General features: G+C 65.9%; 164 protein-coding genes, 12 tRNA genes and 1 riboswitch. Of the genes, 98 read left to right on the forward strand and 78 right to left on the reverse strand.

Annotation, left to right across the window (positions count from 1 at the left end; all coding sequences use genetic code 11):
- Nucleotides 1–274: 274 nt before the first annotated feature.
- Both parC and N7573_RS02015 read right to left on the reverse strand, forming a co-directional pair.
- Complete coding sequence (gene parC / locus N7573_RS02010; protein ID WP_279913210.1) at nucleotides 275–2,518, reverse strand: DNA topoisomerase IV subunit A; 2,244 nt, start codon at nucleotides 2,516–2,518, stop codon at nucleotides 275–277.
- A 60-nt stretch (nucleotides 2,519–2,578) separates the two neighbouring features.
- Nucleotides 2,579–3,460 (reverse strand): helix-turn-helix transcriptional regulator, encoded by an 882-nt coding sequence (locus tag N7573_RS02015; protein WP_049399506.1) that lies wholly within the window; start codon nucleotides 3,458–3,460, stop codon nucleotides 2,579–2,581.
- Between the two features lie 172 nt (nucleotides 3,461–3,632).
- On the opposite strand from N7573_RS02015, the gene emrR reads away from it, so the two are divergent.
- From emrR to emrB, 4 genes are read left to right on the forward strand one after another with little or no spacing between them, the layout of a single operon-like run.
- Nucleotides 3,633–4,076: a multidrug efflux system transcriptional regulator EmrR gene (emrR, locus tag N7573_RS02020; RefSeq protein WP_032127923.1), complete on the forward strand. Its 444-nt coding sequence runs from the start codon at nucleotides 3,633–3,635 to the stop codon at nucleotides 4,074–4,076.
- Nucleotides 4,073–5,566: a multidrug efflux transporter outer membrane subunit EmrC gene (gene emrC, locus N7573_RS02025; protein WP_049463707.1), complete on the forward strand. Its 1,494-nt coding sequence runs from the start codon at nucleotides 4,073–4,075 to the stop codon at nucleotides 5,564–5,566. The genes emrR and emrC overlap by 4 nt, the downstream gene beginning before the upstream one ends.
- 11 nt (nucleotides 5,567–5,577) lie before the next feature.
- Nucleotides 5,578–6,756 (forward strand): multidrug efflux MFS transporter periplasmic adaptor subunit EmrA, encoded by a 1,179-nt coding sequence (emrA, locus tag N7573_RS02030; RefSeq protein WP_049399501.1) that lies wholly within the window; start codon nucleotides 5,578–5,580, stop codon nucleotides 6,754–6,756.
- A 7-nt stretch (nucleotides 6,757–6,763) separates the two neighbouring features.
- Nucleotides 6,764–8,350: a multidrug efflux MFS transporter permease subunit EmrB gene (emrB, locus tag N7573_RS02035; RefSeq protein WP_032127920.1), complete on the forward strand. Its 1,587-nt coding sequence runs from the start codon at nucleotides 6,764–6,766 to the stop codon at nucleotides 8,348–8,350.
- 174 nt (nucleotides 8,351–8,524) lie between these two features.
- Here emrB and N7573_RS02040 read toward each other — a convergent pair.
- Both N7573_RS02040 and N7573_RS02045 read right to left on the reverse strand, forming a co-directional pair.
- A tRNA-Leu gene (locus tag N7573_RS02040) sits at nucleotides 8,525–8,609 on the reverse strand.
- A 50-nt stretch (nucleotides 8,610–8,659) separates the two neighbouring features.
- The gene (locus tag N7573_RS02045) at nucleotides 8,660–9,559 is read right to left on the reverse strand and encodes a LysR family transcriptional regulator (RefSeq protein ID WP_121503834.1); all 900 of its coding nucleotides are present in this window, start codon (nucleotides 9,557–9,559) and stop codon (nucleotides 8,660–8,662) included.
- Between the two features lie 99 nt (nucleotides 9,560–9,658).
- Here N7573_RS02045 and N7573_RS02050 point away from each other — a divergent pair, with 99 nt between their 5' ends.
- The gene (locus N7573_RS02050) at nucleotides 9,659–10,405 is read left to right on the forward strand and encodes a sulfite exporter TauE/SafE family protein (protein WP_107433349.1); all 747 of its coding nucleotides are present in this window, start codon (nucleotides 9,659–9,661) and stop codon (nucleotides 10,403–10,405) included.
- Between the two features lie 78 nt (nucleotides 10,406–10,483).
- On the opposite strand, the gene N7573_RS02055 is transcribed toward N7573_RS02050, so the two are convergent.
- Nucleotides 10,484–10,568 (reverse strand) — tRNA-Leu (locus tag N7573_RS02055).
- 38 nt (nucleotides 10,569–10,606) lie between these two features.
- Nucleotides 10,607–11,518, reverse strand: a complete 912-nt coding sequence (locus N7573_RS02060) for a DMT family transporter (RefSeq protein ID WP_279913209.1) — start codon at nucleotides 11,516–11,518, stop codon at nucleotides 10,607–10,609.
- 101 nt (nucleotides 11,519–11,619) lie between these two features.
- On the opposite strand from N7573_RS02060, the gene N7573_RS02065 reads away from it, so the two are divergent.
- The 3 genes from N7573_RS02065 (at nucleotide 11,620) to N7573_RS02075 (ending at nucleotide 13,546) form a co-directional block, all read left to right on the forward strand.
- Nucleotides 11,620–12,180 carry an XRE family transcriptional regulator gene (locus N7573_RS02065; protein ID WP_132809718.1) on the forward strand — a complete coding sequence of 187 codons (561 nt, stop codon included), beginning with the start codon at nucleotides 11,620–11,622 and terminating at the stop codon, nucleotides 12,178–12,180.
- Between the two features lie 79 nt (nucleotides 12,181–12,259).
- The gene (locus N7573_RS02070; RefSeq protein WP_032127915.1) at nucleotides 12,260–13,084 is read left to right on the forward strand and encodes an AraC family transcriptional regulator; all 825 of its coding nucleotides are present in this window, start codon (nucleotides 12,260–12,262) and stop codon (nucleotides 13,082–13,084) included.
- Nucleotides 13,085–13,159: 75 nt separating this feature from the next.
- Nucleotides 13,160–13,546 (forward strand): cupin domain-containing protein, encoded by a 387-nt coding sequence (locus tag N7573_RS02075; RefSeq protein WP_032127914.1) that lies wholly within the window; start codon nucleotides 13,160–13,162, stop codon nucleotides 13,544–13,546.
- Between the two features lie 54 nt (nucleotides 13,547–13,600).
- Here N7573_RS02075 and N7573_RS02080 read toward each other — a convergent pair.
- A tRNA-Leu gene (locus N7573_RS02080) sits at nucleotides 13,601–13,685 on the reverse strand.
- A 128-nt stretch (nucleotides 13,686–13,813) separates the two neighbouring features.
- Between N7573_RS02080 and rnr the strand changes: the two genes are divergently transcribed.
- From rnr to rlmB, 3 genes are all read left to right on the forward strand, one after another.
- A complete protein-coding gene (rnr, locus tag N7573_RS02085) occupies nucleotides 13,814–16,279 on the forward strand; it encodes a ribonuclease R (RefSeq protein ID WP_032127913.1) in 2,466 nt (821 codons plus the stop codon).
- A gap of 144 nt (nucleotides 16,280–16,423) precedes the next feature.
- A complete protein-coding gene (locus tag N7573_RS02090; protein WP_279943068.1) occupies nucleotides 16,424–16,918 on the forward strand; it encodes a GFA family protein in 495 nt (164 codons plus the stop codon).
- A 93-nt stretch (nucleotides 16,919–17,011) separates the two neighbouring features.
- Nucleotides 17,012–17,755, forward strand: coding sequence for a 23S rRNA (guanosine(2251)-2'-O)-methyltransferase RlmB (rlmB, locus tag N7573_RS02095; RefSeq protein WP_005408775.1), 744 nt, complete (start codon nucleotides 17,012–17,014; stop codon nucleotides 17,753–17,755).
- A 163-nt stretch (nucleotides 17,756–17,918) separates the two neighbouring features.
- On the opposite strand, the gene N7573_RS02100 is transcribed toward rlmB, so the two are convergent.
- Genes N7573_RS02100 through N7573_RS02110 form a run of 3 tightly spaced genes read right to left on the reverse strand, consistent with a single transcriptional unit; the run spans nucleotide 17,919 to nucleotide 22,551 of the window.
- The gene (locus N7573_RS02100; protein WP_279913003.1) at nucleotides 17,919–19,358 is read right to left on the reverse strand and encodes a TolC family protein; all 1,440 of its coding nucleotides are present in this window, start codon (nucleotides 19,356–19,358) and stop codon (nucleotides 17,919–17,921) included.
- Nucleotides 19,355–21,313 carry a MacB family efflux pump subunit gene (locus N7573_RS02105; RefSeq protein WP_279913005.1) on the reverse strand — a complete coding sequence of 653 codons (1,959 nt, stop codon included), beginning with the start codon at nucleotides 21,311–21,313 and terminating at the stop codon, nucleotides 19,355–19,357. The genes N7573_RS02100 and N7573_RS02105 overlap by 4 nt, the downstream gene beginning before the upstream one ends.
- Nucleotides 21,310–22,551: an efflux RND transporter periplasmic adaptor subunit gene (locus N7573_RS02110; RefSeq protein WP_279913007.1), complete on the reverse strand. Its 1,242-nt coding sequence runs from the start codon at nucleotides 22,549–22,551 to the stop codon at nucleotides 21,310–21,312. The genes N7573_RS02105 and N7573_RS02110 overlap by 4 nt, the downstream gene beginning before the upstream one ends.
- A gap of 204 nt (nucleotides 22,552–22,755) precedes the next feature.
- Here N7573_RS02110 and N7573_RS02115 point away from each other — a divergent pair, with 204 nt between their 5' ends.
- The 3 genes from N7573_RS02115 (at nucleotide 22,756) to N7573_RS02125 (ending at nucleotide 28,104) form a co-directional block, all read left to right on the forward strand.
- A complete protein-coding gene (locus N7573_RS02115) occupies nucleotides 22,756–23,484 on the forward strand; it encodes a response regulator (RefSeq protein WP_005408779.1) in 729 nt (242 codons plus the stop codon).
- 6 nt (nucleotides 23,485–23,490) lie between these two features.
- Nucleotides 23,491–24,900: an ATP-binding protein gene (locus N7573_RS02120; RefSeq protein ID WP_032127908.1), complete on the forward strand. Its 1,410-nt coding sequence runs from the start codon at nucleotides 23,491–23,493 to the stop codon at nucleotides 24,898–24,900.
- A gap of 177 nt (nucleotides 24,901–25,077) precedes the next feature.
- Complete coding sequence (locus N7573_RS02125; protein ID WP_279913009.1) at nucleotides 25,078–28,104, forward strand: ligand-binding sensor domain-containing diguanylate cyclase; 3,027 nt, start codon at nucleotides 25,078–25,080, stop codon at nucleotides 28,102–28,104.
- A 67-nt stretch (nucleotides 28,105–28,171) separates the two neighbouring features.
- Here N7573_RS02125 and rnt read toward each other — a convergent pair whose 3' ends face one another.
- The 11 genes from rnt to pstS (N7573_RS02180) all read right to left on the reverse strand — a co-directional run bounded on the left by rnt (nucleotide 28,172) and on the right by pstS (N7573_RS02180) (nucleotide 37,951).
- Nucleotides 28,172–28,756, reverse strand: coding sequence for a ribonuclease T (gene rnt / locus N7573_RS02130; RefSeq protein ID WP_005408782.1), 585 nt, complete (start codon nucleotides 28,754–28,756; stop codon nucleotides 28,172–28,174).
- Between the two features lie 235 nt (nucleotides 28,757–28,991).
- Entirely contained in the window at nucleotides 28,992–29,513 is a 522-nt protein-coding gene (locus N7573_RS02135; protein ID WP_279913010.1) for a DoxX family protein, read from the reverse strand.
- 24 nt (nucleotides 29,514–29,537) lie between these two features.
- Nucleotides 29,538–30,293: a putative DNA-binding domain-containing protein gene (locus N7573_RS02140; protein WP_049463603.1), complete on the reverse strand. Its 756-nt coding sequence runs from the start codon at nucleotides 30,291–30,293 to the stop codon at nucleotides 29,538–29,540.
- Nucleotides 30,286–31,161, reverse strand: coding sequence for a DUF692 domain-containing protein (locus N7573_RS02145; RefSeq protein ID WP_279913011.1), 876 nt, complete (start codon nucleotides 31,159–31,161; stop codon nucleotides 30,286–30,288). The genes N7573_RS02140 and N7573_RS02145 overlap by 8 nt, the downstream gene beginning before the upstream one ends.
- Nucleotides 31,148–31,504, reverse strand: a complete 357-nt coding sequence (locus N7573_RS02150) for a hypothetical protein (protein WP_032127903.1) — start codon at nucleotides 31,502–31,504, stop codon at nucleotides 31,148–31,150. The genes N7573_RS02145 and N7573_RS02150 overlap by 14 nt, the downstream gene beginning before the upstream one ends.
- A gap of 259 nt (nucleotides 31,505–31,763) precedes the next feature.
- A complete protein-coding gene (gene phoU, locus N7573_RS02155) occupies nucleotides 31,764–32,471 on the reverse strand; it encodes a phosphate signaling complex protein PhoU (RefSeq protein WP_008265615.1) in 708 nt (235 codons plus the stop codon).
- A 97-nt stretch (nucleotides 32,472–32,568) separates the two neighbouring features.
- Nucleotides 32,569–33,399 carry a phosphate ABC transporter ATP-binding protein PstB gene (pstB, locus tag N7573_RS02160; protein WP_005408788.1) on the reverse strand — a complete coding sequence of 277 codons (831 nt, stop codon included), beginning with the start codon at nucleotides 33,397–33,399 and terminating at the stop codon, nucleotides 32,569–32,571.
- Nucleotides 33,400–33,418: 19 nt separating this feature from the next.
- Nucleotides 33,419–34,282: a phosphate ABC transporter permease PstA gene (gene pstA, locus N7573_RS02165; protein WP_032127902.1), complete on the reverse strand. Its 864-nt coding sequence runs from the start codon at nucleotides 34,280–34,282 to the stop codon at nucleotides 33,419–33,421.
- Nucleotides 34,282–35,250: a phosphate ABC transporter permease subunit PstC gene (gene pstC, locus N7573_RS02170; protein WP_279913013.1), complete on the reverse strand. Its 969-nt coding sequence runs from the start codon at nucleotides 35,248–35,250 to the stop codon at nucleotides 34,282–34,284. The genes pstA and pstC overlap by 1 nt, the downstream gene beginning before the upstream one ends.
- Nucleotides 35,251–35,332: 82 nt before the next feature.
- Nucleotides 35,333–36,421 carry a phosphate ABC transporter substrate-binding protein PstS gene (gene pstS, locus N7573_RS02175; RefSeq protein WP_049399479.1) on the reverse strand — a complete coding sequence of 363 codons (1,089 nt, stop codon included), beginning with the start codon at nucleotides 36,419–36,421 and terminating at the stop codon, nucleotides 35,333–35,335.
- 513 nt (nucleotides 36,422–36,934) lie between these two features.
- Nucleotides 36,935–37,951 (reverse strand): phosphate ABC transporter substrate-binding protein PstS, encoded by a 1,017-nt coding sequence (gene pstS / locus N7573_RS02180; RefSeq protein ID WP_279913964.1) that lies wholly within the window; start codon nucleotides 37,949–37,951, stop codon nucleotides 36,935–36,937.
- A 552-nt stretch (nucleotides 37,952–38,503) separates the two neighbouring features.
- Here pstS (N7573_RS02180) and N7573_RS02185 point away from each other — a divergent pair.
- The gene (locus N7573_RS02185) at nucleotides 38,504–39,736 is read left to right on the forward strand and encodes a porin (RefSeq protein WP_032127900.1); all 1,233 of its coding nucleotides are present in this window, start codon (nucleotides 38,504–38,506) and stop codon (nucleotides 39,734–39,736) included.
- A gap of 81 nt (nucleotides 39,737–39,817) precedes the next feature.
- Here the strand turns inward: N7573_RS02185 and nth are convergent, their stop codons facing one another.
- Genes nth through N7573_RS02200 form a run of 3 tightly spaced genes read right to left on the reverse strand, consistent with a single transcriptional unit; the run spans nucleotide 39,818 to nucleotide 41,650 of the window.
- Nucleotides 39,818–40,510 (reverse strand): endonuclease III, encoded by a 693-nt coding sequence (gene nth, locus N7573_RS02190; protein WP_279943069.1) that lies wholly within the window; start codon nucleotides 40,508–40,510, stop codon nucleotides 39,818–39,820.
- The gene (locus tag N7573_RS02195) at nucleotides 40,510–40,863 is read right to left on the reverse strand and encodes a hypothetical protein (protein ID WP_049399879.1); all 354 of its coding nucleotides are present in this window, start codon (nucleotides 40,861–40,863) and stop codon (nucleotides 40,510–40,512) included. The genes nth and N7573_RS02195 overlap by 1 nt, the downstream gene beginning before the upstream one ends.
- A gap of 4 nt (nucleotides 40,864–40,867) precedes the next feature.
- Nucleotides 40,868–41,650, reverse strand: a complete 783-nt coding sequence (locus N7573_RS02200) for an enoyl-CoA hydratase-related protein (RefSeq protein ID WP_032127897.1) — start codon at nucleotides 41,648–41,650, stop codon at nucleotides 40,868–40,870.
- Between the two features lie 167 nt (nucleotides 41,651–41,817).
- On the opposite strand from N7573_RS02200, the gene N7573_RS02205 reads away from it, so the two are divergent.
- The 3 genes from N7573_RS02205 (at nucleotide 41,818) to N7573_RS02215 (ending at nucleotide 44,358) form a co-directional block, all read left to right on the forward strand.
- On the forward strand, nucleotides 41,818–42,519 hold the full coding sequence (locus N7573_RS02205) for an FKBP-type peptidyl-prolyl cis-trans isomerase N-terminal domain-containing protein (protein WP_279913953.1): 702 nt from the start codon (nucleotides 41,818–41,820) through the stop codon (nucleotides 42,517–42,519).
- Nucleotides 42,520–42,655: 136 nt separating this feature from the next.
- Complete coding sequence (locus N7573_RS02210; protein WP_279913952.1) at nucleotides 42,656–43,459, forward strand: CoA pyrophosphatase; 804 nt, start codon at nucleotides 42,656–42,658, stop codon at nucleotides 43,457–43,459.
- Nucleotides 43,456–44,358: a sulfurtransferase gene (locus N7573_RS02215; protein ID WP_279913951.1), complete on the forward strand. Its 903-nt coding sequence runs from the start codon at nucleotides 43,456–43,458 to the stop codon at nucleotides 44,356–44,358. Before N7573_RS02210 ends, N7573_RS02215 begins: the two co-directional genes overlap by 4 nt.
- Nucleotides 44,359–44,675: 317 nt before the next feature.
- On the opposite strand, the gene N7573_RS02220 is transcribed toward N7573_RS02215, so the two are convergent.
- Nucleotides 44,676–45,242: an N-acetylmuramoyl-L-alanine amidase gene (locus N7573_RS02220; RefSeq protein ID WP_279913605.1), complete on the reverse strand. Its 567-nt coding sequence runs from the start codon at nucleotides 45,240–45,242 to the stop codon at nucleotides 44,676–44,678.
- Between the two features lie 72 nt (nucleotides 45,243–45,314).
- On the opposite strand from N7573_RS02220, the gene N7573_RS02225 reads away from it, so the two are divergent.
- Both N7573_RS02225 and rlmKL read left to right on the forward strand, forming a co-directional pair.
- The gene (locus tag N7573_RS02225; protein ID WP_279913606.1) at nucleotides 45,315–45,842 is read left to right on the forward strand and encodes a hypothetical protein; all 528 of its coding nucleotides are present in this window, start codon (nucleotides 45,315–45,317) and stop codon (nucleotides 45,840–45,842) included.
- A gap of 145 nt (nucleotides 45,843–45,987) precedes the next feature.
- A complete protein-coding gene (gene rlmKL, locus N7573_RS02230; protein ID WP_049423319.1) occupies nucleotides 45,988–48,126 on the forward strand; it encodes a bifunctional 23S rRNA (guanine(2069)-N(7))-methyltransferase RlmK/23S rRNA (guanine(2445)-N(2))-methyltransferase RlmL in 2,139 nt (712 codons plus the stop codon).
- Between the two features lie 155 nt (nucleotides 48,127–48,281).
- Here the strand turns inward: rlmKL and N7573_RS02235 are convergent, their stop codons facing one another.
- The 7 genes from N7573_RS02235 to N7573_RS02265 form a co-directional block, all read right to left on the reverse strand.
- Nucleotides 48,282–48,611 (reverse strand): DUF3325 domain-containing protein, encoded by a 330-nt coding sequence (locus N7573_RS02235; RefSeq protein ID WP_049399886.1) that lies wholly within the window; start codon nucleotides 48,609–48,611, stop codon nucleotides 48,282–48,284.
- Nucleotides 48,608–50,245, reverse strand: coding sequence for a PepSY-associated TM helix domain-containing protein (locus N7573_RS02240; protein WP_071228416.1), 1,638 nt, complete (start codon nucleotides 50,243–50,245; stop codon nucleotides 48,608–48,610). The genes N7573_RS02235 and N7573_RS02240 overlap by 4 nt, the downstream gene beginning before the upstream one ends.
- Nucleotides 50,242–50,556 (reverse strand): DUF3649 domain-containing protein, encoded by a 315-nt coding sequence (locus N7573_RS02245; RefSeq protein ID WP_032127889.1) that lies wholly within the window; start codon nucleotides 50,554–50,556, stop codon nucleotides 50,242–50,244. The genes N7573_RS02240 and N7573_RS02245 overlap by 4 nt, the downstream gene beginning before the upstream one ends.
- 107 nt (nucleotides 50,557–50,663) lie before the next feature.
- The gene (locus N7573_RS02250) at nucleotides 50,664–52,862 is read right to left on the reverse strand and encodes a TonB-dependent siderophore receptor (RefSeq protein WP_279913607.1); all 2,199 of its coding nucleotides are present in this window, start codon (nucleotides 52,860–52,862) and stop codon (nucleotides 50,664–50,666) included.
- Between the two features lie 291 nt (nucleotides 52,863–53,153).
- Entirely contained in the window at nucleotides 53,154–54,440 is a 1,287-nt protein-coding gene (locus N7573_RS02255; protein ID WP_049399889.1) for a DUF445 family protein, read from the reverse strand.
- A gap of 118 nt (nucleotides 54,441–54,558) precedes the next feature.
- Nucleotides 54,559–55,437: a plasmid replication/partition related protein gene (locus N7573_RS02260; RefSeq protein ID WP_032127886.1), complete on the reverse strand. Its 879-nt coding sequence runs from the start codon at nucleotides 55,435–55,437 to the stop codon at nucleotides 54,559–54,561.
- A gap of 63 nt (nucleotides 55,438–55,500) precedes the next feature.
- Entirely contained in the window at nucleotides 55,501–56,853 is a 1,353-nt protein-coding gene (locus N7573_RS02265) for an aspartate aminotransferase family protein (RefSeq protein WP_279913898.1), read from the reverse strand.
- A 104-nt stretch (nucleotides 56,854–56,957) separates the two neighbouring features.
- Between N7573_RS02265 and N7573_RS02270 the strand changes: the two genes are divergently transcribed.
- The gene (locus tag N7573_RS02270) at nucleotides 56,958–58,454 is read left to right on the forward strand and encodes an aldehyde dehydrogenase (RefSeq protein WP_279913899.1); all 1,497 of its coding nucleotides are present in this window, start codon (nucleotides 56,958–56,960) and stop codon (nucleotides 58,452–58,454) included.
- A gap of 153 nt (nucleotides 58,455–58,607) precedes the next feature.
- Here N7573_RS02270 and N7573_RS02275 read toward each other — a convergent pair whose 3' ends face one another.
- Complete coding sequence (locus N7573_RS02275; protein ID WP_049463585.1) at nucleotides 58,608–59,249, reverse strand: membrane protein; 642 nt, start codon at nucleotides 59,247–59,249, stop codon at nucleotides 58,608–58,610.
- A gap of 156 nt (nucleotides 59,250–59,405) precedes the next feature.
- Here N7573_RS02275 and N7573_RS02280 point away from each other — a divergent pair, with 156 nt between their 5' ends.
- Nucleotides 59,406–60,698 carry an MFS transporter gene (locus N7573_RS02280; protein ID WP_180862766.1) on the forward strand — a complete coding sequence of 431 codons (1,293 nt, stop codon included), beginning with the start codon at nucleotides 59,406–59,408 and terminating at the stop codon, nucleotides 60,696–60,698.
- Here N7573_RS02280 and N7573_RS02285 read toward each other — a convergent pair.
- From N7573_RS02285 to N7573_RS02295, 3 genes are all read right to left on the reverse strand, one after another.
- Complete coding sequence (locus N7573_RS02285) at nucleotides 60,679–61,140, reverse strand: bacteriohemerythrin (protein ID WP_004151683.1); 462 nt, start codon at nucleotides 61,138–61,140, stop codon at nucleotides 60,679–60,681. The genes N7573_RS02280 and N7573_RS02285 overlap by 20 nt on opposite strands.
- Nucleotides 61,141–61,225: 85 nt before the next feature.
- Nucleotides 61,226–62,569 (reverse strand): diguanylate cyclase, encoded by a 1,344-nt coding sequence (locus N7573_RS02290; RefSeq protein WP_032127881.1) that lies wholly within the window; start codon nucleotides 62,567–62,569, stop codon nucleotides 61,226–61,228.
- Between the two features lie 95 nt (nucleotides 62,570–62,664).
- Nucleotides 62,665–64,200 (reverse strand): MASE1 domain-containing protein, encoded by a 1,536-nt coding sequence (locus N7573_RS02295; protein WP_279912646.1) that lies wholly within the window; start codon nucleotides 64,198–64,200, stop codon nucleotides 62,665–62,667.
- A 346-nt stretch (nucleotides 64,201–64,546) separates the two neighbouring features.
- Between N7573_RS02295 and N7573_RS02300 the strand changes: the two genes are divergently transcribed.
- Nucleotides 64,547–64,966 (forward strand): hypothetical protein, encoded by a 420-nt coding sequence (locus tag N7573_RS02300; protein WP_228756488.1) that lies wholly within the window; start codon nucleotides 64,547–64,549, stop codon nucleotides 64,964–64,966.
- Between the two features lie 108 nt (nucleotides 64,967–65,074).
- On the opposite strand, the gene N7573_RS02305 is transcribed toward N7573_RS02300, so the two are convergent.
- The 3 genes from N7573_RS02305 to N7573_RS02315 form a co-directional block, all read right to left on the reverse strand.
- On the reverse strand, nucleotides 65,075–66,664 hold the full coding sequence (locus tag N7573_RS02305) for an MASE1 domain-containing protein (RefSeq protein WP_121504083.1): 1,590 nt from the start codon (nucleotides 66,662–66,664) through the stop codon (nucleotides 65,075–65,077).
- Nucleotides 66,665–66,855: 191 nt separating this feature from the next.
- Nucleotides 66,856–68,463 carry an MASE1 domain-containing protein gene (locus N7573_RS02310; protein ID WP_279912636.1) on the reverse strand — a complete coding sequence of 536 codons (1,608 nt, stop codon included), beginning with the start codon at nucleotides 68,461–68,463 and terminating at the stop codon, nucleotides 66,856–66,858.
- A gap of 49 nt (nucleotides 68,464–68,512) precedes the next feature.
- The gene (locus tag N7573_RS02315) at nucleotides 68,513–69,790 is read right to left on the reverse strand and encodes an FAD-binding oxidoreductase (protein WP_279912637.1); all 1,278 of its coding nucleotides are present in this window, start codon (nucleotides 69,788–69,790) and stop codon (nucleotides 68,513–68,515) included.
- Between the two features lie 161 nt (nucleotides 69,791–69,951).
- On the opposite strand from N7573_RS02315, the gene N7573_RS02320 reads away from it, so the two are divergent.
- From N7573_RS02320 to N7573_RS02330, 3 genes are all read left to right on the forward strand, one after another.
- Nucleotides 69,952–70,713, forward strand: a complete 762-nt coding sequence (locus N7573_RS02320) for a gamma-glutamyl-gamma-aminobutyrate hydrolase family protein (RefSeq protein WP_032127879.1) — start codon at nucleotides 69,952–69,954, stop codon at nucleotides 70,711–70,713.
- A complete protein-coding gene (locus tag N7573_RS02325) occupies nucleotides 70,710–72,107 on the forward strand; it encodes a glutamine synthetase family protein (protein WP_032127878.1) in 1,398 nt (465 codons plus the stop codon). Before N7573_RS02320 ends, N7573_RS02325 begins: the two co-directional genes overlap by 4 nt.
- 91 nt (nucleotides 72,108–72,198) lie before the next feature.
- Nucleotides 72,199–73,308, forward strand: a complete 1,110-nt coding sequence (locus tag N7573_RS02330; RefSeq protein WP_032127877.1) for a polyamine ABC transporter substrate-binding protein — start codon at nucleotides 72,199–72,201, stop codon at nucleotides 73,306–73,308.
- 39 nt (nucleotides 73,309–73,347) lie between these two features.
- Here the strand turns inward: N7573_RS02330 and N7573_RS02335 are convergent, their stop codons facing one another.
- Nucleotides 73,348–74,748, reverse strand: a complete 1,401-nt coding sequence (locus N7573_RS02335; protein ID WP_279912638.1) for an NAD(P)-binding domain-containing protein — start codon at nucleotides 74,746–74,748, stop codon at nucleotides 73,348–73,350.
- Nucleotides 74,749–75,021: 273 nt separating this feature from the next.
- On the opposite strand from N7573_RS02335, the gene potA reads away from it, so the two are divergent.
- The 4 genes from potA to N7573_RS02355 all read left to right on the forward strand — a co-directional run bounded on the left by potA (nucleotide 75,022) and on the right by N7573_RS02355 (nucleotide 79,374).
- Entirely contained in the window at nucleotides 75,022–76,158 is a 1,137-nt protein-coding gene (gene potA / locus N7573_RS02340; protein ID WP_279912639.1) for a polyamine ABC transporter ATP-binding protein, read from the forward strand.
- The gene (locus N7573_RS02345; RefSeq protein ID WP_049399899.1) at nucleotides 76,155–77,087 is read left to right on the forward strand and encodes an ABC transporter permease subunit; all 933 of its coding nucleotides are present in this window, start codon (nucleotides 76,155–76,157) and stop codon (nucleotides 77,085–77,087) included. Before potA ends, N7573_RS02345 begins: the two co-directional genes overlap by 4 nt.
- Complete coding sequence (locus N7573_RS02350; protein WP_008267688.1) at nucleotides 77,084–77,926, forward strand: ABC transporter permease subunit; 843 nt, start codon at nucleotides 77,084–77,086, stop codon at nucleotides 77,924–77,926. Before N7573_RS02345 ends, N7573_RS02350 begins: the two co-directional genes overlap by 4 nt.
- Nucleotides 77,927–78,009: 83 nt before the next feature.
- Nucleotides 78,010–79,374 (forward strand): NAD-dependent succinate-semialdehyde dehydrogenase, encoded by a 1,365-nt coding sequence (locus tag N7573_RS02355; RefSeq protein WP_279912641.1) that lies wholly within the window; start codon nucleotides 78,010–78,012, stop codon nucleotides 79,372–79,374.
- Between the two features lie 181 nt (nucleotides 79,375–79,555).
- Here the strand turns inward: N7573_RS02355 and N7573_RS02360 are convergent, their stop codons facing one another.
- From N7573_RS02360 to N7573_RS02390, 7 genes are all read right to left on the reverse strand, one after another.
- Nucleotides 79,556–80,578 carry a magnesium and cobalt transport protein CorA gene (locus N7573_RS02360; protein WP_279912642.1) on the reverse strand — a complete coding sequence of 341 codons (1,023 nt, stop codon included), beginning with the start codon at nucleotides 80,576–80,578 and terminating at the stop codon, nucleotides 79,556–79,558.
- A 6-nt stretch (nucleotides 80,579–80,584) separates the two neighbouring features.
- The gene (locus tag N7573_RS02365) at nucleotides 80,585–81,835 is read right to left on the reverse strand and encodes a DUF4105 domain-containing protein (protein WP_182267536.1); all 1,251 of its coding nucleotides are present in this window, start codon (nucleotides 81,833–81,835) and stop codon (nucleotides 80,585–80,587) included.
- Nucleotides 81,832–82,713 (reverse strand): transporter associated domain-containing protein, encoded by an 882-nt coding sequence (locus N7573_RS02370; RefSeq protein ID WP_005408827.1) that lies wholly within the window; start codon nucleotides 82,711–82,713, stop codon nucleotides 81,832–81,834. Before N7573_RS02370 ends, N7573_RS02365 begins: the two co-directional genes overlap by 4 nt.
- 64 nt (nucleotides 82,714–82,777) lie before the next feature.
- On the reverse strand, nucleotides 82,778–83,365 hold the full coding sequence (locus N7573_RS02375) for a hypothetical protein (protein ID WP_182267537.1): 588 nt from the start codon (nucleotides 83,363–83,365) through the stop codon (nucleotides 82,778–82,780).
- A complete protein-coding gene (locus N7573_RS02380) occupies nucleotides 83,365–83,952 on the reverse strand; it encodes a hypothetical protein (RefSeq protein ID WP_279912643.1) in 588 nt (195 codons plus the stop codon). Before N7573_RS02380 ends, N7573_RS02375 begins: the two co-directional genes overlap by 1 nt.
- A 62-nt stretch (nucleotides 83,953–84,014) precedes the next feature.
- The gene (gene ybeY / locus N7573_RS02385) at nucleotides 84,015–84,500 is read right to left on the reverse strand and encodes an rRNA maturation RNase YbeY (protein ID WP_049399905.1); all 486 of its coding nucleotides are present in this window, start codon (nucleotides 84,498–84,500) and stop codon (nucleotides 84,015–84,017) included.
- Complete coding sequence (locus N7573_RS02390) at nucleotides 84,497–85,483, reverse strand: PhoH family protein (protein WP_019337148.1); 987 nt, start codon at nucleotides 85,481–85,483, stop codon at nucleotides 84,497–84,499. The genes ybeY and N7573_RS02390 overlap by 4 nt, the downstream gene beginning before the upstream one ends.
- A 483-nt stretch (nucleotides 85,484–85,966) precedes the next feature.
- Here N7573_RS02390 and N7573_RS02395 point away from each other — a divergent pair, with 483 nt between their 5' ends.
- The 3 genes from N7573_RS02395 to N7573_RS02405 are packed head-to-tail and all read left to right on the forward strand — an operon-like array spanning nucleotide 85,967 to nucleotide 88,976.
- On the forward strand, nucleotides 85,967–86,923 hold the full coding sequence (locus tag N7573_RS02395) for an HlyD family efflux transporter periplasmic adaptor subunit (RefSeq protein WP_279912644.1): 957 nt from the start codon (nucleotides 85,967–85,969) through the stop codon (nucleotides 86,921–86,923).
- A 20-nt stretch (nucleotides 86,924–86,943) separates the two neighbouring features.
- A complete protein-coding gene (locus N7573_RS02400) occupies nucleotides 86,944–87,867 on the forward strand; it encodes an ABC transporter ATP-binding protein (protein WP_049399907.1) in 924 nt (307 codons plus the stop codon).
- Entirely contained in the window at nucleotides 87,864–88,976 is a 1,113-nt protein-coding gene (locus tag N7573_RS02405) for an ABC transporter permease (RefSeq protein ID WP_154262997.1), read from the forward strand. The genes N7573_RS02400 and N7573_RS02405 overlap by 4 nt, the downstream gene beginning before the upstream one ends.
- A gap of 79 nt (nucleotides 88,977–89,055) precedes the next feature.
- Here N7573_RS02405 and miaB read toward each other — a convergent pair whose 3' ends face one another.
- Nucleotides 89,056–90,474 carry a tRNA (N6-isopentenyl adenosine(37)-C2)-methylthiotransferase MiaB gene (gene miaB / locus N7573_RS02410; RefSeq protein ID WP_049399909.1) on the reverse strand — a complete coding sequence of 473 codons (1,419 nt, stop codon included), beginning with the start codon at nucleotides 90,472–90,474 and terminating at the stop codon, nucleotides 89,056–89,058.
- Nucleotides 90,475–90,681: 207 nt separating this feature from the next.
- Nucleotides 90,682–91,302 (reverse strand): glutathione S-transferase family protein, encoded by a 621-nt coding sequence (locus N7573_RS02415; protein WP_279913027.1) that lies wholly within the window; start codon nucleotides 91,300–91,302, stop codon nucleotides 90,682–90,684.
- Between the two features lie 80 nt (nucleotides 91,303–91,382).
- Between N7573_RS02415 and N7573_RS02420 the strand changes: the two genes are divergently transcribed.
- The 7 genes from N7573_RS02420 to N7573_RS02450 all read left to right on the forward strand — a co-directional run bounded on the left by N7573_RS02420 (nucleotide 91,383) and on the right by N7573_RS02450 (nucleotide 97,453).
- Complete coding sequence (locus N7573_RS02420) at nucleotides 91,383–92,351, forward strand: WYL domain-containing protein (RefSeq protein WP_049463569.1); 969 nt, start codon at nucleotides 91,383–91,385, stop codon at nucleotides 92,349–92,351.
- 46 nt (nucleotides 92,352–92,397) lie between these two features.
- Nucleotides 92,398–93,324: a lytic transglycosylase domain-containing protein gene (locus N7573_RS02425; RefSeq protein WP_049463568.1), complete on the forward strand. Its 927-nt coding sequence runs from the start codon at nucleotides 92,398–92,400 to the stop codon at nucleotides 93,322–93,324.
- A 200-nt stretch (nucleotides 93,325–93,524) separates the two neighbouring features.
- On the forward strand, nucleotides 93,525–94,145 hold the full coding sequence (gene petA / locus N7573_RS02430) for a ubiquinol-cytochrome c reductase iron-sulfur subunit (RefSeq protein ID WP_049423262.1): 621 nt from the start codon (nucleotides 93,525–93,527) through the stop codon (nucleotides 94,143–94,145).
- Complete coding sequence (locus tag N7573_RS02435; RefSeq protein ID WP_032128877.1) at nucleotides 94,145–95,404, forward strand: cytochrome bc complex cytochrome b subunit; 1,260 nt, start codon at nucleotides 94,145–94,147, stop codon at nucleotides 95,402–95,404. Before petA ends, N7573_RS02435 begins: the two co-directional genes overlap by 1 nt.
- Nucleotides 95,397–96,146 (forward strand): cytochrome c1, encoded by a 750-nt coding sequence (locus N7573_RS02440; RefSeq protein ID WP_032128878.1) that lies wholly within the window; start codon nucleotides 95,397–95,399, stop codon nucleotides 96,144–96,146. Before N7573_RS02435 ends, N7573_RS02440 begins: the two co-directional genes overlap by 8 nt.
- Nucleotides 96,147–96,280: 134 nt before the next feature.
- Nucleotides 96,281–96,916 (forward strand): glutathione S-transferase N-terminal domain-containing protein, encoded by a 636-nt coding sequence (locus N7573_RS02445; protein ID WP_005408842.1) that lies wholly within the window; start codon nucleotides 96,281–96,283, stop codon nucleotides 96,914–96,916.
- An 84-nt stretch (nucleotides 96,917–97,000) separates the two neighbouring features.
- Entirely contained in the window at nucleotides 97,001–97,453 is a 453-nt protein-coding gene (locus N7573_RS02450) for a ClpXP protease specificity-enhancing factor (protein ID WP_019659028.1), read from the forward strand.
- Nucleotides 97,454–97,538: 85 nt separating this feature from the next.
- On the opposite strand, the gene N7573_RS02455 is transcribed toward N7573_RS02450, so the two are convergent.
- From N7573_RS02455 to N7573_RS02470, 4 genes are all read right to left on the reverse strand, one after another.
- On the reverse strand, nucleotides 97,539–97,889 hold the full coding sequence (locus N7573_RS02455) for a DUF3301 domain-containing protein (RefSeq protein WP_049423257.1): 351 nt from the start codon (nucleotides 97,887–97,889) through the stop codon (nucleotides 97,539–97,541).
- Nucleotides 97,890–97,956: 67 nt separating this feature from the next.
- Nucleotides 97,957–98,958: a DUF2272 domain-containing protein gene (locus N7573_RS02460; RefSeq protein WP_134951966.1), complete on the reverse strand. Its 1,002-nt coding sequence runs from the start codon at nucleotides 98,956–98,958 to the stop codon at nucleotides 97,957–97,959.
- 75 nt (nucleotides 98,959–99,033) lie between these two features.
- A complete protein-coding gene (nadC, locus tag N7573_RS02465; protein ID WP_049463565.1) occupies nucleotides 99,034–99,885 on the reverse strand; it encodes a carboxylating nicotinate-nucleotide diphosphorylase in 852 nt (283 codons plus the stop codon).
- Complete coding sequence (locus tag N7573_RS02470) at nucleotides 99,882–100,151, reverse strand: Trm112 family protein (RefSeq protein ID WP_005408847.1); 270 nt, start codon at nucleotides 100,149–100,151, stop codon at nucleotides 99,882–99,884. Before N7573_RS02470 ends, nadC begins: the two co-directional genes overlap by 4 nt.
- A gap of 58 nt (nucleotides 100,152–100,209) precedes the next feature.
- Here N7573_RS02470 and purE point away from each other — a divergent pair, with 58 nt between their 5' ends.
- The 3 genes from purE to N7573_RS02485 all read left to right on the forward strand — a co-directional run bounded on the left by purE (nucleotide 100,210) and on the right by N7573_RS02485 (nucleotide 102,312).
- Complete coding sequence (gene purE / locus N7573_RS02475; RefSeq protein WP_005412808.1) at nucleotides 100,210–100,713, forward strand: 5-(carboxyamino)imidazole ribonucleotide mutase; 504 nt, start codon at nucleotides 100,210–100,212, stop codon at nucleotides 100,711–100,713.
- Complete coding sequence (locus N7573_RS02480) at nucleotides 100,710–101,858, forward strand: 5-(carboxyamino)imidazole ribonucleotide synthase (RefSeq protein WP_032128885.1); 1,149 nt, start codon at nucleotides 100,710–100,712, stop codon at nucleotides 101,856–101,858. Before purE ends, N7573_RS02480 begins: the two co-directional genes overlap by 4 nt.
- A gap of 112 nt (nucleotides 101,859–101,970) precedes the next feature.
- Nucleotides 101,971–102,312: a carboxymuconolactone decarboxylase family protein gene (locus N7573_RS02485; RefSeq protein ID WP_227863819.1), complete on the forward strand. Its 342-nt coding sequence runs from the start codon at nucleotides 101,971–101,973 to the stop codon at nucleotides 102,310–102,312.
- A 114-nt stretch (nucleotides 102,313–102,426) separates the two neighbouring features.
- On the opposite strand, the gene N7573_RS02490 is transcribed toward N7573_RS02485, so the two are convergent.
- Nucleotides 102,427–103,005, reverse strand: a complete 579-nt coding sequence (locus tag N7573_RS02490; protein WP_279913026.1) for a superoxide dismutase — start codon at nucleotides 103,003–103,005, stop codon at nucleotides 102,427–102,429.
- 120 nt (nucleotides 103,006–103,125) lie between these two features.
- On the opposite strand from N7573_RS02490, the gene grxD reads away from it, so the two are divergent.
- The 11 genes from grxD (at nucleotide 103,126) to N7573_RS02545 (ending at nucleotide 117,440) form a co-directional block, all read left to right on the forward strand.
- Nucleotides 103,126–103,446, forward strand: a complete 321-nt coding sequence (gene grxD / locus N7573_RS02495) for a Grx4 family monothiol glutaredoxin (RefSeq protein ID WP_005408852.1) — start codon at nucleotides 103,126–103,128, stop codon at nucleotides 103,444–103,446.
- Nucleotides 103,443–104,219, forward strand: coding sequence for an SDR family NAD(P)-dependent oxidoreductase (locus N7573_RS02500; protein WP_279913025.1), 777 nt, complete (start codon nucleotides 103,443–103,445; stop codon nucleotides 104,217–104,219). Before grxD ends, N7573_RS02500 begins: the two co-directional genes overlap by 4 nt.
- A gap of 232 nt (nucleotides 104,220–104,451) precedes the next feature.
- Nucleotides 104,452–107,700, forward strand: a complete 3,249-nt coding sequence (locus N7573_RS02505; protein ID WP_080355163.1) for a carboxypeptidase regulatory-like domain-containing protein — start codon at nucleotides 104,452–104,454, stop codon at nucleotides 107,698–107,700.
- Nucleotides 107,701–107,952: 252 nt separating this feature from the next.
- On the forward strand, nucleotides 107,953–109,341 hold the full coding sequence (gene ppnN, locus N7573_RS02510) for a nucleotide 5'-monophosphate nucleosidase PpnN (RefSeq protein ID WP_010486098.1): 1,389 nt from the start codon (nucleotides 107,953–107,955) through the stop codon (nucleotides 109,339–109,341).
- A gap of 161 nt (nucleotides 109,342–109,502) precedes the next feature.
- Nucleotides 109,503–110,018: a Tfp pilus assembly protein FimT/FimU gene (locus tag N7573_RS02515; RefSeq protein ID WP_049399921.1), complete on the forward strand. Its 516-nt coding sequence runs from the start codon at nucleotides 109,503–109,505 to the stop codon at nucleotides 110,016–110,018.
- A complete protein-coding gene (gene pilV / locus N7573_RS02520) occupies nucleotides 110,015–110,485 on the forward strand; it encodes a type IV pilus modification protein PilV (protein WP_049399922.1) in 471 nt (156 codons plus the stop codon). Before N7573_RS02515 ends, pilV begins: the two co-directional genes overlap by 4 nt.
- Before the next feature lie 8 nt (nucleotides 110,486–110,493).
- A complete protein-coding gene (locus N7573_RS02525; RefSeq protein ID WP_279912290.1) occupies nucleotides 110,494–111,666 on the forward strand; it encodes a PilW family protein in 1,173 nt (390 codons plus the stop codon).
- A gap of 7 nt (nucleotides 111,667–111,673) precedes the next feature.
- Nucleotides 111,674–112,165 (forward strand): PilX N-terminal domain-containing pilus assembly protein, encoded by a 492-nt coding sequence (locus tag N7573_RS02530; protein ID WP_097049164.1) that lies wholly within the window; start codon nucleotides 111,674–111,676, stop codon nucleotides 112,163–112,165.
- A 248-nt stretch (nucleotides 112,166–112,413) separates the two neighbouring features.
- Nucleotides 112,414–116,853: a PilC/PilY family type IV pilus protein gene (locus tag N7573_RS02535; protein WP_279943070.1), complete on the forward strand. Its 4,440-nt coding sequence runs from the start codon at nucleotides 112,414–112,416 to the stop codon at nucleotides 116,851–116,853.
- Nucleotides 116,854–116,876: 23 nt separating this feature from the next.
- A complete protein-coding gene (locus N7573_RS02540; RefSeq protein WP_049399924.1) occupies nucleotides 116,877–117,290 on the forward strand; it encodes a type IV pilin protein in 414 nt (137 codons plus the stop codon).
- Nucleotides 117,291–117,363: 73 nt separating this feature from the next.
- Nucleotides 117,364–117,440, forward strand: a tRNA-Asn gene (locus N7573_RS02545).
- Between the two features lie 61 nt (nucleotides 117,441–117,501).
- On the opposite strand, the gene N7573_RS02550 is transcribed toward N7573_RS02545, so the two are convergent.
- A complete protein-coding gene (locus tag N7573_RS02550) occupies nucleotides 117,502–118,026 on the reverse strand; it encodes a GspH/FimT family pseudopilin (RefSeq protein ID WP_279912292.1) in 525 nt (174 codons plus the stop codon).
- 128 nt (nucleotides 118,027–118,154) lie between these two features.
- Between N7573_RS02550 and uvrB the strand changes: the two genes are divergently transcribed.
- From uvrB to N7573_RS02565, 3 genes are all read left to right on the forward strand, one after another.
- On the forward strand, nucleotides 118,155–120,179 hold the full coding sequence (gene uvrB / locus N7573_RS02555; protein WP_032128896.1) for an excinuclease ABC subunit UvrB: 2,025 nt from the start codon (nucleotides 118,155–118,157) through the stop codon (nucleotides 120,177–120,179).
- Between the two features lie 107 nt (nucleotides 120,180–120,286).
- Nucleotides 120,287–120,361, forward strand: a tRNA-Val gene (locus N7573_RS02560).
- 98 nt (nucleotides 120,362–120,459) lie between these two features.
- Nucleotides 120,460–120,534, forward strand: a tRNA-Val gene (locus N7573_RS02565).
- A 98-nt stretch (nucleotides 120,535–120,632) separates the two neighbouring features.
- Here the strand turns inward: N7573_RS02565 and N7573_RS02570 are convergent.
- A complete protein-coding gene (locus N7573_RS02570; RefSeq protein WP_049423238.1) occupies nucleotides 120,633–120,965 on the reverse strand; it encodes a hypothetical protein in 333 nt (110 codons plus the stop codon).
- A 182-nt stretch (nucleotides 120,966–121,147) separates the two neighbouring features.
- On the opposite strand from N7573_RS02570, the gene N7573_RS02575 reads away from it, so the two are divergent.
- Nucleotides 121,148–121,288, forward strand: coding sequence for a hypothetical protein (locus N7573_RS02575; protein WP_165929929.1), 141 nt, complete (start codon nucleotides 121,148–121,150; stop codon nucleotides 121,286–121,288).
- A 45-nt stretch (nucleotides 121,289–121,333) separates the two neighbouring features.
- Here the strand turns inward: N7573_RS02575 and N7573_RS02580 are convergent, their stop codons facing one another.
- Both N7573_RS02580 and N7573_RS02585 read right to left on the reverse strand, forming a co-directional pair.
- Nucleotides 121,334–121,618, reverse strand: coding sequence for a hypothetical protein (locus N7573_RS02580; RefSeq protein ID WP_279912293.1), 285 nt, complete (start codon nucleotides 121,616–121,618; stop codon nucleotides 121,334–121,336).
- 30 nt (nucleotides 121,619–121,648) lie between these two features.
- A complete protein-coding gene (locus tag N7573_RS02585; protein WP_049412592.1) occupies nucleotides 121,649–122,416 on the reverse strand; it encodes a MipA/OmpV family protein in 768 nt (255 codons plus the stop codon).
- Between the two features lie 145 nt (nucleotides 122,417–122,561).
- Between N7573_RS02585 and N7573_RS02590 the strand changes: the two genes are divergently transcribed.
- From N7573_RS02590 to N7573_RS02670, 17 genes are all read left to right on the forward strand, one after another.
- On the forward strand, nucleotides 122,562–123,233 hold the full coding sequence (locus N7573_RS02590) for a response regulator transcription factor (protein WP_032128900.1): 672 nt from the start codon (nucleotides 122,562–122,564) through the stop codon (nucleotides 123,231–123,233).
- 1 nt (nucleotide 123,234) lies between these two features.
- Nucleotides 123,235–124,587, forward strand: coding sequence for a HAMP domain-containing sensor histidine kinase (locus N7573_RS02595; RefSeq protein ID WP_049399928.1), 1,353 nt, complete (start codon nucleotides 123,235–123,237; stop codon nucleotides 124,585–124,587).
- 59 nt (nucleotides 124,588–124,646) lie between these two features.
- Complete coding sequence (locus N7573_RS02600; protein WP_279912294.1) at nucleotides 124,647–127,046, forward strand: DNA internalization-related competence protein ComEC/Rec2; 2,400 nt, start codon at nucleotides 124,647–124,649, stop codon at nucleotides 127,044–127,046.
- A gap of 3 nt (nucleotides 127,047–127,049) precedes the next feature.
- Nucleotides 127,050–127,712: a MotA/TolQ/ExbB proton channel family protein gene (locus tag N7573_RS02605; RefSeq protein WP_019337175.1), complete on the forward strand. Its 663-nt coding sequence runs from the start codon at nucleotides 127,050–127,052 to the stop codon at nucleotides 127,710–127,712.
- A gap of 3 nt (nucleotides 127,713–127,715) precedes the next feature.
- A complete protein-coding gene (locus N7573_RS02610) occupies nucleotides 127,716–128,138 on the forward strand; it encodes a biopolymer transporter ExbD (RefSeq protein ID WP_032128903.1) in 423 nt (140 codons plus the stop codon).
- Nucleotides 128,135–129,883 carry a lipid A export permease/ATP-binding protein MsbA gene (gene msbA / locus N7573_RS02615; protein WP_279912295.1) on the forward strand — a complete coding sequence of 583 codons (1,749 nt, stop codon included), beginning with the start codon at nucleotides 128,135–128,137 and terminating at the stop codon, nucleotides 129,881–129,883. The genes N7573_RS02610 and msbA overlap by 4 nt, the downstream gene beginning before the upstream one ends.
- The gene (gene lpxK / locus N7573_RS02620; protein ID WP_032128905.1) at nucleotides 129,883–130,902 is read left to right on the forward strand and encodes a tetraacyldisaccharide 4'-kinase; all 1,020 of its coding nucleotides are present in this window, start codon (nucleotides 129,883–129,885) and stop codon (nucleotides 130,900–130,902) included. The genes msbA and lpxK overlap by 1 nt, the downstream gene beginning before the upstream one ends.
- A 74-nt stretch (nucleotides 130,903–130,976) precedes the next feature.
- Entirely contained in the window at nucleotides 130,977–131,750 is a 774-nt protein-coding gene (kdsB, locus tag N7573_RS02625; RefSeq protein ID WP_197655534.1) for a 3-deoxy-manno-octulosonate cytidylyltransferase, read from the forward strand.
- Complete coding sequence (locus N7573_RS02630; protein ID WP_197655533.1) at nucleotides 131,747–132,235, forward strand: low molecular weight protein-tyrosine-phosphatase; 489 nt, start codon at nucleotides 131,747–131,749, stop codon at nucleotides 132,233–132,235. The genes kdsB and N7573_RS02630 overlap by 4 nt, the downstream gene beginning before the upstream one ends.
- On the forward strand, nucleotides 132,232–133,644 hold the full coding sequence (locus N7573_RS02635) for a hypothetical protein (protein ID WP_197655532.1): 1,413 nt from the start codon (nucleotides 132,232–132,234) through the stop codon (nucleotides 133,642–133,644). Before N7573_RS02630 ends, N7573_RS02635 begins: the two co-directional genes overlap by 4 nt.
- On the forward strand, nucleotides 133,641–135,485 hold the full coding sequence (gene uvrC, locus N7573_RS02640) for an excinuclease ABC subunit UvrC (protein ID WP_279912296.1): 1,845 nt from the start codon (nucleotides 133,641–133,643) through the stop codon (nucleotides 135,483–135,485). The genes N7573_RS02635 and uvrC overlap by 4 nt, the downstream gene beginning before the upstream one ends.
- 18 nt (nucleotides 135,486–135,503) lie before the next feature.
- Nucleotides 135,504–136,130 (forward strand): CDP-diacylglycerol--glycerol-3-phosphate 3-phosphatidyltransferase, encoded by a 627-nt coding sequence (gene pgsA / locus N7573_RS02645; RefSeq protein ID WP_012510614.1) that lies wholly within the window; start codon nucleotides 135,504–135,506, stop codon nucleotides 136,128–136,130.
- A gap of 237 nt (nucleotides 136,131–136,367) precedes the next feature.
- Nucleotides 136,368–136,443 (forward strand) — tRNA-Gly (locus tag N7573_RS02650).
- Between the two features lie 137 nt (nucleotides 136,444–136,580).
- Nucleotides 136,581–137,687 carry an NAD(P)/FAD-dependent oxidoreductase gene (locus N7573_RS02655; protein ID WP_279912297.1) on the forward strand — a complete coding sequence of 369 codons (1,107 nt, stop codon included), beginning with the start codon at nucleotides 136,581–136,583 and terminating at the stop codon, nucleotides 137,685–137,687.
- A gap of 157 nt (nucleotides 137,688–137,844) precedes the next feature.
- Nucleotides 137,845–138,162, forward strand: coding sequence for a helix-turn-helix transcriptional regulator (locus N7573_RS02660; RefSeq protein ID WP_180844468.1), 318 nt, complete (start codon nucleotides 137,845–137,847; stop codon nucleotides 138,160–138,162).
- A complete protein-coding gene (locus tag N7573_RS02665; protein WP_107433533.1) occupies nucleotides 138,155–139,438 on the forward strand; it encodes a type II toxin-antitoxin system HipA family toxin in 1,284 nt (427 codons plus the stop codon). Before N7573_RS02660 ends, N7573_RS02665 begins: the two co-directional genes overlap by 8 nt.
- A 114-nt stretch (nucleotides 139,439–139,552) precedes the next feature.
- Nucleotides 139,553–139,628 (forward strand) — tRNA-Gly (locus tag N7573_RS02670).
- A gap of 67 nt (nucleotides 139,629–139,695) precedes the next feature.
- Here N7573_RS02670 and N7573_RS02675 read toward each other — a convergent pair.
- Complete coding sequence (locus tag N7573_RS02675; protein ID WP_262220673.1) at nucleotides 139,696–140,043, reverse strand: hypothetical protein; 348 nt, start codon at nucleotides 140,041–140,043, stop codon at nucleotides 139,696–139,698.
- A 190-nt stretch (nucleotides 140,044–140,233) separates the two neighbouring features.
- On the opposite strand from N7573_RS02675, the gene N7573_RS02680 reads away from it, so the two are divergent.
- The 4 genes from N7573_RS02680 to N7573_RS02695 are packed head-to-tail and all read left to right on the forward strand — an operon-like array spanning nucleotide 140,234 to nucleotide 144,483.
- Complete coding sequence (locus N7573_RS02680; RefSeq protein ID WP_279912298.1) at nucleotides 140,234–141,697, forward strand: efflux transporter outer membrane subunit; 1,464 nt, start codon at nucleotides 140,234–140,236, stop codon at nucleotides 141,695–141,697.
- Nucleotides 141,694–142,833: an ABC transporter permease gene (locus tag N7573_RS02685; RefSeq protein ID WP_279912299.1), complete on the forward strand. Its 1,140-nt coding sequence runs from the start codon at nucleotides 141,694–141,696 to the stop codon at nucleotides 142,831–142,833. The genes N7573_RS02680 and N7573_RS02685 overlap by 4 nt, the downstream gene beginning before the upstream one ends.
- 10 nt (nucleotides 142,834–142,843) lie before the next feature.
- Nucleotides 142,844–143,572, forward strand: a complete 729-nt coding sequence (locus N7573_RS02690) for an ABC transporter ATP-binding protein (protein WP_049463683.1) — start codon at nucleotides 142,844–142,846, stop codon at nucleotides 143,570–143,572.
- Nucleotides 143,569–144,483, forward strand: coding sequence for an HlyD family efflux transporter periplasmic adaptor subunit (locus N7573_RS02695; RefSeq protein WP_134950608.1), 915 nt, complete (start codon nucleotides 143,569–143,571; stop codon nucleotides 144,481–144,483). The genes N7573_RS02690 and N7573_RS02695 overlap by 4 nt, the downstream gene beginning before the upstream one ends.
- Before the next feature lie 9 nt (nucleotides 144,484–144,492).
- Here the strand turns inward: N7573_RS02695 and N7573_RS02700 are convergent, their stop codons facing one another.
- From N7573_RS02700 to N7573_RS02710, 3 genes are all read right to left on the reverse strand, one after another.
- The gene (locus N7573_RS02700; protein ID WP_223224653.1) at nucleotides 144,493–144,975 is read right to left on the reverse strand and encodes a hypothetical protein; all 483 of its coding nucleotides are present in this window, start codon (nucleotides 144,973–144,975) and stop codon (nucleotides 144,493–144,495) included.
- Between the two features lie 64 nt (nucleotides 144,976–145,039).
- Nucleotides 145,040–145,483 (reverse strand): hypothetical protein, encoded by a 444-nt coding sequence (locus N7573_RS02705; RefSeq protein WP_049463680.1) that lies wholly within the window; start codon nucleotides 145,481–145,483, stop codon nucleotides 145,040–145,042.
- Complete coding sequence (locus N7573_RS02710; RefSeq protein WP_049463679.1) at nucleotides 145,476–145,877, reverse strand: hypothetical protein; 402 nt, start codon at nucleotides 145,875–145,877, stop codon at nucleotides 145,476–145,478. Before N7573_RS02710 ends, N7573_RS02705 begins: the two co-directional genes overlap by 8 nt.
- A 130-nt stretch (nucleotides 145,878–146,007) precedes the next feature.
- Here N7573_RS02710 and N7573_RS02715 point away from each other — a divergent pair.
- From N7573_RS02715 to N7573_RS02725, 3 genes are all read left to right on the forward strand, one after another.
- Nucleotides 146,008–146,083 (forward strand) — tRNA-Gly (locus N7573_RS02715).
- A gap of 142 nt (nucleotides 146,084–146,225) precedes the next feature.
- A tRNA-Gly gene (locus N7573_RS02720) sits at nucleotides 146,226–146,301 on the forward strand.
- 66 nt (nucleotides 146,302–146,367) lie between these two features.
- A tRNA-Cys gene (locus N7573_RS02725) sits at nucleotides 146,368–146,441 on the forward strand.
- Nucleotides 146,442–146,518: 77 nt separating this feature from the next.
- Here the strand turns inward: N7573_RS02725 and N7573_RS02730 are convergent.
- Nucleotides 146,519–146,923 carry an NUDIX domain-containing protein gene (locus tag N7573_RS02730; RefSeq protein ID WP_032128919.1) on the reverse strand — a complete coding sequence of 135 codons (405 nt, stop codon included), beginning with the start codon at nucleotides 146,921–146,923 and terminating at the stop codon, nucleotides 146,519–146,521.
- 107 nt (nucleotides 146,924–147,030) lie between these two features.
- Between N7573_RS02730 and N7573_RS02735 the strand changes: the two genes are divergently transcribed.
- On the forward strand, nucleotides 147,031–147,552 hold the full coding sequence (locus N7573_RS02735; RefSeq protein ID WP_049461948.1) for a GNAT family N-acetyltransferase: 522 nt from the start codon (nucleotides 147,031–147,033) through the stop codon (nucleotides 147,550–147,552).
- 10 nt (nucleotides 147,553–147,562) lie between these two features.
- Here the strand turns inward: N7573_RS02735 and N7573_RS02740 are convergent, their stop codons facing one another.
- Nucleotides 147,563–148,204, reverse strand: coding sequence for a flavin reductase (locus tag N7573_RS02740; RefSeq protein WP_134950609.1), 642 nt, complete (start codon nucleotides 148,202–148,204; stop codon nucleotides 147,563–147,565).
- A 105-nt stretch (nucleotides 148,205–148,309) separates the two neighbouring features.
- Between N7573_RS02740 and N7573_RS02745 the strand changes: the two genes are divergently transcribed.
- Entirely contained in the window at nucleotides 148,310–149,014 is a 705-nt protein-coding gene (locus N7573_RS02745) for a winged helix-turn-helix domain-containing protein (protein WP_049399948.1), read from the forward strand.
- A 122-nt stretch (nucleotides 149,015–149,136) separates the two neighbouring features.
- Complete coding sequence (locus tag N7573_RS02750; protein WP_032128923.1) at nucleotides 149,137–149,406, forward strand: hypothetical protein; 270 nt, start codon at nucleotides 149,137–149,139, stop codon at nucleotides 149,404–149,406.
- A 17-nt stretch (nucleotides 149,407–149,423) separates the two neighbouring features.
- On the opposite strand, the gene N7573_RS02755 is transcribed toward N7573_RS02750, so the two are convergent.
- The 3 genes from N7573_RS02755 to N7573_RS02765 form a co-directional block, all read right to left on the reverse strand.
- Nucleotides 149,424–150,188 (reverse strand): thioesterase family protein, encoded by a 765-nt coding sequence (locus tag N7573_RS02755; protein ID WP_134950610.1) that lies wholly within the window; start codon nucleotides 150,186–150,188, stop codon nucleotides 149,424–149,426.
- Between the two features lie 118 nt (nucleotides 150,189–150,306).
- Nucleotides 150,307–150,507: a hypothetical protein gene (locus N7573_RS02760; protein ID WP_197655526.1), complete on the reverse strand. Its 201-nt coding sequence runs from the start codon at nucleotides 150,505–150,507 to the stop codon at nucleotides 150,307–150,309.
- 88 nt (nucleotides 150,508–150,595) lie between these two features.
- The gene (locus N7573_RS02765) at nucleotides 150,596–151,672 is read right to left on the reverse strand and encodes a hypothetical protein (protein WP_197655525.1); all 1,077 of its coding nucleotides are present in this window, start codon (nucleotides 151,670–151,672) and stop codon (nucleotides 150,596–150,598) included.
- A gap of 261 nt (nucleotides 151,673–151,933) precedes the next feature.
- Between N7573_RS02765 and N7573_RS02770 the strand changes: the two genes are divergently transcribed.
- Together N7573_RS02770 and N7573_RS02775 are read left to right on the forward strand one after the other, a co-directional pair.
- Nucleotides 151,934–152,446, forward strand: coding sequence for an ATP-binding protein (locus N7573_RS02770; protein WP_279913085.1), 513 nt, complete (start codon nucleotides 151,934–151,936; stop codon nucleotides 152,444–152,446).
- A 96-nt stretch (nucleotides 152,447–152,542) separates the two neighbouring features.
- Nucleotides 152,543–153,376: an AraC family transcriptional regulator gene (locus tag N7573_RS02775; protein WP_279913087.1), complete on the forward strand. Its 834-nt coding sequence runs from the start codon at nucleotides 152,543–152,545 to the stop codon at nucleotides 153,374–153,376.
- A 3-nt stretch (nucleotides 153,377–153,379) separates the two neighbouring features.
- On the opposite strand, the gene crcB is transcribed toward N7573_RS02775, so the two are convergent.
- The gene (crcB, locus tag N7573_RS02780) at nucleotides 153,380–153,772 is read right to left on the reverse strand and encodes a fluoride efflux transporter CrcB (RefSeq protein WP_032128929.1); all 393 of its coding nucleotides are present in this window, start codon (nucleotides 153,770–153,772) and stop codon (nucleotides 153,380–153,382) included.
- An 82-nt stretch (nucleotides 153,773–153,854) separates the two neighbouring features.
- Nucleotides 153,855–153,918: riboswitch (Fluoride riboswitch) on the reverse strand.
- A 22-nt stretch (nucleotides 153,919–153,940) separates the two neighbouring features.
- Nucleotides 153,941–154,342 carry a transcriptional regulator gene (locus tag N7573_RS02785; protein WP_010486043.1) on the reverse strand — a complete coding sequence of 134 codons (402 nt, stop codon included), beginning with the start codon at nucleotides 154,340–154,342 and terminating at the stop codon, nucleotides 153,941–153,943.
- A gap of 111 nt (nucleotides 154,343–154,453) precedes the next feature.
- Here N7573_RS02785 and N7573_RS02790 point away from each other — a divergent pair, with 111 nt between their 5' ends.
- Nucleotides 154,454–154,663: a hypothetical protein gene (locus N7573_RS02790; protein ID WP_032128930.1), complete on the forward strand. Its 210-nt coding sequence runs from the start codon at nucleotides 154,454–154,456 to the stop codon at nucleotides 154,661–154,663.
- 353 nt (nucleotides 154,664–155,016) lie between these two features.
- Nucleotides 155,017–155,253 carry a hypothetical protein gene (locus N7573_RS02795; RefSeq protein WP_032128931.1) on the forward strand — a complete coding sequence of 79 codons (237 nt, stop codon included), beginning with the start codon at nucleotides 155,017–155,019 and terminating at the stop codon, nucleotides 155,251–155,253.
- A 1-nt stretch (nucleotide 155,254) separates the two neighbouring features.
- On the opposite strand, the gene N7573_RS02800 is transcribed toward N7573_RS02795, so the two are convergent.
- Both N7573_RS02800 and N7573_RS02805 read right to left on the reverse strand, forming a co-directional pair.
- Nucleotides 155,255–156,304 (reverse strand): 4Fe-4S dicluster domain-containing protein, encoded by a 1,050-nt coding sequence (locus tag N7573_RS02800; RefSeq protein ID WP_071228359.1) that lies wholly within the window; start codon nucleotides 156,302–156,304, stop codon nucleotides 155,255–155,257.
- The gene (locus N7573_RS02805; protein WP_010486039.1) at nucleotides 156,301–156,588 is read right to left on the reverse strand and encodes a hypothetical protein; all 288 of its coding nucleotides are present in this window, start codon (nucleotides 156,586–156,588) and stop codon (nucleotides 156,301–156,303) included. Before N7573_RS02805 ends, N7573_RS02800 begins: the two co-directional genes overlap by 4 nt.
- Nucleotides 156,589–156,767: 179 nt before the next feature.
- Between N7573_RS02805 and N7573_RS02810 the strand changes: the two genes are divergently transcribed.
- The 3 genes from N7573_RS02810 (at nucleotide 156,768) to N7573_RS02820 (ending at nucleotide 159,807) form a co-directional block, all read left to right on the forward strand.
- Entirely contained in the window at nucleotides 156,768–157,208 is a 441-nt protein-coding gene (locus N7573_RS02810; protein ID WP_032128934.1) for a group III truncated hemoglobin, read from the forward strand.
- 44 nt (nucleotides 157,209–157,252) lie between these two features.
- Nucleotides 157,253–158,662: an oxygen-independent coproporphyrinogen III oxidase gene (gene hemN / locus N7573_RS02815; RefSeq protein ID WP_279913092.1), complete on the forward strand. Its 1,410-nt coding sequence runs from the start codon at nucleotides 157,253–157,255 to the stop codon at nucleotides 158,660–158,662.
- 389 nt (nucleotides 158,663–159,051) lie between these two features.
- Nucleotides 159,052–159,807 carry a phage tail protein gene (locus tag N7573_RS02820; RefSeq protein WP_223224655.1) on the forward strand — a complete coding sequence of 252 codons (756 nt, stop codon included), beginning with the start codon at nucleotides 159,052–159,054 and terminating at the stop codon, nucleotides 159,805–159,807.
- Here N7573_RS02820 and N7573_RS02825 read toward each other — a convergent pair.
- From N7573_RS02825 to N7573_RS02845, 5 genes are all read right to left on the reverse strand, one after another.
- Nucleotides 159,731–160,975 carry an HlyD family efflux transporter periplasmic adaptor subunit gene (locus tag N7573_RS02825; RefSeq protein ID WP_049461940.1) on the reverse strand — a complete coding sequence of 415 codons (1,245 nt, stop codon included), beginning with the start codon at nucleotides 160,973–160,975 and terminating at the stop codon, nucleotides 159,731–159,733. The two genes, N7573_RS02820 and N7573_RS02825, sit on opposite strands and share 77 nt — an antisense overlap.
- The gene (locus tag N7573_RS02830) at nucleotides 160,972–163,089 is read right to left on the reverse strand and encodes a peptidase domain-containing ABC transporter (protein ID WP_279913094.1); all 2,118 of its coding nucleotides are present in this window, start codon (nucleotides 163,087–163,089) and stop codon (nucleotides 160,972–160,974) included. Before N7573_RS02830 ends, N7573_RS02825 begins: the two co-directional genes overlap by 4 nt.
- 157 nt (nucleotides 163,090–163,246) lie before the next feature.
- Nucleotides 163,247–163,540 (reverse strand): hypothetical protein, encoded by a 294-nt coding sequence (locus N7573_RS02835; RefSeq protein WP_134950612.1) that lies wholly within the window; start codon nucleotides 163,538–163,540, stop codon nucleotides 163,247–163,249.
- A 93-nt stretch (nucleotides 163,541–163,633) separates the two neighbouring features.
- Nucleotides 163,634–163,795 (reverse strand): hypothetical protein, encoded by a 162-nt coding sequence (locus tag N7573_RS02840; RefSeq protein WP_157805894.1) that lies wholly within the window; start codon nucleotides 163,793–163,795, stop codon nucleotides 163,634–163,636.
- A 1,790-nt stretch (nucleotides 163,796–165,585) separates the two neighbouring features.
- Nucleotides 165,586–165,672: transfer RNA gene (locus N7573_RS02845), tRNA-Leu, on the reverse strand.
- Nucleotides 165,673–165,803: 131 nt separating this feature from the next.
- Here N7573_RS02845 and N7573_RS02850 point away from each other — a divergent pair.
- From N7573_RS02850 to N7573_RS02865, 4 genes are all read left to right on the forward strand, one after another.
- The gene (locus N7573_RS02850) at nucleotides 165,804–166,238 is read left to right on the forward strand and encodes a BLUF domain-containing protein (RefSeq protein ID WP_032128935.1); all 435 of its coding nucleotides are present in this window, start codon (nucleotides 165,804–165,806) and stop codon (nucleotides 166,236–166,238) included.
- Between the two features lie 142 nt (nucleotides 166,239–166,380).
- A complete protein-coding gene (locus N7573_RS02855) occupies nucleotides 166,381–167,667 on the forward strand; it encodes a nucleotide sugar dehydrogenase (protein ID WP_279913099.1) in 1,287 nt (428 codons plus the stop codon).
- A 55-nt stretch (nucleotides 167,668–167,722) separates the two neighbouring features.
- Nucleotides 167,723–169,345, forward strand: a complete 1,623-nt coding sequence (locus N7573_RS02860; RefSeq protein WP_049420983.1) for an FMN-binding glutamate synthase family protein — start codon at nucleotides 167,723–167,725, stop codon at nucleotides 169,343–169,345.
- A 160-nt stretch (nucleotides 169,346–169,505) separates the two neighbouring features.
- Nucleotides 169,506–169,967 carry a GNAT family N-acetyltransferase gene (locus tag N7573_RS02865; protein WP_279913101.1) on the forward strand — a complete coding sequence of 154 codons (462 nt, stop codon included), beginning with the start codon at nucleotides 169,506–169,508 and terminating at the stop codon, nucleotides 169,965–169,967.
- Between the two features lie 128 nt (nucleotides 169,968–170,095).
- Here N7573_RS02865 and N7573_RS02870 read toward each other — a convergent pair whose 3' ends face one another.
- Nucleotides 170,096–171,343, reverse strand: a complete 1,248-nt coding sequence (locus tag N7573_RS02870) for a TIGR03862 family flavoprotein (protein WP_279913906.1) — start codon at nucleotides 171,341–171,343, stop codon at nucleotides 170,096–170,098.
- The gene (locus tag N7573_RS02875) at nucleotides 171,330–171,764 is read right to left on the reverse strand and encodes an FKBP-type peptidyl-prolyl cis-trans isomerase (RefSeq protein WP_279913905.1); all 435 of its coding nucleotides are present in this window, start codon (nucleotides 171,762–171,764) and stop codon (nucleotides 171,330–171,332) included. The genes N7573_RS02870 and N7573_RS02875 overlap by 14 nt, the downstream gene beginning before the upstream one ends.
- A 71-nt stretch (nucleotides 171,765–171,835) precedes the next feature.
- On the opposite strand from N7573_RS02875, the gene N7573_RS02880 reads away from it, so the two are divergent.
- On the forward strand, nucleotides 171,836–172,201 hold the full coding sequence (locus N7573_RS02880) for a DUF6164 family protein (RefSeq protein WP_032128940.1): 366 nt from the start codon (nucleotides 171,836–171,838) through the stop codon (nucleotides 172,199–172,201).
- Nucleotides 172,202–172,491: 290 nt separating this feature from the next.
- Nucleotides 172,492–173,253 (forward strand): sulfurtransferase (locus N7573_RS02885; RefSeq protein ID WP_279943072.1); only part of this gene is annotated, 762 nt, incomplete at its 3' end.

A 173,253-nucleotide genomic window follows, 5' to 3' on the forward strand; every position in this document is an offset into this window, starting at 1 on the left:
GTTAGTCGGCAGCTCTCCAAACGGCAGCCGACTAACAGTCGGCTCTACCAGAGGCAAAAAGCAGCCGACCAGCGGTCGGCTCTACCAGAAGAAGCACAGCGTTCTGTCGCCCGCCAGCATCGGAGCACCGCCAGCCAGCCTTCGCCAGCCAGCTGCTCCACCGCCCGCCAGCCGACAACGAAAAAGCCGGGGAATGCCCCGGCTTTTTCGTGTCTGGTCTCCGGCAAGGCGTGTCAACCAAGGTTGACACCCACCAGGAGCAAGGCCCCAGCCTTTATTCCACCGACAGGCCTTCGACCTTCTGCCAGCCACGCGGCAGCAGGTGGCCGCGGGTGGCGCGGGCGCCGAGGTAGGCGTCGAGCTCGTTGAACTTCAGCCCCATCGTGCGCTGCCCGCTGCGTACCTGCAGGGTCTGCCCCGGGCTGATCGCCACGATGGCGACCACGCGTTCGGTGGCGAGCTTGGCCTTGGGGATCTCGATGATCTTGTTGCCCTTGCCCTTGTCCAGTTCCGGCAGGTCGTTGGCGGCGATCGCCAGCAGGTTGCCCGAACTGGTCACCGCCACGATGCGGTCGGTGGCGACGTTGGCCACCACCGACGGGGTCAGCACGGTCGAACCGGCTGACAGGTTCAGCATCGCCTTGCCGGCCTTGTTGCGGCCGATCAGGTTCTCGAAGCGGGTGACGAAGCCGTAGCCGTGGGTGGAGGCCAGCACGAAGCGGGTGTCCGGCTCGGCGCTGGCCAGGGTCACGAAGCTGGTGCCTGCGGCCGGCGAGAAGCGGCCGGTCAGCGGTTCACCGTTGCCACGCGCGGAGGGCAGGGTGTGCACCGGCGTCGAGTAGGCGCGGCCCTCGCTGTCGAGGAACGCGACCTGCTGCGTACTGCGCGCACGCACCGCGCCCTGCAGGGCGTCACCATCACGGTAGGACAGGGCGGACGCATCGACGTCGTGGCCCTTGGCGGCGCGGATCCAGCCCTTCTCCGACAGCACGACGGTCATCGGCTCGCTCGGCACCAGCTCGGTCTCGTCGATGGCCTGCGCGGCCTGGCGCTGCACCAGCGGCGAACGGCGCGCGTCGCCGAATTTCTTGGCATCGGCGGTCAGTTCGTCGCGGATCAGCTTCTTCAGCTTGGCCTTGCTGTCGAGGATGCCGAGGATCTTCTCGCGCTCCTTGGCCAGCTCGTCCTGCTCGCCGCGGATCTTCATCTCTTCCAGGCGGGCCAGCTGCTTCAGCTTGGTTTCCAGGATGTACTCGGCCTGTTCCTCGGACAGGCCGAAGCGCGCGATCAGCGCCGCCTTCGGTTCGTCCTCGGTACGGATGATGTGGATCACCTCGTCCAGGTTGAGGAAGGCGACCAGCAGGCCTTCCAGCAGGTGCAGGCGGCGCTCGACCTTCTGCAGGCGGTGCTGCAGGCGGCGGGTGACGGTGTTGCTGCGGAAGGTCAGCCATTCGCTGAGCAGCATCTTCAGGTTCTTCACCTGCGGACGGCCGTCCAGCCCGATCACGTTGAGGTTGACGCGGTAGCTGCGTTCCATGTCCGTGGTCGCGAACAGGTGGCCCATCAGCTGCTCGGCGTCGACGCGGTTGGAACGCGGTACCAGCACCACGCGCACCGGGTTGGCGTGGTCGGACTCATCGCGGATGTCTTCCAGCCATGGCAGCTTCTTGGCGCGCATCTGCGCGGCGATCTGCTCGATCACCTTCGACGGCGACACCTGGAACGGCAGCGCGGTGACCACGATGTTGTGTGCTTCCTTGGTGAAGGTCGCACGTGCGCGCACGCTGCCGTTGCCGGTTTCGTAGATGTTCCGCAGATCGTTGGCCGCGGTGATGATCTCGGCGCTGGACGGATAGTCCGGGCCCTGCACGTGCTCGCACAGGTCGCGCACGCTGGCATCGGGGTTGTCCAGCAGGTGCAGCAGTGCGCTGACGATCTCGTTGAGATTGTGCGGCGGCACGTCGGTGGCCATGCCCACGGCGATGCCGGTGGTGCCGTTCAGCAGCAGGTGCGGCAGCCGTGCCGGCATCCAGGTTGGCTCCTGCAGGGTGCCGTCGAAGTTCGGTGCCCAGTCGGTGGTGCCCTGGCCCAGTTCGCCCAGCAGCACTTCGGCAATCGGGGTCAGCTTGGATTCGGTGTAACGCATCGCCGCGAACGACTTCGGGTCGTCGCTGGAGCCGAAGTTGCCCTGGCCCTCGATCAGCGGGTAGCGGTACGAGAACGGCTGTGCCATCAGCACCAGCGCCTCGTAGCACGCGCTGTCGCCATGCGGGTGGTACTTACCGATGACGTCACCGACGGTGCGCGCGGACTTCTTCGGCTTGGACGCGGCATTCAGGCCCAGCTCGCTCATCGAATAGATGATGCGGCGCTGCACCGGCTTCAGGCCGTCGCCGATGAACGGCAGGGCGCGGTCCAGGACCACGTACATCGAGTAGTCGAGGTAGGCGCGTTCAGCGTACTCGCGCAGCGGCAGTTGTTCGAATCCGTGGAACACGGGGCGGGCAAGTTCGGTCATGCGGCGTTGTTACCTGTTGTCGGGAGGCGGCGACGGCGGTCGCCGCTCGCAATCCTGTGATTATCCGGATGCGGCGGGGGATGCCAAGCCGCGCGCAGGGTCCAACCCGGTTTCCAGGCCGTGTCCGGCCCGTGCCAGGTAGCGCCCCGGTGGCAGCCCGAAGTGGCGGCGGAACACGGTGACGAAGGCGCTGGCGCTGCTGAAGCCCAGCGCGTGGGCGATATCGGCCACGCTGCGGCCGTCGGTCAGCTGGCGCAGGGCTTCGGACAGCCGGGCCTGCTGCCGCCACTGGGCGAAGCTGAGCGTGGTCTCGTCGCGGAAGTGGCGGGTCAGGCTGCGCGGCGACAGCCCGGCCCAGTGCGCCCATTCGGCCAGGCTGCGCTCGTCGGACGGGTCGGCCAGCAGCTGCGAGGCGATCTTCAGCAGGCGCCGGTCATGCGGCATCGGCAGGTGCATGCGCTGGCGCGGCGCGGTACGGATCTCGTCCAGCAGCACCTCGATGATGTGCTGGCGCTCGGGCGTGGTGTCGTAGCCCAGCGGCCATTCGCAGATGCGGTCGGCCAGCGCCTGCGCCAGCTTGGACAGGCCCAGTACGCAGGGATCGGCGGGCAGGGTGGCGCAGGCCGGTGCGGCCAGCGCCATGCCCCAGCCACGCAGCGGGCCGTCGAGGGTGACCGTATGCGGCTCCAGCGGCGGCATCCAGCCGGCCGAGCCCGGCGCCAGTGACCACGTCCCGTGCGAGGTGCGGGTGGTCAACAGGCCACGTTCGACGCAGATCAGCTGCGCGCGCTGATGGTGGTGCCAGTCCACTTCACGGACCAGGCCCAAGGGGCTGTCGAAGCGGAAGGCGACAACCGGTGGCCCGTCATTGCGCTCGAACCAATCCAGGGCGTCGTCGCGCAGCAACCGCTTGGGAGGGGGGATTTCTGCCTTGTTCATCATATCCGCTGGCTGAAATGTGTCATCCATTGGCTGAATTGTACTACCGGGCCACCTGACCAGATCATTAAGGTAGGCGCCTTCGTTGATCCAGCCCGCTGCTGCAACACAGCATTCGATGCCAGATCGAATATTTCCATTGAGAAATATTTTTTTTGGAAGAGAATGCTCCCCCATGATCTGTCCTGCAACCACTCCCCCCAGCTTCGGCCTGCTGCTGCGCCAGGTGCGCGACGGCCTGGTCCGTCAACTCGACGCATCCATGGCTGAAGAAGACCTGGGTATCGGCTTCACCCATTACATCGGGTTGAAGGTGCTTTCCAACATGGCTCCGTGCACGGCCAACGAGCTGGCCCAGGCCATCGACCAGGTGCCCAGTGCGGTGACACGCCTGCTGGACAAGCTGGAGTCGCTGGGCTGCGTCCGCCGCGAACCGCATGCCCAGGACCGGCGTGCGCTGCAGATCGTGCTGACCGATGAAGGCCGCGCACTGTGGGCGCGGCTGAAGCTGCGTGGCGACGCGGTGATGGATTACGCCCTGCGTGATCTTTCCGCCGACGAGCGCACGCAGCTGCTGTCCCTCCTTACCCGAATCCGCGATTCCCTGACGACCCCATGAACCCGATCCCGCAATCCACTCTCCGCCGGTCCGGGCGCGCGCTGCTGGTATCAGCGCTGGCCCTGGCCCTGGCCGCCTGCGCCAGCAGTCGTGGCCTCAATCCGCAGGGCCACGTGCTTGACGTGGACAGCCTGCACAGCGAACGCACCCTGGCCGACACCGACCTGAGCGCCACCGGCTTCCCGGCGCAGGACTGGTGGAAGGCACTGGGCGATGCGCAGCTGGACGCGCTGGTCGCCGAGGGCCTGGCCGGCCACCCGAGCCTGGACGCTGCCGATGCGCGCCTGCGCCAGGCGCAGTCGCAGGTCGGTACCGCGCGTGCCGATCGCCTGCCCAGCCTGTCGGTGTCCGGTGGCTATACCGGTCTGCGCCTGCCCGAGTCGATGGCCGGCAGCGAGATGGGTGGCCATTACGCTGGCAGCAGCCAGGTCGCGTTTGATTTCAGCTATGGCGTGGACCTGTGGGGCGGCAAGCGCGCTGCCTGGGAAGCGGCCGTGGACGGCGCCCATGCCGCCACTGTCGAAGCCCAGGCCGCACGCCTGAACCTGTCCACCGGCATCACCCAGGCCTATGCCGACCTGGCGTATGCATGGCAGCTCAATGACGTGGCCGAAGAAGAGCTGGGCCGCTCGCAGAAGTCGCTGGAATTGACCCGCCAACGCCGCAGCGCCGGCATCGACAGTGATCTGCAGGTGCGCCAGGCCGAGGCCCGCGTGCCCGCCGCGCAGCAGCAGGTGCAGGCCGCGCAGCAGCGCATCGATGCGGCCCGCACCGCGCTGGCCGCGCTGGTCGGCAAGGGTCCGGACCGTGGCCTGTCGATCCAGCGCCCGCAGGCGTTGAATCCGATGGCGCTGCAGCTGCCGGGCGTGTTGCCCAGCGAACTGTTGGGTCGTCGCCCGGACATCGTTGCCGCGCGCTGGCGCGTGGAAGCGGCCGACAAGCAGATCAAGGTCGCCAGGACCAAGTTCTACCCGAGCTTCAACCTGACCGCACTGGCTGGCGTCGTCGCACCGAACGTGGGCGATCTGCTGAAAAGCAGTTCGACCTTCGCCTACATCGGACCGGCGCTGAGCCTGCCGATCTTCGAAGGCGGCAAGCTGCGCGCCAACCTGGCCAACACCGATGCGCAGTACGACCTGGCGGTGGCCAACTACAACCAGACCGTGCTCGATGCACTGCGCGACGTGGCCGACCAGGTCAACGCGGTGCGTTCGCTGGCACAGCAGGCGCATTCGCAGCAGCAGGCGGTGGATACCGCACGTTCGGCCTTCGACCTGGCCCAGCAGCGCTACCGCGCCGGCATCGGCAGCTACCTGGACGTGCTGACCGCGCAGTCCACCCTGCTGCAGTCGCAGCAGCAGCTGGCCGGCCTGCAGTCGCAGCAGGTGCAGACCTCGGTGCGCCTGAGCAAGGCGCTGGGCGGTGGTTTCCAGCCCTCTGACGCCGACCGCGCACCGATCGCCTCCCATTCCGATTCCTCGCATTCCTGAAGACTTCCGCCATGAGCCAGACCCAAGACACTGCGGCCCCGGCCGCCCCCAACCGCCGCGGCAACCTGCTGCGCGGCCTGTTCGTGATCGTCGTGCTGCTGCTTGCCGCACTGGCGTTGTGGTACTTCATGTTCGGCCGTTGGTTCGAAGAGACCGACGACGCCTACGTGCAGGGCAACCAGGTGCAGATCACCCCGCTGGTGGCCGGTACCGTGGTCGCCATCAACGCCGATGACGGCATGCGCGTGGAGCGCGGCCAGCTGCTGGTGCAGCTGGACCCGTCCGACACGTCGGTGGCGCTGCAGCAGGCCGAAGCCAACCTGGCCAAGACCGTGCGCCAGACCCGTGGCCTGTACCGCAGCGTGGAAGGCGCACAGGCAGATTTGAACGCCCGCCAGGTGACCCTGAAGCGCGTGCGCGACGATTTCGCCCGCCGCAAGGATCTGGCCGCCACCGGCGCCATTTCCAATGAAGAACTGGCCCATGCCCGTGACGAGCTGGCCGCTGCCGAAGCCGCCGTGGCCGGTTCGCGCGAGACCGTCGAGCGCAACCGCGCGCTGGTCGACGACACCGTGATCGCCACCCAGCCGGACGTGCAGGCGGCCGCCGCGCAGCTGCGCCAGGCCTTCCTCAACAATGCCCGCGCCGGCATCGTCGCGCCGGTCACCGGTTACGTCGCCCGTCGTTCGGTGCAGGTTGGCCAGCGCGTGCAGCCGGGCAATGCCCTGATGGCGGTGGTGCCGACCGAGCAGATGTGGGTCGAGGCCAACTTCAAGGAAACCCAGCTGCGCCACATGCGCCTGGGCCAGGAAGTTGAGCTGAAGTCGGACCTGTACGCCGGTGACGTGAAGTACAAGGGCCGCGTCCAGAGCCTGGGCCTGGGCACCGGCTCGGCGTTCTCGCTGCTGCCGGCGCAGAATGCCAGCGGCAACTGGATCAAGATCGTGCAGCGCGTGCCGGTACGCATCGCCATCGATGCCAAGCAGCTGGCCGAACACCCGCTGCGCATCGGCCTGTCGATGAAGGCCGAAGTGAGCCTGCGCGACCAGAAGGGCGAAGTGCTGCCGAGCACCCCGGCCAAGGGCACGGTGTTCGACACCGACGTGTATGCCAAGCAGCTGCATGATGCCGACGAGGTGATCCACACGATCATCCAGGGCAACCTGCCGCAGCAGGCGAAGGTGGGCTGAGGTCGCCATGTCCGCACAAGCTCCAGCCGCGCCCGGTGCTCCGGGCGCCCCGGCGGCGCCGGGTGCGGCCTCCGGGTTCCTGCCGCCCAGCGTCGCCCTGTGCACCGTCGGCCTGGCGATGGCGTCGTTCATGCAGGTGCTCGACACCACCATCGCCAACGTCTCGCTGCCGACCATCGCCGGCAACCTCGGCGCCAGTTCGCAGCAGGCGACCTGGGTCATCACCTCGTTCGCGGTCAGCACGGCCATCGCGCTGCCGCTGACCGGCTGGCTCAGCCGCCGCTTCGGCGAACGCAAGCTGTTCGTCTGGGCCACGCTGGCCTTCGTCATCACCTCGCTGCTGTGCGGCCTGGCGCAGAGCATGGGCATGCTGGTGCTGTCGCGTGCGCTGCAGGGTTTCGTGGCCGGCCCGATGTACCCGATCACGCAGTCGTTGCTGGTCTCGATCTATCCACGGGAGAAACGCGGGCAGGCACTGGCGCTGCTGGCGATGATCACGGTGGTGGCGCCGATCTGCGGCCCGATTCTCGGTGGCTGGATCACCGACAACTACAGCTGGGAATGGATCTTCCTGATCAATGTGCCGCTGGGCATCTTCGCTGCGCTCGTTGTGGGCAACCAGCTGAAGGGGCGCCCGGAGCACATCGAGAAGCCGAAGATGGACTACGTCGGCCTGGTCACCCTGGTGATCGGTGTCGGTGCGCTGCAGCTGGTGCTCGACCTGGGCAACGACGAGGACTGGTTCTCGTCGATGAAGATCGTGGTGCTGGCGTGTGTGGCCGTGGTCACGCTGACGGTGTTCCTGATCTGGGAACTGACCGACAAGGATCCGATCGTCGACCTGAAGCTGTTCCGGCATCGCAACTTCCGCGCCGGTACGCTGGCGATGGTGGTGGCCTACGCGGCGTTCTTCAGCGTGGCGTTGCTGATTCCGCAGTGGTTGCAGCGTGACATGGGCTACACCGCGATCTGGGCGGGCCTGGCGACGGCGCCGATCGGCATCCTGCCGGTGATCATGACCCCGTTCGTGGGCAAGTATGCATCGCGCTTCGACATGCGAATGCTGGCTACGATTGCGTTCATTGTGTTGTCGATGACCAGCTTCCTGCGTTCGAACTTCAACCTGCAGGTGGACTACAACCATGTGGCGGGCGTGCAGCTGATCATGGGCATCGGCGTCGCGCTGTTCTTCATGCCGGTGCTGCAGATCCTGCTGTCGGACCTGGATGGGCGCGAGATCGCGGCGGGCTCAGGCCTGGCCACCTTCCTGCGCACGCTGGGTGGCAGCTTCGCGGCGTCGCTGACGACGTGGCTGTGGGCGCGGCGCACCCAGGTGCACCATGCCGACCTGACCGAGCACATCTCGGTCTATCAGCCGGGCATGCAGGACCAGGTGACAGCGATGGGGCAGGGCGACCTGCAACACGGCGCAGCGGTACTGAACAACATGATCAACCACCAGGCATCGCAGATGGGCTTCAACGACATCTTCTTCCTGCTGGGCTGGATCTTCCTGGCGATCATCGCGTTCCTGTGGCTGGCCAAACCGCCGTTTGGCGCAGGCGCAGGTGCGGCCGCCGGTGGCGGACACTGAAACTCCCTGGAAACACGTGCTGTATTTTGACCCCGCCGCAAGGCGGGGTTTTTGTTTGTGTGCTCAGGCGTCGACGGAGTGCATCCATGCGTGGATGGGCGTCGCCATCGCGTTGACGCTGCAAACCCCGGAAACGAAAAAACCCGCTTTCGCGGGTTTGATCATCTTGAGTCATGGTGCCCAGGAGAGGACTCGAACCTCCACGGTTTTACCCGCTAGTACCTGAAACTAGTGCGTCTACCAATTCCGCCACCTGGGCGACTCAGGAGATGAATTATGGGGAGCGACAGAAGATGTGTCAACAACATTTCACACCTTTTTCTGCGGCTGTACGCCCAGGTGAAGCAGCAGGCTGCGCATTGCCGATGACAACTGCGCCCACTCGGCAAAACAGGCGCACAGGCGGCGCTGTGCCCATGCATCGGCGAGCGGTACGGCGACGGTATGCGTGCTGCGCCGATGCTGGCGGGCGATGGTCCGCGGCACGATGCCGACACCAATGCCGTGGCCGACCATGATGCATACGCCTTCGAAGGTCTTCATGCGGATGCGTACATCCAGGCGCCGCCCGATGTCGCGCGCCTGGTCCTCGATGTAGGTCTGCAGTGCATTGCCATCGGCCAGTGCGACGAAGGTCTCGCCGGCAACATCGGTGAAGGCCACGCTGCGCCGCGATGCGAAGCGGTGGTCTGCGGGCAGCAGCATCACCAGCGGATCTTCGGCGACCACATGCTGCTGCAGGCCGGCAGCGTCGACGGCATCGCTGATGATGCCGGCCTCGGCCTGGCCAGCACTGATCGCACGCACGACTTCAGGGCTGGTGCGCTCCAGCAGTTCCACGTGCAGGCGCGGGCGTTCGGCCAGCCATGGTGCGAGCCGCGAAGGCAGGTAGTTGGTCAGCGCTGCGGTGTTGGCATACAGATGCAGGGTGCCGCGCGCACCGTGCGCGAACGCCTGCAGTTCACCGCGCAGCTGTGCCTGCTGCTGCAGGATCAAGCGTGCATGGTGGGCGAGCGCGGCACCGGCTTCGGTCAGGCTGACGCCGCGTGGGTGCCGGTTCAACAGCGGGGTACCGGCATCGGCTTCGATCGTGCGCAAGCGCTCACTGGCTGAGCCCAGTGCCAGGTTTGCCTGCGCGGCACCGGCCGTGATGCTGCCCGCCTCGGCAATGGCCAGGAACAGGCGCAGGTCGGCGATATCCATCCGCATGTGATGCCCTCATCGCAACGCCTGCGCCTTCGGATCAGCCGAAGGCGAGGCCGGGAAGACCGCATTGTGCGCCGAGCGGCCGGCCGATCCAATGAAGGCATGAATGAATCGATGTACTTCTACGTGCTGCTGGTGGTGGTGTTCGTGCTGGCCGGTGTGGTCAAGGGCGTGACCGGCATGGGGTTGCCGACAGTGGCGATGGGTCTGCTCGGTGGCGCGCTGTCGCCGGTGGCGGCGGCATCGATGCTGTTCATCCCCACCTTCGTCACCAATGCGTGGCAGCTGTTGTCCGGCCCCTCACTGGGCCACATCGTGCGGCGCCTGTGGCCGATGATGCTGGCCGTGGTGGTGGTGACGCTGGGTTCGGCAGCGCTGCTGGTGCGGGTCGATCGCACCTGGTCGCGTGTTGCGCTGGGCGTTGCGCTGGTGGTTTATGCGGCCTATGCCCTGCTTGCGCCGGTGTTCCGCGTGCCGCAGCGGCGCGAGCGATGGCTGGGGCCGCTGGTGGGCGCGTTGTCGGGTGTGGTGACCGGCGCCACCGGCGTGTTCGTGATGCCGGCGGTGCCGTACCTGCAGTCGCTGGGGTTGCAGCGCGAGGAGCTGGTGCAGGCGCTGGGACTGGCGTTCACTGTGTCGACGATTTCGCTGACCACTGGCCTGGTGCTGCACGGCGCATTCGGCATCCAGCAGCTGGGGCTGAGTACGCTGGCGGTGCTGCCGGCATTGCTGGGCATGTGGCTGGGGCAGGTGATCCGGCAGCGCATCAGTGCGCGGGTGTTCCGCGCCTGTTTCCTGGGTTTCCTGCTGCTGCTGGGGCTGGAGCTGGTGCTGCGGCCGCTGTTGTGATGCCGGCCGCCGGTCGCGGCGATGCCGAATCACGGGCATGAAAAAACCCGCTTTCGCGGGTTTTTCTCATTCTCGACGTGGTGCCCAGGAGAGGACTCGAACCTCCACGGTTTTACCCGCTAGTACCTGAAACTAGTGCGTCTACCAATTCCGCCACCTGGGCGTCGAGGAGCGAGATTATGGGGTGTTGTTACGGGGGTGTCAACACTTTTGGTCGTGTTCGGCGTCACTCGCTGTGCCGCCCTGCATTCCGCCCGCCCGCAGCAGGTTCATGCCGGCGACGGCGCCGAGGATCGCCGCGCTGCCCATCCATTGGGCCGGCCCCAGCACATGGCCGAATGCCGCCGCATCGATGGCAATGGCGATGACCGGGTAGAGGAAGGACAGGACGCCAACCAGCAGGGTCGGTAGTTTCTTCAGGGCTGAGTACAACAGCGTCGACATCATGCCAGTATGCACGAAGCCCAGCGTCAGCAGCAGTGCCCATCCATGCGACGGAGCGTCGCCCGGCCAGCGCGCGAAGGGCAGCAGCAACAGGCTGCCCATCAGGAGCTGCACCGTTACGACCACGGGCGTGGGCACGTCCACCAGTCGTTTGCCGATGGCTGCGGCAATGGCGTAGAGGAGGGCGGCCGCCAGCGCCAGCAGAATGCCAGTGAAGTAGTTGGCCGAAGGGGTGGTGCCTGAGGGGGTGGCAACAACGATCATCACCACGCCGCCGAAGGCCAGCAGCAGCCAGCCCCACTGAGCGGGGCGTGGGCGTTCGCCGAAGGCCAGCACGCCAAGGGCCACCAGCAGGAACGGTTGGGTGTGATAGGTGACGGTCACCACGCCGATCGACGCATACGGGTAGGCGGAGAACAGGCAGATCCAGTTGAGGGTCAGGGCTGCACCGCCAGCAAGAATCCAGGGTAGGCAGCGCCGCTTGCGCGCATCCCCTAGCGGCAGGCGCAGTACGACGCAGGCCAGCAGCATGGCCAGTCCGCCCAGCAGGCAGCGCCAGAACACCACGGTCGGCGCGGGCAGTCCGGTTTCCACCACGAACCAACCCACGCTGCCGGATATCACCATCGCTGCCGCCATCTGCAACGCGCCAACGCGGATGGACTGCATGCCATCTCCAGCGGTGTTCGATATGTCGAACGATTGGCCGCTAAGATAGAAGTGATCACTAGTGTTCGTCAAGTCGAACATTCGTTCGATATGGAGTATTCATGTCTTCATCCAAGTTCGCGCCCATTGATGTCCTCGCCCGTGCCCTCAGGCGGGAGCGCGAGCATTTGGGGGTGTCTGTTTCTGAGCTGGCCAAGCGGGCTGGCGTTGCCAAGTCCACGCTTTCCCAGCTGGAGGCTGGTATTGGCAATCCCAGCCTTGAAACGCTGTGGGCGCTGGCCTCGGCGCTGGAGGTTCAGGTATCGCAGCTGATCGCTCCGCCGCAGCAGCCGGTGCAGGTGATACGTGCTGGAGAGGGCGCTCGTTTGGCCTCCGAGCAGGCTGATTACGTCGTGCATCTGCTGGCCGCGTGCCCCGCGGGGGCGCGCCGCGATATCTATCGGGTCGTGGTCGAGCCTGCATCCATCCGTGAATCCGCACCGCATCCGCCGGGAACGGTGGAGCACGTGGTGCTATGCAGTGGCCGCGCGCGCTTGGGGCCAGTGGGGCAGTGCGTCGAACTGGGGGCGGGCGACTACATCAGCTATGCGGCCGATGTCGCGCATGTGCTGGAGGCGATGTCGGAACCGGTCACCGCGGTGATGTTGATCGAGCATCGCTGAACCCGGACGACCGGAACGCTGGTAAGAGAATCCCTGCCGACATCCATGCTGGAGTGGTGGTGCCTGATGGAGCGTGGAAATGACTGAGAAGGCTTCGCCAGGTGACTGGGTCAAGCGCGGGGAGGGTGACGGTGGCATTGAGCGCATCGAGGCGTTCTTCGAAGGCCACGGTTACGCGCCTCATCGACATGACACTTATGCCATCGGATTCACGCTGGCTGGGGTGCAGAGTTTCCAGTATCAGCGCTCACGGCGGCACGGCGTGCCTGGATCGGTGCTCGTGCTGCATCCTGATGAACTGCACGATGGTGAGGCGGGCACGGCCGCCGGATTCCGCTACAGGATGGCCTATGTCTCACCTTGGCAGGTGCAACAGGTGCTTGGCGGTGCGCCGCTTCCCTTCGTGCAGGGGGGGGTATCCAGCGACCCTCGCCTGAGGGCCGCGATTCTGCCTCTACTGGCGCACCTACAGGCCTGCCTGGATCCCATGGAAGAGGCTGACGCGCTCTATGATCTATCGCACAGCCTTGTCGCGGTGGCCGGGCGCCCGCGTGCCATGCGCAGGCCCGATGCGGCCGGGGTGGAGCGGGCCCGCGCTTACCTGATGGACAGGCTCGGACAGCAGGTGACCTTGGATGCGCTGGAGCAGGTCAGCGACATGGATCGCTGGCAGCTGAGTCGTGATTTTCGTGCGCTGCTGGGTACCAGCCCCTATCGGTTCCTGACACTTCGGCGGCTCGACAGGGTGCGCAGGGCCCTGCTGGCCGGGCAATCAATCGCCTCGGCTGCACTCGATACGGGCTTCTTCGATCAGAGCCACATGGCGCGGCAGTTCCTGCTTGCCTACGGGGTCACGCCTGCGCTGTGGCTCAAGCGGATGGGCATGCGCGGCCGGCGTCGTTGATCGTTGCACGATCGTACAAGAACCCCACGGCGGAGTTTTCCATGCTTCCTCTTCCATGTCGCCAAGAGCATCCGCATGTCACACCTTGATCCCTCTCCTCTGCCCCAGCCGGTCTCGCTTGCCCGGAAATTTGCGCTGTTTACCGAACAGTGGGCACCCAAGGTCATCGCCGAGATGAATGACTACCAGTTCAAGATCGTACGCATCGAGGGCGTATTCGTATGGCACGTGCACGCCGACACTGATGAGGCGTTCCTGGTGGTTGAGGGAGAGCTGCGCATCGAATTCCGCGACGGGCACATCCTGCTGCGACGAGGCGAACTGTACGTCGTGCCTAAAGGGGTGGAGCACAGAACCTGTGCCGATCACGAAGTGTGGTTGATGCTGGTCGAGCCGCGAGGCGTGCTCAATACGGGCGATTCGCGCGGCGAGCGCACTGCGCAGAACGATGTCTGGATATGAGGCGGAGGCGCCGGACAACAAAAAACCCCTGATCGCTCAGGGGTTCTTTATCAGTGGTGCCCAGGAGAGGACTCGAACCTCCACGGTTTTACCCGCTAGTACCTGAAACTAGTGCGTCTACCAATTCCGCCACCTGGGCGTTCCAGAGGCGCAATTGTGAAGATGAATCCCCAGGCTGTCAACGACTTCCTGAATATTTTTCATGCAAGGCCTTCAAGACAGCCGCTGACCCGTTCTGCACGCCGTCAGCGGCTACCATGTAGGGCGATGACTACCAAAAAACCAAGCAAGGGCGGGAGCACCTCCCGCAGCCAGGCCCCGAAGAAGGGCGCCAAGGCGGGCACGGCCCGCACCACCAAGCCGGGCAAGCCGTTGCCGGGCTGGTTCCCCGAATTGAATGAAGGCGGCGCACCACCGCGTGGTCGCAAGGTCCGCAGCGCCGATGCCGCCGCTCCGGGCCCGGCCCCGGGCCGCAAGCTGCCGCCGACCGGCAAGGTGATCGACGATCCCTATGCCGCCCGCGAAGCCGAGAAGTACGAACAGCCCATCGCCAGCCGCGAGGCCATCCTGGCCCTGCTGGAGCGCTGCGAAGGGCCGCAGACCGCCGAGGAACTGGGCGCGCGCCTGGGCCTGACCGCGCCGGACCGCGCCGAGGCGCTGTCGCGCCGGCTCGGTGCCATGGTCCGCGACGGCCAGCTGGTGCAGAACCGTCGCGGCGGTTTCGCCCCGATCCAGACCCTGAACCTGGTCACTGGCGTGGTGATCGCCAACCCGGAAGGGTTCGGTTTCCTGCGCCCGGTCGAGGGCGGTGACGACCTGTTCCTGCCGCCGTATGAAATGCGCAAGGTCATGCACGGCGACAAGGTGCTGGCCCGTGTGACCGGCATCGACCATCGTGGCCGTCGCGAAGGCAGCATCGCCCGCGTGCTCGAGCGCGGCATGACCCGCCTGATCGGCCGCTTCAGCATCGAGATGGGCATCAACTACGTGGTGCCCGACGACAAGCGCGTGCAGCGCAACGTGCAGGTGCCGCCGGACCAGACCGGTGGTGCGCGCGATGGCCAGCTGGTGGTCTGTGAACTGACCCAGGCGCCGGACAGCCGCCGCCCGCCGATCGGCCGCATCATCGCCGTGCTCGGCGACAAGCTGACCGCCTCGCTGGTGGTGGAGACCGCCATCCACGGTCATGAGCTGCCGTTTGAGTTCCCGCAGGAAGTGTTGGACGAAGCCGCCTCGGTACCGCTGGTGGTCGAACCGGCGATGATCGGCGACCGCGTCGACCTGCGCAGCACGCCGCTGGTCACCATCGATGGCGAGGATGCCAAGGACTTCGACGACGCGGTGTACTGCGAACCGAATGCCGAGGGTTTCCGCCTGGTGGTGGCGATTGCCGATGTCTCGAACTACGTGCGCCCCGGCACGCCGCTGGATGAGGAGGCGCAGAAGCGCGCCACCTCGGTGTACTTCCCGGGCTTCGTGGTGCCGATGCTACCGGAGACGCTGTCCAACGGCATCTGCTCGCTGATGCCGAAGGTCGACCGCATGTGCTTTGTCTGCGACATGCAGATCGACCGCGATGGCCTGGTCACGCATTCGCGCTTCTACGAGGCGGTGATGAACTCGCATGCGCGCCTGACCTACACCCAGGTGTGGAAGGCGGTGGGCGAGGACGATGCCGATACTAAGGCCTGGATGGGCGACCTGCTGCCGCAGGTGCAGCGCCTGCACCAGCTGTACAAGGTGCTGTCCAAGGCACGTGCCAAGCGCGGTGCCATCGAGTTCGAAAGCAGTGAAGTGCGCTTCGTGCTGGACAACCGCGGTGAAGTGACCCAGGCCGGCATGCTGGTGCGCAACGACGCGCACAAGCTGATCGAGGAATGCATGATCGCGGCCAACGTCGAGGCGGCCAGGTACCTGCTGTCGCGCCATGTGCCAGCGCCGTACCGCATCCACGAGAAGCCGCCGGAAACCAAGTACGCCGACCTGCTGGAATTCCTCAAGGAGTTCAAGCTGAGCCTGCCGCCGTGGTCCAAGGTGCGCCCGGGTGACTACACCAAGCTGCTGAAGAAGATCCGCGACCGCCCCGATGCCACGCTGCTGGAATCGGTGCTGCTGCGCAGCCAGAGCCTGGCGATCTACAGCCCGGAGAATCACGGCCACTTCGGCCTGGCGCTGGAGGCGTACGCTCACTTCACCTCGCCGATCCGCCGTTACCCCGACCTGCTGGTGCACCGCGCGATCAAGCACGCGTTGTCCGGCAAGCCGCTGGACAAGTTCACCTACAACGCGCGCGAAATGGCGGCCTTGGCGCTGCAGTGTTCCGAGCGTGAGCGTCGTGCCGACGAGGCCGAGCGCGAAGTCGACGAGCGTTACCGCGCGGCGTGGATGGAAAAGCACGTGGGCGGCCAGTTCGACGGCGTGATCAGTGGCGTGACCAGTTTCGGCCTGTTCGTGGAACTGGACGAGTCGAAGGTGCAGGGCCTGGTGCATGTGACCCAGTTGCCGCAGGACTATTACAAGTTCGACGCCACCCGCAAGACGCTGACCGGCGAACGCCGTGGCAGCAGCTACCGGCTGGGCGACCGCGTGCGCATCCTGGTGCTGAAGGCCAGCATGGAAGAGCGCAAGATCGACTTCCGCCTGGTCGAGCACAAGGGTGAGGATGAAGGCGATGGCCTGCCGCCGCTGCCCGAGCGCGGCAAGCCGGCCAAGCGCACCAAGAAGCAATATTGAAAGGCGTGCCGACCAACGGTCGGCACCCACCTCACCCGGTAGGTATCCACCTCACCCGGTAGGTATCCACCTCACCCGGTCGGCACCCACCTCACCCGGTAGGTGCCAACCGTTGGTTGGCACGACGTTTCGGAGGAACTCACAATGCAGGGCCAACCCGAATACAGCGGCGGCTGCCAGTGCGGCGCGATCCGCTTCCAGGCGCGAGGCGAGCTGACCGACAGCTCGATCTGCCATTGCCGGATGTGCCAGAAGGCCTTCGGTGCCTACTATGCGCCGCTGGTGTCGGTGCGCGGCGTGCAGTTCAGCTGGACCCGCGGCCAGCCACGCTATTTCCAGTCGTCCAACGTGGTGCGGCGTGGCTTCTGCGCCGACTGCGGAACGCCCCTGACCTACGAAGCCCCGGATGGCGTGGCCGTGGCCGCCGGTGCCTTCGACGAGCCGGAACGCCTGCCACCGACCATCCAGTACGGGGTGGAGCGCAAGCTGCCGTTCGTCGACAGTTTGTCCAGCCTGCCGGCGCGACGTACCGAGGAAGACGTCGCGGCGCTGGAGTTCCTGGCCACCATCGTGTCCCACCAGCATCCGGACCACGACACCCCGCACTGGCCGCCGCGCAGCCGCTCCGCCGAAGGCTGAGCGGCGGGTAGCGCCGGGCCGTGCCCGGCGAGCGCGCAGCGCGGTCGGCGCCGATGCTCTACCATAGCCACCCCCTTTCCGGTCCCCGCCCGCATGAGCAAGAACAGCCAGTGGATTGTCGGCGTCAACGCCGTCGCCTCCTCCATCGAGAACGACGCCGAGAACGTCCGCGAAGTGCTGGTCGAGGCCGGTGCGAAGAACCCGCGCCTGACCGAGATCGAGGAAAACGCCCGCCGCAAGGGCATCGACGTGCGCAAGGTGAACAGCCAGGCGCTGGACGGTGTCGGCGGTTCGGTACGCCACCAGGGCGTGGCCGCGCGCTATGCCGCCGCCCGCACTTACAGCGAGAACGAGCTGGAGGGCCTGGTCACCGCAGCCGAGGGCAAGGCCCTGCTGCTGGTGCTGGACGAAGTGCAGGACCCGCACAACCTTGGCGCTTGCCTGCGCTCGGCGGCTGCCGCAGGCGCCACTGCCGTGATCATCCCCAAGGACAAGTCGGCCACGGTGAACGCGACCGTGCGCAAGACTTCGGCCGGTGCCGCCGATCTGATCCCGGTGGTGGCGGTGACCAACCTGTCACGCTGCCTGAAGGACCTGCAGAAGCAGGGCGTGTGGATCTACGGCCTGGCCGGCGAAGCCACCGCTTCGCTCTACCAGCTGGACCTGAAAGGCAACATTGCCCTGGTGCTGGGTGGCGAGGCCGATGGCCTGCGCCGCCTGACCCGCGAGAACTGCGATGGCCTGGTCAAGATCCCGATGCCGGGCGAGATCGAGAGCCTGAACGTCTCCGTCGCCGCGGGCGTCAGCCTGTTCGAGGCCGTGCGCCAGCGCGGTTGATTTCGGGGTCGGATCCCTTTTCCATGTGCCGTGTCGACCAAGGTCGACACCTACCGGGCCGTTGCCGTGTCGACCAAGGTCGACACCTACCGGGTCGTTGCCGTGTCGACCAAGGTCGACACCTACCGGGTAGTCTCCAACCCGGGTTGGCGCCCTTGCCGCCTCACCCCGCGCTGCCGCCCAGTGCCTTGAACAGGGTGACGTCGTTGTTCAGCTGGCCCTGGCGCACGCGCGCCAGCGACAGCTCGGCATCGCGCCGGGTCTGCTGCGCTTCCAACCAGGTGCGCAGGTCGGTGGCACCCACGCGGTAGCGCACTTCCTGCGCCCGTTCCACTTCCACCGCTTCGTCGTACGAAGCCTGCGAGGCCGCCACCTGGCGCGCCAGCTGCTCGCGTGCCGACAGCGCGTTGTCCACTTCCGAGAGCGCGGTGTACAGCGTCTTGCGGAAATTGGTCGCGGCGATCTGGTAGCCGGTGCCGGCGATATCGGTATCCAGCTGCGCGCGCTGCAGGTTGAGGAACGGAAGCGACAGGCCGGCGCCCAGCGTGGCCACCGGGTTGCGCAGCACGTCACCCAGCGACGTTGCACTGGAGCCGAGGCTGCCGGTCAGGCTCAGCGCCGGGTAGTACTGGGTAGCGGTCACCTTGATGGTCTTCAGGCTGTTGCGCAGGCGCAGTTCGGCCGCGCGCAGGTCGGGACGGCGACCGAGCAGGTCGGTCGGCAGGCCCTCCGCGATGCTGGGGCTGCGTGCGCCGAGCAGGTCCTGCGGTTCGTCCTGCTGCGGCCAGGGCGTGCCGTCCAGCAGCACGGTCAGTGCATTGCGGGCCTCCACTCGCTGCTGTTCCAGCGCACTCTGCGAGGAACGCTGCGACTGCAGGTTCTGCAGTGCCTGGCGTACTTCCAGGCGCGATACTGCACCGGCGTCGAAGCGGGCCTGGACCAGTTCGCGGGTACGTTCCAGCCGCTCCAGGTTGGCCTGGCCGGTGGCGATGGACTGGTTGAGATAGGCCAGGTTCCAGTATTGGTTGATGGTGTCGCTGATCACCAGCAGCGCGGTGTTCTGCCGGTCTTCCTCGCTGGCCTCGGCTTCCCAGCGGGCGATGTCGCGCTGGGTGCGCAGGCGGCCCCACAGGTCCACTTCCCAGCCCAGCGAGACGCCGGTGGAATAGCTGCGGCGCCAGTCGTCGGCCTGGTCGGTGGCGCGGCTGGCGCTACCACTCACACCCGAAGACGAAGGCTGCGGCCACAACGCGTTGCTGGCCAGGCCGGCCTGCAGGCGCGAACGCTGCACGGCCAGGCCAGCGGCGGCAAGATCGCTGTTGGCGGCCAGCGCCTGCGCCACCAGACGGTCGAGACGTTCATCGCCGAAACCGGTCCACCAGGTGTCCTGGCGGATGTCGCGGCCCGGAGTATCCAGGCTGCTGCGCGGATCGTCGGCCGGCGCATTGAGGGTGGCGTCGCCACGACCGTAAGTCGCCGCCACGTCGGGGGCCTGCACCGGATAGCGGCCCATCGATGCGCAGCCGGACAGAGCGAGCAATACAGCGCCCGCCAGCAGCAGGCGCGAGGGGGCAGGGAAGGGCAGTCGGGTCATCATCTTCATTCGCGGGCCAGGGCCTCCACCGGGTCGAGCTGCGCGGCGTTGCGCGCAGGCAGGAAGCCGAACGCCACGCCGATCAGGGTCGAGCAGGCGAACGCGGCAACGATCGAGGCCGTGGAGAACAGCACCTGGAAGTCGCTGGCGAAGCGCCCGATCATCGAGCCCAGCAGCAGGGCCAGGCCGATGCCGAGCACGCCGCCAAGCAGGCAGACCAGCACCGCCTCGATCAGGAACTGCTGGCGGATATCACTCTGCCGTGCACCCACGGCCATGCGCACGCCGATCTCGCGGGTACGCTCGGTGACCGACACCAGCATGATGTTCATCACGCCGATGCCGCCGACCAGCAGCGCGATGGCGGCGATGGCGCCGATCAGCAGGGTCATCGTGCGCGTGGTCTGCTCGATGGTCTGGCGGATTTCGGCGCTGTTGCTGAGGAAGAAGTCCTCGGTGCCATGGCGCATGGTCAACAGTCGGGTGATCGCTTCCTGTGCGGCATCCATCGGCGTGGCGTCGTCCACGCGCACGGTGATGCTGGACACGTGGCTCTGGCCGAGCATGCGCGACATCACCGTGGTGTACGGCAGCCACACGCTCAGGCTGGTGCTGCCGCCGAACCCGAAGCTCTGGCGCTTGGCCACGCCGACCACGCGCGCCGGCACGTTGCCGAGCAGGATCACCTGGCCGATCGGATCGACATCGGGGAAGAACTGGGTCTGGGTGTTCTCGTCGATCACCGCCACCTGGCCGAGGCCCTTCACCGCATCGCTATCGAAGAAGCTGCCGCTGAGCAGGGTCACGCCCTTGACCCGGAAGAACTGCTCGCCGACGCCGCTGACCTGGGCGGTGGAGGACTGGTTGCGGTAACGCGCGGTGACCGAGGTCGACACGCTGGGCGTGGAGCTGTCGACGTAGCTCTGCCGGGCCAGCGCATCGGCATCACTGGCTTTGAGCGTCTGCACGCGGGCCGAGCGCATGTCGCCGAAACCACGGCCGGGGTAGACATCGATGGTGTTGGTGCCGAGCGCGCTGATGTTCTGCAGGATCTGCTGCTGCGAGCCGTTGCCCAGCGCCACCACCGAGACCACCGAGGCGATACCGATGATGATGCCGAGCATGGTCAGGAAGGTGCGCAGCCGATGTGCATTCATCGCCAGCAACGCCATGCGGAATGCTTCGGTGAAGCGGTCGCGCGCGGCCCGCCAGCTGTTGCCGCGGGCGACGCCGGTGCTGGCCTCGCGCTGCGCGCGGTAGGTCGGTGCATTCGGGTTGGCGCGGTCGGCGATGATCTCGCCGTCGCGGATCTCGATGATCCGCTGCGCGTGTTCGGCCACGCTCATGTCGTGGGTGACGATGATGATGGTGTGGCCTTCGGCGTGCAGCTCGCCGAGGATCGCCATCACTTCCTCGCCGGATTTCGTGTCGAGCGCGCCGGTCGGTTCGTCGGCCAGGATCACCTCGCCGCCGTTCATCAGGGCACGGGCGATCGACACGCGCTGCTGCTGGCCGCCGGACAGCTGGCCCGGCTTGTGGTGCATGCGGTCGCTCAGGCCCAGCCGCTGCAGCAGTTGTTCGGCACGCGCGTTGCGCACCGGGCCGGGGCTGCCGGCGTACACCGCCGGCACTTCCACGTTGCCGCGTGCATCGAGGTCGCCCAACAGGTGGTAGCGCTGGAAGATGAAGCCGAAATGCTCGCGGCGCAGTTCAGCCAGCTCGTCCGGCTCCATCTTCCCGGTTTCGCGGCCGGCCACCTGGTAGCTGCCACGGGTGGGACGATCGAGGCAGCCGAGGATGTTCATCAGCGTCGACTTGCCTGAGCCGGACTGGCCGACGATGGCCACCATCTCACCGGCGTGTATGTCGAGGTTGACGTCGCGCAGCACGGCGATCACATCGTCGCCGGCCGGGAATTCGCGTCGCAGGTCACGCAGGCGCAGCAGCGGCGCCGTCGTGCTCATCGGCGCCCCATGCCCGGGCCGCCGACCCGCATCTGCATGCCGCCGCGGTTGCCGCTGCCGGCGCTGGCACCGGCCGCACCGGCTTCGCCGACCACCACGCGCTCGCCTTCCTTCAGTCCCGACAGGATCTCGGCCGAGGCGCCGTTGTTGATGCCCACGGTAACCTTGCGCGGCTGCGGCTGGCCCTTGTCGTCCAGCACCCGCACCATGCGCTCGTCGCCACGGCGCTTCGGCCCCAGTGCCACCGCCGGCACCATCAGCACGCCCTTGGCCTGCTTCAGCAGTACCGAGACCTGCGCAGTCATGTCGATGCGCAGGGTGCCATCCGGATTCTCCACGTCGAACAACGCGTTGTAGTAGACCGCGCTGCTGGAACTGGAACTGGACGAACTGCTGGAACTGGACGAACTCTCGTTGGCGATCGAGGCCGGCGCCGGATTGATCTGGCGCAGCGTGGCGTGGTATTTGCGGTCCGGGTCGCCCAGCGTGGTGAAGTACACCGGCATGCCGGCCTTGATCTTGACCACGTCGGCCTCGGAGATCTCGGCATTGACGGTGACCACGTCCAGCCGTGCCAGCATGACGATGGTCGGTGCGGTCTGGTTGGCGTTCACGGTGCGACCTTCCTCGGCCACCACCGCCACCACGGTGCCGTCCATCGGCGCGGTGATGCGGGTGTAGGCCAGGTTGGCGCGGGCGGTGCCCAGCTCGGTTTCGCGGCCCTTGATCTGCGCCTCGTAGGACTGCAGCTGGGCACGGGCGGTCTTCAGCTGCGCCTCGGCGGCATCGTATTCCTGGCGCGAGGTGGCCTCGGCGGCCAGCATCTGCTGCTGGCGCGCGAATTCCAGTTCGGCCTGGCGCAGGGTGGCCTGCTGCACGGCGCGCTGGGCGGTGACCTGGTCCAGCGAGGCCTGCGCATTGAGCACCTGGTTCTGCTGGGTGGTGGCGTCGATCTCGGCGATCAGGTCGCCTTCCTTCACGGTGTCGCCCAGCTGCACCTTCAGCGACTTGATCTGGCCCGAGGCCTGGGCACCGACGCTGACCAGCTTGTAGGCGTCGATCACGCCGGTGGCTTCCACCGTCTGCTCGATGTCACCACGGCTGACCGGCGTGGTCGCCACCGCCGGGGCGGCGGGCTTGCGCAGCAGCCACCAGGCGGCTGCGGCAACGGCAAGGGCGAGCAGGGCGATCAGTATCAGGCGACCCCGGCGGGTCGCGGGCAGCAGGCGGAACGTCACGTCGTGGCTTCACTCTCGGGGCCGCGGTGGCGGCGTTGGTGGGCATTGTGAAGACCGGGCGATGGGCGGCTCAATCCTCGGGGTATGTCTCTATGTAACACTGTCGGTGAATACGCGTAACCACAGGTATCCCGCCCATGGCTGGATACACTGGTACGCATTGCCCCGGATGCGGTTCAGCTGCCGACACGGGATGATCGCGACATGGAGACTGAAAACACGATGCATCGACTGCTGATCGTCGACGACGACAACGACATCCGCACCCTGCTGGCCGAACAGCTCGGCCGGGCCGGCTACCAGGTGAGCACGGCGGCAGACGGCACCGCCATGCGCCAGCTGCTGGACCGCGAACACGTGGACCTGATCGTGCTCGACCTCAACCTGCCGCGCGAGGATGGCCTGACCCTGTGCCGCGACCTGCGCGCGCGCTCGAACACGCCGGTGATCATGCTGACCGCGCGTGCCGAGCCGATCGACCGCGTGCTGGGCCTGGAAATGGGCGCCGACGACTACCTGGCCAAGCCGTTCGAACCGCGCGAGCTGCTGGCACGCATCCGCAACGTGCTGCGCCGGACCGAGGCGCTGCCGGCGAACCTGGAGCCGCTGGCGGTGCGCCGTGCGCGATTCTCGCGCTGGGTGTTCGATCTGGAGCATCGCCACCTGGTCGATCCGGACGATCGCGTGGTGGTGCTGTCCGGCGCCGAGTTCCGCCTGCTGCGGGTGTTCATCGCCCACGCCAACAAGGTGCTGTCGCGCGAGCAGTTGGTCGCGCTCAGCAGCGGCCGCAACTACGAGGCACAGGACCGCGCCATTGATCTGCAGGTCAGCCGGCTGCGCAACAAGCTGGGCGACGACGGTGGCCCGGACGGACTGATCAAGACCGTTCGCAACGAAGGCTATGTACTGGCCTCCTCGGTGAACCTGGAATAAGCCGCGATGAAGCGCCTGCGCCATTTCCTGTCCTCGATGGTCGGGCGGTTGTTCGTGATCCTGCTGCTGGGCATGAGCGTGGCCGCGATCGGCGCGACCATGCTGGCCACCTCCAAGCGCCAGCAGGAGTTCGAGCGGCAGAACCTGAACCGCATCGCCGACCGCCTCCAGGGCTACGTCAACCTGCTCGACGGCAACCCCGAACTGCGCGAGCGCCTGCTCGAAATCGGTGGGCCGAGCGTGCGTGCGCTGCAACCCGGCGCACGCCTGGGGCGGGCCGATACCGCGTTGATGGAAGTGCTCGATGACCGGCCTGGGCCGGTCGCACGCGCGCATGTGCACTTCGCTTCGTTCCGCTCCTGCATTCCCAAGCTGCAGGACCTGCTGCCCCCGCCGCCACCGGGGCATCGCAAGCATCCGCGCGAACGTGATCCGGCGTTCATCCCGCCCAAGTGCCGTGCGGTCGACGTGACCCTCAACGACGGCACGCTGCTGAAGCTGGCGCTGGATTCGCCGGCGGTGGCACACAACGGCATCCTCGCCGTGGACCCGTGGTTCCTGACCCTGCTGGTGCTGGCGATCGCGGTGCTGGCCTATATCGTCGCGCGCATGGCCAGCGCGCCGCTGCAGGAACTGGCCGCAGCCGCCGAAGACCTGGGCGACGACCTGCAGCGCGATCCACTGCCGCTGCGCGGCCCGCGCGAAGTGCAGCGCGCCGCCGAAGCCTTCAACGCCATGCAGCATCGCCTGCAGCGGCACCTGGCCGAGCGCACGCAGATGCTGGCGGCGATCACCCATGACCTGCAGACCCCGCTGACCCGGCTGCGCCTGCGCCTGGAGAATGTCAGCGACGAGGTGCTGCGTGAGCGCCTGATCGGCGATCTGGCCGCGATGCAGGCGTTGGTGCGCGAAGGCCTGGAGCTGGCGCGCAGCGCTGAGAGCGCCGAGCAGCGCGCCGCACTGGACCTGGATTCGCTGCTGGAGAGCATCGTTGAAGACACGGCCGAGGGCGGCGGGGATGTCGTCTTCGAAGGTGGCAGCGGAGCGGTGTTGATGTTGCGTCCGCTGGCCATGCATCGCCTGTTTTCCAACCTGGTGGACAACGCGGTGATGTATGCCTACCGGGTGCGGGTACGGGTCGAGCGTAGTGGTGGCGCGATCACCGTGGTGGTGGCCGATGACGGCCCGGGCCTGGCCGAGGATCAGCTGGAAGCCGTGTTCGACCCGTTCGTGCGGGTGGAAACCTCGCGTTCGCGCGAAACCGGCGGCGCGGGTCTGGGCCTGACCATCGCCCGCGCCCTGGCTGAGAAAGACGGGGCGCGGCTGTGGCTGCGCAACCGCGTCGAAGGCGGGCTGGAGGCGGTAGTGCAGTGGCCGGCCAGTGCACAGGTGACGCCGCCGGGCCGCGCGGGCTGAGCCTTCGCGGCTGGCGATGGTGACGCCGTGGGCCGGGTTTGGCCTATCATCTGCGCATCTTCCCAGTTCCCCCCCGATGAGCCAGCCCGTTCCCGCCGGCATGCCGTCCCGCGCTGCCCGGCAGTTCCCGCATGCTGCCAGGCCCGGCAGCCCTGCCTGGCCGCCGCCGCTGCACTGATGGCCGGACAGGGGGACATCGGGCGCTGGGTGGAGCGCTGCGGATCAGATATCGGTCGATGGCTGCGACAGGGCCTGCTGTGGCTGCTGCTGGCCCTTGCACTGCCGGTGGCAGCGCAGGAGGGGGCTCCGCCACTGCGCGACTACGCCATTGATGTATGGACGTCGCGCAACGGCCTGCCGCACAACTCGCTGCGCGACATCGCGCAGACCCCCGAAGGCCACCTGTGGTTCGCCACCTGGGAAGGCCTGGTGCGTTACAACGGGTTGGATTTCACCGTGTTCGACCGCAGTACCCGCCCGGGCCTGCGCGACAACGGCATCGGCGCGCTGTTCGTCGACCGCCAGGGTGGGCTGTGGATCAGTGATTCGCGGGGCAATGTCAGCCATCGCGGCAACGATGGCCAGTGGCGTGTCTGGGAGCACCAGGCCGATACCCCGCAGGTCCTGATCCAGTCCATGCAGATGGACAGCCAGGGCCGCCTGTGGCTGCTGTATGAAGGCAAGGGCATCGGCTATCTGATGCCGGACACCGGCATCGTCTACCAGGCTCCGGCCGCCGACCTGCCGATGGCGATGAGCTTCACCAAGCTGGTGGTCGATGCGCAGGACCGGGTCTGGGCCGGCACGTTGGATGGACTGGTGCTGCGCGACAACGACGGGGTGCTCAAGCGGGCGCCCGCGGCGTGGGGGCTGGGCGCCGGCAGTGGCCTGTCGTGGCCGTACCGCGCTCCGGATGGCGCGCTGTGGATCGTCGCCGGCGAGCGCCTGTACCGGGTGGAGGATGATCAGCTGGTGCTGATGCACCGCCTGCCGGGGCAGCTGCACCTGACCTCGATGCTGCAGGATCGCCATGGCGACCTGTGGCTGGGCACCGAGAACCAGGGCCTGCTGCGGATCTCAGCGCATGGCCTGGAGCGCCTGCCGGCGGGCCTGAACCTGCCGGGTGGGCGCGTGGTCAGCCTGCGCGAGGATGCCGAGGGCAGCATCTGGGTGGGTGCCAACGGTGGCCTGTACCGCCTGCGCGAAACACTGTTCAGCAGCTACACCGAGCGCGATGGCCTCAGTGGCGACTATGTGCGCACCGTGTTCGAGGACCGCGATCGCCAGCTGTGGGTCGGCAGTGCCAGCGGCCTCGACCTGCAGACTGCTGATGGCCGCTTCCGCGCGATGCCGCTGCACAACCGCGGCGGCAAGGCACCTTCGGTGCTCAGCCTGGCGCAGGGCCCGGACGGTGACCTGTGGGTCGGAACGTTCGGTGATGGCGTCTACCGTCTTGGCCCCGATGGCCGGCTGCGGCACAACTATGCCGCCGCCGATGGCATGCCGGGCGGCAACATCCGCGCGATCAGCGTGGACCCGCAGGGTGTGGTCTGGGCCGGCACCCAGAAGGGCGTGGTCCGCATCGAAGGCGACCGCGTGCAGGTATCAAGCGTTGCGGGTATGCCCAGCGGCCTGATCACCGCGCTTGAGCACGATCACCAGGGCAACCTGTGGATCGGCACCATCGAGGGCATCCGCGTACTGCGCGGCGATCACGTGCAGTCGATCGACCTCGCGCCGATGGGCGGTGGCCGCAGCGTGTTCGGCTTCCATCAGCTGGGTGACGCGATGTGGATCAGCAGCGACCGTGGCCTGTACCGCTGGCGCAACGGCACGCTGGCACGGGTGGGGTTGGAGCAGGGCATGCCGGTGGATGCGGTGTTCCAACTGGTGCCGGATCGCCTTGGCAACGTGTGGATCAGCAGCAACCGCGGCGTGCTGCGCACCGACATGGCCACGCTCAATGCGGTTGCCGACGGGCGCGCGCCGCGGGTGGTGGTGGAGCGCTACAACGAGATTGATGGCATGGCCAACGCGCAGGCCAACGGCAGCTCCGGGCCATCGGCGATCCTGCGCCAGGACGGCACGTTCTGGGTGGTCACCGCCGGAGGCCTGAGCACCGTCGATCCGCAACGCCTGCAGCGTTTCCGCGAGCGTCTTTCACCGCCGGCAGCGATTGAAAGCGTGCAGGTGGATGGCGCACCGGTGCATTGGGAAGGCCCGGACCGCAACTACATTCCCGGCGGTCGCCGCTTGGCGGTGAGTTATGTCGGCCTGAGCTACCTAATGTCTGACCGGATCCGCTACCGCACGCGGTTGGACGGCCTGGATACGGGGTGGGTCGAACGCGGCCCGCAGCGTAGCGTGGAGTTCGTTGGCCTGCCGCCGGGCGACTACACCCTGCACGTGGCCGCTGCCCATCCGAGTGGCAGCTGGGGCCAGCAGGAAGCGGTATGGAGCTTCACCGTGGAGCCGTTCTGGTGGCAGCGACGCAGCGTGCAGGTGCTGGGTGGCCTGTTGCTGCTGGCCGGGCTGGTGGCGCTGTACCGGCTGCTGCTGCAGCAGCTGAAGGCCAGCAACCTGCGCCTGGCACGGCGCGTGGACGAGGCGACCTTCGACCTGCAGGCCAAGACCGTGCACCTGCAGGCGCTGAACCAGGAAAAGACCGAACTGGCCGAGCGCCTCGCACGCCAGGCCGAGGCATTCGAACGGCAGGCCCGCGAGGATGCACTGACTGGCCTGGCCAACCGCCGTGCTTTCGATGAAACGCTGGCGCGTGACTTCGCGCGTTCGCAGCGCAGCGGTCATCCGCTGTGCCTGGTGGTGCTGGATATCGACCACTTCAAGGACGTCAACGACCGCCACAGCCACAGCATCGGTGATGCGGTGCTGGTGCAGGTGGCGCGGTTGATCGCCGCCGCCAGCCGCGATTCGGACCTGCCGGCGCGGACTGGCGGCGAAGAGTTCGCGCTGCTGCTCAACGACACCCGTCTGGAGGAAGCCGCACAGCTGTGCGCGCGCCTGCGCGGTCTGTTCCATGACCACCCCGACTGGGCCGGCGTGGACGGCCTGCGCGTGACCTTCAGCGCGGGCCTGGTGGAACTGGATGCCGACGACCGCACCCCGGCACTGCTGTACCAGCGCGCAGACCGCGCGTTGTACCGCGCCAAGAGCGACGGCCGCGATCGTACGAGTATTGGTTGATCGCATCCACGCATGGCGTGGATCTACCGTCCGGTGAGTGGTGGGTGCGGTTGCGCCGTTGGCTGGCTTACCGCGGCCAGGCGTTGGCGATGGTGCAGAACAACCGCGCGGTCTGCTCGGTGTCGTACACCGCGCTGTGTGCCTCGTTGGCATCCCAACCCAGCCCGGCGGCGGTGGCCGCACGCGCCAGCACGGTCTGCCCGTAGGCGATGCCGGCCAGGGTCACCGTGTCGAACACGCTGAACGGATGGAACGGGTTGCGCTTGTGCCCGGTCCGCGCCACCGCCGCGTTGACGAAGCCCAGGTCGAAATGCGCGTTGTGCCCGACCAGGATCGCGCGCTGGCAGCCGTACTTCTTCATGGCCGCGCGTACCGGGGTGAAGATGTGGTCCAGCGCGGCCTTCTCTTCCTTGGCCAGCCGGAACGGATGGTCGAGGATGATGCCGGTCACTTCCAGTGATTTCGGGTCGATCTCCAGGCCCTCGGCCGGTACCACGTGGGCGCTGGCGGTCTGGCCGGGGTAGAGCAGGCCGTTCTCGTCCATCTCGATCGGCACGGCGGCGATTTCCAGCAGTGCGTTGCGCTGGCTGTCGAAGCCGCCGGTTTCCACGTCCACCACCACCGGCAGGAAGCCGCGGAAGCGTTGTGACATCGCGCGCTGCGCCTGGGGGACTGCGGAATCGGGAGCGGCGGCAGGTGCGGGGGTGGGGTCAGTCATGCGTGAATTCTAGCAGAGCGACCCTGAGCGCCCGGCCAGCCCTCGGTGCATGCGTTCCCTGCGCGGGCGTGTGTCGACCAAGGTCGACACCTACCGGGGCACCGCGCGCTCAGCATTCCGGTAGCTGCCAACCCTGGTTGGCACACGGTGCGCCGACCAAGGTCGGCATCTACCGGTCTGCTGGCCGCGCAGGCGTGGCCGAGGGAGACCACCGCGCCAGCCACGCATCCACGCTCAGCCTGCCGGCGCCGGTGAAGATCAGCGGCAGCAACATGGCCATGAACAGCACCGGCAGCTTGAAGTTGCCGAAGCCCTGGTCAGTGATCGCGTAGCCCATGACCAGGTCGGCCAGCGAGTTCCATTCCGTCGGCCAATGCACCGCATAAGTGGCCACTACGGTCAGCACCAGCAGGCTGGCGGCGGCAAACCGGGTGCCGAAGCCAACCAGCAGGCAGGCCGCGCCAATCAGCTCGAACCAGGTTGCAAGCTGCCAGTTCAGGGTGGCCGGCAGCTGGTCGAACGGGAACGGGAAAGCGTCCTGCAGGTCGGCGAACCAGTTCTGGCCGTGCAGCTTTTCGCGGCCGGATTCGAAGTATTCCCAGGCCAGCAGCAGGCGCAGGCCGAGCGGGGCCAACCAGGGGGCGAGACGGTCCAGCTGGCCACGCGTGGCGGCCAGGGTCGGAAGGTTCATCAGGGGATCTCCGCGAATGGGGTGTCAGGGAGGGGCTGTGAGCGGGCCGATCACGCCGGCCTGCAGGAACTGCTGCAGCAGTGCAGCACCGGGTTCGGCCAGCGCCTCCTCAGCCAGGCCGTGCGCGGCGGCCAATTGCCGCAGATAGGCATGTCCATCGAGGCCGGGTTGTTCGCCGATGCTGGACAGCAGGTATACCGCCAGCGGGCTGAGTGCGGCGAAGCGCACTTCGCCGTCAGCCTCACGGCGCACCAGCAGGCCGGTCGGCTCGGTGGGCGGCTGCGTCGGTGCATCCTCGGCGCCCAGCCGGTGCACCGGCCACTGGTACAGCAGCGGCCACGCCAGCGGCGAGCGCTGCAGTGGCACCCGCAGCGGATCGATCTCACCCCGCACCGGCAGCGGCTCGGCAGGAAGCTGGTACAGCGCGGTTTCCACCCACTCGTAGTGGGCCAGCTCGGCCAACGCCGGGTGCGGCAGCTGCGGCTGTGCCTGCAGCCACTGCACGAATTCGGCGGCCAGTTCGGTGAACAGCGGCGTCTGGCAGCGATGGGTGGCGAAGTAGTGGCGCACCAGGTCGCTCCAGGCCGGTTCGCCGAGCAGGCGCACGCAGACCGGGAAGCCGTTGCTCAACAGGCCCAGCAGATTGTTGAACAGCAGCCGTTGGTACACCGCGACCCGGCGTGGCTCCAGCCCGACCGGCGGTGGCACACCCTGCGGATCGCGCAGGTGTGCGGTGAACGCATGCTGCTGTGCGCGCAGAGTGTGGGAGGTATCAGCCATGGGCGATCCCGGCATGGCTGGACTGCAGGCGGCGGATGGTCTGCAGTTCGCCCTGCAGCTCGGCGTACGGGGGGAAGTTGAAATCGCGTTCGAGCAGGGTGGGTCGTGGGCCGATGCGCGCGTAGGTACGCGCCAGCAGCTCCCAGACCGGATCGATCACCGCGCTGCCATGGGTGTCGATCTTCAGGTCCGGTGCCTCGTCCAGGTGCCCGGCCACGTGCAGGCAGACGATGCGCTCTGCGGGCAGCCCGGCAATGAAGCTGTCGGCATCGTAGCCGTGGTTGCAGGCGTTGACGTAGACATTGTTGACGTCGAGCAACAGGTCGCAGTTGGCTTCGGCGAGCACGGCATTGGTGAAGGCCAGTTCGTCCATCGCCGGCTCCGGCGCCAGGTAGTAGGACACGTTCTCCACCGCGATGCGGCGACCCAGCAGGTCCTGCACGTGGGTGATGCGTGCGGCGGTATGGCGCACGGCTTCGTCGGTGAACGGAATCGGCAGCAGGTCGTACAGGTGGCCGTCGTCGCTGCAGTAGCTCAGGTGCTCGCTGTACAGCGGCACGCGGTGTTTTTCCAGGAACTGGCCGACCTGTTCCAGCAGCTGCGTATCCAGTGGCGCGCTGCTGCCCAGCGACAACGACAGGCCGTGGCAGCTCAACGGGTGGCGCTGCGCCAGTTCGGCCAGTGCATCCCCGGCGGGACCACCGACATGGATCCAGTTCTCCGGCGCGCATTCGAGGAAATCGAAGTCACCGGCCGGTGCATCGCGCAGATCCTGCAGCAGCGCCCGGCGCAGCCCCAACCCGGCGGCCGCCGCACGAAGCGGCGACCGCAGGTGGACGGCGCTGGCGCGGACGTCAGTGCTTGGCACCGCACTTGCCTTCGCCGCACTTGCCCTCGGCCGACTTCTTGTCGCCGCTCTTGGCCTTGGCGCCTGCCGCAGCACCGGCGGCCTTGCCCTTGTCGGCGCCGCATTTGCCTTCGGCACTCTTGCCGTCGGCACCACATTTGCCTTCGGCGTGCTTGGTCGCGTCCGCGGCCATCTTGGTGTCCGCTGCCTTGGCATCGGTGCTGGCCTTGGCGGCCTGACCAGCGACCAGATAGCCCTGGGCCAGGTCGCTCATGCTCAGGGCCGAGGCACTGGCGGTCATGCCCAGGCCGGCGGCCAGGGCGGTAGCAGTCAGCAGGGACAGGGTCTTGTTGGAACTGCTCATCGGTGGTGCTCCTGGGTGGTATGGGCGGGTGCCCGGGTCGCCGGCAGGGTTGCCGGTGGAAGCGATGGTGCAGCGATCCTACTCAACGAATCCTCGCCAAGACCTCAAATTTTCGTGAGGTTTGTTACAGAAGGGGAACACGGTTTCCGGTAGATCCACGCCATGAGTGGATGAATTGCCGGAATGCCCAGAAACAAGAAGGCCGCTGTCACCAGGACAGCGGCCACCTTGGAGTCAACTCCGGTGTTGCAGTGCAGCGTCAGGGCTGGCCGGTGCTGGAGGTTTCGTCGCGTTTTTCACGCGGCGGCAGTGGCTGCTCGCCATGCACCAGGAACCACACGTTCTCGGCGATGTTGGTGGCGTGGTCGCCCACGCGCTCCAGGTTCTTGGCCATGAACAGCAGGTGCGTGCAGGGGGTGATGTTGCGCGGGTCTTCCATCATGTAGGTCAGCAGCTCGCGGAACAGCGCGGTGTACTGCGCGTCCAGGCGGGCGTCGTCCTCGCGCAGCGCCAGCGCAGCGTCGGCATCGTTGTCGCGGTAGGCGGCAATGGCGCGGCGCACCTGCTGCGCGGCCAGGCGACCCAGCGCCCGCAGGCCCTGGATCTGTGGCAGCGGCGGCACTTTGCCCAGCGCGATCGAACGCTTGGCAACGTTGGCCGCATAGTCGCCGATGCGCTCGATGTCGGCCGGGATGCGCAGGCCGGCCAGGATCTCGCGCAGGTCGCGCGCCATCGGCCCACGCAGCGCCAGGCGCATCACGTCATGGCTGATCTGCTGCTCCAGCGCATCGATCGCTTCGTCGTTGGCGATGATGCGATGGGCGGCGTTCTCGTCGCGCTTCTCGATCACGTCCATCGCCGCTTCGAGCTGAGCGACGGCCATCTCGCCCATGCGCACGATTTCGGCCACCAGCCGCTGCTGTTCTTCGTCGTAGCTCTTGACGATGTGGTCGTTGGGAAGATTCATGGTCTGCAATCCGGGTAGAGCCAGGCCATGCCTGGCTGACGTGATTTGTAGAGTCGAGCCATGCTCGACTGACATTGTCTGTCTGTCGACTGACGTTTCAGCCGAAGCGACCGGTGATGTAATCCTCGGTCTGCCGCTGCGACGGCTGCGAGAAGATCACTTCGGTGCGGTCGTGCTCGATCAGGTCGCCCAGGTACATGAAGGCGGTGTAGTCGGACACGCGCGCGGCCTGCTGCATGTTGTGGGTGACGATGACGATGGTGTACTCGTGCTTGAGCTCTTCCACCAGCTGCTCGATGCGGCTGGTGGAGATCGGGTCCAGTGCCGAGGTCGGCTCGTCCAGCAGCAGCACCGACGGGCGCAGGGCCACGGCACGGGCGATGCACAGGCGCTGCTGCTGGCCACCGGACAGGCCCAGTGCGCTCTGCCCCAGCTTGTCCTTCACTTCGTCCCACAGTGCGCCCTGGCGCAGTGCCTGCTCGACGCGGTCGGCCATGTCGGCCTTGCTCAGCTTCTCGTGGTGGCGGATGCCGTAGGCCACGTTCTCGAAGATGGTCATCGGGAACGGCACCGGCTTCTGGAACACCATGCCGACCTTGCTGCGCAGGCGGTTCATCGGGTACTTCGGCGACAGGATGTTCTCGCCGTCCAGCAGCACTTCACCACGCGCCTCCAGCTTCGGGTACAGCGCGTAGATGCGGTTGAAGATGCGCAGCAGGGTCGACTTGCCGCAGCCGGAGGGACCGATCAGCGCGGTCACGCGCTTTTCCGGTATCTCCAGGTTGATGCCCTTCAGGGCATGGAACTTGTCGTAGTAGAAGTCCAGTCCACGCGCAGCCAGCTTCACCGGCGACGGCGTGTGCAGGCTCTCGTGCGAGGACGGCACGGCGATGCGCTGCATCGGCACGGCGTTGGAAAGGTCGTTCATGGCGTTATCCACGGAAAGGTCAGTCATGGGAGATACGGTTGCGCAGCAGGATGCCGCGGGCGGCAAGGCTGACCAGCAACACGAAGACAGTCAGCACCAGGGCACCGGCCCAGGCCAGCACCTGCCAGGATTCATACGGGCTGCCGGCGAACTGGTTCATCACCACCGGCACCGAGGCCATCGGCTGGAAGATGTTGTTGTTCCAGTACTGGTTGCCGAAGGCAGTGAACAGCAGCGGTGCGGTCTCGCCGGAGATGCGGGCCAGCGCCAGCAGGATGCCGGTGATGATGCCGGCCGACGCACTGCGGTACAGCACCTGCACGATCACCTTCCACTGCGGGATACCCAGCGACAGGGCTGCCTCACGCATCTGCGAGGGCACCAGGCGCAGCATCTCGTCGGTGGTGCGCACCACCACCGGCAGCACGATGAAGGCCAGCGACAGGGCACCGGCGAACGCCGAGAAGTTGCCGCCCGTCTGCATCACGTACAGCGTGTAGACGAACAGGCCAAGCACGATGGATGGGGCCGACAGCAGGATGTCGTTGACGAAGCGGACCACGGTGCCGGCCTTGCGGGCGTTGCCGTACTCGGCCAGCCAGGTGCCGGCCAGCACGCCCAGCGGGGTGCCGATGCCGATCGCCAGCGCACACATCACCGCACTGCCGAAGAAGGCGTTGGCGAGACCGCCTTCCTGCATCGGCGGCGGCGTCATCTTGGTGAACAGATCCCAGTTGATGCCGGCCAGGCCCTTGGAGGCCAGGGTGAACAGGATCCAGCCCAGGAAGAACAGGCCGAACAGGGCGGTGGCGCAGGAGGCGGTGATCGCAACGACGTTGCCGATGCGACGGCGCAGGTACAGCGAATCAGCGGTGGTGGACATCAGTTGCCCTCCTTGCGGGACAGGCGCATCAGCATCAGGCGGGCGATGGCCAGCACCACGAAGGTGACGATGAAGAGGACGAAGCCGAGCAGCAGCAGGGCCGAGCGGTAGGTTTCAGTGGCTTCGCCGAAATCGTTGGCGATCAGCGCGGCGATGGTGGTGCCCGGTTCCAGCAGCGACGGCGACAGACGCACGCTGTTGCCGATCACGAAGGCCACCGCCATCGTCTCGCCCAAGGCGCGGCCGAGGCCGAGGAAGATGCCACCGATCACCGCCGAGCGGGTGTAGGGCAGGACGATGTCCCAGCTCACTTCCCACTTGGTGGAGCCCAGTGCATAGGCCGATTCCTTCAGGCGGGTCGGCACGGTCAGGAACACCTCGCGCATCACCGAGGAGATGAACGGAATGACCATGATGGCCAGCACGAAGCCGGCGGTGAGCATGCCGATGCCCAGCGGCGGACCCTGGAACATCGGGCCGATGATCGGCCATTCGCCCAGGGTTTCGTTGAGGAACGGGGTGACGTACTCGGTCATCACCGGCACCAGCACGAACAGGCCCCACATGCCGTAGATGATCGAGGGAATGCCGGCCAGCAGTTCGATGGCGGTACCGACCGGGCCACGCAGCCAGCGCGGCGCGACTTCGGTGAGGAAGAAGGCGATGCCGAAGCTGACCGGCACGGCGATGACCATCGCGATGAGTGCGGTGACCAGGGTGCCGTAGATCGGGGCGAGGGCGCCGAACTTGTTTTCGACCGGATTCCAGTCGGTGGAGAAGAAGAAGCTCAGGCCCTGCATCTGCAGGGCATGGCGGCCGCCCCACAGCATCGACAGCGCGGCGCAGGCCAGGGCGATCAGGACGAAGATGACGGTGCCGACCAGCACCCATCGGAACAGTTTGTCGTTGCGGGCATCACGCGCATCACGCGTGGACGGGGCGGCTACAGGCTGGGCGATGGCATTCATGGGGACGGCAGGGCCAGGAAGGGGCGGGGCGGCACGGCGTGAAAGAAGCGGTGCCCGCGCGGGGCGGGCACCGTCGTGTCCATCACTTCAGGTCGGTCGCCCAGTAGGCCTCGATCTGCTTGACCAGTTCGGCCGGCAGCGGCACGTAGTGCAGCTCGTTGGCCTGGGCCTGGCCGTTCTCGAAGGCCCACTTGAAGAAGGCCAGGGTGTCCTGGTTGCGCTTGGCGTCCTTCGGCTGCTTCTGCATCAGCATGAAGTTGGTGGCGGTGATCGGCCACGCCTGCTCGCCCGGGGCGTTGGTGATGACCAGGTTGAAGTCCTTGGCGCTGGCCCAGTCGGCGCTGGCAGCCGCAGCGGCGAAGGTTTCCGCGCTCGGCTCGACCCAGTTGCCGGCGGCGTTCTGCATGGCGGTGTACGGCATGCCGTTCTGCAGCGCGTAGGCCAGTTCGACGTAGCCGATCGAGCCCTTGATCTGCTTCACATAGGAAGCGACGCCTTCATTGCCCTTGCCACCGACGCCGTCCGGCCACTGCACCGAGGTGCCTTCGCCGACCTTGCTCTTCCACTCCGGGCTGACCTTGGACAGGTAGTTGGAGAAGTTGAAGGTGGTGCCCGAACCGTCCGAACGGTGGACCAGGGTGATCTTGCCGTCCGGCAGCTTCACGCCCGGGTTGGCGGCGACGATGGCCGGGTCGTTCCAGGTCTTGACCTTGCCCAGGAAGATGTCGGCCAGCAGGGCGCCGCTCAGGCGCAGCTTGCCGGTTTCCAGGCCTTCGATGTTGACCACCGGCACCACGCCGCCGATGGCGGACGGGAACTGGGCCAGGCCGGCCTGGGCCAGCTCTTCGCTGCTCAGCGGCTTGTCGGAGGAGCCGAAGTCGACGGTACCGGCCTTGATCTGGGCGATACCGCCACCGGAGCCGATCGACTGGTAGTTGATCTTGGCACCGGTGCTGGCGTTGTAGTCAGCCGACCACTTGGAGACCAGCGGGAAGATGAAGGACGCGCCCGCGCCGGACACTTCGGCGGTCACCTTGGCACCGGCAGCGGCCGGGGCGGCGGCACCGTCGGCAGCCGGCTGCTGCGCGGCCTGCTTGTCGCCACCGCAGGCCGACAGGCCCAGGGCGATGGCCAGGGAAAGGGCGGCAAGGCCGGCCGAGTGCAGTTTCATGGTCACTCCATAGCGGGGAAGAGCCGACGTCGTCGGCGGATGCGGCTATGAAATGATGTTTTTGTTACAGCCGTATTACGACCATGACAGAGGTGTCCTGGATCACGTTCTGACAAGGGTTTCACGGGGTTGGCCACGGTCCGGGAGACCCCCGGAGACCCGGGATCTGCGCACCGATATGACGGCCGTGGCTCTACAAACGCTCTTGCCTTTGCTCCTGCCTTTCATGACCCCACCGCGCCCGCGATGAACTGTCGAGAGGCGGTGGGCCAGGGCGTGCAGGACCGTCCACGGCATGGATGCCGTGGCCGAGCCCCCAAGGACGGGTTTACGGCGTGTCCTGCACGTCCTGGCCCACCGACTCACCGACGGATCAGCGAAGGCGCAAACGCTCTTCACGACCAATCCCCCAAAAACAAGAAGAGCGCGAGATCTCGAGGATCTCGCGCCCGGGTGGGATCGGCGGGGGAGAGAGGACCCGCCGATCCCGTTCCTGCGGGGGAACGCGCTTGCTTACTTCAGGTTCTGCGTCCAGTAGGTCTCGATCTGGCGGACCAGGCTGTCCGGCAGCGGCACGTAGTCCAGCTGGCGGGCCTGGGCGTCGCCGCTCTTGTAGACCCAGCGGAAGAACTCCTGGGTGGCCTTGCCGTTGGCAGGGTTCTTCGGCTTCTTGTGCACCAGGATGAAGTTGGTGGCGGTGATCGGCCAGGACTCGGCGCCCGGGGCGTTGGTCATCACCAGGTAGAAGTCCTTGGCGCTGGCCCAGTCGGCGCTGGCAGCGGCGGCAGCGAACGACGCGTCGCTCGGCTGCACGAAGCGGCCGGCGGCATTCTTCATCGCGGTGTACGACAGCTTGTTCTGCAGCGCGTAGGACAGTTCGACGTAGCCGATGCCGCCCTTGATCTGCTTCACGTAGGCAGCAACGCCTTCGTTGCCCTTGCCGCCGATGCCGGCCGGCCACTGGACCGAGGTGCCTTCACCGACCGAGCTCTTCCACTCCGGGCTGACCTTGGACAGGTAGTTGACGAAGTTGAAGGTGGTGCCCGAACCATCCGAACGGTGCACGACGGTGATCTTGGCGCTCGGCAGGGTCACGCCCGGATTCAGCGCGGCGATGGCCGGGTCGTTCCAAGTCTTGATCTTGCCCAGGAAGATGTTGGCCAGCACGGTGCCGTCCAGCTTCAGCGCGCCCGGGGCGATGCCGGCCACGTTGACCACCGGTACCACGCCGCCGATCACCGACGGGAACTGGGCGAGGCCCGAAGCGGCCAGTTCTTCCGGCTTCAGCGGAGCGTCGGAGGAGCCGAAATCAACGGTCTTGGCCTTGATCTGGGCGATACCACCACCGGAGCCGATCGACTGGTAGTTGACCTTGTTGCTGGTGGCGGCGTTGTAGTCGGCCGACCACTTCGACATCACCGGGTAGATGAACGAGGCGCCCGCGCCGGTGATTTCAGCGGCGTTGGCGGCGAACACGGACGACGCTGCGAAGACGGCAACGGCAACGCGCGACTTGAAGGCGTGGATCACGGGGTGGCTCCTGGGTTGATTGGGATGCGGGGTTACCCGCCCGGCGCACATTCCATAACGGTTCGATGACAGCGCAGGGACCGTTGTATGACGCAACCGTTACAGCGTTGGCCGGCGCCCGCACAGCCAGGGGCGTGAAGGTTCTGAGTGCTGCGGGCAACGTGATGACCATGCGCCGGAGACGGCCGTGGCCCGGTTGCGATCACGTTCTATATGTCGCTGATGGACTGCCCGGTGTGGTCGTCAATGCCATCCCGGCCTGGCATTCCGCAGTGATGCCGCGTCATCCACACGAAACCATCAGTGCAGGTGAGCGCTGCGCGGCGGTCGGCCCGGGCCGGGACGCTGATACGTGACGCCATATGCCGCAAGGGATCGACAAGCATGTGGCGGCAAATGAGTCGTACGCATGACCGCACGAAGAAATCTGTGGTTGGTGCTCAGGTTGTCATTCGGCTGTCATGGTTTTAACGGAATGTTCGCAAAACGCTTGACCGGCCTGCCGGCGTGGCGTTCTGCCCAAGCCATTCCAACCCTCTGGAGAAATCCAAAATGCGTTCCCATTTGCTCGCCGCCGCGGTCGTTGCAAGCCTCGGTCTGGTTTCCGCCGACGCCTTCGCAGCTCCCGCCAGCACGGGCGTATCCCAGGCACAGCTGCAGCAGCTGCAGGCGCAGATCGCTGCCCTGCAGGCCCAGGTCCAGCAGTTGCAGAACGATTCGCAGGCGCTGCAGGCACAGTCCGATGCGCAGTCCGAAGTGAACATCACCCAGGCCCAGGCCCTGGAAGGTGCACAGAAGACCCAGACCAGCGTCGACAAGCTGGCCAAGCTGGTCAATGACAACAAGATCGGCGGTCGCATGTTCTTCGACCTGACCAACATCGACAAGACCAGCAACGGCAAGGACACCGCCGCCAGCGGCACCGGCCTGGACGTCAAGCGCTTCTACCTGACCGTCGACCACAAGTTCAACGACATCTGGTCGGCCAACCTGACCACCGACTTCCAGTACAGCTCGGCCATCGGCAACACCGAACTGTTCGTCAAGAAGGCCTACGTGCAGGGTAGCTTCGACCCGGCCTTCAACCTGCGGGTCGGTGCCGCCGACATGCCGTGGATTCCGTACGTCGAGAAGTTCTACGGCATGCGTTATGTCGAGAACACCCTGACCGATCGCCTGAAGTACGGCAACTCGTCCGACTGGGGTCTGCATGGCTTCGGCAACCTGGGCAACAACTTCAACTACGCGGTCTCGGTCGTGTCCGGCGCCGGTTACAAGAACCCGACCCGCAGCAAGGGCATGGACGTGGAAGGCCGCGCGGCCTATACCCCGAACGAGAACTTCGTGGTTGCCGTCGGTGGCTACAGTGGCAAGCTGGGCAAGGAAACCGACATCCAGAGCGCCGAGAACACCTACACCCGCGCCAATGCGATGGTGGCCTACGCCAGCAGCGACTTCCGCGTCGGTGGCGAGTACTTCCAGGCCAAGAACCTCAACAACGTGATGACCGTTGCCACCGACAAGACCAGCGGCTGGTCGGTGTGGGGCAGCGTGCGCGTCACCGACGGCGGCATCAACGTGTTCGGTCGTTACGATGACACCGACGTCAGCAAGACGCTGGACCCGACCCTGAGCGACAAGTACTGGAACGTCGGCGTCGAGTTCCCGGTCATGAAGAACCTCAAGCTGTCGACCGTGTACAAGTACACGCACCTGGCCAACGCCAGCGACAAGAAGAACGACAAGACCAAGGAGTTCGGCGTCTGGGGCGACCTGTCGTTCTGATGTCCTGAAGCACTCTTGTCTACAAGCAAAGACGGCGGGCCCTGTGCCCGCCGTCCTTGTTTTGTCACACCACGAACGCGTTCACGCCTCGGCCGTGGTCTTTTCCTTGAACCGGCACAGGTCGGCGATCACGCAGCCGGGGCAATCCGGCTTGCGCGCCTTGCACACATAACGTCCGTGCAGGATCAGCCAGTGATGCGCGTCGAGCAGGAACTCGGCCGGAATCACCTTCACCAGTTTGTCTTCCACTTCGCGCACGTTCTTGCCCGGGGCCAGGCCGGTGCGGTTGGAGACGCGGAAGATATGCGTGTCCACCGCCATCACCGGCTCACCGAACGCAGTGTTGAGCACCACGTTGGCGGTCTTGCGGCCCACGCCCGGCAGCGCTTCCAGTTCATCGCGATCGCGCGGCACTTCACCGCCGTGCTTCTCCAGCAGGATCGCGCAGGTGGCGATCACGTTCTTCGCCTTGGCGTTGAACAGACCGATGGTGGCGATGTACTGCTTCAGCCCGTCCTCGCCAAGCGCGAGGATCTTTGCCGGGGTATTGGCCACCGGGAACAGGCGGCGCGTGGCCTTGTTGACGCCCACGTCGGTGGCCTGCGCCGACAGCGCGACCGCCACCAGCAGTTCGAACGGTGAGCTGTACTCCAGTTCGGTCTTCGGGTGCGGATTGAGTTCGCGCAGGCGGGTGAACATCTCCACCACGTCGGCGCGCGGCATGCTGCCACCGCGTCGCGCCGGTGCACGCGCGGTTTTCTTCGCAGTGGCCATTACTGCTCCTTGCCGGTGGCGCGGGCCTTGGCCCGGGCGAGGATGGCGGCGGCGGCCGGGGGCAGGGCGGGCTTCACGTCCGGCGCCGGGGCCGGCGTGCGTCGCGCATCGCGTTCGGCCTCGCGGCGGGCCAGGCGCACGGCACGGGCACGGTAGCGTTCGCGTGCGGCCCAGGCCGCGTGCAGCTGCTGCTGCGCCTGCTGCAGGCGTCGTGGAAGGTCCGGGTGGCCGGGCAGCAGCTGTTCGTCGCCGGCACGGGCGACGTAGTCCATCAGTCCGGCCTGCAGGGCGCCATCGAGATCGTCTGCCTGGACCCGGGCGAACAGCTGCGCGGGGTTGGGTCGGGATGCCATGGCGTCAGCGGTTCTGGAAGGCCGGTGGGCGGCGCTGCAGGAAGGCGCTGGTGCCCTCGCGCATGTCTTCGGTGGCGAACAGTAGGCCGAACTGCGCGCTTTCGTACTCCAGCCCAGCCTCCAGGCTGCATTCGCCGCCCACGTGTACCGCGTCGAGCAGCCCACGCAGGGCCAGCGGGGCCGAGCGTGCCAGCTGGCGGGCGATGTCCTGCACACGGTTGTCCAGCGCGTCGGCCGGCACCACCTCGTTGACGATGCCCAGTTCCAGCGCACGCGCGGCGTTGATCGGTGCACCCAGCAGGCACAGCTCCAGGGTGGCGGCGCGGCCGCACAGGCGCAGCAGGCGCTGGCTGCCACCGAAGCCGGGAATCAGGCCGAGGTTGATCTCCGGCTGCCCGACCTTGGCCGTATCGGCAGCAATGCGCAGATGGCAGGCCATCGCCAGCTCCAGCCCGCCGCCCAGGGCGAAGCCGTTCACGCGCGCGATCACCGGCTTGGGCATGCGTTCGATCTGGCGCATCAGGGCCTGGCCCAGCAGCGAGAAATCACGTCCCTGAACCGCGCTGAGAGTGTTCATCTCGGCGATGTCGGCACCGGCCACGAAAGCCTTCGGACCGGCACCGGTCAGCACCACCACGCGCACGTCCGGGTCGGCTGCGGCGGCGCTGAACGCCTCGGTCAGCGCCTGCAGGGTCGCGGCATTCAAGGCGTTGAGCTTGTCCGGGCGCTGGACGGTCACGGTGCGGATGGCGCCGTCGTCGGCGACAGCGATCAGGGCATCGGCCACGGGGAAACTCCTGAAACGTTAAAAAAAAGTGAGATTGAACTCCGCCAACGCAGACGGGTCTTAGCCTGCATCGTGAGTAGCGGTTACACGTTGTGCCCGTTATCCTAACCCGTCGCCTCAGGGCGGCGCAGAACGTCCCTGAGTTACCACCCCTGGAGAACTGTTTGATGAAGTTGCGTTCTATCGCGGTCGCCGTCGCGGCCCTGGCCCTGACGGGCAATGCCTTCGCCCAGGACGTCTCGTCCGAAAAGGGCAAGCTGAGCTACTACTTCGGTTACGACTACGGCAACAACCTGGCGGAGCTGACCGGTCGTGGTGAGCAGCTGGACATCAACTCGGTGGTGAAGGGTCTGCAGGACGCCTACGCCAAGAAGCAGCCGGCGATCACCGCCGACCAGCTGAAGCCGGCCGTTGAAGCGTTCCAGAAGCGCGAGCAGGGCCGTGCCCAGGCTGCCAAGGCCGAGTACGAAAAGGCTGCTGCCGAAAACAAGACCAAGAGCGATCAGTTCATCGCGGCGAACAAGGCCAAGGCCGGCGTGCAGTCCCTGCCGAGCGGCGTCCAGTACCGCGTGATCGAAGCCGGCAAGGGCGCCAAGCCGACCCAGGCCAGCACCGTGCAGTTGGAAGTGGCCGGTCCGTTCCCGTACGGCCAGCGCCCGACCGAAGCCCGCCCGGCCCAGCAGATTCCGTCGATCAAGGTCAGCGAAGTCGAAATGAAGGCCATGCGCGAGACCCTGCTGCAGATGCCGGCTGGCTCGAAGTGGGAAGTCACCCTGCCGCCGGACCAGGCCTACGGTGCCGACCCGCGCACCCCGTTCCCGCCGAACGTGGCTGTGCAGTTCGAGATCAAGCTGATCAGCGTCAAGTAAATCGAAGCGGTAAACGAAACGCGCCGGTGATCCCACCGGCGCGTTTTTGTTTGCGCGGAGCGCGACGCTTCCGTGCACTGCATATTGACCCCGCGCAAATCCAGCGTAATCGCGCTACTGTTGCCGGGTGCAAACAATGGAAAAAACGGCGCGTGTTGTCGCAAGTCCCTGCATCGGAGTGTGCACGCTGGATCCGCACCGGCAATGCACCGGCTGCGGGCGGCATATCGATGAGATCGCGCGGTGGTCGTCGATGAGCAACGAGGAACGCAGCCGCATCCTGCATCGCGTGCAACCTCTGCGTGAACAGCTGCAGCAATCACTGCGCGGCTCGCTGGCTGATCACGAGCGCCTGATGCGCGCGCTGCATCCACTGGCCGAGCCGCCGGCCGGCGACGGCTGGAACCGCAGCGAACTGAGTGACCTGCTGCCGCCCGGGCCACCCGTGGAAGCCGCCGTACTGGCCGGCATCGTGCCGCGCGCCAACGGCGCACAGGTCATTCTCACCCGTCGCACCGAAACCCTGCGCACCCATGGTGGCCAGGTAGGTTTCCCCGGTGGCCGCACCGAACCCGATGACCGCGATGCACTGGCGGCCGCGCTGCGCGAGAGCCAGGAAGAAATCGCACTGGCGCCGGGCCAGGTGCAGGCGCTGGGTTATCTCGATCCCTTTGTGACAATCACCGGCTACCGCGTCACGCCGGTGGTGGCCGTGGTCGATCCGGACTTCGTGCCGGTGCCGCAACCCAGCGAAGTGGCCGAGGTGTTCGAGGTGCCGCTGAATTACCTGATGGCCGCCGACAACCTGCGCCAGGTCGAAATCAATCATCGCGGCCGCGTCCGCCACGTCCTTGAATACGGCTGGCCCGGCCAGCGCATCTGGGGCGCCACCGCCGCCATCCTCTACAACCTGCGTCGCCGCCTGGAGCAAGTGCAATGAAGCCGATCGATCCGCCGTGGACCACCCTGGTCGATGTCGCCACCCTGGCCGCTGCATTGGGCGAGGGCGTTCGCGTGGTCGACGCACGTGCTACTGCCAGTGCCGCCGTACGCGTGGTCGATGCACGTTCCTCGCTGGCCGATCCGCAGGCGGGTAACGGCCAGTATCTGGCGGGGCATGTTCCGGGCGCGGTGTATGCCGACCTCAATCGGGACCTGTCGGATCTGACCCGCAGCGGCCACGGCCGTCACCCGCTGCCGGACAGCGATGCCTTCGCCGCGAAACTGGGCCAGTGGGGCATCGGTCCCGACACCCAGGTGGTGGTCTACGACGGCAGCGATGGCAGCATGGCCGCCTCGCGCCTGTGGTGGCTGCTGCGCCTGATCGGGCACAGCAAGGTGGCCGTGCTTGATGGTGGCATCGCCGCATGGCAGGGCGCAGGGCATCCCTTGGCGACGGGGCAGGATGAGGTGACCGCGCTGCCGGTTTACCCGGGCCGTTTCGACACCACCCAGATCGCCAATGCCGAGGAAATCAGCGCACGCCTGAAGCACGCGCCGGGCTGGTTGGTCGACGCACGCGCAGGCGAGCGCTTCCGCGGCGAAGTGGAGCCGCTGGACCCGGTCGCCGGCCACGTGCCCGGCGCGGTCAACCGTCCGTTTGCGTTGAACGTCGCCGACGGCCGCCTGCGTGATGCACAGGAACTGCGCGCCGAACTGCAGGGCGTGATCGGCAACCGTGATCCGCAGCAGGTGGTGCTGATGTGCGGCTCCGGCGTGACCGCCTGCCACCTGTTGCTGGCGATGGAAGCGGCCGGTCTGTCCGGCGCACGCATCTACGCCGATTCCTGGAGCGGCTGGGTCAGCGACAGCAGCCGCCCGGTGGCGACCGGCGCCTGAGGCGCGCGGGGTCGGATCCGTTTTCCAACGGAAAACGGCTCTGCCCCCATCAACTGAAAATCCGGGTCAGAGCCCGTTGCGTAGCAACGGGATCCGACCCCGTGTCGACCAAGGTCGACACCCACCAACAGCAGCAGAGATCTGTCGAAGGCGGGGTGGGTCCGGTTGCGAGGGTGTCCGCGGCATGGATGCCGCGGCCAAGCCCCCATGGACGGGTTTACGGCGTCCCTCGCAACCGGACCCACCCCGCCATCCTGCGGAATGCCAGCTCTTGACGTTGATGTTGCTTCTGCGGGTGCAGGGCGCAGCCCTGCCGCTTACCCAACCGGCTGCAACGGCACCTTCGCCAGGATCCGCGCCCACGGGAACAACGGCCCCGGATCACGCTTGCGTGCCACCATCAGCGCCGGGTCATCGCTGGCCGGCACCTGCTCCAGGTCCAGCTGGTCATGCCCGGCAATCCGCCGCAGCGACGGATAGTGCGCCACCAGCGCCTGCAGCAGGCCTTCCAGCGCCTGCAGCTGTGCCTCGGTGTAGGGCTCGTCCATCGCCTGCTGGCGGCTGTCGAACCAGTGCGGGTAGCGGCCGGTGTTGACCAGCTCGATGCCCAGCGTGTGTGCGTTCATGCCGCGCACGTGGTGGGCCACGCGCTCCGGCGCCACGTACTGCACCACGCTGCCATCGCGGTCGATGTAGAAGTGGCCGCTGTTGCCGGCGCCGCTGTCATACAGCACGCGCTCGCCGTACTCACGGGCCATCGCCAGATCGGGCAGCTCGGTGCAGTGGATCACCACCATCTCCAGCGTGGCCGGGTCGCGCAGTGGCAGACGGTCTTCGTAGGGCAGGGGCTGCAGCTGCAGGCCGGGCAGGAGCGGGTTGGGCATCCGGCGATGCTAGCATTGCGGCATGAACCTTCCTTCCCTTTCCTCGTCGGTCCGCTCCCATGGAGCGCGCGCATGAGCCGCGGCCACTGCATCCTGTCCCACGGTTTCGAGAGCGGCCCGGAGGCGACCAAGGTCACCGCGCTGGCCGACGTGGCGCAGCGCCTGGGCTGGACCCATGAGCGCCCGGACTACACCGACCTGGACGCGATGAGCGAGGTCAGCCGGGTGGGCGATGTGCCGACCCGCCTGCGCCGCCTGGTCGAACGCACCGCCATCTCTGCCCAGCAGGGCCCGGTGGTGCTGGCCGGTTCCAGCCTGGGCGCCTACATCTCCGCCATCGCCTCGTTACAGGTCCCGGTCGCCGGCCTGTTCCTGATGGTGCCGCCGACCACGATGGGCCCGATGCCGGCGCTGGACGCCGCCGCCGTGCCGACCACCGTGGTCCAGGCCTGGCATGACGATGTGGTGCCGGCCGCTGGAGTGATCGCCTGGGCCCAGGCGCGTTCGGCGCAGCTGCTGCTGGTCGACGACGGCCACCGCCTGGAGCACCACGTGGAGGCCTCCGCGCAGGCCTTCGAGCGCTTGCTGCGGCAACTGTGAAGCCCGGGCGCACGGCGCGCCCGCCCGCATTGACTACAATGGCAGCCCCGCCGCCCCCGGCGCGGGCCTGCCGGCCGTGCCTACGGCCCTCCTTTCCGACTGGCCCGGCCCCTGTGCCGCGCCCGACCACCTGCGAACCGATCCTGTGAAATTCTTCGTCTCCTGCGCCAAGGGCCTGGAATACCTGCTTGCCGATGAACTGTCGGCCCTGGGCCTTGGCAAGGCCACTGCCACCATTGCTGGCGTCAACGCCGAGGGCGAACTGGAGCAGGCGCTGCGGATCGTGATGTGGTCGCGCCTGGCCAGCCGCGTGCTGTGGCCGATCGACGAGTTCGACTGCCCGGACGAGCAGGCCCTGTATGACGGCGTGCGTGCGCTGCCTTGGCACGAGCACATCAAGCCGGAGATGACCCTGGCGGTGGACGCGCACGTGTCGGGCGACAAGATCACCCATGCCCGCTTTGCCGCGCAGCGGATCAAGGACGCCATCGTCGACCGCATGCGTGATGAAGGCCTGGAGCGCCCGTCGGTCAACACCGACCTGCCGGATGTGCGGGTCAACCTGTCACTGCGCAAAGGCCGTGCCTCGCTGTCGATCGACCTCGGCGGCGGCCCGTTGCATCGCCGTGGCTGGCGCGGCGCCGCTCACGAGGCACCGCTGAAGGAAAATCTGGCCGCCGCGCTGCTGCTGCGCGCGCAGTGGCCGCGGCTGCACGCCGCCGGTGGCGGCCTGCTGGACCCGATGTGCGGCAGCGGCACGCTGCTGATCGAAGGCGCGCTGATGGCCGCCGACGTTGCTCCCGGCCTGATGCGCCACGGCAGCCTGCCGCCGAGCCGCTGGCTGGGCTTCGACAAGGCCGCCTGGAAGAGCATCCAGAGCGAGGCGCGTGACCGCGAAGCGGCTGGCCTGGCCGCGCTGAAGCCGGTCATCCACGGCAGCGACATCGACCCGACCGCGATCCAGGCGGCACGCGAGAATGCCGAGGTGGCCGGTGTCGCCCACGCGATCCGCTTCACCCGCGCCGACGTCGCCGACCTGGCCGCACCGGAGCAGGAGATCGGTGCGGTGGTCTGCAACCCGCCGTATGACGAACGCCTGGCCGCCGACCCGGCGCTGTACCGCGCACTCGGCAATGCCCTGCAGAAAGCGGTGCCGCAGTGGCGCGCCAGCCTGCTGTGCGGCAATGACGAACTGGCTTTTGCCACCGGCCTGCGTGCGGGCAAGAAGTACCAGATGTTCAACGGTGCGCTGGAATGCGCGCTGATCGTCTGCGACCCGATCGCCGTGCCGGGCCGTGACCCGGCGCAGCCGCGCGAGCTGAGCGAAGGTGCGCAGATGGTGGCCAACCGCCTGCGCAAGAACCTGAAGAAGTTCAAGAGCTGGCGTGCCCGCGAGGACATCACCTGCTTCCGCGCCTACGATGCCGATCTGCCGGAGTACGCGGCGGCCATCGATGTCTACGAGGAAGACGGTGGCAAGCGCCGCACCTTCCTGCATGTGCAGGAATACGCCGCACCGGCGGCGATTCCGGAGAACGACGTGCGCCGCCGCCGCAACGAGCTGCTGGCGGCCGCGCGCGAAGTATTCGGCGTGCCGCCGGAACAGGTGTCGATGAAGTCGCGCGAGCGCGGCAAGGGCGGCAGCAAGTACGGCCGTTTCGAGCAGCGTGACGAGTTCATCGTGGTGCGCGAGAACAACGCGCTGCTGCAGGTGAATCTGTTCGACTACCTGGACACCGGCCTGTTCCTCGACCACCGCCCGCTGCGCCGGATGATGGCCGAGCAGGCGCGTGGCAAGCGTTTCCTCAACCTGTTCTGCTACACCGGCGTGGCCAGCGTGCAGGCCGCGGTGGCCGGTGCGGCCAGCACTACCAGCGTCGACCTGTCGGCCACTTACCTGCAGTGGTGCTACGACAACCTGGCGTTGAACGGGCAGGGCGGCAACCAGCACCTCCTGGTGCAGGCCGATGCGATGGCGTGGTTGGAAGGCGACCGTGGCCAGTACGACGTGATTTTCTGCGATCCGCCGACCTTCTCCAACTCCGCACGCGCCGATGACTTCGACGTGCAGCGCGAGCAGTTGAAGCTGCTGCGCGCGGCGGTGGCGCGGCTGGCACCGGGTGGCGTGCTGTACTTCTCCAACAACTTCCGCCGCTTCAAGCTGGAAGAGAACGCCATCGCCGAATTTGCCCAGTGCCGCGAGATCACCGCACGCACCATCGGCCCGGATTTCGAGCGCAACGCGCGCATCCACCGCGCGTGGGAACTGAAGCGGTTGGGGTAAGTCCGGTAATGCCGGCCGCTGGCCGGCAACGGTGTCAGATCCGCAGAGGGTTCATGGGATGCCGGCCAGCGGCCGGCACTCCCCATATCTGGCCGGTACATCCACGCCATGCGTGGAGGGCTGTTCAGTAGATCCACGCCATGCGTGGATGGCGGTTACAGCAACGCCACCAGCAGCCCGGCCACGGGCAGCGCGATCGCCAGCGGCGCGATCCATTTCGGCCGGTACGGGTACAACCCGAACGACAGCACCACGCCGCCCACGGTCATCACGCCCAGCCACAGCACCGGGCCCATCGCCCAGCCGTGGTCGACCACGCACAATGCGAACGCTACCGTCAGCAGCACCCAACCCAGCACCCGCCACTGCGTGCGCCGTGCCGGGGTGGCTGCAGCCTTGCCGTGCAGGTCGTGCTGGTGCTTCTCCATCGCCAGCGACAGCGCGGTGAACGCAGAGAACGACAGGGTCAATGCCAGCAGCATCATGCGCTGGCCTCCGCTTCGGCGGTTTCTGCAGCGTCCACCGGGGCCTTGGGCGCCGCCGCCGCTGCTGCACGCTTCTTCTTCTCGGCCGCGCTCAGCGGTGGTGTCCAGCGCTGCATGCGCCAGCCGCACAGCGCCAGCATCGCGCCGAACGCGATCATCGACAGATCAAAGCCAGCCAGCACCCAGTCCCCGTTGCGCAGGGTGTTGCCCAGGTGCGCATGCGTGGTCAGCGCATTGACCACCGGCACCAGCGCGAACGCGGCTGCGCCCAGGTACAGCTGCCAGGCCCACATCATCCGCTTCGGCCAGATGAAGGCGGCCAGCAGTGCCGCGCCCCAGGCGTAGAAGAACACGTTGGCCTCGGCGCTGGAGCGTTCGGCGATGTCCAGCGGCAGCAGGCGGTTGCCCCAGAAGTACGCTGCAAAGGCGATCGGCAGGCCGGCCACGGTACCGATGTTCAACGCATCGACCAGGCGCAGGCCGAAGCCTGTGCGGCCACTCTTGGCGTGCTTGGGCCGTTCCTTCACCGCCCACAGCACCACGCCGCTGGCCACCATCAGGCAGCCGACCAGGCCGGACAGGAAGAACAGTGCGCGCAGGCCCCAGTCGGCGAAGCGCGCCAGGTGCAGGCCGTACAGCACGCCGCGGGTGGCGGTGGCGCCACCGGAAGGCGGTGTTTCTTCCAGCAGCGTGCCATTGACCATGTCGTAGCGCACGGCCGGGGTGTCGGTGGACAGGCGCTTGCCGTCACGCTGGCGGATGTCGATCACTGCATTGGCCGCGCCCGGGTTGGACACGGTGAAGCCGGCCACTTCCACGCCGTGCCAATGCGCTCGCGCGCTGTCCAGCAGCTGCGCGATCGGCAGCGGCGTGGCGCGGCCTTCGGCAGGTGCAGTCACCTCCGGCATGCCACCGAAGGCCTCGCTGTAGAACGCATCCTCGTCCTGCGGGTAGGCCACCTTCACGCCCCACGGCAGGTACATGATCATCAGGGTGACGATGCCGGTGTAGGTGATCATCGCGTGGTAGGGCAGGGCCATCACCGCGCTGACGTTGTGGAAATCGAGCCAGGAACGCAGGCCCTTGTCCTTGCGGAAAGTGAAGAAGTCCTTGAAGATTTTCTTGTGGGTGATGACGCCGGTGATGATTGCCACCAGCATGAACATCGCGCAGAAGCCGACCAGATAGCGCGCCCACAGCACCGGGATGTAGTGCAGGTCGAAATGCAGGCGGTAGAAGAAATCACCGCCGCGAGTCTCGCGGGCCTTCAGTGCCTGCCCGGTGTTCGGGTCCAGTGTTGCGTCGCCGAAGCCCCCTCGACGGCCACGGCTGGGGTCGGCCAGCTCCGGCGGCAGCCGCCAGAACATCTGCATGGCCGGGTTGCGCGGTTGTGGCAGGGTGACGAACCAGTTCTCGGCCTGCGCGGCGTTGGCCTGCAGGTAGTCCACGGCACGCTGCGCGGCCACATCGATGCTGACGTTGCTGGAGGGCAGTTCCGGGCGCATCCAGCGGCTGATTTCCTCGCGGTAGTAGCTGGCCGTGCCGGCCATGAAGATCAGCAACAGCAGCCAGCCGACCAGCAGGCCGGTCCAGGTGTGCAGCCAGGCCATCGACTGGCGGAATCCGTTCTTCATGCCCAGGCCCCCAGCATGCGCGCGATGACTGCCATCAGCAGGGTGGGGGCGAGGATGCCGACCCACGCACGCAGCGCACTGCGGGTGGCGAACGCCCACAGCGCCGCGCAGGCGGCCACCAGAATGGCCAGCAGCATGCCGGTCAGCACGGTCTGGCCACGTGCGCCGGGCAGCGCCACCGCGCAGAATACGCTGGTCACGGAAGCCAGCGCGTAGCCGCCGAAGATCGCCGCCAGCGAGCGTGACAGCACGCCCCAGCGCGGGTTGGAGAAGAAGGTGCGGGGGCTGGCGGTTGCGGGCGAGCGGTCCACGGCGTTCCTGCAGGTTTCAGTGAAAAGGAACCGGCGCACCGCAGCGCGCCGGGGTTGGCCATCCGTGGCCGGGCACCGGTCGCAGAACCGGTGCCATCCATCGAGGGTCAGAGCTTCCAGCGCAGTGTCACGGTGACATTGCGTGGTTCGCCCCAGTACACGCCGTTGTAGAAACCGACGTTGTTGAAGTACTTCTTGTCCAGCAGGTTGTTGATGTTCAGCTGCGCGCTGAAGTTCTCGTTGAAGCGATAGCCGCCGGCCAGGTTCAGCAGGTAGAAGGCGTCCTGGGTGATGTTGGCCTTGCTGCGATCCGCCTTGGTGCTGGTGTTCCAGATGCGGCTCTGCCAGGTCACGCCGCCACCCAGCCAGAAGCGGCCATCGATACCACCGGGGCGCCAGCTGGTGTTGAGGCGGAAGGTATCCTGCGGGGTCGTGGTCCGCTGCAGCACGCCATCCTTGTTGCGGATGACGGTGTGGGCGAAGCCTGCCGAGACGTTCCACTGCTCGCCGATGCTGCCCTGGGTTTCGATTTCCCAGCCCTTGACCTTGTTGCCCTTGCCGGTGGAGCGGTAGGCCTGCTCACCGCCGGGCAGCGAGTTGACCGGTACCGAATCATCCTTCTCGGCGACGTTGTCCTGCTTGCCCTCGAATACGGCGGCGGAGGCATTGAGCAGGCCGCCGAAGAACTCGGCTTTGACGCCAGCTTCGTACATGTTGCCGACTACCGGTTCCAGGAAGTTGCCGTTGCGGTCGCGGTTGCTCTGCGGCTTGAAGATATCGGTGTAGCTGACGTAGGCGCTGAAAATCGAGTTGAAGTCGTAGATCAGGCCGGCATACGGGGTGAGCATATCGTCGGGCTTGTAGCCGTTGCGCCTGGTGCCATTGCGGTTGCCGGTGGCGTCGTAGGAATAGTCCCACTTGCGGGTTTCCCAGCTGCCGTAGCGTGCGCCGATTACGGCCAGCAGCGGATCGGCAAGTCGCAGGCGCGCGGCGAGGTAGGCGGCGCGCTGGCGCAGCTCATCCTGTGATGACAGGCGGCCGAGACGGGTGACCGGCAATACCGGGACGTTGCCGGTCCAGTGCCGCCAGTCAGGCACCTTCGCATAGGCCGTGTCGTAGTTGAAATCCATTGCTTCCGATTCGCCCTTGCGAACCGATTGGCCCAGGCCGAACACAAGCTCATGCTCGCGACCGAACAGCTTGAACGGCCCCCCCACGTTGACGTCGAACACGTCCATCGTGCTGTGCTGGTTGAAGTGCGAGATGTAGGCCGTTATGCCGGTGCCGTCCGCGCTCGGATTGCCGGCCGCACCGTACCAGACGCTGCCGTCGGTATCGCGCACCGCATGGCTGACGTTGCCCTTCACCGACCAGCCGTCGCCCAGTTGCTGTTCCAGCCGCGCGAAGGTGGTCTTCTCCACGATCGGCCAGCTGCTCCACGACGCGGACAGGTTGGTCGAGCGCGGCAGGTTGGCCGGCGTGCCGTCTTCCCCCCAATAGGGCACTACACCCCAGGTCACGCCGGTGCTGCGGGGTGACTGGTATTCATAGCCCACTTCGAACAGCGTGCTATCGCTCAGATCGGCCTGGACGATGCCATAGAACACGTCCTTGTCCAGTGCGTAGACGTCGCGGAACGAATCACTCTGCTGCTTGGCGGCCACGATGCGTGCACGGATGCGGCCGTCCCAGGCGATGGGGCCGCCAAGGTCGGCTTCCAGGCGCCGGTTGCTCCAGCGGCCGAGGGTCAGGTTGGCACCCATCTGGAAGGTGTCGGTCGGACGCTTGCGGATCATGCTGATGGTGCCGGACGGATCGCCCGCGCCGGTGGTCAGGCCGGTGGCACCGCGGATCACTTCGATACGCTCGTAGATGACGTTGTCGGTGTTGGTCTTGACCGAGCCTCCGAACGTATTGAGCATGCCATCGACCTGGAAGTTTTCGATGGTGTAGCCACGCGAAACATAGTTGATGCGCTCGCTGTCGGTGACCGACACGCTGACGCCGGTGACCTGGCCCATCACGTCCGACAACGAGAACAGGCCCATGTCATCCAGGCGCTGGCGGGTCACCACCGTCACCGATTGCGGAGTCTCGCGTAGTGACAGGTCGAGCTTGGTCGCGCTGCGCGCCCCCTTCACCGTATAGCTGTTGGGAATCTCGCCATCGGCGGTCACCTTCACTGTATCCAGCGTGCGTGCGGAAGGATCGGCAGTGCCGTCGGCGTGGGCCAGCGGGGCGATCATCAGTGCGGTCACGGCCAGGGCCAGCAGAGTGGGACGAGGGTGGTTCAGCGGCATTGCCATCAGTGCGATTCCATGCAGGACGAAACAAGCGATGGAATGCGCAGACGCAGCAGCCGTGCGCTCCGCGCACGTCGCCCAGCAGGTCCCATCGACGGTGCGCCACCCGTGTAATGCGGGCGACCCGGTAGTCGGGGGATGTACACGGGCGAAGGGGCGGGTGGGTGCGTGCTTCCGTGCCCCGCTTGGCTAAGCGTACAACCGATCGGCAAATGATAGGCATTCGCATTTCGTTAATCAAGCGTGACGAATTCCGTCTCCACGCAGGACGTGGATCGACTACCGCATGGGCGCCTAGAACCTGAACACCACCGTCGCTGCATGCAGCAGCAGGCCGATCAGGCCGCCCACCAGGGTGCCGTTGAAGCGGATGAACTGCAGGTCGCGGCCCACGCTCAGTTCCAGCTGTTCGACCAGATGCCGCTCGTCCCAGCTCTTCACGGTCTGCGCGATATGCGTGGTCACGCCCTCGCGCAAGCGCCCGGTCAGCCGCTGTGCGCCTTCCAGCAGATGCTGGTTGAGCGCCTCGCGCAGGGCCGGGTCGGCCTGCAGGCTGCTGCCCAGCGAGGCGAGGCTGCGCTGCAGGTGGCCGACCAGCGCCGAGTCCTCGCGCTGCAGGTCGCTGCGCAGGCTGGCGTGGATGCGCGCCCACAGACCCTGCACGTAGTCCTGCAGAGCGGGGTGGTCGATCATTTCCTGCTTGAGCTGCTCGATGCGCTCGGCCAGCGCCGGGTCCTCGCGCAGGCGCTGCACGTAGTTCTGCAGCCAGCTCTCGTAGTCCTGGCGCAGCGGATGCTGCGGCTCGGCCAGCACCTGCTGCAGTTCTTCCAGCACCGCACGCGCCAGGCGCTCGGCCAGGCTGTCGCCGATCTCGTCGATCGGCTTGACCCAGTTCACCGTGCTCGACAATGTCGGCCATTCGCGCTGGATGTAGCGCACGATCAGCTGCGAGGCGCGCTCCTTCACTTCCGGCTGCTCCAGCCAGCGTCCCAAGCGCTGCAGGCCCTCGTCCAGCACGCGCTGGTGGCGCCCATCGGCGGTCAGCAGGGCCAGCAGCTCACCGGCGGTGGCGGCGGCATTCCACTGCCGCAGTTGCTGCACCACGAAGGCGTGCAGCTGCCGGCGCACCGCGGTTTCGTCGAAGAAGTCCAGTGCCTGCAAGGCCCAGCCGCGGGCCATGTCGGCCAGCATCCGTGAGCGCGCCGGATCGGCCAGCCAACTGCCGAGGCGGCTGGCCGGATCGAACACCTGCAGCTTGGCCAGCAGCACACCCGGCTCCAGGAACTGGTCGCGCACGAACAGGGCCAGGCTGTCGCCGATGCGTTCCTTGCTGCGTGGGATGATTGCCGTATGCGGGATCGGCAGGCCCATCGGCCGCCGGAACAGCGCGACGACCGCGAACCAGTCGGCCAGTGCGCCCACGGCCGCTGCTTCGCAGAAGGCCGAAACCCACGCCCAGATGCCGCGCTCGCCTTGCCAGTGGCTGATCGCGAAACCGGCCAGCATCAACAGCAGCAGTCCCAGCGCGAGGGCTTTCAGGCGCCGCAGCTGTGCGCGGCGCGGATCGTTGGCAGACGTCATGCCGGAAGTCTAACCGGCACGGCATGAGCATCTGGTAGTGCCGGCCGCTGGCCGGCATCCGCAACGCACCCGGAACGTTCATGGGGTTGCCGGCCAGCGGCCGGCACTACCCGTTGGTTCAGAGCGCTTCGAGCTGCTTGCGCAACGCCGCCAGCTGCGCGCGCAGGGTGTCGTTCTCGCGGGTCAGCGCGACCACGCGGCGGCGCAGCGCCGGGGCATCCTCGCCCAGCTGCTCCAGTGCCGACAGCACCTCGGCGTCGCGGCTGGCGATCTGCTCTTCGTCCGCTTCCTCGAAGTCCATCTCGGCTGCTTCCGGCTTCGGTGCACGCGGCTTGCGCTTGGACTCGCGCACGCGCTTGGCGGCCTGCTTCAGCTCATCCTTGCCACCGGCGGCAGCGGCGCGCTGCTCGTCTTCCGGCAGGTCGGCCACGGCAGCAGCAGCGCTGATCGAGATCACGCCGGCCTTCACCGCTTCCACCACCTCGGCCGCGGCCTGGGCGTGGATGCGTTCGATCATGCCGACCTGGCTGGTGCTCAGCTTGGCCTCGCGGGCCAGCTCGGCGCGGCTGATCTTCGGTGCCGGCTCCCACGGCGGGCTGTCCTCACCCGCGTCCTCGATGGCTTCGGCGGTGCCGTCGCTCTCGCGTTGCAGCTGCGCCTGCTCGATCTGCTTGCGGGCGGCCAGGATGTCGCGCTTGCGCAGCGCCAGCACGCCGCGCTGGAAGTCGGACACGCTGCGGCGGCCCAGGTGCTGCTCGATCATCCACAGATGCACGTCTTCCATGCTCTGGAAGCGGGTGTTCTGCACGGTATTGAAGGGCAGGCCATGCTTCTGGCAGATGCCGAAACGGTTGTGGCCATCGACCAGCACATCACCCCACAGCACCAGCGCATCGCGGCAGCCTTCGGCCAGGATGCTGCGCTCCAGCGCGTCATGTTCGTCCGCGGTCAGCGGGTCGATGTAGGCCTTGAGTTCTTCTTTGACGACGATATCCATGGGCACGGCAGCGAGCAGGAGCGGAACCGCGCATTGTACCCGCTCGCCACCGCCGGCCCGGGCTCAGGCGGTGGCCCGGATCATCTCGCCCAGGATGCTGGTGATCTGGTCGATCTGCGCCTTGTCCACGATCAGTGGTGGCGACAGCGCGATGATGTCGCCGGTACAGCGCACCAGCAGCCGGCCGTCCTGGAAGCAGCGCCGGAACACCTCGTAGCCACGGCTGCCGGGGGCATCGCGGCGCGGCGCCAGCTCGACCGCGCCGACCAGCCCGAAGTTGCGGATGTCGATCACGTTGGGCAGGCCCTGCAGCGCATGCAGCCGTTCCTGCCAGTATTCGCCCAGCTCGATGGCACGCTCGAACAAGCGCTCCTCGGTATAGACGTCCAGCGTGGCCAGCGCCGCCGCACAGGCCAGCGGATGCCCCGAGTAGGTATAGCCGTGGAACAGCTCGATGGCCTGTGGCGGTGCCTGCATCAGGGTTGCATGCACGGCGTCGCTGGCCAGCACGCCACCCAGCGGCACCGCGCCGTTGCTGACCGCCTTGGCGAAGGTCAGCAGGTCCGGGGTGACCCCGAAGCGCTGCGCGGCGAAGGGCATGCCGACCCGGCCGAAACCGGTGATGACCTCGTCGAACACCAGCAGGATGCCGTGGTGGTCGCACAGCTCGCGCAGGCGCTGGAGGTAGCCGGGCGCGGGCAGGATCACCCCGGCCGAACCGGCAATGGGCTCGACGAACACCGCCGCGATGGTCGAGGCATCGTGCAGCGCGATCAGCCGTTCCAGGTCGTCGGCCAGCTCCGCGCCCTGGCGTGGCAGGCCCTTGCTGAACGCATTGCGCGGCAGGTCCAGGGTATGCCGCAGGTAGTCCACGCCGCCCAGCTGCAGGCCGAACGCCCTGCGGTTGTTGGGCAGCCCACCCAGCGCCATGCCGCCGAAACCGACCCCGTGGTAAGCCTTCTCGCGGCTGATGAAGCGGGTGCGCTGGCCCTCGCCACGCTGGCGGTGATAGGCCAGCGCGATCTTCATCGCGGTATCCACCGCCTCGGAGCCGGAGCTGGTGAAGAACACATGGTTGAGCGGGGCAGGCGCCAGTGCGGCCAGCCGCTGCGCCAGTGCGAAGGCCGGCGGCGAGCCCATCTGGAAGGCCGGCGAATAGTCGAGGGTGCGTGCCTGCTCGACGATGGCCTCGACGATGCGTGGGCGGGCGTGGCCGGCGTTGCAGCACCACAGGCCGGCGGTGCCGTCGAGGATCTGGCGGCCGTCGACGTCCTCGTAGTGCATGCCTTCGGCGCGTACCAGCATGCGCGGCGCGGCCTTGTACTGGCGGTTGGCGGTGAACGGCATCCAGTACGCGTCCAGTGACTCGGGACGCTGGGTGGCCAGGTCGTGCAGATCGCTTTCGGGACGCTTCATGCCAGCTCCATCGGGTCCGATGCGACGAATGTAGCGCAGCCGCGTCACGGTGGAGTCGCGGCGGTCCCGGTATAACCAAAGCTCGTTGACCGCTGGAGCTTCCCATGGCCGATTTCCCCGACCGCAGCCACTGGCAGGCGCTGTCCCTTCAGCTCTCGATGCCGGGCCAGGCCTTCATCGATGGCCGTTATGTCGATGCCGCCAGCGGCGCCCGCTTCGACTGCATCAGCCCGATCGATGGTCGCGTGCTGGGCGCGGTTGCCGACTGCGACGCGCAGGATGTCGAACGCGCGGTACTGGCCGCGCGGCGCAGCTTCGAGGCGGGCCACTGGTCGCAGGCGAGCCCGGCGCATCGCAAGCGCGTGTTGCTGGCGCTGGCCGCGCTGGTGGAAGCGTACGTCGATGAACTGGCGCTGCTGGAAACCCTGGACATGGGCAAGCCGGTCCGTGACGCACGCCGTATCGACCTGCCCGGTGTGGTGCGCTGCCTGACCTGGACCGCCGAAGCGGTGGACAAACTGTATGGCGAGATCGCGCCGACTGGCCCGCACGAACTCGGACTGGTCACCCGCGAAGCCGCTGGCGTGGTGGCGGCCATCGTGCCGTGGAATTTCCCGTTGCTGATGGCCTGTTGGAAGATCGCGCCGGCGCTGGCGATGGGCAACTCGGTGGTGCTCAAGCCTTCGGAGCGGTCGCCGCTGAGTGCGCTGCGGCTGGCGGCGCTGGCCGCCGAGGCGGGCCTGCCGGAGGGCGTGCTGAACGTGCTGCCGGGCCATGGCGCGCGCGTTGGCGAACCGCTGGCCCTGCACATGGACGTGGATGTGTTGGCGTTCACCGGTTCCACTGCCACCGGCGCGAAGCTGCTGGAGTATTCCGGGCGATCCAACCTCAAGCGGGTCTGGCTGGAATGCGGCGGCAAGAGCCCGCACGTGGTGTTCGCCGACGCTCCCGATCTGGACGCGGCGGCCAAGGCCGTGGCGCAGGGCATCTTCTTCAACCAGGGCGAAGTCTGTACCGCCGGGTCGCGCTTGCTGGTGCAGCGCTCGATCCGTGAGGATTTCGTGCACCAGGTAGTTGCTTATGGCCAGCACATGCAGCCGCAGCATCCGCTGGACGCCGACGCGCCGATGGGCGCGCTGGTGGACGCCGCGCATCTGGACAAGGTGATGCGGGATATCGCACGCGCCGAAGCTGAAGGTGCCCGCCTGCTGCTGGGCGGGCATCGTGCCGAGGTGGAGGCGGGTGGCAGCTATGTGCAGCCGACGGTGTTCGACCAGGTGCGCCCGGAGCAGGCCTTGGCACGCGAGGAAGTGTTCGGGCCGGTGCTGGCGGTGCTCGGTTTCGACGACGAGGCAGAAGCCGTGCGCGTGGCCAACGACAGCCGCTACGGGCTGGCCGCCGGTCTGTGGACGCGCGATCTGGGCCGTGCCCACCGCGTCGCGCGCCAGCTGCGCGCCGGCAGCGTCTGGGTGAACGGCTGGGATGGCGGCGACATGACCGCACCGTTCGGCGGCTACAAGCAGTCCGGCAACGGCCGCGACAAGTCACTGCACGCCTTCGACAAGTACAGCGAGATCAAGGCCACCTGGATCCAGTTGTAACGACGTGGCTGCTTGACCGCTGTTCGCTCTTTGTAGAGTCGAGCCATGCTCGACTGCTTTTCGTTCTTCGGTAGAGCCGAGCCATGCTCGGCTGCATCTCGCGAAGAGCAGTCGAGCATGGCTCGACTCTACATAAAGCATATAGCTGTCGAGCTACCGGCAGCGGGCACTCACCTGCAGCACTGCCGCACGCAGCATGTCGCGGTCGGCTTCTTCGACGGCATTCTGGAAGTAATCCATGTCCTGCCGGCCCAGCTCGCAGGGGTCGACGATGTATCCCGGTGGCCACAAACCCAGCAGTTGCGCTACGCCATGCACGATCTGCTCCGGCGTCATCTGCCGGCGGATCCGGAAGTAATTGCGGCGCGGCGCGAATGCCGGGTGTATCTCGCGGCGACCAATAAGGCGCGGAGCGACACCCGCAGCGCTGATGCCGTCGCCACCGTCGATGCTGCCCGCCGGGAGGCCCAGGATCAGCGGCGCCGCAACGGCCGTTTCCCCTGCGGCTGGTAGGGTGGAATCTGTCTGGGCAGCCGGGGCAGGACGTGGCATCGCCGAAGCGGCCGGACGCGTCACCTGTGCGGAGCGCAGGGTAGGCTGTAGAGGCGCCAGCGTCGGCGGTTCCGGTGGCAGCCAGCGCAGCGAGATCCTTGCGCCTTCGTCGCTGCGCAGCGTCATCCTACCGCTGCCCAGCAGCCACACTGCCATCAACCCATGCACCAGCAGCACCACCAGCCATGCCGCCATGCGCGGCAGCTTCGGCGAATCGGACCACGACAGCGCGACTGCAGTCATCGGCAAAGCATCCATGCAGGGACCGGTGGCGCAGCCTAGCGGGTGGCCCGAAAAATTCCGTTGGCATCGGTGTCGGCTGAAACCATCGCCCCGTGCGGCCACCGGCCCGTGGCAGAATCGGGCGATCCGCCGTTACCCGTGTTGCCGATGTCGACGATCACCGCTGCCGCGCCGTCCGTGAATTCCCCCAGTCGAGTCCTGCTGGCCAGCCTGATCGGCACCACCATCGAGTTCTTCGATTTCTACATCTACGCCACGGCCGCGGTGCTGGTGTTCCCACACCTGTTCTTCCCGGACAGCAGCGAACAGGCGGCGCTGCTGCAGTCACTGGCGACCTTCGCGGTCGCGTTCATCGCGCGTCCGGTGGGCTCGGCAGTGTTCGGCCACTTCGGTGACCGTATCGGCCGCAAGGCCACGCTGGTGGCCGCGCTGCTGACCATGGGCCTGTCCACGGTGCTGATCGGTTTGCTGCCAACCCACGCGCAGATTGGCCTGTGGGCCCCCGCGCTGTTGGCGCTGTGCCGCTTCGGCCAGGGCCTGGGGTTGGGCGGCGAGTGGGGTGGGGCAGTGCTGCTGGCCACCGAGAACGCACCGCCGGGCAAGCGCGCCTGGTACGGCATGTTCCCGCAGCTGGGTGCGCCGCTCGGCTTCCTGCTGTCGGCCGGCATTTTCCTGGTGCTCGGCCGCTGCCTGAGCCAGGACGACTTCCTGCAGTGGGGCTGGCGTATCCCGTTTGTGGCCAGCGCACTGCTGGTCGGCCTCGGCCTGTGGGTGCGCCTGAACATCCACGAGACGCCCGATTTCAAGAAGGCGCTGGAGCGCAAGGCGCCGGTGCGGCTGCCGATGTGGACGGTGCTGCGTGACCATCCGGTACCGATGCTGCTGGGTACCCTGGGCGCGTTCGCCACCTTTGTGCTGTTCTACCTGATGACGGTGTTCAGCCTCGGCCACGGCACCGCGGTGCTGGGCTACAGCCGCGAGCAGTTCCTGCTGATGCAGATGGCCGGCATGCTGTTCTTCGCGCTGGGCATCCCGCTGTCGGCGCGCTATGGCGATCGTTGGGGCACGCGACGCACGATGATCGTCGCCAGCGTACTGATCGTCGGTTTCGGTGTGCTGTTCGCGCCGCTGTTCCAGCCGCACAGCCCGTGGCTGGTCACTGGCTTCCTGTGCCTGGGCCTGTTCCTGATGGGGCTGACCTACGGCCCCTGTGGCACCTTCCTGGCCGAGATCTATCCGGTGGAGGTGCGCTACACCGGCGCGTCGCTGTCTTTCAACCTGGCCGGCATCCTTGGCGCGGCACCGGCGCCGTACCTGGCCACCTGGCTGGCCGAACGCTTCGGCCTGGTCGCGGTGGGTTACTACCTGTGCCTGACTGCGGTGGCGACCCTGTGCGCGCTGGTGGCACTGCACCGGCGCGCCCTGAGGCTCAACCAAAGAAGCGCTTGAGCGTACGCCCCAGCCAACCGCCCCCTTGGTGCTCGCGGGCGAACTGGTTCAGGTGCGCCTTGACCTGTTCGGCATAGGCCTGGTCATCACCGCGGATGTGATTGAACAGCCAGCGTGAGAGCATGGTGCGCAGTTCGTCGCTGATGTCCTCGCCGGCCTGGAAGCGCATGCGGTATTCCGATACCCGCTTGATGAAGACCTCATGCACGCGCTTGTGCGCGGCACAGAACGGGTAGCCCGCTTCTTCCATCAACTCTTCTTCGAACGCGAAGTGCGACATGGTGTAGTCCACGACCTCGTCGATCACTTCACCCACCGCCGCACGCTGCATGCTGGCCTGGGCCACGTGCAGGTGGTTGAGCATCTCGATGATGCGGCGGTGTTGTTGGTCGATCACATCGATGCCGATGTTCAGATCGTCCTGCCAGACCAGTAGTGCCATCCCCGGCTCCCCTTCATGCGTATGTCGGGGCCGACTGTAGAGCCGCCGCGCGGGTGCGGCGTTGATCTGGATCAAAGCGGCCCGGTCAGGGCAGGGCGGGCTCGCGCGGGCGCAGCGGGCTGGCCACCGTGGTGCAGCTGACCCGGTTGCGGCCACCGGCCTTGGCCAGGTACAGCTGGCGGTCGGCCTCGGAGATCAGCCGGTGCAGCGCATCACGCTGCGGGCGCAGGCAGCACAGGCCGATGCTGACCGTCATGCGAAGCGTCGCGGTGCCAATGTCCACTTCCAGCGCGGCGATGCGCTGGCGCAGCTCCTCGAAGTACTGCAGTGCCTCGTCCTGTTCCATGTCCGGCACCAGCAGGCAGAACTCCTCGCCACCGAAGCGTGCGATCAGGTCCTGGCTGCGTGCATGCGCGGCCACCGCACCGGCCACCGCGCGCAGCGCATCATCGCCGGCCTCGTGGCCGTGAGTGTCGTTGATGTGCTTGAAGTGATCGATGTCGATCATCGCCACCGCCACGCACTGGCCATGCAGCTGCAGCTGCGGCAACTGGCGCTGGCTCTGTTCCAGGAAGCAGCGGCGGTTGGGCAGGCCGGTGAGGAAGTCGCGGGTGGCCAGGTCCTGCAGGGTGCCGATCAGTTCCAGCTGGTCCACGTTCTGCGAGACACGGCAGAAGAATTCCTCGCGCGAGAATGGCTTGCGCAGGAAGTCATTGGCACCGTTCTTCAGGAAGCGCGGGATCAGCGATGCGTCGGTGTTGCCGGAGATGCCGATCACCGCCACCTTGTCGCGTGAGCGCAGGGTGCGCAGGCGGCGGGTGAATTCCACGCCCTGCATGCCGGGCATTTCCTGGTCGACCACCGCCAGGCGGATCGCCGGATGCGCCTCGATCGCGGCCAGGCCCTCGTTGCCATCGGCCGCTTCGTGCACCTCATGGCCATACATGCGCAGCAGGGCGGCGGCATAGCCGCGCGCGGACGGGGAATCGTCCACCACCAGCGCCGCGATGCGGCGGTTGCGTTCCAGCCGCTGCACCAGCCACACCAGGTAGTCGATGCTGCCGGGGGTATTCTTCAGTACGTAGTCGATGATCTGCTGCTGCAGCACGCGCTTGCGCAGGTCCTCGTCGTACACGCCGCTGACCACCACGGTCGGCAGGTCGCGCTTGAGGAAGAACTCGACCACCGCATCGCGGTCGCCGTCGGCCAGCACCAACCCGGTCAGCACCAGGAACCAGCCGCCACCCTCGCTCAGCAGGCGATCGGCCTCGGCCAGGGTGGAGGCGATCACCACCGGCAGTTCCAGGCGCTGCTCGATGGCTTCGCGCAGCATGCCGGTAAAGGCACGGGAATTTTCGACCAGCAGGATTCGCTGTGGCAGCGGATCGGCCAGGTCGCCATCGACGGCGGCCTGCGGCAGGACGGGCATGATGCGGTGGCTCACGAAGGAGGGCTCGGCACGGATAGCGGCGGTTTCGGGTGTAACTTTAGCGGCGAACGTTGCGCGCCGGGCCAGATCCCGTGTCAGGCCGCCGCTGGCGAGGTGTGGGTGATCGATTCATGCAGGACCAGTCGCAGGCGATTGCCCCGGCAGTGGACCGTTCCGCCGTAGGCAAGCATCCGTCCGGCCAGACGCTCGACGGCCTGGTCGGTGGTGCGTGCCGATAGCGTGCAACCACGGTCGAGCAGGCTCACGATAGCAACGATGCCGCGACGTCCGCTCGCCTGGCCACTTCGGGCACGCACGCAGACCTGCCCAGTCTCCAGCTCCAGCAGCAGTGACACCGCCTCGATCAAGGAGCGGTAGATGGCCAGTTGCAGATCCACAGTCAGCAGGCAGGGGTTACCCGCCAGCCTGGGCGGAATGACGCGATGCGTGTTGTTCCAGATCTCGCATGCGCCGCCTGCTTGCAGCGCGATGTACAACCCGACCTGTTCCAATCCAGTGGGGTAGACCATGCTGGCCTGCTCGCGGAACAGACGTGAGTGCACGGATGACGCGTGTTGCAGGCTGTTCGCCACGGCATGATGGCCCTGCGATTTGAGCCAGCTGACCATTTCAACGAGCGAGCTGTCCATGCCGTCGCCCAGACGCTTCAGATGGGCGGCCCGTTCACGCAGCTCACGTTCGCTGGTCTGGTGAGAACTGCGTGTCAGGCGCAGCGTCGTTTCCTCGGCCAGACCGCGGGATCGGGCGCGCTGATGGTGATAGCTGATGCTGGAACCGAGCGCAAGCAGCGCGACACTCATCACCGCCATGTTCTGTTGGGTGGAAAACGTGCCCAGATCAAACGAGGCCGGCAGGCCGGTGCTGGGGGTGGCGAAATGAAGTGGAAGGTTCAACAGTGGAATCGCGATGGCAGCGCCACGCCATCCATGCATGAAGGTCAGGGTGATGGCTGGGAGTGCCGCCAATAGCACAAGGTGGGTACGGGTCGAATGGGCATCAGTCGAAATCAGCTGCATGCACAGCCCCAGGGCCAGCATCAGAGCAATGGCCACGAGGGATGGAACGAGCAACCTCTTCTGCCATGGAGAACCGGAGCGCCGCCGGGCCCAAAGAAGGGCCAGGGGGGCCATGGTAATGATCGCGGCAAAATGACCAAATACGACTCTTTCGGCAGCATCCAGCAGGGTGTCCGGGGGAGGAACTGGCCACAGGAGGCGAGAAAGGCTCAGGTTGAGGCCGGTAACCGCAACCGCTGCCGAGATTGAAAGGGACAGCAGCCAGAATCCGGTGGCTGCCTCGGATATGGTTTTTCTCAGATGGAGGTGAACTACCAGCATCGCCATCGGCATCAGCAGCGTGGACGCCAGGATGACCCATTCCAGACCGTATTCGTCGATCGTAGGGATGCGCAGATATGCGAAGTAGCCCAATTCTCCCAGCAATACATAAGGCCATCGGCGTTGTGGAACGATCAAAAGCGCTGCCACGCGGATACCAGCGGGAAGGAAAAACTGGTCCAGGGAAAACTGTCGGGCGGAAACGCAGGCAATAGCGTACGCGGCAGCCAAGAGAAGCCCGGCCGGGTGCACTGGAATGCCGGCTAGTGCCATGTTCTTCACGGCGCTCCATCTCGGATGGGCTGGTACGCGAGCAACGCTCACATTCCCTCGGGGCGGTAACGGTCCAGCGGCGAAAGTAGCGGTACTTCGCGGGGTGTGCAACGGTACTGGCAGAAACTCCGCCGTTGTCCGTATCCACGTAGGGCGAGTGATGCGAACGGCGGGGTTGTGAGCGGCGCAAGTATGCTGACAGGTAAGCGTGCCCTGAGATTGTTCACGTCGCCAGGGGGGCACTCAGGGGATATTGCACTATCTGCCAAGGCCGCGCCTGTGTTGCCTTGATGTTGTCCACCTTTCAATCATGGAGATGCCTGTGAGATTTTCCCGGTTGTCGAAGTTGAGCGCCGCTGCTGCGCTGCTGGTCGTTCCTGCGCTGTCGTTTGCCTGCTGTCCGGGCGGAGGGCAGGGTGTACCACTGGCAACGGCTGGGTTGGGTGAGAGCCAGCCTGCGGCGCTTGATCTGAGTTCAGATCCCGCATGGCTTGTCTACGCATTCGAGCGGGATGGAGTGTCGTACTACCAGGTCAATGATCTGACCGGCCAGGTCAATCTGATCGTTGCCAACATCGAATCGACGTTCTGGGCATTGCCGGCCGGCAAGACCGTAGCTCGCGTGTCGTTGCCGTCCAAGCCTTTGGCGATACCGAAGAATGCTCGCCGCAGCGTTGTCTTCCGCGGGCCTGATTTTTCTCTGGTCGTCTATGGAGAGGGGCGTGGGGCAGTCTGGTCCGTCGAGCGCGAGGTCAGTAACAAATGAGGGGCTGAGTACAGGTGGCCTGCCTGTGGCTTGCTTCGCAGAGGGAGGAAACACTTCTGCGGGGGCGAGCCACAGGCGTCGCCTGGGCTATCGATCGTCCGCCTGCGATCACTGGCGCGCGGGCGTCTCGCAAATGTCGTTTCGCTTGTATGGAAGTGTTCCGCGCTCGGCCTCGCCTGCAGTGTCCAGCAACACCATGGTGATGCGGTGGCCCCGGCATTGCACGCGTCCGGAATAGGCGTGCACGCGTGCAGAGAGTCGATCAATGGCGCTTTCCATGGTTCGCGAGGCGAGTGTGCGATGTCGGTCCAGCAGCGCGACCCTCAGCACGATACCGTGCATGCCTCTATAGCGACCGCAGCGAGCACTGATCTGGATCTGGCCGGATTCGTCCTTCAGGAAAAGGGATACCGCTTCGGCAAAGGTGCGATACGCGGCAAGCTGCAGGCCCATGCTCAGCTGGCATGGATCCCCGCCAAGTATCGGACGGACGATGCGATGGCTGGCGTTCCAGGTTTCGCTGAGTCCCCCGGCACGCAAGGCGACATAGAGGCCTGCATGCTCGAGCTCCGTGGGATAGACCATACTGGTCAGTTCACGGAATCGTCGTGAGCGTTGCGAGAAGGTGCGGAGCAGATCAGACGCAGGAACTTCATGGCCATCGGCCTTGAGTTGTTGCACGGTCTCTCCCAGAGCCTCTTCGATGTCATCTGCAATCTGGCGCAGGCCCAGCGCGCGTTCGCGCAGGTCCTGCTCGTTGGCAAGATGCGCCGAGCGCGAGAGTGCATTGACCCGCGATGCTGACATCGCTACAGGTGTGCGCTGATTGTAATGATGGGTGATGCGCGGTCCCAGCGCGATAAGCGCTGTACTAGTGATGGCAATGATCTGCTGGGTGAAGAAAGTGGTCTCGTCGAATGACCCGGGCAGACCCGTGGTTGGCATGGTCTGGCTGAGGATGATGTTCATCAGCGGAACACCCACAGCGGCTCCTCGCCAACCGTGCATGCAAGTCAGTGCGATGACTGGCAGCACCAGCAACAACTGCAGCGTTGCTCGTGCCGAGTGATCCTCCGTGCTGACCTGGAGCAGCAGGGCGCCCAGCATGCCCAGCGAAGTGAGGGCTGCGATGGTCGGTCGGCGTCGCCAGGTCGTCCAGTCATAGCCGCTGTGTCGGCGTATCCAGAGCAGCGCCAGGGGCGCGACCGTAAGGATTGCAATGTAGTCGCTGAGCACGTAGAGCATCGCGTTCGTGTAGAACGGCATGCTCGGTGGAACTGGCCACAGCATGTGAATCAGACCGAGCTTGAGAGCAGTGGCCATCAGCGCAGCGGATGCCGCGATCGAAAGCAACCAGCTTTCGGTGGTGGAAGCAATCAGCTTGTGATGAAGATGAACGATCAGCGCCACTGCAGGTATGAGGCATGCGGATCCGAAAATGACCCAGGCCATTCCGTAATCTTCAATCATCGGATAGCGCATGTGGGCGAAGTAGGCATACTCGCCAAGGACCAGATAGGCCCACATTCGCTTCGGGGTCAGCAAGAGCGCCGCAACACGGATTCCAGCCGGAAGGAAGAACTGATCGACGGAAAGGTGCCAGGTGGTCCAGCACGCGACAGCGTAAAGTACCGCCAGCGCAAGGCCTGCCGGGCGGATACGGAAACTCAGCTCAAACCCATTTCTCAGCCACTTCAAACGCAAGCCTCCCCTGCTCGTCGAACACTATCGCTGTCCAGTCGATACATGACGCACTCCCTTCAGCGCGACAGTATCGATAGATTCAGATGGGCGCAATCTCACCCTTCCATCCGTGATGCGGACATACGAAAAGGAGACTTGGAGAATGTCACGACAACGTTGTGATATTCATCGCATTTTTCGCCGGGCTACCAAGAGTGGGGGGCTGTCCCGGGCGGCTGCAGACTGGCAGGTACACCGGTTCCCCAGATCGAGGCCTCTTCGCCCTGTGATGCATCGGCTGCTTCTACCAGCATCAACCTGATTCTCCTACGGCCACAATGCAGTGCACCACGATAGGCGGTTATTCGAGCAGATAATTGGGACGTTGCAAGATCGAGGGTTGCCGTTGACAGCGTCTGATGCGGATCCATCGCCGCAACCACAACGAGGATGCCGCGGTGACCGGCACGTTGCCCGCAGCGGGCCCGGACCATGAGCTGGCCTTTCTCGCTGCCCAGGAGGATCGAAACCGCTTCGACGATCGAGCGATAGGCTGCCAGCTGCAAACCGGGGCTGAGCTGACACGGGTCACCCATCAACCTGGGTTGCCCGATTCGATGCGTGGCATTCCACGCCTCACGCACTCCACCCGCCTGCAAGGCCACGTACAAGCCCAGCCGTTCCAGGGCGGCGGGATAGATCATGCTGGCCTGGGCCCGGAACAGGCGTGAATGCACCTCCGAGGTATGCCGCAGGCTGTCTGCGACAGCGTGATGGCCCTGTGCATGCAGCCAGTTCACCATTTCGTTCAGCGACAGGTCCATGCCATCGCCCAGCTGGCGCAGATGGGCCGCGCGCTCACGGAGGTCCATCTCGCTGGCCAGATGTGAATTCCGCGCAAGCTGCAGGGCCGCTCTGCCATCTTCCTCGCGCAACCGGTGCTGGTTCTGGAAGTGGGTGATGCGCGCGCCCAGCAACAGCAGGGCGATGCTGGCGATGGCCATGGCCTGCTGGGTAGCGAAGGTAGCCGGGTCGAATGCCGTCGGATGGTCGGCGGGGGTGCTGAGGCCAAGAATCATGTTCACGGCGGCGACACCGATGGCCGCACCGCGCCATCCCAGCAGGCAGGTCAGGGCGATCGCGGGAATAGGCAGGATCAACAACAACTGCAGCGAGCCAGGGGCGGTGATCGAGGGAGGTACCGGCGTCGCCTGCAGGCCAATGACCAGCATGGCTCCGAGGGCTCCGACGGTGGCCGCAACAGACCGGATCGTCCATTGTTCCTCGGCGCGGCGGATCCACAGCAGTGCCAGAGGTGCCAGGATCAGGATGCCGGTGAAGTCGCCCAGCGCATAGCGCAACACGTTGGTGATGAATGATGCGTTCTGCAACGGCTCCCAGAGCAGGTACGAGATTCCCAGGTTGAGCAGGCTGATGACCGTCGCGGCGCATACCGCAATGGAGATCACGCCGAGGATCGTGGTGCGCGCAAGCAGCTTCCGGTGCAGGCGCACGATCAGCATCACGGCGGGCATCAGGAACACCGAGGCCAGGATCACCCAGGTCAGGTTGTATTTGCTGATCAGGGGGATGCGCAGATGCGCGAAGTAGGCGTACTCACCAATCAGCAGGTAGGGCCAAAGACGGGGCGGGCACAACAGCAATGCGGCCACCCGCACGCCGGCAGGCAGGAAGAACTGGTCCAGTGACAGCTTGCGCGCACCCCAGCAGGCGAGGGCATAGAGCAGCGCCAGCGCCAGCCCTTCGGGGCTGACCCGTATCCTCACCAGCAGGCCGTCTTTCCACCACTGCATCCACGTGCTCCCCAGCTCCTGCGCCGATTATGTGGCTGGGAAGGCCCCGCTACCACAACGCATCCCGCAGCTTGTACCACGACATCGCCGCCACCAGCAGCGGCGTGCGCAGCAGCCGGCCACCGGGGAAGGGCGCATGCCGCAGGCGCTGGAACACGTCCAGACGCTCGCTCTGGCCGGCAATGGCGGCGGCGATCACCTCGCCGGCCAGCCCGGCGGCGGCCACCCCATGGCCGGAGAACCCCTGCGCGAAGTACAGGTTGCCGTCCAGCCGGCCCCAGTGCGGGGCGCGGTTGCGGGTGATGTCCACATAACCGCCCCAGACCTGGTCCAGGGCCACGTCGGCCAGCTGCGGGAACACCTGGTGCATGCGCCGCTGCATAACCCCACGCAGGCCCGGCGGTGGCAGCGCCGAATAACTGGCGCGGCCGCCGAACAGCAGCCGGTGGTCGTGGCTGAGGCGGAAGTAGTCCAGTGCCCATGCGGTGTCGGCCACGGCCATGTTGTTGCCGATCAGGGCCCGGGCGCGTTCAGCACCCAGCGGCTGGCTGGCGCCGATATAGGTGCCCACCGGCATGATCCGCCGTTCCAGCTCGGGCAGCAGGCCCTGCAGCCAGGCGTTGCCGGCCACCACCAGATGCGCAGCGCGCACACTGCCCTGAGCGGTATGCAGGGAAGGCTGTGGTCCGCGCTGCACGTGGGTCACCGCGGAGTTCTCGTGGATCACCACGCCGGCCGCGCGCGCCGCATCGGCCAGGCCGCGTGCATACGCCAGCGGTTGCAGGTGCGCGCTGAGCGGATCGAACATCGCGGCGCGGTAGCGCGGGCTGTCCAGCTGTGCGCGCAGGGCATCACGGTCCCACCATTGCATCGGGTAGTCGTAGTGGCGCTGCAGGTGCTCGCAGTTGGCCAGAAGTTCACGCTCATGCCGTTCGCGGATGGCGACGCTGGCATGGCCTTCCACCCAATGGCAGTCGATGCCGTGGCGATCGATGCGGGTGCGCATCGCCTGCACCGCGTCACGCGACCAGTCGAACAGGTGGCGCGCATCGTCGCGGCCGAGCTGGCGCTCCAGCTCGTCCACCTCGCAGCCATAGCCCACCAGCGCCTGGCCACCGTTGCGACCGGACGCGCCCCAACCGATCCGCTGCGCGTCCAGCACCACCACGCGCTGGCCACGCGTAGCCAGTTCCAGTGCTGCGGTCAGGCCGGTGTAGCCCGCGCCAAGCACTGCGACATCGGCCTGCACATTCCCCTGCAGCGAGGGCAGTGCGGGCGGCTCGGGCAAGCTGGCGGCGTACCAGCTGAGCGGGAAGGCGGCGCTCATCGCAGGCCTTTCGGGCGCAGTACGGACGGGCGGAGCGGGGGAGGGCGATCAGCGTTCACGCGCTTAGTTTCGCCGATGCGTGACGGCCATGGTGTGACGGCGACGACTTGCCGCGTTCGCCGGGCGACGGGTAACGTGTCGGCACGCCAAGGAGTTTTCCCATGCGCCGCCTGCCCTGGGTGGGCCTGCCCACCGACAGCACCGTGCTCGGCCATCACCGCTTCGCGGTGGCCGGCGAGAAGTACGTGCGCGCGCTGGCCGAGGCTGCCGAAGTGACCCCGGTTGTATTGCCGAGCCTGCAGCCTCCTTTGCCGGCTGGCGAATGGCTGCAGGGGCTCGATGGCCTGCTGTTGACCGGCGCGGTCAGCAACATCGAACCGCAGCACTACGAGGGCGGCCGCAGCTGGCCAGGCAATCCGCACGACCCGGCCCGCGATGCCAATGCCTTCGGGCTGCTGCGCGAAGCGCTGGCGTTGGACCTGCCGGTGCTGGCGATCTGCCGCGGCTTCCAGGAGCTGAACGTCGCGCTGGGTGGCAACCTGCATCCGCAGGTGCACGCGGTGCCTGGTCTGGCCGACCATCGCGAAGACCCGCAGGCGCCGGTGGAGGTGCAGTACGGGCCGGCCCACACGGTCACCCTGGCCGCTGATGGCTGGTTGGCGCGGTGGAGCGGCAGTGGCCGGACGCAGGTCAATTCGGTACACGGGCAGGGTATCGCTCGTCTGGCGCAGGGGCTGCAGGTCGAAGCCGTGGCCGATGATGGCCTGGTCGAGGCGGCACGCAGCCTGCACCATGATTTCGTGCTCGGCGTACAGTGGCACCCGGAGTGGCGTGTCATGGATTCGCCGTTCTATCACGCTATTTTCCGTGCGTTCGGCCAAGCTTGCCGGCAGCACCAACAGAACCGACTGGATTCCCGATGAGTTCCCGAACGCGCCCGCGCAAGACGGCTACGCCCCCCGCACCGCAGGAAAGCAGTCTGCTGCGTTGGCTGAAGGAGCGGCGCATCACCGAGGTCGAGTGCCTGGTGCCGGACATCACCGGCAACGCGCGCGGCAAGATCATTCCGGCTGACAAGTTCTCGCACGACTACGGCACGCGGCTGCCCGAGGGCATCTTCGCCACCACCGTCACCGGCGAATTCCCTGACGATTACTACGACCTGACCTCGCCGTCGGACTCGGACATGATGCTGCGCCCCGATCCGGACACCGTACGCATGGTGCCGTGGGCGGCCGATGCCACCGCGCAGATCATCCACGATTGCTACACCAAGAGCGGTGAGCCGCACGAGCTGGCACCGCGCAACGTGCTGCGCCGCGTGCTGGCGGCCTACGCCGAGCTGGGCCTGCGCCCGGTGGTGGCGCCGGAGCTGGAGTTCTTCCTGGTGCAGAAGAACACCGACCCGGACTTCCCGCTGCTGCCACCGGCCGGCCGCTCCGGGCGTCCGGAAACCGCGCGGCAGTCGTACTCGATCGATGCGGTCAACGAATTCGACCCGATCCTCGACCTGATGTACGACTACGCCGATGCGATGAAGCTGGACGTGGACACGCTGATCCACGAGTCCGGCGCGGCACAGCTGGAGGTCAACTTCACCCACGCCGATGCGATGGACCTGGCCGACCAGGTATTCCTGTTCAAGCGCACCATGCGCGAGGCGGCGATGCGCCACGGGGTGTATGCCACGTTCCTGGCCAAGCCGATGGAAAACGAGCCGGGCAGTGCCATGCACATCCACCAGAGCCTGGTGCGGGTGAGCGATGGCAGCAATGTGTTCGCCGGTGAGACCCATGCCGAAGGCGAGTTCAGCCCGGTGTTCGGCCACTACCTGGGCGGCCTGCAGAAGTACGTGCCGCAGGCGATGGCCTTCTTTGCGCCGAACGTGAATTCCTATCGCCGGCTGGTGTTCGGCGAGGTCTCGCCGAGCAACGTGCACTGGGGCTATGACAACCGCACCTGCGGGCTGCGCGTGCCGCTGGACACGCCGGAGAACATGCGCGTGGAAAGCCGTTTCGCCGGGTCTGACGCCAATCCCTATCTGGCGATGGCGGCGACCCTGGCCTGCGGCCTGCTGGGCATCCGCGAGCGGCTGGCACCGGATGCGCCGGTGACCGGCAGCGCCAAGGAACTGGGCTACAACCTGCCGCGCTCGCTGGGCGAAGCGCTGGACGGGCTGGAGCAGTGCAGCGAGCTGCAGGCGCTGCTGGGCGAGCGCTTCTGCCGCGCCTACATCTCGGTCAAGCGCAAGGAATATGAGACCTTCTTCCGCGTCATCAGCTCGTGGGAGCGCGAGTTCCTGCTGCTGAACGTCTGAGCATCTGGAATAGAAAAATCCGCCGCCGGGGGGTAGGCTGGCACCCGTCGCCGGCCCCGCCGGCCCCCCTTCCCGCATTCTGGAGCACCCGATGAAGCTGCGTATCCTCACGCTCGGCCTGGCCTCCGCCATGCTCGCCGCCTGCAGCGGTGGCAACGGCGGCGCGCAGGACAGCCAGGTCCTGAACGTCTACAACTACAGCGATTACATCGCCGAGGACACCATCCCGACCTTCGAGAAGGAGAGCGGCATCAAGGTGACCTACGATGTGTTCGACAGTGATGAGATGGTCGAGACCAAGCTGCTGGCCGGCAACAGCGGCTACGACGTGGTGGTGCCGACCCTGAACTTCTTCGGCCGCCAGATCCAGGCCGGCGTGTTCCTGCCGCTGGACAAGAGCAAGATCCCGAACCTGGCCAACCTCGATCCGGCGGTGATGAAGCGCATCGCCACCCAGGACCCGGGCAACCAGTACGGCGTGCCGTACATGATCGGCACCACCGGCATCGGCTACAACGTGGAGATGCTGAAGCAGCGCTTCGGCGGCAGCACCGACATCGCCAACAGCTGGGACCTGGTGTTCAAGCCGGAGAACATCAGCAAGATGAAGGACTGCGGCGTGACCATCCTGGACACGCCGGCGGACATGATTCCGATCGCGCTGCATTACCTGGGCCTGGACCCGCACAGCGGTGACCCGGCCGAGCTGCAGAAGGCGGCCGACCTGCTGAAGTCGATCCGCCCGTACGTGCAGAACTTCCACTCCTCGCAGTACGTGGGTTCGCTGGCCAATGGCGGCACCTGCCTGGTGGTGGGCTGGTCGGGTGACATCATCCAGGCCCGCGACCGCGCCGAGGAAGCCAGCAATGGCGTGCACGTGGCCTACTCGATCCCGAAGGAAGGCGCCCCGCAGTGGTTCGACATGCTGGCGATCCCGAAGGATGCCAAGCATCCGGAAGCCGCGTACGCGTTCATCAACTACCTGCTGCAGCCGAAGGTTGCCGCGGCCAACACCAACTTCATCCACTACGCCAACCCGGTGCCGACCGCCACCCCGCTGGTGGATGAGGCGATCCGTACCGACCCGACCATCTACCCGCCGGCCGACGTGGCCGACAAGATGTTCACCTATTCGATCAACACGCCGGAAACCGACAAGCTCTACACCCGGCTGTGGACCGAGGTGAAGACCGGCCGTTAAGCCGGTCTGGCGCCGCCGGGCCATGCCCGGCGGATTGCTTCATCCTTGGCCGGGCGCGGTACTGCCGCCCTGGTCAAGGTGCCGCAGGATCGCCGGCAACAGGTCACGTGCATCGCGACCGCCGTTGCACAGGAACGACGAACTCATCCGCTGCAGGTTGTGCATGCCGATGAAGAACAGCCCCGGATGCGGTGAAACGCCGAACTCGCCGAGCGGATAGCCATGTGCGTCCAGCACGCCCTGCACGTCCAGCCATGGCCATTCGGCGACGAAGCCGGTGGCCAGCACCACCGAACGGATGCCTGCGGCCTGCAGATCCAGTTCACGCGGGGCGGCGTCCGGCTCCCAATGCAGATAGACCTCTTCGGGAATGTAGCGGGCATCGTCGGTGCGCGGTTCGGGCCGCGTGGCGTAGTACGCGCTGGCCAGCGAATCGAGATAGGCATATTCGGTCCGTGTCGCCTCGATCGCGGTGCGCAGCTGCGGGCGCACATCGGCGAAGCGGGCGACATTTCCATCGAAGCCCTGCAACCGGCCCAGCAGCCTGATGCCCGCGCGGTGCATCGCCAGCAGGCTGATCGAGCTGCCCAGGCCGGCACGCCCCTTGCCGGAAATCAGCGGGAATTCGGCGGTACGGGCCTTGCGCAGCGCATCCGGTTCTCCGGCCAGGACGGCGGCCGCTTCACTCACATGCTGGTGGATACGCCCGGCCATGTCCCACCAGGTCATCGAGTCCTTGCCGCGCAGCCGGCGGGTATGCGAATGCCGCTGGGCCAGTGACCAGTGCACGCTGCGACCGCTGTCGCGCAGGTCCTGGGCGATCTGCGCGCCGGACTGGCCACCGCCAATGACCAGCACGCCGCCGTCGGGCAGCTGGCGGGGGCTGCGGTAGTCGCCGGAGTGCAGCACCGTCAGACCCGGCGCGGGCGCGAAGGGGACCCGGGGCATCCGCGCGCGGCGGTATTCACCGGTAGCGACCACAACCGCCCCAGCCCGGATCAATCCGTGGCTGGTTTCGATGGCATAGCCGCCCAATTCGGGCGTGACCCGCTGAACCGCACAACCTTCGCTGATCGGCAACGAACGTTCGTCGGCATAGTCGCGCAGCCGCCGGATCACCTCGGGGGCCCCCATGAAACCTTCCGGGTCGTCGCCCGCATAGGCATGGCCGTGCAGGGCCATCGTCGCGTTGGCGGTGTTGGTCTGGAATGAATCCCAGCGCCGCTGCCAGCTGGCGCCCACGGTTTCGGCCTCCAGCACGCGATGCTCGACGCCGGCTTCCTGCAGGAGCGCGCTGAGGGACAGCCCGGCCTGGCCGGCGCCGATGATGACCAGCGGCAGCGTTGCAGGCAGGGAGCCCGGCAGGCGGGGCGGGAAACGGGAGGGGCTGTCCGGGGAAGTCACCAGGGTGGGTCCATGCAAGGGCTTGATCCGGGCCATTGCGCGGGGAATGCCCCGGGCCTTCAACAGATCCGGTTCTGAAAAACGTTGCAGATCGAGGCGTCGCCTGTGGTGTCTGGCCGGGACGACCGCAGGGTCGTCCAGGGGAGCCCGGGCCTTTGCGCGGACAGGCCACCATGGCGGGGGAAAACCGACACTCCTAGGGCCCCCGGGGCTGGCCAGCGGCCGCTTCCGCCTGCCGCCGTCATATCCCCTGGGCCCCCCGGCCGTTAGAATGGCGGCCGCTGTCCACCGCCCGCTCCCGGAGCCCCCATGCCCGTTGAAGCCCAGCCGGTAGCCACCGTCGTCGACACGACCGGTGTGCCCGGCTATCTCTCCATTCGTGACCTGCGCAAGGAATTCGACGGTTTCGTCGCCGTTGACGACGTCAATCTGGACGTGCGCAAGGGCGAGATCTTTGCCCTGCTCGGTGGCTCCGGCAGTGGCAAATCGACCCTGCTGCGCTGCCTGGGCGGCTTCGAGACGCCCACCAAGGGCAGCATCACCCTCGATGGTCAGCGCCTGGACGCGCTGCCGCCGTACCAGCGGCCGGTCAACATGATGTTCCAGTCCTATGCGCTGTTCCCGCACATGACGGTCGAGCAGAACATCGCTTTCGGCCTGAAGCAGGATGGCCTGGGCAAGGATGCGATCAGCAAGCGCGTGGGCGAGATGCTGGAGCTGGTGCAGATGGGGCACCTGGGCAAGCGCAAGCCGCACCAGCTGTCCGGCGGCCAGCAGCAGCGCGTGGCGCTGGCGCGGTCGCTGGCCAAAGGGCCGAAGCTGCTGTTGCTGGACGAGCCGATGGGCGCGCTGGACAAGAAACTGCGCTCGCAGATGCAGCTGGAACTGGTCAGCATCATCGAATCGTCGGGTGTGACCTGCGTGATGGTTACCCACGATCAGGAAGAAGCGATGACCATGGCCACCCGCATCGCGGTGATGGATGCCGGCTGGATCCAGCAGGTCGGCAAGCCGGACGAGGTCTACGAGCAGCCGGCCAACCGCTTCGTCGCCGAGTTCATCGGTTCGGTCAACCTGTTCGACGGGGTGATCGACGAGGACCTTCCCGAGTACGTGACCGTGCGCTCGCCGCTGTTCCCGGCGCCGATCTACATCGCCCATGGCATCACCGGCTATGAAGGGCAGCCGGTCGCGTTCGCGCTGCGCCCGGAGAAGGTGATGATCGGCAAGGACGAGCCGGAAGGGCACACCAACAAGGCGCAGGGCGTGATCGAGGACATTGCCTACTTCGGCAGCCACTCGGTGTACCACGTGCGCCTGCCCAGCGGTGCCAAGGTACTGGCCAACTTCGCCAACTCGCAGCGCTGGGCCAGTGATGGCCTCACCTGGGGCGACGAGGTGTGGGTGCACTGGCGCGACAACGACGGCGTGGTGCTGACCTCATGAGCGTCGCCGGCCTGAAGCGCTGGTTGCCGGGGCTGCGTGCCACGGTGATCGGCATTCCGTATCTGTGGCTGCTGCTGTTCTTCGCAGTGCCGTTCCTGATCGTGCTGATGATCAGCTTCTCGCTCAGCCGGGTCGGCTCGCCGCCGTACACCTGGCTGCTGCAGTACGCCGATGGCGGCTTCTCGCTGAAGCTGAACCTGGAAAACTACCTGGCGCTGTTCCGCGATTCGATCTATGCGCAGGCGTTCCTGAGCTCGATCAAGATCGCGGCGATCTCGACCTTCCTGACCCTGCTGATCGGCTACCCGATGGCCTACGCCATCGCCCGCCTGTCGCCGGCCGCGCGCAACGTGGCGATGATGCTGGTGGTGCTGCCGTCGTGGACCTCGTTCCTGATCCGCGTGTATGCATGGAAGGCGATCCTGGACCGCAACGGCCTGCTCGACCAGTTCCTGCAGTTCACCGGCCTGCAGACGCTGATGACGTCGATGGGCCTGCCGAAACTGCAGTTGATCGACACCCCGACCGCCGCCTATATCGGCATCGTCTACTGCTATCTGCCGTTCATGGTGCTGCCGCTGTACGCCAATCTGGTCAAGCATGACCACCGCCTGCTGGAAGCCGCCTACGACCTTGGTGCCAAGCCGTGGCAGGCGTTCCTGCGCATCACCCTGCCGTTGTCCAAGGCGGGCATCATCGCCGGCTGCATGCTGGTGATGATTCCGGCCATTGGTGAATTCGTGATCCCGGAAATGCTGGGTGGCTCGGAGACGCTGATGGTGGGCCGCCAGCTGTGGAACGAGTTCTTCAACAACCGCAACTGGCCGGGCGCCTCGGCGATGGCGGTGGCGATGATCCTGTTGCTGCTGGTGCCGATCCTGCTGTTCAACCGTTCCCAGCAGCGCCTGCTGGAAGGGAAGCAGGCATGAGCCCGCGTAGCGCAAAGGGCCTCGGGCTGGGCGTGCTGCTGCTCGGCTTCGCCTTCCTGTACCTGCCGATCCTGTTGTTGATGTTCTATTCGTTCAACAGCTCGCGGTTGGCGATGGTCTGGGCCGGGTTCTCCACCCGCGCCTACAGCGACCTGTTCGCCGACCGCGCGCTGATGGATGCGATGTGGACCAGCCTGGTGGTGGCGTTCTGGACCGCCTGTACCGCCACCGTGCTGGGCACGCTGGCGGCGATGGTGATGACGCGCTTCAAGCGCTTCCGTGGCAAGCCGCTGTTCGGCGCACTGGTGACCGCGCCGCTGGTGATGCCGGATGTGATCCTCGGCTTCTCGCTGATGGCGCTGCTGGCCTCGATGGGTGCGATTCCCGGCTTCCCGGCGCGTGGCCTGACCACCATCTGGATCGCCCACGTCACCTTCACCCTGTGCTTCGTCACCGTGGTGGTGTCCTCGCGCCTGCAGGAAATGGACCTGTCGCTGGAGGAAGCGGCGATGGACCTGGGCGCGAGCCGGCTGACCGTGTTCGGGCGCATCACCCTGCCGATCATCGCGCCGGCGCTGGTGGCCGGTTGGCTGCTGGCGTTCACCCTGTCGCTGGATGACGTGGTGGTGGCCAGCTTCGTCGCCACGCCGGGCTCGACCACGCTGCCGATGAAGGTGTTCGCCTCGGTGCGCATGGGCATCAGCCCGAAGATCAATGCACTGGCCACGCTGCTGGTGTCGGCGGTATCGATCGCCGCCGTGATCGGCTGGTACATCAACGCGCGTGCCGAGAAACGGCGCCAGCGCGACCTGCAGCTGGCACGCCAGGACAACGGCTGAGCACACGGTCTGTCGACAGCGTCGGCAACATCCGGCTCACGGCCGGCGGCGCACAATGGGGGTCTACCAGATGGAGACCCCGCATGACCGTCGAGATTGTCGACCCGGCCACCGGCCAGGTGACCTACCGCCATGAACTGATGGGTGCTGCCGACGTCGAGCAGCGCCTGCAGGCCGCCGCCGATGCATTCCCCGGTTGGGCCGAGCGCTCGCTGCAGGAGCGGGGGGCGATCCTCAAGCAGATCGCTGGCCAACTGCGTGCGCGCCGCGATGATCTGCAGCAGGCGATGACCCACGAGATGGGCAAGCTCAAGGCAGAGGCGTTGGCCGAGGTCGACAAGTGCGCGGCGGCCTGCGAGTTCTACGCCGACCACGCAGCTGATTATCTCAAGCCGCAGCTGATCGACACCGAAGCCCAGCGCAGCTATGTGCGCTACGAGCCGATCGGCTGCGTGTTCGCGGTGATGCCGTGGAATTTCCCGATCTGGCAGGTGTTCCGCTTCCTCGCCCCGGCGTTCATGGCAGGCAACGTGGCCCTGCTCAAACACGCCAGCAACGTGCCGCAGTGCGCCGACCTGATCCTGGCGATATGCCGTGACGGTGGCCTGCCTGACGGCGTGTTCGATGTACTGCACATCGACAACGACCAGGCGGCCGAGGTGCTGCGCGACGCACGGGTGAAGGCGGTGACGCTGACCGGCAGCGAGCGGGCAGGGCGCTCGATCGCGTCCAACGCGGGCAGCCAGCTGAAGAAGTCGGTGATGGAGCTGGGTGGCAGCGATGCCTTCGTGGTGCTCGACGATGCCGACCTCGACAAGACCGTGGCGGCGGCGGTGAAGTCGCGCTTCGACAACAGCGGGCAGACCTGCATCGCGGCCAAGCGCTTCATCGTGGTCGACGCGGTGGCCGATGAGTTCACGCGCCGCTTCGTGGAAGCCGCGGCCGAGCGCCAGTACGGTGATCCGGACGAGCGCGGTACCACGCTGGCGCCGATGGCCCGTGCCGATCTGCGTGACGAACTGCACAAGCAGGTGCAGGCCAGCGTGGCCAAGGGCGCGCGGGTACTGCTGGGTGGTGAGCCGATTGCGGGTACACATGCCGGCTATCCGGCCACCGTGCTCGATCAGGTCGGCCCGGGCATGCCGGCCTACGACGAGGAGCTGTTCGGGCCGGTGGCTGCGGTGATCCGTGTCGCTGACGAGGCCGAGGCACTGCGCGTGGCCAACGACACCCGCTTCGGCCTGGGCGGCAGCGTGTGGACGCGCGATCCGGTGCGCGGCGAACGTTTCGCGCAGCGCATGGAATGCGGTGCCGCGTTCGTCAACGCCATCGTCAAGAGCGACGCGCGGTTGCCGTTCGGCGGCAGCAAACAGTCCGGTTTCGGCCGGGAGCTGGCCGACCACGGCATCCATGAGTTCATGAACATCAAGACCGTCTACGTGGCTTGATGCACCAGCTTCTGTAGTCGAGCCATGCTCGACTGAGCTTCGCTCTCGTAGAGTCGAGCTTGCTCGACTGCTTTGGCTGGCATCAGTCGAGCAAGCTCGACTCTACAAAGGCGGGTCATGCGCCACGGCCAACGGTCGTGGCCTACCTGCGCGGTGGGTATCGACCGTTGGTCGATACCCCTCACAACCACTTCGCGCGCTTGAACAACCGGTACAGCCCCACGCACACACCGCCCACGCCCACGATCATCAGCGGGTACGACCACGGCTCGCTCAGCTCAGGCATGTGGCTGAAGTTCATGCCGTACCAGCTGGTGATCAGTGTCGGCGCCGCCAGCAGCGCGGCCCATGCACCCAGCCGCTTGACCGTCTCGCCCTGCGCCAGCGTCACCAGCGACAGGTTCACGCTCAGCGCGGTGCCGAGCATCTCACGCAGGGTGTCGATCACATCGCTGATGCGTACTGCGTGGTCGTGGACGTCGCGGATGTACAGCTTCACTTCGTCGGGGATCAGCTCGCCCTGGTAGCGGCGCAGCTGCGCCAGCACGTCCTGCAGCGGTGCCACCGCCATCCGCATCTTGTTCAGCTCGCGCTTGAGCTCGTACAGCCGCACCACCGTGCTGCGCTTGTAGGTGTCGGCGAAGATGTCCTTCTCCAGCAGCTCCAGGGTGTCGCGGAAGCGGTGCACGATGGGCAGGTAGTTGTCGACCACGAAGTCGGTCACCGCGTACAGGCAGTACGACGGGCCCATCTTCAGCAGCTGCGGCTCGCGTTCCACCCGCGCACGCACCGGGGCATAGGACAGCGACGCGCCATGGCGTACCGTCACCAGGAAGCGCGGGCCGAGGAAGGCATGGGTTTCGCCGTACTGGATGCGCTCGTCGACCATCTGCGCGGTGGTCACCACCACGAATATGGAATTGCCGTAGGTCTCGACCTTGGGCCGCTGGTGCGCGTTGCGCGCATCCTCGATGGCCAGGTCGTGCAGGCAGAACTCTTCCTGCAGTTTCAACAGCACATCATCATTGGGGTCGTACAGGCCGACCCAGACGAAGCCGTTGCCACTGGCAATGACATCGCTGATGGCGTCCAGGGTGATGTCGTGGCGTTTGCCCTCGTCATCGTAGTGGACGCAGTTGATGACGCAGGCGGGGTTGGCCGAGGCGGGCGCGGCAGCAGAGGCGGGCAATGACATGCCCGCCATCGTGCGTCAGGGCTGTGTTTTGGACAAGTGAGGAGTACGCCCCAGCACCCATGCCAGCGCGACGTGGACGGGCAGCAGCAGCACGATCCACTGCACGTTGTACTGTGCCTGCAGGCTCAGCCAGTGCAGTACCAGCGCGGCCACCGCCTGTACCGCCAGCAGCCACAACACGATCCTGAACATGCGGCCTGGCACGCGACGGCGCAGCAGGGCGATTGCACCCGGCAACAGCAGCACGGCCAGCGGCGAGAGCAACAGCAGGTTGCGGTTGGCCCATGCGGCGTAGTGGATGCTGAAGCCCCACAGGAACACCAGCACGCCGCCAAACAGGGCGCACAGCAGCCAGAACGGCAGGGCCAGCCCGGCCAGCAGGCGCGGGCGGTTGCGCAGCGCCAGCACGCCGCCGGCCACGATCAGCCCGAGCAGCAGCCATGGCCACCAGCGGCGCGCGAATTCCTTCGGCTCCGGATCGATACGGTGCGGCAGCAGTTCCTGTTCGGACTGCACCAGCGGACGGCCATCGCTGTTGCGTGCCTGGCGCAGCGCATCGGCCAGGCGCATCGGCACGAAGGCTTCCTGCCAGCGCGACAGCGGCTGGTCGGCGAACGGCCCAAGGCCGACATCGAAGCCCAGCCACATCCACGGTGCCGGCGACGCCAGGCGCACCGATTCACTGCGGTAGGTGTTGCCGCGCGAGCGCCCCGACAGCTGTGACTGCAGGCCGCCGCCCAGTGCCTTGTCCACCGTGTCGCGCACCATCGTGGCGCAGTTGGCGGTGTAGTAATCGTAGTGGTAGCGCGCGTTTTCCGGCTTGGCCCGCTCGGCCAGGTCGGCGGCCAGCGCACGCGCCTGGTCCGGGCGCAGGTCCAGCCACTGCACGCTGGCGCCACGGCCGGTCTCGTCGTAGTACGACAGGTCCTGCTGCAGCGGCAGCGCCACCAGGTAATACATCATGTCGCCGCGTGCGAAGCGGCTGATGAAATCGTCCTCGGACGGATCGAAGTAGCCGAAGTTGTACGAGGTTGCCTCGCCGCTGACCGGATCGACCACGACGATGGCGTCGTGGCCGAAGCGTTCGAAGAACACGGTGCCCGGCTGCATGGTCACCACGCCGATGCGCGGGGCAGGGGCTTCAGCGTTGGTCGCGGGTACGGCAGGTGAGGCTGCGACCGGCTGCGCGAAGGCGGCCAGCGGCAGGGCCATGGCCAGCACGCACAGTGCCAGCCACACCATGAGGATCAGGCCGCGGCGCTTCAAGCGTCGTCCTGCGCGTCCGGCGGCAGCACGGTCACGTGGAAGGCCTGTACCCGGCGCGCATCGGCGCGGGCCACTCGGAACATGAAGCGATCCAGCGCCAGCTCGTCACCGACTTCCGGCAGATGGCCCACGGCCTCGGTGACCAGGCCGCCGATGGTGTCGTAGTCCTCGTCGGAGAACGTCGCGCCGAAGCGCTCGTTGAAGTCGCCGATCGGGGTCAGCGCGTCGACCACGTACTGGCCGTCGGACTGGATGGCGATCTGCGCCGAGGGATCTTCAGCCTCGTCATGCTCGTCGTCGATCTCGCCGACGATCTGTTCCAGCACGTCCTCGATGGTGACCAGGCCGGCGACACCGCCGTACTCGTCCACCACGATGGCCATGTGGTTGCGCGACAGGCGGAATTCCTTCAGCAGCACGTTGAGCTTCTTCGCTTCCGGGATCAGCACCGCCGGGCGCAGCAGCTCGCGCACGTTGGCCGGGCCGTTGTCGGCAACCACGCCGCGCAGCAGGTCCTTTGCCAACAGGATGCCAAGGATGTCGTCCTTGTTCTCGCCGTGTACCGGGAAGCGCGAATGGCCGGATTCGACCACCTGCTTCATCAGTTCCAGGAAGGGCGCTTCAACCGGCAGCGAGACCATCTGCGAGCGCGAAATCATCACGTCGCCCACGGTCAGCTCGGCCACCGAAATGGCGCCTTCCATCATCTTCAGGGTATCGGCGGCGATCAGACCCTCTTCCTGCGCGGTGTGCAGGACAGCGACCAGCTCGTCGCGGGTATGGGGTTCGCCGGAGAAGGCGGAGGTCAGGCGTTCAAGCCAGCCGCGCTTCTTTTCACTGTGCTCCGCAGGGGAGCTACTACTGTCGTCTTCTGACATCTCTGGAAAAAAGGCACCCGGCAGGCCGGGCGTTGACCCAAGTCTAGCAGGATGTGACGGCCTGTCAGTGACTGCCGGTGGCCGGGGTTGGGGCGGCCGGGGCCGGCTCCTCCTCGGGCAGGTCCAGGCTGTAGGTGCAGCCGGCCAGGGTCTTGCCGGGGTGGGAGGCCACGGTGGAGACGCTGAGGATGATCGACTCGATCTGGGCCTCGCCGGTCTTCGGGTCGGTCACGTCGCGGCTGACCAGTTCGCGGCCGGCCATGAACTTGCCGTCCTGGTCGTAGCCGGTCTCCAATTCCAGCCGTTTGGCCAGCGGGCGTGGGTCGGCCTGGTCGAGCACCGCCATGATGCTGGCGCCGGCCACCGCCACCCGCTCGGTCTGTTGGCCGAAGACGGTGATCGGGCTGGCCAGCCGGAACTCGCTCATGAACTGGTTGCCCTGCGGCAGCGGTTGCAGGCCCTGGGCCACGGCCTTCAGCGGATCGGCCAGCAGCGGCGCCAGCGCGGCCTGCTCGGCCACGCCCTGGCGGCATTCGATCAGGGCCGGCAGGTCCAGGCTGGTGGCGAAGGCGGAGGGAGCGGCGAGGGCACAGAGCAGGGGCAGGCAGCAGCGCAGTGACACGGTCGGTTTCCGCAGGCGAAGGGCCGCCATCATAGCCCCGGCGAGCGCCGGAACAGCCCGGTGAGAAGGCGCAGGAAACCGGTCATCGCCCGCCGCACGACCATCAGTGAGAGGGTCAGCACGACCGCAAGCATGGCGACCTGCATCGATTGCCCCGCGATGCGCGCCACCGCCGGCCACAGGCCCGGGCTGGTCAGCCAGGGCATCAGTTCCGCTGCCGCGGTCCTGGCCACTTTCGTGTAGATCACAGCCAGCACGAACAGCACCAGCAGCGAGGTACGGCTGGCGTGGAAGAACGGGAGTGAGTTCACGGGGCGGCCCAGGCGGCGGTGCACGATCATCCGCCACAGGAGCGGAAGGGTCAGTGCACCCACCAGCGTCAGCACCATCGACGTTTCAAGCAGACCGGGGAGATGGGCCGGTTCCAACCGTCCGCTGAGGTGCGGGCCGATCATGCCGATCGCCAGCCCGGCCAGCAGGCACACGGGCGAGAGCAGGGCCAGGCTGCGCAGCAGCCAGTGCCTGCCGCTGGGTTCGCGGGCACTGATGCGGCGCACGGCATACGCGCCCAGCACCAGCAGCATGGCGAACAAGGTGGCGCCGATCACAAACATCATTGAGCTGTTTCCCGAGGTCATCCTTGTTCCTCTCGTGTTCCTGGCGACGGGCTGTGGCCCGCTCAGCGCTCGCCCGCGTATGGATCGTCGATGCCCAGTTCGGCCAGGATTTCCCGCTCCAGCTGCTCCATCGCCTCGGCTTCCTTGTCGTCCTCGTGGTCCCAGCCGAGCAGGTGCAGCACGCCGTGCACGGTCAGATGCGCGTAATGGGCATTGAGCGCCTTGCTCTGTTCGTCGGCCTCCCGTGCCACGACCGGAGCACAGATCACCAGGTCACCCAGCAGCGGGAATTTGACGCCCTTGGGCAGGCCTTCGGGCACTTCGGCCGGGAAGCTGAGCACGTTGGTGGCGTAGTCCTTGCCGCGGTAATGGCGGTTCAACGACTGTCCTTCCTTGGCATCGACCACGCGGATGGCCAGATCGGCCTCGCGGATGCGGCCCTTCAACGCGGCGGCCACCCACTTGCGGAAGCTCACTGCCGCCGGCAGGCCGGCGCGCGGCAGGGCATAGCTGACGGCGACGTCCAATCGCACGGGACCACGGGTCATGGAGTTGCTCCAGGTTGGATCTGATGCAGGTCGCGGCGGTCGTACGCGCTCACGATGCGCGCGACCAGCGGGTGGCGGACCACGTCACGGGATTCGAAGAAGGTGAAGCTGACGCCCTCGACCTCACGCAGCACGTCGATGGCGTCGCGCAGGCCGGACTTCACGTGCTTGGGCAGGTCGGTCTGGGTCAGGTCACCGGTGACCACCGCAGTGGAGCCGTAGCCCAGGCGGGTCAGGAACATCTTCATCTGCTCGATGGTGGTGTTCTGTGCTTCGTCCAGGATCACGAACGCATCGTTGAGCGTGCGGCCGCGCATGTAGGCCAGCGGCGCGATCTCGATGACGTTCTTCTCCAGCAGCTTGACCACCTTTTCCACGCCCATCATCTCGTACAGGGCGTCGTACAGCGGTCGCAGGTAGGGATCGACCTTCTGGCTCAGGTCGCCGGGCAGGAAGCCCAGCTTCTCGCCGGCCTCCACCGCCGGGCGCACCAGGATCAGGCGCTGCACCCGCGATTCATTCAGGGCCTCGACCGCGCTGGCCACGGCCAGGAAGGTCTTGCCGGTGCCGGCGGGGCCGATGCCGAAGTTGATGTCGTGGGTGGCGATCTGGTGGAGGTAGCGGCCCTGGTTGGCGCCGCGGCCGCGCACCGTGCCGCGCTTGACCTTGATCGCAACCTCCTGCGCTTCGTAGGAACGCTCGGCGATCTGCTCGACATTGGCCTGCGCCAGGCGCAGGTGGATGGCGTGGTTGTCGAAGGTCGTTTCGCCGGCTTCGGCGTACAGCGCTTCAACCAGCTTCTGCGCCTCGACGATGGCTTCGTTGGGGCCGCTGATGCGGAACACGAAGCCACGATTTGCGATCTCCACGCCGAGCTTCAGCTCGATCTGGCGCAGGTGCCCGTCGAAGGGGCCGCACAGGTTGGCCAGTCGCTCGTTGTCTTCCGGCGACAGGGTGAAGTCTCGATGATCGATGCTTTTCATTGCTTGGGGTGGGGCGGACGCCTTCCACCGCAGTGTATTCAGGGAGGACAAGGGTAGCGCGCGTGCGGGGCACACGGCCAGCAGACGGTCGATACAGCGTTTTCCACACCCGGTGTGGACGGGGCACGCGGAAACCTGTGGATAGACCTTCGCACTGCTTGTGCCACAAGGCCCATGAGGTCCTGGTGAAAAAAGCGTCATGGTCGCCGGTCGCTACGGCAGCACTGCCACGGGTGGCCTGCGCGGGGGGCATTCATCGTGATGGCAGTGCAGGTTTCGTTGCCCGGCGAGCAACAGCGCCGGGTCCTGCCGGATTTCCACAACGGTTGTGGAATGATGCCGAATCAACCTGTGGATAGGTGGTGCGGAGCCTTGCAGCAAAAGGCTTGCCCACGCGTGGTGAAAAAACCGTCAGGGCTGATTGGAATCATTGAGGGTGCACGGGGCACATGGCACCGTGTCGCCGTCGCAGGAGGGGATGGCATGGGCATCGGCAACGGGATGCGTGGAATCGGACTGGCGGGCATCGGCCTGCTGGTGGGGTGTGGGCAGTCAACGCCGACTGCGCTGGGCACGCTGGAGTGGGACCGGATCACGGTGCCGGCACCGGCGGCCGAAGTGATCGCCACGGTGGAGGTGCGCGAGGGCCAGCAGGTCAAGGCCGGGGCCGTGCTGATGCAGCTGGACCCGGCGCGGGGAGGCGCGCAGTTCGCCGCAGCGCAGGCTGATACGGCGCGTGCGCAGGCGCAGCTGGAAGAACTGCAGATCGGCCCACGCCAGGAGCAGATCGCTCAGGCCCAGGCACAACTGGCCGCGTTGCGCGCACAGGCTGCCGAAGCAAGTGCCTATTACCGACGGGTCCAGCCGTTGGCGCAGCAGCGCCTGATCGCCGCCGCTGAACTGGATCGAGCACGCGCCGCCGCCGGCAATGCCGAAGCCAGCGTGCGTGCTGCCGAGCAGGCCTGGCTGGAGCGGGTGCACGGCAGCCGTGTGCAGGATATCGCCCAGGGCCAGGCGGCCGCCGATGCCGCACGGGCACAGCAGGTGGTACAGAGCGTGAACCTGCAGAAGCTGCAGTTGCGTGCACCGCGCGACGGGGTAGTCGATGCATTGCCCTACCGGCAGGGTGACCAGGCACCGATCGGTGCGCCGCTGGCAGTGATGCTGGTCGGCGAGCGCCCCTATGCGCGCGTCTACCTGCCGCAACCGCTGCGTCTGCAGGTCAAGGTCGGGCAGGCCGCGCAGATACAGCTGGAAGGCGGCAACACCGTGCTGAAGGGGCATGTACGTGCGATCCGTAGCGAACCATCGTTCACGCCGTACTACGCACTGACCGGCGATGACGTCGAACGGCTGAGCTATCTGGCCGAGATTGAAGTGGACGGGAACAGCGACATGCAGAAACTGCCAGCGGGTCTTCCGGTACAGGTGCGCTTCTGAACACCGGTGCGGACATCGCGGTGCATGCGCAGGGCCTGACCCGCCGCTTCGGCGAGCTGCTGGCCGTGGACAACGTCGACCTGACCGTACCGCGCGGACAGGTATACGGTTTTCTGGGCCCTAACGGGTCTGGCAAGTCGACCACCATCCGCATGCTGTGCGGCCTGCTGGAACCCAGCGCAGGGCAGATCGAGGTGCTGGGGTTGGCGGTTCCCGAGCAGGCCGAAGCGCTGCGCCGACGCATCGGCTACATGACCCAGCGCTTCTCGTTGTATGAAGATCTGTCGGTGCGCGAGAACTTGGAGTTCCTCGCTGCCATCCAGGACCTGCCGCGCGCACAGGCCCGGCAGAGGGTCGACGAACTGCTGCAGCAATACCGGCTGCAGGACCGCCAGCCACAACTGGCTGGCACGCTCAGTGGTGGCCAGAAGCAGCGCCTGGCCCTGGCCGGTGCCGTGGTTCATTCGCCCGAACTGCTGTTCCTGGACGAGCCGACCAGTGCGGTCGATCCCGAATCGCGCCGCGATTTCTGGGAAGCCCTGTTCGAGCTGGCCGATGCCGGTACGACGGTGCTGGTGTCGACCCACTACATGGACGAGGCCGAGCGTTGCCACCGGCTGGCGATCCTTGATCGAGGCGCGCTGGTCGCCGACGGCACGCCGGCCGAACTGTGTGCACGGCTGGACGGCCGCACGCTGCAGGTCACCTCGACGCAGCCGCGCCAGGCCAGCCGCGCACTGTCTGAGCTGCCCGGCGTGCTGAGCGTGGCGCAGATCGGCACCCAGCTGCGGGTATTGTGCAGCGAGGATGTCGCGGACGCCGCCGCATTGCGGCGCGCGCTGGCCAGCGCCGATCCGCAGGCCCGCATCGAGGCGGTGGCACCGAACCTGGAAGACGTGTTCGTGGCGGCCACCCGCGGCCGTGGCCGGGAGCCGGCAGCATGAACCTGCGCCGCCTGTGGGCGATCATGCTCAAGGAGCTGCGGCAGCTGCGCCGCGACCGCATCACGCTGGCGATGATCGTCGGCATTCCGGTGATGCAGCTGCTGCTGTTCGGCTATGCGATCAATCTCAACCTGCGCCATCTCAACGCCGGTGTCGCCGACCAGGCCAACAGCGCGGCGTCACGCGCGCTTGTGCAGGACATGGTCGCCACCGGCGTGATCACGCCGCGCAGCGAGGCCTACACGCCCGATCAACTGATGCAGGCGCTGCGCCGTGGCGAAATCAGTGTCGGCATCGTGGTGCCGGCCGACTTCGAGCGGCGCCGTTTCGATGGCCGTGAGGCAGTGCAGGTACTCGTCGATGGCAGCGACACCGTTGTACAGAGCGCAGCGATCCAGCTGGCACAGGTGCCGCTGGATACGCGCCCGGCCAGCAACACGCGGCCGCTGCGCGAAGGCAGCATCGCTGGTGGTCCGATCAGCGTGACCAGTTTCTACAACCCGCAGCGGCGTTCGGCGGTGAACATCGTGCCGGGCCTGATCGGGGTGATCCTGACCATGACCCTGGTGATGTTCACGGCCGTAGCGGTGGTGCGTGAACGCGAGCGCGGCAACATGGAACTGCTGATCGCCACACCGGTGTCGCGCAGCGAACTGATGGTCGGCAAGGTGCTGCCCTATGCGGCCATCGGTCTGCTGCAGACCACGCTGGTACTGGTGCTGGGCACCTGGCTGTTCCAGGTGCCGATCCGCGGCAGCCTGCTGGACATCTATCTGGCCGCGGTGCTGCTGGTGCTGGCCAACCTGGCGCTGGGCCTGCTGATCTCAACGCGTGCGCGCTCGCAGTTCCAGGCGATGCAGATGACGCTGTTCCTGTTCCTGCCGTCGATCCTGTTGTCGGGCTTCATGTTCCCGTTCGCCGGCATGCCACGGCCGGTGCAGTGGCTGGCCGAGGTGTTGCCGCTGACCCACTTCCTGCGACTGGTGCGCGGCATCATGTTGCGTGGCGCCTCGCTGTGGGAGCTGTGGCACGATGCGCTGGCGCTGCTGGCCTTCATCGTGGTGATGATGACGCTGGCGATCCTGCGTTTCCGCAAGCGATTGGATTGAGGCATGCCATCCGGTAGTGCCGGCCGCTGGCCGGCATCAACTCCGGTGGGTGCCGACCGTTGGTCGGCACACCCTAGCCTTATTCCGCCACCACGCGCGCGCGCAGCGAATTGGTCAGCGCTTCGGTGATCACTACGTCCACGAACTGGCCGATCAGCCGCGCCGGCGCCGGGAAGTTCACCGAACGCATGTTCTCGGTCTTGCCGGTCAGTTCGTTCGGGTTCTTGCGCGAAGGGCCTTCCACTAGCACGGTCTGCACGGTACCGACCATCTTCTCGGAGATGCCGGCGGCGTGCGCATTGATGCGCTCCTGCAGGCGCGACAGGCGAGCGTGCTTCTCGGCATCGCTGATCGTGTCCTCCAGATCCGCAGCCGGTGTACCCGGGCGACGCGAATAGATGAAGGAGAAGCTGTGGTCGAAGCCGATGTCCTCGATCAGCTTCATGGTCTTCTCGAAATCGGCATCGGTCTCGCCGGGGAAACCGACGATGAAGTCCGAGCTGATCGAGATGTCCGGGCGCACCGCGCGCAGCTTGCGGATCTTCGACTTGAATTCCAGTGCGGTGTAGCCACGCTTCATCGCCGACAGCACGCGGTCGCTGCCTGCTTGTACCGGCAGGTGCAGGAAGTTGGCCAGCTGCGGCACGTCGCGGAACGCGTCGATCAGCGAATCGCTGAACTCCAGCGGATGCGAGGTGGTGAAGCGGATGCGGCCGACGCCATCGATCTCGGCGATGGTGCGGATCAGCAGGCCGAGGTCGGCGAACTCGCCGTCCCCATAGGGCCCACGGTAGGCGTTGACGTTCTGGCCGAGCAGGTTGATCTCACGCACGCCCTGTGCAGCCAGCTGCGCCACCTCCACCACCACGTCCTCAAACGGGCGGCTGACTTCGGTACCGCGGGTGTAGGGCACCACGCAGAACGAGCAGTACTTGGAACAACCTTCCATGATCGAGACGAAGGCCGAAGCACCTTCGGCGCGTGGCTCGGGCAGGCGGTCGAACTTCTCGATCTCGGGGAAGCTGATGTCCACCTGCGGGCGCTTCTGCTCGCGCCGTGCACGGATCAGTTCCGGCAGGCGGTGCAGAGTCTGCGGGCCGAACACCAGGTCGACGAACGGCGCGCGCTTGATGATTGCCTCGCCTTCCTGCGAAGCGACGCAGCCGCCCACGCCGATGATGACCTCGCGGCCCTTGTTCTTCAGTCCCTTCCACACGCCCAGCTGGCTGAACACCTTCTCCTGCGCCTTCTCGCGGATGGAGCAGGTATTGACCAGGATGACGTCGGCGTCGTCCGGGCTGTCGGTCAGTTCCAGCCCATCGCTGGCGGCAAGCACGTCAGCCATCTTGGCCGAGTCGTACTCGTTCATCTGGCAACCGTGGGTCTTGATGTACAGCTTGCCTTTCACCTGGTCGGGCTTGCGCGGACCGGCGGGCAGGGCAACGAGCGGGGTACCGCCCGGCGTGGCGGGCGGAAAGACGTCTGGCGTCCCGGTCATGGCGCTTAATCCATTCGGGTGGCGGGAAAGCGGGCAATTCTACCCGCATCCCAGCGCGCGCGCCGGCCCAGTAGAGCCAGGCCATGCCTGGCTGCTTTCCGTCCCGCAGGCACGGCGGGCGAGTCATCCACGCACGGCGTGGATCTACTGGAATTCCGGGTCCGCCCCCCCCCCCCGGTAGCACCCGGCCGCGCCCGTCGGCACGCCTCAGGCCGCTGCCAGCTCCGCATCGATCTGCCGCGAACGGTCGAAAGCGGTCATCGCACTCATCCGTGCAATGTAATCAGCCGTGGCCGGCGCCGGCTGCACCAGGCCGAAGGCGGTGGTCCAGGCCAGCGCATTGCCCCACAGCACGTCGGCGGCGCTCATCGTCTCGCCGAGCAGGTACGGCCCCTGTGCCAGCTGGGCTTCGATCACCTGCAGCACCGTCTCCGCGTCGTTGTAGGGCGACATCAGGCGCGGCGGCGGCTCGCGGTGCATTGCCTTGTCGATCATCGCCGGCTCGAAACAGGCGCCGTAGAAGGCCATCCAGCGCAGGTAGGGGCCGCGCAGGGCGTCGCCGATCGGCGGGGCCAGCCCGGCTTCCGGGTACAGGTCGGCCAGGTACAGGTAAATCGCCACCTGCTCGGTCACCAGTGCGCTGTTGTGGACGATGGCCGGCACCTTACCCATCGGGTTGATGGCCAGGTAGGCCGGGGCCAGGTTGGCGCCGGCCTTCAGGTCCAGCACCTGCATGCGGTAGTCGGCACCCAGCGCTTCGAGCAGGGCCACGGCGCCGCTCGAGCGTGAACGGGCGGCGTGGTACAGGGTGATCTGGCGGGATGTCATGGCATTGCTCCTTGCGGTGGGTGGTGAACTGGAGCTCATCCTGGGGCACTATTGCGGACGACTTCTGTCCTCGATCCTTCATGCGCCATACCGCCCATCGACTGTTGCGCCTGATCGCCCTGCTGCAGGCCCGCCGCCAGTGGTCCGGGGCCGAACTGGCCGAGCGCATGGGTGTGGACCGGCGCAGCATCCGCCGTGACATCGAGCGCCTGCGCGAGCTGGGTTACCCGGTACAGGCCTCGGCCGGCGTTGGTGGCGGCTACCAGCTGGGGTCCGGCGCGCCGGTGTTGCCGATGCTGCTGGACGAGGAGGAGGCGACCACCCTGGCCATCGCGCTGCGCGCGGCCTCGGCCACCGTCGCCGGCATTGACGACACCGCGCGTGGCCTGCTGTCCAAGCTCGATCCGCTGGTGCCGACCCGTCGCCGCCAGCAGGCCGGCGAGGTGCATGCAGCGACGGCCACCCTGTCCGATCTTCCGTCCACCGATGCGCGCGTGCTCGGGCGGCTGGCCCAGTACTGCCGGCAGGCGTCACGGCTGGCCTTCGAATACCGCAGCGCACAGGAGGCCGTCACCCAGCGCGAGGTCGAGGCCCAGCACCTGGTCAACTACGGGCGGCGCTGGTACCTGCTGGCCTGGGATCTGGGCCGGCAGGACTGGCGCACCCTGCGCGTGGACCGGATGGGCGCGGTGCGTGAGTGCTCCGAGCCGGGCATGCACCGGCGCACCCCGGCGCCGCCGGATGTGATGGTGCGGCAGGCGGTCAGCCAGGCCCCGTTCGCGCTGCAGGCCATCGTCCGTCTGGCCGGCAGTCGCGCCGAGCTGGAAGGCCGCATTCCGCCCTGGTGCGGGGTGCTGGAGGCGGATGGCGCCGAGCACTGCCTGCTGCGCATGGGGGCCGAGAGCCGGGGCATGATGCTGGCGCAGATCCTCAGCCTGGACCGCGTGCCGGTGGCGCTGTGGACCACGCCGCCGGGCCTGCGCGACGAACTGGCCCAGCGCCTGGCCGGGCTGGGCCAGGTGCTGGCTGTGCCGCCGGTCACAGGCTGAGCCACATCGCTTGGCAAGCCCCGGCGAAGCTGGGACACTCGCCGCCATGAAGGGGATACTGGGGACAACGGCGATCATCATCGCTGCGCTGACCGCTGCGCCGGCCAGCGCCGGAACCCTGTACAAGTGCCAGGGCCCTGACGGCGTCACCAGTTATGTGAGCAAGCGGGTGGCGGGTGCGCGCTGCAGCACCATCAGCTACAGCCGCGACACCCGTCCGGCGCCGCGCCCCGTGGTGGCCGCGCCAAGGCCGACGCCGACCGCGGTGGCCAGCATCGAACGCAATCCGGTGGCCGTTGCCGCCAGCGCCGCAACGCCGGCAGCGGCCGCGCCGACACCTGCATCCGCGCCCGCAGCTGCTCCAGCACAGCCGGTCGCCCCGCGCGCCGGACGCATGGTCAGCGGCCAGGTCTATTCCTTCATGAAGGACGGCGTGCGCCACTACACCAGTGCGCGCCCGACCCAGGTCGCCAATCTCGGCCCGGTGCGGACCATCCGCTACAGCTTCATGGAGCGCTGCTACGCGTGCGGGGTCAATCCACGCGTGGACTTCGGCACCGTGCGCCTGAACACCTCGGCCTTCCAGGCCGAGATCACCTCGGCCGCGCGCGAGTTCGGCGTGGAAGAGGCTGTGGTGCGCGCGATCATCCACGCCGAGTCGGCCTACAACCCGACCGCGCTCAGCCGTGCCGGTGCACAGGGCCTGATGCAGCTGATGCCGCCAACCGCCGCGCGCTTCGGTGTCAGTGACTCCTACGATGCCGGGCAGAACATCCGCGGCGGCGTACAGTATCTTGCGTGGTTGTTGAAGCGCTTCAATGGCGATCTGACCCTCGCCGCAGCTGGCTACAACGCTGGCGAAGGCGCGGTCGACCGCCACGGTGGCGTACCGCCCTACAGCGAAACCCAGTACTACGTGCGCCGGGTCGGGCAGCTGGCCGAGCGTTACCGCACCGCATTGACGCACCAGTAGTGCCGGGCGCTGGCCGGCAACCCCTGGGCAATGGCCGGTACCGACCGGCCGCTGGCCGGCAACCCCGCAATCAATGTTGTTGCAATGCGTTGTGTGGCGCGCGACGGTTCCGCTACACTCGACCGTGATTCAATGCGGCTCTGGCCCCCACCGGATCCGCTGGCAGCCTTAAAGCTACCTAATCAATATCGGAGTGCCGGATGGCCAACGATGGGGTACACGATCCAGTCAACACCGGACGTCGGCGTTTTCTTTCTGCCACCACAGCCGTGGTGGGCGCCGTCGGCGTCGGATTCACCGCAGTTCCTTTCATCAAATCCTGGAACCCCAGTGCCCGCGCCAAGCTTGCCGGCGCACCGGTGGTGGCCGACATCAGCGCCCTGCAGGAAGGCCAACGCCTGATCGTGGAATGGCGTGGCCAGCCGATCTGGATCGTCAAACGGTCCAAGGCGATCCTCGATGCGCTGCACGGGCTGGATGGCCGTCTCAAGGACCCCGAGTCCGGCGAGAAGGACCAGCAGCCGGAGTACGTGCTGAAGCAGAACCCCGAGCTGCGCTCGATCAAGCCGGAGATCTCCGTGTTGGTCGGCCTGTGCACGCACCTGGGCTGCTCGCCGGAAATGGTCGCCGAGATCCGGCCTGAACCCTACGACCCGCAGTGGAAGGGCGGTTACTTCTGCCCCTGCCACAAGTCGCGCTTCGATATGTCCGGCCGCGTCTTCAAGGACGTGCCGGCGCCGATCAACCTGAAGGTGCCCGCGCACCACTACCAGGACGACAACACCATCATCATCGGTGTCGATCCGCAGGGGGCTGCCTGATGGCCAATATCCTCAGCCGTACCGCCAGCGGCGTGGCCGACTGGGTCAATGCCCGGGCACCGGGCCTGATGCCGGTGTACCGCAAGCACGTCAGCGAGTACTACGCGCCGAAGAACTTCAACATCTGGTACTACTTCGGTTCGCTGGCGCTGCTGGTGCTGGTCAACCAGATCGTCACCGGCATCTTCCTGACGATGCACTACAAGACCAACGCCGCCGAGGCGTTCGGTTCCATCGAATACATCATGCGTGATGTGGAGTGGGGCTGGCTGATCCGCTACATGCACTCCACCGGGGCCTCGCTGTTCTTCATCGTGGTCTACCTGCACATGTTCCGCGGCCTGCTGTACGGCAGTTACCAGAAGCCGCGCGAGCTGGTGTGGATCCTGGGCATGCTGATCTACCTGGTACTGATGGCCGAAGCGTTCATGGGCTACGTGCTGCCGTGGGGCCAGATGTCGTTCTGGGGCGCCAAGGTGATCATCTCGCTGTTCGGCGCCATACCGGTGATCGGCAACGGCCTGACCGAGTGGATCATGGGCGACTACCTGCCCAGTGACGCCACGCTCAACCGCTTCTTCGCGCTGCATGTCATCGCATTGCCGCTGGTGCTGTTGCTGCTGGTGGTGCTGCATCTGGGCGCGCTGCACGAAGTGGGTTCGAACAATCCCGATGGCGTGGAGATCAAGAAGGGGCCGAAGGGCAACCGCTGGTCGCCGAACGCGCCGGCCGACGGCATCCCGTTCCACCCGTACTACACGCTCAAGGATGGCGTCGGCGCCGGTTTCCTGCTGATCATCGCCGCCTTCATCATCTTCTTCGCGCCCGGTTTCGGCGGCCTGTTCCTGGAGCACGACAACTTCACCGAGGCCAACCGCCTGGTGACCCCGGAGCACATCAAGCCGGTCTGGTACTACACGCCGTACTACGCGATGTTGCGCGTGGTGCCGAACAAACTGGGCGGCGTGCTGGTGATGTTCTCGGCCATCGCGATCCTGTTCCTGGTGCCGTGGCTGGATAAGGCGAAGGTGAAATCGGTGCGCTACCGCGGCTGGATCTCGAAGGTGATGCTGGGCGTACTGGCGGTGTGCTTCGTCTGGCTGGGCGTGATCGGTTCCGGCCCCGGCACCGACGTGCACGAGACCTACATCGGGCGGGTGCTGACCTTCCTGTACTTCGCGTTCTTCATCACCATGCCGCTATGGACAAGGTTGGACAGGACCAAGCCGGTACCGGAGAGGGTGACCACCCATGACTGAACGCTGGATGGTCCGGCTGGCCCTGACGGCCGCCCTGATGCTGGGCAGTTTCCTGGCCTCCGCCGCCGAAGGCGGCACCAAGCTGCTGCAGGCCGGCAACGATCTCGGTGACCGCGCCTCGCTGCAGCGCGGCGCGCAGCTGTACATGAACTACTGCTCCGGCTGCCATGCGCTGAAGTACCTGCGCTATTCGCGGATGGCGCAGGACCTGGGCCTGACCGAGGAAGAGGTGATGAACAACCTCAACTTCACCGGCTCGGCGATCGGCGACCCGATCCCGGTGGCGATGCCCAAGGAGAACGCCGAGAAGTGGTTCGGCAAGATGCCGCCGGACCTCAGCCTGATCGCGCGCGTGCGCGGCAGTGACTGGGTCTACACCTATCTCAAGTCGTTCTACCTGGACAGCAGCCGGCCGCTGGGCTGGAACAACGCGCTGTTCGCCAACGCGTCCATGCCCAACCCGCTGTGGGAAATGCAGGGCCTGCAGCATGCCGTGCATGGCAAGCCGGAGGCGCCGGGCATGGACCCGCCGGTGACCGGCCTGCGCCTGGAAACGCCAGGCAACGTCGATGCCGGACAGTACGACCAGGCCGTGCGTGACATCACCAACTTCCTCGAATACGCCGGCGAACCGGCCGCGCTCAAGCGCCAGCAGCTGGGCGTGTGGGTGATCCTGTTCCTGGCCCTGCTGACCTTCCTGCTGTACCTGCTGAAGAAGGAATACTGGAAGGACGTTCACTGAATCTGCCGCCGACCATCGCACGGGCCTATTGGCTTTTGTGATGGTCGGTTGCACACTCGGGGAGGAGTCGATCGCTGGCACGGTGCCGGCGGCGCCGATGCGGCAGGCGGTCTCCTGTCGTGGGAGAGCCTTTGATGGCGGCGAGCGTACGCATGCGCAATACACTGACGCTGTTTTCCTCGAACGACGACGTACTGTGCCACCGTGTACGCCTGGTCCTGGCGGCCAAGGGTGTGACCTTCGACTTCGTTCCGGTCGATCCACAGAACCCGCCTGAAGACCTGATCGACCTCAATCCGTACCACTCGGTGCCGACCCTGGTCGAGCGCGAGCTGGTGCTGTACGCGGCGTCGGTGGTCAGCGAATACCTGGACGAGCGCTATCCGCATCCGCCACTGATGCCGGTTGATCCGCTGTCGCGTGCCCGCATCCGGTTGGCCATGCTGCGCATCGAGCACGACTGGGTGCCGCAGGTGCAGGCCATCCAGCTGGGCAACAAGACCCAGGCCGAGGCCGGTCGCAAGCGCCTGAAAGAACTGCTGACGGCCTCGTTGCCACTGTTCAAGGCCAGCAAGTTCTTCCTCAACCCGGAAATGAGCCTGGCCGACTGCGCGATGGCGCCGATCATCTGGCGCCTGCAGTCGCTGGATGTGCCGCTGCCGAAGGACGGCAAGGCGATCGAGGACTACGGCAACCGCATCTTCCGCCATCCCGGTTTCGTCCGCAGCCTGACCGATCAGGAAAAGAAACTGCGCGATCTGCCGGTCTGATCCGGCCCCGCATTACCCGTCTGCACGCCGACCGGCGTGCAGGCGATCCGCCCCGGCGGGGCGCCGGGCGCGTACACTTCACGCATGACCGAAGACTTCTTCCACATGACCAGCCACCGCCCGTACCTGCTGCGGGCGCTGGTGGAATGGATCAACGACAACCAGCTGACCCCGCACATCCTGGTCGACGCCGGCGTCCCCGGCGTGCAGGTCCCGCCTTCGGCGGTCAAGGATGGCCGGGTTGTGCTCAACATCGCCGAACGCGCTGTCGTGCGGCTGATGATCGACAACGAGATGGTGAGCTTCTCGGCGCGCTTCTCCGGCACCAGCTACCCGGTGCAGGTGCCGATCAGTGCCGTGCTGGCCGTCTATGCCCGCGAGACCGGGCAGGGCATGGCACTGCCGGATGACATTCCGGGCAGCGAAACTGCGCCGACCAGCGACGAACTGCTGCACGAGGAAGGCACGCCGCCGGACGATACCCCGCCGGCCAGTCCGCCGCCCAAGGGTCGCCCGAACCTGCGCGTGGTCAAGTAATCCCTCTGACGCCGCCCCGATGGGCGGCGTTTTCCTTTACAGGATTTACCGGTGGGTGCCGACCGTTGGTCGGCGCTCAAAGCCCTTAGACATCCTCGGCATCCTCCGCATCCGGCCGGATCTGGCTGATCCGCGCCGCGCCCGGGCCAGTGAACGAGATCAACTGGTCGCCGCGCAGCACCATGCGGCCCACGTGGCGATCGATGCCATCGTAGGAATACTCGAACTTGAACGTGCGCTCGAAACCGAGCCGGCCATCCTCGCCGCGCGACAGGCGCAGGCCGGTGGCATGCACTGCCTGGTCCAGCCATTGCACGTCGGCTGCGCGGCAGGCATTGCGTCCCAGCTCGACCGCGCGCTCGGCGGCCGAACGCGCAGCGTTCCAGAAGAAGTAGATGATTCCGCCGGCAATCAGCAACAGCAGCAGGGTGGGCATGGCGTCAGCCGTCAGAGGTCGGTTCCGCAAAGATGGCGGCGAACGTGCGCTGGATCAAGCGCTGGATTCACCGCCGCGGCTGCGGTTCGCTGGATACCGGTTGCGCGGGCACGATGACCGGTTGCGGTGTCGGGGCGGGCTGCATCGGCGTCGCAGTGGGCGAGGGCATCACCAGCGGTGATGTGGCGGTCAACTGCAGCAGTGCTGCCCAGTCCTGGCGGTTGAAGCTGCATTCGTCCTCGCGGCCCGGCGTGCAGCTGGGGTCGATGCCGGTGCTGTTGCGTTCGCGCGCGGGCGGCAGCTTGATCAGCCCGGTGCGGTCCAGCTGCAGCAGCCGCATCGCCACGGTGTTCATCACGTTGCCGCCGACCAGGTACAGGGTCTGGTCGCCGCCAAGATTGGCCGCTACCACCACTTCGCAATGTGATTTCCAGTGGCCCACCGAGCCATTGCCCAGTGCCTGCACCAGCCCGCTGTAGCTGAGCGTGGTGCTGCGGTCGCGCAGGAAGCACAGCAGGTCGCCCGGTGCGGGCTTTGCGGTCGCGGGATCGACCAACCGGTACGGCACGCCCGAGGGGCCGGCCTGGTACGCGGCACGGATGTAGTCGATGTGGCGTGGCGAGGTGTTGAAGCCGGGAACGCCGGACTGCACCATCACCCAGGAAATGAACGCGGCCGACCAAGGGTTGTCGACCAGGAAGGCGCGGCAGTCGCTGTCGGTGTAGCGCGTGCCCAGCGGTGCCAGGCAGCTGCTGGCGCCGGCGATGCTGCCCATTGCGTTGAGCGTGCCGCTGTTGCGCCAGTAGCCGGCCACGCGCTGCCAGGCGATCAGGCCGTTGTCGGCCAAGTGATCGCTTTCGGCCTCGGTGACACTGAGGCTGGCGGCGCGGCCATCGCGATCAATGAAGGGCCGGAACCACAGCCGGTGCTCGTTGCAGGCGGTATTGCGGATGGCCACCGCCAACGGGCTCAGGCCGAAGCGGGGCGGCACATCGCAGGCTTCGGCGGCCGCTGCGGACAAGGGGGCTGCGGCCAGCAGCAGGCAGGCAGGCAAGAGCATCCGGCGCATGCGCGGCTCCTGTGGGGGATGACCGCAGCGTCGCAGCGCTGTCGTGAACGCCGGGTGTGAGAACCGGGTCAGGCCTCAGCCCGGCGGCGGGCCCAGCTTCAGCGACAGATCAATCGCCTGCACGTGCTTGGTCAGGCCGCCAATGGAAATGCAGTCCACGCCGTCCTCGGCGATCGAACGCAGGCCACCCAGTCCGACGCTGCCGGAGACTTCCAGCGGGATGCGGCCCGCCGTGATGCGCACCGCCTCGCGGCGCAGGTCGGGGCTGAAGTCATCCAGCAGGATGCGTTCGCAACCAGCCTCCAGCGCCTGGCGCAGCTGCGCAAGATCCTCGACCTCGACCACCAGCGGCAACCCAGGCCATTGCCGGCGTGCGGCCGCCACGGCTGCGGCCAGTGAACCGGCAGCGCGGATGTGGTTTTCCTTCAGCATCACCGTGTCGTACAGGCCGAAACGATGGTTCTCTCCACCGCCGCAGCGCACCGCGTACTTCTGCGCCAGGCGCAGGCCGGGCAGGGTCTTGCGGGTGTCGAGGATGCGCGTGCCGGTGCCGGCCACGGCCGCCACGTAGCGCGCGGTGGTCGTGGCGGTGCCGGACAGCGTCTGCAGGAAGTTCAGCGAAGTGCGCTCGGCGCTCACCAGGCTGCGGCTGCGCCCGTGCAGCAGCGCCAGTACGGTGCCGGCGGTGACCGTGTCGCCCTCGGAGACATGCCATTCGATGCGCACGTCCGGATCGAGTGCGCGGTGGGTGGCGTCGAACCAGGGGCGGCCGGCGATCACCCCGTCCTGCTTGCACAGCAGGTAGGCGCTGTCGGCCTGGTCGGGCAGCAGGGCGGCGGTGACGTCACCGCTGCCCAGGTCCTCGGCCAGCGCACGCGCGACATCGGCGGCGACAACGGCCGCATCCGGCGTCGGCAGCGCGCTCATGCGGCCGGGAAGTCGGCGATCTGGGCGGTTGGAATGGCTTCCTCGGCCAGCAGCACCGGGATGCCGTCGTCAACGCGGAACACCTGCTTGCGGTCGCGGGTGACCAGCGCTTCGCGCAGCGGCTGCGCCAGCGGGTTGCCATCGGCCTTGTTCACCGCGCCGGCGGAAATGGCCTTGTTGAGGGCTTCCAGGCCCTTGCCATCCAGCAGGGACAGGGGCTGGCGGGTGTCCGGTGACACCAGCAGGTCGAGCAGCTTGCGATCCATGGTTCTTCGTCTTGCGTGGAAGATGGCTAGAATACGTCTTTAAGGCAGGTGACGGCCAATGACCCCCAACCCGATCGCGCCGCTTGTCGGCATCGTCATGGGTTCCCGTTCCGACTGGGAAACCATGCAGCACGCCGCCCAGAAGCTTGAAGCTCTGGGTGTTCCGTTCGAAGTGAAGGTAGTGTCCGCGCATCGGACGCCGGATGTGTTGTTCAGTTACGCCGAGCAGGCGGGCCCGCGTGGCCTGCGCGCGATCATCGCCGGTGCCGGCGGGGCCGCGCACCTGCCGGGCATGATCGCCGCCAAGACTGCCGTGCCGGTGCTGGGCGTGCCGGTGCAGTCCAAGGCCCTCAACGGCATGGATTCGCTGCTGTCGATCGTGCAGATGCCAGCCGGCATCCCGGTCGCCACCTTCGCCATCGGCAATGCCGGCGCCTCCAACGCCGCGCTGTTCGCCGCCGCGATGCTGGCCAGTGACCAGCCGGCGATCGGCCAGGCGCTCGACGCGTTCCGCGCACGCCAGACCGAAGACGTGATGGCCCACGACGATCCGCGCCAATGAGCCTGACCGTAGGCATCCTGGGTGGCGGCCAGCTCGCCCGCATGATGGTCCTGGCCGGTGCGCCGCTGGGATTGCGCTTCGAACTGTACGACCCCGCAGCCGACGCCTGCAGCGGCCCGCTGGCGCCGCTCACCGTCGGTGCCTTCGATGACCGCCAGGCGCTGGCGGATTTCGCGGCCAAGGTCGACGTGGTCACGTTCGATTTCGAGAACGTGCCGGCCGACAGCGCGCAGTTCCTGGCCGACCGCGTGCCGGTCTACCCGCCGCCGGCCGCACTGGCCGTGGCCCAGGACCGGTTGAGCGAGAAGACCCTGTTCCAGCAGCTGGGCATTCCGCTGCCGGCCTTCGCTGACATCCGCAGCCGTGACGAGTTGGCCGCGAAGGCTGCCGAGTTCGGTCTGCCGTGCATCCTCAAGACCCGCCGCCTCGGTTACGACGGCAAGGGTCAGTTCCGCCTGCGTAGCGAGGCCGACATCGATGCCGCATGGGATGCGCTGGGTGCGCAGGTCGAGCGTACTGGTCTGATCCTGGAAGGCTTCGTGGCCTTCCAGCGGGAGGTCAGCGTGGTTGCCGTGCGTGGCCGCGATGGCAGCTTCGAGGCCTGGCCGGTCACCGGCAACTGGCACGTCGACGGCGTGCTGTCGGCCAGCGTGGCGCCGGCCGTGTTGTCGGCCGCCGAGCACGAGGCCGCGATCGGCTATGCCCGTCGCGTCGCCGAGCACCTGCAGTATGTCGGCGTGTTCGCGCTGGAGCTGTTCTGCCGCGATGGCGAGCTGTTGGCCAACGAGATGGCGCCGCGCGTGCACAACTCCGGCCACTGGACCATCGAAGGCAGCGAGACCTCGCAGTTCGAGAATCACCTGCGCGCCGTGCTGGGCCTGCCGCTGGGCAGCACCCGCATGCTCGGCCATGCCTGCATGCTGAACTGGCTGGGCGCGATGCCGGACCCGGCGCCGGTGCTGGCCCAGGCCAGCGGCCACTGGCACGACTACGGCAAGGAGCCGCGTGAGGGCCGCAAGGTCGGTCATGCCACGCTGCGCGATGATGCTGCTGATGCACTGGCCGATGCACTGGACCAGGTGGGTCTGGAGCTGGGTCGCCAGGCCCAGGTGGCGCCGGCGGTACACGCGCTGCGCAACCGCTGAACCCGGTAGCGCCGGCCGCTGGCCGGCAATGCAACGATGTGGCGCGCCGGTGCAGGCATCGGCGCAACATTCCCGGTGGTAGCGTGGAGCTCCTTTCACAGGAGTCACGACCATGCTCGACTGGAATGCCTACCGCAAGGAACTGAAGGGCCGCATCGGCGAGATCGGCAAGCTCTCGCCGGATACGGTCAAGGGCTATGCCACCCTGGCCAATGCCGGCGCGCAGACCAACTACCTGGATGCCAAGACCCGCGAGCTGATCGCGCTGGCCGTGGCAGTGACCACCCGCTGCGACGGCTGCATCACCGTGCATGTGGATGCAGCGCTGAAGCACGGCGCCAGCCGCGAGGAAATCGCCGAGGCGCTGGGCGTGGCAGTGTCGCTCAATGCAGGCGCCGCGCTGGTGTACTCGGCACGGGTGATGGACGCGGTGGCCGCGCACGAGAGCGCGTGAAGCTCCGTACTGTTTCCCGGTAGTGCCGGCCGCTGGCGGGCGGATCGGGTATGGTCGTGCGCGTATGGGGATGCCGGCCAGTGGCCGGCACTACCCCGTGGCGGAGCCGCTGCCTCAGCGCAGCTGGCTTTCGGCGAATTCCCAGTTGACCATCTGCCAGAACGCGTCCAGATAGCGCGCGCGATCATTCTGGTAGTCGGTGTAGTAAGCGTGCTCCCATACGTCGCAGCACAGGAGCGGGGAGCTTTCGCCGGTCAATGGCGTGCCGGCGTTGCGGGTGGCCTGCAGGCCCAGCTGCCCGCCCGGATGCTGCACCAGCCACACCCAGCCCGAGCCGAACAGGCCCAGTGCGGTGCGGTTGAATTCCTCGCGCAGGCGCTGCACGTCGCCGAACTGGCGCTTGACCAGCTCGCCCAGCCGCCCCTGCGGCTCACCGCCGCCGCGCGGGCGCAGGCACTGCCAGTAGAAGCCATGGTTCCAGGCCTGTGCGGCGGCATCGAACAGCGTGCCCTGGGCGTGGCGGACGATCTCTTCCAGTGACGCTTCCTCCCACTCGGTGCCGAGGATGCCGGCGTTGACGGCATCCACGTAGGCACGATGGTGGCGGCCGTGATGCAGTTCCACGGTCTGTGCGGACAGATGCGGCTGCAGGGAGCCGGAAAGGTAGGGCAGGGCAGGCAATTCGACAGGCATGGACAGGTTCGTGGCCAGGGGGCGGCGGCAGCCGGTTCCATCCGCTTACAATGGCGGCTACCGTGGGCAGTCTAGCCGACCATCACGGTCGGTTTGTCCGGCGAAGCAAGGAGTGTGGTTGTGGCGGTAATGCAGCAAATCCAGGCCGAGGTCGATCGTTACCCGCTCGTGCTGTTCATGAAGGGCACCCCGCAATACCCGATGTGCGGCTTCTCCAGCCGCGCCGTACAGGCGTTGATGGCGGCCGGCGCGGTCACCCTGCGCACCGTCAACGTGCTGGAAGAGCCCGAGATCCGCGCCAACCTGCCGCGCTTTTCCAACCTCCCGACCTTCCCGCAGCTGTTCATCAACGGTGAGTTGATCGGCGGCTGCGACATCGTGCTGGAGCTGTTCGAAGCCGGCGAGCTCAAGCGCATCGTCGAAGAGGCGACCCAGGGATGAGTGCCTGGCCATCGACGTCACCGACCGACGGGGCGCTCGATGGCCGCCCGTTGCAGGATCGCGTGGTACTGGTCGCCGGTGCCGGTGGTGGGCTGGGCAGTGCTGCGGCAGTGGCTGCTGCAGCCGCTGGGGCCACCGTGGTCCTGCTGGGCCGCAAGCCGCGGCGCCTGGACCGTGTCTACGCCCAGGTCCAGGCGGTCGGCCCGGAACCCCTGCTGTACCCGTTGGACCTGGAAGGCGCAGGCCCCGACGACTATGCCGAGCTGGCCCAGGCCCTGCAGCGCGAGCTGGGGCGGCTGGACGGCCTGCTGGTCTGTGCCGCCCACTTCCCGGGCCTGACCCCGTTCGAGCTGGCCGACCCGGCCAGTTTCGCCCGCGCGGTGCACGTTACCTTGACCGCGCCGGCCTGGCTGGCCCAGGCCTGCCTGCCACTGCTGCGGCAGCGCGAAGATGCGGCGCTGGTGTTTGCGGTCGATGCCCCCGACCGGGTCGGGCAGGCTTACTGGGGCGGTTACGGTGCGGCCCAGCATGGCCTGCGTGGTCTGATTGCCAGCCTGCATGACGAACTCGGCCGCAGCCCGGTACGGGTCAGTGGCCTGTACCCCGGCCCGCTGCGCACAGCCCTGCGGGCCCGGGCGTATTCCGTCGACCAGGACCCGGCCGCCCAAGGCCCGGAGGCCGCCGCCGCTGCGGCCGTGACCCTGTTGTCCGGTGCTGGCGCCACCTGGCGCGGCCGGATTCTCGATGCCAGCGGGGCGTCCCCGGCCGAGTGAGCGCCGGGGAAAGGCGGAGTGAAGAACCCGTCACGATTGCGTTGCGATCCGGTGCCGTTTGTCGCACAACCGTCACATTGATGGCGTAGCGTGTTAATCTAGTGTTAACCGTTGTGGCTTCCTTCAGCCAAGCGGTAGGGAACCCCAGATAAATGTCCGACCAGCCACCCGCAGGGCTGTTTGGATGCGCTTTTTTTCCGCCATCGCCAACTCGCATCGAGGCTACCGAAAAATGACCCACCCACTCCGGATGTCCAAGCTCACCCTTGGTCTCGTGGCTGCGCTCGCCGCCGCTCCCGCCTTCGCCCAGAGCACCTCTGCCGGTGTTGGCGGCCAGGTGATGTCCTCTGCAGGCCAGCCTGTCGCTGGCGCTGAAGTCACCATCACCCACACCGAGTCGGGCACCGTTTCGCGTGCCACCACCGACGCGTCGGGTCGTTACAACGCGCGCGGCCTGCGCGTGGGTGGCCCGTACACCATCACCATCACCAAGTCCGGTGAAGGCACCAAGACCGAAGAAGGTGTCTACCTGAACCTGAACCAGGTCAACACGGTCAACGCCAGTCTCGGCGGCGACCTGGCCGCCACCAACCTGGACGCCGTGAACGTTGTCGCCACCGCCGGCGGCCTGGACCTGTTCAGCGCCACCAAGATGGGCAGCGGCACCAACGTGACGCGCGAAACGATGGACGCGCTGCCGTCGGCCAACCGCAACATCCAGGACTACATCCGCCTGGATCCGCGTATCTCGCAGGTCAGCAAGGCTGACGGCGCGATCTCGGCCGGTGGCCAGAACACCCGTTACAACGCCATCCGCATCGACGGCATCAGCGCCTCCGATCCGTTCGGCCTGGGCTCCAACAACCTGCCGACCGAGCGTCAGCCGGTGTCGATGGACGCCATCCAGGAAATCAACATCGACCTGGCCAACTACGACACCACCATCGCTGGTGGTACCGGTGCGGTGATCAACGCCGTGACCAAGTCGGGTACCAATGAATTCCACGGCACCGTGTACGGTTCGTACCGCGACAAGGACATGGTCCGTTCGCGCCTGGAAGGTGACAAGCAGGACTTTAACGGCTTCAAGGACGAGAAGACCTACGGCATGACCTTCGGCGGCCCGATCGTCAAGGACAAGCTGTTCTTCTTCACCAACTACGAAAAGTACGAGCGTAGCGGTGGCGGCGTCAGCCTTGGCGAAAGCCCCTACAACAAGGCTGGCGGCATCAGCGATGCTGATATCGCCCGCGTCCAGAAGCGCATGTCCGATCTTGGCTATCAGGTCGGCGGCGTCGGTGCGCTGAACAACAAGACCGAGATCGAAGAGTACGCGGTCAAGCTGGACTGGAACATCAACGAGAACCACCGTGCGGCCCTGCGCTACAACAAGATGAAGCAGGACGTGGTGCGTTTCCCGAAGGTCAGCAACAGCGAAATTTCGCTGAGTGACTTCTGGTACACCCAGCCGACCGAGTATGAGACCTGGATGGGTGAACTGTTCAGTGACTGGTCCGAGAACTTCTCGACCGAGTTCAAGGTCTCGCACAAGGACTACTCGTCCAACCGCGTTGCCGCTTCGCACCTGCCGCAGATCCGCGTCCGCTTCGACAACAATAATTCGCTGTACCTGGGTACCGAGCAGAACACCCACACCAACCTGGTGGAGTCGAAGGAACTGAGCGCCTTCGGTGCCGGTACCTGGTATGTCGGTGACCACACCGTCAAGTTCGGCTTTGACTACACCGACAACGACCTGATGAACTTCTACGGTCGCAACCTGTACGGCGCGTATGAGTTCGCCAACCTGGCTGCGTTTGAAGCCGGCACCCCGTCCGCGTACCAGGTGCGCGTGCCGCGTGCTGGTGGCAGCCTGGATGACATTCCGGCGAAGTTCCACCTGAAGAACACGGGTCTGTTCATCCAGGATACCTGGGCGATCAACTACAACCTGAGCCTGATGTTCGGTGTCCGCGTTGACATGCCGGACTTCAGCACCCAGCGCCTGTACAACCCGCGCATCGAGCAGCTGTACGGCTTCAACAACACCAAGCTGGTCGACAAGAAGCTGTTCCAGCCGCGCGTCGGCTTCAACTACACCTTCGATAGCGACCGTCCGACCCAGCTGCGCGGTGGCGTGGGCCTGTTCGGCGGTGCTGCCCCGAACGTGTGGCTGGCGGGTGCCTACCAGAACACCGGCCTGAACTACGCCGAGTACAACCTGACCCGCAATCCGGGTGGTTTTAGCTTCGATGCTGACAATCCGTTCATCCCGGACCCGTCGCTTGCTTCGGCACGTCAGAACGTCGACCTGATCGCTCCCGGTACCCGCCTGCCGTCGGTCTGGAAGGCCAACCTGGCCTTCGATCACGAACTGCCGTGGTACGGCATCGTGGCGTCGGCCGAGCTGCTGGTCACCAAGGTCAAGGATGGTCTGTACTTTGATCGTCTGGACGTCATGACCCCGAATGCCAACCGCTCGGTTGGTCAGGACGGTCGTGCGCTGTACTGGAACGACTACGGCATGAACGGTGCCAATGCTGGCTCGAACGGCATGCAGGCTGGCCAGAAGAACGGTCGTGCCTGCTCGGCCACCGATCAGACCTGCCCGAGTGACCGTGTCAACCGTCCGAGCGATATCGGCGACGTGATCCTGCTGCGCAACACCGACAAGGGTCGCGGTTCCCAGGCTACGTTCTCGCTGGCCAAGCCGCTGACCGAGAACTGGGGCTGGTCGCTGGGTTATACCTACACTCAGGCGAAGGAAGTGAGCCCGCTGTCCAGCTCGCAGAACACCTCGAACTGGAACAACACGCTGAGCCTGAACGCCAACGACAACGTTGCGTACAACTCGCGCTATGCGATCAAGGACCGCATCACCGGTACCCTGGAGTGGAAGCACAACTTCTTCGGTGACAATGCCACCCGCGTCGGCCTGTTCTATGAAGGCCGTTCGGGTCGTCCGTACAGCTACGTGTTCTATAACGACGTGAACGGCGACGGCGCAGGCACCAACGATCTGTTCTACGTGCCGAAGGGCCCGGGTGACGTGATCTTCACCGGCGGCGCCGACATGGAGAAGAAGTTCTTCGAATGGCTGGCGCAGAATCCGGAGCTTGATGCCTACCGTGGCAGCGTGGTCCCGGCCAACGCGCACCGCGCCAAGTGGGTCAACAGCTTCGATGTCCGCATCAGCCAGGAGTTCCCGGGCTTTGCGAAGACCCACAAGGGCGAGATCGCGCTGGACATCATGAATGTCGGCAATCTGCTCAACAAGAAGTGGGGTCTGATCGACGATTACGGCTTCTACGCCACCCGTCGCGTTGCCAACTACTCGGGTATCGACCCGGCTACCGGCAAGTACCTGTACAACTTCACCGGCCGTACCGACAACTCGTCGATCCAGGAAAACAACAACGACAAGGGCAACACCGCCGTGTCGCGCTGGTCGATGCAGCTGACCGTGAAGTACAAGTTCTGATCCGTCAGAGCCTGAAGCAGTAAGTGGAAACGGCCGGGGAAACCCGGCCGTTTTCCGTTCATGCGAAAGTCCTTGCAGGTCATCTGGCATCGGCGTAGCATCCGGAAATGTGCGCGGTGCCAACGCCGCCGATGCGGTCCCGGAAAGGCGAACGCGGGAAGCACACATCCAACGGTCGGGCTTCCCGGCCGTTTTGCTTTTTAAGGGGGCGGCAGTACAGTCGGAAACCTTGAAGGAAGCGAAAAATTGGACATGACCACGAACGAAAAATCAGCCCGTGCACTGCCGGTGCAGGACGCGCGGATCTACCCGCGCGGTGGGCTGGATGTGCTGTCGCGGGCCGAAGTGGCTCGCCTGCGCGATGCATCTGCGGGCGGCATGCACGAGCTGCTGCGCAGATGCGCGCTGGCCGTGCTGACCAGCGGCAGTGCCTCTGACGATCCGCGCGCGGCGCGCGATCTGTATCCCGATTTCGACATCCAGGTGGCGCAGCAGGATCGCGGCGTGCGTATCGACCTGGTCAATGCGCCGGCAATGGCCTTTGTCGACGGCGAGATCATCCGCGGTGTCGCCGAACTGCTGTTCGCGGTGGTGCGTGACCTGGCCTACATGGCCATCGAGATGGGCCCGGCCTACGCGGCCGAGCTGGAGTCGTCCGAGGGCATCACCAACGCGGTGTTCGGCCTGCTGCGCAATGCGCGCATCCTCAACCCGGGCGACCCGAACCTGGTCGTGTGCTGGGGTGGCCATTCGATCTCGCGCGACGAATACCTGTATACCAAGCAGGTGGGCTACGAGCTGGGCCTGCGCGGCCTGGACATCTGCACCGGCTGCGGTCCAGGCGCGATGAAGGGCCCGATGAAGGGCGCCACCATTGCCCACGCCAAGCAGCGCCGTACCGTGACGCGTTACATCGGCCTGACCGAGCCGGGCATCATCGCCGCCGAGTCGCCGAACCCGATCGTCAACCACCTGGTGATCATGCCGGACATCGAGAAGCGCCTTGAGGCCTTCGTCCGCATTGGCCACGGCATCATCGTGTTCGCCGGTGGCGTCGGCACTGCCGAGGAAATCCTGTACCTGCTCGGCATCCTGCTGCGCGAGGAAAACAAGGACCTGCCGTTCCCGCTGATCCTGACCGGCCCGACGGTGGCGGCGCCGTACTTCGAGCAGATCGACCGCTTCATCCGCCTGACCCTGGGCGATGCGGCCGCCGAGCGCTACGAGATCGTCATCGGCGACCCGGTGGCGGTGGCAAAGAAGATGGCCAACGGCATCAAGCGCGTGCGTGAGCACCGCCTGGCACAGAAGGACTCGTTCTTCTTCAACTGGTCGATCGAGATTCCGTGGGAGTACCAGCAGCCGTTCGTGCCGACCCACGAGGCAATGGCCGCGCTGGACCTGCACCACGGACGTGCCCCGCACGCCTTGGCGGCCGACCTGCGCCGCGCGTTCTCGGGCATCGTCGCCGGCAACGTGAAGGAAGACGGCATGCGTCGCATCGAACAGTTCGGACCGTTCCAGATCCATGGCGACCCGGACATGATGCAGGCGCTGGACGCGTTGCTGCGCGCTTTCGTCGAGCAGCGCCGGATGAAGATCTCCGGCGAATACCAGCCCTGCTACCAAGTGCTGGCCTGAGCCCGGGCCGGTGCGATGGGGATCGCGCCGGCCGGTGTGGGAAGGTGCGGGTCGTCAAGGCTTTGACGCCCGTCGCCCCGGAATGACCGTTCATCCTGCCGCCGCTTGCCGGTGGCAGGGCGATGGCCCATGGTGGCCATCAACACGCTGGGGAGCGTCCAATGTCTTTGCGCCGGCAAAACGGCTTTACGCTGGTTGAGTTGATGGTCACGGTTGCCGTGCTGGCGATCCTGAGCACCATCGCCTATCCCAGCTTCCAGAGCACGATCCGCTCAAATCGTGTGGCCACGACGACCAACGAACTGATCGCGTCGCTGGCACTTGCCCGTTCCGAGGCAATAAAGAACACGCATGGTGGGGCTGTATGCGCATCCACAGCGGGCAAAGAATGTGATGGCAGCAGCTGGACCGACGGCTGGATGGTCTGGGAGGATCGCAACGGTAACGGGTCGCTTGATTCCGGTGAGAACGTGCTGCGCTACAGCGAAGGTCGCCCGACCATGAAGTCCGCAACTGAAACGTTGACCATCGGCTTCGATGGACGTGGCCGCAATCGCGCCAACGCGGAAGTGGATGTGACACTTCGCCCTGAGAAGTGTGGCGACCAGCCCCTGCAGCGGACGCTACGCATATCGCCTACGGGACAGGTCCGGCTGTTGAAGGAGAGTTGCTCATGAGAAGGATCGGCTTCCAGCCTCACCGTACCGCGCAGGGGGGCTTTACCCTGATCGAGGTCATGATCGCGATCCTGGTGATGGGTATCGGCCTGCTGGGCTTCGCGCTGCTGCAGACGATGAATGTACGGTTCGTGCAGAGCGCGAACTACCGCACCCAGGCCACCAACCTGGGGTACGAGCTGCTTGATCAGATCCGGGCCAACCGGATCAACGCGCTCAGCTATGCCGGTACCTATGCTGCTACCACTGGCAAGGGGGACTGCGCGCCGTCCATTGGCAAGGATATCGGCAAGGATGACTTCACCCGCGACTGGCGCTGTCGCCTGGGCCGCGCACTGGGTGACTCGGCATCCGGAACGGTAACCGTCAATGACGGTCGGGTACGGGTGTCGGTCAGTTGGGGCGATGAGCGTTGGAATCCCGATTCGAAGGCTGACACCACCTTTGCTGCCGAGAGCCTGCTGTGATGACCAGAATGCGCTCCCGCCAAACGATCAGTGGCCTGTCGTTGATCGAGTTGATGATCGCCCTGACCATCGGCCTGATCATCATGCTGGGCGTGGTCCAGGTGTTCGCCGCTTCACGCACGGCCTACCAGCTGTCTGAAGGGCTGGCGCGGGTCCAGGAGAACAGCCGTTTCGCGATGGATTCCCTGCAACGCGAACTGCGCATGGCCGGACACTTCGGCTGCGTGAATGATCAGGCGCATGATCCGCAGGGCACCTTGGCAACCACCTTCGCTGCGGGAGGCCACCCCGCGCTGGACTTCGCGCGGTCGATCCAGGGCTACGAAGCAACGGATACCAAGCCGGGCGACGCAGTGACGTTGGCGGCAACGCCGTCAACGGGGGGCAACAAGTACTCCCCGGCGTTGCCGAGTGAGTTCGCCGCGGCCATCAAGAACCGGGTCGACGGCAGCGATATCGTCGCTCTGCGCTATCTGGTGCCGACCGGTGTGCCGGTCACGGCGGTAGCCGGAACGGTTGCCCAGCCGGTTTTCAGTTTTGATCCCAAACGTCTTGCCGTGCTTGATAGCGGAGTTACCGACCCGGGGCTGTTCGGTGTGGCCGACTGCATTTCCGCCACGGTCTTCCAGGCTCGTGCGATCGATGCAAAGGCCGGCACCGTGACGGTGGGCACTGCACCCAACAACGACGTGGCCATCGCCCGCAACTACGAGCCCGGCCAGGCGGTGCTGTATCGCGCCGAGACGTCGATCCTGTACGTGGGCTACGACGCTACGACCAAGCAATCGTCGTTGTATCGCCTTCGTTTCACCGCCAAGCCCGGTGCTGCCCTGGTGGCGGGACCGGCAGAGGCGCTGGTCGAAGGCGTGGAGAACATGCAATTGCTGTATGGCCAGGATCACGGTCTGAGCACGGTGTCGCCCACCGGCTACATTGATCGCCAGGGTACCGCGACCGATGTTCAGGCCTCCATCGTGCCGGCCTCGCGTGGCTGGCAACGTGTGGGCACGGTGCAGCTGGGGCTGGTGGTATCCAGTCCAGATCCGGCCGCATCTGTCCAGGCCAGTTCGAGTGCGCCGCTGACCGCGCTCGGCGTGACCTATACCGCGCCCTCTGACGGCCGCATGCGCGCCGCCTACCAGAGCACGATCGCTCTGCGCAATCGCCTGTATGGCAACTGAGGCCACCATGCGTACCCATCCCGCCCGCCGCCGCTCTCTGCATTCACCGCGTTCCCAGCGCGGCGCGGTGCTGTATGTCGTGCTGATCATGCTTGTACTGATGGCCCTGCTGGGTATCGCCGGCATGCAGGTCACGAGCATGCAGGAACGGATGGCCGCCAACTATCTGCGCAGCAACGTTGCCTTCCAGAACGCTGAGGCCGACGCCCGGCAGACCGAGAAATCCATCGAGAAGGCACTGGCTGACGGGGGCATCTTCAAGGCCAACCAGGAGGAATGCAGTCCCTCCTACGATCCGCAGACGTGGGCCGATGGTCTCAGTGAAACCAAGTCCACCTACACGCGTCGCATCGACAAGTGCTTTGCGGCGTCCAGCCGGCGCACCGGCGGCCGACAGAACGAAGAAACCGGGAACATCTACCAGGTCACGGCGCTTGCCAGTGACGATCCCTCCAATGCGTCCGCCAGTGCGGTCATCGACACGATCTTCATCCCATGAACAGCGAGCGCCGTTTCCTTCGACTTCGTTCCTCCACCTGGCTGCGGGCCGGTGTTGGTGTTGCTGCGCTTGCGGGCCTTGCCGCGTTGATCATTCCACTGCAGGCCGCGCTTGGTGACTACGACATCGCGCAGGAGCCGCTGTACAGCAAGCAGAGCCAGCCGCCATTGATGATGATGGTGATGTCGCGCGACGAGCAGCTGTTCAACAAGGCCTACAGCGACTACAGCGACCTGGATGGGGACGGGGTGCTGGATACCACCTACCAAGACAAGTTCGATTACTCAGGCTACTTCGACTACAACCTCTGTTACTCGTACAACAGTGGTGTCTTCAAGGCCAATGCAGAGGCAAAGGGCGCCAACAAGCACAGTTGCAGCGGCGCGTGGTCGGGCAACTTCCTCAACTGGGTGACGATGAGTCGTCTGGATGTGATGCGCTACGTTCTGTACGGCGGTCAACGCTTCACCGATACGAAGGAAAAGACGGTGTTGGAGCGGGCGCCGATCCCCAGCGATCTGCATGCGTGGGTCAAGGTCTACAGTGGGTCGAATCTTCGCGAGTTCGCCAACCTTCCTGGAAGCGGGACAGCTTTCAGCTTCTGCAGCGTAACGCGTTCGGACAAGGGTGCGCCTTTGATGCGTGTGGCAGAAGGTTCATTTACCGAATGGGCTTCGACTGCCAGCAATCAGTGCGATACCGGACGAGCCAGCAACGCCGATGGCTACGCCGACATTCCCCGCTCGACCTCGGTCCCGGACTACACGGTACGTGTCGAGGTGTGTGATGCCAACTCCACAGTGCGCGAGAGTTTCTGCCGCAAATACAACGATGGCATCACCGACCGCTTCAAGCCGGCTGGGCTGCTGCAGACCTACGGTGAGAGCGGGCGACTGCGCTTTGGACTCGTGACGGGAACCTACGCCAATCCGCGGGATGGTGGTGTCCTGCGGCGGAACATCGGCAAGATCGCGGGCAACGGTACGAAATTCTGCGGCACGGGTGATGAAATCGACCTGTCTACGGGGCAGTTCTGCTACCTGAACCTGACGGGAAGTGCCAAGGCCGACGACGAGGGGGTGATCAACGCGATTTCCAGCTTCCGTTTGGACAACTGGAACTGGTCCAACAACTGGAATGACTGCAACACCTACGGCATCCTCAATCGTCAGGACCAGAAGGGAAATGGCAACCTGGCCGACCCGGGAACCGGTGGCCAGAAGTGCAGCGCCTGGGGCAACCCGTTGGCGGAAATGTATGCTGAAGCACTGCGCTACATCACGGCGGGCTCCAAGATCTACAGCGACAGCGGAGATCTCAGCGGCCTGCCGACCAATATCGGCTGGAAGGATCCCTATCGCCTGCCCGCAGATGGAGGCAACTCCTATTGTGCGACCTGCAACATTCTGGTGCTGTCTTCGGGTCTGCCGTCCTTCGACAGTGATAACGTCGGTTCCGTGACCGGCCTCGCGTCTGCGGAGTCCGCGACCGATGCAGTCGGCACGGCCGAAGGAATCGCCGGCAAGAGCTACATGATCGGTCGCGTGGGTGATACACCGCGCGGTGCTTCGCTTGATACCCACAGTGATATCTGCCAGGGGCAGACAATCGGCAGCCTCAGCAAGGCGCGCGGTATCTGCCCGGACATTCCCTCCATGGAAGGCAGCTTCCTGATGGCGGGGCTGGCCAAGGCGGCCGCGGTGACCGATCTGCGCCCCAACGTGCAGAACAAGCCAGGTACGTACAAGGTCACTGCCACCACCTACGCCGTTGCCATGGCCGAGAATCTCCCGCAGTTCGAGATCGCGGTGGGCAACAGCAAGATCGGATTGGCTCCGCTCTGCCAGGCCAACAACACCGGTGGCGCAACGGCAGCGAGCGCTGGCTGGCGCAGCTGCTTCCTGGGCTCGGTCGGCATTGGCACCAAGCAGGCCAACGACACCGGCGGAAAGCTGGTCTATGGCCGTCCTTACCGTACAGATGCGAAGTCCGGCAGCTTCTCGCTGGTGTGGGAAGACTCCCTGTGGGGCAATGACCATGACAACGACGTCGTTGCCATGCTGAGCTACTGCGTGGGTGCGGCGTGCAACGACACCGGGGATTTCAACGACATCTGCTGGCGTGCTGATGCGAAAGTGAGCAACAGTGCTGCCGGCAATACACGACTGTGCAACTACACAACCGTGGTAAAGAATAGAGTGGAGAGCTGGATCGGTACGACCCTGGCTGGCAAGGTTGAAGAGGATGAGGTACTCGTCCGCATTGAGAACCTGTCGGCCTACGCGGGCAACGCAATGTTGACCGGCTACACGATCACAGGCTCGAATGCCTCCAGCACCGTGCAGCGTCTGGCGCTGCGCCCGGGCAACAGCAATGGCTCTGTGCTGACCAGCTCAAACAACTTCCGCGACGATTGGCAAAAGCCGGTAGTCATCAAGTACAAGGCCTCTACCACTGCCGCTGGCCAGCTTGAAAGCCCGCTGTGGTATGCCGCCAAGTACGGTGTCCCGGCCGGTAAGAAGTGGGACAGCAAGAAACCAGGCGTGCCGGACAACTACTTCCTGGCACGCAATCCGACCAAACTGAAGGAGGCGCTGGAGGCGATCTTCAACAGTGCAGCGGAAGGTGATGCGCCGGTCGGTGGTAGCGGCAGTGGCGCGCGTATTTCGACCAACTCGTTCACCGTATCGTCCCATTACAGCGTGCCCTCTGGCACCGTGGACTGGACCGGTGATGTCATTGCCACCCAGGTTGACGGCCAAGGTGCGGATGGTGCCGTGCTCTGGAAGGCGTCCAGCAACATCGGCAGTGCCACGCGCCGCATCTACATGGCGACGTCCCCGACCAAGACCGCGTCCGATGGCACGGTGACCCCGGTCAATGCGACCGAGTTCCTGGCCACCAATCTGCCGGGCAGCAATGAGCGGGCGAAGTTGTCTGCGTTGGGATTCAGTGACTCGATTCCTGCCTGGTTCGGCAAGATGACCTCGACCAATCTGGTCAACTATCTGCGGGGTGCCGCGGTGAGTGGCCTGCGTTCGCGCACATCGCCGTTGGGTGACATCGTCAATTCCACCACCGAGATCGTGTCCAAAACGGATGACTTCGGCTATGCAGGCTGGGCGAGGCAGTCGACAGTCAAGTGGAAGGCGACGCTGGGCACGTCTTATGACACCTTCCTGAAAGCGAAGCGTGCGACATCAGGGCCGCCGACGATGATCTATGTTGGCGCCAATGACGGCATGGTGCATGGTTTCAACGGTTCGAATGGGGCGTCCGGCGGCACGGAAGAGCTGGCTTTCATCCCCTCAGCTGCGATGCAGCACATCGCTGAGCTGGCCAATCCCAAGTATGGGCATCGCTACTACGTGGATGGCCCACTGACGTCGTCCGACGTCTACTATGGGGATGCCTGGAACACGGTGCTGGTGGGCACTACGGGTGGTGGTGGCTCCAGCAAGGCGCCCAATGCGGCGAGCGTAGGCAATGGCTCTGTGTTCGCGCTGAATGTAAGCGATCCGACCGCGTTCGGTGCATCGAGTGTGTTGTGGGAAGTCTCGGGCAAGACGGAGTCGGATCTTGGGTTCGTGCTGGGCAAGCCGGCTGTGGTGGCGGTGAAGGGCGCCGATGCCAATGCTGCGCCGCGTTTCGTCGCGATCTTCGGCAATGGCGTCAACTCCACCAGCGGCAAGGCAGCGCTGTTCGTGGTCGATATCCAGACCGGCAAGGTGCTCAAGCGGCTTTCGCCGGTAGGTGCCAAGTACGCGGCACGCAACGGCCTGATCAACATCGCCACGGTGGCGTTGAAGAACAATGACGGCATCACCGACACTGTGTATGGCGGTGACATGCAGGGCAATATCTGGAAGTTTGATCTTTCCAGCACCGATCCGACCGATTGGAACATCGCCCTGTCTGGAACGCCGCTGTTCACCGCTACGCGCAACAACAGCCCGCAGCCGATCATGAGCGGAATCGAGATCAGCACGGGCCCAGGCGGTGGCATCAGTCTGTTCTTCGGTACCGGCCAGTACTTCGCCGCCGATGACAATGCGGTCAGCAGCACTTCGCCAGTGCAGTCGCTGTATGGCATCTGGGACAACCTCGCCAGTGCGGTTGGCACGCGCGACAACCTGGTACAGCAGGTGATCACTACCGGTACATCGGCCAGCGGCTATCAATTGCGTGATGTCACCCGCAATGCGGTGAACTACGGTTCGGCCCGCGGCTGGTATGTGGACCTGCAGGCCGGATCGGCAGTCGAAGGCGAGCGCTTCGTCGGCAACCCGCGTGTGCAGAACGGCATCGTGTTCTTCACGTCCTATGTGCCGGGTACCGCGATCTGCGGCAGCGGCGGTGGCGTGAACTGGCTGTACGGTCTCAACCTGCTGACCGGTGGCGGCCAGATGTCCGGCCTGAGCCCAACCATCGGCGGAGAAGCGCTGTGCACCGGCAACTGCGGTGGTGTCGCCCTGACCAAGAAGGGTGACCTCAGCCAGGGGCCGCCAGTGAAGGACACCAACATCTTTGTGCCCAAGCTTACGCCGTGCAAACCAGGCGATACGGGATGCACGGTCGACAAGATGCTGCAGGCCAGCCAGTGTACGTTTGTGCTGCGTGCGGCCGGCGCCGATCCGCTTTACATGCCTCGGCCCTGTGGACGACAGTCGTGGCGGCAGATCCGTTGATGAATCCGATATCGAGGTTGCCCATGCATGTGTACAGCAGGCGTCGAACCGCCACCGGCTTCACCCTGATCGAGCTGATGATCACCGTGGCCGTGGTTGCCATTCTTGCTGCCATCGCATTGCCTTCGTACCAGGCCTATGTGCGCAAGGCCAATCGTGCCCAGGCCAAGGCCGATCTGGTCGAGCTGGCGCAGATGCTGGAACGGCGGCATACCGTGGAGAACACCTACGCGGGCATGACGCTGCCGTTCTCGCAATCGCCACGCGACGGTACCGCCAGATACACGCTTTCCTATGTGGGAACGCCGAACGGCACCTCCTTTACCCTGCAGGCGGCACCGACCGAGATCCAGAAGAAGGACGACTGCGGCACACTGAGCCTGGACCAGGCCGGACGGAAGACGCCCAATGCCAGCAAGGGGCCTGGATGCTGGTAAAGGGCAGGCCTTTGGGCGGCATTGCAGAAAAGGCTTGCACTCCCCTGCAAGCGCTGGCTAAAATGCGCACCCCGCCCGAATAGCTCAGCCGGTTAGAGCACTTGACTGTTAATCAGGGGGTCGTTGGTTCGAGTCCAACTTCGGGCGCCAGATTCGAGAAAGCCGCGAGAAATCGCGGCTTTTTTCGTTTTTTGCGATGGCGCTGCGGACTTCAGCAGGCGGTGGGCCTTGGCGGGCGCTGGCTCCTGACCCGTCCCGGGACGCTGATGATGACGCGGCTGTGCTCCTGTCCATCCACGCACAACACGATGGACTGGTTGGTACCGGCATTGCGGCCGTCGGGCCGGAACCGCACGTCGGGCCGATGATCGCTGGTGCGCAGGTCGACATGACGCTGGCGTGTCCCGTGCACGCGCAGTTCCCTTGCGGCGGCGGTCGCGCTGTTGGCCGGTTCGACCTGCACCCGCCAGCCCTGGCTCCATGCCTGGTCACACATCATGCCGTCCGACGATCCGCAGACCGTCACGCGGCGGCGTTCGGTGATGGCGGCGCTGCGCGCCATCGACAGGCTGGCGACCAGTTCGGCGCGCAGCGCTTCCGCCTGGAAGTGCCGCAGCGTGCGTTGCCAAGGGCCCCAGGCCAACGCCAGCAGGACCGACAGCACCATGACGGCGACCAGCAGCTCGATCAGATGGAGCCCGCGGTGGAGCCGGGCAGGGCCAAGACGATGGGACATGCCTCCAGCCTCGACGTGCGCCGCGGCATTCACCATCAGCCAACGCCGCGCTCACCTGCCCGGAAACCCCTCAGCGGGCCGTCACTCCATGCCCCGTATACTCACCACTCCCGTGAACTGGCACCACCATGAGCGACCGTTTTGAACTCGTCTCGCCGTATTCGCCGGCGGGCGACCAGCCTGATGCCATCGCGAAGCTGACCAGCAACTTCGAAGCGGGCATCGCCAAGCAGACCCTGCTGGGCGTCACCGGCTCGGGCAAGACCTACACCATCGCCAACGTCATCCAGAACGTGCAGAAGCCGACGCTGATCATGGCGCCGAACAAAACGCTGGCGGCGCAGCTGTATGGCGAGTTCAAGGCGTTCTTCCCGCACAACGCGGTGGAGTACTTCGTCAGCTACTACGACTACTACCAGCCGGAAGCCTACGTACCGTCGTCGGACACCTTCATCGAGAAGGACAGTTCGATCAACGAGCACATCGAGCAGATGCGGCTGGCGGCGACCAAGACCCTGCTGTCGCGCCCGGACGCGATCGTGGTGGCGACGGTGTCGGCAATCTATGGCCTGGGCGCGCCGGAAGACTACCTGTCGCTGCGCCTGATCCTGTCCAAGGGCGAGCGCATCGACCAGCGCGACCTGATCAACCACCTCACCCAGCTGCAGTACACGCGCAACGAATACGAGCTGCAGCGCGGTACGTTCCGCGTGCGCGGCGAAGTGATCGACGTGTTCCCGGCCGAGTCGGACAGCGAGGCGCTGCGCCTTGAACTGTTCGATGGCGAGGTCGAGAAGATCACCCTGTTCGACCCACTCACGGGTGAAACCCTGCGCAACATGCAGCGCTTCACTGTGTACCCGAAGACCCACTATGCGACCACGCGCGAGCGTGTGCTGGCGGCGATCGAGACGATCAAGGTCGAGCTGAAGGAGCGCCTGGAGCAGCTGTACGCGCAGAACAAGCTGGTGGAGGCGCAGCGCCTGGCGCAGCGCACCCAGTTCGATCTGGAAATGATGGCCGAGGTCGGCTACTGCAACGGCATCGAGAACTACTCCCGGCACCTGACCGGCAAGAACGCCGGCGAACCGCCGCCGACATTGTTCGACTACCTGCCGGCCGACGCGCTGCTGGTGATCGACGAATCGCACGTGACCATTCCGCAGATCGGCGCCATGTTCAAGGGCGACCGTTCGCGCAAGGAGACGCTGGTCGAGTTCGGGTTCCGGCTGCCCTCGGCGCTGGACAACCGGCCGCTGCGCTTCGAGGAGTGGGAAGAGCGCTGCCCGCGCAGCATCTATGTGTCGGCCACGCCAGGCCCCTATGAGTACCGCGAGGCCGGTGACGAGATCACCGAACTGGTCGTACGCCCCACCGGGCTGATCGACCCGGTGGTGGAGATCCGCCCGGTGGGCACCCAGGTTGACGACCTGATGAGCGAGGCCAACGCGCGCATCAAGGCCGGTGACCGGGTGCTGGTCACGACGCTGACCAAGCGCATGGCCGAGAATCTCACCGAGTACCTGACCGAGCACGGCATCCGCGTGCGTTACCTGCACTCGGACGTGGACACGGTCGAGCGCGTGGAGATCATCCGTGACCTGCGCCTGGGCAAGTTCGATGTGCTGGTGGGCATCAACCTGCTGCGCGAGGGCCTGGACATGCCCGAGGTGTCTCTGGTGGCGATCCTGGATGCCGACAAGGAGGGCTTCCTGCGCTCGACCGGCTCGCTGATCCAGACCATCGGCCGTGCCGCCCGCAACGTGCGTGGCAAGGCGATCCTGTATGCGGACAAGATCACCCGTTCGATGCAGGCGGCGATCGACGAGACCGACCGTCGTCGCGCCAAGCAGGTCGAGTACAACGAGCAGCACGGCATCGTGCCGCGCTCGGTGGCGCGTCCGATCACCGACGTGCTGGAAGGTGCGCGCTCCGATGCGGCCGAGAAGGAAGCAAAGAAGGGCAAGGGCAAGGGCAGGCCCGGCGTTGCCGAGGAGGGGAGTGACTATCGATCGCTCAGCCCGGCCCAGCTGGCGTCCCGTCTCAAGGCGCTGGAGCAGCAGATGTACCAGCACGCCAAGGACCTGGAATTCGAGGATGCCGCGCGCGTGCGTGACCAGATCCGGCAGCTGAAGGAAGCGAGTCTGGGCTGAACGCGGCAGTGCAGCATCTTCTTCACAAAAGTGTTGCGCTTCACGGCCGGCATCCGTAATATACGCGGCCTGCACCGACGCAATCGCGGACGTTCAGAAGCAAAAACGGGCGGTTAGCTCAGCGGTAGAGCACTACCTTGACATGGTAGGGGTCACAGGTTCGAACCCTGTACCGCCCACCACGAAGTCTCTGGAAGGGGGCTGTCGTGAACTGCAAAGCCCGGCCCTGGCGCCGGGTTTTTACGTAGCAAGGCCAGCTTTCGGGCGGCAAGAACAAGATGGGCGGTTAGCTCAGCGGTAGAGCACTACCTTGACATGGTAGGGGTCACAGGTTCGAACCCTGTACCGCCCACCACCTGGCTCCCGGCATTGCCGGTGCAGCGGTGGATCACGACGGAAGCCGGCCTTGTGCCGGCTTTTCTCGTTTCAGGCATCGATCACGGTTCCACATGGTCAGCGTTGCACGACCAGGTCTTCGACGCTGATCATCCGCTGCAGCTTCCAGTGACCGTCCACGCGCTCCCAGAGCTGGGCGACGCGAACCGTCGCACCACGCGTGGGCTGGGCAACGCCGGGTTCGTGTTGCAGGGGCTGGTTGGCCAGCCTCAGGACCCGGTCCTGGCGCAGCCGGTAAAGCAGCAGGGAGGGCGAACCGCAATCCTGTCGTACGACGTCCGGCTGCTGGGTTTCGGCACGCAGGATCTGGCTGCGAAGGGCCTCTTCAGTGGGCCCGTTGCCAGCGCCGAACAGGCTGGAGAGCAGCAGCATCAGGGCAAGCATCGGCATGGCACGGTGCTCCAGCGGGAAAGTGCACGCAGGCTGGCATGACATGTGGGGTGCTGCAGCCGGCCTGCGACGAAGGCCGGAATTGAACCGCCAAAGACGGCCGGGGGGCGATGAATCCGGGCCGTGCAGGCGTAGACTCCGGTCTACCGCGCAATCGCGCCGTCACTGCAAGGAGCTGCCGCATGAGTGATCACGTTCCGGTTTCCCGGCCCAATCCCATCATCGAACTGCTGTTCGGCGGCAACATGCTGGAGGGTACCTTCAAGGCGGTGATCTGGGTGGCCCTGCTGGCGGCAGTGCTGGCGTGGACCACGTTCCGCTGAGTCTTCCCGCTGCCCTGCAGCACCGGCAGCGTTGCTGGCCTGCGCTCAGGCGCTGAAGGCCTGGCGCAGGCTGCGCAGGGTGGCCTGGCGATGTTCCTTTGCGGTTGCTTCGCCCATCTCAAGTTCCTGCAGGCGCAATCCCACCAGCATCATCGACAACGCATAGCCGCGTGCCGCATCGGTAGCACGCGAAAGGCCCAGTGCGCGGCGCGTCAGCGCGTTCACGTGTTCCAGGTCGGGCAGCAGCCCCAGGTAGGCGCGCTCGGCGCTGTCCAGGTCGGGGGCACGCAGGATCGCGTGCGCTTCAGCAGCAGGGGAGACGGAGGCCATGGGGGGTCCTTGTCCGTTGCGGGCGCTCGATCAGAACGAGCGCATCAGGGAAACGAAGGCCGACGTCTGCGTACCGCGACGGGCCATCGGGCTGTCCTTTACTGCATCGCCGAACCACTGGTTGGCGACGACGCCGGTCGCGCGCCACTTCGTGCCCAAGGGCGTGCTGACTGCGATCTGCAGGCTCGGTGATGTCGCGCTGCCCGGGTTGTAGGCGGCAAGTCCCGAGCGCAGCGCTTCTTCGTCGGTGATGCCGTAGTAGTAGTCGAGCAGGCGCGCACTGGAGTGCACCACGCCGACCTTGGGCACCCAGGTGAAGCGACCGGCCTGGATCGGATAGCTGTAGTGCAGGCGCGACTCCATGCCACCTCCGTGCCCGGTGACCTCGCGCATCACGCTGGCCTCGACGATGCCCCAGTCGGCGCTGTACTCACCGTTGATGCCGGCCATGGCCGACATCTGCCGGCTGTGCAGGCGACGCAGCTGCGGATCGTTCACGTCGTCGGTCTTGAAGCGCAGCGTGTAGGGCGTGACTGCCGCCGACAGGCGCAGGCCCTCGCGCTTGTACAGGTACATGCCCAGCGAGCCCGGGCTGGCGAAGAAGCGCTCGCCCTGCCAGGCAATGGACGGTACGACCAGCGGCTTGACGTCGTAGTGGGCGTACGCCCCCGAGGTCGCGCCGGCACTGATACCGGCCTGCACGCCCGGGTTCCGGTCGGCGGCGTGGGTGATCAACGGCAGGCCGATGGCAGCGGAGAACAGCAACGGGCGCAGCAGGGTCGGGGACAGCGACGGCATCGATCAACCACTTTGCGGGGGATGGCTGTGCATGGTGCGGGCACAACATTGTCAGAACATTGCGCCTTCGCAACTGGCACACGAAGACGCCCAAACCTGGCGCCAGGCACTATGATCGGCACCGTTTCCGGTAGCCGAGCCCCTGATGCGCATTCTCCTGGTCGAAGACGATCCCGATCTGTCCCGAGCCCTGCAGTCGGGCCTGGAGCGGCAGGGCGTGGTCGCCGACGTGGTCGGCAGCCTGGCCGAAGCCGCGGTTGCGCTGCGCGAGCCGGTGCATCAGCTGATGCTGCTGGACCGCCAGCTGCCCGATGGCGATGGCGTGGCTTTCGTCGCCACCGCACGCGCGCTGCGCCCGAACCTGGCGGTGATCATGCTGACGGCCAAGGGCAGGTTGTCAGACAAGGTCGAGGGCCTGGATGTCGGTGCCGACGACTACCTGGTGAAGCCGGTGGCGATCGAGGAGCTGATGGCGCGGATCCGTGCTGTCTCGCGGCGGCCCTCGGCGATGGTGACACCGAGCCTGCATCTGGGCCGGCTGGAATTCGACTTCGAATCGCTGCAGGCACAGGTGGAGGGCCAACCGCTGGCGCTGCCGCGGCGCCAGGTGCTGGTGCTGCAGGCACTGGCGATGCGCCAGGGGCGCACGGTCACCCGCACGGCACTGGAGGCCGCGGTGTACGGCTTCGACGATGAGATCCAGTCCAATGCGCTCGATGCGCACATTTCCAAGCTGCGCAAGGCGCTGCAGCAGGCCGGGGCGGGCGTTGAAATCCATGTGATCCGGGGCGTCGGCTACCTGCTGGCGGAGGCCTGAGATGGCGCGTCCGACACGTCCGATCCGTTCCATCACGCTGGGGTTGGCCTGGCGGTTGTTCCTGGCGCAGGCCTTCACCGTGCTGTTCGCAGTTGTTGCGCTGATCCTGACCTGGGGCGACAAGGACACTTGGGGCATGGACATGTTCATGGCTGAAGCCGTGGCCAAGGCCGTGCACAGTGAAGGCGGGCGGTTGGTGCTGGACCAGGCGCGCTGGAACAAGCTCGACGCCGAGGCCGGGGGCAACCTCTGGTTCGCGGCGGTCGACGACAAGGGGGTCTGGCTGGAACGCGGCACGATTCCGGCGATCCACGCCCCGCTGCTCGCGCGCCTGCCGACGCTGGGTGCCACCGAACTCGGCTCGCTGGTGCCGCCGTACCTGGACGTGGCGCGGGTCATGATCCGCAAGGAGGACGGGCGGCGCATCACGGTGATGGTGGGTGGGGCGCCGAAGGGCGGGTTGCTGGACGGTGCGCTGATGGTGCTGCGCCTGATCGGGCTGTGGTTTTTCCTGCCGCTGATCGTGATCACGCTACTGGTCATGCCGACCGTGATCCACCGCGCGATGCGCGGCGTGCGCCGCTCCGCACAACAGGCCAAGGAGCTGGATATCGGCCAGCCGGGGGCGCGTCTGGATGCGCAGCTGGTGTCGACCGAGGTCGCACCGCTGGTGGAAGCCTTCAACGACGCGATCGACAAGGTGCAGCAGGGGTATGCCGCGCGTGACAAGTTCCTCGCCGATGCCGCGCACGAACTGCGGGTGCCGATTGCAGTAGTGCAGGCGCGCCTGTCGCAGTTGCCGCAGGGCGAGCTGAAGTCGCAGCTGCTGACCGACGTTGCGCGGCTCGGTAACGTTGCCGAGCACCTGCTTGACCTGCAGCGACTTGATCGTAATGTCGGCGCACTGCAGCGGCTGGATCTGGCGTTGCTGGTGCGCGAAGCGGCCGCCGATCTGGCGCCGCTGGTGGTGGGGGCCGGTTACGGCTTCGAAGTGGATGCGCCCGAGATGCCAGTGTGGATCCATGGCGACAGCCTGGCGCTGGGGCGGGTGATCGCTAATCTGGTGCACAACGCCATCGTCCACGGCGGCGGACGCGGCACCATTTGCGTGCGCCTGGATGCACGTGGCCTGCTGGAGGTCAGCGACCAGGGCGCCGGCATTCCGGTGGGCGACCGTGAAGCGATCTTCGAGCCGTTCCATCGTCTGCGCGCAGCGGGTAGCGGCAGTGGCCTGGGCCTGCATCTGGTGAAGGAAATCGTGCAGCACCATGGCGGATCGGTCAGCGTCGGCGAGGCGGCCGGTGGTGGCGCCAGTTTCCGTGTCAACTTCCATCGCGGCACCGTCCGGCGCTGACAGCCACGCGGGGAAATCCCCGATAGGCAACCTGCCACGTCCCTCGGCAGGCTGCTGGAATGGTTCCCGAACGTTCCGCTCCGGCCCTGTTCGGCCCCGGCTGCGCCGCCGGCCTGGTGCTGGGCGCGCTGGCCTGCGTGCAGATGCCGGCACTGCTGCCGTTATGGCTGAGCGCGCCGATGGCCGTTGCCGGCGTCGCGGGCTGGCTGCTGCGCTGGCGCGGCCGCGCGTGGGCTGCAGTCCTGCTCGGCCTGGCATGGGCAACAGTGCACGGGCAGTGGGCCCTGCACGGCCAGCTTCCACCCGGTGCGCCGCCGCAGGATGTGCAGGTGCGGGGGCGGGTGGCCGATCTTCCACGGAGAGGGCCCGGCTACACGCGTTTCGTGCTGCACGTGGATGAGGCCGATGCGCTGCCAGTGCTGCGTGGCAAGCGCCTGCAGGTCACCTGGAACGACCCGTGGCGCGGATCGCCAGCGCACGAGGCGGAGGGCGGGCGCCACGCGGTTCGTGCGGGATCACATTGGCAGTTGTCGTTGCGCGTGCGCGCGCCACGCTCGCGGATCAATCCTGGCGGCTTCGACGGCGAACGCCATGCATTGCTGCGCGGTATTTCCGGCAATGGCACGGTGCGCGACCCCGGCGCGGCGCGTGAGCGCGCGCCTGCGCAGGGCCTGCCGGCCTGGCGCGAGCGCAGCAGTGACGCCATCGCAACGCAGGTGGCACATCCTGCCGCGCGGTTCGTGCAGGCCCTGGCACTGGGCGACACGCGCGGCCTGTCCGATGCCGACTGGGAGCACCTGCGCGCGCTGGGCCTGACCCATCTGGTCGCCATCTCCGGTTTCCACGTGGGCGTGGTGGCTGGCTTTGGCGTACTGCTGTGCCGCGTGTCGTGGTGGCTGTGCCCGGTGCTGGGACGGTTCTGGCCTCGGCCGCAGGCGGCGGCATGGGGCGCGGCGCTGGCCGCAGCCGTCTATGCCGTGGCCGCCGGCGGCGCGCTTCCAACAGTGCGTGCGGCGCTGATGATCGGGCTGGTGGCACTGGCCCGTGCCGGGCGTCGCCCGGTGGGTGCGGGGCAGGGACTGGCCCTGGCCGCGATGGTGATGCTGCTGCCGGCGCCGCTGTCGGTGCTGTCGGCCGGCTTCTGGCTCAGTTTCGGGGGCGTGCTGTGGCTGCTGTGGTGCCTGCCACGAACCGGGCCGGACGGCGTCGGTGGGGGCCTGCGCGGCTTTCTGGCCGCCCAGGGCGTGGCCAGCCTCGGCCTGTTGCCGCTGTGCGTAGCCCTGTTCGGCGGCACCGCGCGCTTGGGGCCGCTGGTCAATCTGCCGATCATTCCGTGGTGGACCCTGCTGGTGGTGCCGTTGTCGCTGCTGGGTACCGGCCTGCACGCGTTGCAGGATGGCGCCGGGCGCTGGGCATGGCGCGCCGCCGCCTGGCTGTTCGAGCTCAGCTGGCAGGCCCTGCAGCCACTGGCGCTGCACCCGCAGGCGATGTGGTGGCTGGCCGAGGCACCGCGCTGGGCGGTGCCGGCGGCAGTGGCGGGGGTGTTCTGGTGGCTGCTGCCACGCGGCGCTGGCGGTGGCCTGGCAGGCCTGCTGCTGTGCCTGCCGCTTCTGTGGCCCGCCCGGCATGCACCGGCTGAAGGCGAACTGGAGCTGCTGGTGCACGACGTAGGGCAGGGCACCGCGGTGCTGGTGCGTACGGCGCGGCACGCGCTCTGGTACGACGTGGGGCCGCCGACCGGCGGCGACGGCAACGAACGCATTCTGGTCCCGGCCCTGCGCGCGCTCGGACAGGGGCCGCCGCAGCAGGCGATGCTCAGCCATGACCATCTTGATCACACCGGCAGCCTACCGGGCCTGCGAAGGCAGTTGCCCGGGCTGCAGCTGCTGGCGCCACCGGGCAGCACCATCGCCGGCGCCACGCCCTGCCAGCAGGGGATGCGCTGGCAGTGGGACGGGGTTGATTTCCAGGTCCTGCACCCGGCGCCGGGCAGCCGCCAGGCCGAGAACGAGGACAGCTGCGTGCTGCGCGTCGCCAGCCGTCACGGCGTGGTCCTGCTGCCTGGCGATATCGGCCGCCCGGCCGAGCAGGCGCTGCTGAAGGCATACCCGGCAGCGCTGAAGGCGGATGTGGTGCTTGTGCCGCACCATGGCAGCGGTGGCAGTTCCAGCGCGCCGTGGGTCGAGGCCGTGGCGCCACGGCTGGCGGTGGTCTCGGCCGGGCACCGCAACCGCTTCGGGCACCCCCGCCAGGACGTGGTCCAGCGCTGGCAGGCGCAAGGGGCCGAGGTGCTGGCCACGGCCGATTCCGGGGCGATCCGCATATGGCTTGGCGCACAAGGGCTGCAGCTGCGTGAACAGCGCATCCACGCATCCCGGTGGTGGGATGCCGCTGGGCGGGCGCGGTCGGCTGCTATCCTATCGCCGATCGAACAAGCGGCCGTTGGGCCGGAGGGTTGAAACGTGTGGGAACTGGTCAAGGCCGGTGGCTGGCCGATGGTGCCGCTGCTGCTGTTGGGCGTACTGGCTTTGGCGATCATCCTGGAGCGTTTCTGGTCCCTGCGACGTACTGAAGTGCTGCCGCCCGGCCTCGGCCAGGAAGTGCGCAACTGGGCGGCACGCGGCAAGCTCGACCCGGCCCACCTGCAGACCCTGCGTGCGAACTCGCCGCTGGGCGCGCTGCTGGCCGCCGCGCTGGAAGCACGCAACCGCCCGCGCGACCAGATCCGCGAGCGCATCGAAGACACCGGCCGCCACCTGGTGCACCGCATGGAGCGTTTCCTCAACGCGCTGGGCACCATCGCATCGGCCGGGCCGCTGCTGGGCCTGCTGGGCACGGTGATCGGCATGATCCAGATGTTCCTGGGCATCCTCGACCATGGCGTGGGTGATGTGAACCAGCTGGCCGGTGGTATCGGCAAGGCGCTGGTGTGCACCGCCACCGGCATGATCGTCGCCATTCCAGCGCTGATGTTCCACCGCTACTTCAAGGGCCGTATCCACGGTTACGTGGTAGAGATGGAGCAGGAAGCCAGCGCGCTGCTGGATACGCTGGATGGCCGCCCCGGCGTGATGAACCCTGCTGCTGCCACGCGCCCGGCCGGCGCGGCCACGGCGAAGGCCTGATCGATGCGTATCGGCAACGACCGATCCCAGGATGAGCCGCATATCGACCTGGTGCCACTGATCGACGTCATCCTGGTGCTGATCATCTTCTTCGTGGTCACCACCACCTTCGATGCGCGCTCGACACTCCAGGTGGAGCTGCCTACGGCCAGCCAGCAGCCCAGCAATGAGCCGCCGCGCTCGCTCAGCGTGTTGATCAACGCCGAAGGCCGCTACTTCATCAATGACCAGGAAGTGCTGCGCAGCGACGTCGAGTCGGTCAAGCAGACCATCGCGGCCGTTGCCGGCAGCGACCGCACCCAGCCGGTGCTGTTGCGTGCCGATGCCCGCACGCCCTATCAGGCCGTGGTGACCGCGCAGGATGCGCTGGGTCAGCTCGGCTTCCGCCGTATTGCCATTGCAACAGCACCCGAGGTGCGTCCATGAGTTCCAAACACGCGCCGGTGTGGCCGATCTACAAACGTCTGCTGGGATACACCCGTGCCTACTGTGGCATGATGGTCGCCGCCGTCATCGCCATGGCGGTGGAGTCGGTAGCCGGCTACCACTTCACCAAGCTGATGGAGCCGCTGGTCAACCGTGGCTTCGTCAATCCCGAACCGAAAATGGCGGTGATCCTGCCGCTGACCATCCTTGGCCTGTTCCTGATGCGCAGCGCCGCCACCTGGGTGAGCGACTACGCGCTGGCCAAGACCGGTCGCAGCGTGGTGCGCGACCTGCGTGAACAGGTGCTGGCCAAGTACCTGCACCTGCCGTCCTCGCATTTCGATACCGAATCGACGCCGGTGATGGTCAGCCGCCTCAACTTCGATACCGAGCAGGTCACCCAGGCCAGCGCCGATGCGCTCAAGACCGTGGTTGCCGACACCCTGACCATCATCGCCATGCTGGCGGTGATGCTGCAGATGAGCGTCAAGGTGACCGTGGCCATGCTGGTGGTGGTGCCGATGATCGGCGTGATCGTGTCTTACGTGGGCAAGCGCTACCGGCGCATCAGCCGCGGTATCCAGGACGGCATGGGCACGATGGCGCAGACCGCCGAGCAGTCACTGGCGGCCCAGCAGGAAGTGAAGGTGCACGGCACCCAGCAGCATGAGATGTCGCGCTACTCGCGCCTGGCCAACCGCATGCTGGCGCTGAACATGAAGGTGGAAATCACCCGTGCCGGTGCCTCCAGCGTGGTCCAGTTCCTGGCCGCGCTGGCGCTGGCGGTGATCGTCTGGGTGTCGACCCGTGAAGCACTGGCAGGGCGCCTCAATGCCGGCCAGTTCATGGGCCTGATGATCTCGATGACGGCGATCATCCCGTCGCTGCGCCGCCTGACCAGCGTGCAGTCCTCGATCTCCCGCGGTGTGTCCGCCGCCGAGCGCCTGTTCGACATCCTCGACATGCCGGTCGAGCGCGACGAAGGCCGCAACACGGTGCAGCGCGTGCGTGGCGAACTGGCCTTCGAGCACGTCATGCTGCGTTACCGCGAAGACAGTGGCATCGCCCTGGACGACATCAGCTTCGTGGCCAAGCCGGGTACGGTCACCGCCATCGTTGGTCGATCCGGCAGCGGCAAGACCAGCCTGATCCGGCTCGTGCCGCGCTTCTACGAACCCAGCGGCGGGCGTATCACCCTCGACGGGGTGGCACTGGACGACTATCCGCTGGCCGACCTGCGTCGCCAGGTGGCGATGGTCGGGCAGAAGGTCATGTTGTTCGACGACACCATCGGCGCCAACATCGCCTATGGCATGGACGCGACGGATGAACAGATCCGAGCGGCAGCTGAAGCCGCGAATGCCTGGGAGTTCATCGCACGCATGCCGCAGCAGCTGCAGACCCCGGTGGGCGAGAACGGCGCGCTGCTGTCCGGTGGCCAGCGCCAGCGCCTGGCGATCGCGCGTGCGATCCTGCGCGACGCGCCGATCCTGATCCTCGATGAAGCCACCGCAGCGCTGGACAACGAGTCGGAGCGCCTGGTGCAGGACGCGCTGCAGCGATTGATGCCCGAGCGCACCACGCTGGTCATCGCGCATCGCCTGTCGACCATCGAGCATGCAGACCAGGTGCTGGTGATGGACCACGGTCGCATCGTCGAGCGCGGTACCCACAAAGAGCTGCTCACCATGGGTGGCCTGTACCAGCATCTGCACAGCATGCAGTTCCGCGAAAGGCAGGACTGATGGCCGGCAAGGGTACCCAGACCCCGCCGTACTGGTACGACGGCACCCCGGTTCCGTGGGCGATGCGCCTGCTGGCGCCGCTGTATGCCGGCGTCACCGCGCTGCGCCGGCGCGCCTATCGGCGTGGCTGGCGCAAGCGCTACACGCTGCCGGTGCCGGTCATCGTGGTTGGCAACATCACCGCCGGTGGAACTGGCAAGACGCCGCTGACCATCGCGCTGGTGGAGCGCCTGCGTGCCGCTGGTTGGAAGCCGGGCGTGGCCAGTCGTGGCTACGGCCGCGAAGATGCCGACAAGCCGCTGTGGGTAAAGGCCGATACGCCGACCGCCAAGGGTGGCGACGAGCCGGTGCTGATTGCCTGGAAGACCGGCGTGCCGGTGCGCGTGGACAGTGATCGTGTTGCAGCCGGCAAGGCGCTGATCGAGGCCGGCTGCGATGTGATCGTCTGCGACGACGGCCTGCAGCACTACCGGCTGGCACGCGACATCGAGATCGAAGTGGTCGATGCGCAGCGCCGCTACGGCAATGGCCGGATGATTCCGGCCGGGCCGCTGCGTGAGCCGGTCAGCCGCGCCAGCGAGTGCGATTTCCGCGTGGTCAACCTCGGCCAGGCCGATGAGGAGACTGCAGCACAGGCCTGCGGCTTCGGCCAGTGGCCGATGGCCCTGCACATCGACAGCGCACAACCGCTGGCCGGTGGCCGTGCCCGTCCGCTGTCGTATTTCAAGGGCCAGCGCGTGCACGCCGTGGCCGGCATCGCCCACCCGCAGCGCTTCTTCGACATGCTGCGCGCGCGTGGCATCGGTGTCGTGCCGCACGCCTTCGCTGACCATCAGGCCTATCAGCCGCAGGACCTGTCCTTTGGCAGCCAGCTGCCGGTGCTGATGACCGAGAAGGACGCGGTGAAATGCCGCGCGTTCGGCAATGACTGGCACTACGCGGTCCCGCTGCGCGCCGAGCTGCCTGCCGCATTCTGGGTGGCGCTGACCGACCGCCTGGACAAGCTGCGACCGAACTGAGTGGCGCGGCGGCGCTTGCATTCATACGCCGCCGGCCGCATTCCCGTTGTAACGAGCCTGCCGAGTACCGCCCCATGACCGAATTCGTCGTCGCCATCCCGGCCCGCTATGCCGCCTCGCGGCTGCCGGGCAAGCCGCTGCGCCCGCTGGGCGGTGAGCCGCTGGTGCTGCACGTGGCGCGTCGCGCGCTGCAGGCCGGTGCCGGCGAGGTCTGGGTCGCCACCGACGATCAACGCATTGCCGACGCACTGTCCGGCCTGGCCGAAGTGAAGGTGGCGATGACCGCCACCTCGCATGCCTCCGGTACCGACCGCCTGGCCGAGTGCGCGCGCATCGCCGGCTGGGCCGATGACACCGTCGTGGTCAACCTGCAGGGCGACGAGCCGTTCGCGCCGGCGGCGGGTATCGGCGCGGTTGCCCAGGCACTGGTTGAAGGCAATGCACCGATGTCGACCCTCGCCACGACCGTCGAAGACGCGCATACCCTGTTCGACCCGAACGTGGTGAAGCTGGTGCGCAACGTGCGCAACGAGGCGATGTACTTCAGCCGCGCCCCGATCGCCTGGCACCGCGATGGCTTTGCACGCAGCCGTGACACGCTGCCGGCCGGTCACAACTGGCTGCGCCACATCGGCATCTACGGCTATCGCGCCGGTTTCCTGCAGCAGTTCGCGGCGATGCCGCCGGGCCAGCTGGAGCAGATCGAATCGCTGGAACAGCTGCGCGTGCTGGAAGCGGGTTTCCCGATCAGCGTGGCGATCTCGCCCGAACCGTTCCCGCCGGGCATCGACACGCCCGAGGACTTGGAACGCGCTGAAGCATTGCTGCAGACGCTGGCTGCCCGATGAAGCTGCTGGTCGTCTGCCTCGGCAACATCTGCCGTTCGCCGATGGCCGAAGGAGCGCTGCGCGCGCGCCTGGACGCCTCGCCGCTGGCTGGTCGGGTGCAGGTCGATTCGGCCGGCACCGGCGACTGGCATGTGGGCGAGCCACCGGACCGGCGAGCGATCGGCTGCGCGGCCGGGCATGGCGTGGACATCGGCGGCCTGCGCGCGCGCCAGCTGCAGGTCGCGGATTTCGACCGCTTCGACTGGATCCTGTGCGCCGATGAGGCCAACCTGCGCGATGCGGGTCGGCTGGCCACACCCGCCCAGCGCGAACGCCTGGCGCTGTACCTGCCGTGGTCCGGCGGGCAGGGCAGGGGTGCGATCCCGGACCCGTACACCGGCGGAAGTGAGCATTTCGAACAGGTCTGGACATTGGTCGACGATGCTGCAAAACGTGCCGTGGCACGACTGTTGCATGACGCCGACTCCGGCATAATCGGGCCATGAACGTCCAGCCCGTCCCGGACCTGCCCGAGTTCGCCACCTGGCTCAACGCCACCCCCTGCACCCTGACCGAACTGCGCGGTCGGCCGGTGGCGCTGTTGTTTGTCAACGCCGCCTCCGCCTGGAGCGCGCAACGCCTGGCCGAGTTCGGCCAATGGCTGTCGCGCCACCCCGGCAAGCTGCAGCCGCTGGTGCTGCAGGTGCCGCGCTTCGATTTCGAACGCGAGGCCGGCGCCGCATTGAAGCTGCTGCGTCGCCAGGGCCTGACGATGCCGGTGCTGCTTGATGCCGACTGGGATGGCTGGCGCCGCTTCGGCATCACCGCCTGGCCGACCCTGGTGCTGCTGGATGCGCAGGGCCGCGAACAGCAACGGCTGGTCGGGCAGGGTGCACCCGGTGAGCTGGAGCGTGCCTTGAACGCGCTGTGCGAAGGCGCACCGTCGGCGCCGCCGCGTGGCGGCAGCGAACTGCACCCGGAACCCCGCCAGGCGCTGCGCTTCCCGCTGGGCCTGGCGGTCAGCACCGAACGGCTCTACATCGCCGACAGCGGCCATCACCGCATCCTCGAATGCAGCCATGGTGGCCGCATCCTTCGCCAGTTCGGGCTGGGCACCGCCGATTTCATGGACGGCAACCTCGCCGAAGCCGCGTTCCACCGCCCGCAGGCGCTGGTGCTGGAGCGCGATTCGCTGTACGTCGCCGACACCGGCAACCACGCGGTGCGTCGTATCAACCTGCTGACCGGGATCGTCGATACCCTGTGCGGCAACGGCCGTCCCGGTGCACCGATGGAAGGCCCGGTCGCGCAGGCGCGGCAGGTTGCGCTGGACCATCCGGTCGGCCTGGCCATTGCCGACAACCAGCTGCACATCGCCATGGCTGGCGACAACCGCATCTGGAGCTACCACCTGGGCCAGCGCAGCCTGCAATGGCGCGCGGGCAGTGGTTCCATCGACGAGCGTGATGGTAGCGGGCATCTGGCTGCCTTTGCCCAGCCGACTGCGCTGGCCGTGGTGCAGCAGGTGCTGTACGTGGCCGATGCGCTGGGTTCCTCGATCCGCGCGCTGCAGTTGCGCGGCGATCTGGTGCAGACCTTGGTCGGGCAGGGGCCGTGGCGCTTCGGCTGCGAAGACGGTCCGCGTTCGGACGCCAGCCTGCAGTTCCCACAGGCCATCGCGCTGAGTCCGGATGCGCCGCTGTTGTGGATTGCCGATACCGGCAACGGCCGCCTGCGCACGCTGCGCCTGGGCGGTGGCGAACTGACCACCCAGCCGTTGCCACGACGCCTGCATGGCCCGGCGGGGTTGGCGGTAGGCGCCGGTGCGGTGTGGATCGCCGAGACCGACGCCCATGCCGTGCTGCGATTCGACCCGGACAGCGGCGTGCTCAGTGAAGTCCCGATCAGCGAATGACAGACGTTCCCGCCCCGGCCTTCGACGGCAAGGCCTTCGCGGCCCAGCTCAGTACCGCCCCTGGCGTGTACCGCATGTACGCCGCCGACGACACGTTGCTGTACGTGGGCAAGGCGCGCGCGCTGCGCAACCGTGTCGGCAGCTATTTCAACGGCAGCCCGAAGAACGCGCGGATCATGTCGATGATCTCGCAGATCGCGCGCATGGACGTGACCGTGACGCGCTCGGAAGCCGAGGCGCTGCTGCTGGAAAACCAGCTGATCAAATCACTGTCGCCGCGTTACAACGTCTCGTTGCGCGACGACAAGACCTATCCGCACGTGCTGCTGACCCGAGAGGACTGGCCGCGCATCGCGCTGCATCGCGGTCCGCGCGCCATTCCCGGCCGCTACTTCGGGCCGTATCCCGGCGTTACCGCCGTGCGCGAAACGCTGAACCTGATGCACAAGCTGTTCAAGCTGCGCAGCTGCGAGGACAGCGTGTTCCGCAACCGCTCGCGGCCGTGCCTGCAGTACCAGATCGGTCGCTGCAGCGCGCCCTGCGTGGAGCTGGTGCCGGCGCCGGACTACGCCGAATCGGTGCGTCGCGCCGCACTGTTCCTGGAAGGCAAGAGCGACAAGCTGACCCGCGAACTGGGCGAGCAGATGCAGGCCGCCAGCGAGGCACTGGAGTTCGAGCAGGCCGCGCGCCTGCGCGACCTGATCTCCTCGCTGCGCAGCATGCAGACCCGCCAGTACGTGGATGGCCGTGCCGCCGATCTGGACGTGCTGGCGGTGGCCATGCAGGGTTCGCAGGCCTGCGTGCTGCTGTTGGCTTTCCGCGATGGCCGCAACCTCGGTACCCGCCCGTTCTTCCCACGCACCAACGGTGAAGATAGCCCGGAGGAAGTGCTGGCCGCGTTCGTCTCGCAGTACTACATCGAATTCGAGCCGCCGCGCGAGATCCTGCTTGATCGCGAGATTCCCGATGCCGACCTGCTGGTGGCCGCGCTGTCGGCCTCGGCCGAGCGCAAGGTGCAGCTGAAGTGGAACGTGCGCGGCGAACGCGCCGGCTATGTGGAACTGGCCAGCCGCAACGCGCAGCTGACCCTGGCGACCGAACTCAACAGCCGCAACGCGCAGCACGCGCGCAGCGACGCGCTGCGCGACATGCTGGGCCTGGCCGAGCCGGTCAAGCGTGTTGAATGTTTCGATATCAGCCATACCATGGGTGAGGCCACCGTGGCCTCATGCGTGGTGTTCGACGCCGCCGGTCCGGTGCGCGCGCAGTACCGCCGCTTCAATATCAGCGGCATCGAGCCGGGCGACGACTACGCCGCCATGCGCCAGGCCATCGACCGCCGCTTCCGCCGTGCAGTGGAAGAGCAGGGCGTGCTGCCGGACGTGCTGCTGATCGACGGCGGCGCCGGCCAGTTGGCCCAGGCCCAGGCCGCGCTGGCCGACCTGGGCGTGGAAGGCGTGTTGCTGGTGGGCGTGGCCAAGGGCGTGGAACGCCGCGCCGGCCACGAAGCGCTGGTGATGCCCGATGGCCGCGAGCTGCGCCCGGGCGCGGCCAATCCGGCGCTGCAGTTCATCCAGCAGGTGCGCGATGAGGCGCACCGCTTCGCCATCACCGGCCACCGCGGCCGCCGCCAGAAGGCGCGGATGACCAGCAAGCTGGAGGACATCCCTGGTATCGGGCCGCGCCGCCGCGCCAGCCTGCTCAAGCATTTCGGCGGCCTGGTCGGCCTGAAAGCCGCTGGTGAAGCGGAAATCGCCAGGGTGGAAGGTATCAATGACGCCCTCGCGGCACGTATCTACGCTAACCTGCACGGGTTGGCCACGCCTGATCCGGCCGAGTAGAGAGAGAAGCACGCAAGCATGAAGTTGACCCTGCCCACCTGGCTGACCTTGTTGCGGATCGTGATGATCCCGGTGCTGGTGCTGGTGTTCTACCTGCCCTACACCTGGACCAACTTCGCTTCGGCGGCGATCTTCGGCCTGGCCGCGATCACCGACTGGCTCGATGGCTGGATCGCACGCCGTTACCAGCTGGAATCGGCCTTCGGCGCCTTCCTCGACCCGGTCGCGGACAAGCTGATGGTGGCGGTGGCGCTGTTCCTGATCGTGCAGGGTCACCCGACGCCGTGGATGGCGTTCTGGGCGGCGGTGATCGTTGGTCGTGAAATTGCGGTATCGGCGCTGCGCGAATGGATGGCCGAACTCGGCCAGCGCGCCAAGGTGCGCGTGGCGATGATCGGCAAGGTCAAGACCACCGCGCAGATGGTCGCGCTGCTCTGCCTGCTGTATTCGGTGGCACCGAACGTGCCGGTGGAAGACATCTGGATGGGCTGGCCGGTGTTCCATATCGGCGACTGGACCCTGGCGATCGCCGCGGTGCTGACCCTGTGGTCGGGCCTGCAGTACCTGCACGCCGCCTGGCCGAGCCTGCGCGATGACGAGCGCGCTGCGCGCGAGCGTGCGCGGCAGAAGAAGCTGGGCAACTGAGCCCTGGGGGCGGATCCCTTTCCTCAGGAATGGGCTCTGACCCCATCGGTGCGTTTATCCACGCATGGCGTGGATCAACTGTAAATGCCGCATCCACAGATGATGCGGATCCATCGGTTTGCGGGGATGCCATAGTAGATCCATGCCATGCGTGGATACGCAATGCAAGGTGCCACGCAGACCCTGAGAAAAAGCGCTTGACGCCATTCTTGGAATAGGTAAAATTTCGCCTCCCAAGCGGGAATAGCTCAGTTGGTAGAGCGCAACCTTGCCAAGGTTGAGGTCGCGAGTTCGAGTCTCGTTTCCCGCTCCAGATTCAAGAAAAACGCTCCCGCAAGGGGGCGTTTTTCGTTTGCGTCCAACGCGCTTCATTGCCACTTCACCGTCGCCCCATCGCCCCACCACATGAAGGTTGGATGCTGCATCCTTCGTTCCAAGGGTGACGCCGCGATGCCTCATCAATCCTCCGCCTACGACCACGACGTGGTCATCGTCGGCGCCAGTTTCGCGGGTACCGCCTGCGCGTTGGCTGCCGCCCAGTATGGCTTGCGCGTCTGCGTGCTCGAACGCAAGGCCGACCCCGGCGAACGCCTGCACACCACCGGCATCGTGGTGAAGGAAGCGATGGAGCAGACCTGGCTGGGGCGCATGCCCGAATGCCTGGTGCAACGCGTTGCCAATGTGCGGCTGTATGCGCCGAACCTGCGCAGCGTGTTGTTGGCCGCGCCGGGCTATTACTTCCTCACCACCGATACGCCGAACCTGATGCGCTGGCTGGCCAGCGAGCTGCGCGCGAATGGTGTCGACCTTCGCCTGCAGCAGTCCTTCACCGGCGCCCATCGCAGTGGTGACGGCTGGCAGGTGGAAGGGGCAGGGCGGTGCGCCTACCTGGTCGGTGCCGATGGTGCACGCTCACGCGTTGCCCAGCGCACCGGGCTCGGCAAGGTGCCTGACAACCTCTACGGCGTGGAACGTGAGTTCGCCGGCCTCCAGTTGCCGCAGGGCGACGCACTCCATTGCTTCGTCAGCAAGCGCTTTGCACCGGGTTACATCGGGTGGGTCGCACAGAACCCGACCGGGCTGCAGGTCGGCTTGGCGCTGCGCCATGACCCGAACCAGGTGCGGCCGCCTGATATCGATGGCTTTCTTGAGCACGTGCGCGATGTGGTCGGCATTCCGCCTTCGGCGCGTCCCTCGGCCACCCGCGCAGGGCTGGTGCCCTGCGGCCGGCCGGATGGGCCGTTCACCGGCCAACGCGTGATCCTGACCGGCGACGCGGCGGGCATCGTCTCACCACTGTCCGCCGGAGGCATCCATTCCTCGTGGCGGCATGGCTGGGCGGTCGGCGAGGCGATTGCCCGCCATCTGCGTGGGCAAGGGCGGGAAGCGGAACGGGTGGCGCGGCAGGTGGCGCCGGCATTCCATGGCAAGCGCCTGCTGCGCTGGGCGATGGATCATCTGCAGGCCGACTGGCCGCTCAACGCACTGCTGCATACGGCGGCCACGCGGCGCATCGCTGAGCAGGTCTACTTCCACCGCCGTGGCCTACGCACGTGATGCGCAATTCGATGGCCATCTAATTCCATGATTCTGTATTTATTTACGTGAATGCACATATAAGCCACAAAATTAGGGAATTAAATTCATTGAACAGGAGTGGTGTCGATTCTATAATTTGGGTGCCAACTGGCATGGGAAGAGGGTGGTGAGCGCTATGTTGGATTTGGGCTTCAGCAAGCCCGGCGAGGTCGTCAAGCGACTCTGCGAGCGCTTGCGCACAGAGCGCATGGCGTTGGGCATGACACAGTCGGATCTGGCCGGGCGTGCCGGCATTGGGACCAACACCGTGTCCAATCTGGAGGCCGGGCGCAATGTTGGCTTCGAGGCGGTGGTCCGCGTGGCGATGGTCCTTGGTCGGATCAACGAACTCGAAGCCCTGTTCCAGCCAAAGCTGGACAGCATCGAAGACATTCGGCGCTACGAAGAGGCCGCGAATCGCCTGCGGACGAAGAGGAAGCCCCGCAATGCCTGAGCAAGTGAATGTCTTCTACGAGGGGTGGGGAGAGCGATGGCTCTGGGGAACGCTGGTCTCCACCACCGCCCTGACCGGCCGCCCGCTGATCGCCTTCGAGTACAGCAACGAGGCCAGGCAAAGGGGGCTGGAGCTGTCTTCGTACAAGCTGCCGCTGGCCGGCCCTCCGTTGCGGCGGGATTTTCCGGACCATCAACTGCAACTACCCGGGCCCGTGTATGACGCCTTGCCAGACGGCTGGGGCATGCTGCTGATGGACCGCATGTTCAGACGCCGAAGGATCAGTACAGCACGCATCGGCCCGCTCCAGCGTTTGGCCTGCATCGGTGGCAACGCGATGGGGGCCATGACGTTTGAACCTGTGGCGCCCGAGGGTGAGGCGCCGCAGGTCCACATCCCGCTGGAGCAGCTTGCCGCCGAAGTGCAGGAGGTGCTCCGGGGAGAAGGTGGCGAATTTCTGCAGACCTTGCTGCTGGTGGGCGGCTCACCCCAAGGTGCAAGGCCCAAGGCACTTGTCTATCGCGATCCGCAGTTCGGTGGGTTCACCACGGCCGCCGAGCCAGGGTTCGAAGCCTGGCTGGTCAAGTTCCCGGCCAGAGAAGAGCATGCCGAGGCGTGCGCCATCGAAATGGTCTACGCCGAGTGCTTGCGCAGGTGCGGCATCGAGACCCCGGACACGCAGTACTTCAGCCTGCCCAATGGGCTGGCCGCGTTCGCCAGCAAGCGCTTTGATCGCCACGATGGGTTGCGTGTACCCATGCAGAGTCTTGCCGCATTCACGGGCGCCAACTACCAGACGGCGGGGTCCTTGGACTATGTCAACTTCCTGCGCGCGACCCAGCTGTGTACCAATGACGTGCGGCAAATGGCCGTGGCCTTCGAGCGTGCGGTCTTCAACGTCGCCTTCAACAACCGGGACGATCATCCGAAGAATTTTGCCTACATCATGTCGCCGGATGGGCAATGGCGCCTGGCCCCGGCCTACGACGTGACCTTCTGCGAGGGACCCAACGGATATCACCAGATGGACGTCATGGGGGAGGCACTGGCGATTTCCCGTGCTGACATGCTTCGGCTTGCCGAGGAAGCAGAAGTGCAGCAGGGTGACGCCAGTCTGGCGATTGACAGCATCTGCGAGGTGGCCAGCCAATTCACCGAAATCGCCAACGGCATGTATTCAAGCGTTATTGCTCAAGACACCTTGAGCATGATCCAAGGGCGTATCAACGAGAACGTGGCTCTGCTGCGGCAAGTCCGGCCTGGCCTGCGGACCTGAGGCCCGGGCGCAGGGGCCTGAACGCCCCCCTTCACTTCACCTGAAAATTCCTGTTGACGCCGTGCAGCAATATCGACACAATAGCGCTCCTTCGACGCAGGTCGAACGGAATCTGCGGGAATAGCTCAGTTGGTAGAGCGCAACCTTGCCAAGGTTGAGGTCGCGAGTTCGAGTCTCGTTTCCCGCTCCAGATGCAAGAAGAACGCTCCCGCAAGGGGGCGTTTTTCGTTTGTCACACCGGTTGCACCACCGCCGCGCTAGCGTGCCTTGCCGGGCAGGGCGCTGCACCAGATCCGGGCATCCTGCCGGTGGAAACCGGGGCAGCGGTTGTCCTGCGGGATGTAGACGTAGGGAGCGTCATCTTCGTAGGTGAAGTGGTAGTAGTAGGTCCGGTCCTTCCCGTACAACCAGTAGTTCGACGAGCCCTGGTTGATGGCATACGGCTCGAACGTGAAGATCGAGGATTCGGCGGGAATGAAGTTGCTGCGCTCCATCAGTAGCAGCGTGGCGTTCGAGACCAGTGGGGTGGTCAGGACGAGCACGATCACACCGACAGTCTCTGTCGTGATCGAGCCAATCAGCAGCCAGCGGCGGGGACGTTTCACGGCCGCGCAGCATCGAAGCAAGACAATGCCGCAATGTGCAATACGCTGTGAAAGTCGTCCAGTGTTCCGTGTCGAGAACGCATTGAAAGCGTAGTGAAAGACTGGGTCGGCGTTGCCTGAACCGCACGCGCGCTGTGACCTTTTTCGGACGATTTCTCCATGTTCGCTCCACAATCGCACGGTAGCCTTCATGCTCCTTCTACACGTTGGCGGGCTGGTGGTCAGGCGTATCACTTCAGTGGCAGTGCCCAAGGCCGGGCACGGACTCTCCCTGCATGCAGTGCTGCGCCCTGGTGCGTTGTTGGCAAGCCTGGCCCTGGCCGGTTGCATGTCGGTGCCTGTTCCGGACCTGCCTGACCGCACGCCCCGCACCTGGACCCAGGTGCCGCAGGGCCGGGGCGTGGCAGTGGATGCCAGACAGTGGTGGAAAGTGCTGTCCGACCCGGCGCTGGATGGCCTGGTCGATCAGGCCATCGCCGGCAACCTCGACCTGCAGCAGGCCACGCTGCGCCTGCAGGCCGTTCGGATCGTCGCCGGCACCTCGGACTCGAGTTTCCTGCCGGAAATCTCGGCCAGCGCCAAGCAGGTGCAGGACGCCGCCGCCGTCGATACCTACTTCCATGCCGGCATCGAAGCGATCTGGGACCTGGGCCTGTTCGGTGCCGCCGAGAGCGCGCAGTTGAGCGCGCAGGCGTCGGCCGGCAATGCCGAGGCGCTGCGCAATGCCGCGCAGGTGGCGGTGATTGCCGACGTGGTGCGCAGCTATCTGGACCTGACCGTTGCACAGGCCCAGCAGGACCTGCTGGCCCGCCAGCAATCGGTGGATGACCGCGGCGAGCACCTGGCCCTGGTCCGCCAGCGCCTGCGCCTGGATGAGCCCGGCGAACTTGATCGCCTGCGTGCACGCCAGGCCGCGACCCGCGCCGCCATCGCACAGGCCCGGGAAAACGCTGACAACGCGGCCCGCGCGCTGGCATTGCTGCTGGGCCGCGATGGCCCGGATCCAGCTTGGCGCACCTATCGCGCGCCGCCGAAGCTGGGCACGTTCTCCCTGCAGCAGGTACCGGCCGATCTGCTGCGCCACCGTCCGCAGATTCTGCTGGCCGAATCAGAAGTGATGCAGGCCGCGGCCAGCAAGGGCTCCGCACGCGCTGCGATGTATCCGCGGGTCAGCCTCGGTGGCTCCATCCTGTACGCCTACAACCTCACCCAGAACGCGCGCTCCAACTCCGACTCCAGTCCCTCGATCGGCCCGTACGTCGATATCCCGCTGTGGGATTGGGGCCAGCGTCGTGCGCGCTTCAATGCCGATGAAAAGCAGCTGGATGCTGCACTGCTCGGTTACCGCAAGGCGGTACTGGAAGGCGTGAGCGAAGTGGAGGGCGCGCTGGGCAGCCTGGCGCGCCAGGACAGCAGCATCCAGTCGCTGCGTGCGGCCAATGATGTTGCCGGCCAGCAGGTCAAGCGACAGGCACGTCAGGTGCAGCTGGGGCTGTCCAGTGAGTTTGATGGCCTGGATACGCAGCGTGCCGCACTGGCTTCGCAGGCGGACCTGATCGGTGCCCAAGGTGCCCGCGTGCTGGCGTTTGCTTCGCTGTACCGCGCCCTCGGTGGCGCACCGCTGCCGGTCGAAGCCGAGGACGCGTCGCAATGATTGCACTGGCCCGCAAGACCCTGGCCTATGAGTGGCGCCGGTTCCTGCCGGTGGTACTGGCGATGTGCTTTGCTGGCGTGCTGCTGATCGTGCAGGCGGCACTGGTACTGGGCATCTTCGGTACCGCCGCGATCTACGTGAAGGCATCGTCGGCTGATATCTGGGCCGGTTTCCCCGGCACCCAGAGCGTGAACTACGGCCATGCAATCAGTGCGGATGTGGAAAGCCACCTGCGCATGGACCCGGATGTCACCCGCGTCGAACCCTACGAATGGGTCGATGGCGAATGGCGTTCCAGCGCGCAGGGTACCGGTAACGTGTCTGTGTACCTGTCCGGCATCTCCACCCAAGGCGACGCGATGATGTTCGCGCGCATCCTGCCCGCCGACCTGCGCGTGCAGCTGCGCGAGCCGGGCGCGGTGATCGTCGACAGCGCCGATCTGGATACGCTGGGCGTGGATCTGCAGAACAACCGTGCGTGGATCAATGGCAAGGCGGTGCGCGTGGTCGCGGCACAACCGGGCCTGCGTGGCCTCGGTGGCGTCAACGTGCTGGCCTCGCTGGATACCGCGCGCGCCATTGCCGGTACAGACCCACATGAGGGCAGCACCTATTTCGTGGCAGGACTGCGCTCGCCGGGCCTGGCCAACGACGTGCGTGACCGCTTGGCCACGTCGATGGGGCAGGCCACGCCGGTCGAGTTCTGGACGGCACCGGAGTTCGCCAGCCGCTCGCAGCAATACTGGCTGTTCGATACCGGTGCCGGCATCGCAGTGTTGTTCATGGCCGTCATCGTCTGCTTTGTCGGCGCGGTGATCACCAACCAGTCGTTTGCTTCGGTGGTGGCCGGTTCGGTACGCGAGTACGCCACGCTCAATGCACTTGGTGCCGGTCGCTATGCGCTGGCGCGGGTGGTGTTCGAGCAGGCGCTGCTGATCGGCGGCGTGGGCATGTTGCTGGCGGCGGCGTTCAGCACCGTCGTGCTGTTGATCGCACAGACCCAGCGCGTGCCGGTGCAGCTGACGCCGATGGTCATCATCGGCTGCGTGGCGCTGGTCGCGGTGATGGCCATGCTGTCGAGCATCATGGCGGTACGCAGTGTCGTCCGCTTCGATCCATCGTTGCTGCTGCGTTGAGGACCGGCCGATGACTTCCATACGCGCCGTCGCCCCGACCCTGCAGGCCGACGCACTGGAAAAGGGTTTCATGTCCGGCGATGTGCAGGTGCAGGTGCTGCGCGGCCTGTCGCTGGACATCTACCCCGGTGAACTGACCCTGGTATCGGGCCCATCCGGTTGCGGCAAGAGCACGCTGCTGTCGTTGCTGTCTGGGTTGTCTGCGCCCGATGGCGGCCGCGTGCACGCGCTCGGGCAGGATGTGGGCCACATGACGCGCAGCGAAGTGGAGCGCTTCCGCCTGCACCATGTCGGCTTCGTGTTCCAGGGCTTCAATCTGTTCCCCGCACTGACCGCACTGGAACAGGTGCAGCTGCCGCTGGGCTATCGCGGCATGAGCAATCGCGAAAGCGAACCGCTGGCCCGCAAGGCATTGGACGAGGTGGGCCTCAGCCACCGCAGCCACATGCGACCGGCGCAGCTGTCCGGTGGTGAGAAGCAGCGCGTGGCCGTTGCGCGCGCCTTCGCCAAGTCGCCTACGCTGATCTTCGCCGACGAACCCACCAGCGCGCTGGACGCCGAGAACGGCCAGCGCGTGATCGACATCCTGCATCGCTACGCACGTGCGCACGGCGCCACCGTTTTGTGCGTGAGCCACGATCCGCGCCTGATCCGGCATGCCGATCGGGTGATCGCCATGGAAGACGGCATGGTCCGTGATGACCGCCGCCAGAACGAAACTGTAGAGTCCGCCCCATGACCAAGACGTTGCACCTGCTTCCCTTCAGCCTGGTACTGTCCGCGGCGCTGCTGCTCGGCGCCTGTTCCAAGGACGCACCTGCCCAAGCACCTGCAGGTAAAGCCGGCACTGCCACCGCCGGCAAGGTCGCGGTGGCGCGCGGCATCATCGACGTCGAGGGTGGCCTGATCGCGCTGGCGCCGCCAGTGGATGGCTCGATCACCGCCGCGCCGGTGAAGGAGGGTGCCACGGTGAAGAAGGGACAGTTGCTGCTGTCGCTGGATGGCGCCCTGCTGCAGCAGGAAGTGGCGATGGCCACCGCCGATCTGGCCCTGGCCAACGACCGCCTGAAGGGCAGTCAGGCGCAGTTGCGCGAACTGGAGCGCAACGCCACCCGTCTGTCCACCGGCGCCAGCGAAGGCGTGTCGTCCAACCAGCAGGCCGATGCGGCCAAGCAGCAGCTGGCCGGTGTGCGCGCCGATGTCGATGTGGCCGGTGCGCAGGTCGACATGGCCCAGCACAAGCTGGAGCACGCCAGACTGAAATTGCAGCAGATGTCGCTGAGCGCGCCGGAAGCCGGCACCGTGGTCGGCCAGGTGCCGGGCCTTGGCGCCTTCGTGCAGGCTGGCAAGCCGGCGATCTCGCTGCTGCCGGCGCGTCCGCTGCAGGTCCGTGCAGAACTGAGCGCCGCCTATGCCGATGCCGTGCAGGTGGGCATGAAGGCTACCGTTGTGCCGGATAGCGATGGCGCAGAGAACACCGGCTCACTGCCACCCGCACGCGTGGTGCGCATCAGTCCCGTGTTCGCGCAGGCACGCCTGCCTGAAGATGCCGGGCGCGGCGTGGCCAAGGTGGTGGAGTGTGTGCTGGAGTTCGACGGCGCGGCCAAGGCGCGCTTCGGCCAGCATGTGCGGGTGGAGTTCCGGAAGTAGGCGCGGGCCTCAGTTCCCGAGCCAACGTCGCAGGCGAGGCCAGAGCGAGGCCGGCACAACCACGAGCAGTGCCAGCAGCAGGATGGCGCTCATGCCGAGCAGCCAGTTCGAATGGACGTCGCGCACGGGGGATTGATGCATGGCAGCCAAGCCCCATAGGACGTTCCACCCCAGCCATGGAATGAGGCTGATCAGGATCCGCAGCCACAGGCGGCGGAACCGCCATGGCTGCACAGCCAGGCCCAGCGCTGTCATTTCCACGAGGACGATCAGCGCGAACGTGATCACCGAGCCGATGGGATAGGGCAGTGTCCCGGACTCGGTGTGACGCAGTTGCCAGTAGTCTGGCTTGAAGCCGGCATGGATGAGTGCGGCAACCAGCAGCAGCCAGATGAGTGATGCCAGCAGCCAGAAGGAAGGGGGAGCACGGAATGCGATGGGCAGGGGCACGATGCAGGCGTTCGTCGCTGGCGGATCCTCAACTTCCTGCATCGGCCTGCCGCAATCCATGCAAGAGATCCGAAAATGAAGCGGTGAAGCCCTCGGATCCAGCGCCTTAAGGAACCGCAGTCGGGGTCTTCTTCCTGCCGGAAATGCGTCCCAGGACGCTGACCAGCGACACCACGCACAGCGCCAGCAGCAGTCCCACGTCCAGCAGCAGCAACCACAGCAGATGCATGCCGTGCACCGGCGGCTGATGCATGGCCGACAGCATCCACGGTACCGACCACGCCAACAGCAGAACGAAGGCAATCAACAGGCGCAGCCACAGCCGCTTCAATTTCCACGGTCGCACGATCAAGGCGGCCACGACCAGTTCAACCGTGCCCAGCAACGCGAACACGATGACAGTGCTGGTCGGGTAGGGCAGCTCGGCGCCTTCCAGGCGGTGCAGCAACCAGTAGTCCGGGGTGAAGCCGGCATTGACCAGCGCGACGATCAGCGCCAGCCAGGTCAGCGCGACCAGCAACCAGAACAGGCGGATGTAACGTCTAGGCATCGGCGGTGTCCATGGTAGCGGGCAGGCGGCTGCGTGATGCATAGCACACCGATGTGGCGATCGCGGCCAGCGCCAGCAGGCCAGGCCCGACAGTGAAGTACAGCAGGCGCAGCGGGTGGTTGTGCATCAGCGTCCAGGTCGCGAACGTCAGCGGAACCGCCAGCACCAACAGTTTGGCGAACAGCGGCCGCAGCACCGCAATCAGTGGCTGGGCGCCGAGGAACATATGGAACAGATAGAACTGGGCGATGCCAAGGCCGATGTCGCGATGCGAGGTGAAGCCGAAATTGTCGCGATACCAGTTCATTCCCAGCGGAATCAGTGCCCAGTACAGCAGCGCTACTACCAGATGCAGCAGCAGGGCGATCAACAGGGGCTTGCCGCGAAGGAACATGGGCGCACAGGGCTGGGCGGGGCAGCGTACCCCAGTGCGGACGCCCATGACCGCATCGTGTGAAGACTGTTGACGGCGTGAAGGAATTTGGACACAATAGCGCTCCTTCGACGCAGGTCGAACGGAATCTGCGGGAATAGCTCAGTTGGTAGAGCGCAACCTTGCCAAGGTTGAGGTCGCGAGTTCGAGTCTCGTTTCCCGCTCCAGATTCTACAGGGCCCCGGTAGGGGCCTTGTTTTTCTCCCGCCACGGCAAGGCGGGGCACGTTGGGCCACAAGGCTTTACGCGCAGTCAGAAAAGTGAAATCGCTGGTGTGTGTTCCGGATTTCCGGTACCATGGCGGCTTATGCGGGAATAGCTCAGTTGGTAGAGCGCAACCTTGCCAAGGTTGAGGTCGCGAGTTCGAGTCTCGTTTCCCGCTCCATGTTCCGACAGGCCCCATCATGGGGTTTTGTCTTGTCAGGGCTCCGTTCCTGGCGCGCAGTACGTTGGCCTCATGGCAGAGTGGCTATGCACCGGATTGCAAATCCGTTTACAGCGGTTCGATTCCGCTTGAGGCCTCCAATTGAAAAGCCCTGACTCCGGTCAGGGCTTTTTTGTTTGCCTGGATGCCAGCTAACCTGCGTCCGGATCGATATCCGCTACAGCCTGGCCAGCGCCTGCACCGTGGCCTGGGTCAGTGGCTGGGGCAGCGCATCCAGCGCGAACCAGCCCAGGCCGGTCTGCACACCCGGCTCCTGGATGGATGCCTCGGCACCGGCAGGTGCCCGAGCCTCGAAGATCGGCGCAACCCAGTGCTGCGCAAGTGTCGGCTCGAAATGATCGGCCACGCACAGCAGGCGCAGCAGCGTCACTTCCAACGCCGTCTCCTCGCGAGTTTCGCGGACCACGGCAGCCTCCACCGTTTCCATCCAGTCGACTTTGCCGCCGGGCAGGCCCCAGTGCCCGCGCTCCGGATCGCGTCCGCGCTGGATCAGCAGGATGCGGCCGTCGGCATCACGGACGACGGCGCCGCATCCAACGCGGGGAATCTGAAGTTCAGTCATGGCAGAGAATGAAGAAGGAGCCGTCTTCATTCTTGCATGCACACCGTATCAGGCGAACCCGCGCTAGGCTGGGCACCTGTGCATCAGCATCCTCACAGGTGTGTCGCATGCTTCTCCGGCAACTCAGCGCTGACGACGCCGATATTCTCTGGCAAGCACGGTTGCAGGCCCTTCGCGAGTCGCCCGCGGCGTTCCTGTCCACGCTGGCCGAGGCGCAGGATGACTCGGCGGACGTGATGCGCGCCCAGCTTGCCGATCCCGGCACGCGCTACTTCGGCACGTTCGTTGACGGCATGCTGGTGGGCTTCCTGCGTTACGTACGCCCGGTGCGGATGGCGCGACGGCATACGGCGGAAGTGCACAGTGTCCATGTGGGTGCTGGCCATCGAGGCCAGGGTGTCGCCCGTCAGCTTCTTCTTGCCGCGTTCGCGGCTGCGCGCGCGGAAGGCATCGAATCGCTAACTCTCACGGTACTGGCGGACAACGCCGCCGCGCGCGCGCTGTATGAATCGCTGGGTTTCACCGAATCCGGCGTCGAGCCGCGCGCGGTGAAGCGCGACGGCCGCTATGTGAACATGGTGTCGTACTGGATTTCAGTGACCAGTCACCGACCATCGCCGGCACCTTGAATCACCCGCTCTACGCCGGATCGTAGACCGGCGTCTGCGCGCGGAAGTTGCGCCCGACTGGTTCACCCACGCTCAGGTAGTGGCGGAACAGATAGATCAACGGTTTCCAGTGGGCGACATCGATGTGCTGGGTGCCAGCCACGGTGATCGCTTCGTGCGCATGCACGCAACGGATCCGTCCTTCGACGATCACGAAGCCCTGACCGTCATCCTCGCCGGGCGGGTGCATCGCCATCACGCTGACTTCCACCTGCAGCGGGCACTCGGCAATCGCCTCTGGTGCGACGTGCGTCGAGGCGACCGCACTGAAGCCCCCCAGCGCGAACTTGTCGCGGACGTGCACGTAGCCCATCGCCTGTTTGGCAGTGGGTACCGGGTGGCAGCCTGTCGCGCGCGCGATGGCCTCGACCTGTGCGGCCTGCGCGGAGGATGGGAAGTTCAGTACGCACTCGTTGCGCAGCTGCAGGTTGCGATAGCCCTGACCCTGCACGCCGAGGCCCAGCACTACCCGGTTGCCCAGGGCCCAGAACGAAGACAACGGACTGATGTTGCTGCTGCCGTCGTCGTTCAGCGTGGTCATCAGCAACACAGGCGTGCCCGGGTACAGGACCGAAGGGGTGATGCAGCGGCGGGGAATCGGAGCGGAATTCATGGCAGGCCTTGCACTATCGGGGGGACCACTGTGCCGTGGCAGCGGGTGCCGACGCTTCGGCCTGCATCGAACTGTCGGCCTGCAACGGCGTGCCACAATGCGGGCATGGTCCACACCTCCGGTTCCCTTGTCAGCGTCGGTGCCCTGGTTGGTGACCAGGCGCGCGCATCCATGCTGCTGCAGTTGATGGATGGGCGTGCGTATACCGCGACGGAGCTGGCACGCGTGGCTGGGGTAACACCGCAGACGGCGAGCACGCATCTGCGCAGGCTGGTCGAGGGCGACCTGCTGGTCGCTGTCGCGCAGGGGCGCCATCGCTATCACCGGCTGGCCTCGCACGAAGTCGCCGACATGCTGGAGGGCATCCTGCGCGTTGCGGACCGCACGCCGTCCTGCACCGCTGAGGCATCACGCAGCATGCCGGCGTTGCGCCAGGCGCGTTCCTGCTACCGGCATCTGGCCGGTGTGCATGCGGTGGCGATCACCGACCGCTTGTTGCAGGCAGGGCACCTGGTCCCGCACCAGGCGCATTGGCAGGTGAGTGTGGAGGGCGCAGCGTTCCTGCAGGAGCTCGGCCAGCCGCTGGCAGAGCTGCTGCGGCTTCCCGTGACGGTCAAGCCTGCGCGCTACTGCCGAGGATGCCTGGACTGCACCGAGCGGCGCCCGCATCTGGCCGGGCTGGTCGGCGAGGCGATGCTGGACAGCTTCGTGAAGAACGATTGGCTTCGGCGGGTTGAGGGTCGACGCGAACTGCGCCTGACGCAGCCGGGGCGCGAAGCGCTGTGGACGCGGTTCGGCCTGGCGACATAGGGCCCCTCCCGTCTCATTCGCCCACGACATGGCAAGGCGCTATGGTCGAGTTCCAAGTCTTAGGGAGCTGCAATGGCGAGCAAGGACATGAACGATCGCGGCACGCTGGCGGTATGCCGGCAATGAGCAAATCTTCTGTGGAAGTACGTTGGCTGACGTTCCGGCTGATGAACGGCCAGTCGATCGGACCGGATCGGCTGAAGGATGGATGGGTGATTGCTTCGGAGACTCGCCACTGTGGCGTGCGGCGTGAAGCCATCGAAGGCGCGGGCGTGGTCTACGCGCTGTATGCACCGGCCAACCTGGCCTCACCGCGGCGCGCGGAGATGCGCATGCGCGAATTCCTGATGAGCTCCGGCTACACCTTCACCATGGGTACGCTGGGCGGCTGACGCCGCCCTTTTGGGGATTACGGGCGTACGGTCAGTGCCTGGCCGAGCATGCCGATCGGACCGCGCGCATCGTGCAGCACGGTGCTGGTCAAGCCGAGACCCTGGTGGCCAAACGACACCGACGTGTCGAAGCCCAGCCACTCGCCTTCGGGCATGCCGAACAGGTGCGCGGTCAGATCGAGGTTGGGGAAGGCGACCTCCTTCGGATCGGCGCGCACGGCCATGCCATTGGACAGATCGAACAGGGTGGCGGCACGGGCCAGCGGACTGACCGGCTCGCCGTCCAGCAGCCCGTGCTTCGCGCGCGCCCAGTAGGTGGCACGGCCGGTCCCCTGATCATGTCGGCGGATCTCCACGCTCTTGATGAAACCACCTGGCCAGACCGTACCTGGGTCCCACGCGGGCATTGATTCCGGCGGAGCAATGCCGGTGATCGGCGTGCCGGCGATGGCCTGCGTATCGTTCGGGCGCATCAGCCATGCACGCACGCGCAGCGCCGGGCGATCGTCATGGCGCAGCGTGGCTTCGACCAGTTCGATGGTGCGACCACCGCGCAGCACCTGTACGTGGGCCTCCATCGCTTCGATCGGAATGGTGCCGAGGATGTCGTAGGACAGGCGCGCGATCAGAAAACCGTGCCCACGCGCTGCGGCGTCACGTTCCAGGTGGTGCGCCAGCAGCCCGATCGCAGGTGCGATGTGTTGTTCGCGGATGTTCCAGGCGCCGCCCGTGTGTTCGGTCGGCAGGTAGCGGGTGTCGCTCAGTCGTTCGAAGAAGGCCATCGTATGCGTTGTGTCAGCAAGGAGGGGAGGCGGCAGATGCTGCGCGGGTCCCTGCATCGTAAGCGTTTGGCAGCGTGGCCGGCTGAGCCGGCTCCCGCAGGAGCCGGCCGGATGCCGGTCAGGAGGACTGGCAATCCATTTCGCGGCACATCTTGTACTGGGCCAGGCATTCTGCGGGTGTCTTGGCCAGTGGGCCTGAGGTTGCGCGCAGACAATATTCGTACTGCTGGCTGCAGAATTCACAGGGGCCCGCGGCGAAGGCCAGCCCGGTCACGACCATGCCAAGGAACATCACGGTCTTCAAGGTCGTCTTGATCATCACGTCAGTCCTTTGTGTGCCCGTCAATGGGCCCGGCCACCATAGCAGTCCTTATGGTGCGCCCCTGATGCGCTGCGACACGTTGAGCTCAACGCTGGATTGCCTTCAAGGCGTCGACAACCTGTGCTTCAGAGAAGCCACAATGCCCTTCGCCCACCGGCGGGAGCACGCGCGGGTGTGGTCGCGCGCCGCCCTGTGCGGCCATCTGCGGATACATCGCCTGCATGTGCGGCACGATGGTGGGATCGTTGTTGTTGAACTGGACCACCAGCGGTCGCTTCAACGCGCCGCTCAGTGCCAGCTTCGCGCGGACATCGGCCTGTGCCGCAGGCACGGGAGCGATGCGCTGCACGCCGGCATTGAACGCTGCGTCGTCACCGAATCCGCTGTACACCACACCAAGGTTGCCGGCCGGCATGCCGCCGCTGCGCGTGGCCAGTTCATGCAGGACCAGCGTGTGCAGGCTGATTGTCCCGGCCAGTGCATCCGGAGCGACCTGCAGTCGCTTGGCGAGCACGTCGGCATGCTGGGGATTCCGTTGCAGCGCGTCGGCGATGCCCTGATAGAGCACTCCCTGCGGCAGCACGGCCGCTTCATCCGAAGCCAGTCCGGTGGCCGGCAGGCCTGCAGCGTTGGGGAAAAAGTAATCGAAGGCGACCAGCGTGGTCAGCAGATCTGCGGCGATCTGTTCGCCACTGAGATTGGCACCGCACAGCGAGACGCCGCCGGTGTAGTGCTGCGGGAAGCGCTCGAGGCTGGCGAGTGTCACCGCGCCGCCCATCGAGAATCCGAGCAGCCAGGTGTGGCGCACGCGCTTGAGTTCGCCCAGCGCGTGCTGGCGCAGGCGCTCCATGTCGGTGATCGCATCGGCCACTGCCCAGCCCTGGCTGGCGTAGGCACTCTGCGCGACGGCGTAGCCTGCGGACAGCAGCGTTGCGGTGCTGTCATTGGCGGTCATCGGCGTAGTGCGTGGCACGCCCACCGGCTCGTAGCCGTGCGCCAGCATCACCAGGTCGCCGTTCCAGTCAGCCGGCACGTCCAGGCGCCAGGGTGCGCCCTGCAGCTCACCGCTGAGCATGCGTGGTGCCGTGGGGGGCGCAGCCAGCAGCGATGCCGCAGGCAGCAGAAGGCCGAGGGCGAGGGCGCATCGAAGCAAGGGTCGCATCGTGGTCATTCCATGCGGGAATCGCGCCGAGCATAGATCCCCGCAAAACCTTGCGCGCGCTGCACTGCCGCAGGGGATTGCCCGCCGGCCAGGCTGCGCTCTACGCTGGCGGCATGGTCCTGCACAGCATCGCGTCGATTATCCGCATTCCCCACGGGAAGGCGGGATAGCGCGCGGTCGCCACGGCCATGCAACCCGCCCGGGAAGGCGGGTTGCATGCGGCGCTCTCCCGGGTACTGGAATCCATCAAGGAGAACGCAGATGCATCATCTTTCATCGACCGACAATGCGCCGACCCTGCACCTGGTGTGCGGCAAGATCGGTGCCGGCAAATCCACCCTGTCGCAGCAGCTGGCGGCGCAGCCACGTCATGTGCTGATCAGCGAGGACGCCTGGCTGGCCGCGCTGTATCCCGACCAGATCCACTCCGTTGCCGATTACCTGCAGCGCGCGGCCGCGCTGCGCGGAGCGCTGACGCAGCATGTATGCGCGATCCTGCAGGCCGGCGTTTCGGTCGTGCTCGACGTTCCGTTCAATACGCGGGCCGCCCGTGCATGGGGCCGCGAACTGTTCGAGTCGGCCGGTGTTGCCCACCAGCTGCATTTTCTCGATGTTGCCGACGCCATCTGCAAGGCGCGGCTGCATGCCCGCAACGCGCGCTGCGAGCACCCGTTCCAGGCCAGCGACGAAGCCTTCGAGCAGATCACCCGTCACTTCGTGGCACCTGCGCAGGAAGAGGGCTTCATGGTGATCCGTCATTCACAGGAGGCTTGAGGGCGCAGAGAGTGCGGCGTTCAGTCGACCATTTCGGTGGCGATTCCGATACGATCTGTCGCATTGAGCTCGCCTCGCTTGACCCGGAGTCCCGTCATGGTCGACCGTCTCGCCATACTGCTTGAACGTTTTGCGGTGACCGCCTCGGTATTCCATGCCGGTGCGCTGTGCGGCATCAACACGCTGGAGGGCGAAGACGAGGCGGGTCAGCTGCACCTGGTGCGGCGCGGGCCGGTGCAGGTCAGCCACGGGCAGCAGACCGTGCAGGTCGAAGTGCCGAGCCTGCTGCTGTATCCGCGGCCGATGCCGCATCGCTTCAGTACCGACCCGCAGCAGGGCGCCGACATGGCCTGCGCCAACCTGCATTTCGAGGGCGGCCGGCTCAATCCGATCAGCGCCGCGCTGCCTGATTTCATCTGCCTGCCGCTGGCCGATCTGTATGGCGGCAACGCGGCGCTGGAACTGCTGTTCGAAGAAGCGTTCGAGCAGCGTTGCGGGCGGGCGGCGATGGTCAACCGGCTGTTCGAGGTGGTGATGATCCAGGTGCTGCGCCAGCTGATGGAAGGCGGCGAGATGCGTGGCGGCCTGTTCACCGGGCTGGGTCATCCGCGGCTGCGGTTGGCGCTGGTGGCGATGCATGAAGCGCCGGCGCAGGCGTGGACGCTGGAGGACCTGGCCGAAGTGGCCGGCATGTCACGCAGCGTGTTCGCCGCCAGCTTCCGCGAGGCGATGGGCACCACGCCGGGCCAGTACCTGCAGGGCTGGCGGGTGGGGTTGGCGCAGCAGGCACTGCGCCAAGGCAGACCGCTGAAGCGGATTGCCGACGATGTGGGGTACGGCAGCGAAGCGGCGCTGTCGCGCGCGTTCAAGGCGCACACCGGGCAGTCGCCGCGGGAATGGCGGGGACAGGCCCGTGCCAGTGCGGCCTGAGCGTCAGCCGAGCACCAGCCGGGCCAGCTTCATCCCACCGAACAGGCCGGCCAGGCCCAGTGCCACCGAGCCGCCGGCATACAGAGCCGCCAGCCCATGCTGGCCACGCTGCAGCAGCAGGCCGATCTCCAGCGCATAGGTGGAAAACGTGGTGTAGCCGCCGAGGATGCCGGTGGCCAGCAGCAGGCGCAGCTGCGGCGAGGCGCCATTGCGCATCGCGAAGACCTCGACCACCACGCCCATCAGCAGGGCGCCGCTGACGTTGATCAGGAAGGTCGACCAGGGCCAGGGACTGCCGACGGCCACCCGCGCGCCGATCAGGTTGCAGGCATGGCGCAGGCAGGCACCGATGCCGCCTCCGACGAAGACCAGGAAATAATTGTTCAGTGTTTGCATGGCGTGCCTCGAATGCGGGTTCGCAGGGTCAATGGCGAACGCCGAGGGCAGGCACGACCTGCCGTCGACGAACACCGGGTTCGTCCTGGCAGGAGCCATCAGCCTTCTCAGGCGGTTATCGGGGGAGCCCCATCCCCATCGCGGTCCATGCTACCAGCGGCGGTGCATTCACGTCATCGAGGTCGTCAGCACGCGGGCGACCTTGCTGCGGCTGAAGCCATCCATCAGCAGTTCGAACGCGAGCAGATCCAACGCTGCATGGCGGCGATGGTCGATCTCCAGCCCGTTCTCGGCCACCAGGTGACTGACCAGCTCGTAGGCGTCCTGCCAGACATCCAGATGGGCCTGGCTGGGGATGTAGGCACTGCCAGGCTCACCGACGCCGAGCCCGCTGACCCCGTACAGCAGCTCGCGTGCGTCCAGCTTGGCCGCATCGGCGATGCGGAACAGCTGTTCGGCTTTCACGTGCGAGGCGCTCACGTGGTCGTTGAGCCAGTTGCTGATGGTTGCTGTCGTTGATTTGGCGGCGCGTGCCAGATCGGCCGGGCGTGGGTGCCCGGCTTTCTTCATGGCTGCCGCGAGTCGTTGGCCGAGAGTATTCATCTATGCAAGCCAGCTTAACGCGTGGATTGCGAAGAAGCCTTGTCGCAAGAATCAGTCTGGTTAACAGAGGGACCGACCGTGACCGAATTCTGGAGCAAGCGGCAGGTGCGCACCCGGCTGGGATTCCAGACCGATGCCGAACTGGCCCGCTTCTTTGGCATCAGCCGTTCCGCAGTGTCGCAATGGCCGAAGGATTTCCCGATTCCGGCCCTGCGGCAGTACATCCTGCATCAGCGCTATCCGAACCTGTTCCCCACGACAGAAGCGTCGGCGGGCGAATCCATCTGACTTGCGCCGCCTTTTGTCGCATTTAGCACTCTAAGCGCAGTTTGCTAAGTATGCTTAGCAAAATAGGCAAGATCGATCGATCTGAGGGTCACAATCGGCGCCATCTACTGGAGTCATCGGTCCATGGTTCCCGCGGCCTGTCGGCTTCACCCCATCCGGGGGCCCCGGGGTCCCGTATGTAGTTTCGTGAACGATTAATAATTTCAATCGCTAAAGTCGCCGCATGTAATTGACCTGTCGTGAAATCTATGACTAATTGGAGTCAACCAGGCGTGAAGCCTGGGAGTCTTTCAGTAGCACGCAAGTGAGTCGGTAGACCGTCAACAATGCAGAACAAGTCCAACGGAGGTCGTATGGAATACGGCATGCATGGCTTGGCTGAACGGGTACGCCGCGAACTGGAAGCCAGTTACCACAAACACGGATGCGGTCCGGCGTTCTGGGATACCTACCAGCAGGTGCTGGACCGTCTGGTCCCGCAGGGGACCGAGCGTACCGAAGTCACCAACGAAATGGCGCTGATCATCGAACAGCTGGGCATCGTCCGGCGTGCGCAGCTTGTGCCGCCGCACGCCAGCGGGTCGCGTTGATTCAGAGCAGGCGCCAGGCGCCGCAGGCAAGCAGCGCCAGCAACAAGAACAGCAGGGCCAACGTCCGGGGTCGCCACAGGCGCTTCGGTTGTCCGGCCATGGCCTGCGGACTGCAGTAGCGCACCAGCGCCGGACCGAAACCGGCCCGGTGCTGCTGTTGTGCGCAGGCCTCCAGGCAGGCACCGCAGGCCAGGCAATCGGCTTGCGGTCCCTGTCGGATGTCCAGTTGCATCGGGCAGGCAATGACGCAGGCCGCGCAATCGGTGCAATCACCCAGACGGTCGGCGCTGAAGGTCGGCATCGGTCCAGCCAGCAGCGGATGCGCGGCGCGGAATACGTAGTCCTGCGCAGTGGTCGGGTCGAGCAGGCCGCGGCCACGGCCCAGCACCCCGCCGAGCCCGGATGGACGTGGCCCGCGCGGCTCACCGCGACGGGCGTCGTACAGCATGCGCGGCGTATGCGGATCGGTCAGCAGTGGTTGCATGCGTGCGAACGGGCACAGCGAACGGCAGACCTGCTCGCGCAGGAAACCGGCGTTTCCCCAGGTGGCAGCGGCATAGAACAGTACCCAGAACGTTTCCCAGCCGCTCCAGCCAGCGTTTGGCGCGGCGGCCAGCAAGCCGGTGATCGGGCTGAACAGGCCGACGAAGGTAATGCCGGTCCACACTGACAGCAGTCCCCAGGCCAGCTGGGTGACCGGGCGTACAGCAGGTGCCGGCAGCATGCGGGCCGCGCTGCGGGCGATCCAGTCGAAGGCGCGCCGCCACAGCGTCTGCGGGCAGGCATGGCCGCACCAGATGCGTCCGGCGAGGTGGGTAAGCAGCGCCAGGCCGACGGCCAGTACCGCCAGCAGGCCGATCAGTACGCCGACGTCGCCGGGCCACAGGGTCCAGCCGAACAGGTCGAATCGCCGCGCGTTGATGTCCAGCAGCAGCGCCTGGCGGCCCTCCCAGCGCAGCCACGGCAGTGCGTAGAACAGCGCCAGCAGGGCGGCGCTGAGCGTGCCGCGCCAGTGCCAGGGACGGGGAGTCCGGGTACATGACGTGCTCATCCCAGCGGCAGCTCGTCGTCGTCATCGCTCGGCATGGGCCGCTGCAGGTACCAGGTGACCGCGCTGGACAGTGCCGTCACCGACCAGAACATGAAGAATCCCGCCGTGTAGCCCAGTTCGCGGCTGATTGCGGTGCCTGGGAAACTGATGGCCTGCAGGCGCAATGGATCGACGAAGGCGAAGAACACCACGCTGGCCACGCCGGCGGCGATGAAGCTGGGCCAGAGGATGGCGCCCCACTGCTGGATCAGCCGCTGGCGGCGGTTGGGAGAAGGTCTGTTCATGCTGTCCCGGATCGAAAAGTGGGCGGCGCGTATACTTCGCCAGGGTCGGCGCCGCATCCGCAGGGCATGCTTCCTGCAAGCGTGCCAGCCTAGGCGCAGCGGACTGCGCCGACATTGATCTGGATCAACGGTGGTGATGGCCGGCTGCGGCACACTGCCGGCACGCTTTGGGTACCCCGATGAACGCAACACCGCCGCCTGTCCTCCCCGTCGCCTCGCCCGAGTTGTGCACCGAGCAGGAAGTGACCCGCCTGGTTCATGACTTCTATGCCCGCGTGCGCGAGGAAGAGCGGCTGGGGCCGGTGTTCGGCGCGCACGTCCACGATTGGCCCGAGCACCTGGCGCAGCTGGTCGACTTCTGGTCGGCGATGTTGCGCGGCACCCGCCGGTTCAAGGGCTCGCCGATGTCCAAGCACATGGCCATCGAGCTGGACAAGGACCTGTTCGACCGCTGGCTGGTGCTGTTCCGGATCACCACCGCCGAATGCAACAACCCGCCGATGCAGGAGCTGGCCAACGACGTGGCCGCGCGCATCGGTGACACCTTCTGGAAGCGCTACCAGATGCTGCGCTGGCCGCAGGTCGGCCTGCCGGTGCTGGGCATCCCTGCCAAGGATTGATCTGGGTCAAGGCGGCGCAGGCCGCCCGGCGCGATGCTGGCGGCATGGACACGTTCTCTCCCGCCGCTGGTGGCCTGGCCTGGACCTTCGACCCCGATCTTCTGCGTCGGCACGACCGGCCGGGCCCGCGCTACACCTCGTACCCGACCGCGCCGCATTTCCATGATGGCTTCGACGCGCCGGCACTGCGCCAGGCGATCGCCGACAGCAACCAGCTGGCCCGCGCGCTGTCGTTGTACGTGCATGTGCCGTTCTGTTCCAGCCCCTGCTTCTACTGCGGCTGCAACCGGGTGATCACCCGTGATCGCGGTCGTGGCCACAGCTACGTCTCACGCGTGCTGGCCGAGGCCGACCTGCTGGCGCCGCAGTTCGATGACGGCCGTGAAGTGATCCAGCTGCACCTGGGCGGTGGTACGCCGAACTTCCTCGATGCCGAAGCGATGACCACGCTGGTGGAAGGACTGCGCCGGCGTTTCGATTTCAGTGATTCGCCGCAGCGCGATTTCTCGATCGAACTCGATCCGCGCTTCATCGACACCCGCGACGTCGCCATGCTGGCGCGGCTGGGCTTCAACCGGGCCAGCCTGGGCGTGCAGGATTTCGATCCGAAGGTGCAGGAATCGATCAACCGCGTGCAGGGCGTGCAGCAGACGCTGGACATCCTGCGCGCCTGCCGCGACAGCGGCATGCGATCGGTCAACGTCGACCTGATCTATGGGTTGCCGGGACAGAGCCTGGAAGGCTTCGGTCGCACCCTCGAGCTGGTGCTGGCGCTGCGCCCGGACCGCCTGGCGGTCTACGGCTACGCGCATCTGCCGCATCTGTTCCGCGCACAGAAGCAGATCGACGAAAGCCGCTTGCCGTCACCGGAAGACAAGCTAGCGCTGCTGGGCCTGGCGGTGGAGAGGCTCTCGTCGGCCGGCTACCAGTACATCGGCATGGATCACTTTGCGTTGCCGGAAGAGGATCTGTCGCGCGCACAGCGCGCCGGCCAGCTGCATCGCAACTTCATGGGCTATACCACCCATGCCGATACCGATCTGCTCGGCTTGGGCGTGAGTGCGATCAGCCACATCGGTGCCACCTACAGCCAGAATCCGCGCGACCTGCCGTCGTGGGAGGACGCGGTGGACCAGGGCCAGCTGCCGGTCTGGCGCGGCGTGGCGTTGAGTGCCGACGACCAGTTGCGCGCGGAACTGATCCAGCAGCTGATGTGCCAGGGCGAAGTGGATGGCACGGTGCTGGGCCAGCGTCACGGCGTGGATTTCGAGCAGTACTTTGCCGAGGACCTGCGTTCGGTACAGAGGCTGCAGGAAGACGGCCTGGCCGAATACCGCGATGGCGTGGTGCGTGCCAGTGAACCCGGGCGACCGCTGCTGCGGTTGCTGGCGATGTGCTTTGACCCGTATCTGCGTGCAGCACATGAGCAACCGCGTTACTCGCGGGCGATCTGATTCAGGGGGCAACGTGCTGGCGACGCCAGTCTAGCCGCCACTCCTCTTCTCGTCATCGGCCCAACGTAGGACCTCGGACCTCTTCCACTTTTCTCGTTTCCGATCTGGAGTGGGGCAGGGAAGCTGGGGCGGCAAGCCAACCTTTCGAGGAAGCCCCGCCCATTGGGCCTTGCCTCCGGCGTCGTCAGGCCCAATAGGACTGCACAGGAATCTGCACTGAGCCAGCGCTCGCCCTCGATCATCGCGGCCAGGACTGTAATTGACGGGCCCGGAACAGTAGGTTCGATCATGGCGCCTCCTCAGCCGAGCTCAAGATGCTGGAAGCTGCGCCGGGCTTGCGCGGGTGCGACGGGTACTCAAGCCACTGCTGTACCTCAGCCATTTCCTGGATGGTCTGTTCGAACGAGTCTCCAGGCGCCACGGAATGTGCGACCTCTGGCCATTCCTGCGCCATCATCTGTGCCGATGCACGGGCTTGGTTGATCTTGGCTCCGTCGGCAGCGGCGAAGATCCCAAACCTGATTGCGCGCCGGATAGGCAACCATATCCTCTACAGCGAGAACCTGGAGACGGAGATAGTCACGTTCGAGGTCGGGCTGGATGCCCTGAACTGCATGCCGGGCGACGTGATCCAGGTGGCCGACGCCAACCGCGCCGGCCGCCGGAACTCCGGCCGGATCAGTGTCGCCAGTGGGAATAGCCTTACGCTGGACGTGGTGCCGCCCACGATGGAGGTCGGAGACCTGCTGCGCGCCACGCCGCCGAACGAGCGGCGAGCGGGAGACTTCCACATGACGAGCGACAACCGGATCTTCATTTCCCGGCTGCAGACGGTTCAGCAGACCATGATCTCCAACATGTTCCCGGTGGTCGGCGCGACAAATGGGGCAGCAGAATGCCACGATCTTCATCGTGGACCTGACCGAGGTGCCGCTGGGGTTCGGGTGAGGGTAGCCCCTCACTCCGCCGCAACGGACGCTGCGGCCAGATGGCATCCATACGCTATCCCGCCCAGATCACCGCTGCCTACCTACATGGCCAATGGATCACGCTTCGAAGTCAGGGAGCCTAACCGCCAACTTTTCCTACCACCGAGTAAAGTGGCTCTAGGACCCATTCGTACAGTCGCCTGCGCTCTCCCATAATGTCCGCCTCCAAGCGCATTCCCGGACGCAGCGCTTCTGGTGTCCCATACGCCAGAACACTTTGCTTATCCAAGGAAACAAGCACCCGGTAGACGGGTTCTCCCCCTTCCCCTTTGGAACTGGCAGCTGCAATTGCACTTCGAGAAACACGAATGACCGTACCTTCGTGACTACCAAATTTCTGATATGGATAGGCCAAGTAACGCAAGAGCACGCGATCGCCGGGCTTGACGAATCCAATTGCGGCGCTCGGGACCAACAATTGTGCGCGCAACTGTGATCCTTCAGGCAGCAGACTAAGAATCGGCTGGCCGACTTGCACCGCCTGTCCCGCTTCTACCAACCTACTGGCAACGAGACCAGAGACCGGAGCACGCAGCAGCAACTCGCCGCTGGCCTCGGCCTGAACGGACTCCTGGTTGAGCGTCGCCAAGTCACGTTCGCTTGTAGCCCGGGCAGCACGCCGCTGCTCGGGGAGTTCCGCAAGCGACTGGTCCAGTTGAGCTAGCGTCCGGCGCATCGACGTTGCTTGACGCTGTAGAGACTGCTGTGCATTGAGCATGTCCAGCATCGATTGCTCCTGCTGACCAAGTTGTATCAGGCTGACATAACGTTGATCGACGACTTGGCGGAAGCGCTGAACGGTTTCCTGGCCAATGCGCACCTGCTCCCCACGAGTGTGGATTTCGCCTTCGATTTGCTTTAACTCGCTACGCAATGCGTCGCGTTGCTGCTCAATACCACGCTGCTGAACCTGCAATTGTCTATCCTGCGCGTCCTGAAGCGTGCCCAGGCTCACGGCCCGAGTTTCTTGCCCATCACGCATGACCTTAAGTGCATCGTCGCCAGCTGCAGTGACTCGCGGCACGTTGATCAAGAGCAGTGCGGCCTGCTGTTGGACGTGGTCGCCTTCTTCTGCATGCAGAGTGGCGACAACACCTGCAGAAGGTGCTACCACGGTGGATAAGCCGAGATCCGGAATCAGCTCACCTTCCACCCTGGAACGTCGGGTGTACTCTCCAAAGGTGAAGAAGCCCAGCACGACGGCAGCAGAGGTGGCCGCCAAGGCTGCGAGCACCCACAACCTTATGGGCTGAGCAAGTGAGATGCTTCCAAGCCAATTTCCTCGCTTCGCTTCAAGGACTTCCCGGCGAAACAGCCCGTTCATGCAAGCACTTCAGTGGTCACTGACTGTTCGCACTCTCGGCTTGTCGAAGAGCACAGTTCGCGAACAATAGCGCCGGCATGCATGACCAGCACTCGATCGGCGCTGGCAATCGTCTCCGGACGATGCGCGATGATGACGCGCGTCAGGTCGAGCTGACGCACCGCATCGTTGACCAGGCGTTCGCGCTCCACGTCAAGGTGGCTGGTGGCCTCGTCCAAGAACAATAGCTGGGGTTTCCGGTACAAGGCTCGCGCCAGGATCACCCGTTGCTTCTGTCCACCAGACAAGGAGGTGCCCATATCAGCAATCAAGCTGTTGTATCCCATAGGCATTGCTGCTATGTCGTCATGAACCGCTGCGAGTCTGGCAGCTTCCATGATGCGATCTTCGTCTATGTTTTCGTTCTCAAAGCTGATGTTATCGCTGATGCTTCCTGCAAAGAGTTGATCGTCCTGCATTACGGCCCCAATGACGCGACGATAGTGCTCCATTCCTATTTTATGCATGGGAATACCTCCTATCCGGATCTGCCCTTCGGTTGGCGTTAGCAGCCCAAGCAACAGCTTCAGTAGTGTGGTCTTCCCGCACCCAGATGCTCCAATAATCGCCACCGACTCTCCGGGGCCGATCGTCAGGTTGCAATTGCGGAGTACCCAGGGCTCTCCCGATGCGTATCGAAAGCCCAGGCCTTCCACCTCTATGCGTAGCTCCGCAGGCAAGTCCTGTCCGCAAGACCGCTCTCCGGTAGCTTCAGGCTCGGTCAGTACAATGTCAGACAAGCGCTCTCCATGCAGTCGCAGCATTCGGAATTCCATCCATTTGTCGATCAGACCGCCAATCCTTTGAGCAAACTGGTCCTTATAGGCAAGGTAGGCGATGAGCATGCCAACAGAGAAAATGTTCTGCATCGCCAAGACTGCGCCGATCCAGACGACCGCGATACGCTCCATGCCAAAAATGAGCTGACTGGTGCTGTTGAACGCCAGCCCAAATCGCGCGAGCCAAACATCGCGATTGATCGTTTCATTCATCAGGTTGTAGTAGCCCGAGCTACGTAGCGTTTCTCTGCCTGCAATCTTGATGGACTGCACACCGCGAATTGACTCCATTAGATGACTTTGCTGATGGGCCGATGCGATCAGTTGCCGCTCAGTACCGTTGCGAAACGCGCGAAATGCCAAGGCGCGTGCAGACAGGTAGAGGCCGACGGCGAGCAGCGTCACCAAGGCAAGCTTCCAGCTGTAAAGTAGCATCATGCCAAGCGTAACGATTGCCATGACGCCATCAATCAATGCTTCCACAAAGCTTGTCGTAAGGGTTCGTTGGATGGCCTGCACGCTGCCCATGCGTGAGGTGATATCACCCAGGTGACGCTTCTCGTAAAAATCAACTGGGAGCCGAATCAGATGGCTAAACACGTTTCCTGTCCATTGCAGGCCGAGCCGATTGGAGAGATGGATGACAGCCCACCCCCGCACCACTCCAATACCGATCTGCAGTAGCAGTGCAAACCCAAACCCGATGCCGAGGACCGTCAGCAGATCACGATCGGCCGCGATCAACACCTGATCGACGACCCACTGCATGAAGAATGGGGCCAGCAGCACAAAGACCTGCAACGCCAGCGATAGAAGAAGAATGAGTCCAAGTGCACGCCATAGACCACTGACTCTGCCGGTCAATTGTGAGATTGCGATCGCGGGTGGCGGCGCAGAAGGACGCATATCAGCACCAGGGCTGAGCTCCAAAGCAATTCCCGTGAAGTGCTGCGAAAAATCAGCCCAGGCCAGAACGCGTTTTCCAAGTGCCGGATCAAGGACCGTAACGTGGCGCTTGTGGACGCGCGTGAGCACAACGAAGTGATTGAGGTCCCAATGCAGAATGCACGGGAGCTTCAGTTCTGCCAAATGCTCCAAATCCAATCGCAGTGGACGGCACATGAAACCCATCTTCGCGGCGATGTCCATCAGCTGCGAAAGCGTTGCGCCTTTGAGAGATAGCGAATGCTGCCGGCGAAGCTCACGTAGACCTATGCGATTGCCATGGTGGGAGGCGACCATGGCCAAGCAAGCAAGGCCGCACTCCGCAGCTTCGGATTGCACAATGGCGTCCATGCGTGCTCCGTCTTTATTTCGGTTTTGCGAGTGAGGCGTGACTGCCGCAGGCGTCACCGTTATAACTCGGAATGAACGATGCCTCGCACCTGGTCATCTATCCATCGCGGCGCGTGTGATCGCTACTCCCTTGTGCTGGAGGGTCCTGCAATTTATATCAGGATGATTGCGCTTTTGCAGGACACATTTCCGATGATGAGGTTGCTGCATCTCTCTTCGCCATATCTTTCCCGACATGGTACGCGCCGACCAGTGCCAAAAATCCCAAGCAAAGTGCCGCATAAATGGTGATAGCTTTGCGATCCTTTAGGCCAATGAAAGCTACGCAAAGGAATGCACCGATAAAGAAAGTGGCGCTGACGGATAAGCCCAAAATGATCAGCGCAAAAACACTCAATATCGCTATCTCGCGATGCGCACTTGATCCTGCAGAGAGAGGGGCCTCTTTCATGGTGTCTCCAGTGGTGTGCTTACGCCTCATAGCGTCAGCGCCCTCGAAAAGGCGCTGACGTTTTTTTTGCAAAGTACTACTGGTTAAGCCAAATTAGCGAGCAGGGCACTGGAGAGCGTCACGCGCCGCCATATCTTTCCCTACCTGATAGGCAAAGGCCAATACTGCGCCAACGGTGCCGGCTACTACCAGCGGGTTGCCGCCGGAAACTTGCTCGACTTCATTCATGTCGAGTTCGATAACTTCATTGTTCATGGGCACGTCCTTTTGATGTGGGATCACTGGATGATTAGCATTGATTGTTTGCGTAGTAACCGAGCAGAAGCATTGCGCCTACTACCGGGGACGCCACGAACGTCCCTGCGATAATCGTCTTTGTCGTACTTCCCATTCCGCCGGAAACGCTTAGAACCTGTTCATTCGTCAACGTATGCATTGCTTCACTCTCCTGTGTTGGCGCAATTCCCTGCGCCTGGGTGTCGGGGCTTCCGACGACTCCTTGCTCCGTCTCATTCTTGCGCAATGCTACCCAAGGGCTGATTTATCAATCTAGCGAAGGGTTGGCTTGGATTGGAGGTAAACATGGGGGGGGCTTGGAGTCAAGTGTTTTCTTAGGTGTTCCGGGTTTCGATCTGGAGATGGAGATGGAGATGGAGATGGAGATGGAGATGGAGATGGGGATGGGGATGGAGAGGAAGGGGCTGTGCTTGGCAAGAATTTTTTGTGCCTCGCCCTTTGTGCGATGCAACGCTGGTCTTGGCAGTCCTCGCTTTGTATCCGCAATGGGGAGTGGAAGTTGTGGGCATCGTTTTTTTTGCAATTTGTTGCAGTTGTTGGCTCAAGTGACATCTACAACTGGTGTTTGCCCGGTTTGCCGTTGGGGGCCTAACTCCCGGGATCGGCGTTATCGGCTTGTCGTTCCCTTGGTGGTCCTGTCAGAGGTGAGCGGCAATCTCCCTGCATTGGTTAGGAACCCAATCGAGGTAGACAGATTTTCCCTGGTGACACCGTCTTGCCACCTCCATCTCCGCGCACCCGTAACGGTCTAGCTGCGTGTCTGGTTGTTTGCCTGCACCTGGGAGGCCGGATGGGATGTGGTCATCCCCCCAACTGCGGGCGATCTCAGAAGCTGGCTCGTGGTAGTAGAGCATCAAAGACTTGAGGTCTCGATGTTCGGTGATTCTGGCCAGCTGCAGGATGTCGAGCTTCTTCGATAGCCTCCAGATAGCCTCTGCACGGCTGTCGTGGAAATGCACTTCCCGATCGCCCGCTGAGTCGCGGACCTTCCGCCAGAGCGCATCACGAACGCCTGACGTGATCTGGAGATGGGCCCGAAGCCGAGGGGTAGTGTCTTCAGAGCCTCGCAGGCCCGCCGACTAAGCGGTACGTCTCTCGCGTCGCCGTTCTTGCTAAGCTGGAGATACGCGTCGTGACCGGCCTTTCTGCTGCTGTGGCCAGCGAACGTCCGACATGGCGCTTTACTTGATCCACTTCCATTCCCGGGGCGTAGTCTCGAACACAGGCCGCATCAGGTTCATTTCACGAGCAACCGTCCCCGGCTTGACCTGCCTAAGCCTGGTATCTCGCCAAGCGATGATGTCCGAACTGTCGACTACCGCGATGCGCCGGTCCAAGAGCGGCAGAGATCTCCCAAGTCGCGATGCGGACCGACTCCCATCGCTCGCCAGTTCTCTTGGGCGCTTTCTCCTTGACTTAGTGGCGCATGGCTTCGCGCAGAGATTTGTCCGGAAGCTTCCCACCTCGCAGCTCGGCCTCTCGTTCTAAAGCCCACTTGGCAGCTTCCTGCTTCGTGTGCTTTGTAGTGGAGTCACGAACGCCGACGATACACACCAGCACGTGCCACTTGTTCCCTGATCGTTGGATGCTGGCCATGGCTGCATCATATGGGGAAAATTTGGGGAGAGTGGCCGGGCAAGTCCGGGCGAATCGTGGTGATCGCGAAGAACTCGATCAACCTAAGTGCCTGATTGCGTGCCGATTCGGGGTGAATCGTAGCGAACACGTAGGCTCCCCAAAACATGCGCTGGTGCCCGGAGCCGGAATCGAACCGGCATGGGGTTGCCCCCGGCGGATTTTAAGTCCGATGCGTCTACCAGTTTCGCCATCCGGGCCTGCAGCGCGGCGCCGATTGTAGCCCACCTGCGGTTCCGCGACCGGATTGCATCATGGCGGCGGCGTGCTTAACTGTCGATCGCATTCATGTCATAGTCCCTGCCATCGTTCCCAGGGGGGGAGCCACCTGATGTCGCTGCACGCGATTGCCTATGCCAGTGAGGCCCGCGCCGATCTGCAGACAACCGATCTTGACCGCCTGCTGGCCGACGCCACGGCATTCAATCGTGTAGCCGGTGTCACCGGTGTGCTGATGTTCGACGGAGCGCGCTTCCTGCAGTATCTCGAGGGCCCGGAGGACGGCATCGATTCGGTGTTCCAGCGCATCCTCAATGCGCGCAGCCACGGGCAGCTGAAAGTGTTGTGCCGTGCCCCCGTAGTGCAGCGCGCATTTCCGCGCTGGTCGATGGGCACGCGGCGGATCGAACCGGAGCTGCTGGCACAGATCGTCGACGCCGCGTGGCCCGGCTTCCTGCTTGGCAGCGGTGGATTCGAGCGCCTGCTGCAGGCCTGGACCGGCGCAGACGGCGAACTGGAACCGGCCGCGGTGGCGTTGGGGTCCTGAGCCCGCCTTGGCGGCAGGGCGCCGGGGCCGGTAGGCTGTAGCCTTTCTGGCGCAGGTTTTCCGGAGTGGTGCAGCAGATGAGTGTGTTGGCCGAGGCCATGGCAGCGTATGTGCGATCGCATCCGTTGCGCGGGATGTGCCGATGAGTGCGCCGGTAGCGGCGGCCAGCGCACCCCGGTTTGCGGTGATCGGCCTGGGCTACGTCGGCCTGCCGTTGGCGGTGGCGTTTGGCCGGCAGTGGCCGACGTTGGGTTTCGATATCGATGCCGGTCGCATCGCCGAGCTGCGCAACGGCCAGGACCACACGCTGGAAATGGAATCCGACGAGCTGGCAAGTGCGCAGCTGCTGCAGTACGGCAGCGATCCGGCACTGCTCGATGCCTGCAACGTCTACATCGTCACCGTGCCGACCCCGATCGATGCTTACGAGCAGCCCGACCTGGAGCCCCTGCGTTCAGCGACACGGCTGATTGCCAGTCATCTTCGCGCCGGCGACCTGGTGATCTACGAGTCCACGGTCTACCCCGGTACCACCGAGGAAGTGTGCGTGCCGCTGCTGGAGCAGGGCTCCGGCCTGTGCTTCAACGAAGATTTCTATTGCGGCTACAGCCCGGAACGGGTCAGCCCCGGCGACCGCCAGCGGCGCCTGGCCGACATCCGCAAGATCACTTCCGGCTCGACACCGGAAGTTGCTGCGGTGATTGATGGTCTGTACCAGCGCATCATCGCCGCCGGTACCTTCCCGGCACCGTCGATGCGGGTGGCCGAAGCGGCCAAGGTGGTCGAGAACATCCAGCGCGACGTCAACATTGCGCTGGTCAACGAGCTGGCCCTGATCTTCGACAGGCTGGGCATCGATACCCAGGACGTACTGGACGCCGCCGGTAGCAAGTGGAATTTCCTGCCGTTCCGGCCGGGGCTGGTCGGCGGCCATTGCATCGGCGTGGACCCGTACTATCTGCTGCACAAGTCCGAGAGCGTGGGCTATCACCCGGACCTGATCCACACCGCACGACAGGTCAACAACCGCGTCGGCGAGCACGTGGCGGCGCGGGTGCTGGCGATGCTGGCCGAGCGTGGCCGTGCGCCGGCGGACGCACGCATCCTGGTGCTGGGCGTGACCTTCAAGGAGGATTGCCCGGACCTGCGCAACAGCCGCGCGCTGGAACTGGCGCAACGCCTGCGTGATGCCGGTGCGCAGGTGGAGGTCAGCGACCCCTGGGTCGGCCCGGCGGCGTTGACCGGCGAGGGCCTGGATTGGCTGGCCGATCCCGGGGCGGGGTGCTATGACGCGGTGGTGCTGGCAGTGGCCCACGCCCGTTTCAAGGCGATGGATGAATCCGCAATCCGGGGGCTGCTGGCGCCGGGAGGCCTGGTCTACGACGTGAAATCGGCCTGGCCGCGCAACGTGGTTGACGATCGCTTGTAAGCCTTGGCAGCGGGCGGCGCGGTAGACTCGGGGGCAGTTGCAACCGAGGAAAGCCATGCACCGGTATATCGTCTACCTGCTCGCCATCCTGATGTTCCCGATATGCCTGTGGCTGGCCACGATCTGGCCGGCCTGGTACTGGGGCGTCGGCCTGACTGCCGCGATGGTGGCGCTGGGGACCTGGGACCTGCTGCAGAAGCGCAGCACGCTGCGCCGCAACTATCCGGTGATGGCGCACTTCCGCTACGGGCTGGAATCGATCGGCCCGGAGATCCGCCAGTACTTCGTGCAGAGCGACCTGGAAGACGTGCCGTTCTCGCGCCAGCAACGTGCACTGATCTACCAGCGCGCCAAGAACGAGATGGACACGGTGCCGTTCGGCACCCTGCGCAGCACCTATGCGGTGGATTACGAGTGGATCAACCATTCGCTGGCACCGACCGCCATCGCCAAGCATGACTTCCGTGTGTTGATCGGCCCGAACTGTGCCAAGCCTTATTCGGCCAGCGTGTTCAACATCTCGGCGATGAGCTTCGGTTCGCTGTCGGCCAATGCCATCCGCGCGCTGAACGAAGGCGCACGCCGCGGTGGCTTCTATCACGACACCGGCGAAGGTTCGATCTCGCCCTACCACCGCGAGATGGGCGGCGACCTGGTGTGGGAGATCGGCTCGGGCTACTTCGGTTGCCGTGACGAGAAGGGCGGTTTCAGCGAGGAACGCTTCGTTGCCAATGCCACCCATGATCAGGTCAAGATGATCGAGATCAAGCTGTCGCAGGGCGCCAAGCCCGGCCACGGTGGCGTGCTGCCGGCGCCAAAGGTGACCGCCGAGATCTCGGTGACGCGTGGCGTGCCGATGGGTGTGGACTGCGTGTCGCCGTCGCGCCACTCAGCGTTCTCGACGCCGGTCGAGCTGCTGCAGTTCGTTGCACGCCTGCGCGAGCTGTCCGGTGGCAAGCCGGTCGGTTTCAAGCTGGCCATCGGCCACCCGTGGGAGTGGTTCGGCATTGCCAAGGCGATGCAGGAAACCGGGCTGCTGCCGGACTTCATCGTGGTCGACGGCGCCGAGGGTGGCACGGGTGCGGCACCGGCGGAGTTCGTCGACCATGTCGGCGTGCCGATGCACGAAGCGCTGCTGTTGGTGCACAACACCCTGGTCGGCCTGGATCTGCGCGATCGCATCCGCATCGGTGCGGCCGGCAAGATCACCAGCGCGTTCGACATCGCGCGGACCATCGCGCTGGGGGCTGACTGGTGCAATGCCGGCCGAGGCTTCATGTTCGCGCTGGGCTGCATCCAATCACTGAGCTGCCATACCGACAAGTGCCCGACCGGCATCGCGACCCAGGACCCGGCACGCTGGAAGCATCTGGATGCACCGGACAAGGCCACCCGTGTGTACAGTTACCACGAGCACACGCTGCACGCCCTGAAGGAGCTGCTGTGTGCGGCGGGCCTGAACGATCCGGCCGAGCTGGGGCCGGAGCACATCCTGCGCCGCGTCTCACCGGTGGAAATCCGTTCACTGGCCTCGCTGTACCGCTACCTGGAACCAGGCGAACTGCTGCACAAGGTGCCCGACCATGCGGTGTTCCATGCGTTCTGGGCCGATGCACGCAGCGACTCGTTCCAGCCGCCGCCGAAGATCCAGGCGCTGCGCGCCAGCAAGTCGCGGTAACCGTTGCTGTAGCGTCGAGCCCTGCTCGACTGCCTTTCGATCAGGCGTCGAGATTAACGATTCTGTAGAGTCGAGTCTTGCTCGACTGCCTTTCAATCAGGCATCGCGCTGTTGGAACGAAGAACAGCCGAGCATGGGCTCGGCTCTACAAGGAGGCGTCATGCAGTTCAGGACCGGCACCATGGATGATGTGGCCAGGCTGTGGGCCCTGCGCACGCGCTGTGTGCGCGAGACCTGCAGCAGCCATTACCCTCCCGAGGTCATCGCGCCCTGGTCGGCCTCGCCGCCACCGTCGCAGTACGCGCGGCTGTTGTCGCGGGGGGGCTGCGTGGTGGCCGAGGACGGGCAGGGTGTCCTGCTCGGGTTCGGCGTGTTTGATACCGATGCCAACGAGGTTGATGCGTTGTTCGTCGATCCGGATCGCGGCGGCAAGGGCATCGGCCAGGCGCTGATGCAGCGCCTGCTGGCGATGGCCGATCGTGATCGTGAGGTAGTGCTGTCGGCCTCGCTCAATGCCGTGCCGTTCTATCAACGGCACGGGTTCATCAGCGTGCGCGAGGAGACCTATCCGCATCCCAGTGGCGTGGCGCTGGCCTCGGTGAGCATGCGCCGGCCGTGGTGATGTAGCGTCGAGCTTGCTCGACTGCTCTTGTAGAGTCGAGCTTGCTCGACTGCTGTTGATTCAAGCCAAGTGTGGCTCGGCTCTACAGCGCGAAGCAGTCGAGCAAGCTCGACTCTACCGGGCCGGTCCTACCGCGCTGCCAGCCACCCGATCACGCCTTCCGCAGCACGCAGGCCACTGGCGTAGCACGCGGTCAGCAGGTAGCCACCTGTCGGTGCCTCCCAGTCCAGCATCTCGCCGGCACAGAACACGCCGGGCACTGCCCGCAGCATCAGGCCATCGTCCAGCGCATCCAGGCGCACGCCACCGGCGGTGCTGATCACCTCGGCCATCGGCCGGGGGCGCAGCAGGCGCAGGGGCAGGCGCTTGAGCGTAGCTGCCACGGCAGGCAGGTCGTTGCCCGCTTCCTTGCCCAGCATCTCGAACACCAGTGCGGCTTTCACTGCATCCAGGCCGGCCTGGCGGCGCAGGTGCTCGCCGAAACTGCGACCCTTGCGCGGGCGTGACAGGTCGGCCAGCAGGCGTGCTTCATCGCGGCCCGGCACCAGGTCCAGCCACAGCATCGCGTGGCCATCGCGGTTGATGGTCTCGCGCAGGTCTGCGGCCAATGCGTAGATCAGGCTGCCTTCGATGCCGTACTCGCTGGCCACGCACTCGCCCTGCAGCGACTGCGGTTGTCCCGCCAGGTCCAGCCAGTGCGCGACCACCGGCTTCAACGGTGCGCCGGCATTGCGCTCGGCGAAGAACGGCGTCCAGTCCACGTCGAAACCGCAGTTGGCCGACTGCAGCGGTGCGATGTCCACGCCACGTGCCTGCAGTGGCGAGACCCAGGCGCCGTCGCTGCCCAGCTGCGGCCAGCTGCCGCCGCCCATGGCCAGCACGGTAGCATCGGCATGCACTTCAACGGCGCCGTCTTCGGTTTCAAATCGCAGGGCGCCGTCGTCGCTCCATCCGATCCAGCGGTGGTTGGCGTGCAGGCGCACACCCTGTTCTTTCAGGCGGCGCACCCAGCCGCGCAGCAGCGGGGCCGCCTTGCGGTCGACCGGGAACACGCGGCCGGAGCTGCCCACATAGGTCTCCACGCCAAAGCCGGCAGCCCAGTCGCGCAGCGCCTGCGCGTCGAAGCCGTCCAGCCAGCGTCCCACGGTAGAGGCCTGCTCGCGGTAGCGGCTGTCGAACAGCGGCCGCGGATCGGAATGGGTGAGGTTGAGCCCGCCCTTGCCGGCGATCAGGAACTTGCGGCCGGGCGAACCCTTGGCCTCGTACAGGTCCACGTCCAGCCCAGCGGCGCGCAGGCGCTCGGCGGCGAACAGGCCGGCCGGGCCGCCGCCGATGACAGCGACCCGCGGAGACGTTGCGGTATTACGGTTTGACATCGAGCAGCTCGACATCGAACACCAGCGACGAGCCGGCCGGGATCGGGCCAACCCGGCGGTCGCCGTAGCCGTAGTCCGGCGGGATCATCAGCGTGCGCTTGCCGCCGACCTTCATGCCGGCCACGCCCTCATCCCAGCCGCGGATGACCTGGCCGGCGCCGAGCGCAAAGGTGAACGGTTCGCCACGGCTGACCGAGCTATCGAAGGTCTTGCCGTGCTTGGTTTCGGCGCGGTTGTCGTAGATCCAGCCGGTGTAGTGCACGGTGACCTTGTTGCCGGCAACGGCTTCGGTGCCGGTGCCCGGGACGGTATCGATGCGCTCGAAGGTGGTCAGGGTGCCACCCGGCGGTGGGCCGGACGGTTCGGTCGAGCAGCCAACGGCGGCGAGGGACAGCAGCAGGGGAAGCAGCAGGCGGCGCATCGGGCGTCTCCGGAAGGGCGCAGGGCGAGGGCGGCAAGGGTAGCGCATCGGCGCCGGGTATCATGGGGGGCATGGCAAAACTCCTGCTCAATCTGCGCAATGTCGGCGACGACGAATACGCCGATGTCTGCACGCTGCTCGACCAGCACGGCATCGCCTGGTATCGCACCGAACCCAGCCCCTGGGGCATTTCCAACGGCGGCCTGTGGCTGCGCGAGGACGCCGATCATCCGCGTGCGAAGGCGCTGATGGCCGAGTACCAGGCCGAACGCGGGCCGCGCATCCGTGCCGAGCGCGAGCAGGCGTTGCGCGAGGGGACGGCGGAGACCTTCGGCAGCCTGTTCCGGCGCCGGCCGGTGTATGTGGTGCTGGTGCTGCTGGCGATGGCCGGTGCGGCGGCGCTGGTGCTGCTGCCGTTCGTGCTGTTGCGGGGATAAGGGGTTTCGGCCGGGTTGCACCCGGCACCCGCCGATGCCAGGGCAACTACAACAGCAACAGCAACAGCAGGCAATCCGTGGTGGGCAGGGCGGTGCGGGCAGGCGGGACACGCCGTAAACCCGTCCATGGGGGCTCGATGGCGCCATCCATGGCGCCAACGGTCCCGCCTGCCCACACCGCCACGCCTCTGACAGATTCCGGGTGCCTGCCGGGGTCGGATCCCTCTGCTGCGCAGAGGGCTCTGACCCCTGAATCTGTCCGTGCGGGCGGGAGGCGCTAAAATGGCGGGATGATCGCCAATACCGCTGCCTACCATTTCGCCGTCATCGACGCCCCCCAGGCCCTGTGCGACCAGTTGCTGGCGCGTGCCGAGGCGGCGCAGCTGCGCGGTACGATCCTGGTGGCGGGCGAGGGGCTGAACCTGTTCCTGGCGGGTGGGCCGGAGGCGGTCGAAAGTTTCTATGCGGCGCTGCATGCCGATGCGCGCTTTGCCGATATGCGGGTCAAGACCAGCCTGAGCGAGCATCAGCCGTTCGCGCGGCTGAAGGCCAAGGTGAAGGACGAGATCATCAGCTTCCGCCGTGATGACGGCCAGCCGCTGGAGTATCCGCGTGCACCGGCGGTCGATCCGGCTACCGTGCAGCGCTGGTTGCGGCAGGGGCATGATGACGCCGGCAAGCCGGTGGTGATGCTTGATACGCGCAACCAGCAGGAAGTGGAGTACGGCACCTTCAAGGATGCGCTGGTGCTGCCCATCCACAAGTTCACCGACCTGCCCGAGGCGCTGGCGCCGCACCGCGAGGCGCTGAAGGAAAGCACCGTGGTCAGTTTCTGCACCGGCGGCATCCGCTGCGAGAAGGCCGCGCTGTGGATGGTCAACGACGGCATGGACAACGTGCTGCAGCTCGACGGCGGCATCCTCGGCTACTTCGAGGAGGTGGGCGGCGAAGGTTACGAAGGCCGCTGCTTCGTGTTCGACGAGCGCGTGGCGCTGGATGCCGAACTGAAGCCGATGGTCGACCAGCCGCTGCCGGAGCCGCGCCCCAGCGCG

Origin of the sequence: Stenotrophomonas sp. GD04054 (assembly GCF_029836955.1) — a bacterium.
Classification (GTDB): domain Bacteria; phylum Pseudomonadota; class Gammaproteobacteria; order Xanthomonadales; family Xanthomonadaceae; genus Stenotrophomonas; species Stenotrophomonas maltophilia_A.

Bases quoted from the DNA above. Each gene is read 5' to 3' on its own strand.
- N7573_RS02125 (WP_279913009.1), top strand. From the start codon at position 25,078: ATGGCCGGACAGGGGGACATCGGGCGCTGGGTGGAGCGCTGCGGATCA.
- N7573_RS02860 (WP_049420983.1), top strand. From the start codon at position 167,723: ATGCACCGGTATATCGTCTACCTGCTCGCCATCCTGATGTTCCCGATA.
- N7573_RS02335 (WP_279912638.1), bottom strand. From the start codon at position 74,748: ATGGCCCGGATCAAGCCCTTGCATGGACCCACCCTGGTGACTTCCCCG.
- N7573_RS02635 (WP_197655532.1), top strand. From the start codon at position 132,232: ATGAACGTCCAGCCCGTCCCGGACCTGCCCGAGTTCGCCACCTGGCTC.
- N7573_RS02065 (WP_132809718.1), top strand. From the start codon at position 11,620: ATGTCTTCATCCAAGTTCGCGCCCATTGATGTCCTCGCCCGTGCCCTC.
- N7573_RS02570 (WP_049423238.1), bottom strand. From the start codon at position 120,965: ATGCCGATGCTTGCCCTGATGCTGCTGCTCTCCAGCCTGTTCGGCGCT.
- N7573_RS02460 (WP_134951966.1), bottom strand. From the start codon at position 98,958: ATGCGCCGGATGCTCTTGCCTGCCTGCCTGCTGCTGGCCGCAGCCCCC.
- N7573_RS02290 (WP_032127881.1), bottom strand. From the start codon at position 62,569: ATGCCCGTCCTGCCGCAGGCCGCCGTCGATGGCGACCTGGCCGATCCG.
- N7573_RS02120 (WP_032127908.1), top strand. From the start codon at position 23,491: ATGAAGCGCCTGCGCCATTTCCTGTCCTCGATGGTCGGGCGGTTGTTC.
- N7573_RS02115 (WP_005408779.1), top strand. From the start codon at position 22,756: ATGGAGACTGAAAACACGATGCATCGACTGCTGATCGTCGACGACGAC.
- N7573_RS02500 (WP_279913025.1), top strand. From the start codon at position 103,443: ATGAGTGCCTGGCCATCGACGTCACCGACCGACGGGGCGCTCGATGGC.
- N7573_RS02710 (WP_049463679.1), bottom strand. From the start codon at position 145,877: ATGTTCCTTCGCGGCAAGCCCCTGTTGATCGCCCTGCTGCTGCATCTG.
- N7573_RS02090 (WP_279943068.1), top strand. From the start codon at position 16,424: ATGCAGGGCCAACCCGAATACAGCGGCGGCTGCCAGTGCGGCGCGATC.
- nth (WP_279943069.1), bottom strand. From the start codon at position 40,510: ATGGCCACTGCGAAGAAAACCGCGCGTGCACCGGCGCGACGCGGTGGC.
- N7573_RS02420 (WP_049463569.1), top strand. From the start codon at position 91,383: ATGCGCCATACCGCCCATCGACTGTTGCGCCTGATCGCCCTGCTGCAG.
- emrA (WP_049399501.1), top strand. From the start codon at position 5,578: ATGAGCCAGACCCAAGACACTGCGGCCCCGGCCGCCCCCAACCGCCGC.
- N7573_RS02585 (WP_049412592.1), bottom strand. From the start codon at position 122,416: ATGCCGTCGCTGTCCCCGACCCTGCTGCGCCCGTTGCTGTTCTCCGCT.
- N7573_RS02185 (WP_032127900.1), top strand. From the start codon at position 38,504: ATGCGTTCCCATTTGCTCGCCGCCGCGGTCGTTGCAAGCCTCGGTCTG.
- N7573_RS02350 (WP_008267688.1), top strand. From the start codon at position 77,084: ATGAGCCCGCGTAGCGCAAAGGGCCTCGGGCTGGGCGTGCTGCTGCTC.
- N7573_RS02425 (WP_049463568.1), top strand. From the start codon at position 92,398: ATGAAGGGGATACTGGGGACAACGGCGATCATCATCGCTGCGCTGACC.
- N7573_RS02825 (WP_049461940.1), bottom strand. From the start codon at position 160,975: ATGAACGGGCTGTTTCGCCGGGAAGTCCTTGAAGCGAAGCGAGGAAAT.
- N7573_RS02595 (WP_049399928.1), top strand. From the start codon at position 123,235: ATGGCGCGTCCGACACGTCCGATCCGTTCCATCACGCTGGGGTTGGCC.
- N7573_RS02100 (WP_279913003.1), bottom strand. From the start codon at position 19,358: ATGAAGATGATGACCCGACTGCCCTTCCCTGCCCCCTCGCGCCTGCTG.
- N7573_RS02785 (WP_010486043.1), bottom strand. From the start codon at position 154,342: ATGAAGAAAGCCGGGCACCCACGCCCGGCCGATCTGGCACGCGCCGCC.
- N7573_RS02745 (WP_049399948.1), top strand. From the start codon at position 148,310: ATGGTCCACACCTCCGGTTCCCTTGTCAGCGTCGGTGCCCTGGTTGGT.
- N7573_RS02450 (WP_019659028.1), top strand. From the start codon at position 97,001: ATGACCGAAGACTTCTTCCACATGACCAGCCACCGCCCGTACCTGCTG.
- uvrB (WP_032128896.1), top strand. From the start codon at position 118,155: ATGAGCGACCGTTTTGAACTCGTCTCGCCGTATTCGCCGGCGGGCGAC.
- N7573_RS02550 (WP_279912292.1), bottom strand. From the start codon at position 118,026: ATGTCCCATCGTCTTGGCCCTGCCCGGCTCCACCGCGGGCTCCATCTG.
- N7573_RS02105 (WP_279913005.1), bottom strand. From the start codon at position 21,313: ATGAGCACGACGGCGCCGCTGCTGCGCCTGCGTGACCTGCGACGCGAA.
- lpxK (WP_032128905.1), top strand. From the start codon at position 129,883: ATGGCCGGCAAGGGTACCCAGACCCCGCCGTACTGGTACGACGGCACC.
- potA (WP_279912639.1), top strand. From the start codon at position 75,022: ATGCCCGTTGAAGCCCAGCCGGTAGCCACCGTCGTCGACACGACCGGT.
- parC (WP_279913210.1), bottom strand. From the start codon at position 2,518: ATGACCGAACTTGCCCGCCCCGTGTTCCACGGATTCGAACAACTGCCG.
- N7573_RS02480 (WP_032128885.1), top strand. From the start codon at position 100,710: ATGAGCCTGACCGTAGGCATCCTGGGTGGCGGCCAGCTCGCCCGCATG.
- N7573_RS02810 (WP_032128934.1), top strand. From the start codon at position 156,768: ATGAACGCAACACCGCCGCCTGTCCTCCCCGTCGCCTCGCCCGAGTTG.
- N7573_RS02380 (WP_279912643.1), bottom strand. From the start codon at position 83,952: ATGATGTTTGTGATCGGCGCCACCTTGTTCGCCATGCTGCTGGTGCTG.
- N7573_RS02320 (WP_032127879.1), top strand. From the start codon at position 69,952: ATGCGCCGCCTGCCCTGGGTGGGCCTGCCCACCGACAGCACCGTGCTC.
- N7573_RS02770 (WP_279913085.1), top strand. From the start codon at position 151,934: ATGCATCATCTTTCATCGACCGACAATGCGCCGACCCTGCACCTGGTG.
- petA (WP_049423262.1), top strand. From the start codon at position 93,525: ATGGCCAACGATGGGGTACACGATCCAGTCAACACCGGACGTCGGCGT.
- N7573_RS02880 (WP_032128940.1), top strand. From the start codon at position 171,836: ATGGCAAAACTCCTGCTCAATCTGCGCAATGTCGGCGACGACGAATAC.
- N7573_RS02600 (WP_279912294.1), top strand. From the start codon at position 124,647: ATGGTTCCCGAACGTTCCGCTCCGGCCCTGTTCGGCCCCGGCTGCGCC.
- N7573_RS02665 (WP_107433533.1), top strand. From the start codon at position 138,155: ATGCCTGAGCAAGTGAATGTCTTCTACGAGGGGTGGGGAGAGCGATGG.
- emrB (WP_032127920.1), top strand. From the start codon at position 6,764: ATGTCCGCACAAGCTCCAGCCGCGCCCGGTGCTCCGGGCGCCCCGGCG.
- N7573_RS02580 (WP_279912293.1), bottom strand. From the start codon at position 121,618: ATGGCCTCCGTCTCCCCTGCTGCTGAAGCGCACGCGATCCTGCGTGCC.
- N7573_RS02195 (WP_049399879.1), bottom strand. From the start codon at position 40,863: ATGGCATCCCGACCCAACCCCGCGCAGCTGTTCGCCCGGGTCCAGGCA.
- N7573_RS02505 (WP_080355163.1), top strand. From the start codon at position 104,452: ATGACCCACCCACTCCGGATGTCCAAGCTCACCCTTGGTCTCGTGGCT.
- N7573_RS02240 (WP_071228416.1), bottom strand. From the start codon at position 50,245: ATGAAGAACGGATTCCGCCAGTCGATGGCCTGGCTGCACACCTGGACC.
- N7573_RS02045 (WP_121503834.1), bottom strand. From the start codon at position 9,559: ATGCGGATGGATATCGCCGACCTGCGCCTGTTCCTGGCCATTGCCGAG.
- ybeY (WP_049399905.1), bottom strand. From the start codon at position 84,500: ATGACCCGTGGTCCCGTGCGATTGGACGTCGCCGTCAGCTATGCCCTG.
- N7573_RS02210 (WP_279913952.1), top strand. From the start codon at position 42,656: ATGGAAAAAACGGCGCGTGTTGTCGCAAGTCCCTGCATCGGAGTGTGC.
- N7573_RS02870 (WP_279913906.1), bottom strand. From the start codon at position 171,343: ATGTCAAACCGTAATACCGCAACGTCTCCGCGGGTCGCTGTCATCGGC.
- N7573_RS02740 (WP_134950609.1), bottom strand. From the start codon at position 148,204: ATGAATTCCGCTCCGATTCCCCGCCGCTGCATCACCCCTTCGGTCCTG.
- N7573_RS02525 (WP_279912290.1), top strand. From the start codon at position 110,494: ATGCGCTCCCGCCAAACGATCAGTGGCCTGTCGTTGATCGAGTTGATG.
- hemN (WP_279913092.1), top strand. From the start codon at position 157,253: ATGGACACGTTCTCTCCCGCCGCTGGTGGCCTGGCCTGGACCTTCGAC.
- N7573_RS02490 (WP_279913026.1), bottom strand. From the start codon at position 103,005: ATGCCTGTCGAATTGCCTGCCCTGCCCTACCTTTCCGGCTCCCTGCAG.
- N7573_RS02390 (WP_019337148.1), bottom strand. From the start codon at position 85,483: ATGAAAAGCATCGATCATCGAGACTTCACCCTGTCGCCGGAAGACAAC.
- N7573_RS02445 (WP_005408842.1), top strand. From the start codon at position 96,281: ATGGCGGCGAGCGTACGCATGCGCAATACACTGACGCTGTTTTCCTCG.
- N7573_RS02310 (WP_279912636.1), bottom strand. From the start codon at position 68,463: ATGCAGTGGTGGAAAGACGGCCTGCTGGTGAGGATACGGGTCAGCCCC.
- N7573_RS02775 (WP_279913087.1), top strand. From the start codon at position 152,543: ATGGTCGACCGTCTCGCCATACTGCTTGAACGTTTTGCGGTGACCGCC.
- N7573_RS02685 (WP_279912299.1), top strand. From the start codon at position 141,694: ATGATTGCACTGGCCCGCAAGACCCTGGCCTATGAGTGGCGCCGGTTC.
- pstB (WP_005408788.1), bottom strand. From the start codon at position 33,399: ATGAACGACCTTTCCAACGCCGTGCCGATGCAGCGCATCGCCGTGCCG.
- pgsA (WP_012510614.1), top strand. From the start codon at position 135,504: ATGAAGTTGACCCTGCCCACCTGGCTGACCTTGTTGCGGATCGTGATG.
- N7573_RS02075 (WP_032127914.1), top strand. From the start codon at position 13,160: ATGTCACACCTTGATCCCTCTCCTCTGCCCCAGCCGGTCTCGCTTGCC.
- N7573_RS02835 (WP_134950612.1), bottom strand. From the start codon at position 163,540: ATGAAAGAGGCCCCTCTCTCTGCAGGATCAAGTGCGCATCGCGAGATA.
- N7573_RS02150 (WP_032127903.1), bottom strand. From the start codon at position 31,504: ATGAGCAGTTCCAACAAGACCCTGTCCCTGCTGACTGCTACCGCCCTG.
- N7573_RS02800 (WP_071228359.1), bottom strand. From the start codon at position 156,304: ATGAGCACGTCATGTACCCGGACTCCCCGTCCCTGGCACTGGCGCGGC.
- N7573_RS02265 (WP_279913898.1), bottom strand. From the start codon at position 56,853: ATGAAGCGTCCCGAAAGCGATCTGCACGACCTGGCCACCCAGCGTCCC.
- rnr (WP_032127913.1), top strand. From the start codon at position 13,814: ATGACTACCAAAAAACCAAGCAAGGGCGGGAGCACCTCCCGCAGCCAG.
- N7573_RS02575 (WP_165929929.1), top strand. From the start codon at position 121,148: ATGAGTGATCACGTTCCGGTTTCCCGGCCCAATCCCATCATCGAACTG.
- N7573_RS02440 (WP_032128878.1), top strand. From the start codon at position 95,397: ATGACTGAACGCTGGATGGTCCGGCTGGCCCTGACGGCCGCCCTGATG.
- N7573_RS02730 (WP_032128919.1), bottom strand. From the start codon at position 146,923: ATGACTGAACTTCAGATTCCCCGCGTTGGATGCGGCGCCGTCGTCCGT.
- N7573_RS02405 (WP_154262997.1), top strand. From the start codon at position 87,864: ATGAACCTGCGCCGCCTGTGGGCGATCATGCTCAAGGAGCTGCGGCAG.
- N7573_RS02705 (WP_049463680.1), bottom strand. From the start codon at position 145,483: ATGCCTAGACGTTACATCCGCCTGTTCTGGTTGCTGGTCGCGCTGACC.
- N7573_RS02360 (WP_279912642.1), bottom strand. From the start codon at position 80,578: ATGGCGGGCATGTCATTGCCCGCCTCTGCTGCCGCGCCCGCCTCGGCC.
- phoU (WP_008265615.1), bottom strand. From the start codon at position 32,471: ATGAATCTTCCCAACGACCACATCGTCAAGAGCTACGACGAAGAACAG.
- N7573_RS02540 (WP_049399924.1), top strand. From the start codon at position 116,877: ATGCATGTGTACAGCAGGCGTCGAACCGCCACCGGCTTCACCCTGATC.
- N7573_RS02765 (WP_197655525.1), bottom strand. From the start codon at position 151,672: ATGCGACCCTTGCTTCGATGCGCCCTCGCCCTCGGCCTTCTGCTGCCT.
- emrC (WP_049463707.1), top strand. From the start codon at position 4,073: ATGAACCCGATCCCGCAATCCACTCTCCGCCGGTCCGGGCGCGCGCTG.
- N7573_RS02485 (WP_227863819.1), top strand. From the start codon at position 101,971: ATGCTCGACTGGAATGCCTACCGCAAGGAACTGAAGGGCCGCATCGGC.
- N7573_RS02325 (WP_032127878.1), top strand. From the start codon at position 70,710: ATGAGTTCCCGAACGCGCCCGCGCAAGACGGCTACGCCCCCCGCACCG.
- N7573_RS02070 (WP_032127915.1), top strand. From the start codon at position 12,260: ATGACTGAGAAGGCTTCGCCAGGTGACTGGGTCAAGCGCGGGGAGGGT.
- N7573_RS02750 (WP_032128923.1), top strand. From the start codon at position 149,137: ATGAGCAAATCTTCTGTGGAAGTACGTTGGCTGACGTTCCGGCTGATG.
- N7573_RS02415 (WP_279913027.1), bottom strand. From the start codon at position 91,302: ATGACATCCCGCCAGATCACCCTGTACCACGCCGCCCGTTCACGCTCG.
- N7573_RS02795 (WP_032128931.1), top strand. From the start codon at position 155,017: ATGGAATACGGCATGCATGGCTTGGCTGAACGGGTACGCCGCGAACTG.
- ppnN (WP_010486098.1), top strand. From the start codon at position 107,953: ATGACCACGAACGAAAAATCAGCCCGTGCACTGCCGGTGCAGGACGCG.
- pilV (WP_049399922.1), top strand. From the start codon at position 110,015: ATGAGAAGGATCGGCTTCCAGCCTCACCGTACCGCGCAGGGGGGCTTT.
- N7573_RS02680 (WP_279912298.1), top strand. From the start codon at position 140,234: ATGCTCCTTCTACACGTTGGCGGGCTGGTGGTCAGGCGTATCACTTCA.
- N7573_RS02865 (WP_279913101.1), top strand. From the start codon at position 169,506: ATGCAGTTCAGGACCGGCACCATGGATGATGTGGCCAGGCTGTGGGCC.
- emrR (WP_032127923.1), top strand. From the start codon at position 3,633: ATGATCTGTCCTGCAACCACTCCCCCCAGCTTCGGCCTGCTGCTGCGC.
- N7573_RS02840 (WP_157805894.1), bottom strand. From the start codon at position 163,795: ATGAACAATGAAGTTATCGAACTCGACATGAATGAAGTCGAGCAAGTT.
- N7573_RS02755 (WP_134950610.1), bottom strand. From the start codon at position 150,188: ATGGCCTTCTTCGAACGACTGAGCGACACCCGCTACCTGCCGACCGAA.
- N7573_RS02735 (WP_049461948.1), top strand. From the start codon at position 147,031: ATGCTTCTCCGGCAACTCAGCGCTGACGACGCCGATATTCTCTGGCAA.
- N7573_RS02830 (WP_279913094.1), bottom strand. From the start codon at position 163,089: ATGGACGCCATTGTGCAATCCGAAGCTGCGGAGTGCGGCCTTGCTTGC.
- N7573_RS02370 (WP_005408827.1), bottom strand. From the start codon at position 82,713: ATGTCAGAAGACGACAGTAGTAGCTCCCCTGCGGAGCACAGTGAAAAG.
- N7573_RS02215 (WP_279913951.1), top strand. From the start codon at position 43,456: ATGAAGCCGATCGATCCGCCGTGGACCACCCTGGTCGATGTCGCCACC.
- uvrC (WP_279912296.1), top strand. From the start codon at position 133,641: ATGACAGACGTTCCCGCCCCGGCCTTCGACGGCAAGGCCTTCGCGGCC.
- N7573_RS02140 (WP_049463603.1), bottom strand. From the start codon at position 30,293: ATGGCTGATACCTCCCACACTCTGCGCGCACAGCAGCATGCGTTCACC.
- N7573_RS02695 (WP_134950608.1), top strand. From the start codon at position 143,569: ATGACCAAGACGTTGCACCTGCTTCCCTTCAGCCTGGTACTGTCCGCG.
- N7573_RS02205 (WP_279913953.1), top strand. From the start codon at position 41,818: ATGAAGTTGCGTTCTATCGCGGTCGCCGTCGCGGCCCTGGCCCTGACG.
- N7573_RS02250 (WP_279913607.1), bottom strand. From the start codon at position 52,862: ATGGCAATGCCGCTGAACCACCCTCGTCCCACTCTGCTGGCCCTGGCC.
- N7573_RS02470 (WP_005408847.1), bottom strand. From the start codon at position 100,151: ATGGATCGCAAGCTGCTCGACCTGCTGGTGTCACCGGACACCCGCCAG.
- N7573_RS02855 (WP_279913099.1), top strand. From the start codon at position 166,381: ATGAGTGCGCCGGTAGCGGCGGCCAGCGCACCCCGGTTTGCGGTGATC.
- purE (WP_005412808.1), top strand. From the start codon at position 100,210: ATGACCCCCAACCCGATCGCGCCGCTTGTCGGCATCGTCATGGGTTCC.
- N7573_RS02660 (WP_180844468.1), top strand. From the start codon at position 137,845: ATGTTGGATTTGGGCTTCAGCAAGCCCGGCGAGGTCGTCAAGCGACTC.
- N7573_RS02220 (WP_279913605.1), bottom strand. From the start codon at position 45,242: ATGCCCAACCCGCTCCTGCCCGGCCTGCAGCTGCAGCCCCTGCCCTAC.
- N7573_RS02515 (WP_049399921.1), top strand. From the start codon at position 109,503: ATGTCTTTGCGCCGGCAAAACGGCTTTACGCTGGTTGAGTTGATGGTC.
- pstA (WP_032127902.1), bottom strand. From the start codon at position 34,282: ATGTCCACCACCGCTGATTCGCTGTACCTGCGCCGTCGCATCGGCAAC.
- N7573_RS02455 (WP_049423257.1), bottom strand. From the start codon at position 97,889: ATGCCCACCCTGCTGCTGTTGCTGATTGCCGGCGGAATCATCTACTTC.
- N7573_RS02590 (WP_032128900.1), top strand. From the start codon at position 122,562: ATGCGCATTCTCCTGGTCGAAGACGATCCCGATCTGTCCCGAGCCCTG.
- N7573_RS02760 (WP_197655526.1), bottom strand. From the start codon at position 150,507: ATGATCAAGACGACCTTGAAGACCGTGATGTTCCTTGGCATGGTCGTG.
- N7573_RS02295 (WP_279912646.1), bottom strand. From the start codon at position 64,200: ATGGCACTAGCCGGCATTCCAGTGCACCCGGCCGGGCTTCTCTTGGCT.
- N7573_RS02050 (WP_107433349.1), top strand. From the start codon at position 9,659: ATGAATGAATCGATGTACTTCTACGTGCTGCTGGTGGTGGTGTTCGTG.
- N7573_RS02690 (WP_049463683.1), top strand. From the start codon at position 142,844: ATGACTTCCATACGCGCCGTCGCCCCGACCCTGCAGGCCGACGCACTG.
- crcB (WP_032128929.1), bottom strand. From the start codon at position 153,772: ATGCAAACACTGAACAATTATTTCCTGGTCTTCGTCGGAGGCGGCATC.
- pstC (WP_279913013.1), bottom strand. From the start codon at position 35,250: ATGAATGCCATCGCCCAGCCTGTAGCCGCCCCGTCCACGCGTGATGCG.
- N7573_RS02285 (WP_004151683.1), bottom strand. From the start codon at position 61,140: ATGGCACTACTGGTCTGGCAGGACGATCTGAACATCGGCATCGATGTG.
- nadC (WP_049463565.1), bottom strand. From the start codon at position 99,885: ATGAGCGCGCTGCCGACGCCGGATGCGGCCGTTGTCGCCGCCGATGTC.
- pstS (WP_049399479.1), bottom strand. From the start codon at position 36,421: ATGAAACTGCACTCGGCCGGCCTTGCCGCCCTTTCCCTGGCCATCGCC.
- N7573_RS02875 (WP_279913905.1), bottom strand. From the start codon at position 171,764: ATGCGCCGCCTGCTGCTTCCCCTGCTGCTGTCCCTCGCCGCCGTTGGC.
- N7573_RS02260 (WP_032127886.1), bottom strand. From the start codon at position 55,437: ATGGATATCGTCGTCAAAGAAGAACTCAAGGCCTACATCGACCCGCTG.
- miaB (WP_049399909.1), bottom strand. From the start codon at position 90,474: ATGACCGGGACGCCAGACGTCTTTCCGCCCGCCACGCCGGGCGGTACC.
- N7573_RS02255 (WP_049399889.1), bottom strand. From the start codon at position 54,440: ATGACGTCTGCCAACGATCCGCGCCGCGCACAGCTGCGGCGCCTGAAA.
- N7573_RS02275 (WP_049463585.1), bottom strand. From the start codon at position 59,249: ATGACTGCAGTCGCGCTGTCGTGGTCCGATTCGCCGAAGCTGCCGCGC.
- N7573_RS02375 (WP_182267537.1), bottom strand. From the start codon at position 83,365: ATGGCGGCCCTTCGCCTGCGGAAACCGACCGTGTCACTGCGCTGCTGC.
- N7573_RS02820 (WP_223224655.1), top strand. From the start codon at position 159,052: ATGGTCTGTTCGAACGAGTCTCCAGGCGCCACGGAATGTGCGACCTCT.
- N7573_RS02135 (WP_279913010.1), bottom strand. From the start codon at position 29,513: ATGAACCTTCCGACCCTGGCCGCCACGCGTGGCCAGCTGGACCGTCTC.
- N7573_RS02805 (WP_010486039.1), bottom strand. From the start codon at position 156,588: ATGAACAGACCTTCTCCCAACCGCCGCCAGCGGCTGATCCAGCAGTGG.
- N7573_RS02610 (WP_032128903.1), top strand. From the start codon at position 127,716: ATGCGTATCGGCAACGACCGATCCCAGGATGAGCCGCATATCGACCTG.
- N7573_RS02330 (WP_032127877.1), top strand. From the start codon at position 72,199: ATGAAGCTGCGTATCCTCACGCTCGGCCTGGCCTCCGCCATGCTCGCC.
- rlmB (WP_005408775.1), top strand. From the start codon at position 17,012: ATGAGCAAGAACAGCCAGTGGATTGTCGGCGTCAACGCCGTCGCCTCC.
- kdsB (WP_197655534.1), top strand. From the start codon at position 130,977: ATGACCGAATTCGTCGTCGCCATCCCGGCCCGCTATGCCGCCTCGCGG.
- N7573_RS02015 (WP_049399506.1), bottom strand. From the start codon at position 3,460: ATGATGAACAAGGCAGAAATCCCCCCTCCCAAGCGGTTGCTGCGCGAC.
- N7573_RS02655 (WP_279912297.1), top strand. From the start codon at position 136,581: ATGCCTCATCAATCCTCCGCCTACGACCACGACGTGGTCATCGTCGGC.
- N7573_RS02225 (WP_279913606.1), top strand. From the start codon at position 45,315: ATGAGCCGCGGCCACTGCATCCTGTCCCACGGTTTCGAGAGCGGCCCG.
- N7573_RS02395 (WP_279912644.1), top strand. From the start codon at position 85,967: ATGGGCATCGGCAACGGGATGCGTGGAATCGGACTGGCGGGCATCGGC.
- N7573_RS02700 (WP_223224653.1), bottom strand. From the start codon at position 144,975: ATGCAGGAAGTTGAGGATCCGCCAGCGACGAACGCCTGCATCGTGCCC.
- N7573_RS02345 (WP_049399899.1), top strand. From the start codon at position 76,155: ATGAGCGTCGCCGGCCTGAAGCGCTGGTTGCCGGGGCTGCGTGCCACG.
- N7573_RS02315 (WP_279912637.1), bottom strand. From the start codon at position 69,790: ATGAGCGCCGCCTTCCCGCTCAGCTGGTACGCCGCCAGCTTGCCCGAG.
- rnt (WP_005408782.1), bottom strand. From the start codon at position 28,756: ATGTCACAACGCTTCCGCGGCTTCCTGCCGGTGGTGGTGGACGTGGAA.
- N7573_RS02355 (WP_279912641.1), top strand. From the start codon at position 78,010: ATGACCGTCGAGATTGTCGACCCGGCCACCGGCCAGGTGACCTACCGC.
- N7573_RS02270 (WP_279913899.1), top strand. From the start codon at position 56,958: ATGGCCGATTTCCCCGACCGCAGCCACTGGCAGGCGCTGTCCCTTCAG.
- N7573_RS02060 (WP_279913209.1), bottom strand. From the start codon at position 11,518: ATGCAGTCCATCCGCGTTGGCGCGTTGCAGATGGCGGCAGCGATGGTG.
- N7573_RS02235 (WP_049399886.1), bottom strand. From the start codon at position 48,611: ATGATGCTGCTGGCATTGACCCTGTCGTTCTCTGCGTTCACCGCGCTG.
- msbA (WP_279912295.1), top strand. From the start codon at position 128,135: ATGAGTTCCAAACACGCGCCGGTGTGGCCGATCTACAAACGTCTGCTG.
- N7573_RS02530 (WP_097049164.1), top strand. From the start codon at position 111,674: ATGCGTACCCATCCCGCCCGCCGCCGCTCTCTGCATTCACCGCGTTCC.
- N7573_RS02630 (WP_197655533.1), top strand. From the start codon at position 131,747: ATGAAGCTGCTGGTCGTCTGCCTCGGCAACATCTGCCGTTCGCCGATG.
- N7573_RS02435 (WP_032128877.1), top strand. From the start codon at position 94,145: ATGGCCAATATCCTCAGCCGTACCGCCAGCGGCGTGGCCGACTGGGTC.
- N7573_RS02850 (WP_032128935.1), top strand. From the start codon at position 165,804: ATGTCGCTGCACGCGATTGCCTATGCCAGTGAGGCCCGCGCCGATCTG.